Source organism: Hymenobacter arcticus, from assembly GCF_054779975.1.
The window spans coordinates 1-172,058 of sequence record NZ_BAAGXF010000013.1; the positions used below are offsets into that span (position 1 = coordinate 1).

At 61.3% G+C, this 172,058-nt stretch carries 143 protein-coding genes and 1 pseudogene; 64 read left to right on the forward strand and 80 right to left on the reverse strand.

Annotation, left to right across the window (positions count from 1 at the left end; all coding sequences use genetic code 11):
* Positions 1-148 precede the first annotated feature (148 nt).
* The 5 genes from ACYVGC_RS18540 to ACYVGC_RS18560 all read left to right on the forward strand — a co-directional run bounded on the left by ACYVGC_RS18540 (position 149) and on the right by ACYVGC_RS18560 (position 5,204).
* Positions 149-649 carry a hypothetical protein gene (locus ACYVGC_RS18540; RefSeq protein ID WP_460585346.1) on the forward strand — a complete coding sequence of 167 codons (501 nt, stop codon included), beginning with the start codon at positions 149-151 and terminating at the stop codon, positions 647-649.
* A gap of 12 nt (positions 650-661) precedes the next feature.
* A complete protein-coding gene (locus tag ACYVGC_RS18545) occupies positions 662-1,459 on the forward strand; it encodes a ferritin family protein (protein ID WP_460585347.1) in 798 nt (265 codons plus the stop codon).
* Between the two features lie 427 nt (positions 1,460-1,886).
* Entirely contained in the window at positions 1,887-2,276 is a 390-nt protein-coding gene (locus tag ACYVGC_RS18550) for a hypothetical protein (protein ID WP_460585348.1), read from the forward strand.
* A gap of 33 nt (positions 2,277-2,309) precedes the next feature.
* Positions 2,310-2,747, forward strand: a complete 438-nt coding sequence (locus ACYVGC_RS18555; protein WP_460585349.1) for a hypothetical protein — start codon at positions 2,310-2,312, stop codon at positions 2,745-2,747.
* Between the two features lie 51 nt (positions 2,748-2,798).
* Positions 2,799-5,204 (forward strand): transglycosylase domain-containing protein, encoded by a 2,406-nt coding sequence (locus ACYVGC_RS18560; protein WP_460585350.1) that lies wholly within the window; start codon positions 2,799-2,801, stop codon positions 5,202-5,204.
* A 4-nt stretch (positions 5,205-5,208) separates the two neighbouring features.
* Here ACYVGC_RS18560 and ACYVGC_RS18565 read toward each other — a convergent pair whose 3' ends face one another.
* From ACYVGC_RS18565 to ACYVGC_RS18580, 4 genes are all read right to left on the reverse strand, one after another.
* Complete coding sequence (locus ACYVGC_RS18565; protein WP_460585351.1) at positions 5,209-5,847, reverse strand: DUF4304 domain-containing protein; 639 nt, start codon at positions 5,845-5,847, stop codon at positions 5,209-5,211.
* Positions 5,848-5,940: 93 nt separating this feature from the next.
* Positions 5,941-7,257 (reverse strand): OmpA family protein, encoded by a 1,317-nt coding sequence (locus ACYVGC_RS18570; RefSeq protein WP_460585352.1) that lies wholly within the window; start codon positions 7,255-7,257, stop codon positions 5,941-5,943.
* 217 nt (positions 7,258-7,474) lie between these two features.
* On the reverse strand, positions 7,475-7,621 hold the full coding sequence (locus ACYVGC_RS18575) for a hypothetical protein (RefSeq protein ID WP_460585353.1): 147 nt from the start codon (positions 7,619-7,621) through the stop codon (positions 7,475-7,477).
* Positions 7,622-7,755: 134 nt separating this feature from the next.
* Complete coding sequence (locus ACYVGC_RS18580; protein WP_460585354.1) at positions 7,756-9,177, reverse strand: type III PLP-dependent enzyme domain-containing protein; 1,422 nt, start codon at positions 9,175-9,177, stop codon at positions 7,756-7,758.
* A 216-nt stretch (positions 9,178-9,393) separates the two neighbouring features.
* Here ACYVGC_RS18580 and rocF point away from each other — a divergent pair, with 216 nt between their 5' ends.
* Complete coding sequence (rocF, locus tag ACYVGC_RS18585; protein ID WP_460585355.1) at positions 9,394-10,377, forward strand: arginase; 984 nt, start codon at positions 9,394-9,396, stop codon at positions 10,375-10,377.
* 206 nt (positions 10,378-10,583) lie between these two features.
* Here the strand turns inward: rocF and ACYVGC_RS18590 are convergent, their stop codons facing one another.
* Positions 10,584-14,162 carry a T9SS type A sorting domain-containing protein gene (locus ACYVGC_RS18590; protein ID WP_460585356.1) on the reverse strand — a complete coding sequence of 1,193 codons (3,579 nt, stop codon included), beginning with the start codon at positions 14,160-14,162 and terminating at the stop codon, positions 10,584-10,586.
* A 304-nt stretch (positions 14,163-14,466) separates the two neighbouring features.
* A complete protein-coding gene (locus tag ACYVGC_RS18595) occupies positions 14,467-15,681 on the reverse strand; it encodes an alpha/beta hydrolase family protein (RefSeq protein ID WP_460585357.1) in 1,215 nt (404 codons plus the stop codon).
* A 129-nt stretch (positions 15,682-15,810) separates the two neighbouring features.
* Between ACYVGC_RS18595 and argS the strand changes: the two genes are divergently transcribed.
* Together argS and ACYVGC_RS18605 are read left to right on the forward strand one after the other, a co-directional pair.
* Positions 15,811-17,604 carry an arginine--tRNA ligase gene (argS, locus tag ACYVGC_RS18600; protein WP_460585358.1) on the forward strand — a complete coding sequence of 598 codons (1,794 nt, stop codon included), beginning with the start codon at positions 15,811-15,813 and terminating at the stop codon, positions 17,602-17,604.
* Between the two features lie 151 nt (positions 17,605-17,755).
* On the forward strand, positions 17,756-18,337 hold the full coding sequence (locus ACYVGC_RS18605; RefSeq protein ID WP_460585359.1) for an LOG family protein: 582 nt from the start codon (positions 17,756-17,758) through the stop codon (positions 18,335-18,337).
* Positions 18,338-18,483: 146 nt separating this feature from the next.
* Here ACYVGC_RS18605 and egtB read toward each other — a convergent pair whose 3' ends face one another.
* Complete coding sequence (egtB, locus tag ACYVGC_RS18610; RefSeq protein WP_460585360.1) at positions 18,484-19,833, reverse strand: ergothioneine biosynthesis protein EgtB; 1,350 nt, start codon at positions 19,831-19,833, stop codon at positions 18,484-18,486.
* A gap of 229 nt (positions 19,834-20,062) precedes the next feature.
* On the opposite strand from egtB, the gene ACYVGC_RS18615 reads away from it, so the two are divergent.
* From ACYVGC_RS18615 to ACYVGC_RS18635, 5 genes are all read left to right on the forward strand, one after another.
* Positions 20,063-20,338, forward strand: coding sequence for a KGG domain-containing protein (locus ACYVGC_RS18615; protein WP_460585361.1), 276 nt, complete (start codon positions 20,063-20,065; stop codon positions 20,336-20,338).
* A gap of 26 nt (positions 20,339-20,364) precedes the next feature.
* Positions 20,365-21,432 (forward strand): o-succinylbenzoate synthase, encoded by a 1,068-nt coding sequence (locus ACYVGC_RS18620; protein WP_460585362.1) that lies wholly within the window; start codon positions 20,365-20,367, stop codon positions 21,430-21,432.
* Positions 21,433-21,557: 125 nt separating this feature from the next.
* Positions 21,558-22,865: an aspartyl protease family protein gene (locus tag ACYVGC_RS18625; RefSeq protein ID WP_460585363.1), complete on the forward strand. Its 1,308-nt coding sequence runs from the start codon at positions 21,558-21,560 to the stop codon at positions 22,863-22,865.
* 110 nt (positions 22,866-22,975) lie between these two features.
* Entirely contained in the window at positions 22,976-24,151 is a 1,176-nt protein-coding gene (locus tag ACYVGC_RS18630; protein ID WP_460585364.1) for a lysophospholipid acyltransferase family protein, read from the forward strand.
* Between the two features lie 151 nt (positions 24,152-24,302).
* Positions 24,303-24,782 (forward strand): phasin family protein, encoded by a 480-nt coding sequence (locus ACYVGC_RS18635; protein ID WP_460585365.1) that lies wholly within the window; start codon positions 24,303-24,305, stop codon positions 24,780-24,782.
* A 134-nt stretch (positions 24,783-24,916) separates the two neighbouring features.
* On the opposite strand, the gene ACYVGC_RS18640 is transcribed toward ACYVGC_RS18635, so the two are convergent.
* On the reverse strand, positions 24,917-25,900 hold the full coding sequence (locus ACYVGC_RS18640) for a pyruvate dehydrogenase complex E1 component subunit beta (protein ID WP_460585366.1): 984 nt from the start codon (positions 25,898-25,900) through the stop codon (positions 24,917-24,919).
* Positions 25,901-26,037: 137 nt separating this feature from the next.
* The gene (locus ACYVGC_RS18645; RefSeq protein WP_460585367.1) at positions 26,038-27,852 is read right to left on the reverse strand and encodes a tetratricopeptide repeat protein; all 1,815 of its coding nucleotides are present in this window, start codon (positions 27,850-27,852) and stop codon (positions 26,038-26,040) included.
* 144 nt (positions 27,853-27,996) lie between these two features.
* On the opposite strand from ACYVGC_RS18645, the gene ACYVGC_RS18650 reads away from it, so the two are divergent.
* On the forward strand, positions 27,997-28,215 hold the full coding sequence (locus ACYVGC_RS18650; RefSeq protein ID WP_460585368.1) for a PspC domain-containing protein: 219 nt from the start codon (positions 27,997-27,999) through the stop codon (positions 28,213-28,215).
* A 39-nt stretch (positions 28,216-28,254) separates the two neighbouring features.
* Here the strand turns inward: ACYVGC_RS18650 and ACYVGC_RS18655 are convergent, their stop codons facing one another.
* The 9 genes from ACYVGC_RS18655 to ACYVGC_RS18695 form a co-directional block, all read right to left on the reverse strand.
* Positions 28,255-28,839 carry a hypothetical protein gene (locus tag ACYVGC_RS18655; protein ID WP_460585369.1) on the reverse strand — a complete coding sequence of 195 codons (585 nt, stop codon included), beginning with the start codon at positions 28,837-28,839 and terminating at the stop codon, positions 28,255-28,257.
* A 68-nt stretch (positions 28,840-28,907) separates the two neighbouring features.
* The gene (locus ACYVGC_RS18660; protein WP_460585370.1) at positions 28,908-29,918 is read right to left on the reverse strand and encodes a glycosyltransferase family 2 protein; all 1,011 of its coding nucleotides are present in this window, start codon (positions 29,916-29,918) and stop codon (positions 28,908-28,910) included.
* A 109-nt stretch (positions 29,919-30,027) separates the two neighbouring features.
* The gene (locus ACYVGC_RS18665) at positions 30,028-30,366 is read right to left on the reverse strand and encodes a YbaB/EbfC family nucleoid-associated protein (RefSeq protein WP_460585371.1); all 339 of its coding nucleotides are present in this window, start codon (positions 30,364-30,366) and stop codon (positions 30,028-30,030) included.
* A 379-nt stretch (positions 30,367-30,745) separates the two neighbouring features.
* Positions 30,746-32,461, reverse strand: a complete 1,716-nt coding sequence (locus tag ACYVGC_RS18670; protein WP_460585372.1) for a hypothetical protein — start codon at positions 32,459-32,461, stop codon at positions 30,746-30,748.
* A 199-nt stretch (positions 32,462-32,660) separates the two neighbouring features.
* Positions 32,661-34,691 (reverse strand): gliding motility-associated C-terminal domain-containing protein, encoded by a 2,031-nt coding sequence (locus ACYVGC_RS18675; RefSeq protein ID WP_460585373.1) that lies wholly within the window; start codon positions 34,689-34,691, stop codon positions 32,661-32,663.
* Positions 34,692-34,709: 18 nt separating this feature from the next.
* Positions 34,710-36,197, reverse strand: a complete 1,488-nt coding sequence (locus tag ACYVGC_RS18680; RefSeq protein WP_460585374.1) for an HAL/PAL/TAL family ammonia-lyase — start codon at positions 36,195-36,197, stop codon at positions 34,710-34,712.
* A 99-nt stretch (positions 36,198-36,296) separates the two neighbouring features.
* Complete coding sequence (locus ACYVGC_RS18685; protein WP_460585375.1) at positions 36,297-38,036, reverse strand: type 1 glutamine amidotransferase family protein; 1,740 nt, start codon at positions 38,034-38,036, stop codon at positions 36,297-36,299.
* On the reverse strand, positions 38,033-38,449 hold the full coding sequence (locus ACYVGC_RS18690; protein WP_460585376.1) for a hypothetical protein: 417 nt from the start codon (positions 38,447-38,449) through the stop codon (positions 38,033-38,035). The genes ACYVGC_RS18685 and ACYVGC_RS18690 overlap by 4 nt, the downstream gene beginning before the upstream one ends.
* Before the next feature lie 182 nt (positions 38,450-38,631).
* The gene (locus ACYVGC_RS18695) at positions 38,632-39,885 is read right to left on the reverse strand and encodes a M1 aminopeptidase family protein (protein WP_460585377.1); all 1,254 of its coding nucleotides are present in this window, start codon (positions 39,883-39,885) and stop codon (positions 38,632-38,634) included.
* Between the two features lie 185 nt (positions 39,886-40,070).
* Here ACYVGC_RS18695 and ACYVGC_RS18700 point away from each other — a divergent pair, with 185 nt between their 5' ends.
* The gene (locus ACYVGC_RS18700) at positions 40,071-40,739 is read left to right on the forward strand and encodes a TetR/AcrR family transcriptional regulator (RefSeq protein ID WP_460585378.1); all 669 of its coding nucleotides are present in this window, start codon (positions 40,071-40,073) and stop codon (positions 40,737-40,739) included.
* Between the two features lie 41 nt (positions 40,740-40,780).
* On the opposite strand, the gene ACYVGC_RS18705 is transcribed toward ACYVGC_RS18700, so the two are convergent.
* The 3 genes from ACYVGC_RS18705 to ACYVGC_RS18715 form a co-directional block, all read right to left on the reverse strand.
* Positions 40,781-41,878: a hypothetical protein gene (locus ACYVGC_RS18705; protein ID WP_460585379.1), complete on the reverse strand. Its 1,098-nt coding sequence runs from the start codon at positions 41,876-41,878 to the stop codon at positions 40,781-40,783.
* A 61-nt stretch (positions 41,879-41,939) separates the two neighbouring features.
* Positions 41,940-43,388 carry a histidine--tRNA ligase gene (gene hisS / locus ACYVGC_RS18710; protein ID WP_460585380.1) on the reverse strand — a complete coding sequence of 483 codons (1,449 nt, stop codon included), beginning with the start codon at positions 43,386-43,388 and terminating at the stop codon, positions 41,940-41,942.
* Positions 43,389-43,433: 45 nt separating this feature from the next.
* Positions 43,434-43,697, reverse strand: coding sequence for a hypothetical protein (locus ACYVGC_RS18715; RefSeq protein WP_460585381.1), 264 nt, complete (start codon positions 43,695-43,697; stop codon positions 43,434-43,436).
* A 272-nt stretch (positions 43,698-43,969) separates the two neighbouring features.
* On the opposite strand from ACYVGC_RS18715, the gene ACYVGC_RS18720 reads away from it, so the two are divergent.
* From ACYVGC_RS18720 to ACYVGC_RS18740, 5 genes are all read left to right on the forward strand, one after another.
* Positions 43,970-44,206: a hypothetical protein gene (locus ACYVGC_RS18720; protein WP_460585382.1), complete on the forward strand. Its 237-nt coding sequence runs from the start codon at positions 43,970-43,972 to the stop codon at positions 44,204-44,206.
* A gap of 47 nt (positions 44,207-44,253) precedes the next feature.
* Positions 44,254-45,354, forward strand: a complete 1,101-nt coding sequence (locus ACYVGC_RS18725) for a hypothetical protein (RefSeq protein WP_460585383.1) — start codon at positions 44,254-44,256, stop codon at positions 45,352-45,354.
* Positions 45,355-45,391: 37 nt separating this feature from the next.
* Positions 45,392-45,811 (forward strand): MauE/DoxX family redox-associated membrane protein, encoded by a 420-nt coding sequence (locus tag ACYVGC_RS18730; RefSeq protein ID WP_460585485.1) that lies wholly within the window; start codon positions 45,392-45,394, stop codon positions 45,809-45,811.
* Between the two features lie 64 nt (positions 45,812-45,875).
* Positions 45,876-48,209, forward strand: a complete 2,334-nt coding sequence (locus tag ACYVGC_RS18735; RefSeq protein ID WP_460585384.1) for a TonB-dependent receptor domain-containing protein — start codon at positions 45,876-45,878, stop codon at positions 48,207-48,209.
* Positions 48,210-48,316: 107 nt separating this feature from the next.
* A complete protein-coding gene (locus ACYVGC_RS18740; protein ID WP_460585385.1) occupies positions 48,317-49,180 on the forward strand; it encodes a transporter in 864 nt (287 codons plus the stop codon).
* A gap of 70 nt (positions 49,181-49,250) precedes the next feature.
* On the opposite strand, the gene ACYVGC_RS18745 is transcribed toward ACYVGC_RS18740, so the two are convergent.
* From ACYVGC_RS18745 to ACYVGC_RS18755, 3 genes are all read right to left on the reverse strand, one after another.
* Entirely contained in the window at positions 49,251-50,585 is a 1,335-nt protein-coding gene (locus ACYVGC_RS18745) for a serine hydrolase domain-containing protein (protein ID WP_460585386.1), read from the reverse strand.
* A gap of 236 nt (positions 50,586-50,821) precedes the next feature.
* Entirely contained in the window at positions 50,822-51,661 is an 840-nt protein-coding gene (locus tag ACYVGC_RS18750) for a hypothetical protein (protein ID WP_460585387.1), read from the reverse strand.
* A gap of 178 nt (positions 51,662-51,839) precedes the next feature.
* The gene (locus ACYVGC_RS18755) at positions 51,840-54,356 is read right to left on the reverse strand and encodes a TonB-dependent receptor (protein ID WP_460585388.1); all 2,517 of its coding nucleotides are present in this window, start codon (positions 54,354-54,356) and stop codon (positions 51,840-51,842) included.
* 630 nt (positions 54,357-54,986) lie between these two features.
* Here ACYVGC_RS18755 and ACYVGC_RS18760 point away from each other — a divergent pair.
* The gene (locus ACYVGC_RS18760) at positions 54,987-55,625 is read left to right on the forward strand and encodes a hypothetical protein (RefSeq protein ID WP_460585389.1); all 639 of its coding nucleotides are present in this window, start codon (positions 54,987-54,989) and stop codon (positions 55,623-55,625) included.
* Between the two features lie 74 nt (positions 55,626-55,699).
* Here ACYVGC_RS18760 and ACYVGC_RS18765 read toward each other — a convergent pair whose 3' ends face one another.
* Both ACYVGC_RS18765 and ACYVGC_RS18770 read right to left on the reverse strand, forming a co-directional pair.
* Positions 55,700-57,172, reverse strand: a complete 1,473-nt coding sequence (locus ACYVGC_RS18765) for an SDR family oxidoreductase (RefSeq protein WP_460585390.1) — start codon at positions 57,170-57,172, stop codon at positions 55,700-55,702.
* An 87-nt stretch (positions 57,173-57,259) separates the two neighbouring features.
* The gene (locus ACYVGC_RS18770) at positions 57,260-58,036 is read right to left on the reverse strand and encodes a slipin family protein (RefSeq protein ID WP_460585391.1); all 777 of its coding nucleotides are present in this window, start codon (positions 58,034-58,036) and stop codon (positions 57,260-57,262) included.
* A gap of 180 nt (positions 58,037-58,216) precedes the next feature.
* On the opposite strand from ACYVGC_RS18770, the gene ACYVGC_RS18775 reads away from it, so the two are divergent.
* The 4 genes from ACYVGC_RS18775 to ACYVGC_RS18790 all read left to right on the forward strand — a co-directional run bounded on the left by ACYVGC_RS18775 (position 58,217) and on the right by ACYVGC_RS18790 (position 61,122).
* Positions 58,217-58,672: a hypothetical protein gene (locus tag ACYVGC_RS18775; RefSeq protein ID WP_460585392.1), complete on the forward strand. Its 456-nt coding sequence runs from the start codon at positions 58,217-58,219 to the stop codon at positions 58,670-58,672.
* A 69-nt stretch (positions 58,673-58,741) separates the two neighbouring features.
* The gene (locus tag ACYVGC_RS18780; RefSeq protein WP_460585393.1) at positions 58,742-59,122 is read left to right on the forward strand and encodes a hypothetical protein; all 381 of its coding nucleotides are present in this window, start codon (positions 58,742-58,744) and stop codon (positions 59,120-59,122) included.
* Between the two features lie 126 nt (positions 59,123-59,248).
* Entirely contained in the window at positions 59,249-59,941 is a 693-nt protein-coding gene (locus tag ACYVGC_RS18785; protein ID WP_460585394.1) for a peptidase associated/transthyretin-like domain-containing protein, read from the forward strand.
* A gap of 281 nt (positions 59,942-60,222) precedes the next feature.
* The gene (locus tag ACYVGC_RS18790) at positions 60,223-61,122 is read left to right on the forward strand and encodes a MerR family transcriptional regulator (protein ID WP_460585395.1); all 900 of its coding nucleotides are present in this window, start codon (positions 60,223-60,225) and stop codon (positions 61,120-61,122) included.
* A 67-nt stretch (positions 61,123-61,189) separates the two neighbouring features.
* Here ACYVGC_RS18790 and ACYVGC_RS18795 read toward each other — a convergent pair whose 3' ends face one another.
* The 9 genes from ACYVGC_RS18795 to ACYVGC_RS18835 form a co-directional block, all read right to left on the reverse strand.
* Positions 61,190-61,621 (reverse strand): DUF1810 domain-containing protein, encoded by a 432-nt coding sequence (locus tag ACYVGC_RS18795; protein ID WP_460585396.1) that lies wholly within the window; start codon positions 61,619-61,621, stop codon positions 61,190-61,192.
* 515 nt (positions 61,622-62,136) lie between these two features.
* Positions 62,137-63,507, reverse strand: coding sequence for a M20/M25/M40 family metallo-hydrolase (locus ACYVGC_RS18800; RefSeq protein ID WP_460585397.1), 1,371 nt, complete (start codon positions 63,505-63,507; stop codon positions 62,137-62,139).
* A gap of 28 nt (positions 63,508-63,535) precedes the next feature.
* A complete protein-coding gene (gene bla, locus ACYVGC_RS18805) occupies positions 63,536-64,501 on the reverse strand; it encodes a class A beta-lactamase, subclass A2 (protein ID WP_460585398.1) in 966 nt (321 codons plus the stop codon).
* 87 nt (positions 64,502-64,588) lie between these two features.
* The gene (locus ACYVGC_RS18810) at positions 64,589-65,677 is read right to left on the reverse strand and encodes a cell division protein ZipA C-terminal FtsZ-binding domain-containing protein (protein ID WP_460585399.1); all 1,089 of its coding nucleotides are present in this window, start codon (positions 65,675-65,677) and stop codon (positions 64,589-64,591) included.
* 72 nt (positions 65,678-65,749) lie between these two features.
* A complete protein-coding gene (locus ACYVGC_RS18815) occupies positions 65,750-66,115 on the reverse strand; it encodes a cupin domain-containing protein (protein WP_460585400.1) in 366 nt (121 codons plus the stop codon).
* Between the two features lie 90 nt (positions 66,116-66,205).
* Positions 66,206-66,940 (reverse strand): YebC/PmpR family DNA-binding transcriptional regulator, encoded by a 735-nt coding sequence (locus ACYVGC_RS18820; RefSeq protein WP_283564527.1) that lies wholly within the window; start codon positions 66,938-66,940, stop codon positions 66,206-66,208.
* Positions 66,941-67,061: 121 nt separating this feature from the next.
* Positions 67,062-67,490, reverse strand: coding sequence for a hypothetical protein (locus ACYVGC_RS18825; protein WP_460585401.1), 429 nt, complete (start codon positions 67,488-67,490; stop codon positions 67,062-67,064).
* 89 nt (positions 67,491-67,579) lie between these two features.
* Positions 67,580-68,533, reverse strand: a complete 954-nt coding sequence (locus ACYVGC_RS18830) for an MBL fold metallo-hydrolase (protein ID WP_460585402.1) — start codon at positions 68,531-68,533, stop codon at positions 67,580-67,582.
* A 72-nt stretch (positions 68,534-68,605) separates the two neighbouring features.
* On the reverse strand, positions 68,606-68,947 hold the full coding sequence (locus ACYVGC_RS18835; RefSeq protein ID WP_460585403.1) for a hypothetical protein: 342 nt from the start codon (positions 68,945-68,947) through the stop codon (positions 68,606-68,608).
* A 92-nt stretch (positions 68,948-69,039) separates the two neighbouring features.
* Between ACYVGC_RS18835 and ACYVGC_RS18840 the strand changes: the two genes are divergently transcribed.
* The gene (locus ACYVGC_RS18840; RefSeq protein ID WP_460585404.1) at positions 69,040-69,660 is read left to right on the forward strand and encodes a thioredoxin family protein; all 621 of its coding nucleotides are present in this window, start codon (positions 69,040-69,042) and stop codon (positions 69,658-69,660) included.
* A gap of 163 nt (positions 69,661-69,823) precedes the next feature.
* On the opposite strand, the gene ACYVGC_RS18845 is transcribed toward ACYVGC_RS18840, so the two are convergent.
* Complete coding sequence (locus tag ACYVGC_RS18845; protein WP_460585405.1) at positions 69,824-70,363, reverse strand: GNAT family N-acetyltransferase; 540 nt, start codon at positions 70,361-70,363, stop codon at positions 69,824-69,826.
* Positions 70,364-70,437: 74 nt separating this feature from the next.
* Between ACYVGC_RS18845 and ACYVGC_RS18850 the strand changes: the two genes are divergently transcribed.
* On the forward strand, positions 70,438-71,181 hold the full coding sequence (locus ACYVGC_RS18850; protein ID WP_460585406.1) for an SDR family oxidoreductase: 744 nt from the start codon (positions 70,438-70,440) through the stop codon (positions 71,179-71,181).
* A 237-nt stretch (positions 71,182-71,418) separates the two neighbouring features.
* On the opposite strand, the gene ACYVGC_RS18855 is transcribed toward ACYVGC_RS18850, so the two are convergent.
* Positions 71,419-72,270: an ion transporter gene (locus ACYVGC_RS18855; protein WP_460585407.1), complete on the reverse strand. Its 852-nt coding sequence runs from the start codon at positions 72,268-72,270 to the stop codon at positions 71,419-71,421.
* A 136-nt stretch (positions 72,271-72,406) separates the two neighbouring features.
* On the opposite strand from ACYVGC_RS18855, the gene ACYVGC_RS18860 reads away from it, so the two are divergent.
* Positions 72,407-73,516, forward strand: a complete 1,110-nt coding sequence (locus tag ACYVGC_RS18860; RefSeq protein WP_460585408.1) for a glycoside hydrolase family 43 protein — start codon at positions 72,407-72,409, stop codon at positions 73,514-73,516.
* Between the two features lie 156 nt (positions 73,517-73,672).
* On the opposite strand, the gene pncA is transcribed toward ACYVGC_RS18860, so the two are convergent.
* Positions 73,673-74,284, reverse strand: a complete 612-nt coding sequence (gene pncA / locus ACYVGC_RS18865; protein WP_460585409.1) for a nicotinamidase — start codon at positions 74,282-74,284, stop codon at positions 73,673-73,675.
* Between the two features lie 151 nt (positions 74,285-74,435).
* Positions 74,436-75,947 carry a malate:quinone oxidoreductase gene (locus ACYVGC_RS18870; protein ID WP_460585410.1) on the reverse strand — a complete coding sequence of 504 codons (1,512 nt, stop codon included), beginning with the start codon at positions 75,945-75,947 and terminating at the stop codon, positions 74,436-74,438.
* 143 nt (positions 75,948-76,090) lie between these two features.
* Here ACYVGC_RS18870 and ACYVGC_RS18875 point away from each other — a divergent pair, with 143 nt between their 5' ends.
* Complete coding sequence (locus tag ACYVGC_RS18875) at positions 76,091-76,528, forward strand: BLUF domain-containing protein (protein ID WP_460585411.1); 438 nt, start codon at positions 76,091-76,093, stop codon at positions 76,526-76,528.
* Here ACYVGC_RS18875 and ACYVGC_RS18880 read toward each other — a convergent pair.
* Together ACYVGC_RS18880 and ACYVGC_RS18885 are read right to left on the reverse strand one after the other, a co-directional pair.
* A complete protein-coding gene (locus ACYVGC_RS18880; RefSeq protein WP_460585412.1) occupies positions 76,525-77,040 on the reverse strand; it encodes a 2'-5' RNA ligase family protein in 516 nt (171 codons plus the stop codon). The two genes, ACYVGC_RS18875 and ACYVGC_RS18880, sit on opposite strands and share 4 nt — an antisense overlap.
* Before the next feature lie 24 nt (positions 77,041-77,064).
* On the reverse strand, positions 77,065-77,712 hold the full coding sequence (locus ACYVGC_RS18885; RefSeq protein WP_460585413.1) for a CatB-related O-acetyltransferase: 648 nt from the start codon (positions 77,710-77,712) through the stop codon (positions 77,065-77,067).
* Positions 77,713-77,821: 109 nt separating this feature from the next.
* Between ACYVGC_RS18885 and ACYVGC_RS18890 the strand changes: the two genes are divergently transcribed.
* Together ACYVGC_RS18890 and ACYVGC_RS18895 are read left to right on the forward strand one after the other, a co-directional pair.
* On the forward strand, positions 77,822-78,946 hold the full coding sequence (locus ACYVGC_RS18890; RefSeq protein ID WP_460585414.1) for a spore photoproduct lyase family protein: 1,125 nt from the start codon (positions 77,822-77,824) through the stop codon (positions 78,944-78,946).
* Between the two features lie 52 nt (positions 78,947-78,998).
* Positions 78,999-79,391 (forward strand): hypothetical protein, encoded by a 393-nt coding sequence (locus tag ACYVGC_RS18895; RefSeq protein ID WP_460585415.1) that lies wholly within the window; start codon positions 78,999-79,001, stop codon positions 79,389-79,391.
* Positions 79,392-79,429: 38 nt separating this feature from the next.
* Here the strand turns inward: ACYVGC_RS18895 and ACYVGC_RS18900 are convergent, their stop codons facing one another.
* Together ACYVGC_RS18900 and ACYVGC_RS18905 are read right to left on the reverse strand one after the other, a co-directional pair.
* Positions 79,430-79,702: a hypothetical protein gene (locus ACYVGC_RS18900; protein WP_460585416.1), complete on the reverse strand. Its 273-nt coding sequence runs from the start codon at positions 79,700-79,702 to the stop codon at positions 79,430-79,432.
* 26 nt (positions 79,703-79,728) lie between these two features.
* Positions 79,729-80,658: an alpha/beta fold hydrolase gene (locus tag ACYVGC_RS18905; RefSeq protein ID WP_460585417.1), complete on the reverse strand. Its 930-nt coding sequence runs from the start codon at positions 80,656-80,658 to the stop codon at positions 79,729-79,731.
* 321 nt (positions 80,659-80,979) lie between these two features.
* Here ACYVGC_RS18905 and ACYVGC_RS18910 point away from each other — a divergent pair, with 321 nt between their 5' ends.
* Complete coding sequence (locus tag ACYVGC_RS18910; RefSeq protein ID WP_151087837.1) at positions 80,980-81,171, forward strand: cold-shock protein; 192 nt, start codon at positions 80,980-80,982, stop codon at positions 81,169-81,171.
* A gap of 149 nt (positions 81,172-81,320) precedes the next feature.
* Entirely contained in the window at positions 81,321-82,133 is an 813-nt protein-coding gene (locus tag ACYVGC_RS18915) for a PhzF family phenazine biosynthesis protein (protein WP_460585418.1), read from the forward strand.
* Between the two features lie 106 nt (positions 82,134-82,239).
* On the opposite strand, the gene ACYVGC_RS18920 is transcribed toward ACYVGC_RS18915, so the two are convergent.
* Complete coding sequence (locus ACYVGC_RS18920) at positions 82,240-83,202, reverse strand: glycoside hydrolase family 5 protein (protein WP_460585419.1); 963 nt, start codon at positions 83,200-83,202, stop codon at positions 82,240-82,242.
* Between the two features lie 251 nt (positions 83,203-83,453).
* Here ACYVGC_RS18920 and ACYVGC_RS18925 point away from each other — a divergent pair, with 251 nt between their 5' ends.
* Positions 83,454-84,194 (forward strand): LytR/AlgR family response regulator transcription factor, encoded by a 741-nt coding sequence (locus ACYVGC_RS18925; protein WP_460585420.1) that lies wholly within the window; start codon positions 83,454-83,456, stop codon positions 84,192-84,194.
* A gap of 49 nt (positions 84,195-84,243) precedes the next feature.
* Here the strand turns inward: ACYVGC_RS18925 and ACYVGC_RS18930 are convergent, their stop codons facing one another.
* From ACYVGC_RS18930 to ruvC, 4 genes are all read right to left on the reverse strand, one after another.
* Positions 84,244-86,874, reverse strand: a complete 2,631-nt coding sequence (locus ACYVGC_RS18930; protein ID WP_460585421.1) for an ATP-binding protein — start codon at positions 86,872-86,874, stop codon at positions 84,244-84,246.
* A 183-nt stretch (positions 86,875-87,057) separates the two neighbouring features.
* Positions 87,058-87,570, reverse strand: a complete 513-nt coding sequence (locus tag ACYVGC_RS18935; protein ID WP_460585422.1) for a carboxypeptidase regulatory-like domain-containing protein — start codon at positions 87,568-87,570, stop codon at positions 87,058-87,060.
* 389 nt (positions 87,571-87,959) lie between these two features.
* A complete protein-coding gene (locus ACYVGC_RS18940) occupies positions 87,960-88,451 on the reverse strand; it encodes a carboxypeptidase-like regulatory domain-containing protein (protein WP_460585423.1) in 492 nt (163 codons plus the stop codon).
* A 176-nt stretch (positions 88,452-88,627) separates the two neighbouring features.
* Positions 88,628-89,272: a crossover junction endodeoxyribonuclease RuvC gene (gene ruvC / locus ACYVGC_RS18945; protein WP_460585424.1), complete on the reverse strand. Its 645-nt coding sequence runs from the start codon at positions 89,270-89,272 to the stop codon at positions 88,628-88,630.
* Between the two features lie 57 nt (positions 89,273-89,329).
* Between ruvC and ACYVGC_RS18950 the strand changes: the two genes are divergently transcribed.
* The 3 genes from ACYVGC_RS18950 to ACYVGC_RS18960 all read left to right on the forward strand — a co-directional run bounded on the left by ACYVGC_RS18950 (position 89,330) and on the right by ACYVGC_RS18960 (position 92,223).
* Entirely contained in the window at positions 89,330-90,292 is a 963-nt protein-coding gene (locus tag ACYVGC_RS18950) for a lysylphosphatidylglycerol synthase transmembrane domain-containing protein (RefSeq protein WP_460585425.1), read from the forward strand.
* A gap of 251 nt (positions 90,293-90,543) precedes the next feature.
* Positions 90,544-91,548: a glycosyltransferase gene (locus ACYVGC_RS18955; protein ID WP_460585426.1), complete on the forward strand. Its 1,005-nt coding sequence runs from the start codon at positions 90,544-90,546 to the stop codon at positions 91,546-91,548.
* A gap of 105 nt (positions 91,549-91,653) precedes the next feature.
* A complete protein-coding gene (locus ACYVGC_RS18960; RefSeq protein WP_460585427.1) occupies positions 91,654-92,223 on the forward strand; it encodes a c-type cytochrome in 570 nt (189 codons plus the stop codon).
* A gap of 6 nt (positions 92,224-92,229) precedes the next feature.
* Here ACYVGC_RS18960 and pulA read toward each other — a convergent pair whose 3' ends face one another.
* Entirely contained in the window at positions 92,230-94,248 is a 2,019-nt protein-coding gene (gene pulA, locus ACYVGC_RS18965) for a type I pullulanase (protein WP_460585428.1), read from the reverse strand.
* Positions 94,249-94,416: 168 nt separating this feature from the next.
* Here pulA and ACYVGC_RS18970 point away from each other — a divergent pair, with 168 nt between their 5' ends.
* Positions 94,417-94,851, forward strand: coding sequence for a hypothetical protein (locus ACYVGC_RS18970; RefSeq protein ID WP_460585429.1), 435 nt, complete (start codon positions 94,417-94,419; stop codon positions 94,849-94,851).
* A gap of 23 nt (positions 94,852-94,874) precedes the next feature.
* Here the strand turns inward: ACYVGC_RS18970 and ACYVGC_RS18975 are convergent, their stop codons facing one another.
* Positions 94,875-96,356: a sensor histidine kinase gene (locus ACYVGC_RS18975; RefSeq protein ID WP_460585430.1), complete on the reverse strand. Its 1,482-nt coding sequence runs from the start codon at positions 96,354-96,356 to the stop codon at positions 94,875-94,877.
* A 181-nt stretch (positions 96,357-96,537) separates the two neighbouring features.
* On the opposite strand from ACYVGC_RS18975, the gene ACYVGC_RS18980 reads away from it, so the two are divergent.
* On the forward strand, positions 96,538-98,523 hold the full coding sequence (locus tag ACYVGC_RS18980; RefSeq protein WP_460585431.1) for a glycoside hydrolase: 1,986 nt from the start codon (positions 96,538-96,540) through the stop codon (positions 98,521-98,523).
* Between the two features lie 9 nt (positions 98,524-98,532).
* On the opposite strand, the gene ACYVGC_RS18985 is transcribed toward ACYVGC_RS18980, so the two are convergent.
* Positions 98,533-99,888 (reverse strand): sigma-54-dependent transcriptional regulator, encoded by a 1,356-nt coding sequence (locus tag ACYVGC_RS18985; RefSeq protein WP_460585432.1) that lies wholly within the window; start codon positions 99,886-99,888, stop codon positions 98,533-98,535.
* Positions 99,889-99,936: 48 nt separating this feature from the next.
* Between ACYVGC_RS18985 and ACYVGC_RS18990 the strand changes: the two genes are divergently transcribed.
* Both ACYVGC_RS18990 and ACYVGC_RS18995 read left to right on the forward strand, forming a co-directional pair.
* Positions 99,937-101,040 (forward strand): AAA family ATPase, encoded by a 1,104-nt coding sequence (locus ACYVGC_RS18990; protein WP_460585433.1) that lies wholly within the window; start codon positions 99,937-99,939, stop codon positions 101,038-101,040.
* The gene (locus tag ACYVGC_RS18995) at positions 101,030-101,581 is read left to right on the forward strand and encodes a hypothetical protein (protein WP_460585434.1); all 552 of its coding nucleotides are present in this window, start codon (positions 101,030-101,032) and stop codon (positions 101,579-101,581) included. The genes ACYVGC_RS18990 and ACYVGC_RS18995 overlap by 11 nt, the downstream gene beginning before the upstream one ends.
* Here the strand turns inward: ACYVGC_RS18995 and ACYVGC_RS19000 are convergent.
* Entirely contained in the window at positions 101,578-102,375 is a 798-nt protein-coding gene (locus tag ACYVGC_RS19000) for an XRE family transcriptional regulator (protein WP_460585435.1), read from the reverse strand. The genes ACYVGC_RS18995 and ACYVGC_RS19000 overlap by 4 nt on opposite strands.
* Before the next feature lie 160 nt (positions 102,376-102,535).
* On the opposite strand from ACYVGC_RS19000, the gene ACYVGC_RS19005 reads away from it, so the two are divergent.
* The 7 genes from ACYVGC_RS19005 (at position 102,536) to ACYVGC_RS19035 (ending at position 115,692) form a co-directional block, all read left to right on the forward strand.
* Positions 102,536-102,955 carry a type III secretion system chaperone family protein gene (locus ACYVGC_RS19005; RefSeq protein WP_460585436.1) on the forward strand — a complete coding sequence of 140 codons (420 nt, stop codon included), beginning with the start codon at positions 102,536-102,538 and terminating at the stop codon, positions 102,953-102,955.
* Between the two features lie 11 nt (positions 102,956-102,966).
* Positions 102,967-103,674 carry a PspA/IM30 family protein gene (locus ACYVGC_RS19010; RefSeq protein ID WP_460585437.1) on the forward strand — a complete coding sequence of 236 codons (708 nt, stop codon included), beginning with the start codon at positions 102,967-102,969 and terminating at the stop codon, positions 103,672-103,674.
* 87 nt (positions 103,675-103,761) lie between these two features.
* Entirely contained in the window at positions 103,762-104,403 is a 642-nt protein-coding gene (locus tag ACYVGC_RS19015; RefSeq protein ID WP_460585438.1) for a hypothetical protein, read from the forward strand.
* Between the two features lie 162 nt (positions 104,404-104,565).
* Complete coding sequence (locus ACYVGC_RS19020; protein ID WP_460585439.1) at positions 104,566-106,734, forward strand: flotillin family protein; 2,169 nt, start codon at positions 104,566-104,568, stop codon at positions 106,732-106,734.
* Positions 106,735-106,896: 162 nt separating this feature from the next.
* Positions 106,897-107,151 carry a hypothetical protein gene (locus ACYVGC_RS19025; RefSeq protein WP_460585440.1) on the forward strand — a complete coding sequence of 85 codons (255 nt, stop codon included), beginning with the start codon at positions 106,897-106,899 and terminating at the stop codon, positions 107,149-107,151.
* A 303-nt stretch (positions 107,152-107,454) separates the two neighbouring features.
* Complete coding sequence (locus ACYVGC_RS19030) at positions 107,455-112,464, forward strand: DNA repair ATPase (protein WP_460585441.1); 5,010 nt, start codon at positions 107,455-107,457, stop codon at positions 112,462-112,464.
* Between the two features lie 90 nt (positions 112,465-112,554).
* Entirely contained in the window at positions 112,555-115,692 is a 3,138-nt protein-coding gene (locus tag ACYVGC_RS19035) for a restriction endonuclease (protein ID WP_460585442.1), read from the forward strand.
* Positions 115,693-115,988: 296 nt separating this feature from the next.
* Here ACYVGC_RS19035 and ACYVGC_RS19040 read toward each other — a convergent pair whose 3' ends face one another.
* A complete protein-coding gene (locus ACYVGC_RS19040; RefSeq protein WP_460585443.1) occupies positions 115,989-116,822 on the reverse strand; it encodes a P-loop NTPase family protein in 834 nt (277 codons plus the stop codon).
* A gap of 113 nt (positions 116,823-116,935) precedes the next feature.
* Here ACYVGC_RS19040 and ACYVGC_RS19045 point away from each other — a divergent pair, with 113 nt between their 5' ends.
* Entirely contained in the window at positions 116,936-117,535 is a 600-nt protein-coding gene (locus ACYVGC_RS19045) for a transposase (protein ID WP_460585444.1), read from the forward strand.
* A 120-nt stretch (positions 117,536-117,655) separates the two neighbouring features.
* On the opposite strand, the gene ACYVGC_RS19050 is transcribed toward ACYVGC_RS19045, so the two are convergent.
* The 4 genes from ACYVGC_RS19050 to ACYVGC_RS19065 form a co-directional block, all read right to left on the reverse strand.
* Positions 117,656-118,429, reverse strand: a complete 774-nt coding sequence (locus ACYVGC_RS19050; RefSeq protein WP_460585445.1) for an ABC transporter permease — start codon at positions 118,427-118,429, stop codon at positions 117,656-117,658.
* Between the two features lie 224 nt (positions 118,430-118,653).
* A complete protein-coding gene (locus ACYVGC_RS19055; protein ID WP_460585446.1) occupies positions 118,654-120,432 on the reverse strand; it encodes an OmpA family protein in 1,779 nt (592 codons plus the stop codon).
* A gap of 131 nt (positions 120,433-120,563) precedes the next feature.
* Positions 120,564-121,556, reverse strand: a complete 993-nt coding sequence (locus ACYVGC_RS19060; protein ID WP_460585447.1) for a hypothetical protein — start codon at positions 121,554-121,556, stop codon at positions 120,564-120,566.
* A gap of 489 nt (positions 121,557-122,045) precedes the next feature.
* On the reverse strand, positions 122,046-123,656 hold the full coding sequence (locus tag ACYVGC_RS19065; protein WP_460585448.1) for an OmpA family protein: 1,611 nt from the start codon (positions 123,654-123,656) through the stop codon (positions 122,046-122,048).
* Between the two features lie 359 nt (positions 123,657-124,015).
* Here ACYVGC_RS19065 and ACYVGC_RS19070 point away from each other — a divergent pair, with 359 nt between their 5' ends.
* Positions 124,016-125,101 (forward strand): sensor histidine kinase, encoded by a 1,086-nt coding sequence (locus tag ACYVGC_RS19070; RefSeq protein WP_460585449.1) that lies wholly within the window; start codon positions 124,016-124,018, stop codon positions 125,099-125,101.
* Between the two features lie 9 nt (positions 125,102-125,110).
* Entirely contained in the window at positions 125,111-125,905 is a 795-nt protein-coding gene (locus ACYVGC_RS19075) for a LytR/AlgR family response regulator transcription factor (protein WP_460585450.1), read from the forward strand.
* Positions 125,906-125,927: 22 nt separating this feature from the next.
* Here ACYVGC_RS19075 and ACYVGC_RS19080 read toward each other — a convergent pair whose 3' ends face one another.
* Together ACYVGC_RS19080 and ACYVGC_RS19085 are read right to left on the reverse strand one after the other, a co-directional pair.
* Positions 125,928-126,407, reverse strand: coding sequence for a DinB family protein (locus ACYVGC_RS19080; RefSeq protein WP_460585451.1), 480 nt, complete (start codon positions 126,405-126,407; stop codon positions 125,928-125,930).
* Between the two features lie 55 nt (positions 126,408-126,462).
* Positions 126,463-127,146, reverse strand: a complete 684-nt coding sequence (locus ACYVGC_RS19085) for an outer membrane beta-barrel protein (protein ID WP_460585452.1) — start codon at positions 127,144-127,146, stop codon at positions 126,463-126,465.
* A gap of 123 nt (positions 127,147-127,269) precedes the next feature.
* Here ACYVGC_RS19085 and ACYVGC_RS19090 point away from each other — a divergent pair, with 123 nt between their 5' ends.
* On the forward strand, positions 127,270-127,884 hold the full coding sequence (locus tag ACYVGC_RS19090) for a sce7726 family protein (protein WP_460585453.1): 615 nt from the start codon (positions 127,270-127,272) through the stop codon (positions 127,882-127,884).
* Between the two features lie 8 nt (positions 127,885-127,892).
* On the opposite strand, the gene ACYVGC_RS19095 is transcribed toward ACYVGC_RS19090, so the two are convergent.
* On the reverse strand, positions 127,893-129,971 hold the full coding sequence (locus ACYVGC_RS19095) for a DUF262 domain-containing protein (protein ID WP_460585454.1): 2,079 nt from the start codon (positions 129,969-129,971) through the stop codon (positions 127,893-127,895).
* Positions 129,972-130,160: 189 nt separating this feature from the next.
* On the opposite strand from ACYVGC_RS19095, the gene kaiC reads away from it, so the two are divergent.
* The 6 genes from kaiC to ACYVGC_RS19125 all read left to right on the forward strand — a co-directional run bounded on the left by kaiC (position 130,161) and on the right by ACYVGC_RS19125 (position 135,945).
* Entirely contained in the window at positions 130,161-131,900 is a 1,740-nt protein-coding gene (gene kaiC, locus ACYVGC_RS19100; RefSeq protein ID WP_460585455.1) for a KaiC family protein, read from the forward strand.
* Between the two features lie 21 nt (positions 131,901-131,921).
* Positions 131,922-132,251: a circadian clock KaiB family protein gene (locus ACYVGC_RS19105; RefSeq protein ID WP_460585456.1), complete on the forward strand. Its 330-nt coding sequence runs from the start codon at positions 131,922-131,924 to the stop codon at positions 132,249-132,251.
* A 9-nt stretch (positions 132,252-132,260) separates the two neighbouring features.
* Complete coding sequence (locus tag ACYVGC_RS19110) at positions 132,261-132,575, forward strand: circadian clock KaiB family protein (RefSeq protein ID WP_460585457.1); 315 nt, start codon at positions 132,261-132,263, stop codon at positions 132,573-132,575.
* The gene (locus ACYVGC_RS19115) at positions 132,572-134,272 is read left to right on the forward strand and encodes an ATP-binding protein (RefSeq protein ID WP_460585458.1); all 1,701 of its coding nucleotides are present in this window, start codon (positions 132,572-132,574) and stop codon (positions 134,270-134,272) included. Before ACYVGC_RS19110 ends, ACYVGC_RS19115 begins: the two co-directional genes overlap by 4 nt.
* A 69-nt stretch (positions 134,273-134,341) precedes the next feature.
* The gene (dinB, locus tag ACYVGC_RS19120) at positions 134,342-135,385 is read left to right on the forward strand and encodes a DNA polymerase IV (RefSeq protein ID WP_460585486.1); all 1,044 of its coding nucleotides are present in this window, start codon (positions 134,342-134,344) and stop codon (positions 135,383-135,385) included.
* Between the two features lie 173 nt (positions 135,386-135,558).
* On the forward strand, positions 135,559-135,945 hold the full coding sequence (locus tag ACYVGC_RS19125; RefSeq protein ID WP_460585459.1) for a nuclear transport factor 2 family protein: 387 nt from the start codon (positions 135,559-135,561) through the stop codon (positions 135,943-135,945).
* A 61-nt stretch (positions 135,946-136,006) separates the two neighbouring features.
* On the opposite strand, the gene ACYVGC_RS19130 is transcribed toward ACYVGC_RS19125, so the two are convergent.
* Together ACYVGC_RS19130 and ACYVGC_RS19135 are read right to left on the reverse strand one after the other, a co-directional pair.
* Positions 136,007-136,594, reverse strand: coding sequence for a cupin domain-containing protein (locus ACYVGC_RS19130; protein WP_460585460.1), 588 nt, complete (start codon positions 136,592-136,594; stop codon positions 136,007-136,009).
* A gap of 43 nt (positions 136,595-136,637) precedes the next feature.
* The gene (locus ACYVGC_RS19135; protein WP_460585461.1) at positions 136,638-138,563 is read right to left on the reverse strand and encodes a CocE/NonD family hydrolase; all 1,926 of its coding nucleotides are present in this window, start codon (positions 138,561-138,563) and stop codon (positions 136,638-136,640) included.
* A gap of 148 nt (positions 138,564-138,711) precedes the next feature.
* On the opposite strand from ACYVGC_RS19135, the gene mgrA reads away from it, so the two are divergent.
* Positions 138,712-139,710 (forward strand): aldo-keto reductase family protein, encoded by a 999-nt coding sequence (gene mgrA, locus ACYVGC_RS19140; RefSeq protein ID WP_460585462.1) that lies wholly within the window; start codon positions 138,712-138,714, stop codon positions 139,708-139,710.
* A gap of 126 nt (positions 139,711-139,836) precedes the next feature.
* Here the strand turns inward: mgrA and ACYVGC_RS19145 are convergent, their stop codons facing one another.
* Positions 139,837-143,193: a hypothetical protein gene (locus ACYVGC_RS19145; protein WP_460585463.1), complete on the reverse strand. Its 3,357-nt coding sequence runs from the start codon at positions 143,191-143,193 to the stop codon at positions 139,837-139,839.
* A 224-nt stretch (positions 143,194-143,417) separates the two neighbouring features.
* Here ACYVGC_RS19145 and ACYVGC_RS19150 point away from each other — a divergent pair, with 224 nt between their 5' ends.
* On the forward strand, positions 143,418-144,458 hold the full coding sequence (locus ACYVGC_RS19150) for a LacI family DNA-binding transcriptional regulator (RefSeq protein ID WP_460585464.1): 1,041 nt from the start codon (positions 143,418-143,420) through the stop codon (positions 144,456-144,458).
* 46 nt (positions 144,459-144,504) lie between these two features.
* Here ACYVGC_RS19150 and ACYVGC_RS19155 read toward each other — a convergent pair whose 3' ends face one another.
* From ACYVGC_RS19155 to ACYVGC_RS19175, 5 genes are all read right to left on the reverse strand, one after another.
* On the reverse strand, positions 144,505-144,927 hold the full coding sequence (locus tag ACYVGC_RS19155; RefSeq protein ID WP_460585465.1) for a hypothetical protein: 423 nt from the start codon (positions 144,925-144,927) through the stop codon (positions 144,505-144,507).
* A gap of 11 nt (positions 144,928-144,938) precedes the next feature.
* A complete protein-coding gene (locus tag ACYVGC_RS19160; protein ID WP_460585466.1) occupies positions 144,939-145,841 on the reverse strand; it encodes a hypothetical protein in 903 nt (300 codons plus the stop codon).
* Positions 145,842-146,000: 159 nt separating this feature from the next.
* The gene (locus tag ACYVGC_RS19165) at positions 146,001-147,911 is read right to left on the reverse strand and encodes a DUF294 nucleotidyltransferase-like domain-containing protein (protein WP_460585467.1); all 1,911 of its coding nucleotides are present in this window, start codon (positions 147,909-147,911) and stop codon (positions 146,001-146,003) included.
* A gap of 109 nt (positions 147,912-148,020) precedes the next feature.
* Entirely contained in the window at positions 148,021-148,719 is a 699-nt protein-coding gene (locus tag ACYVGC_RS19170) for an SMI1/KNR4 family protein (RefSeq protein WP_460585468.1), read from the reverse strand.
* A gap of 121 nt (positions 148,720-148,840) precedes the next feature.
* Positions 148,841-149,518 carry a 3'-5' exonuclease gene (locus ACYVGC_RS19175; protein ID WP_460585469.1) on the reverse strand — a complete coding sequence of 226 codons (678 nt, stop codon included), beginning with the start codon at positions 149,516-149,518 and terminating at the stop codon, positions 148,841-148,843.
* Between the two features lie 79 nt (positions 149,519-149,597).
* Here ACYVGC_RS19175 and ACYVGC_RS19180 point away from each other — a divergent pair, with 79 nt between their 5' ends.
* A complete protein-coding gene (locus ACYVGC_RS19180; protein ID WP_460585470.1) occupies positions 149,598-150,047 on the forward strand; it encodes a GNAT family N-acetyltransferase in 450 nt (149 codons plus the stop codon).
* 221 nt (positions 150,048-150,268) lie between these two features.
* Entirely contained in the window at positions 150,269-150,721 is a 453-nt protein-coding gene (locus tag ACYVGC_RS19185; protein WP_460585471.1) for a hypothetical protein, read from the forward strand.
* A 393-nt stretch (positions 150,722-151,114) separates the two neighbouring features.
* Here the strand turns inward: ACYVGC_RS19185 and ACYVGC_RS19190 are convergent, their stop codons facing one another.
* The 11 genes and pseudogenes from ACYVGC_RS19190 to ACYVGC_RS19240 all read right to left on the reverse strand — a co-directional run bounded on the left by ACYVGC_RS19190 (position 151,115) and on the right by ACYVGC_RS19240 (position 168,457).
* Entirely contained in the window at positions 151,115-152,017 is a 903-nt protein-coding gene (locus ACYVGC_RS19190; protein WP_460585472.1) for a helix-turn-helix domain-containing protein, read from the reverse strand.
* Between the two features lie 80 nt (positions 152,018-152,097).
* The gene (locus ACYVGC_RS19195) at positions 152,098-152,997 is read right to left on the reverse strand and encodes an SDR family NAD(P)-dependent oxidoreductase (RefSeq protein WP_460585473.1); all 900 of its coding nucleotides are present in this window, start codon (positions 152,995-152,997) and stop codon (positions 152,098-152,100) included.
* A gap of 36 nt (positions 152,998-153,033) precedes the next feature.
* A pseudogene (locus tag ACYVGC_RS19200) lies at positions 153,034-154,119 on the reverse strand (aldo/keto reductase).
* 609 nt (positions 154,120-154,728) lie between these two features.
* Positions 154,729-155,961: an NADP-dependent isocitrate dehydrogenase gene (locus tag ACYVGC_RS19205; RefSeq protein ID WP_460585474.1), complete on the reverse strand. Its 1,233-nt coding sequence runs from the start codon at positions 155,959-155,961 to the stop codon at positions 154,729-154,731.
* A gap of 297 nt (positions 155,962-156,258) precedes the next feature.
* Complete coding sequence (locus ACYVGC_RS19210) at positions 156,259-158,085, reverse strand: hypothetical protein (RefSeq protein WP_460585475.1); 1,827 nt, start codon at positions 158,083-158,085, stop codon at positions 156,259-156,261.
* A 4-nt stretch (positions 158,086-158,089) separates the two neighbouring features.
* Positions 158,090-160,522, reverse strand: coding sequence for a hypothetical protein (locus ACYVGC_RS19215; protein WP_460585476.1), 2,433 nt, complete (start codon positions 160,520-160,522; stop codon positions 158,090-158,092).
* On the reverse strand, positions 160,515-161,225 hold the full coding sequence (locus ACYVGC_RS19220; protein WP_460585477.1) for a hypothetical protein: 711 nt from the start codon (positions 161,223-161,225) through the stop codon (positions 160,515-160,517). The genes ACYVGC_RS19215 and ACYVGC_RS19220 overlap by 8 nt, the downstream gene beginning before the upstream one ends.
* Before the next feature lie 47 nt (positions 161,226-161,272).
* Positions 161,273-162,424, reverse strand: coding sequence for an AAA family ATPase (locus ACYVGC_RS19225; protein WP_460585478.1), 1,152 nt, complete (start codon positions 162,422-162,424; stop codon positions 161,273-161,275).
* Entirely contained in the window at positions 162,421-163,059 is a 639-nt protein-coding gene (locus ACYVGC_RS19230; RefSeq protein WP_460585479.1) for a hypothetical protein, read from the reverse strand. Before ACYVGC_RS19230 ends, ACYVGC_RS19225 begins: the two co-directional genes overlap by 4 nt.
* A gap of 188 nt (positions 163,060-163,247) precedes the next feature.
* Positions 163,248-163,940, reverse strand: coding sequence for a 4'-phosphopantetheinyl transferase family protein (locus ACYVGC_RS19235; protein WP_460585480.1), 693 nt, complete (start codon positions 163,938-163,940; stop codon positions 163,248-163,250).
* A gap of 2 nt (positions 163,941-163,942) precedes the next feature.
* Positions 163,943-168,457: a non-ribosomal peptide synthetase gene (locus ACYVGC_RS19240; RefSeq protein WP_460585481.1), complete on the reverse strand. Its 4,515-nt coding sequence runs from the start codon at positions 168,455-168,457 to the stop codon at positions 163,943-163,945.
* A 485-nt stretch (positions 168,458-168,942) separates the two neighbouring features.
* Between ACYVGC_RS19240 and ACYVGC_RS19245 the strand changes: the two genes are divergently transcribed.
* A complete protein-coding gene (locus tag ACYVGC_RS19245; protein ID WP_460585482.1) occupies positions 168,943-170,043 on the forward strand; it encodes a sensor histidine kinase in 1,101 nt (366 codons plus the stop codon).
* An 11-nt stretch (positions 170,044-170,054) separates the two neighbouring features.
* Here the strand turns inward: ACYVGC_RS19245 and ACYVGC_RS19250 are convergent, their stop codons facing one another.
* Positions 170,055-171,005 (reverse strand): hypothetical protein, encoded by a 951-nt coding sequence (locus ACYVGC_RS19250; protein WP_460585483.1) that lies wholly within the window; start codon positions 171,003-171,005, stop codon positions 170,055-170,057.
* A 139-nt stretch (positions 171,006-171,144) separates the two neighbouring features.
* On the opposite strand from ACYVGC_RS19250, the gene ACYVGC_RS19255 reads away from it, so the two are divergent.
* Complete coding sequence (locus tag ACYVGC_RS19255) at positions 171,145-171,891, forward strand: LytR/AlgR family response regulator transcription factor (protein WP_460585484.1); 747 nt, start codon at positions 171,145-171,147, stop codon at positions 171,889-171,891.
* Positions 171,892-172,058: the final 167 nt, after the last annotated feature.

The following is a 172,058-nucleotide window of genomic DNA, read 5'->3' on the forward strand; positions in this document are numbered from 1 at the left end:
GAAAACTACCTCGCCATGCTCCATTTTGCCTGCGCTCGAATCACTTGGTATAATTGCCTATTTGGATAGCCTCTAAGCCAACTATCCTTTCTGAGCTAACAAACAAACTGCTTAACCCTAAGCTGCTTAGGCTGCTTTTTTGCCCGCTATGTCGCCTTTCATCACTCCTGCGCCGCCAAATGGCTATCAGCGGCTGGTGCGCCAGCTTATCGAAGGTCTATTCAGCTGGGTGCTCATTCCGGCGTTCTGCTTTCGTTATGGCACGGCTGGCACGCGGGCGCAGCAACAGCTTTTGCGAGGCCTACCCTTGGGCACGGTGGGCCGGGCCGTGGCCGACTTGCTGGCCGCACACCACCTGCAACTCATTCCAGGCTACGAAAACCACGACCTCAAGCACGTGCTGCTGGGCTACGCCATGACGCCCGACGATGAGCTAAACCTAAAGGCCTTTATGCTGGGCAATGGCGACTGGTCGCTGGCCAGCGTGGGGCTGTCGCTGCTGGTGGTGCTCACCCCCGAGCGGTGGCCCGCCCTGTGGCGGCACTACCGGCGCGGGGGCCGCGCACCGTCTATAATTCACTGGAAGTTAACTGAATACGCTTCGCACGACCTCGCCAGCCTGCGCCAATCCATTCCACCATTGACTTAAGCAATTAACAGCATGACCTTCACCGATTTCAAGACCTACTTCCAGGCCAACCAGGGCCACTACGCCGACCTCGCCTGGGACGACCCGCACCAGCTCAATCAGCATGAGCTGCGCGCCGTGCGGGCTTCGCTCCAAACCTTTCAGCGGGGCGAAAGCTCGGAGGGGCACTACCTCTACGCCCGCGCCAAGCAGCTCGGCGACCCCGAATACACGGCCGCTATGTGCCTGTTTATCAAGGAGGAGCAAACCCACGCGGCGGTACTGGGGCGCTTCCTCGACCAGCAGGGCATTGCGCGCCTGAAGGGCCATTGGCTCGATAACGCGTTTCGGGGCCTGCGCCGGGTGCTGGGCCTGGAGCACACGCTGCGCGTGCTGCTAGTGGCCGAGGTAGTGGCCGCCGTGTACTACCGGGCGCTGTTTAGCGCCACGTACTCGGGGCTGCTCCAGCAAATATGCCGGCGCATTATGCTCGATGAGGAGATGCACCTCAATTTTCAGTGCTTTGCGCTGCGACACCTGGCGGCGGGGCGCGGCGGGGTGGGCGGGTGGCTGCGCCGCCAGGCCTACCGGACCCTCATGGCCGGCGCGGCCCTCGCCGCCTACGCCACCAGCCGCAGTGCTCTCAAAGCCGGCGGTTACGGCTTGTTCAGCTTCTGCGCGGCCATTGCGGCCGAGTACGCCCGCACCGAGCGCATGCAGCGCGCCGACGGCCTCATTGCCGTGCGCGGCGGGCAGCCGGTGGCACCGGCCGCAGCGGGCCCGGCCGGTGCCTGGCAGTGGCCCAGCCAGCAGCTGCGCGCCGCCCAATGAGGCACGTTGTAAAGAGCAGACAGTCAGTTGGCGACGTCTTTATGCGCATCTGGCTGCTGCCTGGCCTACTGCCGCCGATGCTGCTGCTAATTTTTCCGCTGAGCTGGCTGAGCACCTGGTTGCCGGCAACTGGCCCGATAATGTCCTGGCTGGGGTTGTTGCTGGTTAATGCCGGCTGGTTTTTTTGGGCGTCGCTACCCATCGGCGCTGCCAAAGCCAGTAGCACAGCGGGGCAGGTGGGGCAGGGGCTGCTGTTGTGCATTTGTGTAGGTTGTCACTTTTGCTTTAGCCTCATCTACGTGAATATTATTTTTGACAATGGTTCTTCAAACAGTGAGTTCTTTCGCTTTTGAAGCCTCGACGCATAATTTCTACTCCCCAAGAAGCATAGCGCTAGCTGGTTGTAAGTCCTGTTATATCTTGCGCCATGCCCCGAACCCTGCTGCTGCTCGTGCTTGCCCTTGCCGCCGTGCTGGAGCTGCTGCTCACCGGCGGGGCCTTCTTCGCCCCGGCCTTCACGCTGGCCAAGTTTGGGGTGAAGTATGGGCCCAATACGGCATTTCTGGGCTACCTCACGGGGTGGTTTCTGCTGTTTGTGAGCCTCGTGGCGGGGCTGGCGTTTGGGCGGGTGTGGCAGGGGCGGCCCGGCTACGCGGGGCTGTGTTACCTGCTGGGGTTGTGGTGGGTGGGTATCGGTATTGGCATCTACGTGGCCTTCGGCCGGCCCGACAACCTGCTGCTCGACTCCCTGAAAGGCTTGGTCCTCATTGGCCTCACCTGGCAGTGCCGGGCTAAGGGCTTGGTACTGCGGCGCTAGCGCCTAACTTGGCAGACGCCAATGCCTCGCGCTATGACCCATCTCACCACTCCCACCCTCCCCCGGCCCAAGCTGCTCTCGACCCTGGGCCGGGGGCTGGCCGCCGCGCAGCTCGCTAAAGAAACCCTCACCATTGTGCTGCTGGGCGTGCCGCTGCTGCTGGCCCAGCCCGTGCTGGCGCTAGCGGCGGTGCCGGGTCTGGTGCTCTACGCCTTTCGCTGGGTGATGGTGCTGGGCCGGGTGGGGCAGCGCGGGGCCGCGCTGGTGTGGGTGTTCACGCTTATTGATGAGCTGTGGGGGCTGAGCCTCTACTTCCAGGCCTACGACGCGCCCACGGCCCGGCAGCTGCGCTACGTAAAATGGAGCTACGGCCTGGGGCTGACGTTTACGCTGGCCGCGCTGCTCGAAATCGGCTACCAGCGCTACCGCTCCCGCCGCGGATTGCGCCGGGCACTGCTGCGGGCGGCCTAGCGTTGGGCCTAACTGGTATCTTTGCCCTTCTCCGCTCCTGATTTGCCGTTCATGGCCGACGAAAAACTGCCGCCTGCTGCTTCCGATTCCACGCCCGCCCGCCCCAACGCGACCAACCGCAAACGGCCCGGCCGGGGTACCCGCCGCCTGGTGCGCGTGGCCTGGACGCTCTTTTTCATCGGCGTAGGCTTCTTCCTGGCGTACCCGCTGCTGGTGCGCAGCAACTTCCTGTTCCTGTTTGGCAAGTCGCCGAGCCTGGAGGAGCTCGAAAACCCTAAGGTGGAGCAGGCCTCGCAGGTGTTCACCTCCGATGGCGTGCTCATTGGCCGCTACTTCCGCGAAAACCGTTCGCCGGTGCGCCTCAGCGAGATGTCGCCCTGGCTGGTGAAGGCCCTGGTAGCTACCGAAGACGCCCGCTACTACGACCACTCGGGCATTGACGCACCCTCGCTGGCTGCCTCCATCTACTTCGGCCTGCGGGGCGATAAGCGCGGCGGCTCCACCATCAGCCAGCAGCTAGCCAAGAACTTATATAAAACGCGTCGGGCCGAAAACCGGGGCGCGCTCAGCCACATACCCGGCGTGGGCACGGTGGTAGCCAAAACCAAGGAGTGGATTACGGCCGTGGAGCTGGAGCGCCGCTATACCAAGCGCGAAATCCTGCGCATGTACCTGAACACCGTGGAGTACGGCTCCAACGCCTTCGGTATCAAGGTAGCGGCTAAGACGTTTTTTAGCACTACGCCCGATAGCCTCACGGCCGTGCAGGCGGCCACGCTGGTGGGGCTGTTGAACAACCCCACGGCCTTCAACCCGAAGTTTCACCCGGCCGCCTCGCGCCGCCGCCGCAACGTGGTGCTCCAGCGCCTGGGCCAGGCCGGCGCGCTCAAGCCCGCCGAGGTAGCCGCTCTGCAAGCTGAGCCTATTGTGCTTGACTATCAAGTAGAAAAGCACATCGATGGCCCCGATACGTACTTCCGTAGCGGCGTGAGCCAGGCCGTGAACCGCTGGTGCGAAGCCCACGGCTACGATATGTACCGCGATGGCCTGCGCATTTACACCAGCATCGACTCGCGCATGCAGGACCACGCCGAACAGGCCGTGCACCAGCGCATGAAGTCGCTGCAACAGCAGTTCGACAACTTCTGGCGCAACCGCAACCAGAACCCCTGGGTGGACGAGGACGGCAACGAAATCCCCAACTTCATCGACAACCAGATGCGGCGCACCGAGAGCTACAAGGCCCTCGCCGCCCGCTACCAGGGCCAGCCCGCCCGCCTCGATTCGGCCCTGCACGCCAAGCGCCCGATGAAGGTGTTTACCTGGAAAAAAGACGATGGCGATACCACCCTGGTCATGTCGCCGCTCGATTCGCTGGCCTACTACAAGCACTTTCTGCAAGCCGGCATGATGACGATGGACCCCTACACGGGCTCCATTAAGGCCTGGGTGGGCGGGCTCGACTACCGGTTTTTTCAGTACGACCACGTGCGCCAGGGTAAGCGACAGGCGGGCTCCACCTTCAAACCCTTCGTGTACCTCACGGCCCTGGCCAACGGCTACTCGCCCTGCGACCGCATCCGCGACCAGCGCGTGACCATCAACTACGTCGAAAATGGCAAGCCCATGCAGTGGCAGCCCGACAACGTGACCCGCGAATACACGGGCATCAACATGACGCTGCGCTCGGCCATGGCCCGCTCGGTAAATTCCGTAACGGCCCAGCTGACCGAGAAAGTAGGCTGGGGCAAGGTAGCCGAGTACGCGCATAAAGTGGGCATTACCAGCCCGTTGCTGGCGGTGCCGAGCATCGGCCTGGGTTCGGCCGGTGATGTGAGCGTGTACGAGATGGTGGACGCGTACTCGACGTTTATGAACAACGGCTTCCGCTCGGAGCCGCGGCTGATTACGCGCATTGAGGACCGCAACGGCAACGTCATTCAGCAATTCGACCCCGTGCAGAAGCGCGCCATTTCGCCCGAAACGGCCTGGCTGATGACCTACATGCTGCGCGGCGGCATGGAGGAGCCCGGCGGTACCTCGCAGGGCCTCTGGGATTTTGAGGACCTGTGGCGCAAAAACAACCAGATTGGCGGCAAAACCGGCACCACCTCCAACTACTCCGATGGCTGGTACATGGGCCTTACCAAAGACCTGGTTTCGGGCGTGTGGGTGGGCGGCGAAGACCGCAGCATCCACTTTTTCCGCTCGCAGCAGGGCGAAGGCGGCCGCATGGCGCTGCCCATCTACGGCCGCTACATGGAGAGTATTTATAAGGATAAAAGCCTGGGCTACGACTACGGTCCCTTCCCCAAGCCGCCCACCAAAATCAACCGTAAGTACGTGTGCTACACCGAGTACGAGCCGCGCCAACGGCGGGGTGGGGCCGTCGATACGCTCTCGGCCGACAACCTGCTGAACCAGCTAAACCAGGGCGGCAAGGACAGCGTGCGCTAACCAGCTACGGCCCTTCCGCAGCCAACAAGGCGGCGGGTAAGCCCAGTTCCGCGGCCAAGCTGCGCAGGGTGGCGCGGTAGTATTTATTATGTTTAGACCGGGTAAACTCCTTGCTAAATAGCCCAAGCGCAGCTTCTCGATAGTTAGCTTGAAACAGCATATGAATTTGCGCGGACGGAGAATCCGCACGATGGCCGGCTAGTAGCAGTGCGTAAATAGCCTGCTTGCTCTCAACAGCCGCTAAATATGGGTGAACGTATTGGGTGAAATAATTTTCTAACTGTCTGAACAATAGTGCTTTGTTTGAGCTCTCTGTCAGCTCAAACCACTCGTCTTCTTTACTGCCTACAAGCTTACCAATACGCCTACGCACAACGCAGGCCGGCTCCTGAAACGTTTGCCCCGATGTTTCGCCGCATAAATAGTAATTATAGTCTAGTAGATACAGGCTGACATTGACGGTGAAAGACAATTCAGCCGCTGAGTTGAATTGCGACTTTTGAAACTGCACAATTTTGCCCCAGCCCGCCGCATCGTAGTAGCGGAAATTATTGCCCGACTTCTTGTAGCCCAGCTTTTTAAACGCAGGCCACAAAACGTCCTTTACCAATTCGTTGAATGTCGCGGTGAGGTCGGTCGTCATGCGGAGTAGGGGTCGGCGCATAACACAAGCGCCCCGCCCGCAAAAATGCAGACCGGGCGCTTTCACTCAGCAGCCTCACCGAATGGCTACCCGCTACTTCCTAACCACCCGGATGCTGATGCGGCGATTGAGCGCCCGGCCTTGGGGAGTATTATTAGATACGATAAAGTGCTGCGGGCCATAGCCTTTGAATTGCACATTTTGGATGGGTACGCCCAGCGTGCTCAGCGTGAGCATGGCCGTTTTGGCGCGCGCTTCGCTCAGCTGAAAATTGTGGGCAGCCACGCCCGAGCTATCGGTGTAGCCCCCGATTTTGACCGTTGCCTTCGGGAACGTCTTGAGAATATCGGCCACGTTGTGCAGCTGTTGCGCTGACTCGGGCGTGAGGGTTGCCTGGCCGGTTTCAAAGTACACGCGGTCGAAATTAATCCAGCCCTTGGTGCGGTTCACCGAGTCTACCAGCACCGTAGGCGTGGCCAGAAAGGTGTACAGGCGGTTTTCGGTGGAGCTGGCCCCCACTTTCTGGGTTTTGCCATCGGCCAGGGTGAGCACCGTGGGTTGCCCCGTGTCGTAGATATAGGTGTCGCGGTTCTGGTCGTAGCGCCCCGCTGCGGCGCTCGCCGGCGCTTTAGCGGCGGCGGTGCCCGGCCACGTGGCCGGGGCCAGGCTGGCCGCCGGCGCTGGCTGCGACTGGTCGTGCCCAAAAAAATATCCCAGGCTCACGGCTAGTAGCAACAGCAGGCCTCCCTGCCAGCGCCAGGCCGTGCCAGCCGCCGGCGCTGGGTCGGGGGCCAGGCCCAGGGCCATGGGCTGGCCGCTGGCTGGCATAGCGCGGGGCGGGGTGGGAGCCAGCATGCGCGGGGGCACTGTGGCCGGGGTGCGCGCGGGTGGGGCCACGCCGTCCAGGGGTTGCAGCGTGGGCAGCATGGCCGCGCTGATATCCGCTTTTTGCCAGCGCAGCCACTGAATGAAGGTGCTGGGCGTCAGGTTGTTTTCTGCGGCAAAGCGCCCCACTACCCCGAACACGGCGGCGGCCGCGAGCTGCAGCAGCCGCTCGGCGGTGGGCGGCTGCAGGCCCGATTCGTGGGCTAGCTGGGCCTTGGTGGCCCCGTAGGTGCTACCCAGCAGCTCAACCAAAATGAGGCCGCCCTGCGCGTACCAGCTGGCATCGGCCAGGTTGGTAAACTGGGTGGAGGTGATGGCGGCATCCACTTCGCGGGCGCGGTGCAGCAGGGCCGCCGGGTTGCCTTCTTGCTCGGCTTGCTGCACAATGCCGTTGAGCACGAGCGGCACGGCCTGCGCCAGGCCATTTTTAACCCGCTCTTCCGACTCGCCCAGGGCCGTGGCTAGCTGGGTAATGACCGCTTCGGTAAAGCAGAACTTAACGGTTTGGGCCAGGTTGGCTTTCATAGCGGGAAAAGCTGATTGGTAATTTCTCCAACTAAGATATTAGCAATCAATGCGCTATAAAATGACCAATAACAATTTTTGCGAAGCTTACCAATGCTTCCTGTTTCTTATGAGAATAGCCGCGGGCCTTGGCCGCCCCAGGGCCCGCAAAGCCAAAAGCGCCCGGCCCGCACGCTAGTGCAGACCGGGCGCTCCCGATAAAAAGCCGGCTCTAAACCTACTGGCGCTCGATGGCCGTGGCGGTGCTGGCCGTGATGGGCGCAGCAGTCTGCTTGGTCGAGGTGTAGGCGGGGCACGTCTGCTTGTTGCAGGCGCCGAGGCCGAGGGTGGCGGCCCCAATGGCGAGGAGGAGGAGCTTCTTCATAAAAACGGTAAAATTTAGGGAGGCGCGGTTAGACTTCAAAGATAATAGCCGGTGACACGTAGGTGGTTACGGCGCAAGCGGGTTTCTGAGAATAGTGCTTCATTACCCTCCCAACTTCCTACGGGCTGGCTTTATTATTCGCTGTAGCCCAGTATTTTCAGCATGCTGGTAGCCTCTTGCTTAGGCGCAAACACGGTGTCGGTGAGCGTGCCGTCTTCGGCGCGGTCAAGAATAACGTGCTTGGGGGCCGGAATGAGGCAGTGCTTGATGCCGCCGTAGCCGCTCAGGCTTTCCTGGTAGGCGCCGGTGTGGAAGAAGCCCACGTAGATAGGTTCGGTGCTAACCGGCTGATTACGGTGCGTTTGCAGCTGCGGCAAGAACGTCTGGTAGATGTGCTTTTCCGAGTTGTAGTAGTCCTGCGAGTCGCAGGTGAGGCCGCCGAGCTGAATCTTGTGGTAGGGGCGGCTCCAGCCGTTGAGGGCCAGCATGATAAAGCGCTGGTTGAGGGCCCAGGTATCGGGTAGGTTGGTGATGAACGAGCCATCAATCATGTACCACAACTCCTTGTCGTTCTGCAGCTTCTCGTCGAGAATCGAGTAAATCGTGGCCCCGCTTTCGCCCACCGTAAAGATGCCAAACTCGGTGAAGATGCTGGGTTCCGGCACGCCCTCCTCGGCGCAAATGCGCTGGATGGTGCGCAGGATTTCGGCAATCATGTACGGGTAGTCGTACTCCAGCTGAATGCTGGTTTGGATGGGCAGGCCGCCGCCAATGTCGATGGTTTGCAGCGTAGGGCAGATTTTGCGCAGCTCGCAGTACTTGTGGATGAAGCGCGATAGCTCCGACCAGTAGTACGACGTGTCCTTGATGCCCGTGCTGATAAAGTAGTGCAGCATAGTGAGCTCAAAGCGCGGGTCGTCCTTGATTTTTTGCTCGTAAATGGGCACCGCATCGGCGTAGCGCACCCCCAGGCGCGAGGTGTAGAACTGGAAGCGCGGCTCCTCATCGGAGGCTAGGCGCAAGCCCATTTTCACCTTGGTATCGGCATTCACGTGCGCCGCGTAGTAGTCGATTTCGTTGGGCGAGTCGAGGATGGGCAGGCAGTTGGCAAAGCCGTCGTTGAGCAGCGCCGTAATGTCGTGCTTGTACTCGTCGGTCTTGAACCCGTTGCAAATGATGTACTTATCCTTGGTGAGCTTGCCCTGCGCAAACATCGAGCGAATGATGCTGATGTCAAACCACGACGAGGTTTCGAGGTGCACATCGTTCTTCAGCGCTTCGTCGAGCACGAAACGGAAGTGCGACGACTTAGTGCAGTAGGCGTAAGAATACGAGCCGGTGTAGCCGGTTTCGGTAATGCCGTCGGCAAACCACTTTTTGGCCCGCTGAATCTGGGAACTGATTTTGGGTAAGTAGGTGAGCCGCAGCGGCGTGCCGTGCTTTTTTACCAGCGTCATCAGGTCGATGTCGTGGAAAAACAGCTCGTTGTCGCGCACCTGAAAATCGGCGTTCGGAAAATCGAAAGTTTGGGTAATGAGGTCCTGGTAGGTATCCATGGAAGAGGAAAATCGGCGTCAGTTTCCGACCTTTACGGCGGGCAGGTCAAAAGTACCGCCGGGGGCCGCAAACGAGCGGCCTCATGCATCGGGTTTCGGTGAAAGAAGTAGCGACATGGCTACGGCGTTTTGCGCCGCAAGGCAGCGCGCGCGGGCCGCTTAGGGGGCTTGCGTCACGATGCAGCCTACCCATGTCCACTTTTTATTTCCCATCCCATGAAACGCATTAAACTCATTGAAGTCCGCTCCGAGCTGGGGGCTGGCACCCGTGGCGCCAGCATGGGCCCCGACGCCCTGCGCGTGGCTTGCCTCAATAAGGGCTCCGACTATTTCCGGCGCTACAACGCCGTAGTGACGCAGGACCTCAACCACGTGCTGTTCGACAAAAACCACTTCGCGCACGCCAAGCACATCGACGCCATTTATACCGTGCAGAAGGGTATTGCCAACGCCGTGGAGCAGACGCTGCGCTTTGGCGAGTTCCCGCTGGTGCTGGCTGGCGACCACAGCAGCGCCAACGCCACCATTGCGGGCATCAAGGCCGCGTATCCGCACAAGTCGCTGGGCGTCATTTGGATAGATGCGCACGCCGATATTCACTCGCCCTACACCACGCCCAGCGGCAACGTGCACGGCATGCCGCTGGCCGCCGCCCTGGGCGAAGACAATCGGCCCTGCCAGCGCAACCAGCCCGACGCCGACACCGAGTTTTTCTGGCGCCGCCTCCAAAACCTGGCTGAGCCCGGCCCCAAGCTGCGCCCCGAGCACCTGGTGTACGTGGCCGTGCGCGATACCGAGGAGGAAGAAGATGCCGTGATTGAGCGCCTGGGCATCAAGTGGATAAAGCTGGATGAGATTCAGGCGAAAGGCTCGCGCCAACTTACCCGCGAAATTTATGAGCACCTGCGCACCTGCGACCTCATCTACATTTCCTTCGACGTGGACAGCCTCGACTCGGAATTTAGCAAGGGCACCGGCACGCCGGTGGAGAAGGGCCTGTACCTATCGGAAGCCGAAAACCTGTGCCAAGACCTGCTCGAAAGCGACCGGGTAGTGTGCTTCGAAATGGTTGAAATCAACCCCACGCTCGACCACGAAAACACGATGGCCAAAAACGCCTTCAACATCCTGGAAAAAGCCACGGCGGCCATCGAGCGGCGCTTGCAGCTGGAGGAGGTAGCGCGCGAGCGTGCTGAATAGCTGGCCAAATAGGCCATGAATAAGAAAAATGTCATGCAGACCGCAGGGAAGTACCTCGCCCGCTTCATTGCCGACGATTGACTCAATCTGCCACGCGCGAGATACTCCCCTGCGGTCTGCACGACGCCTAGAACGGCTTCCATACAAAAACTCCCCTAAGCCACGCGGTTTAGGGGAGTTTTCATAAGTATCTAATAATAAACAATTTACTCTTTCACGAAGCGCCGCACTACGCGGCCCTGCGGGCCGTGTAGCTCAAAGAGGTACATGCCGGCCGGTAGCTCGTCTACGGCCACGGTGTTGGTGCCGGCGCGGGTGGTGCCGGTGCGCACGGCCTGGCCCAGCGGGTTGCGCACGGTGTAGGCCGTGGCTTCTTCGGTGAGGAAGCTGAGGCTGGCGCGGGTAGGGTTGGGGGCGAGGGCAAACTCGGCCGGGGCCCCGGCGCGGGCCCCTACCGTCACTACGGGCGAGTAGGCCACGGCTCCCGAGCGGTCTACCTGGCGCAGGCGGTAGTAGAGCCGTGTGGCGGGGGCCTCGGCATCAGTGGCGGTGTAGCGGTGGGCCAGGCTGGTGGTGCCCTGGGCGGCTACCTGGGCCACGTGGGCGTAGGCGAGGCCATCGGGCGAGCGCTCTACCGCAAAGTAGTCGCTGCCCAGCTCGGTGGCCGTGGCCCAGGTGAGCTGCACGCCGCGGGCGGCGCGGGCGGCCGTGAAGCTGGTGAGCTGCACGGGTAGCGGGTTTACGGTAACATCGGCGGCCGTGCTGGCCAGGATGAAGTCGGAGAAATCCTGAAAAGTATCGGAGGTGAGCGAGGTAGCGGTGTTTACGCCACGGCCGATGCTGTTCCAGCCCGCGCCGTCGCTTTTGGCTACCACGAAGGAGGCCAGGCTGGGGTCGGTTACCGCGTCGTCATCGCCAAAGCTGAGGGCCACGGTGCCAGTGAACACGCTGGCCGCCGGTACCGGGCTGGGCGTGATGCTGAAGTAGCGCACGCCCGAAATGCGGGTCAGCGGCGAGCTGATAGCCTGGTCGGCGGGTGCGCCCTCATTTTGCACGGCGGTGTAGGTGGTAGTGCCGGCGGCAAACGAGCTAATATTGAGCGTGAGGGGGCGGTAGTTGCCGCTGCGGCCGATGGGAAACAGCAGCGACGCGCCCGTTGCCGACTCGCGGGCCACGGGGCCATCGACGAAGCTGGTGCCGCCGGGGTTCACCAGGATATCGAAGCCATCGCCGATGATGTTGCGGGCGCGCAGGGTCAGCAGGTTGGTCGCAGTGGTAACTACCTGGCCACCATCGAGGTTGAGCTGCTTTTCGAGGAATGCCGCGCCACTCAGGGTCACGCTGGTGCCCACGCCGGCGGCCCGCAGGCTGTAGTAGCTGCCGGCGGCCAGCACCCCGCTGGCATCGGTGAATACGGGCCGGCCAATGGCCGCCCCCCAGCCGGTGGCTAGGCGCACGCCGTCGAGGGTGAGCGTGGGCGCGGCGCTGGCCGAGCCCTGGCGCAGCAAAAAGGTATTGAGGGCGCTGGCGCTGTTGCCCGTGTTGGTGGCGGCAACCGTGAGGAGCGGCGTAGCGGGCTCCTGGGTGATATCGGTGCCCGCCGGCAGCACGTAGAGGCTGGCCACATCGCGGTTGTTGGTAGCGGCGCTGTTTTCAGCCTTCACCACCAGCACGTACGGTGTGCCGAATGCGAAGACCGTGGGGGTCGCTTCGTAGGTTTCGGTTTCGCTGCCCACCGTCAGGCCAAAGGCGAAGCCGGCGCCCGCGCTCTTAATAAACACCCGGCTGCGGTAGGTAGTGCTGTTTGGCGTGAGGCCCGTGAAGTAGTCGCCGTTCGGTTGGGCGGCACTCACGTTGATAACGGCCGCCCCATAGATGGTCGTGGTGCCCGTGGGGCGGGTACCCGTCTTGCTAATATCTTCGCCCGAAGTAGTCAGGCTCACCAGCGACGACGTGCCGCCGGTGCTCAGCGCGGCCCCCTGGGGGTAGGTACTCGAGGTAACGTTGCCGGTGGCCGTGCGAATAACGTTGACGCCGGTGTTGCTCTGCACGGTCCAGCCTCGGGTGTTGAGCACGGTGTTGGCGGCGTAGTCGAAGTCATCTTCAAAAAGCAGCGTTCCGGCCACGCTCTGGGGCTGCACTGGCGTAGTAAACGCCGCCGAGCTGCTGCCCGGGCCGTAGCTCTCGAAGCCCGCCGCCGTGCCTAGGTTGTAGGTATATACGTCGGCCACGTAGGCGGTGCTCTGGGTGAGGCCCGTTACCACCACGCTGGTAGGGTTGGCCGCCGTTAGCACCACAAAGCCCGCGCCCAGGGCCGTGCCCGCGCCGTAGGTGGTGCTGGCCGGGTAGGTGGTTTGGTCGATGGGGGCGGTGGCGGTGGTGCCGGCGGGGCGCACCACCACCAGCAGGTTGGTGCCGTCGGCCGCGCCCAGCGTCAGGGTGGCCGAGTTGAAGGTGAGGGTGCCGGCCGCCACGGTGGGCGTGCCGGTGGGCTTGCCCACCACGGTGCCGCTCGCGGCCACGGTGCGGGTGGTGGCCCCGGCGCTGGCGTTGCGCACGGTGCCGCCGTAGGTGCCGGCCGCCGTGGCCGCCGCCAGCCGCACCGAGATGGTGGCCGCCACGCTGCCGCTGGCCGGGGGCAGCGTCTGGGTGCCCGCGTAGGCGGTGCCATCCTGCGATACTTCGAAGCCCGTGGGGGCCGTTACCGTCACGTTGTCGCTCAGGTTGCTGCCGTTCAGCGCATACGTCTGGGCGGCCGAGACGGTGCCGGCCAGCGCGTTGAAGGCCGATAGCGTGCCCGCGACGGTGAGCACTGGGGCGGGGGTTACGGTGCCGCTTACGGCTACGCTCACGGTGGTGGCGCCGGTGCTGGCGTTGGTTACGCTGCCGCTCGGCGAGCCGGCCGTGGCCCCGGTCAGGCGCACGTAAATGGTTTGGCCCGCCGGGCTGTTCACGGCCGCCGCCGGGGCGCTTACGCTGCCGGCGTAGGTGGTGCCATCCAGCGATACGGCGTAGCCCGTGGGGGCCGTTACGGTGGTAGCGGCCGTTACATTGGTGCCGGTCAGGGCGTAGGTCTGGGCCGCCGAGGAGGTCCCGGCCGTTGTGCCGAAGCCGCTGAGGCTGGTGGGGTCGGCGGCCAGGGTGGGCGTGGTGGGGCCGGCGGCGTTGCCCAGCACCTGCACCTCGTCTACTAGCCACCGCTCCCCCGTATCGTTGTTGAGCAGCGTAATGCGGAAGCGCAGCTGCGCCGTGCTCGGAATGCCCGTAACCAGCACCGTCGAGTAGCCGTCGTTGGTGCGGCTGCCCCCGCCCGCGGGTGCCGTAACGGTGGTGTTGACCGTGGCCGCATACGCCCGGCTAGCAGTGCCGGTGCCGGTGCCGAAGCTCCAGCGCGCGTTGGAGTTGCCACTCACAATTACCTGGTTCACATAGGTGGCCCCGCCATCGGTGCTGATGGCCAGCGTTACGCGGTCGCCAGCTTCGGCCCCATTCGTGGTGCTGCTGATGGAAAACGAGGCCAGCCGAAAGCTCAGGCTGGCGCTGGCGTAGGCGCTCGCATCAAGGTTGGTGCTCGACGTAATGGTGGCGCTCCCGTTGGTAACGCCGTAGGCCCGTTCGCCCTGGCTATATAAGGGAGCCCCCGGCGGACTATCGTTGCTGCCAGAATTGCCCGACGAGAAGGTGCCGCCCGCCAGTGTGACTGCTGCCGTGGGCGTACCAGGAGTAGCCTCAAAATTCTGCCCGGCAATCAGGGTTTGCCCCCAGCTCAGCAGGGGCAACAGCAACGCTAAGCCACTAAGTAGCCAGCGCCGTGAGCAAATCGGAAGAAGGTTTAAAAAGGAGTATAATGGGAAAAGCATATGCAAGTCGAAAAACGGTTGGTGTAGGTAAGGTGAAGATTTTCAGCACCAAAGCTAGCCGACATGCTAATGTGTTCAATGAATAAGTAAATTTAGTAACGGGATAATAATACTTTGGACTTATTGGCCACTAAAAAAGCCCCTGCTATCGAAACAGGGGCTCTCTACTAGAATGGCAGCTAGACGCACTAGAGCACCTACTTTACGAAAGTAGTTGGGCTAATTGTAACTACCTGTTATACTGGCTGATAAACCCATATGCCCCCAGCGTGTAAGCCGTGGCCGACGAAAAGTGGTTGCCTCCCTGAATAGGGTGCAACTCCACCTGCGTGGCCCCGCGCTGCTGCATGGCATCGTAGGCGTCCTGCGAGTTGAAGAAGGGCACGTAGTCATCGGCCGTGCCGTGAAACAGGGCCAGCGGCGCGGCGGGCTTCCAGTCGTAGATATCATTGTCGGCCAGGGCTTTATTCAGCGCATCGTCCGAATTATTCAGCACGGCCTCCCGAAACGAGGTGGCAAATAGCTGGCTGGCCAGGCTCGGCACGTCCGAAAACGGGTCGGCGAGAAGCTGTGCGGCGTAGGGCGCCTGGTAGTAGAACGAGTAGGGCCGGTTGAGCCCGTACACGCGGTCGTAAGTGCGCAGCACCCACACGTAGGTACTCAAAAAGCTGAGCGGCTGCGTGGTATTCAGGATGTAGCGGGCGAAGGCCGTTTTGTGGTAAGCCCCCGCGCCGGGCGCGCTGGCCGCCACGGGCAGCTTGGTGGCGTACTTCTCTTCCAGCAGCTTATGCAGCGCCATGGTGGCGTAGCCGCCTTCCGAGTAGCCCAGCAGGAAGTTCTTTTGGTTGACACTAACCTTTTGCTGCTGGCAAAACTCGCGGGCGGCGCGCAGCATATCGGCCGAGGTGGAGGCCAGCGAGGCGGCGTGCTCGTAGGGGTGGGGCAGGGCCTTGCTAGCGCCGTAGCCCAGGTAGTCGGGGGCCGACACCACGTAGCCCGTGGAGGCCAGCACCGACACCACCGACCACACGTCGCTGCCCGCCGCGTAGTACGAAGGCGCCTGGTTTTCGCTGGTTGGCAGCAGCGTGCCGTGCTGGTAGCTAAGCACCGGCAGCGCCGTGGTAGTCACCGGCACCAGTACCGCGCCCGAGGCCGTAGTCTCTTGGCCATCAGGCGTATGGGTGTGGTAGGTGAGGCGGTACACCCGAATGGGGTACTGCGCCAGCGCGCCCACCAGTGGTACCGACGCTACCCGGCCGGCCAGCGTAGTAGTACTGTATTCGCCAATCAACGTGCTGCCCGTGAGTACGGTAGCTTCGGCCGCCGGGGCGGCGGCTACGGGGTCGGGCGCGTTGTTTTTACAGGCTGGGGCAGCCAACAGCGCGGCATAAAGCCCCAGGGCACGGGGAAACTTAGGTAAAAGGAGGAAGCTGAATAACGACACGTAAGCCAGATTTAGAGGAGAAAAGCTGGGTTGCTAACGCTACCTAGTCGGGGCTGCGTTCCGCTCGTAGCCGCGGTACCGGCAAAATCCGCGGTTTGCTGCGCCGGGCCCCGCCGTACCTTTGCCGGCGTGCAACAGCTAGAACAGACTCTCAAAACCGCCCTGCAAGCGGCCGCTCAGGCCGTTTTTGGTCAGGATATTCCCGCCGCCAGCCTCGTGCTTCAGCCCACGCGCAAGGACTTTGCCGGCAGCTTCACCCTCGTCACGTTTCCGCTCACCAAGGCGTTTGGCAAAGGCCCCGAGCAAATCGGTCAGGCCCTCGGCGAGTGGCTGAAGGCCCATGCGCCCGCCGTGCGCGGCTACAACGTGGTAAAAGGCTTCCTGAACCTCGAAATTGCCGATGCCGAGTGGCTCCAGATTTTTGGCAACCTCTACCGCCAGCCGGCCGGCACGCCCGTGCCTACCGGTGGCCCGCAGCGCGTGGTGGTCGAGTACTCGTCGCCCAACACCAACAAGCCCCTGCATCTGGGCCACTTGCGCAATAACTTCCTGGGTTACAGCGTGGCCGAGATTCTAAAGGCCACCGGCGCCACCGTCACCAAAGCTAACCTGGTGAACGACCGCGGCATCCACATCTGCAAGTCGATGATTGCCTACCAGCGCTTCGGCGAGGGCGCCACGCCCGAAAGCGCGGGCCTCAAAGGCGACCACCTGGCCGGCAAGTACTACGTGCTGTTCGAGAAGCACTACCGCGAGGAAATCAAGCAGCTCGAAGCCGAAGGCGTAGCCAACGAAATCGCTAAAAAGCAGGCCCCGCTGATGCTCGAAGCCCAGCAAATGCTGCAACAGTGGGAAGCCGGCGACGAGGAAGTGATGGCCCTCTGGCATCGCATGAACGGCTGGGTCTACGATGGCTTCAACGCCACCTACGCCAATATTGGGGTCGATTTCGATAAGTTCTACTACGAGTCGGGCACCTACCTGCTGGGCAAGGAGCGGGTGGAAGAAGGCCTGCAAAAAGGCGTGTTCTTCAAGAAGGAAAATGGCTCGGTATGGGTTGATTTACAGGCCGAAGGCCTCGACGAAAAGCTGCTCCTCCGCGCCGACGGCACCAGCGTGTACATCACTCAGGACCTAGGTACGGCCGAGCTCAAGTACCAGGATTTTGGCTACGACAGCAGCATCTACGTCATCGCCGACGAGCAGAACTACCACATGCAGGTGCTGCAAGCCACGCTCAAAAAGCTGGGCAAGCCCTACGCCGACGCCATTCACCACCTCAGCTATGGCATGGTCGATTTGCCTTCGGGCAAAATGAAAAGCCGCGAAGGCACCGTAGTCGATGCCGACGAGTTGGTAAAAGAAGTGGAAGACGCCGCCAAGGAAGCCACCCTGGCCAAAGGCAAAACCGAAGGCCTGAGTGACGACGAGCTGGAACAGCTCTACCACACGCTGGGCCTGGGCGCGCTGAAATACTACCTGCTGAAAGTGGACCCCAAAAAGCGCATGCTTTTCAACCCCGAAGAGTCAGTGCGCTTGGAAGGTGATACCGGGCCGTTCATCCAGTACAGCTATGCCCGTATTTCTAAAATCCGGCGCGATGCAGAGGAAACGGGCGTAGTCGAAACTACCGATTTCAGCCAGCTTGGTGACTTGCAAGTTACTGAAGGCGAGCTGGTTCAGCAGTTGGCTGGTTACGCTGGGGTAGTGGCTGAGGCGGCCCGCACGCTCTCGCCCGCCGTCGTGGCGCAGTATGCCTACGATGTGGCGAAGAGCTACAACCGCTTCTATACGGAGGTACCCATTTTGAAGGAGACTGACCCGCTGAAAAAGTCCTTCCGCGTAGCCCTTTCGGCCAAAACGGCCGAAACTATTAAAACCAGCCTCGGCCTGCTCGGCATCGATGTGCCCGAGCGCATGTAAGGATTCAGCAAATACAAAAAGAACGTCATGCTGAGCTTATCGAAGCATCTCTACCGCGCCATTGGACTTAAGTAATCCTGGCGGCGCGGTAGAGATGCTTTGGCAAGCTCAGCATGACGTTCTTACTTACTGACAACTGACAAGTATTACCATGAAAAGCGTAGCAGTGTACTGTGGCTCCAGCAGCGGCAACCAGGAAATTTATACCCAGCAAGCTCAGGAAATGGGCCGCGAACTGGCCCGCCGCGGCCTCACACTCGTGTACGGTGGCGGTTGCGTGGGCCTCATGGGCACTATCGCCGATGCGGTGCTGGCCGAAGGCGGCAAGGTTATCGGCGTTATCCCCGGTTTTCTGGCTGATAAGGAGCTGGCGCACAAGGGTTGCACCGAGCTACACGTGGTCGAAACCATGCACCAGCGCAAGCTGCTGATGGCCGACCTGGCCGATGGCTTCGTGGCCATGCCCGGCGGCTTCGGCACGCTCGAAGAGCTGTTTGAAGTGTTGACCTGGGGCCAGCTGGGCCTGCATAGCAAGCCCGTGGCCCTGCTCAACACCCAAGGCTTCTACGACGCGCTGCTGGCGCTGCTCGACCACATGAGTAGCGAGGCTTTCCTACGCTCGGAAAACCGCGGCCAAGTGCTGCAAAACGTAAACGCCGCTACGCTGCTCGACGCCATGGAAGCCTACCAGCCCGTGCGCCTGGAGAAGTGGCTGACGCCGGAGAATAGCTAAGTAGTTGACTTTAAGTAAAAAAGAACGTCATGCTGAGCTTGTCGAAGCATCTCTACCACGCCATTGGATTGTTAACCCCAACGGCGTGGTAGAGATGCTTCGACAAGCTCAGCATGACGTTCTTTTTCCGCCTGCCCCCTGCAATACTACCGCGCCAGGCGCAGGCCCGTAAACTGCCAGCGTTTATCGGCGTGGAAGAAGTTGCGGTAGGTGAGGCGGATGTGGCTTTCGGGCGTGGCGCACGAGCCACCGCGTAGCACCAGTTGATTGAGCATAAACTTGCCGTTGTACTCGCCCAGCGCCCCGGCGGCGCGCTGGTAGCCGGGGTAGGGGTGATAAGCCGAATACGTCCACTCCCAGCAGTCGCCCATTAGTTGGTGACAGGTTGTAGGGTCCGCATCGGCCGCCACGGGCTGCGGGTCGAAGTAGTTAGTTTCGAGCCAGTTGCCGCCCTGGGGCGTGGCCCCGAAATGGCGGGCGGCAATCTCCCACTCGGCTTCGGTGAGCAGGCGCGCCCCGGCCCACTGGGCGTAGGCATCGGCCTCGTAAAAGCTGATGTGCGATACGGGCGCGGCTGGGTTCAATGGCTCCAGGCCGGTGGGGCCGTAGCGCAGCCACTGGCCCGCCGCGTTTTGCGACCAATAGAGCGGCGCTGACCACTCTTCGCGGTTGACCAAATCCCAGCCCTCGCCTAGCCAAAACTGGAACTGCCGGTAGCCCCCCGCCTCCATAAATTGCAGGAACTCGGCATTGGTCACGAGCCGGTTTTGCAGCTCAAACGGCGCTACCAGCACCTCGTGCACCGGCAGCTCATTATCAAACGAAAAGCCCTCGGCCTGGTGACCCACGGAGTAGATGCCACCCGGCACTGGCAGCCAGGCCGCCGGCCGCGTAGCCGCACTGGGGGAGGCAAAATCAGTGGCTGGCGCTTGCGTGCTACTGCCAGCCAGCTGCTCGCTACTGAGATATGCCGGGGCTAAGGGGTTGGTACTGAGAATATACTTGATGTCGGTAGCCAGCAGCTCTTGGTGCTGCTGCTCGTGGTGCAGGCCCAGCTCAACCAGCTCAGTCACGGTGGCGGGTATCTCGCCCAGCTGGCTGAGCAAGGTAGCCATGTGCTCATCCACGTAGGTGCGGTAGCGGTACACGTCGGCCAGGGGCGGGCGCGACAGCGTGCCACGGTCGGCGCGGTTTACCCTGGAGCCCAGCGAGTTGTAGTAAGAGTTGAACAGGAAGGCAAAATCGGGGTGAAATACCTCGTAGCCCGGCAGAAACGGTTTGAGCAGCATCGTTTCCCAAAACCAGGTGGTGTGGGCCAGGTGCCACTTGGGCGGGCTCACGTCGAGGTTGGGCTGCACCACGGTGTCTTCGGGTAGCAGGGGCTGCACCAGCGCCACCGACTGCGCCCGCACGGCCTGGTAGTGGGCTGGCAGCTGGGACGCCGCCGAAGTAGCCGCGAGCATAGGAGAGGGCAGGGGGGAGAACGTAGCAGACATAAGGGCGCGGGTAGATGGGCAAACTAACCCACCCGCTTAACCGCTCCGCCCGGCTCAGGGTTGCACCGGGGCCGCGCAATCTGGCTGCAAGTGCAGATTCTTTAAAATAGCAAGAAAATTCTGAATTCAAGGAATTTACCGCCAACTCTTTCAGTTTGCCAGAGCCAATAGCAATAGCTACCCGGCAGCGCCCCAATTTTCTCAATATATTTTCATTAATTCCTTTCATATGCCTACGATTGGTGTCAATTCCAACCAGCACGATTCCGCTTCTACCGCTAAGCCCGGCAAGCGCCCCGCCCGGCGCGTGGGTGAAAAAAGCCGCCGGGGCTTCGCCGCCATGTCGCCCGAGCAGCAGCGCCGCATTGCCAGCGAAGGCGGCCGGGCCTCGCACGAGAGTGGCCGGGGCCACCGCTTCTCTACGGAGGAGGCCCGCGCTGCCGGCCGCAAAGGTGGCCAAATAAGCCGCCGCGGTCCTAAAAAGCCCTCTGCCGACGCGGCGTAAGTCGTTCTGCGCTGCACCTTTGCCCCATGCTGACTCTCACTTACCAGCGGCGGGCGCTGCGCTTCAACTTTCCGGCCCGCACTTCCCGCGGGGCCCTCACCGAGCACGTAGCGTACTACCTGGCCCTGCGCGATGCGCAGCGGTCCGGTAGTACCGGCTGGGGCGAGGCGGCCCCGCTAGCGGGGCTTAGCCCTGAGTATAGTCTTGATTTTGAGGATATTGTGCAAGAAGTTTGCCAGCAATTCAACCAAGCGCAGCACCGGGCCCTCACGGCGGCCGAAGCGGCGGCGCTGGTGCCGGTTTCGCTGCCTTCCCTGCGCTTTGCCCTCGAAACGGCGGTCCTCGACCTGGCTGGCGGCGGGCGGCATCAGCTCTATCCCAATAGTTTTAGCCAGGGGCGGGCTAGCCTGCCCATCAATGGCCTGGTGTGGATGGGTGATGCTGCCTTCATGCGCGAGCAAATTCGCCAGAAACTAATGGCTGGCTACGCCTGCCTAAAGGTTAAAATTGGCAGCCTCGACTTTGCCACCGAACTGACCCTGCTGGCTGAAATACGAGCCGAGGCCGGCCCCGACCAACTCCTACTACGGGTGGATGCCAACGGGGCCTTTGCGCCCGCTGAGGCCCCAGCCAGGCTGGCGGCGCTGGCCGAATTTGATATTCACTCCATTGAGCAGCCGATTGCGGCCGGGCAGTGGCCGGCGCTGGCGGCGCTGTGCCGCACATCGCCCATTCCGGTGGCGCTCGATGAGGAGCTGATTGGCCTTACCGACCCCGCCCGCCAGGAGGCGCTGCTCGATGAGGTGCGCCCGCCCTACCTCGTGCTCAAGCCCACGCTGCTGGGCGGCCACGCCGCCACCCGCCGCTGGATAGCCCTGGCCGAAGCCCGCGGCATTGCCTGGTGGATAACCTCGGCCCTCGAATCGAATATCGGCCTCAACGCCGTGGCCCAGCTCACGGGCGAGTACGATGTGGCGGGCTTTGCCCAGGGCCTGGGCACCGGCCAGCTTTACCACAACAACCTGGCGGCCCCGCTCACCATCCAGGCCGGGGCCTTGTATTACGACCCTGCCGGTCACTGGGACCAGCCTTAAACACGACTTCGAGTGCGGGCAGAAGGCCGGTTTGCCACGCCCGAATACCCCACCAAATCACCCCTTGCTAACGCCCGTAACTCGTTGTATATTTAGCCTTTCTCCGGCTAAATATACCAAGTGCTATGCGCGCGCGTTTCTTATTGGGTTGGCGCCGGTTTGGCGGGCTGCTACTGGCGTTGCTGGTGGGGCTACCCAGCCTTGGCCCGGCCAGCGCGCAGGTAGCGGCGGGGCCGACAGCCACCTTCGCCCTCACCCACCGCGGACGGCACCAAACGCGCTTCGACTACATCTCGCAGCGCAACCTGGTTATCGTGGCGGTGCGCCTCAATGGGCAGGGGCCCTATAATTTTCTGCTCGATACGGGGGTGGGCACCAGCCTCATCACCGACCCCCAGGTGGCCAGCCAGCTGCACCTGAGCCGTGGCGAAGAATACCGCATGATGGGCGTGGGCGGGGCCGATAGCGGGCTGCGCGCCTATGAGGCCACCAACGTGCGCGTAACCCTGCCCGGGGCCGAAGCGGCCGGCATGACCTGGCTGGTGCTGAGCAGCGACGTGCTTGACCTTTCGGGCTACGTGGGCATGCCCATCCACGGCATTATGGGGAGCGATTTGTTTCGCTCGTTCGTGGTGACCATTCACCCCGACCAGCACCAGCTGATACTCGCCGACCCCGCCCGCTACAAGGCTCCCAAGGGCCGGCGCTGGGCTAGCCTGCCGCTGGTATTCGACCACGATAAGGCCTACCTCTCGGTGGGCGTGCAGCAGCTAGGTGCCGGCCCCAATGCCGCGCCCCTGGCCCTACGCCTGCTGCTCGATACCGGGGCCGGCCACGCCCTCAGCATCGAAACCTCGGCCGACCAGCGCCTACGGCTGCCTGAGGTGCGCCTGCGTACCGACCTGGGGCGGGGCCTCACGGGGCTCATTAGCGGGTCGCTGGGGCGGGTGGCGGCCGTGCAGCTGGGGCGCTACAACCTGTCGCACGTGCTCACCTCCTTCCCCGATTCGAGCCAGGTGCACAGCCGCCTCTCGGGCACCGAGCGCGCCCGCCACGGCAGCCTGGGCTACGAGGTGCTCAAGCGCTTCACCACCGTTATCGACTACCCCCACAGCCGGCTGCTGCTGCGCCCCACCACGGCGCTTGGCGAGCCATTTGAGCACGATATGTGCGGCCTCGACCTGCTGGCCACCGGCCCCAACTACCGCCAGTACCAGGTGCTGCGCGTGGTGCCCGGCTCGCCGGCCGCCACCGGCGGCGTGGCCGAGGGCGAGGAGCTGGTCAGCATCAACTTCATTCCCACCTCCTTCCTGTCCATGACCGACCTCAACCACATGTTGCACTCGCAAAACGGCCGCGTGCTGTATCTGGTGCTGCGCCGGGCCGATGGCGAGCTGCACCCCGTCAGCGTGAAGCTCAAGCGCCAGATATGAACTTGCTGGGTGGGGTGGGAGCGGGGTAAAATGGTGCTTCAAGCCCTGAATTCCGTACTTTTTGCCCCGCCCCTTGCCCCTATCTTTCGCGGCCGCTCACTTCCCGCTTTATGCCCGCCGCCGCCACCGATTCTGCCACGCTGCCGCCGCCCGATATTCAGGCTAATCAGCACATCTACCGCGATTATTTTCGGGAGGAATTTACGCAGACGCTGGACGAGAATATTCTGCAACTACTTGATAGAGTATGGTTTAGAACAAAGTTGGTGGGCTTTGAGCCTTTCCCGGAGCGCAACAACCCCGACCGGCCCCTCATTTTTGCCTCCAACCACTCGGGCATGGCTTTCCCCTGGGATGCCATTATTTCGCTCTCGCACCTGTGGCGCCACTTGCTGCAGCGCACCGGCTCGCTGCGCGACCTGCCGCGGCCGCTCTCGGCCCCCATGCTCTCGGCCACCACGCTGATGAACCCCTACCTGGTGCGGGACTTTTGGAAGAAGTGCGGCAGCGTGGATGCCACCACGCGCAACTTCGAAACCATGATGTACTACCAGGAGCACAACCTGATGCTGTACCCCGAGGGCGTGGCCGGCATTGGCAAGGGCTTTAACCGCAAGTACCAGTTTCAGCGGCTAGCTACCAGCATGTTGCGCATGAGTTTGCTGCATAACACCGACATCATTCCCTTCTACTGCATCAACGGCGAGTACCTCGACCCCTACGCCTACAGCTTCGAGTGGATAAACCGGCTGGTGAAGAAAATCGGCATCCCGTTTTTGCCCATCACCCTGCTGCTGCTGCTGATGCTGGTGCAGCCCTGGATTTTTTACCTGGCCCTGCCCGCCAAGCTCACCTTTGTGATGGGCACCCGCATCCGGCCCAGCACTCTCACTACCAAAAAACACGACGAGCTGACCCGCGAAGAGTACCTGGCGCTGAGCGAGCAGGTACGCCAGCTCATGCAGGTGGAGATGGACGCCGCCGTGGCCGCCCACGGCCAGCACCCCTACCAATGGCGCGAGCTGTGGCAGCGCATGAAGGAAAACCGCCGCTACTTCCCGTTTTTCCTGCCCTTTGCCTGGCCCGCCGCCTTCGCCGAGTTCGAGCGCCGCTACGTCACCAACGGCGAGCGCGACTTCGACATGCAGCTCGACCGCCCCGGCACGTTCTGGAAGCTGCTGTGGCGCAACCCCTTGGTACTGGCCTACTTCATCCCGGTGCTGGGCTGGATACCGCTGGCTATCAAGGGCTACCGAGGTCACAAGCTGGGTAAAAAGCAGGGGTAATAGCTTGCTTGCTAAGTATATTGCTGGTCGTTTGGCAGGCCTGGCAATTGCCTACGCTTGGCGAGCCACTTACCAAGTGGCTTACCCGCTGCCTCTCTGACTTAACGCCTTCACTTTCAAATTCTTCACCTTTCTAATTTCTGGCAATCTCATGGACGACCTGTTTAAGAAATTCATCAACACCGGCGTAGGCTTTCTCTCGCAGGGCAACAAGGCCATGCAAACCGCCATCGAGAAGCTGGTGAAAGAAAGCAAGCTCTCGGAGCAGGAGGGCAAAAAGATAGTGGACGACCTGCTCAAGAACAGCGAGAGCAAGCGCGCCGACCTCGAAAAGCAGTTCAAAGGCCTCACCGAGGACCTCAAAAGCCGCGTGGGTCTCAGCACCGACGACAAGAAAGCCGCCCCCGCCAGCAAGCCCAAAACCGCCGCTAAGCCGGCTGCCAAGCCCGCCGCGGTCAAGAAGCCTACCACCAGCGCCACTGCCCAAGCCGCCGGCACCGTCAAGAAAGCCGCCGATAAAGTGAGCGCCGCCGCCGGTAAAACCCAGCACTCGGCCGCTGCTAAAGCCGGCGCCGCTAAGAAAGCTGCCCCTAAAACAGCCGCCACAAATGGCGCGCAAGATACTGACTAACTGATGATTACTGGTATTTAAAAAGCCCCGCTGCGTAGTGCAGCGGGGCTTTTTAACATGTAAAACGGAGTGGTGCTCCGTTTGTCATTGCACAATCTGCGCTAGCGACAAACGGAGTACCACTCCGTTTTACCTTACGCTTTGGCGTAGGTTACTTCCTTCACGGCCTTCAGGATGCGGGCCACGTTGGGCAGCGACGCTTCGATGAGGGTGGGGGCGTAGGGCAGGGGCACGTCGGCGCAGGTGATGCGGATAACCGGCGCGTCGAGGTAGTCGAAGGCGCGGCGCTGCACCATGTAGGCCAGCTCGCCCGAGATGCTGGCCAGCGGCCAAGCCTCTTCGATAACCACCATGCGGTTGGTTTTCTTCACCGAGTTAATGAGGGTATCGTAGTCGATGGGCCGCACCGAGCGCAGGTCAATCACCTCGGCCGAGATGCCTTCTTTGGCCAGCTCGTCGGCGGCGGTGTAAAGCAGCTTCATCATTTTGCCGAAGCTCACCAGCGTCACGTCTTTGCCTTCGCGCACGATGTTAGCCTTGCCGATTTCGAGGATGTACTCTTCTTCGGGCACCTCGCCTTTGTCGCCGTACATCAGCTCCGACTCCATGAAAATAACCGGGTCGGGGTCGCGGATGGAGGCTTTCAGCAAGCCCTTGGCGTCGTAGGGGTTGGAGGGTACTACTACCTTGAGGCCGGGGCAGTTAGCGTACCAGTTCTCGAAGTTTTGCGAGTGCTGCGACGACAGCATGCCGGCGTTGCCGGTAGGCCCGCGAAACACGATGGGGCAGGAGTACTGCCCGCCCGACATCGAGTATATTTTAGCGGCCGAGTTAATCACCTGGTCGATGGCCACCAACGAGAAGTTGAAGGTCATAAACTCGATAATCGGCTTGAGGCCGTTGGCGGCCGCGCCCACTCCGATGCCAGCAAAGCCCAGTTCGGCAATCGGCGTATCAATCACGCGCTCAGGCCCAAACTCGTCGAGCATTCCCTGGCTCACCTTGTAGGCACCATTGTACTCGGCCACTTCCTCGCCCATCAAAAAAACGGAGGGGTCGCGGCGCATTTCTTCGTTCATGGCCTCACGCAGGGCCTCGCGGAATTGAATGGTACGCATCAATTAGACTAGCAAAAGCCGGCACACGGCCGGTACGCAAAGCTACAATGGGAATTTAGAATGGGGAATGAGGAATTTAGAATTGCAGTCTATAAAATGAGGCAGCAATTCCTCATTCCCCATTCTAAATTCCTAATTTATTTTAGTGCCTCCCGAAACGCTGAGCGCTGCACGTAGTCCTGAAACTCCAGGTCTTCGGTAGCCTGAGTGGCGAGGTCGCGGTTGAGCTGCACGGCCTGGCGCAGCTCGGTGGCTAGGGTGGCTTCGTCGTGGCGGCGGGCGGCGGCCACGGCCAGGCCGTAGTGCGGCGCGGCGGCTTGCGGGCGCAGGTCGAGAGCCAGGCGGTACTGGGCGGCGGCGGCATCGTAAGCGCCGCTCTGCACCAGTACCAAGGCTTGGTTGAGATAGTTTTGGTAGCTGGGGCCGGCCAGGCGCAGGCTGGTGAGTGCCTGCTCGGGCTGACCTACCTGAATTTCGAGGGCCGCTTTATCCGAAAAAACCTTGCGCAGAATAGCGCGCGGCCCCCCCAGCTTAATGGCGTAGTCGTAGTCTTGCAGGGCCTCCAGGCGCTCTTGGGCGTGGTGGTGGGCCGAGGCGGCGCGGTAAAACAGCTCGGCCGTGGGGTGGCGGTGGGCGGCCAGCGTGAAGTTGACGGCCGCCCGGTGGTAGTAGTTCTGCTGCACCTTCAGGCTCGATTCTTTTTCGGCGCGCAGGGCCAGCACGGTGCCCAGGTTGTAAAAAGCCTCCCAGCGGGCAGTGCTGGCGGCGGCCAGCTCATAAATGCGCTGCTTCTCGGCTAGCAGTGGCGTAAGGGTGGCCGAGTAGCGCAGTTCCTCGGGCGTGAGGGCGTCGAGGGCGGCCTCTTTTTCCAAAATCTTCTTGCTCAGAATATATACCTCCGAGTCGTAGCGCGTTGGCGCGGTGTAGGTTACGGCCACCGTGCCCCAGCGCAGCACCGGGTAGATGTAGTCCTCCAGGTAATCGAAGTAGCTGAGCTTGTGCAGCGCCTTTTCCTTCTGGGCAAACGTGCCGCGCGTGTCGTTAATGATGCTCACCACCGAATCCTGCTGCGCGGGCTTCAGCACCGAGTTTTGTACCTGGTTGAGCAGCAACTCCCAACTGTTGCGGTAGGCTAGGGTATCAAACTTAATATTCTCAACCTTATTGAGATACGAAAAGCCTTTCACACGCTGCTTGTAGTAGTAGAGCAACATTTTGACGCGCTTGCTGGCCAGTGCTGGCTGGTGGGCATCGGTGGAATCGGGCGAGTGGCCGGCCGCGATGAGCACGCGCTGGGTGTGCTGGTTTTGGTCGATGAGGTCTTCGAGCGCCGCAATGTTGGTGCCTAGGTGCGAGCGGATAAACCACTGTCCCTGGTCAAAGAAAAGCGGCAGCGTGCGGGTGCCGCTCATCACATTGCTGGCCGACTCGGGCAGCAGCGCCAGCAGCGTATCCTCGATGACCACGCGGCGGGCCGGGTCGGCAATGCCGCGGGCCACAAGCGTTGCCGTTTTGGCAGTCAGCACCTTGCCGTGGGGCTTCAATTCGCGCACCTGGCCGCGGGCCATGAGCTGGCCCGGCGCGCGCTGCGGCGTATTAGGGATGGTAAAGCGGCGGCGGCTCACGAGGCGGCCTTTCACCGAATCGTCGTAGGTGAATTCACTTTGGGCAAACGAGAGGCGGCCCACCGTGTCGAGGCGCAGGTCGTGGTCGTATTGGTAAGTAAGCAGCACCTCATACACAGCCCCTTTGTGCAGGTGGCTACCCGCCACGCGGGCAGTGGCCTCAAAGGGCACGGCCTCGCCCACGGCCGTGAGTGGCGCGGGCTCCACGGTTACGCGGCGGCCGGTTTCGGCCGTTTGCAGCATCTTGGGTAGAGGCGAGCAGCCGGTGAGCAGCAGGGCCAGGAACAGGCTCGCCCAGCGGAGCTTACTTATTGAGTATAAATGCAAAACGAAGAAAAATGACGGCAGCTAACATAAGCCGGACAGTAACCCGGCCCGCGCCTTAACGTAAGAAGCGACCTAACGTTTGCTGCTGGTTAAGTTGTATCTTAGCCCAGCAAAGTTGCACCGCGCCGCCCAAACCTTCGTCCTATGCACCGCTTTACCGACTTCATCGAGGCCCAGTCTTTTGGGCTATGCTCGGCCCTGGGACAGCGCTGGGGATTCAGCACGCGCAGCATCCGGCTCTCGTTTGTGTACGCCTCGTTCTTCACGTTTGGTTCGCCCATTGTGCTGTACTTCGCCGGCGTGTTCTGGATGAATATCCGCCGGGCCTGGCGTCAGCAGCGTAGCACCGTGTGGGATTTGTAGCCCTCCCGAGCCTGCTATAAAACCCACGCCAACTTGGCGCTACTGCGCCAAGTTGGTAGGCACTTCGATGCTGTCAATCAGCCACTTGCCAGCCGGATTTTGAGACAAGGTGAAGTCAAGGCCTTCGCGCCAGCCCTCGTGCTGCTGGCCGCGGGCCTGCACGGTGGCACTGTCTTTTGTGGCGGCGTAACTGGTTAGCATAGTGCCTTTTTGTAGCTCTTCCAGCCGCGTGTCAGCCTCCTGCGATAGCATCAGCAGGTCGTAGCTAAAGCCTTCTGGTGGACCATCGTTTTGCGGGCGCCGCCGCAGTGTATCAGCGTAGCTGCCGATGTAGTCGCGCCAACCCTGCACATAGGCTGCCGAAAAATGCTTGCTTTGGCTTAGTCGGGCCAGCCAGTCGTCGGCCGCCGACATGTCTACCGCGTAAAATGTGGTACTATCCAGGCCACCACCCGTGATGAAATCGGCATTAAACTCGTCGTGGTGCGCCGCATACCATTGCAGGTAATCCTTCACAGCCAACTCGGGGGCAGTAGCGGGCTGGGCCGGTGAAGCAGCGACGGGCTTAGCGGGCTGGGCCGCCTGCTGGGTAGCTGGCGAAGAGCAGCCCAGCAGTCCCGCCATTATTAAAACCGGGTATACCTTACGCATCAGGAGTTAGTATCTGCTATAAATTACTGAAAAATAGTAAGTTACATGTTAATTAGCTGCGAGAATTTCTTCTTACCCTGCGCAAAGTACGCCCATACTAGGCTGCCCGCGTAGGTACCAGCCCGCTGGCGCACCAGCAGGCGCGGCTGGGCCAGGCGACGGCGCTGCCGCCAGTAACCGAACTTCTGGAAAAAGTGCCAATGCGCCCGGCCCACGGCCTGAGCTTCGGGCCAGTTGCCAGCCAGCAAAAAGCGCAAGGCGGCTACCCAGTCGAGCACCAGGCGTAGCGTAAAGGCGCTAGATAACTCGCTGGGAGCCGCGTTTTTATACAATAGCGCCAGCCCGTTGCGAAAGTTGAGGTAGGTTTTGCGGGGGCTGGATTTGGGGAGGGTGCCGCCGCCCACGTGGTGCACGCGGGTCCCGCCGTGGTACCAGATTTCGTAGCCCGCATTCTGGGCTCGCCAGCAGAAGTCAATCTCCTCCATGTGGGCAAAAAAGGCCGGTTCCAGGCCACCTAACTCGCGCCAGGCGCTGGCCCGTACCAGGCAGCAGGCACCGCTGGCCCAGGCTACGGGGCGTGGGTCGTCGTACTGGCCGTGGTCAGTTTCGAGGGTGTCGAAGAGGCGGCCCCGGCAAAACGGGTACGCCAGCTGGTCGAGGTAGCCGCCGCCGCCGCCCGCGTGCTCAAACAGCGTGGGGTCGCTGTAAGCCAGTATTTTAGGCTGCACGGCGGCAATGCGGGGGTTGGCTAGCAGCAACTCACGCAGGGGGGGCAGCCAGCCGGGCTGCACGTCCACATCGGAGTTGAGTAGCACAAAAAATGGGCTATCCAACTGGGCTAGTGCCTGGTTGTAACCTTCGCAAAAGCCCAGGTTTTCGGCAAAAAGCAGCAACTCCACTTCCGGGAAGCCGTGGCGCAACAGCGGCACCGAGTCGTCGGTGGAGGCATTGTCGGCCACTACCACGCGGGCCCCGGCCGCGTGGGTGAGTACGCCGGGCAAAAACTGCCGCAAAAAATGCTCGCCGTTGTAATTGAGAATCACAATGGCCACATCGGATGCGGGGCTTAATTGGGAATTGGGAAGCAGGAAGGATGAATTTCCCGAAGTATCTCCCGGGGGTAATTCGTCCTTCTTCCTTCCCAATCCTGAATTCAAATTCTCAGCTGCCAAAGTTGCTCAGGTCGAGGCCGGGGATGTTAGGCATCAAGCCACTGGTCTGGCGCTGAAGCTCTTGGCGCGCTTGCTCGGCGGCGGCTTCCGAAGCCTTATTTACGGCGGCAATCACGAGGTCGGGCAGCATTTCGCGGTCTTCGGGCGTGAGCAGCGAAGGGTCGATTTCGAGTTTCACGAGGATGCGGTGGCCGTTGACGGTGGCTTTTACCAAGCCGCCGCCCGCCTCGCCAGTGGCGGTAATGTGCTGAAGCTGCGCCTGGGCGGACTGCATTTTGTCTTGCAGCTCCTTCACCTTACCCATCATGCCCATCATGTCGAATGCCATAGTCGTAAAGAATAGTAGTTTCCGGCGCGCCGGAAAATGGTTGAGAAAGGATTGTGCCGGCCCCGCCCCAAGTGGGCGGGCGGCTGCCAGGGGCAACCCAGGCCGGCAAATTTAGTTCAAACCCGGGCCTGCGAAGGCCTGCCAGACTCCTATTTGACAGGCCTTGCGCAAGGTAGCTTTCCCGCTGAGTTACGCGGAGGTAAATCGCCGAGGTTCGCTGAGATTTTCTACTGCACTCCGCGAACCTCAGCAATTCGCCTCCGCGTAACTCAGCGGGAAAGCTAGCTGGTTAACTCCTGTTTAAGTAACTACAAAGAAACCCGCCCTGCGTAAACAAGGCGGGCTTCTCGGAAAGTATAATGAGCTGGCTACTTATTAATTAAACCATTTTTGCCAGGGCCGTTTTGAGGGCGGCCAGCACGGTGGGCAGCGCCTGCTCGGGGTGGGGGCCGAGGTGGATGTGCAGGGCGCGACGGCCGTTGTCGCGCAGAGCTTGCAGGTCGCCCTGGGCTTGGGCGTTCTCAAACGTGCCGAAGGTGTAGGTGCGGCCGGGCAGGGGCAGGTCCTGCGGGTGGTCGGCGGTGAACTGCACAAACAGGCCGCCGTTGGGGCCGCCCTTATGGTACTGGCCGGTGGAGTGCAGGAAGCGCGGGCCGTAGCCCGAAGTGGTGGCGATGCGCAGCTTGTCCTGCACCTGCTGGCGGAACTCGGCCAGGTTGGCGTTCAGCTTGTCCGACTCGTGCAGGTAGGCTTGCAGGGTCATGAAGTTGCCAGGCTGGGCCTGCTGGAAGAAAGCGAGCAGCACGCCGGCCGCATCGGTGCCGCCCGTGGGGCTGTAGTAGCTGATGCCATCGGCGGCGGCGGTGGGCTGGCCGGGGCTGGGCAGTTGGCCCTTCTCGGTCACTTCCTTCATCAGCTTGTCGGTAGCCGTTTTGGCGGCCTGCACGTTGGGCTGGTCGAAGGGGTTGATAGCCAAGATGATACCCGACACGGCCACCGCGATTTCCCAGCGATAGAACTCGCGGCCCAAATCCAGGGGTGCGCCTAGGCGGATGATGACAACCGGGTGGCCGGCGTCTTCCAGCGCCTTGAGCTTGTCGAGGCTGGCCTGGTCGGCGAAGTTGTCGTAGCCCACGTACACAAACACGCGGTCGGTGCCGTACTCGTCGGGGACACCCAAGGGCTCGCCGGCCACGGGCAAAATGCCTTTGCCCTCTTTACCAGTGCTTTCGGCCAGCAATTGCTCCAGCCACAAACCCAGGCTGCTGAGGGTGTCGGGGGTGATGAGGGTGAGCTTGTCGCGGCCCTGGGTGGCCAGGTAGCCGATGGCGGTGCCCAGTAGCAGGCCGGGGTTGTCGGCCACCGGGCCTTTGGCGCCGCAGGCTTGCATCATCTCCACCGCGCCGTGCAGCAGGGCTTCGATATCAATACCGTAGAGGGCAGCGGGCACCAGGCCGAAGTAGGTAAGCGCCGAAAAACGGCCGCCTACTTCGCTGAAGTTCAAGAAGATGTGGCGGTAGCCGTCGGCCGTGGCCTGGGTCACGAACTTGGAACCGGGGTCGGTGATGGCTACGAAGTTTTCGCCCGCCTTGTCGCCCTTGATGGCCTTTACCTTGTCGTAGAAATAATCGCCGAAAGCCAGCGGCTCGGCCGTGGTGCCCGACTTGCTGGCCACCACAAACAGGGTGTGTTCTAGGGGCAGCGTGGCCTCGAGGGCGGCTACGGTGCCGGGGTCGGTGGTATCGAGGATGGAGAGGGGCAGGCCGCCCTGGTCAAACGAGCGCTCGAACACGATGGGGGCCATGGTGCTGCCGCCCATGCCCATCACGACTACGTGCTGAAAACCAGCGACTTGCACTTCTTGCACAAACTGCTTGATTTCGGCCACGGCCTTGGTCATCACCTCGGGCGTGTCGAGCCAGCCCATGAAGCTGCGGATGCTCTGCTGGGCCTCGGCGTCCTGGGTCCACAGGGTGGCGTCTTTCTGCCAGAAGCGGGTGGTAAAATCGTGCGCGTTGAGGTCGGCGATTTTGGCGTCAATGGCCGGCTGGTACTGACCCAGGTGGTACGTAGCGGCAAATTGGGAGTCGGGCATGGGGAAAGTGTTGGTGGTCGGTTGGTTAATTGGTTGTTTGTGCTTGTTGGCTGAATCGTACTAAAGGAAGAACGTCATGCTGAGCTTGTCGAAGCATCTCTACCGCGCCGTGAGGATTAGTAATCCTAGCCGGCGTGGTAGAGATGCTTCGACAAGCTCAGCATGACGTTCTTTTTGGGTTGTCATATTCGTAAACGTATCATCTTAAAATAGTTACGGTACCAGTCTGGCTGAAATCCTGACCAGCCTCGTCGCGCAGCGTGAAGCGCCACACGTAGGCCGAACTGATGGGGGCGTGGCCCCGAATGGTGCCGTCCCAGGTTTGGCTGCGGTCGGTGGCCCGGAATACCTCCTGGCCATCGCGGTTGATTACTACGAAAACAAAGCCAGTTAGGTAGCGGCCTTTTAGCTCCAGCACGTCGTTGAGGCCGTCGCCGTTGGGCGTAAAGGCATTGGGCACCACCAGCAGCGGCCGCCGCGTGAGGCTGGCCACGTTGGAGTAGCTGACCGTGCCGGCCGGCAGCCCCGCGCCGCTCACCTGCACTCGGTAGCGCAGAATCTGGCGGTCGGTGGGCGGGGCGGGGTCAAGGTAGGTGAGGCCGGTGAGGGCGCCCGAGGTGGCCAGCACCGCGCCATCGGCGGCGAGGGTGAGCACGCGGTAGCTGACGCCCGTGGCCGGGCTGCCTGGCCCCCGAAAGGCCGACCAGCTGAGCTGCGCCGTGAGGCCATCGGGGTCGGCGGCGGCCACCGTGAGCAGGCTGGGGCAGGTAGGCTGGCTGGCGGCCGAGGTATTGCCGCAGATGTCGAGCAGGCGGGCGGTGTAGCAGGGTGGCGCGGCCAGCAGGGCAGCCAGGGTAGCGGGGTCGCGCAGGGTATCGGTGGCAGTGGGCACGGCCGCGAAGTCGAGCGCGCCCGGCCCGCCCCGGCGGCTATACAGCAACTGGCCGCCGGCGGGCAGGGCCGCGCCGCTGGCCTGGGTAGCCGTGAGGGTGAGGCGATTAGCCAGGTTGAAGCTGGCGTTGAGCAGCGGTGTGGGCGGGGGCAGGGTAGACACGGTAGCCACCGCCACCTCAGTGGATACCGATTGGCTGCCCCCGGCCACGGTGGCTTGCAAGCGGTAGGTGTAGCGGGTGCCGCAGGCCACGGCCGCGTCGGCGTAGCTGGTGGCCGTGGCGGGCAGGGTAGTGAGCGCGGCGCCATCGCGCAACACTGTGTAGCCGGTAACGGGCCCGGCCGTTTGCCAGGTCAGGTTATTGACGTTGTTGAGCGAGGCGGCGCTGAGCGCGATGGTGGGCACCAAGGCCGAAAACGCCGAATCGGTGCGGCACACGTCGCGGCGGCCCAGGCGGTACTGGCCCGCCGCGGCCGCGGCCAGGGTGAGCGTGCCACTACCCGCTATGCCGGCCTGCACCCGCCGGAAGCCGGAGGGGCTGCTGGCATCGGCCCGCTGCACGTCGTAGATATAGCCAGTGGGTAAGTTACTGATATCGAGTGAGATGCTGCCGGGTAGCGCACCCTGCACCGTGAGGCGGCTGAGGGTGGGCGTTTGGGGCGCGGCCAGGGTGGGTACCGGTTGGGTGGCCTGGCCGCTGCACAGGCCATTGGTGAGATAGCGGCCAATGATGGTGACGCTGCTGCCCGCCGCGGCCGGGAGCGTGGTGGTGCTGCCCGCCGCCAGCGGCCCGATGAGCGCCCCGCCGCCGACTTGGGCAAAATACTGGTCGTAGCCGCTGGCGGTGAGGGTCAGTGCGACGGTGTTGTTCAGGCAAGCAGCTAGCGTGAAACTGGGGGCCGGTGCGGCAACTACTTGAAAATTGCGCACATATACCGTGCCTGTGCCGCCGCCGCTGCCGGGCGCGGGGTTAGCTAGCTCCGAGATAGTGAATGGGCCGGGCGTGGTGGGGGTGAACGTGTTGTTAGCTAGCTGGGCAGGGATAAAGTTGCAGTTGGCCGGTGTGGCGTTAGTGCCAGCTAAGGCATTATAATACAATAAATTAGCTGCTACGGTGCGGCCGCAGCTCAGGTCGAAGCGTACGGCCCGGCCCACGCATAGCGCCTGCACTTCCTGGCCCGTGGCTACGTCGATGGCTACAAAGGGCGTGGCGCAGCCCGCGGGCGGGGTATTGATGGTGCATTGGGCCAGAGCCGGCTCGGCTGGTGCCAGCAGCGCTCCCGCCAGAAGCAAGGCGGGCAGGACCTGGCGCAGTATGGAAAGAAAAAACGGTTTCATGCTCACAGCAACGCCTTTTTAAGCCCAGTCGTACTCCCGCACGAAGCGGGTAGCGCGGTGCAAGTCGGGGGAGAGCACCTGGTCGCGCGACACGAAGGTAACCACCTCGCGGAAGGCGGCCGCCACGGCTTCCAGGGCCGGGCTGCTGCGCGGGAAGCCCGACCCCACAGCCCGGCGCAGGTCCAGCGCCTGCACCGCCGTGAGCAGCTCAATACCCAGGATTTGCTCTACGTTATCAACCACCCGGCGGGCCTGGGTGGCGGCGTTGGCGCCCATGCTCACGTGGTCGGCCTGGCCGTGGCTGCCTGGGTAGCTGGCGGCGCTGGCGGGCGTGCACAGTTGTTGGTTTTGGCTCACCAGGCTGGCGGCGGTGCGCGGCGGCATCAGCAGGCCCACGTTTGGCCCCGGCTCGGCCACCAGGAAAGCCGGCAGCCCACGCTTCCCCGAAATAAGCTGGCTGGTGCGGCGCTCCGAGATGCTGCCCAGCTCGGCCACGGCCAGCGCCAGGTGGTTGAGGGCCAGGGCCAACGGCTGTCCGTGAAAGTTGCCCCCGCTCAGGATAAGGTCTTCATCGGGGAAGATATTGGGGTTGTCCGTCACCGAGTTGCACTCGATTTCGATGGTTTGGGCCACGTAGGCCACCGCGTCGCGGCTGGCCCCGTGCACCTGCGGCTGGCACCGGAAGGAGTAGGGGTCCGGCCCGCCATCGCGGGGCTGGGCTGGCAGCCCGGAGCCGGCCAGCAGCCCGCGCAGGCGAGCGGCCACCAGCGCCTGCCCGGCGTGCGGCCGCAGGCGCTGCACGCTTTCGGCAAACGGCTGCCCCTGCCCCCCAAAGGCCTCCGTGGAGAGCGCCCCAATCACGTCGGCCGCGTTGAGCAGGCGCTGGGTGCGCTCCAGCGCCTCGGTGGCGTAGGCCAGCATAAACTGCATACCGGTGAGCAGCGCCAGCGCTTCGTTGGCTTGGAGCGGCAACGGCTCCCAGCCAAATAGACTGTTGACGTCGCTAGCCGCCAGCCGGTAGCCCTGGTAGTTGACTTCACCTAAACTCAGCAGCGGCAGGCTCAGGTGCGCCAGCGCGGCTTGGGCGCCTTGCTCGTACACCACGGGCCACACATCGCGGTTGAAGTAGTCGAGCAGGCGCTTGGCCGTAGCCACTGCCACGCCGCTGTGGCCGTAGCTCAGGCTCTGCACTTTTAGCAGCAGCATGCGGCGCACCAAGGCAGTAGGTACCTCGGCTCCGGTGCCGCAGGCGTGTGACATCAGTAGGTTTACTTGCAGCTGGGCTTGTTCATGTGGCTGAATAACAGTAGTATGCGCAAGGTCAAGACCCGAGTTGACGCCCTCAATGGGCTGGTCGGGGGCGGCGGCCAGGCGGTGGTGCAGGTAGTCGTAGCCGGCCTGCATGCAGGCCACAGCCTCGGCGGGCAGCGTAAGCGCCTCGCGGCTTTGGAAGGCGGCGGCCAGCTCGGGCAGGGTGAGCGCGTGGGCGAGGGAGAGGAGGGGCATAGGTTGCAAAAGTAGCCCGCCGGGCCACGGGGCCGGCCACTCAGTTGCCGTCCGATGGGTGGTTGTAGGTTGAAATAGGTCGACCCCGGTAGGCTCGGGCTACAGGCTGATTTTCACGCTTACGCCCTCCGAGTAATTCTTAAATTTCAGGAGTAGCGTGTTAGTTTGGGCGTCCCAGGTGTGGGTGGTTGGCTCGGCCTGCGCTTGGCGGGTGGCGGCTATTTGCGTGGGTTTGGCCGGCAGCAGAATCCGCATCACGTTGTTGGTATTGGCCGGACTTTTAGCCAAAAACGACACGCTGGTTTTCTGCACCTTGAAGTCGTACACCCGGGCCGCGGCCGCCAGCACCTGGGGCGTTTTAGTGGCCGGGCCGGGCGCGAGCCGGTACAGAAAAGCCTGCTGGCCGGGCGCCACCGACTTGGCCGGCAGCACCGGCAGCTCGGGGTCGTAGAGGTCCAGCAAGGGGCCCTGAATGACCAATGGCTGCTGGTTCTCATTCTCATCCAGCACGGCGGCGAGGGTGTAGGGGCCGCGGTCGAGGCGGTAGGAGTTTTTGAAGGCGAGCGGGCCCGCGTGGGCATCGCGCTCGTAAGCCGTTTGGATTTGCTGCACGAAGGGCTGGTCGGCCTGGGCCTGCATGGCCAGCTCCTTGGGGTCGGTGCGCGTTACGTACACTTTGCCCCGGCCGTAGGCGTAGGCGGCATCAGTTTTAGTGAGTGGTAAGTGCATGATTTCCAGCAGGTGCGCCAGGGGCGTGGCGTAGTGCAGGGGGGCGGTGTTCCACCACTCTTTCACCTGCTGAAACGGGTCGGCATCGCGGCCATAGTACACTAGCACGCCGCCGGCTTTCACCCACTCGGCCAGCTTTTCGTGCACCAGGGCCGAGGTCGGCTTCATGTTGGCGTAGGACATTACCAGCACCTTGGTATCGCGCAGGGCCTCGGGGTAGGCCAGGTTTTCCATGTGCACCAGGCCCACTGGCACGCCGCGCTTGAAGAGGGGCAGCGCCAGGCCGTAGAAGTTGGACAGCAGCGGGTCTTCGTAGCCTTTGTGGGTGGGGAAGCGCTGAAACATCATCGAGTTGCCGAGCAGCACCGCCACGCCCTGGCTGCCGCTCATGTGGGTGGCGGCCCGGGGCATGGTGTTCAGGGCGTTAATCATCACCTGCATTTGGGTGGCGTAGGCGGGCGCAATGGGCTGCGGCTCGGCCTGGCCCTCCACCGGAAACTTGCCCAGGTAAATGCGATTAGGCCAGGGCATTACCTCAAAGTGATTGACGGTCGGAAACATCAGCTCGGCCGTGAAGGTGGCCTCGTAGTTGCGCTTGTAATCGTCCCAGCTGCGCACCCCGTCCTCGATGGGGTCGGTGAGAAAGTAGACCGTTTTTTTGGTGGGCGCCGTCATCGACAGCACCGAGCTATATTCCAGAAACGCGTTTTCAAACACCCGCTCCTTCTTCACGCCGCGGAAGTAATTGGGCACGCGGGCCGTGCCGGTCCACACCTGGGCAATGTAGCCGTCCATGCCGGGCAGCGCCGCCAGGCTGGCCTCGGGGCTCACAATTTCCCAGGCCGAGTAATTGAGCAGCGAGTGGGTGGGCACGAAGCACTTCACGCGCCGGCCCTTGCTTTCGCTGTAGCTTTTGGCGTAAGAAAACAGCTCCTTCAACGCGTTGAAATACAGCTGGTACTTGAGCTTGGACGACAAGTACGTGGCCTCCGGCGATGCGTGCTGCGGCTGCCAGGGCGCGTGGTAGTAGGCCTGCCACTCCTGCTTGAAGGTTTCGCTGTAACCACCGCGCGCCCAAAACTCGGGCTCCTCCAGGTAAATGGCCGTCACCCCAGGTCAATGGCCTGCTTGACCTGGGTTTTCATGTAGGCCAAATAAGATTGCGAGGGCACTACGTAGGGCACCGTGGGCCCGTGCAGAATAGGGGTGCCGTCGCGCTCCGTTTGCAAGTCGCCGGGGTGGGTTTTGCCATCAAACCGGCCGTCGAAATAGGACTGGTAGTTGCCCCAGGCAATGCCGGTCATAAACTGCACGTCGTAGCCTTTGCCCGCCCACGAAGCCGCCCGCGCCGGAAAGTCATCGCCGATGCCGTAGAGCATCACAATGTCGGCGCGCACGTCTACGGCGGCACTCCAGGGCTGGTCAATCTGAAAGGAAGTTGTTTCGGCCTTGGGGCGGGGAGCCTGGGCAATAGCTTGGCTGCTAACTAGAAAAGCCAACCCCAGCGAAACGTGCTTTATCATGCCGCAAAGTAGCGCCTAAAACGGTTTAGCAAACTACTGGCGGCGCTCAACTTGCCTGGTGTAGCGCGGACTTTTAGTCCGCGCTACACCAGGTGGCTTGGTACTCGCGGACTAAAAGTCCGCGCTACTTGCTTGGCTGTACACTGATTCCGAAACGTCTCTAACCTTCACTACCCGCACGGCTAGCGTTTCAACTCGGCTACTAGCCACGCCTGAGCTTCGGGGCCGGCTACTTGCGCCACCGTAGCGAGAAACCCGGTAGTCGTGCTCGTTTTCTGGGCGGCCGTTTGGGCCAGCATAGTCAGGAACAGCTCCGTGCCAACGCGCTGGTGCAGCGCGGCTAAGATGCCGGTGCCCTTGTTGTAAATGACCCGTCGATACAGGGGAAACGGGTGCTGGTAGCGGTCGAACCCCCAGAGCGGGGGCGTGCCGGCTGCCGAGGCGGCCAGGCGGGCCAGTTCGGCCCGGTACCCGGCTTCGTCGCCGCTGGCTTGCAGGTATAAAAGGCTCGAATAGGTAGCAAATGCTTCGCTGAGCCAGCCGTTTTCATCGTGAAACGAGCCGTAGGCCCACCACTTGTGGCTTAGCTCGTGGGCCAGAATCAGCAAATCTTCCTGCGTAGTAACGTCAAAGGAGGTGTAGGTGATAACGGTGGCATCGTCGAGCAGCCCGTAGGCCCCGCTGTTGGTGCCGGGCAGGAAAATGGTAAACCGCCCTATGGGGTCCTGCCGGCCGATGGTGCGGTTGTAAAACGCTACAATGGCTTCGGCTTGGTGCAGCAGCACCGTATCGGGCCGGGCCAGGGGGGCGCCCGTTTTCACCAGCGTAATGGGTGGGGTCGAGGCCGACGTGCTTTGGTAGAAGTGCTGCGCCAGGAAGGCAGTGGGCTCAATGTGGCTGGTGGTGCCGCGAAACACCCACTCGCCGGGCCGTTGCCGCACGGCCGCGGTGGTGCTGCGCACCTGGTAGGCGGCCGGAGCTTGCACCACCAGCTCATACGCCACCAGTTCATATTCGGCATAGGGCCGGAAAGGTAGCCAGCTGCTGTGGCCGCTAAAGACGGCCACTTGGTCCGTGAATTCTCCCTTGGCCAGCGTGCCTGCGTACGTGAGCTCCACCTGCCGCCGCCGCGGGTGGGGCGCGTAGCGCACCTGCACCTGGTGCACCGTGTCGCCCGTGTACACCATGGTGGTGACCCGCTGCTGCCGCGCCTGGGTACTGCGCACGCGCAGCAGCTTGTACGCATGGTTCAGGTTCAACTGCACTACGGAGGTCGTATCCGAGGCGGGCAGCGTGAACTGGTAGCGGCAGGTAAAGGAACGGGTGCCCGGTGCCACCTGCAAGCGGATGCGCACAATGGGCGTGGCCCGGCTAGCGAAGGTGCCGCCGCAAATAAGTAGTACGAGCAGCCAGCAGTAGATTGGAGGAGAAGACATTGGCTGCAAAGTAAGTGAGGTGGCCCTCATGCAGTAGGTTGGCCGTCCGCCGCTAGCTACTCTTAGGCGCGGCCCAGGTGCAAATTGTCTATAACTCCGCCCGCCCGCCCGCCAGGCCCGCAACCGGCGCCCGCCAATCAGGTATAAAGACCAATACTATTCCCACCGCCCCGGTGGCCTGCCCTATGTTGCTTCCTCCCACCTTGGCCACTGCCGCTCTCGACCCCGACCCGGCCCAACTGCCCGATGCCCATGAGCGCACCCGCGTTGTGGCGGCGGCCCGCGAGCTCTACTTGCAGCAGGGTATTGCCGAGGTGTCGATGGCCGACATTGGCCGCCACCTGCGCATGCCCGAGCACGCGGTGCGCCGGTGGTTTGCGGATAAAACGCCCCTGGTGGAGGCCGTGGTCGATGCCCACGCCATGTTTATCCACACCGAGCTGTTTCGCCACAAGGAGCACTGCTCCACCGCTGTGGAGGAGCTGCTGATACTGCGCAACTGGATAAGCCAGGAAATGAAGGTGAGCCTCAGCCCATTTTTTCAGCAGCTAGCGGCCGACTACCCCGCCTGCCGCCAGCGCTGGCAGGCCTACATGACGAGTTTCCCAGTGGAGCACCTGCGCAACAACCTGCGCTGGGGCATCCTCCAGGACCTCTACCACGCTACCCTGGACATGGACGTGCACGTAGAGCGCTGGTTTGCGCAAGTGCGCACCCTGGGCGCACCCGAAGCCGCTGGCGTGGAGAGTGCCGAAGCGCACCGGGCGATGCTGGACGTATTTATGGCTGGCATTACCACGCCAGCGGGCGCGCTGGTAGCGCGCCGTCTGCAAGAGGCACATCCGTTTTATTAGCTTGGTAATGAGATAGTAACGCCAAAAGATACGTTCCGCTACTATAGGCCCCGCGCCCACAGCATGCGGGCCAGTGGGGTGCCGGGGCGCACCAGCGGGCGCAGCTCGCGGTAGGGGATGAGGACGGTGTAAAAAGGCATCATGCCGCCCGGTGATTCGTACAGGCTGAAGGGCGAATACGTAGCCTCCAGCCCCGCCGCGGTTAGAGTCAGGTCGTCGGCGCTGTCTTCCTCCAGGTCGGGTAGCGGTACCAGTTGGCTCGGGTTTTCGTATTTGTTGCGCCAGCGCCATTCGTTGTTGTGCTCTTTATTTACTTCGTCGAATTGGGGGTTGTCGTCGTGCAGTAAGTGGGCGCTGAGTAAGCGGCGCAGGGGCCGCTCGTAGCCGGGCCGCAGCTGGCTGGCTACCGTCAGGGGCTGGCCCGTGGCTACGGCAAAGAGGGCACTTTGGGCGTCGTTCTGGTGCTGGCCGCCAAAGGGTAATGCATCGTAGCTGATTTGGTAGCTAAAGAGGCCGAAGTCATTGAGGGTCACTTCTAGCCATACGTGGGCATCAGCATCGCTTTCGCGCCCGGCCAGCATTTGCCGGCGGCGAATGGCTGGGCTCGAGGCCAGCACGCGCTGTAGCTTACCCGGCACTGCCGCGGGTTGCGTCAGCGTCAGGAAGGTGCGCTCGTACGTAAGCACGCGACCGCGGATTGGGTCGGGCTCGGGTGGCCCACCAGTTAGCAACAGATTCTGAAGGGTATAGCGCACGGCTCCCGCGTAGCTTTCGTGCAGCACGAAGGCCTGCGCCGGCTGGCCAGGCCGCACCCAGCTGCCCGCCAGCACCGCGCCGGGCGGGCCACTTGTGAACTGCCAGGTGCCAGCCGGCTCGTAGTAGTTGGACGGGCTACCAGTAACCGCCAGCGCCAGCGCCTTGGCTTTAACGCGGGGCTTTTGGTAGGTGAGGCCATACACGTTGGGGCGGCGGTGGTAGTAAAAGCCACCCATGACGGAATCGGGCCGCTGCCAGCGCAGCTCTACGGTAACGGCTTGGCTCCCAACGGTACCCGTGTAGCGGTGCGCGTGCTCGGGTCGCTGCTCAGTGAGCTTTAAAGGGCGGGGGCGCGCCACGGGCGCGGCGCCAGTAGCCACCACCAAGGTGCCTACTAAAAAAACGCACCGGCCCTTACCCGGCCGGTGCGTTTTTGGAAAGGGCTCATACTGTGAGCGCGCTCACTACCTCGTCCATTGCCAAGGTTTTCTCCTCGCCGGTTTTCATGATTTTGATTTTGGCCAGGCCGGCGGCCAGCTCCTCGGGGCCCAGCACTAGCACCAGCGGAATGCCCTTGGCATCGGCGTACTTGAACTGTTTTTGCAGCTTGCTAGCGTCGGGGTAGAGCTCGGCCGGGATGCCGGCGGCGCGCAACTCGGCCAGCAGGGGCAGGGCGGCGCGGCCGCTGGCCGCGTCGAAGTGCGTGAGCAGTACGCGGGTGGGCGTTTCGGCGGTTTCGGTGAACAGCTCCAGGCTTTCGAGGCAGTCGTAGAGGCGGTCGACGCCGAAGGAAAAGCCCACGCCGCTCACGCCCGGCAGGCCAAAGCTGCCCGTGAGGTTGTCGTAGCGGCCGCCACCACTCACGCTGCCCATGGCCACGTTGTTGATTTTGACTTCGAAGATGCAGCCCGTGTAGTAGCTCAGGCCGCGGGCCAGGGTGGGGTCAAACTCCAGCCGGTCGAACTGCCGGAAGCCGCTGGCTTGCAGCAGGTCGCGCACTTCGGCCAGCTCGTTGAGGCCGCGGTAGTAGGCGGCGTCATCGTCGTCGTCGCTGTCGTCGGTGGGGCGCAGGCCGTCAGGTTCCACGCCGGCCGTCACGAAGCCCACCATCAGGCGCTCCAGCTTTTCGGCGTAGTCGCCCTCCACGCCCAGCAGGGCAAACAGGATGTCGATGGTGGGCTCCGTAAAGCCCTTGGCCAGCAGCTCGCGGCCCACGCCGTCGCGCCCGATTTTGTCGAGCTTGTCGATGGCCACGAACAGGTCCGTCTCCTTGCCTTCGCCGCCCAACGCCTGGTAAATGTTGCGCAGTACCCCGCGGTGGTTGATTTTGATGGTAAAGTCTTCCAGGCCCAGGCCATTGAGCACTTGCGCCATCATGAGCACAATTTCGGCTTCGCAGAGCAGCGAGTTGGTACCCACCACGTCGGCGTCGCACTGGTAAAACTCGCGGTAGCGGCCGCGCTGGGGCTTATCGGCGCGCCACACGGGCTGCATTTGGTAGCGCTTGAAGGGGAAGGTGAGCGTGCCGCGGTTCATGGCCACGTAGCGGGCAAAGGGCACGGTGAGGTCGTAGCGCAGGCCCTTTTCGGCAATTTTGGGTAGCACGGCTTTGGGGCCGGCGTCGAGGTCTTCGGCCGTTACGAGGGGCGTGATTTCGCCGCGGCGCTCCTTCACCAGGAAGTTGCCGGAGTTCAGCACTTTGAAGAGCAGCTGGTCGCCCTCATCGCCATACTTGCCGGTGAGCACCGACAGGTTTTCGAGCGTCGGGGTTTCGAGCGGGGCGTAGCCAAACGTTTCGAACGTGCGGCGGATAACGTTGAAAATGTGCTGGCGGCGCGCCACCTGGGCGGGGCCAAAATCGCGGGTGCCTTGCGGAATGCTGGGTTTTTCCATGTCGGCGCAAAGGTAAGGGGAGGGCTCGGGCACCGGGGCAACCGGCTACTGCGGCATGCTGGCTGGCGGCGTGCCCGCCCGGGCCCCGCTGGTCACGGCGTTTACCTCCGCGCCCTTGGGCATGCCAATGGCATCGTGGGGCCGCCGGCGGGCGCTGTCGCGGGTGGCGGCGGCCTGGCGGCCAGCGGTCGTTTTGGTGGGGTCCACGCCGTAGGGGGTGCCGTCGGGCTTGTTGCCACAGGCCGTGAGCAGCAGTGCTGCACAGGCGAGTGCCGCCCAGGAAAACGATGCAGACAAGGAGGCGCGCATGAAGACTTGATGAAGTAATGCCTTATACGTGGTAAGCGGCTCTTGGATGCCGCGGCCGCGGCTTGGCCCGCCGTGGCCGCCGGTCTTCACGGCAGCTTTTTTGCTGCGTCAAATGTCACAAATAGTGATGCTCTCGGTAAAGGTAAGACAGGTTAAGTAAATGTAAATCAAGTAATAAATTAAAATTATAACTTGATTTACATTGAATAAATGATGTCACAAAAAAGCCCACATTGTCCTTTTTTAATTCTCCTATCACGCAGACTTTTGGCTTGCTCTCCGCTAATGGAGAGAAAGCTTTTCTCCTTTACATCGAGGTGAAAAAAGTGTTTGCTATCGTGGGCCCCGCCACTGTGATGGCGGTGGCTATCTACGCAGGGCTGCTGGACAGCAAGCCGGCGTTTGCCCAAACGGCCCGTTGCGCGCCGGACAGTCAAACCTGCTACCAAGTCTATGTGAGTGCAGTGAAGGTTCGTACCGTGTCCGGGGTTGCTCAAATCCGCCTCTAGTCGCTTTTTCCTGCCAAGACTGAGTAGTAAAAGCTGCGCCGTAGTAAATGCGGGGCAGCTTTTTACTTGGCTGGCATATTGCCAATACCCACTGTTTGCGTATGCGTTTTATAAAAACCAGGTACTTGCTCAGTTTTGGACTGGCAATTGTATTCTGTATTCTGGCCTTCCTGTTGCTGAATTTTAAGCGAACAAACAGCCATTTTTTGAAGGAAAAGGGGTTTTCTAGAAAGTTAAAGTCTGCGGATGTTAACTTGGTTAGCAAGCAGCAGTTGCCCCCAGATACGTACTACTTTCTGGGCGTTTTTGAGAATAAAGTATTTGTGCGGGGCTACAACACGGCTACTATCCTGGCAGTTGCGCCCTTCGATACGGTATTGGTGCCGAACGGTCGTAGCGCCAGCACGTCGTATAAGCTGCCTTCTGCAGAGCCGGGGCCAATAGAGTTGGATGCTGCCAGCGGGGAGCTAGCCGTATTTGACCCCGAAGCCAAGCGATTGACAGTGCTGGATGCCCGCAATTTTAGGGAAAAATACCACGTGCTACTCGGAACGGGCTTCACCCGTGCCAGCAAGGCTGGCCACTACGTGCTTACTACCACAGACTCGGCCTATCGGGCCTTATTCAGGCTCTACCGGCTTGGCCCAACGCATACTGCCAAAGTGGTGAAAACCTTAGACCTGCTTCGGGGCACCTCTATGAGCGAAGACGGAACCCTGAAAAGTAATGGGCGTGACTTGTTCGCCTTCGTCTCCTTCTATAAAAATTCGTTGTGGGTGATTGATACGGCAGCGCGGGTGCGGGCCAGCCATACTATTGATACCATTACAACAGGCCCCAAAACGGCGCTGGTGATGAACAATTCGCGCATGGTGTATGCCGAGCCGGTGCGCCTCACCAACAGTAGCTTTCACTTTATGGACGGGCTGCTGGGGGTAGAATCGGTAGTCGCCTCCGACACGCCAAACGAGCATTTGAAGGAAAATAACCTCGTCGATTTTTACACTCCGCAGGGTCGCTATGTGCAGTCTCTGGCCCTGAACGGCGAGTACAACGTGCGGCCCCGCGATGTGCTGGTGCAGGCGGGGCTCCTCTATGTGCTGTCGGGCAGCAAGCTGCTCACCTACAAAATAAAGGTGCCGAACTAAGAAGCCGGCCTTGTTCGCAAATTACCACTGTATTGGCATGATTTATCCTGCAATCGCCCGCGAGCTATACGGGCTTTACGCATACTATGCGCTTCTATTTATCTTCTTATACACAGCGCTGGATAAAATAAGGTCATACGACACCTTTATAGCTGACATGCAGAAATCGGTGCTCATTCCGGCGCAGCTGGTGCCGCTCACGGCGGGTACCGTCATTGCGTCGGAGTTGCTCATTGCGGGTCTGCTGCTGCATAAGAAAACCCGTAAAATGGCTTTTTTGCTAGCCGCTTTGTTGATGCTACTCTTCACCGGCTACATTTTGCTGATGCTCAACTTCAGTCCTTACTTGCCCTGTAGCTGCGGTGGCTTTATACAGGCCCTGAGCTGGCCGCAACACTTAGCCTTCAATAGCTTACTGCTAGTTTCCTGCGTCATCGGGTTTTTGAATGAAGAATAAAACAGCTGTTTTTCTGGGGCTGCTGGGATGGCAGCTTGCTTGCTGCTAAGGGGCAGCCGCGCAGGTGGTGCGGCCTGCCGCGCCGCCGATGTGGGTGCAGGGCCGGCTGGTGGAGGCAGGAAGCAAAAATGCGGTAAGTTCGCGCGAGTTCCGGGTGTACGACGCTGCCCGCCCCGACACGCTGCTCGCCGGCTTTTTGACTAATACCCGCGGAGTATTTCGCTTTCGGGTGGGCCGTGCCGTGCGGCAAGTAGTTATCAGGCCGGTGCTGGGCGGAGCGGGTGTGCCGCTGGCCCTGCGGCCGCTGGCCCCGCCGGACACGCTGCTGGCGGTGGGCGACCTGGCCACAGACCCCGAGGTAGCCCTAACCGAAGTAGTGGTGCAGGGCCGGCGCACCGGGACCGCAGACGTGCAAAAACGCTCCTACGCGGCGCAGCCACTAACTACGGCGGAGGCCCCCATTGCCGGTAATTTCATCAAAACCCTGCCCGGCGTTATGAGCAAAAACGGCACCCTGATGGTAGACGGCCGCAAGGTGCCAAGCTACTACCTCAACGGTGTGGCAGCCAGCGAGGAGGTAGTCCGCAACCTGCCCCTGGAACTGGTCGATAGAGTAGAGCTCATCAACAAGCCCGCCGCTTCAGCCCGGCTGAGCAGCGGCGAGGCTATCATCAACATCGTGCTGAAGCGGCCCGCCAGCCTCCAGTTGGGCGGCAACGCGACGGGGCAAACCAGCCTCGTGGGCCGGGGCGAGGCTGGCACGGCTAGCTTATATATCGCTAATAAAAAGTTGTTTGTCAATTTATTATCGAATACCTACGCCAACCGCTACCGCGACGAAAACCAGTCGGCCTGGTTGGCTACTGCCACCGGCCAGCCGCTGTTTAGCGAGGATGGCCGCAGCCGCTACGCGGTGGTGCCCTCTTTTAATTCACTCATGGTGCAGTATAAGCCGACGGCGCGGGTAGGCGTGACGCTGGGGGCCTATCAAAATGGTAAGGCCGTTCGCTACCAAAATGCGACTACCCTCACGCAGGCCGGCGCCAGCTACGAAACGGCTACGGAATCAGACACCCACGACAACCAGCGCATTGGGCTGGCCGAAGTGGCTTATCGCCAAAACGATAGCACGGCTTTTATCCTCGACGTGGGCGCTACCCGCCTGCGCCGCCAGCTGGACTTGCGCAATGCCTACGGCGCCGCCCGCCCGGCGGGCTACGCGGCCTCCGACGTGGCGCAGGCCACCACCAGCACCAGCTACTCGGCCCAACTGCGGCACACCCGCACCGTGCGACGCGCCAAGCTGGAGCTGGGCGGGCTCTATAATACATACCAGTATGGCTCGGCCTATCGCAACCAACTCTACCGCAATGCGGCGGGGCAAGACCCGGCCGGCACCCTCGCCGATGCCTCGCGCTACGAGGTGCGGCTGGGCGCCCTGTTTGCCACGGCCACGTTTGCCCTTGGCGCCGGTGAGATGCATCTCGGCTACCGGGGCGAGGCCAACCGCCTGCAAACCACGGGCGGCCTCGAAAATATTGACCGCACCATCTGGTACGGGGTACCAACGGTGAGCTACTCACGGCCCACCGAAAAAGTGGGGGTCTGGATTGCCTCCTACTCCCGCGACATTACCCTGCCCGACGCGGCAATGGTGAGCGCCGGCCCGCTCAGCTACCGCCCCAACCTAGTGCGTATCGGCAACGCCGGCCTCGTGCCTGAAACGAGCCACAACGTGGAACTCTACAACGTGTTCAGCAACGACAAGCGCGACCTTACCACTAGTATTTATTACAATCACCAGCAACACGTTATCGACCTCTACGGCTACGAGCTGCTGGCTGATAACAGCCTGAGCGCGTCCTATGCTAACGTGGGAGCGCTTACCAAATTTGGCCTCAATATTTCTTTCACGCAACGCCTAGCGGATAAGGTAAATCTCAATGCCAATGCGCGCTTCGAGGGCTACCGGTACGCCTTCGCCTACGAGGGTAGCCATGGTAATAGCTATCAGCAGCAGCAAGCGGGCACGGTGGTCGAAGTCGGTGCCGAAACCTCTTACAGCCCCACTAAAAACCTGTCGGCTACGCTCAACCTCACGTATGTCAATTATCGCTACCGCCCCTTCAGCGAGGAGTTGCAGCGCGCCCCGAATGTGTCGCTGAGCGTTAACAAGTCGGTGCTGAAGCAAAAGTTGTTTCTGGCGGCGAGTTGGACCAGTTTGTTCAACCTGGGGCAGCGCACAGTGGTCAGCTATTTCTCGACCGATGTGGGCGGCCGCTCAACTGAGTTTAGCCGCCTGCAAAACCTGACGCTAGCCGCTACCTATCGCTTTGGTAAGAAAGGGGCCGAAGTAGTGACGCGTAGCGAGCCAGTGGCTCCGCGCAGAATTAAGTAGTAGCGCAGCGTTGGCTAATTTTGCTGCTTTAGGGGTCACAATAGCTTTGGCAGTAGCCACCGCCGCCGCCGCGGCTGCGGAGCCCCACCTGGTATCTTTTTCTGCTCATGCGCTACCTCTACCCCTGCCTGGGGCTAACCCTGGCGCTGGCCGGCCCCGCCGCCGCGCAAACCCCAAAGCCGCTCAATGATACCGTTAAGGTTGATAAAGAGCAGTTTAACCTGTTTCACCCCACGCCGCGCAAGTACATGCGCCCCATGGTGCCCGACCGCCCCGGCATCACGGAAAGCCCGTATTCGGTGGATGCGGGCCACTTTCAGTACGAAAGCGATGGGCTGCGCCTGCTGATGCGCCGCGCCGGTCCCACCCACGGCCGCGACTGGTACGTGAACCACGGGCTGGCCAAAATCGGCCTCACCAACCGCACCGATTTTCAGGTGGAATTTGACAGCTACACCACCACCCGCGTGACCGATGACACTGACCCCAGCATTAGCCAGGTGGCGCGTGGTACCGGCGATGTGACGCTGCGCCTCAAGCACACCCTGGTGGGCGACGATGACAGCCGCTGGGCCCTGGGCGTGATTGGCTACGTGCAGCTGCCCACCGGCCCCATGGGCGATGGCGGCTACGAGCCCGGCTTGGTGTTACCCGCTGTGTTTCAGATTAATAAGAAATGGAGTGCTGGCGGCCAGGTCGAAGGCAACCTGTACTTCGACCGCGAGCAGGGCCAGCACTACGTGCAGCTCACGCCCACCCTCACCACCGACTACGAGTTCACAAAATTGCTCGAGGGCTTTGTGGAAGTGGTGGGCTACCGCGACCTGCGCGAAAGCCGGTGGCGTGGCTCCGTGAACCTGGGGCCGCAGTTCGACATCGGCAATAACCTGCAAATTGACTTTGGGGCGCACCTGCCGCTCACGGCCGGCGTTGACCACGAGTACTTTGTGGGCTTCAGCTTCAGAAGGTAGAAGTGCGGTAAGCTTTAGCTTGCCGGGGTAACGCCTGGCCCGTCCCCGGCAAGCTAAAGCTTACCGCACACTATTCTTTCGTAAATACGTAAGTGCCACCGCTTTGCTTGAGCGTGAACGTTGGCTTGTCGGCGGCAAAATCCACCTGAATACCGGCTTGCTCAAACTTAAACACGCCGGCGCGCACGGGCTCCAGCGGGAATGCGGCCTGGCCGGTGGCCTGCGAGCGCAGCGTGGAGCCCTCCCTGGTCATCGTGATTTTGATGGGGAGCTGCGGGTTGGCGTAGGTGCCGGCGTAGCGGTCGAGGTCGGCGGGGGCGGGCACGTAGGTGGTGGCTGCGAAAGTCGGCACCTTGTACGGCACGCCAAAATAAATGCTCAGCGCGCCGATAATCAAGTCGTTGGGTGCATAGGTGCCGCCGTTGCTGCACAGCGCCACGGCCAGCTCATCGCCCGGAAAGTAGTAGGCCACCGAGCGAAACCCATCGATGCCGCCCGTGTGCCCGTAGCCTTTCTTGGCCCCAAACGGCACCTGAAACAGAGCCCGCCCATAGCCGTCGCGGATTTCCTGCATGGCCGCCAAGCTGCTAGTTGCTACTAGCTTGCCACCAAACAACGCCTCCAAAAAGCGGTCGAGGTCAGAAGCCGTGGCCACCATGGCCCCCGCACCGCCGGGAATGCTCATGTCGGTTTCGGGCGCGGGCTGCCAGCCGCCGCTGCCCATCGTGTAGGAGAACGCCTCTTGCCGGGCGGGGGATATTTTGCCGCCGTAGTACGTGTTTTTGAGGCCGGCCCTGGCGGCTACGCGCTTTTGCACGGCTTGGGCATAGGGCATTTTGGTTAGCTGCTCCACGATGTAGCCCAGCAGCACGAAGTTGGAGTTGCTATACTCGGCCTTGGTGCCGGGGGCAAAGTCGGGCTGCGGCGCGGCGATAATGGCCAGCATCCCGGCCTGGGTTTTGGGCTGCGTCAGGTAGCTCACAAAAGCCGGGTCGTTGGTGAAGTTGTGGATGCCGCTGTGGTGGCTCAGCAGCTGGTCGATGGTGATGGTTTTGGCGTTCGGAACCTGCGGAAAAAACGTGGCCAGCGGCGTAGTCAGGGCGAGTTTTTTCTCCTCGATAAGCTGAAAGACCATCACCGCCGTAAACATCTTCGTGATGGAGCCAATGCGGTAGCGCGTGGCCGGGGTGGCCGGCGTTTGGGGGGTTAGTTGCACCTCCCCAAAGGCGCGGCTGTACACCACCTGGCCGTCGTGGGAGAGGGCCAGGCTGCCCATCATTTTGTTATTAGTGGCCAGCGCATTGAGGAGGCTGTCGAGCTTGGCGGTGTTCAGGGTTTGGGCCGGGGCGGTGAGGGTGCCAAGGCCCAGCAGGGTAATTAGAGCGAGCGTAGGGCGGTGCAACATAGCGGGTTGAGTGTGAGTAGGAAAGAGTGAAAGAACGGAACGGCAAGTTCATCGCTCGCCGCTCCAACTCATTACCAGTCAAGTAGCAGATTTTGACCATTTCCAAAGCCCCAAAAATGCAGCACCCCGCCCTCGCCCGCTGCCCTATAAGGTTTCGCGCCAGGCAGCGAGTAAAAGCAGGATGCTACGTTTGGGTTGGTCGAAGACTAAGCGTTGTTTTACAGAGCGTTAGGACGTTAGTTGCGGGCCAGGGCGGGGGGCGTGGCGGGCAGCTCGGCGCGGCTCATCACCACCAGCACCCGCTCGCCGGCCTGGGCGCGGGCCAGCAGCTTGCTATACACTTGCTGCTCGCGGTAGGCCAGCAGGGCCGTGCTCACCTCCCGCAGCAAGGCATTGGAGGAGCTGGCCGCCGCCTGGGGCGCAAACCAGTCGGCCGGGGCCTGCCACCACTTGGGGCTGGCGGCGAAGTACTGGCGGTAGGCGGAGGCCAGCTCCGCCTCGTTGCGGACGACCTGCGCCGTGCCGGGCAAAAACTGCGGGCTGTTAGCCAGCAACTGCTGCATGGTGCGTTTGGCGAGGGCCAGCGACGGGTTGCCGGTGCGCACCCGGTTGCGCTGCGACTCGCGCAGCAGGTAGTATAGCTTGAGGCGGTCGGGGGCAATGGTGGCTTGCAGGTAGGCGTATTCGGCCAGCGGGTCGTCGAGGCGGGCGGTGGCTACCCGGTGCTGCCGGGCCAGGTAGCGGGCGTAGCCGCCTTCGCCAAAGTTTGTGATGGTGGCCGCCTCCGTGCTGTCGAGGCCTAGGTCGGGGTGCTCGTAGAAAACGACGGTGGGCTGGCAGCTGGCAAACGCCTGCCGCAGCTGGGCAAACTGGGCATCGGCGGCATTGTGCGAGCACGTAGCGCCGAAGTAGGTGATGCTACCCCCACCGGCTACGCTGTGGGTGTAGTAGGCCGGCACCAGCGCCGCCGCGCGGTAGCCAACGGATTGAGCAGTAGGTAATGAAGGCGCGCCAACCTGGGCAAAAGTGGCGAGGGGCGACAAGGCCACGGCGAGCAACAAAGCGACAGTTTTCATGTGATTGGGAGATAAGAGTGAAAAAAGCAATGAGTAATTAGCAAGGCGTAACTACCGCGTTATGCAGACCGCAGGGAAGCATCTCGCCCGCATCGTTGACTAGCTGAGGTTGGTGCAGCGAGCGAGATACTTCTTTCGTCAGCATGAGGTGCTGGTTGCGCCTTTAGTCATCAAAACCTTAGCCGCCAAACCCGCCGCCGCCGCTGGGAGCGGCGTCGATGCCGCCGGCTTTGGCTTTGGTGGCACCGATGAACCAGGTGAAGCCCAGCCAGGCCACGCGCGTTTCGTACTTGTTGTAGAGGCTGGTTTGCAGCTCGGGGGTGGCTAGCTCGGTGCGGCGCACCTGGGTGTTGAGCAGGTCGGACACCCGCAGCGTGAGGGCAGCGCGCTCGCTAAACAGGCGCTGGCGCAGGGCCACGTCGAGGGCGCCGGTGGGCAGCTGGCGGCCCTGGGCGGTGAGTACCGTAGAGCGCACGTTGCCAGTGAGTTGAATATCAAGCCCTTTGCGGGGCGTGAAGTTGTTGGCCAGGCGGGCGGTGCCGGCCAGGGCCGAGCGGTTGGCGGCATTAGCGGCGTTGGCGGCAATCTGGCTGCGGTAGATGGAGCCGCTGGCCGACACGCGCCACCACTTGGCCAGGGGCTGGGCCCAGGTCATTTCGAGGCCCAGGTTGGTGGTGTTGCCCAGGTTGAGGTAGGTTTCCTGGGTTACCACGCCCACGTTGGCCGTGGCGGTGGCGTCCTCGTCAATGGTGCGCACCCGCTGGATGGCGTTTTGGGTGAAGCGGGCAAATACGGTGCTCGTGATGTTGGCCCCGCCCGCCAGGTTCAGCTGGTGGCCCAGCTCCACGTTGTGGCTGAACTCGGGCAGCAGGCTGGGGTTGCCCTGGCGGTAGTTGCGCGGGTCCTGGTAGAGCTGAATGGGTAGCTGCTGCATGAAATCGGGCCGGTTGAGGCGGCGGGCGTAGCTGAATTGCAACCGGCTCTGGCCGGGCTCCTTGCCCAGCTCGCGGGCCACCGTGGCCGAAGGGAAGAGGCTGATGTACTGGCGGTTGATGTCGGCGCTGGTGCCGGCGGCGGTGGCTACGTTGCCGCTCAGCAGGGTAGCCTCGGTGCGCAGGCCACCCTGGGCACTCCAGCCGTGGGCCAGGGTGCGCTGGTAGGTGGCGTAGGCGGCGGGCATCACCTGCGTAAAGCCGTAGTCGAACGAGCGCCGCGCATCGCGCTCAAACTCGGTGTTAGGGTCGAGGCTGGTGGGCGTAAACATGGCCGTGCTGCCGGTATTGCGCAGCGTTTGCACCTTGGCCCCGGCTTCCAGCTTGCCCTTGCCATCGGCGCTGGGCAGGGTGTAGTCGGCCTGCCCAAAATAAATCTGGGCTTTCACCTGCTGCTGCTGCCGGAAGCCAGCGGGCTGCGTGCCACCCGTCAGCAGCTGGCTCACCGGAATGTCGGCGTCCACGTTCACCATGCCCGCGTTGGCGGTCAGCTCGCGGCCCTTGTGGGCTTCCCAGGTGTGGCGGTAGTCGGCCGAGGTTTCCAGCACGGTCACGTTCACGTCGGCCAACTGCTGGCCGTACTGCGTGGTCACGGTGGGCGAGCCCACGGTTTGCTGGGTCAGCACCTGGTTGTCGGTTTCAGTCTGGTGCTCCCAGTGCGGCTGCACGCTCACGCTCAGGGTCTGCTCCTTGGTGAGGTCGTAGTTCAAACCCAGGTTGAGGCTGTGATTGCGGTTGTGTTGCAAGCCTCGGCCTTCCTGGCTGGTAAAGAGGCGGTTGCCGGTGCCCGCATCCAGCAGCGCCGTTTGCGCGTTGCGGGTGCTGGTGCGGTACAGCTGGTCGTTGCCATCGTAGCCCAGGTTCCAGGTGGCGTTGCCGTGGTGGCGGCTCAGGCTCAGGCTGGGCGAGTATTTTTCGCGGGTGCCCAGCACCAGGGCGGCCTGGCCGTTCCAGCCCTCTTTCTTGTTCTTTTTGGTGATGATGTTGATGACGCCCGCGCCGCTGGCGTCGTACTTGGCCGAGGGGTTGGTCATCACCTCCACCTGCGCAATCTGGGAGGCCGGAATCTGGTCGAGGCGCGGGCCGGGGCCGCCGTTGCTGGTGCCGGCGGGCTTGCCATCAATGAGAATAGTGAGGTTGCTGGAGCCGCGCAGGCTCACCGTGCCACTAGCATCTACGGCCACCGAGGGCACGTTTTCGAGCACGTTTACGGCGGTGCCGCCCACGCTGCTCAAATCTTTCTCCACGTTGATAATCGTTTTGCCCAACTCCTGCTGTACCACGGCCTTCTGGCCCGTCACGGTTACTTCGCCCAGGCGCTGGCTGGCCGTGCGCAGCTTCAAGCTGCCCAGTGCCACAACTACTTGGTTTACGGGCACTTGCACGGCGCGTAGCAGCGGCTGGTAGCCCAGCGCCAGCACCCGCAGCCGGTAGGCGCCGGCCGGCACCTGGGGCAGCTCAAACGTGCCGGCCAGCGTGGTTTGGCCGCTGGCTACCAGGCTGGTATCACCGGCTTCGGCGCGGCGCAGCAGCACCGTGGCAAAGGACAGTGGCTCGGCCTGGGTTCCGCCATCCACGGCGGTGCCGCTGATGGTGGCGCGGGTGGCCGGGGCCGTTTGGGCGTGGCTAGCTAGCGGCAGGGCCAAGAGCAAGCCAAGGCTGGCTGCAATGGGTAGTGAGCTGGTGTTCAAAGAGTAAGACATGGCAGTGGCGCGAAAAGAAGCGTTCGGTTTGGGCATGGCGATTCCGTTCCCAGCCGGCCGCGGTTCCGGTGGGGGAGTGGGGAGTCGGGGCCCGGTGCAGGTGCACCGGGGCAAAAAAAGTGGGCTGACCAGCAAGCTGGTCGAAAGGCCCGGCCGCTAGGCCGGGGCGAACCAGCCGCCCGGTTGGCGGCCAGTGACTACCCGCTTTCGGCTGCAGCTAGGCGCGGCCAGGTTGTGGGTAGTGAGGTGGTACTTGGCTTTTGATAGAACAAACGTACGACAGGTACTTTGCTTCACATAGTACTGTGACGAATATTTTTCGCAATAAGCGTTTTCAGCGCTCAGAAGGGCATTTTAACCGAAACTATTTTTTGAATAAGGGCAACCAGCCAACTCTCCAACCCCCTGATTCACTACGAGTACCTGTTGGCGAGGCAAACGTTACATCGGCCACCACATTTATCCATTACCAAATTGCTTCGCTGCGCTAAGCCAGCGCGGCGCACTCAGGTCAGCAGATGTGAGAAGCCTGACAAGGGTTGCCCAGGCAAGAATGAAATTGCTCAGCCAGACTTTCAGGCACGCTCAGCATGACGTTCTTTTACGTGCAGTTCTATTACACAACCTGCTATGAGTCAAAAAAGCAACTTCTGTACTGCATCCCCTCTTCTGCGCCAGCACAAGCTGGCGGGCCGTTGGGCAGTGGGAGTTTGGCTGTTGGTAGCTAGCTGCCACGGCGCGCCCGCCCTGGAGGCGGCCCCTGCTGCTGGGGCGCGGCCAGCCAAGCCGGTGCCAACGGTGCTGCTGGTAACGCGCCATTTTGCGGAGGAGCTAGCGCGAGGCACCCAATTTCGGGCGGCCGATGCGCCCCGCTATGCCGATTCGCTGTTTTCGCTCGACGCCAGCGATAACCTGTACCTAAACTTGCCAACCTGCCAGGTAGAGGCCTTCTTAACCCCTGACAGAGCCTTGGAGCACGTTTATATTTTGGTGCCGCGCCGGCTGCCGGGCCCCCATCCTGAGTTGAACAGGGCGCGGCCCAACCCCGACCGACTGCTGCGGCTGGGGGAACTGCGCCGCGCGTTTGGACCCGGCAAAATCGACCGTAACCCGCCGCTAACCAAGGAGGAGTTTACCCGCTCGTACCCGGTCACTTTTCGCTGCCAGCCCACGCCGACGAGCCGCCCGGTACTGCTGAACGCCGCCCTGCCCACCGCCGCATACGCCGACTCAGCCTGGGTTAACAGCATTAGTATCTATCGGTTATGAGTACGCAAAAGCGGTTTGTCATTGCAAGCGTTGCGCTCACCATGACAAACCGCTTTTGCTTAAGTCCTGCTAGGCTAGCTGGCCGCGGCCGGGTAATCAAGTAGGTTCTGCACCATGCCCTTGAAAATAATGCCGTGAAACGGCAGCACCGCGTACCAGTACAGCCGGCCCGCCAGGCCCTGGGGGCGGTAGGCGGCCAGCTGCTCCAGGGCGTGGGTGCCGTCGGGGTTGTCCACGATGCGAAACTGGAGCCAGGCCTCGCCGGGCAGCTTCATTTCGGCGTACAGCAGCAGGCGCTTGGCGGCGCGGTCGGCCACCAGCACGCGCCAGAAGTCGAGCGGGTCGCCGGCCCGCAGCTGGTTGGGCGAGCGGCGGCCCCGGCGCAACCCCACACCGCCTACCAGCTTGTCCATCAGCCCCCTAATGCGCCAGAGCCAGTCGGTTTTATACCAGCCGCGCTCCCCGCCGATGCGCCAAATATTGTCGAGCACCTCGGCCACCGGCCGGGTAAAGCTGCGCCGCTGCCGGTCAAAAAACATCCCGTTCTTCGGAATCTGGATGGCGTTCATGTAGTCCTGGCGCAGGGTGCCGCTGCTCATGGCGTCGCTCCAGCTGCTCACCACCTCGTTTTGCTCGATGCGCCGAAAGGCAAGCGCCAGCGCCTCGCGGTAGCTCATGCAGGGGTGCGGCACCACGCGGGCAATGCTGCGCGCGGAGTCCACCACAGTGTCGTTCTTGAGGCTTTCGACCAGGCTTTGGGCCAGCGAAAACGAGGTGCTGGTGACCAAGTATAGCCACCACGACGACAGCCGCGGCGTGAGTACGGGCACCGTCACTATCCAACGCTTGTAGCCACGCTGGGCGGCCAGCCCGAGTAGCATCTCCTTGTACGTCAGTACATCAGGCCCGCCCAGGTCGAAGCTTTCCCCCAGGCAGGCGGGGTTGCCGAGCACGGCCGTGAGGTAAAACATCACGTCGCGCACGCCCAGCGGCTGGCAGCGCGAGTTCAACCAGCGCGGCGTCACCATCACGGGCAGCTTCTCCACAATGTCGCGGATTATCTCGAACGACGCCGACCCCGAGCCGATGATAATGCTGGCCCGCAGCACCGTGAGTTGGGCCGTGCGGGCGCGGCCCAGCACCGCCTCCACCGCCTCGCGCGAGCGCAGGTGCACGCTCAGGTCGTGGTCGTTGGCAATGCCAGAGAGGTAGATAACCTGCCGGGTGGTGGTACGGTCCAGGTAATCCGTAAAATTTTGAGCAGAAGCCTGTTCCAGTTGAAAAAAGTCTTCGCCGTGCCCGCTCATGGAGTGCACCAAGTAGTAGGCGGCGTCGATGTCGAGGGGCAGGTCGGCCAGCGAATCGGGCCGCAGCAGGTCGCCCTGCGCCACGTGCACCTGCGGGTGCTGGGTTTCGGGCAGCGTATCGGGCAGGGCAAAGCGGCGGGCGTCGCGCACCAGGCAGGTTACCTCGTGGCCCGCGGCGGTGAGCACGGGCAGCAGGCGCTGGCCAATGTAGCCGGTGGCCCCGGTGAGCAATATTTTCATGGGTGGGAGCAGCAACGCACGGCCACCGCCGCGCCCACGTAAGAACGTAGGACTGACATACTTGTTCGCCCACTTGCTTGCGAAGATTTAGTCCGCCGGAGCCGCCGGCTTGTCGTGCTGCACCATCTGCGAGAAGCTCTTAGCCGCCTGTGTAAACTCCGACGGGATGAGCACGATGGTGGTGGTATTGTTGTCGATGCCGATTTCTGAAAGCATCTGCATGCGGCGCAGCTCCAGGGCGATGGGGCTTTGCTCCATTTCCAGCGCGCCCTGCGTGAGCTTGATGCTGGCCTCCAGCTCGGCCTCGGCCTTGATGATGCGGGCGCGCTTTTCCCGAATGGCCTCCGCCTCGCGGGCCATTGCCCGCTGCATAGATTCGGGAATCTCCACATCTTTTATCTCAACCAGCTCAATCTTGACGCCCCAGGTTTCAGTGGCCGCATCCACTATTTGCAGCAGCGAGCTGTTGATGTGGGCGCGCTCGCGCAGCACCTCATCGAGCTGGTTTTGACCGATGATGTTGCGCAGCGCCGTCACCGCGAGCTGGTACACCGCCTTGTTGTAGTCGGCCACCTTAATCACGGCATCGGCGGGGTTGATTACCTTAAACCACAGCACGGCATTCACCTTGATAGTCACACTGTCTTTGGTGATGGTTTCCTGCTGCTCCAGTTCCACCGTTTTGGTACGCATGTCGATAGTTTGCTGGCGCTCGATAAACGGCACCAGCCAGTACAGCCCCGGCCCCCGCGTACCCGTGTAGCGCCCCAGCCGAAACACAATGGCCCGCTGGTATTCCTGGGCAATGCGCAGGCTCATGGCCAGCAAAATAACGGCGACGATAAGGGGGGCTAGGAGGAGCATGGCAGGAGCGGGTTAAAGTTCAGCGAATGTATAGCGCCGGGCAAGGAAGTCGGGGTGGGAGTTTCACCGGGTAAGCTTCCCCGTTCGCAAAGGATATCCGGCTGTTTACCAAGATTAATCATCTCTTGCTTAATAAATGCGTAAAAAATCTTAAACAGGCCATACCTTTAAGACATCCCAATGCTTCCTTCTGCTGGTAGCCTGGCCGCACGCCCCATGAAAATTCCCTTCCTGCATCGTTTTCAGAAGCCGGCCACCCAGGCAGTTACTGAAAAGCAGCGGAGTGAGGCTGAGGCCACGGTAGCAGCCCTGCTGCTGGCCCTGCCCGAGTTGCTGGCCGTTGCCGTTATCGACATCGCGAGCGGGCAGGCGCTAGCCGCGCACACCAACGCGCCGGACCTGGTTCCCGCCAAGGCCGCGCCCTACAACGCGGAAGTGGTGCGCCAGAAGCGCCGGGCTTTGCAGGCCCTCGACTTGCCCGGCGAGCGCATCGAGGATATTCTCATTACGCTGCATCAGCAGCTGCATCTGCTGCGCGTGAGCCACGACGACCAGCGCGTGCTGTACCTGGCCATCAACAGCCGCGATACCAACCTGGCCCTGGTCCGCGACGTCCTGCGAGCGCACAGCGGCTAGCGGCGGAGTACTTGCTTTGTTTTTCATTTTTTACCTTTTCTTCCCCCCCCTTCTTTTTTTACCTAATTCATGGCGTATTCTACTAATAACTCGGCCGGCCAGGCCATCCAAAACATCATCAACGACCTGCCCCAGCTGGTAGCGGTGGCGATAGTCGATGTGCAGTCGGGCATGGCCCTGGCCTCGCACTCCAACCTGCCTGCGTTCAACCCCGAAACGGCGGCCGCCTACAACACGGAAGTAGTGAAGCAGAAGCAAAAGGCCCTGGGAGCCCTGAAGCTGACGGGCGAAACCATCGACGACATCCTCATCACCCTCACCAATCAGCTTCACCTCATCAACCTCACCGAGGGCGGAAAGAAGTTTGTGTACCTGGTGGTGAACTCGCGCGACACCAACCTGGCTATTGCCCGCGACGTGGTGCGCCAGCAGATGGACTTGCTGAAATAAGCTGAAATAAGCGCGAGTGGTTGTCAGTCTGCGAGCGAAAAGATTAATAGTAACTAACTGACAATAATTAAATTGAATCTTTTAGTGCTGCCTGCCTCTTCCCTTCACGCTTAATTTTCGCTTATTATGAAGTTGACCGCTTCCCCCTTCGATGCCACCACGGGTGCCCTGCTGCCTGTGTACCGCGATGCCTACCTGCGCGGCGATTTGACGGCTGCCAACAGCACGGCGGTAGATGCCTACCTGCAAGCTGACCGCCCGCTATCGGACGATACATTCTCTCGTTTTCATCAGCTGCGGCAGCAGGGCGAAGCCGTGCAGCCCGTGGGCTGGATGCACCGCCAACTAGAGTTGATTCGGACTGAGCCGCAGCGCTTTCGCCAGCGCGCGGCCACGTTAGTAGCCGCAGCCGTGCTGGTAGCCGGTGCCGCAATGGCGGCCACTCACGAGCCTGCCACCGCCTCAACCGATGCCGGCGCGCCAGTGGTGGTGGTGGAGGCCACCCCGGGTGATGTTGAAATGGTCGCCGCCATTCCCACTGCCATGACAACGGTGCGCGGCCGCATTCTGGACGAAAACGGCCGCCCGCTGGTGGGTGCTACCGTGCTCAGCAAGCAAAGCGGCCGGGGCGTTGCCACCGATGCCAACGGTGCCTACGCCTTCCGCCTGCCCGCGGCCCAGGCCGCGGCCGGCCGGCTGCAAATCGGCTACGGCGGCTATGTCGATGACGAAATTGAGCTCAAAGGCTCCACTATCCAGAACGTGACGCTGGTGCCGCGCGCCGCCGTGAAGCGCCCCCGCCACTGGCTGTTCTTTTAAGTAGGCACGGCCCGTGAGCCGGCCAAAGCAGAAGCAATTGGTTGGCGGCTCCTGAGAACCCGGCCCCGATGGGCCACGCTGCCGGGTTGGGAATTTACCCTAAGAAGCGAGAAAATGCCAGCGGTTGGTTTCGGCCCGCAGTTGGTATTTTCTCGCTTCTTTTTTGTTATTTGCACTCACCTGAAAGAAAACAAACTGCCAAGCTGCGCGCGGAAAATTCTTTTGGCCTGCCCGGCTGACCGGCAGCGTCAGCTGCCTCGCCCGCGCTCCTGTTCTGTCTTATGCGCCAGTACTCGATTCGTGATTTAGCCCAGCTCTCGGGCATCAAGCAGCATACCATTCGCACCTGGGAGCTGCGTTACGGCCTGCTGCACCCCGCACGCACGGCTACCAATGTTCGCTACTACCGCGAAGAAGACCTGCTAAGCCTGCTACAAGTGGCCACGCTCTGCGGCAGCGGCCAGCGCATTTCGGAGGTGGCGCAGCTCAGTGAGGAAGCCCGCAAGCAGGCCGTGCAGGCCCTCAGCAGCGACGTGGCGGCCGATAACGCGGCCCAGCTCCACGCGCTGCTGGCCGCCATGCTCCAGCTCGATGAGCCCCAGCTGCACCGCCTCCTCACCGAAGCCATCGCCCGGCAGGGCCTCGAAAAAGCCATGCTTGAGGTGGTGTACCCGCTTTTGCAGCGTATTGGCCTGTCGTGGCAAACGGGCACCTTCACCATTGCCCACGAGCACTTGGTATCGCAGCTGGTGCGCCAAAAGCTGCTCGCGGCCATCGACGCGCTGCCGCCGGCGGCCCCGGCCGGGGCTGCCCGCTGGCTGCTGTTTTTGCCCCCCGATGAGCAGCACGAGCTGGCTCTGCTGTTTTTGAGCTGTGCCTTGCGGGCGCGGGGCCGGCAGGTGCTCTACCTAGGGCAAGGCCTGCCGCTGCCCGAGGTGGAGGGTGCCTGCCAGTTGTTCCGGCCTGATGTCATTGCCACGGCCCTCACGGCGGGCTTGTCGCCCGAGGCAGTGGGCAGCTTCGCGGCCGAGCTGCGGCAGCGGTGCGCCGGCCCGCAGCTGCTGTTCTACGGGCCGCTGGCCCAGCACCTGCACGGGCAGCTACCCGCCGGGGCGCACCAGCTGGCCCGTATGACCGACGTGCTGGCTTTTATCGAAACCGTAGCGGGCGCTTCTGCTTAACTGCCGTTACGCAGGCCGGGGGTTGCGGGCGGCCTGCCCCAACTGCCTCACCGCCTAAGCACATACCTCAGGGCTGGTTCCCCAGCAGTTGCCGCGTTTTGGCATCATGCCCGCCCCGAAAAAACTTCGCCAGCACCGCCTCAAACACCGGGTTGGCCCCCGGCACGGCCGCAAATAGCGTCATCGACGATTTCAGCTTCAAATCATCAGGGTCGCCAAAAACGCGGTTGGCATCGCTGCTGGCCAGCCCCAGTAGCGCCGTGCTTATTTCCACCAGCCGCTCGCCCAGCACTGGGTGCTGGACGTAGGCCTCCGCCTCTTCTAAGTCATTGATAGCGTAGTGCTTGGAAATCTGGCTAAACCCCAGACCCTGAATTTGGGGAAAAATAAACCACATCCAGTGGCTGCGCTTGCGCCCGGCATGTATCTCGGCCAGCGCCTGCGGGTAGGCCGTGGCCTGCGCGTCGAGGAAGCGCTGGAGGTTGGTTTCCTGGGTCATGTTATTGGAAGCTTTTGGTAGTACCAAACTTACGGTAGCAGGTTTGCGTTGAATGTTCTACATTTGTTGAAGATTCAACTACCCCAAAAAATAAGGGGGCAAGCCCTGCGGCTCACCCCCTTACCCTACCTAATCCAATGGGCGGCTGCCGTGACAGCACCGCCGCTCATCAGAAACCAAAGCAGCCATTTGGCTACTTCAGGTGGTATGCGGATGTCAAGCTTGATTTTGACTTCCGTTTTCGCACGAACCTTATCCATTTGAGTCAGAAGTAAGGTGTTACTGCACCCACTTCTTGAACCCTCGGTTGTTACCAGCAGCCGGGGGTTCGCCGTTTATAGGCAACCGCGTTGGCGAGGTGTTTCCCGTGCGTTGCGTCAAAGATAGGAGTTTAAACGGGCCTTAATTCAGGTAAGACAAAGCCTCTGATTTAGAAATCAAAGCATTGCTTTAATTTCTAAATCAGAGGCTTTGTCTATCAGGTAGAAGTAGTTGTAAAAAAATATTTATAAAAATTACCGCCCTACCACCGGCAGCACGGCCACGCTTTCGTGCCCTTGCGCATCCACGCTCACCACGCCGAAGAGGTAGTTATCCTTGCTGATGTTGAGGTTGGCGGTGGTGCCGGCGATGGGGAAGCGCTGCTGCCACTGCGGGGCGCTGGTTTCGCGCACCAGCACCACGTAGCCGGCGGGGGCGGGGCCGCCCTGCGGGGCCTGCCAGCGCAGCTGGGTGCGGTTGGTGAGCTCGGCGGTGAGGACTTCTACTTTCTGGGGGGCAGCGGGGGCCAGGGCCAGGCTGGCGATGGTGGCCAGGTTTACCTGGGCGGTGCGGCGCAGGTAGCGGTAATCCACAAACTCGGGGCGGTCGCCGAACACGGTGCCGTTTTCGGTGCGCAGGTCCTGGTGCTGGTGGCGGAAATCCTCGTTGGTTTCGGTGAAGCGCACGGCCGCGTAGCCCTGCTGGTTGAAGGGCGTGTGGTCGCCGCCGCGCAGGAAGCGGTCGGGCCGGTACTCCAGCAGCACCGCGTAGCCGCCGTCGCTCACGTACTGGCGGGCGGCGTTTTGGGCGTAGCGGGCCAGCTGGCGGCTGGGCGCGTCGTTCTCGTTGCTGAGTTGGCGGCGGGTGCGGGCCTGCTCGGGGGTTTCGGTGGCTGGCACGCCCTCGCTGAATACGCGCAGGTGCAGGCTGTCGGTTAGCTCGGGGTCGTGGCCGTGCGAGTTGCCCACGATGTCATTGTTGAGCATGGCAATCAGGTTCCAGCCCTCTTTTTTGGCGCGCTCGGCCAGGTGGCCCGCGCCGAGCAGGCCCTGCTCTTCGCCCTGCACGGCCACCAGCTTGATGGTGCACGGAAACTTCTGGCCGGCCAGCACGCGGGCCACTTCCATCACGGCGGCTACGCCGCTGGCGTCGTCGTTGGCGCCGGGGGCGTCGGCGGTGCGGTTCATCACGTCGGTCACCCGCGAGTCGATGTGGCCGCTCATCAGGATTATCCGCTTGTCGGTGGGGTCGGTGCCGGGGATGGTGGCCAGCACGTTGGCCATAAGCGTGGTTTTGTCAACGCGCTTGCCATCAGCCTTTAGCGTGAAAGTATCCATTTCCACCGTCATGCGGTTGCCGCCGGCCTTGCTGTACTTTTTGAACTCGTCGAACACGTACTGGCGGGCCGCGCCAATGCCGCGGGTCTTGCTTTTGGTGTCGCTCAGGGTGTGGCGGGTGCCGTAGCTCACCAGCTTGCGTACGTCGGCTTCCAGAATTTTAGCCGATACCTGGCCCACGAGGCGCTGAATGGCGGGGTCGGGCGTGGGTTGCGGGTTGGAGGGTTGGGCCAGGGCCGCCAAGGGCAGCAGGCAGGGGAGCAGGGGTAGAAATTTGCGAAGCATCATGAGTGAAAAAGGACGAGCAGAATACCTGTTATTTAGCGGTGAAATACTGCCACGCGGTGCGGCTGACTGCTGCAATGAGGCCATCACGGGCGGCCTCGGAGGCCGTGGAATTGGCCACGAATACGACCACGGCCACGTGCCGGCCGTTGGGTAAGGTCAGTAGGCCGGCATCGTTGGTGGCCGTGGCCAGGCCGGCGGCATTGGTGCCCGATGTGCCCGTTTTGTGCGCTACCTCGGTGCCACCGGGCACCCCGGCGCGCAGCCGCTGCAGGCCAGTGGGCCCGGTGGTCAGCAATTGCCACAAGCACGCGTGGCTAGCGGCGGACAGGTAGTGCCCGCGGCCGAAGTTCTCAAGCAACTGGCTTATTGCGAGGGGAGTAGCCCAGTTCTTAAATTGCACATCTTCCTGCCGGTGCATTTCTTCTTCCGTAGCAACTATGCGGATGTCCGCAATGCCCAGGCGTTGCACGTAAGCCTGCACCGCGGCCGGGCCGCCAAGCAGCCGAAAGAGAATGTCGCAGCCATTATTATCGCTCTCCGCAACGGTGTAGCGAAGCACCTCACGCAAGGAAACGCGCACATTCCCTTGCGGATAGCGCTCCCGCAGCGGGCTCCAGGTGTCGGGCAACAAATCGACGGGCCGCAACCGGATTTTTTGGTCGAGTTGCAGGTGGCCCTCGTCCACTGCGTGCAGCACTGCCAGGGCCAGCGGAAACTTGTACACGCTCTGCATGGGCAGGTGAGCCTGCGCGTTTACTTGGGCGCTGTCGCCGTCTTCCACTCCCCGCACCGCTACGCCAACCGTACCCGCAAACCCGGCCACCAGGTGCTCAAGCTCAGCCTGAAGCACTGAATTGCTGGCCCGCTTCCCGGCACCCTCGGCAGACCACCCAGCCGCGGCAGAAGTGCCCGCAGTGGAGGAAAATACCAAAGTGGAAGACTGGGCCAGGGCCGCAGCGGGTAGCAAACCAGCTAGCAGTAGAAGGATTTTCATAAAGATTTGCAAGAAACGACAAACGCCGCTAGTCGGCCAAGGCTAGCGGCGTTTTCCAACGTAATGAGCTGCCTGACGAGCGGCTCCTTAAAACAAGTACAAGGCATCGCCGTGGCCGGGGCGCAGCTTTTTGCCGGCTAAGTTTTGCGTTACCCACTGGCACTTCTTTAGCTCGGTTGCCAGCTCAAACGGCTGGCCGTTTTCATCAAGCAGTTGCCCCCCTAGCTTTTGCTGGCAGTAGCTGGCGGCCCGGTGCATATTTTCCAGCACCTGCGGCGGGTCAGAGCTGCGTGGAATGGAAAAGCTGAAAATTAAATCGGCAGTTTTTACTTCCCCTTTTGCCAGGTGCTCGGGTAAAAAATACCCCGGTTCGGTGCTGGTAGAAACACTGAATAAATGGTCGTCGCCCCCGGCATCCGAAGCAGGGTTTTCCCAATGAAACAGGTCCATATCGCCCCAGTGCAGCCCGAGCGAGCGCAGTTTATCCCAGATTTCTGTACCCTCAAAAGGCTTGTCCGCCTTTAGCACAATGCGGGCTTCCAGATTATTAGCCGCTACAAAGCCCGCTAGCTGTTGCGAAGCGGCGGCGGCCTGGGCCGGTGGATAGTTTACGTTAGTAATGCGCCCCGGCAGCAGGGCAGCCTGCTGTGCAACCGCCTGCTGGTACGTGCTGAATTCGGCGGCGGTAAATGGCCGGGGGGCTTCCACACGCTCATTATATAGCTTCCAGCCCAGCGCTATCTCCGAGTAGACACTATCGGCATCGGCGGCCGCCAGGTAGGTCCACCGGCTGCTGCGGGTTGAGCGGCCGTATAAATCGGGGTGTTCGTATTGCTTTTGCCACTGCGCTCCAAACTGCGCAAGCACCTCTTGCCGGCGCACCGGGCGGGCGGGCCGCACCTGCACAATCCAGTCGTAGCGCGGGTTGGCAACGTATTCCTTGGCGCTGTCGGAAGCCGCTGGCTGGGAGCCGGCCGGCAGGTTATGCAGGAGGTGGCTGGCGTCTTCACTACCCTTCTCGGGCAATAATTTATACGCGCGCTCATCGCTCTGCCCAGTCGGCGATACATACATGCCATCGGCACTCGGGAGCGAGGTCTGTTCAGTGGGTTTCGATTGGCAGGCAACCAATAGTTGCGCGAAGCAGAGCAAGCCGGGAAGCAGCGATAGTTTCATAAGTGTCCGTAAGAAACGACAAATGCCGCCAGTCGGCCAAGACTAGCAGCGTTTTTGTACACGTGGGCGAGGCTACGACAGCGGCGGAGCAGACGGTGCCAGCACCCGGTCGCCGTGCGCATGCGGGGTCGAAATTACTAGAAAATCCAGCGGCTCAGGGCTTTCGTTGCGCAACTGATGGGCTAGCCCGGCCGGTACTTCGATGCCCTCGCCAGGGCCTAGCCACAGGGTTTGGCCGGCCAGCTCAAAAGCGCCTTTGCCGCGCAGCACGTAAAAAAACTGCGTAGCCCGCGCGTGGTAGTGGCGCACTTCGGCAGTGCCCGGCGGCATGGTTTCCTGAATAACGCCGAGCTGCTCGTTCTTAACCAAGTGCCAACCAGTGCAGCCCTCGCCCCAGGCGTAGCTGGGCGCGGTATCAATGGATGCTTTTTCGGTCATACTAGGCTGTAAATCAGCGCAAAAACCGCTTGTCATTGCGCGCGCAGCAATGACAAGCGGTTTAAAGTAGCGTTAGTGGCTAGGCAACCCTTAGCCCATGGTGTGGTACACGGCCTGCACGTCCTCGTCTTCTTCGAGCTTGTCAATCAGCTTTTCCACTTCCTCGGCCTGCTCGTCGTTGAGCGAAACCGTGGTGTTGGGCACGCGTTGCAGCGTAGCGCTCACGATGTTTACGCCCTTGGTATCCAGGGCTTTCTGCATCTGGCCAAAGTCGGTGAAGGCCGTTTCGATAACCATATACTTGTGCTCGTGGCTGTGCTCGTCTTCCTCGGTGGTTTCGTACACGTCTTCAGCGCCCACGTCAATCAGCTCCAGCTCTAGCTCGTCGCGGTCGAGGCCTTCGGCGGCCAGCTTGAATACGCCCTTGCGGGTGAAGGTGTAGTCGGAGCTGCCGGCCGTGCCGAGCGCGCCGCTGTTGCGGTTGAAATACAGCCGCACGTTGCTCACGGTGCGGGTGGGGTTGTCGGTGGCGGTTTCAACCACGATGGCCACGCCGTGCGGGCCATAGCCCTCATACACAACTTCTTGGTAATCTTTTTCTTCGCGGCTACTGGCGCGCTTGATGGCAGCTTCCACGCGGTCTTTGGGCATGTTTACGCCCTTGCCGTTTTGGATGGCGGTGCGCAGGCGGGCGTTGGAGTCGGGGTTGGGGCCGCCTTCTTTCACGGCCATCACGATTTCCTTGCCGATGCGGGTAAAGTCTTTCGACATCCGGTCCCAGCGCTTCATTTTGCGGCCTTTCCGGAATTCAAATGCGCGTCCCATCTTTTCAATTATCAGTTAACAGTGAGCAATGAGCAATTGGGGCGGCGGGGTGGGAGGGGGCGGCCCGAATGCGGCCGCAAGTTACTAAGCATCGGCGCGGGCGGCAATTGGCCGGCCGGCGCTAGCGCCCGGCTGCCGGCGGCGCGGCCACCAGCTCGTACACGCCCTTGTTGCCCGGCGGGTAGCCGTTGATGGTGATGAGGAGCTGGCGTGTTTTGGGCGCGTAGCGAAACGTGCCGCGCTGCACGTCGCTGCCCTTGAGGTCGGTGAAGCGAAAAATAATGCTGTCGCCCACGGTCGAGAACCGGCCGTGCTGCGTGAAAAAGCGCGGGCCGCTATCGCCCAGCAGCAGGCTCAGGCGCTTGTCGTAGGTGCCGTCGGCGTGCAGGGCCAGGGTGCCGCCCACGCCGGATACTTGGGTGGGTGGCTCGCCGGTGGTGAGGTCGTGCACGGTGTAGGCCGTGTAGCTATACGTGGTATAAAACGCCACCGGCAGGGGCGCGGCCGGCGGGGCTAACAGCAAGGTGGCCAGCAAGTAGCGCGTCGTCATGGGCAGGCAAGCTAAAACGGTGGGGCGGGTGGGCAAGCGCCGTAAGCTGCGCTGCCCACCCGCCCCACCGGCAAAAATAGCGCCGGGCGCTAGGCGTGGTGCGCTTGGTACTGGGGCTGGCCTTTTTTGCGTTTTTTGCGGCGGCCACCCACCAGTAGCCAGCCCGCGCCGGCCAGCAGCAGGCCCACGCCAATGGCGGCGGCTTGCTTAGGCAATTTGTCTTCCACAGGCGGCGGCAGGTGCTCCACGCCGCTGGCGTCGGTGCGGGCGGGCTCGTGCAGGTAGCGGCCTTGGGTGGGCAGTGGGTAGTCGTTGGCGAGGTGCTGCAAGTCTAGCATGGCTTGCAGGCCAGTCATCACTGGGCCGTGGCCGCAGCCAATGTGGCGGGGCTCCAGCGCCGCCAGCGTTTGCACCGATTGCTGGCACTGGTCCCAGTCGTAGTTGAAGGGCGGGCCGGCCACGCTGATTTTGGGCAGCCCCAGTAGCACGGCCGGCAGCGACTCGTGGTCGGTGGTAGCAAAGGCATCGCCGGCGAGCAGGGTGTGGTCGGCTTCCCGGAATAGGGCAATCTGGCCCGGCGCGTGGCCCGGCACGTGCAGCCAGCGCCACTGCGCCAGGTAGGGCGGGTGCTCCTCCTTAAGCGGCAGCGCCTCCACAACATCCTTTAAATTAGGTAGTTGCGTAGGAAAAAACCGGCTCATAAACGCCAGCGAGCCGCCCACGGTGGGGTCGCTGGGCGGGTACAGGGCCTTTTGCGTCACGTACGGAAGCTCCAGCGGGTGCACTACCACGGGCACGCCCCAGGCAGTGGCCAGCTCCAGGGCCGAGCCCATGTGGTCGAGGTGGCCGTGGGTGAGGATAATGCACTGCGGCTTGGCCCCCGGCCCATACAGCTGCGTGGCCGCCGCCCGAATTTCTTTTTCCGAGCCCGGCAGGCCCGTGTCAAGCAGCACCCACTCGTCGGGGGTGCCGGTTTCGATAAAATACACGTTTACAAAACGCTTGATGCGCAACTGAAATACGCCGGCCGCTACTTGGTCCATAAGCTAGTAAGGAGGGAAAAGGAAGGTAATCGGTAGCATACGGCCGCATACCGCCCAGGGGTGCGGCGGCGCCTACTTCACGGGCCGGGTCGTGACCGTGCCGCTGGCTTTATCTACCTCAAAAGCCGCCTTGTTGGGCATGCGTTTCGCCCAGTCGGTGCGGGGCACCAGCACCTGCCAGTGCGTATCCACGTCCACCACGCTGGCCGAGTCGGGCACGTAAAGGGTGGCATTGGGCAGCGTTTGCACGAAGCGGCCCACGGCGGCGCGGGCGGCCTCGGCGGTGGGGGCACCCGGGGCAGTTGCCGCAGCGGAAGCAGTGGCATCGGCCGGCGCGGCGGCGGTGGGGGCGGTGGCTGACTGGCAACCGGCCAGGGCCAGCAGCAGTACAGCAGGAAACAGGAGTTTGGACATGCCGCAAAGCTAGACCCTACGCCCGCCCCCGCCCGGCCCGCCAACTGCACGCCTTCGTTGTTACTACCCGCATTCCCGCCAGTCAATTTTTTATGTCAGCTACTTCCTCCGCGCCGGTCATCAGCCCCGAGCGCCTAGCCACCGCCTACTCCTACGCCACCTACCGCCAGCTCATTGACGGGCTGCTGGCCGAGGGCCACACCACCGGCCCCCAGCAATCAGAGGAGCTCACCGAATACACGGTGCTGAACGTGCAGCGCATGAGCCGCCTCGACAAAACCATGAAGCTCCGGCCCGAGCTGGTGGCCGCTGCCAGTGGCCTGCGTCAAAACTATATCTGGCTGATAATCACCGAAGGCTGGTGCGGCGACGCCGCCCAGCAGCTACCCGTGCTGGAGGCCGTGGCCCAGGCCAGTGCCGGCCACCTGCGCACCGCCTACCTGCTGCGCGACGACAACCTCGACCTCGCCGACCAGTACCTCACTAACGGCAGCCGCTCCATTCCTAAGCTGGTGATGCTACACGCCGATACCCTTACCGAAGTAACGCACTACGGCCCCCGCCCCGCCGAAGCCCAGGCCCTGATAGTCAGGCTGAAAGCCGAAGGCATGGCGCACGACGACTTCATCCGCGAGCTGCATGCCTGGTACGCCCACGACCGCACCCAAGCTACCCAGCACGAGCTGCTGGATTTGTTGCAAGGCCTTGGTTAGTTGATAAGTATAAAAAACGTCATGCAGACCGCAGGGAAGCATTTCGCATGCAGCAGTAGAATTATTTCTTGCAACGATTCGAGCAAGATGCTTCCCTGCGGTCTGCATGACGTTCTTTTGCTCACTGCTCACTGCTCACTGCTCACTGCTCACTGCTCACTGCTCACTGCTCACTGCTCACTGTCTTTTCCAACGTGAGTAGTATAAGAGGCTGGCGGGGGCGGCCAAAGCGCGTAGTAGCTGGAAACGGCTCGCTGGCGCCGGTGCGGCGGTAGCCCCGGCGCTCGTACCACGCCAATAACTCAGTGCGTAATTCTAATACGCTCATCTTGAGTAAGTTACAATGGGCTTGCCGGGCGTGCATCTCAATAGCCTCCAGCAGGAGCCGGCCCAGGCCGTGCGCCTGGGCTTCCGGCACTACGGCCAACATGCTGAAATAAAGTACTTTACTCTGTTGCTCCAAATAGATGCACCCCACCAGGCTGCCCGCCGCCGTTTCGGCCTTGAGCAACGTGGTGCGGGGCGCAGCCAGCATTTCTTGCAGCGTGGCCTCGTCAATGCGTGGGCCTTCGAGCAGGTGACCCTCGGCGGTCCAGCCGGCGCTGGCGGCCTCGCTCCGGTAGGCGCGGTTGATGACGTCGGCCAGGGCGGGCACGTCGGCCGGGGTGGCCGGCCCGATGTGATGAGTCAGATTTTTATCCACCTGGCAAAGGTAGCCGGCTCGCGCTGGCCCGTTTAAACTCCGTTTAATTTCTTGTTTTCCCCTTTCTTTTTCCCATGAATCTTTCCCAAAATACCATCTTGCTCACAGGCGGGGCCACGGGCATTGGCCTGGCGCTGGCCCAGCGCTTTGCGGCGGCCGGCAGCCAGGTTATCATCTGCGGGCGGCGGACCGATAAGCTGCAAGAAGCGCAGCAGCAAGTGCCTGGTTTGCATTATTATACCTGTGACCTGGCCCTGGCCGCCGACCGCGCCGAGCTGGTCCGGCGCGTAACGACCGACTTCCCGGCCCTTAACGTACTGCTCAACAACGCGGGCATCCAAAACCGCTTCCAGGTAGCCGACCTGCCCGCCGACCTCGCGGCCTGGGAGCAGCAGCGCCAGGAAATTGCCATTAACCTGGAGGCCCCCGTGCACCTGGCGGCGCTGCTACTGCCGCACCTGCGCCAGCAGCCGGCCGCGGCCATCATCAACGTGTCGTCGGGCTTGGCGTTTGCGCCGATGGCGGCCGCGCCCATCTACAGCGCCACCAAGGCGGCGCTGCACTCGTTCACGCTGTCGCTTCGGCGGCAGCTGGCCGACACCGGCGTGCGGGTGCTCGAAATAGTGCCGCCCGCCGTCAATACCGACCTCGGCGGGCCGGGCCTGCACACCTGGGCCGTGCCCGTCGATGAGTTTGCCGATAGCATTGTGGCCCGCCTGGCGGCCGGCGAGGAAGAAATAGGCTTTGGCACGTCGGAAAGCATCCGGCAAGCCTCCCGCGCCGAGCTGGATGCCCGCTTCAAGCAAATGAACGGGTAGCGCGAGCAGCGTAAAGGCATAGCTCGCGACAGCTTTCGCTACAAGGCTTATATGTAAGACGTTTGTCATTGCGAGCGCAACGCAGTGGAGCGCGGCAATCGCACCAGAACGAACTATTTGGGTGTCGTTCTAATGCGATTGCTGCGCTCCACTGCGTTGCGCTCGCAATGATAAATTATTCTCCTAAACACAATATAATCAATAAGTTATTGCGAGTTTTGTTTCTCAATTGACCGTTCAACGCAGCATCAGCCGGCTACACTGGCCCGCCGCATTGCCAGCAGAAAGCCGCTTCGGGCCGGTGCCCGGTGGCCCGGCAGCGGGGCAGGCGGCGGGCTTCACCGCCGGCGCGCCCGCACTAGCCGGCAGCGCCATTTGGGCCGACACAATGCCCGTAGGAACCGCGATGATGGCGTAGCCCAAAATCATGAGCAGCGAGGCCAGCGACTGCCCCAGTACCGTGTGGGGCGAAATGTCGCCGTAGCCCACCGTGGTCAGCGTGACAATGGCCCAGTAAATACTTTTGGGAATGCTCGTAAAACCGTTGTGGCCGCCCTCCACCACGTACATCAGCGAGCCCACCGCAATAGACAGCATGAGCACGGCGGAAAGGAAAACCAGGATTTTAAATCGGCTAGCTTTCAGGGCGGTAACAATAAACTCGCCCTCGCCCACGAAGCGCCCCAGCTTGAAAATGCGAAACGCCCGCAGCAGCCGCAACGTGCGGATAGCCAGCAGGTAGCGGCTACCGGCAAAGAGCAGCGCCGCCAGCGTGGGGATGAGGGATAGAAAATCGATGATGCCCAGCACACTCAGCGCGTAGGCCAGGGGGCGGCGCACTGCCAGCAGCCGGGCCAGGTATTCAAGCAGAAAAAGCCCGGTGAAAAACCACTCCAGCCCCCGCAAGTACGGCCCAAACTGCTGCCGGATTTCCTCCACGCTGTCGAGCAGCACCGTGCCCACGCTCAGCAGGATGGCGGCCAGCAGCCCAATATCGGAGGCGCGCCCCGCGCGCGTATCTGACTCAAAAATAACGCGATAGGCCGTGTTTTGCCAGCCGGGACCCGCGCTGCGGGGCTGTAATTGCAAAGGGTAGAAACGGGGCCCCGGGGCCGGGGTTGCGCCGCGCTGGCGCGGGCCGGGCCTATCCAAACGAAACCGATAGCTGGGGCAAAAAACTGGGCGCTAGCTTGCGGCCCCACCGCTCTTATGCCCGTTTTACTTCATGCCCCGCCCCTTCGCTTCTTACCGCGCCGCCCTGCTGGCCGCCCCCCTGGCCCTGGCCGCCTGCCAAGGCCCGCCCGCCCAAACCACTGACCAGCCCGCCACCGCCACCAAGCCGGCCGCAACCGCCGATTCGGCGGGCGGCAAGTATCTGTCGCAGCCGCTGCTTAGCAACATCTACACCGCCGACCCCTCGGCGCACGTCTTCAACGGCAAGCTCTACATCTACCCCTCGCACGACATTGAGGCCGGCATTCCGGAGAATGACAAGGGCGACCACTTCGCCATGCGCGACTACCGCATCCTGTCGCTGGACAGTGTTGGTGGCAAGGTGACCGACCACGGCGTGGCCCTCGACGTGAAGGATGTGCCCTGGGCCGGCCGCCAGATGTGGGCCCCCGACGTGGCCTTCAAAAACGGCACCTACTACCTCTATTTCCCGGTGAAGGACAAGCAGGACGTGTTCCGCATGGGCGTAGCCACCAGCCCGTCGCCCACCGGCCCGTTCAAGGCCGAGCCTAAGCCCATCGCGGGCAGCTACAGCATCGACCCGGCCGTGTTTACCGACACCGATGGCAAGGCGTATATGTACCTGGGCGGCCTATGGGGCGGGCAGCTCCAGCGCTGGGCCACGGGCACGTACAATGCCAATGCTCCCGAGAAAAAGCCCGACGGCAACGAGCCCGCCATCAGCCCCCGCGTAGCGCTGATGAGCCCCGACATGAAGCAATTTGCCAGCCCGGTGCAGGAGCTCAAAATCGTGGATGAAGCCGGCAAGCCCCTGCTGGCCAGCGACACCAAGCGGCGCTTCTTCGAGGGCGGCTGGCTGCACAAGTACCAGGGTAAATATTACTTCTCGTACTCGACCGGCGACACGCACCTGCTGGTGTACGCCGTGAGCGACTCGCCCACTGGCCCCTTCACCTATAAAGGCGTAGTAATGAACCCAGTGCAGGGCTGGACTACCCACCACTCCATCGTCGAGTTCAAGGGCAAATGGTACATTTTCTACCACGACACCCAGCTCAGTAATAAAACCTGGCTGCGCAACGTGAAAGTGACCGAGCTAAAGCGCAACGCTGATGGTAGCATCGTAACGATTAACCCGTAATTATCTGGTAGTTAGAAAATAAAAGAACGTCATGCTGAGCTTGCCGAAGCATCTCTACCGCGCCGTGAGGATTAGTACCCCAGCGGCGCGGTAGAGATGCTTCGGCAAGCTCAGCATGACGTTCTTTTTTGGCAGTTGATTTTAACTGAAGCCCGCTTACGCCAGCACCTCACCCACCTGCGCAAAGCGCACGCCCTGCGCTAGCAAGTCGGACTTGGCGGCGGCCATACCCTCGGCCGAGATGCCCCGCGTGGCATCTTCCAGCACCGTCACCCCAAAGCCTTCGCTGCGGGCGTCCTTGGCGCTGAAATACACGCAGTAGTCGGCCGCCAGGCCGGCTACAAATACCTCCGTGATGCCCCGCGCCCGTAGGTAAGCCGTGAGGCCCGTGGCGCGGCGGCGGCCATTGTCAAAAAAAGCGCTGTAGCTATCTAATTCAAGGTCAGTGCCTTTGCGAAAGATGGCTTCCACGCGGTCTAGGTTGAGGGCGGGGTGCAGGGCCGCGCCCGGCGAGCCCTGCACGCAGTGGTCGGGCCAGAGGCGCTGGGGCAGGCCCTGCCACTCAATCTCACTAAACAGCTCCTGCCCGGGGTGGGCGCTGGCGAAGCTGCGGTGCCCGGCCGGGTGCCAATCCTGGGTAGCTACCACCAAGTCGAAGCGCGCCTGCAAGTTATTGAGCGATTGCAAGATGGCGCCGCCATCGGCCACGGCCAGCGCGCCACCGGGCAAAAAGTCAAGCTGAAAGTCGATGAGCAGGAGACAGGTCATAAGAGGAGAGTAGGGTAAGCTTTAGCTTGCTGCTGGTAGGTGAAAAAATGTGTGGTAAGCTTCAGCTTGCCGGGATAACTGCCTTCGGTTTGCGCCAACGTGGCAAGCTAAAGCTTACCCTATAGCGGGCGTTATCTCGGCAAGCTAAAGCTTACCGCACATCGTCCAGCTTGAGTACCTGTGCTGAGTGGGCCCGCACGCTGGCCGTCAGCTCCGGGTTATCGGCCAAATGCTGGCCAAACGACGGCACCAGCCGGCGGAACGTAGCCTGCCACTCGGGCGTGGCCGCGTGCTCGGGAAAGCAGCGCTGCACCAAATCCAGCATAATGCTCACGGCCGTGCTGGCACCCGGCGACGCGCCGAGCAGCGCCGCAATGGAGCCGTCGGCCGCCGTCACTACCTCAGTGCCAAACTCTAGTACGCCGCCCTGCTTCTTGTCTTTTTTGATGACCTGCACGCGCTGGCCGGCCATTTCCAGCTCCCAGTCCTGGGGCTGGGCCTCGGGGAAGTACTCGCGCAGGGCCGCAATGCGCTGCTCGGGCGTTTGCATCACCTGGCCGATGAGGTACTTAGTGAGTGGAATGTTGCGCGCCCCGGCGTAGAGCAGCGGCCGAATATTGCCTAGCTCAATCGAGCGGAACAAGTCGGTGTACGACCCACTTTTCAAAAACTTGGTGCTGAAGCCGGCGTAGGGGCCGAATAGCAGCTCCTGGCGGCCGTCTATCTGGCGGGTGTCGAGGTGGGGCACCGACATGGGCGGCGAGCCCACGGCGGCCTTGCCGTACACCTTGGCGTTGTGGCGGGCAATCACTTCGGGCTGCGTGCATTTCAGCCACTGCCCGCTCACAGGGAAGCCGCCAAAGCCGTTGGCCTCCGGAATGCCCGATTTTTCGAGCAGCGTGAGCGAGCCGCCGCCCGCCCCAATAAACACGAAGCGCGTGTACACCTTGCGGCTGTCGCCGGTGGCGCGGTCGCGCACCTTCACGCGCCACAGGTTGCCTTCCTTGCGCTTGAGCGCCTCTATTTCCTGGCCCAGCTCGAAGGCCACGCCCGGCTGCTGGCGCAGCTGGTCGAACAAGGCGCGGGTGAGTGCGCCAAAGTTTACGTCGGTGCCAATGGCCATGCGCGTAGCCGCCACTGGCTGGCTGGGGTCGCGGCCGGTCATCACCAGCGGCATCCACTGCGCCAGCTGGGCGGGGTCGGTGCTAAACTCCATGCCCGCAAACAGCGGCGAGCCCAGCATGGCCTCGTAACGCTTGCGCAGGTAGTCCACGTTACCCTCACCCCACACAAAGCTCATGTGCGGAATGCTGTGGATAAAGGCATTCGGGTCGGGCAAGTCGCCGGCTTCTACCAGGCTGGCCCACAGTTGCTTACTGAGCTCAAACTGTTCGGCAATCTTATCGGCCTTCGAAATGTCCACGCTGCCGTCGGGCAACTGGGGCGTGTAGTTGAGCTCGCAAAACGCCGAGTGGCCAGTGCCGGCGTTGTTCCAGGCATCGGAGCTTTCGGCGGCCACCGCGTCGAGGCGCTCATACACGGCAATGGTCAGGCTGGGGTCAAGCTTTTTGAGCAGCACGCCCAGCGTGGCACTCATGATGCCCGCCCCAATAAGTACGACATCAGCGGTAAGGGGCTGAGCGGGCGAAGACTTTAAATTCATATCTAAAAAGAAGAGATTAGCGCAGCGTAAGGTATTTTTGTGAGCTTCACCTTAGTATGGCCGAATATGGGCCAGCAAGAGAAGTAAAGCGAAACCAATAGAATTAATCAGTGGCGCCTGGGCGCACAGAGAAGAATTGAGTGATGAATAGTGAGCCAGCGGGTTGTTACAGCATTGTTTACAGTAGTACGGCCATTGTCGATTTTACGGAGAAAAGTTTGCTCCAGCTGCTACACCGCGCGCGCAATTTCAACGCGCAGGCGGGTATCACGGGCGTGCTGATGTACGGCGGCGGCCGGTTTACGCAAGTGCTGGAGGGCTGCCCGGCGGCCGTGCGCTGCCTCTACGCCCGCATCGTAGCCGACCCCCGCCACGGCCGCCTCGAAAAGCTGGCCGACGGCCTGATAGCTCGCCGCGAATTTACGGAATGGCACATGAGCTTTGCCCCGCCGCCCGCCGGTTTTCAGCAGCTGCTGGGCTACCTTACGCCGCCGCAGCTGGTGGTGGCCAGCGCCGGCACCGCGGTGCAGCCCCTGCTCAGCGAGTTTATGACGTCGTGCTTCGAGCCGATTGCCTGCTAGGCCCCACCAAACGCGAAGCGCTGACGTAGCTCCCAGGGCCCACCCCGGTAGGCCCACAGCGCCAGCCCCGTGCCCTGTGCCGTAAAAGGCTCAAAGCCAGTTGTTAACTCCTCGTACAACGCCCGCGCCACGGCCGGGTCTACCTTGTTTTGCGCCGTAATGTGGGGGCGCAAGCCCTGCTGGTCTTGGGCCGATAGCCAGGCCTGCCACTGCCGCTGCAAGCCGCGGTGCAGGGCCGGCAGGTCGGGGTTGTCCAGGGTATACATCACGCCCCGGCCCATAAACTTGAGGCCCGTTACTTGCAAGGGCAGCGGGCCGGACTGGGCGGCGGACACTTCGATAAGATGCTGGCTAATAGCGCTTTCCTCCGCACCCGGCAGGGCGTGAAACAAGGTGAGGTGGGCCCCGAGGTAGTTGATTTTGGGTGGAAAATACTTTTTGCGCTGGGCATCAAAAAACGCCTGGCTGGCCTCGTCGAGGGTCAGCGTCAGGATAAGGGGGGCATTGGTCATGGGGCGGTTATACGCAAAACCGGGCTAGCGCGCCTGTTCCAGCGCCGCCAGGTCGGCCCCGCAGATGGCTTGCTGGTGGCGCGTGATTTTGGCAGCATCCCAGTGCCACCAGGCCACGGCTTGCAGGCGGGCTACGGTGGCCTCGTCGTAGCGCATGCGTACCACGGTGGCCGGGTTGCCGGCCACGATGGCGTAGGGCGGCACCTCGCGCGTGACCACGGCTCGCGTGGCCACAATGGCCCCGTTGCCCACGCGCACGCCCGGCATCAGCAGGGCATCGTGGCCCAGCCACACGTCGTTTTCTACTACCAGGTCGCCCTTGCTGGGAAACGTGGCCAGGTCGAACGCCGCCTCCCAGCCCTGCCCAAACACCGGGAACGGATAGGTGGTAAACAAGTCGGTGCGGTGGTTGCCGCCGTTCATAATAAACGTGACCCCCGAGGCAATCTGGCAGAAGCGCCCAATGCGCAGCTTATCACCGATAAAGGGAAAGTGGTAGCGCACATTGCGTTCGAAGTTGCGCACGTCGTCGAAGTCGTCGTAATACGTGTAGTCGCCCACCTCAATGAGCGGATTGGTGATGATGTTCTTCAAAAATACCAGCCGCTCGTGGCCGCTAAGCGGGTGACGCGCCTCGGGCGACGGGCCGGTAGGAGTAGGGGAGTGAGGCATTGCCTGAAGATGATTAATAATTGATAATCTACTGTAAATCAGTGAGTAAAATTAGAATTTCAAGCCAACGGAAAGGACCTAAACTGGGCCGGCTGGCGTTTACTAGATAATGCAGACCGACCTCTTTTTGCCCGTTCTCAATAGCCCCGCGCTGGCCCAGCCGCTAGCGCCCGCCGCCGAGGCTACCCGCACCCACGGCGCAAAACTATGGCTGCCGAAGCGTGTGCTGTTCACGCCCGCCGCCCTCGACGAGCCCTACGGCCAGCAGATGCTGGCCCGCGCCACGGCCCTGAATCTCGACATCGAGCTGCTCAAAAGCAACCGCCTCACCGGCCTGCGCGGCGACGATGAGCGTGCCACCTACCGCACCGCCAAAACCACGCTGGCCGTGGTAAATGCCCCCGCCGGCGCGCTGCGCCTGCAACCCACGCCCCCCTCGGCCGACTACCAGCTCAACCTGGCCGAGGGCTGCCCCGCGCACTGCCAGTACTGCTACCTGGCCGGCAGCCTCAGCGGCCCGCCCGTGGTGCGCGCCTTCGCCAACCTGCCTAAGCTGCTGGAAAACACGCAGGTATATGAGCAAGCCGGCCGCCCCGTAAGCTTCGAGGCCAGTTGCTACACCGATGTGCTGGGCATCGAGCACCTCACCGGCGCGCTGGGCGAAGCCATAAAATACTTCGCGGGCCGCGAAGGGGCGCGCCTGCGCTTCGTGAGCAAGTACGACCACGTGGAAACCCTGTTGGGCTTGCCGCACCAAGGCCACACCCGCGCCCGCGCCTCGCTCAATGCCGAGCCGCTGGCCCGGCAGCTGGAGGGTGGTACGGCCAGCATCGAGGCGCGCATTCAGGCGCTGCGGCGGCTGGCGCTGCCGGTGGCGCAGGGTGGCGGCGGCTACCCGGTGGGCGTGCTGCTGGCCCCCATTATGCCCCTGCCCAACTGGCAGCGGCACTACGGCGAGCTATTCGACCGCTTGCAGGCAGCCTTCGATTTTGACTGCGACCTCACTGTGGAGTTCGTCACGCACCGTTTCACGCCCGGCTCGAAGGAGGTACTGCTCGGCTGGTACCCCAACACCGCGCTCGACCTCGACGAGAGCACCCGCGCCGTGAAGCGCAACAAGTTTGGCGGTCTCAAATACGTGTACGACCAGCCCACTATGAAGGAGCTAAAGGCTTGGTTCTACGCCGAGTGGCAGCGCCGTTTCCCGCACGCGCCGGTGCAGTACTGGACGTAGGTGCTACAAAGTGAAATGCTTCTAACATGTAATAGATTCTAACTTAGCCCTCATGAAATTTGAATTTCGCGCTAGTAAAGAGAAAGATAAAAATAAATTTATAGGGTCTTGGCAGGAAAAAGGTTGGCAAGAGATTGCACTACCTTTTACAGTTAGCAATCTCATCTCATTACTTGAAAACGTAGTGAATGGTAATGCCGTGTTCACTCATCAGGATGTTGCGCATTGGTGTGACAATTTTATAATGATGAGTCGCGCAACGCGACTTGCACCGATGGATACATCTGCGGCAGAGATTGCCGATGATGTGTCCGTTCAGTGGGACATGTTCTTAGCCAATACCTACACATTTGAACAGCTTCAGGAGCTAGATTTCTCTATTATTTATCTGCCGGAGGAGTGGTTTGTAGATTGGCTACAGCGTGCTCAAAAAATAGTGCATTGATTAGGATATCAGTAGAATACAAACTGAACGGTCCTGCTTCAGCACCCACTCCGAAAGTCGGGGTAATCGGCAAAGCCCGGCGCAACCAAGTCATCAATCCGGATGATGTGGTCGAGGCGTACTTCCTCACCCGAGGCTAATTGGGCGTACTCCACGTGGTCGCGGGCGAAGAAGGTTTTGAATACGGCCGTGCCTTGGCATAGCTGACGTAAGTCGTTGAAATACTGCAAGTACACTTGCTTCTTGCGGGTGGCCAAGGCCTCCAGCTCATCGTAAAAGCCGCAGGCAATGGGTTGATAATCAGCAGGCATTGACTAAATAATTACTAATGAGTTTGTTATGCTTTCTTGCGTAGCAACAGCAATAGGCCGCCGGCCACCAGCGCGGCCACGCCGGCTACCACGGCTGCTTTGGGCACGGGCTTTTTATTAACCGCATATACGGGGGTATGCTGGGCCACGTCGGAGTCGAGGAAGTGCTGGCCGCTGGTGGCGGCCAGTATCAGGCGCGTGGCCTCAGCTGGCTGGTCCCACTGCGGAAAGTGGCCGCAGTGCTCAAACCAGTACAGGCGGGCATCGGGAAATTTCTCCAGCGCCAGCTTCGACTGGCTGGGCAGGCACACTTTATCCTGCCGCCCCCAGCCGATAACCAGCGGGCCCGGAATGGAGCCTTTGGGCGCGCCCTGCTGTTTTTCGCCGTAGGCCAGGTTGTGCAGTAATTCATCAAATGAGGGCGCGTTCGCGAAACTGCGCATCTCATCCAAGGCCACCGGCCCTGGTATTTGCCAGGGGTGGGCAGAAAACTGCGCAAACAGCGCCGTGCGCGTCGCTGCGTTACCTGTTAGCAAAGGCATTATCGGCTGCAAGGCCCGCACCAGCTTGGTCGAAAGGGCCACGCTGTGGTAAAACACCGGAATTTCCCAGCCCTGCCAAAACCCGCCGGGGTCGAGTGATACCACCGCGCCCAGTACGCCGCCGCGCCGGGCCAGCTCCAGCACCAGCCGCGCGCCCATCGAGCTGCCCACCGCATCAATACCCAGCAAGTCGTGCGTGCTTAGAAAGTCCGTTACGGCATCGGCCAGCGTGCCAATAGTAACCGGCCCGCTCAGCGGCGGGGTAGCGCCAAAGCCCGGCAAATCCACCGCAATTACTTCGCGCTCAGCTGCTAAGCCATCTAGGATGGTTTGCCACGAGCGCCAGCTGCCGCCAATGCCGTGCAGGAGCAAGAGCGGCTTACCAGTGCCGCGCCGGATGAAATTCATTTCCATGAGAAGGGGAGTTAAGACAGCGGCTAGAAAACCAACCCATCTGGCGCAAACACTAGCGGGGCCGGGCTTTTGCTGGATAGTCTACGCGAGCGGCCCTTTTTTGGTCGTTTTTGCCGGGGGGCCGCCCCGCCAAAATCTGGTCAGCGCCCACCAGTTGGCACAATACCAGCCATCGCTAGCTTTCATTTGCTAAATGGGATGTACCTTTGGAGCACAAAAGGCAAATCGCCACGTTTCAGTACCATTAAGTAGTTTGCGCTACGTTAATAGATAGGTTCGCTGCTGCTTGCTTTATCACAACCCCATTTTTCCCCTAGCATTATGCAGACAGGAACCGTAAAATTCTTCAACGAAACCAAAGGCTTCGGCTTCATCAAAGTAGACAGCACCGGCGAGGACGTATTCGTTCACGTAACGGACCTCGTTAACGAGATTCGTGAAAACGACAAAGTGCAGTTTGAAATTGCTCAGGGCAAAAAAGGCCCGAACGCAGTTAAAGTGTCGCTCGTTTAGTTCGCCACGCTAGCTTAGAAAAGCGGCATCCTTCCTGGGATGCCGCTTTTTTTTTGGCGCTACCTGGCGAGCGGGAGGGAAAACACTTCGCTAAAAGGGAACGGTAGCCGGTCGCGCCGCATCTTTGCGCCCCTCACTTGCCCATTGCCATGACCATCCCCGTTTATCAAATCGACGCCTTTGCGCGGCGGCCCTTCACCGGCAACCCGGCCGCCGTGTGCCCCCTCGACGAGTGGCTGCCCGCCGAAACTATGCAGCTGATTGCGGCCGAAAACAACCTGGCCGAAACCGCTTTTTTCGTGCCGCTCAGCGGCGAAGAGGCTGATTTTCACCTGCGCTGGTTCACGCCTACCTTCGAGATTGACCTGTGCGGGCACGCTACGCTGGCCAGCGCCCACGTGCTGTGGAACGAGCGCGGCTACGCTAAGCCCGAAATAGTGTTCCAAAGCAAAAGCGGCCTGCTGAAGGTGCGCCGGGAGGCCGATGGCAAGCTGGTGCTCGACTTTCCGAGCCGCCCGCCCCATCCGCTAGTTCCGGCCGAGCACCCCGAAGTGCTGTTGCGCGCGCTGGGGCCCGGCGCGGCCACGCCGCTGGCCGTGCTGGCCTCGCGCGATTTGGTGGTCGAGTTTGCCCACGCCGACGAGGTACTGGCCCTAAAGCCTGATTTTGTGGCGCTTATCGACCTGGGCTACATTGGCCTTATTGCTACCGCGCCGGGCAGTGGCACGGTCGATTTTGTGTCGCGCTTCTTTGCGCCCGAGGTGGGCGTGCCCGAAGACCCGGTTACCGGTTCGGCGCACAGCACGCTCATCCCGTTCTGGGCCGAGAAGCTGGGCAAAACGGAGCTGTTTGCCCGCCAGGAATCGGCGCGGGGCGGCGAGCTGTGGTGCCGCCTGCGCGGCGACCGCGTGGATATCGGGGGCTACGCCGTTACGTTTTTGCGCGGTGACTTGCAGCTATAAATGAGCTGGGTAACCACAAAAAAACGCCCGGCGCAGTGCGTCGGGCGTTTTTTGAATACCTGCGTAGGGTTGCCAGCCGCTAGGTGACCGGCTTCCGTAATCCCTTCTACAGCAGGTTATATACGGCGCTAAAGTACGAGCTAAGCGTAAACGAGCTGGCGCTGCCGTTGGAGGCCCACGCGGGGCTCACCATGTTCATGCTGCCACCGTCGCCGTTCCAGGCCCAGCCCAGCACGGTCCAGCCTTTGCTTTTGCCGTAGCTCACGATGCCCGACCAGTTGGCCGGCCCCGACGGAGAATTGCCAAACTCGCCGATGAGGCAAGGCCGCCCGGCCGAGGCCAGGTCGTCGAGGTCGGAATTTTGCAGCGTGTGGTTTTTGCCCTGGTTGTAGCCGTTGGGATACACGTGCACCGACAGGATGATGTTGGTATCGTTGATTTTGGTGCCGCCCGTGCCCTTTACGGCGGCGGCGGCGGTGGCCGTTTCCTGGCCGTAGCCCGGAATGTCGAGAATAATGGGCCCGCCGTACACCTGCCGCACCGTGCTAATGGCACTGTTGTAGGCCGAGGCATAGGCATTCGATGTAATGTTGTGGCTGCCCCACTCATTGATGAGGTTGATGGTAAAGCCGCCGCCGAGGGTGGCGTAGTTGGCTTTCCACCAGTTGCCGGCGGCCGTTACTTCGGCCGCATTGTCGCTGCCTAGCACCGACGACTTGTGGTAGGTGGCAATCACGGCGTAGCCGTTGGCCTTGGCCTGCGAAATCCAGCCTTTGGCCTGCGTCACGTAGCCGGGCTCAATCTCGATGCGCACGGTCTTGATTTTGGTTTGCTGCTTCATCAGCGCCCAGCCAAAGTTGGGGTTGCCCCCGTTGTAGTACGACGGCTGCAGGTTCACGCCGTTGCCCAGGTTCGCCGTGAGGTCGGCCGTGGTAGCGGGGGTGGCGGCTTGGGGGGCCGGGGCGGCCTGGTGGGTGTTGCAGCCGCCGAGCAGGGCACTGGCTCCGAAGAGCAAGCTGGCCAAGCGGGCCGGGCGGGTGGTGGAAGAAAAGGCAGGGAAAAGACCCATGTGGAGAAAAGGAAAAAAGGGTGGGAAATGAGAAACTTTGCGGCTGCAAGGTAGAGCTCATCAAAACCCTCTCTATAATAGGCTTTTATCATTTATTGGCCCAGGAAGCCGGGGGTGTCGCGGTGTCGCGCTGGGGCCGGGGCGGCCAGGGCGGCCGGGGCCCGTAGCGAGTATATACCCGCGGGCGATACGCCCGGTCACTAGTAGCTTGCAACTTCGTTTCCACAAGCCTTGCTCTGCACTTACGCGCTATGACTGCTACCCCTACTGCCAATCGCCTCGCCTGCATCATCGTCGACGACAATGAGATTAACCGGCTGACGCTGGAACACTTGGTGGACCTGACGCCCGAGCTGGAGCTGGTGGCGTCGTTGCCGGGGGGGCTCGAAGCGCTGGAGTTTTTTCGCAACGGGGGCCAGTGCGGCTTGGTGCTGCTCGACGTAGAAATGCCCACCATCACGGGCCTGGAGCTGACCAAGCTGCTGCCCAAGCCCGCCCCCGCCATTGTGCTGGTAACCACGCACCGCGATTTTGCGGTGGCAGCCTTCGAGCTGCAAGTAGTTGACTACCTGGTGAAGCCAGTGGAATTTATGCGCTTCAGCCAAGCCATAGCCAAGGTGCTGGCCCTGCGCCCGCCCGCCCCGGTGGCCCCACTGCCCGCCCCCAAAGCGCCCGAGTCGGCCAACGACTTATTCGTGAAAGTTGGCACCAAAACCATCAAAGTCAACTTTGCCGAGGTGCTCTACATCGAGGCCTTATCCACCTACTCGGTGTTGGTAACGGCCACCCAAAAGCACATTGTGTACCTCACCCTCAAAGCGCTGAGTGAGCGCCTGCCCTTTGCCCATTTTGTGCGGGTGCACCGCTCCTACATCGTCAATATTCGCCGCATCGAGGCCATTGAGGACAATATGATTAAGCTCGGTACCCACGAGGTGCCGATTGGTAAGTCGTACCAGGAAGAGTTTACCCGCCACTTAAGAAGCCTGTAAGTAATGAGCAGTGAACAATGAGTAGTTTTCGCTGCTCACTGCTCACTGCTCACTGCTCACTCGGTAGTTCGCGGGGAAGCTCGGTGAGCACGCGCTGCACCTGGGCGGCGAGTTGGGCGGCGGCGGTGGGTAGGCGTGGGTAGTTGGCTACGGCGGCGGTTTCGAGCTGCCGCACGGCATCGGCCACGTGGTGCACACCCACCGATTCGAGGCTGGGCTTGATGTGGTGGGTAATTTTGGCGGCCTCATCCCAATTGCCGGTGGCGGCGGCGGCGCGCAGCTGGGCTAGGCTTTCGGGAATGTTGCGCAAAAAGGAGCGGATTATTTTCAGCACAAATTCCTCGCGGCCCCGCGCCAGCGCCCGCAGCCGGGTGAGGTCGTAGGCGGCCGCAATGGCCGGGCCCGGCAGCAGCTGCACCAGGGTTTGGTACACTTCCTCCTCCTCGAAGGGCTTGGCCAGGCAGGCGTTCATGCCGGCGGCCAGGTAGCGGTCGCGGTCGGCCCGAAACGCATTGGCCGTGAGGGCGATGATGGGCAGGTTGGCCCGGGCCGGGTCGGGCAGCGCCCGAATGGCCGCCGTGGCATCGAGGCCATTGAGGCCGGGCAGCTGAATGTCCATCAGCACCAGGTCGTAGGGCAGGGCCGCGTCGCGCACCCGGTGCACGCCGGCCAGGCCATCCTCTGCCTCCTCTACCACCGCGCCCCAGCCCTCAAATAGCAGGCGGGCCACGGTGCGGTTTATCTCATTGTCTTCCACCACCAGCAGCCGGCGGCCGTGCAGGGCACCGGTATCGTAGGCGTCGGGGCCTTGCAGGGCGCCCGCGGGCGCGTCGGCTTTGGGCAGGGTGAGGGTGAAGCCGAAGGTGCTGCCCACGCCCACCTCACTGCTGATGGTGAGCTGCCCGCCCAGCTGCTCCACCAGCGCCCGCGAAATGCTCAGGCCCAGGCCCGTGCCGCCAAAGCGCCGGGTGGTGTCGGAGTAGGCCTGGGTGAAGCCCTCAAAAATCATCTCCTGCTTGTCGGCAGCAATGCCGATACCCGTGTCTTCCACCGTGAAGCGCACGGTGAGGTTGGTGGCCGTTTCGGCCAGCTGCTCGCCAATCACGATAATGCGCCCGCCCGGCGCGGTAAATTTTATCGCATTGGCTACCAGGTTGATAAGAATCTGGTTGAGGCGGTGCGGGTCGCCCAGCACCCAGGGGTAAGCGCAGGTAGTGCGTAGCGGCGTGCCGGCAAAGTGCAAGCCTTTTTCCTGGGCCTGGGTGGCCAGCGGGCGAATGGCCTCGCCCATCGAGTCGCAGAGGTTGAAGGGCACGGCTTCCATTTCCAGCTTGCCCGAGGTAATCTTGGCCATGTCGAGCACGTCGTTGATAACGTGCAGCAGGTGCTGGCCCGCGTGCCGGATGGTGCGCACAAAATCCTGTTGGCGGGCATTGAGCGTGGTTTTGCCCAGCTGGCTGGCCATGCCCAGCACCCCGTTGAGGGGCGTGCGAATTTCGTGGCTCACGTTGGCCAAGAAGTTTTCGCGGGCCAGCACGGCGGCCTCGGCGGCGGTTTTGGCTCGGCGCAGCTCCTGCTCGGCCTGAATGCGCTCGGTAATATCCTGGCCGTAGCCGATAACGTAGGGCGGCTGGCCGGCTTCGCGCACCAAGTGATTGTCGTAGAGCAGGTAACGCGGGCCGTTGGGGCTGTTGATGGCCAGCACTCCGCGCTGGTTGTCGGTAGCCTCAAACTGCTGCAAGTATTCCTGCACCCTGGCCTGGTGCGCGGCGGGCACCAGCTCGGGCAGCTGGCAGCCGGGCTCCAGGGGATAGGGGCGTTGCAACAAGCTGGTGGCCATGGGGTTGGCGGTGAGCACGGTGCCCTGCAAGTCGTGGGTGCAGATTAGCGCCTGCGAGTGCGTCATCAGGTCGCGGTACTGCTTTTCGCGCTCGGCCAGCGCCTGGTCGGCCAGTTTTTTATCGGTGATGTCGGTGCTCACGCCCAGTACTTGGCGGGTGCCATCGGGCCGCAGCAGCGGGCGCTTGATGGTGTAGAGGTAGCGCGTTTCGCCCGAGTTGAGGGTTATTTGTTGCTCGTAACCCAGCTGCTCGCCGCTCGCCATCACTTGCGCGTGGGTGGCGCGGTACGAGTCTACTTCGGTGGCCTGGTCGGTGGTAGGGTCGGGGCTGTGGCCTTCGCGCAAGTGGGTAGCCTGGCTGCTGAGCGCGGCGGCCACCCGATTTTGAAAAATAAGCTCGCCCCCCGTGTCGCGCACAAAGATGGAGCTGGGAATGGTGTCCAGGATATCGCTGATAAAGGCTTGCTGCTCAGCTAGCTGCTGCTCGGCCTTGACGCGCGCCGTGGTTTCGGCCAGGTAGAGGGTAACGCTACCTGCGGGGGGGACGATGGCCGCCTTTTGCAGTAGAAAGTGCCGCTCGCCCACGCGTATTTCGGTGGCGTGGTCGTGGGTGAGCACTGCGGCTCGCAGCTGCTGGCGCACCCACACCTGCTCGGCCCGGCTCAGGCCCTGGCTCAGGGCCCGGGCGGCGGGGTTGGCATACAGCTGCCGGCCCGTGCTGTCGAGGCGCACGATGGGGTTGGGGTTTTGCTCCGATAAGGTGGCTAGCGCCTGAATTTCGGCCAGCAGAAAGGGCGTAAGCTCATCAGCTGGGGCGGCCGGGGCGGGTTGGGAAGGCATAAGGACGAGAAAGCGGCAGGGCTAGCAAAGCGAATAGCAGCGAAAATAACGTAGGCAACCGGAAAAACGGGGTAGCCAGTAGCTCGCCGCGGGGGCCAAGTACCCTTTTTTACGCAAAAAAGCCTGCTTTCCAGTAGGTAAGAGGCTTTTATAGTTTGCGGTAAGCTCCACTGGGAGCGGTAGTTAGCGCCCTAGCACGATGCGCACTGGCTGGCCCAGGTAATCGGTGAGCGCAACCAGGCTGCTGCCGAGCCCCGCGTACTCAGCTTGCAGGCTCAGGGCCGCGTGCGGGGGCACTTGCAGCTGGAAATATCCTTCGGCATTCGTGATGGCAATTTGGCGGGAGCTGGTAGTTGGAAACACGCACACACCGGGGCAGGGCTGGCCATCGGCATCGAGCACGGTGCCCGTCAGGTAGAGCAGCGGTGCGGCTGCCGGCGTGGCCAGCACCAGCAGTACCGGGGGCTGGCCGGCGGCCGGCTTGCCCAGCGCCACCAGGGTGGCGGGCCGCAGCTGCGTGGCCGCTGGCCGGCTGGGGGTAGCTCGAACGGCCCCCAGCCGGGATGCAGTGGCGTGGTGCCCCAGTGACCGGGCGGCAGGGCCACCGGTCGGCTGGGTAGGAGCTGCCCGGGCCGGCCCGCCCGATAGGAGGAGCGCGGCAACGGGGGCAGCCCAGGTAAAGCGAAGGCGTAGCATAAAAGAGCGAGGATAAAGTACCAGTGGGCTGCCAGAGAATGTTTTGTACTTCAAAGTAGTTGCCTCGTCAGAGGCTTTGCCACGCTTGGTATCCGAATGACTGCTTTTGCTAGCCCGATGGTTTATGGGGGCGGGTGCGGTATTTTTATCAGATTGAATAGACTTACAGCAAGTTTGTAGTCAGACCCATCGCCCGCCCCGTTCGCTAGCCTGAGAATCGCGTTGTAGCTGGCTGTTTCAGATATAGTTGATTGCTAAGTAGTTAATAGTTAGTGGCTCGCCGCTGGGGGGGTGTAAGCAGGCTTTTGCCAGCTGCAAGCGGGCATAAAAAAACCTCCCTCAGGTACTGAGAAGAGGTTTTGAAAAGAAGTTTGGGCGGGGCCCGCTACTTATTGGCCCAAGGTGATGCGCAGCACATCGGTTGAAGGCGCGGCAACTTCCACGCGGCTGCTGCCCACCCCAAAATACTCTACCCGCAGCGACACGGGCCCGCCCATAGGCACGGGTAGCGCAAAGGCACCATTGGCATCGGTCACTACGAGCTGGCGCGGCGCACCGGCGGGGTACACGCTGGCACCGGGGCAGGGCTGGCCATCGGCATTGAGCACAATGCCCTTGAGCTTCAATACCTGTGGGGCGGCGGGCGCGGCAGCCAGCTGCTCGGGGGCCACGGGTACGAGGGTGGTAGTGGGGCCGGCCGGTTGGGCAGCGGGCGTTTTTTTAGTGGTAGTAGCGGCCGGGGCTTTGGTCACCGTGTCGAGCACTTGGTGGGTGTGGCCGACGGGGCGCTTGCCGGTGGGCCCCGTGCCCGCTAGCGCAGACCCAGCTAGTACTAAAGTAGAGAAAGCCGCGGCGAAAATGCGAATAGTGAAGAATTTCATAGTAGAGCGAGGCGGGCAGGCGGCGAGGGCTGTTGGATATTAGGGTGAATTAGTATCCTTTAACAAAGCTACCCGGGTACTATGTTTTGCCAAAGCTCCGCTATCCGAATGGGCCGCTTTCGTGGCCCAATTGGTACTTTCAACCGATTAGATTTACCTGTGCTATGGCGCGGCGGCTATTTGGCGCGGCCGGGCTTGCGCGCTACGGTGGTAGTGGCCAGGGCGCGGGCCGGGTTATCCTCCAAAAATTTACCCCAGCTTTTGGCACCGGCCTTCACGTTGTTGCCCTGCTGGTAGTGGTGGCACAGGGCCACGGCCAGGGCGTCGGTGGCGTCCAAAAACTTGGGGGCCTCCTCGATGGGCGGTAGCTCCAGGGTTTGGCGTAACATGCGGGCTACCTGCTCTTTATCGGCCGCGCCCGAGCCGGTTACGGCCTGCTTGACCTTGGTAGGCGCGTACTCCACAAACGGGATATCGCGCGACAACGCGGCGGCAATGGCCACGCCCTGTGCCCGGCCCAGCTTGAGCATGCTCTGCACGTTGACGCCGTAGAACGGGGCCTCAATGGCCAGCTCGTCGGGCAGAAACTCGTCGATGAGCTCCAGCATGCGGGTGAAAATCCGCTTTAGCTTTACGGCGTGATTCGTCCCGAGCGCCTTCATATTGATAACGTCGTATTGCAGCACCTTCACGTGCTGCCCGCGCACCTCAATAATGGCGTAGCCCATAATCTGGGTGCCGGGGTCGACGCCCATGATGACCTTCTCGGCCGGGGGGAGCCGTTGAATGGGGGCGGGGGGCAAATTGCGGGAAACGGCCATGTTGGTCAAAGTTACGCCCCGCCGCCCCCCGGCCCACCCCGCCGCGGCCCGCGCTGGGTGCTGCTGGCCAAGGTGGGCATCACGCTGCTCACGCTGGGGCTGCTGTACCACTCGGTGTTTGCCGCGCCCGACACGGCCGCGGCCTGGCGGCAGCTAGTGGCCGCCACACTCAGCGGGGCGGGCCGCGGGCCGGTGCTGGCCGCCCTGGCCTTGGTGCCCTTCAACTGGGGCCTGGAGGCCTGGAAGTGGCAGCTACTGGCCCGACATCTGGAGCCGGGCCACTCCTATGGGCGCAGCCTGCGGGCGGTGCTGCTGGGCCTCACGCTGGGCTTCGCTACCCCCAACCGGGTGGGCGACTACGCCGCCCGCATCCTGGAATTGCACAGCCGGCGGCGGCTCGATGCGGTGGGGGCCGTGTTTTTGGGCCGCTACGCGCAGCTGGTGGCTACCGTGCTGGCGGGTGGGGCGGGGCTGCTGTATTTCTTGCTGAAATTTTACCTGGGCGGCTACCCGGCGGCGCAGGTGGGCGTGGTGGCGGCGGCTGGGCTGGCCAGCGCGGCGGTGCTGCTGCCGCTCTACCGCTCGCGCCTGCTACTGGCGGTGCTGGCGCTGATGCGGCCGCTGCGGCGCTTCCGGCGCTACCTGGCCGTGATGCCCACCTACCGCCCCGCCGAGCTGCACGCGGTGCTGGGCATTTCGGGGCTGCGCTATGCCGTGTTTTGCGGGCAGTTTTTGCTGCTGCTCTATGCCTACGGGGTGCGCACGCCGCTGGGGCCGGCTATGGCCGCCGTGGCGGGTACGTTCTTGTTTAAGTCGCTGGTGCCCTCGCTCAACGCGTTGGCCGACGTGGGGGTGCGCGAGCTGTCGGCCACGCACCTGTTTGGCCTGTTGGGGCAGCCGGTGCTGCCAGTGCTGAGCGCCAGCCTGAGCCTGTGGGTAATCAACATTGCGCTGCCCAGCGCGCTGGGCCTGTTGCTGCTGCCCGGCCTGCGCGTATTGCGCGAGCGCAAGGCCCGATGATGGGGCTGCTGGGGGCGTTGCTGCTGCTGGGGCCGGTGGGGTACGCGCTGGTGTGGGGCTGGCTGCGGGGTGGGGGCACCTCACTGCCTGGGAGCACCTCACCCCCTAGCCCCGGTTCGCTTCATGCGCGAAGTCCGAAAAAAGAGGGGGAACTAGCTCCAGAGTCTGGTTTAGAGCTAAAGGCTAGTTCCCCCTCTTTTTTGGAGAGGGGGCTAGGGGGTGAGGTGCTCCCGGCTGGGCTGCTATTCTCCGTGCTCATCGCCGCCCGTGACGAAGTCGCCGCGCTGCCGCGCTTGTTGCAATCCCTTGAAAACCAAAAATTAAACCCGCAGCTGTTCGAGGTGCTCGTAGCCGACGACCACTCCACCGACGGCACGGCCGCACTGCTGGCGGCGGCGGCCTCCACCATGCCCTTTGCCCTGCGCCTCATCTCCCTACCGCCCGGCGCTACCGGCAAAAAAGCCGCCCTGGCCGCCGCCGAGGCGCAGGCCCGCGCCCCCTGGGTGGTAGGCACCGACGCCGACTGCCGCCCCGGTCCCGGCTGGCTGCAAGCGTACGCTGATTTGGTTAATCATCAATCAAGCAAGGAGTTGCATTTTATTAGCGGGCCAGTGCGGCTCACGCCAGGCGGCGCGTGGTTTGATGGGCTGCTGGCACTGGAGTTTGCGGGGCTGGTGGGAGTGGGGGCGGGGTGCATCGCCCGGGGCCGGCCCACCATGTGCAATGGGGCCAACCTGGCCTACCGGCGCAGCACGTTTCACGAAGTAGGCGGCTATCTTGATAACCAAGGCATTGCCAGTGGCGACGACGAATTTCTACTGCACAAAATCCACCAGCGCTACCCGGCCGGGGTGCGGTTTCTGGCCGAGGTCGGGGCCGTGGTGGATACGTCCGCGCCGGGCACGCTGCGGGCGCTGCTGCGGCAGCGGGTGCGCTGGGCCAGCAAGTATCCGCACTACCGCACGGCCGCCCCGCGCCAGCTGGCGCTGCTGGTGGTGGGGGCCAATGTGAGCCTGGCGCTGGGCCTGGGGCTGGCGGTAGCTTGGCCGGCGCTGGGGCCGTGGGTGGCCGCCGGCTGGGTGCTCAAGCTGGGGGCCGATGGCTGGCTGCTCTGGCCCATGTTGGGCCTGTTGCGGCGGCGGCGCTGGCTGGGGTGGCTGCTGCCCTTGCAGCTGCTCTACGCGCCCTACGCGCTGGCCGTGGGCCTGGCCGCCCGGCGCGGCAGCTACGCCTGGAAGGGCCGGCAGGTACGGTAATTCAGCTGCTGTGAGACCAGATGAATATTTTCTGAAATAATCAGTTTTTCAGGAAGCAAAAGCTGAACGGTAGGGTTGTATAAAAGGACTTATTTCTTCACTGCCATGCGTACCAACCAAGCAAGCTTTGCCCTTTCCATTGGCATGGGCATCATCGTTTTATTAATTGGGTTTCTGGCGCTGAGTGCGACGGGGCTGGTTGGGTTTGCGGCCGGTGATGCACGGGAGAACTTGGACAAGCAGTTAAAAAAGGAAGCAGAAGATTTAGGTGAGCACGATATATCTTATGGTGACACAAGTTCTGCTACCAATACATACATTCCTTCTTCCAGTAAAGAAGCTAGCGCTATCGCGGCGGGCGACATGCTTTTCAAAAACAATTGTGCCCAGTGCCACGCTGTGAACGACAAAGTGGTGGGCCCGGCGCTGGCTGGCATCAGCAAGCGCCGGCCCACACCGTGGCTTATTAAGTGGGTAAAAAACTCTAGCAAAGTCATTGCCAGTGGCGACGAATACGCCGTGAAGCTATTCGATGAGTATGGCAAGCAACAGATGCCCGCTTTTCCGCAGCTTTCGGACCAGGATATTACCATCATCGTAGCCTGGGTGAAGTCGCAGGAAGGTAGCGGTATGATTGATGATAGTAGTTTGGCTGAAAATACAGCTGCTAACTAACTCGCGCTACTGCACAAGCACTAGCGCCGTGCTTCCCGGTACGGTAACACCGCTCGCGCCGACGCTCAGCGTTTCCAACCCGCTTTGCTTGATGTCGAGGCCGCGCAGCACCACCTTGTAGCTGCCAGCCGGCACGGGCACCGTGGCGGGCTGGGGCTGGCCGTTGAATAAGACGGTGATGGTTTGCCAGGCGTCGCCGCCCGCGTGGTCGGTCAGTTGGTAGCCGATGGTGCCGGGTGGCAAGCCCGGTAAAAAGGTAAGATGCTGCGCAATAAGTGCTTGCGTGGGTAGCCGAAAGGCCGGGTGCGCCTTGCGCAGGGCCAGTAGCTGCCGGTAGAACGTAGCCACGGCGGGGTACTGCGCCTTGCGGCCCCAGTCGATTTGGTTGATACTATCGGGCAGGTTGTACGAGTTGGAGGAGCCCTTTTTGGTGCGCAAAAAGTCGTCGCCGATGGGCAGGAACGGCACGCCCTGCGATGTGAATACGATGGTGTTGCAGAGCGCATCCATCCGAATTAATTCCTCCTCGCTGGCCGTGGGGTTGGCAACGCGCAGCTTGTCCCAGAGGGTGCGGTCGTCGTGGCAGGCCACGTAGTTGAGAGCCTGGCCGGGCTGGCTGGCCCAGGGCGCTTTGCTGTAGTTAACCTTCTGGTAATCAAGCTGCGGGTGCTGGGTGGCGGCCACGATGCCGAATTTCACGCTCTCCTCCAGGCCCAGCTGGCCGCCCACGAAGCCGGCCTCCGCTTGATGCGCGTAGTGGCCTTTCACGCCGTCGCGCAGCTCGTCGCCGAAGGCGGCAATGCGGTTGAGGCGGGGCAGGTTGGCCTTCACGGCGCGCAGGGCTTCGGGCAGGGGGCTGGGGCCGGCCGCCCAGCCTTCGCCGTAAATGAAAATGCGGTGGTTCTGTTGGTCCAGGGCCACGCGCACGGCCCGCATGGTTTCGAGGTCGAGCACGCCCATGAGGTCGAAGCGGAAGCCATCGACGTGATAGGCGCGGGCCCAGTGGCTGGTGGCCTCTACGATGAGCTTGCGCACCATGGGCCGCTCGGAGGCGATTTCGTTGCCGCAGGCCGTGGCGTTGGAGAGCGTGCCATCGGCATTGTGCCGGAAATAATAGCCCGGCACCAGCTGCTCAAACGCGCTCGTGCCGGCGTCGGCCACGTGGTTGAACACTACATCGACCACCACCGCCAGCCCGCGCTGATGCAGCGATTGTACCAACTGCCGAAACTCACGGATGCGGACGGCCGGGTCGGCGGCATCGGTGGCGTATGAGCCCTCGGGCACGAAATAATTAAGCGGGTCGTAGCCCCAGCTATATCGGCTGGGTGCGGCGGGCAGGCTCTCGTCAATGGCTGCGAAGTCGTTGACGGGCAGCAGGTGCACGTGCGTAATGCCTAGTTCCTGCATATGCTGCAGGCCGGTGCTCACGCCCTGCGGGCCGGCGGTGCCGGTTTCGGTAAAACCCAAGTACTTGCCCTTGTGCACGATACCTGACTGTGGGTCGCTGGACAGGTCGCGCACGCTCACCTCGCCCACCACAATGTCGGTGGCATTGAGCGGGCGGGGGCGGCGGTCGTCGGCCCAGTCGGGTGGGGCAGCGGCGGCCGCGTCGAGCCAGGCGCCGCGGTGGCCGTTTACGCCCACGGCGCGGGCGTAGGGGTCGGCTACTTCGGCCATGGCGTGGCCCTTAATGGTGGCCTGCACGGTGTAGAAGCCCGTGGTGCCGGCCGGCAGGGTTGCCACCCAAGTGCCACTGGTACTATGGATTAGCTCGTGGGTGGCGGTGGGCGCGCCGCCCGTGCCCGCCGCGTACAGGCGCAGGCGCAGGGCTTCGGCGGTGGGGGCCCACACGCGCAGGGTGCCCTGGCCGGTGCGCGGGTCAAACGTCAGCCCCAGGTCGGGCCCCTGGTAAAAGGGGTACTGGCCGAGCGGGTAGCGGGCGGCATCGGGGTAGGGCGCCTGGGCCAGCGCGGTGGCGGGGAGGGAAAGCACGAGCAGCAGGCAAAACAAGCGGCGAATCATGCAGGCAAAGTAAGGCCCGCCCGGGGCCCGCGCCGCCACCGGGCGAATACGGCCCATTGGTCTGGAAAGCCCCGTCCCCGGCCGACTAAACCGCTAGTTCGACTAAACCCCTGGCAACCTTCGCCGTCGAAACGAGCCTCCTCCCGTTGGTTACCATTCCCCTTTGCCATGACCACCGTGCCCTCCCTGACTACCCCCGGCCCAGAAACTGATTTTCTGGAGCTGCGCTACCGCGCCGACTTGCAGCTGCTGGTGGCGCGCTGGCGGCGGCCGGTGTCGGCGGCCGAGCTGCGGCAGGGCTACCGGGCCACGCTGCGGCTGGCGCGCGCCGTGGGCTGCCCGTTTTGGCAAGTCGATTTGCGCAGCCGCAACGCCCCCGAGGAGGCCGACCGGCAGTGGCTCACCACCGAGTTTCTGGCCCGGGCGGCGCAGCGGTTGGCGGGCCCGGTGTGCCTGGGGTATTTGCTTAGTCCTAAGCTGTTGGAAGCGATGGGCGGGCCTACGGCGGGAGCCAACCAGGTGGCATTTTTTGCGGAAGAGGGCCCGCTCACGGCGTGGCTCACGCAGTGCCAGCTTTGCCAGGGAGCGCGGGCGGTGGCGTAATGGCGCGGGCAGCTGCTTCACGTTTACCCCGCTGTGGGCAGCGTAAACGTAAAGCAGCTGCCCGCGCCCGGCTGGCTCTCGACCCACAATTGCCCGCCTTGCGCCGTGATAAATTCACGGGAAATACTCAGCCCCAGGCCCGAGCTGCCGCGGGCCTGCCCGGCCGGCCCCACCACGCCGCCAAAGCGCTGAAAAATGCGCTGGTGATGCTCCTTGGCAATGCCAGGGCCTTCATCCTCCACGCTCAGCTGCACCATTTCGCCCCACGGCACCGCCCGGATGGTGAGCGCCGCGCCGTGCGGCGAGTAGCGTATCGCATTGGATAGCAAGTTGATAAGGACCCAGGTGGTTTTCTCCACGTCGGCCAGGGCGCAGGGGAGGGGCTCGGCCAGCAGCACGGCCAGGCGCAGGGCCTTGTCGGTGAGCTGGGCGCGCACGATGTCGGTGGCGTAGCGCACCACCTCGGGCAGCGGCACGGGGGCCAGGTTGAGGCGAATTTCCTTGCCCGCATCGAGCCGCGACACCTCAATGAGCTGGCCCACCATGCCCAGCAGCCGCTGGGTTTCGGAGCGGATGCCGCCCGCTATTTCGAGCCGCCGCGGGGCGTCGAGGCGCTCGTCCTGCATAAGCATCAAACTGAGGTTGATACTGGCCAATGGCGTTTTCAATTCGTGCGAGATGGTAGCCAGAAATTCCGACTTCACCTGGTCGAGGTTTTTGAAGGCCGACACATCGCGCAGGCAAAAAACGTGGCCCGCCGGTACGGCCTTTTTCAGCTCCTCATTCAGCTCCGTTACTTCACTCACGGTGAGTTGATAGTGTAGATTTTCACCGTGCGGCCGCACCAAAAAAACGGGCCCGGTGGGCCGGTTGGCTTCGGTAGGGTTGGCGGGCGTGGCCGCGGTGGCGGGGGCGGCCAGGGCGCGCAGCCACTCGCGCAGCATTTCGTTGCGCTGGGCCACGGCGGCGGCGGGCTGGTCGAGCAATTCCCTGGCGGGCTGGCCCAGCAGCAGGCAGGCCACGGGATTAGCCAGCACGATAACGCCGTGCTGGTCAATGAGTAGCAAGCCTTCGTCGAGGCCGCGTACCAGGCTGTCGGTACGGTTACGCTGGGTGATGAGCTCGGCCAGGGTGGCGCGGCGCTCGTCCTCGGCCTGGCGCAGTACCCGGTTCACGGCCGCCGCCACGCTGCCCACCTCGTTGTTGCGCGTTACGGCCACGCGCGTCACAGGGCCATCGGCAGCCACGCGCTCCACGTCGGCGGTGAGGCGCGTGAGCGGGCGCGTGACCAGGCGGGGCAAGCGTACCATCAGAATTATGCCCAATAAAGTGCTGATTATCAAAAATAACCATACGGCTCGCTGCGCCGCCAAGGCGTTGGTTTGCTGCACGCTGGCTATTTCGGTTTCGAGCCGGTGAATGGTGAGAATCACGTAGCTGCCCAGCCCCAGCAGCAGCCCCAGCATGAGCAAAACCCCCAGGCGAATTTGAATTTTCAAGGACATAGTGCAAAGCAAAGGCTGGCGCGAGCTACAAGCAGCCGCTTCGTTGATAGCCGGCGCGGCGAACGCATTACAGGCGGCGCGATTCGGCAAAACAACGCAGCAATACTATTACTGCCGCCAAAAATCCCGCGGTAGCATTGTCAATCGCCTTTCCCCACCCTTTTGCCCGTTGGCCTTGCCCGTGAAAACCGCTCTTTTTTTCGCTCCTAAATTTCGCCTGGCGGCCTGGGCCGCGGGCGTGCTGGCCCTGGCGCTGGGTGGGCAGCCGGCTTTTGGCCAGGCCGAAGTCACGCCCTGGGGCAACATCAACGGCCTGCGCGTGAGCGGGCAATTGCAGGAGTTTGAGTCTAGCCTCCAGCTGGTTACCCAGGATTGGGCCCACGTGACGGCCACCGCCCAGGAGCGGCAGCGCCCCGGCTACACGCGCCAGGGCGTTCAGCAGCTCGTAACCACCCGCCTCGACAGCCTGAGCCTGCGCGAAACGGTGGAGGACCTGGGCCCCGGCAAAGCCGCCGTAACCATCGACGCTACGGCCCTGGCCGCTACCAACATGCTTGGGGCGTTTTTCAGCCTCGCCCTGCCCCAGGCAACCTACGCGCAAGCCAAGGTGCAGCTGCTCGATGCCGCTGGTAAGATGCTGACTGAGCAGTCGTTAGCCAACCCAGCGGCCGAAACGCAGGTGCCCGCCCGCCGGGTGCGCGTGGTGGCCGGGGCCTACCAGGTGGAGCTGGCCTTTGCCGAGCCCACGCAAGTCCTCTTGCGCCGCCAGGCGGGGGCTAAGGCGGGCCCGTGCCGCCTTTACGTGCCCATTCAGCTGGGGGCGCTGGCCAAAGGCCAAACGGCGCACAAGGCCTTCACAATCAGCGCCAATGGGCCGGTTGACCGCGCACCCATCCACCTGGCCCTGAACCCGGCGCAGCCCGGCCGGCCCTTCGCGGGCTTCGGGGGTAATTTCCGGCTGCAAAGCCCCAAAAACGACCCGCAGGTAATCGACTATTGCCTCCAAAACCTGCGCGTGGCCTGGGGCCGCGTCGAGATGCCCTGGCAGCTGTGGCAGCCCGACCTGGCCCAGGACCCCACCGCTGCCGCCCGCCAGGGCCAGCTGCACCCGCACGTGCAGGAGTCGATGGAGATGGCCCAGCGCCTGAGTAAAAAAGGCATGCCGGTTATCGTCACGGCGTGGTCGGCGCCGCAGTGGGCCATTGTGGGGCAACGTGCCCGCGGCGGCGGGCCCGGTCCCGATGGCATTTGGGGTAACCCCTTAGACAAGAATAATATGCAGGCCAGCTACAAGTCCATTGCCGACTACATTCTCTACCTTAAAGAAAAGTACGGCGTGGAGGTGGCGATGTTCTCGTTCAACGAGTCGGACCTGGGCATCAATATCCGGCAGACCGGCCAGGAGCACGACGAGCTTATTAAGGGACTGGGGGCGTATTTTGTGTCCAGAGGCCTGAAAACCAAGCTACTGCTGGGCGATAACTCCGACGCCACCACGTATGAGTTTATTTACCCGGCCCTGCGCGACCCGGCGGCCCGGCCCTACATCGGGGCGGTATCGTTTCACTCGTGGCGCGGCTGCGACGATGCCACACTGGCCAAATGGGCCGCGGCGGCCCGCGAAATCAAGCTGCCGCTGCTGGTGGGCGAGGGCAGCATCGACGCCCAGGCCTGGGGCTACCCGGCCGTGTTTGAGGAATCGACCTACGCCCTACAGGAAATCACGCTCTACACCCGCCTGCTGGCCCAGTGCCAGCCGCTGAGCATCCTGCAATGGCAGCTCACCTCCGATTATTCGCCCCTGGCGGGCGGCGGCATTTACGGTAATCCCGCGGGGCTGCACCCCACCCAGCGCTTCTGGAATCTAAAGCAGCTGGCCAATACCCCCGAAAACGTGGTGGCCCTGCCCCTCACTGCCGACCGCCCCAAAGTGGCCGCCGCCGCCCTCGGCAACCCCGCGCAGGGCGTGTACGCCCTGCACTTGGTCAACAACGGCGCCACCCGGCCCGTCACGCTCACTGGCCTGCCCGCCACCGTCAAGGCCCTGCGGTTTTTCGTGACCGATAAGACCCGCGCCGTGCAGGAAGGCCCGCGCGTGGCCGTGGCCAAGGGTACCGCGCGCTTCACCCTGGAAGCGGGCACCTACGTGACGCTGGAAAGCAAGTAGCGCCCGCGCTCAGTCTTCCAGCCCGTATTCCTGGAGCTTGCGGTACAGGGTGGTGAGCCCGATACCAAGGCGCTTGGCTACCTCGGGCTTGCTGCCCTGCAAGTCGCTCATTAGCCGCTTGATATGTTTGGCTTCCAGCGCCCGCAGGCTGTCGTCATCACCCGTAAAAACCGGGTGCGCACCGCTTTGAAATTCCTCGGGCAGGTAGTCCAGGGCCAGCAGCTCGCCGGCCGGGGCCAGGATGGCGGCGCGCTCCAGCACGTTTTTCAGCTCGCGCACGTTGCCCGGCCAGGGGTAGGCTTGCAGGGCGGCCACGGTGTCGGGGGCCAGGCCGGGCAGGCGCTTGGCCAGCCGGGCGGCAAAGTGCTGCAAGAAAAACCCGGCCAGCACCGGCACGTCGGTTGCCCGCTCGGCCAGCGAGGGCACCAGGATGGTGAACACCGAAAGCCGGTAGTATAAATCGAGCCGGAAGCGCCCCTCGGCGGCCTCCTGCTTGAGGTTGCGGTTAGTAGCCGCTACTAGCCTCACGTTCACGCTGGTGGGCTTGGTATCGCCGAGCTTGGTAAACTGCTGCATTTCCAGCACCCGCAAGAATTTGGCCTGTACATTGAGCTCCAGCTCGCCAATTTCGTCCAGAAACAGCGTGCCGCCATTGGCTTCTTCTAGCAGGCCCTTTTTATCGGTGAGCGCCCCCGTAAAGGCTCCCTTTTTGTAGCCAAACAGCTCCGACTCCAGCAAATCCTTGGGAAAGGCGCTGCAATTGACGGCCACAAACGGCTTGGTTTTGCGGCCGCCCGCCTCGTGCAACGCCTGGGCAAACAGCTCCTTGCCCGCGCCGGTGGGGCCCTCGAGCAGCACGGTGCTGTCGGTGGGCGCCACCTGCCGGGCCAGGTGCTGGGCCCGGCGCAGCGCCGCCGATTCGCCAATCATGCTCTCGAAGCTGTGGCGCTGGCCCACGCGCTTTTCCAGCTCCACCACCCGGCGCTGGAGGCGCGCTTTTTCGGCGGCCCGCTCCACCACCACCACCAATTGCTGCTCAAAATCGCCCTTGGTGAGGTAGTCAAACGCCCCCAGCTTCATAGCCTTCACCCCATCGGGGATGGTGCCGAAGGCCGTGAGCAGCACCACCTCGGCCAGCGGCGCGGCGGCGCGGTAGCGGGGCAGCAGCTCCACGCCGTGGCCGTCGGGCAGCTTCACGTCGCTGAGCACCACCAGTACCTCGGCCGCGTGCTGGGTCAGCAGCGCCAGGCCCCGGTAGGCGTCGGGCGCTTGCAGCACGGTGTAGCCTTCCAGCTCCAATACCTGGGCCAGCAGCTGGCGCAGGCGCGCTTCGTCGTCGATGAGGAGCAGGGTTCCGGTGGGCATATGGGGTAGGGCTGGCTGAATCGGGCCGCAAGTACGTAGTTTTGAACTATGCTAAAGCGCCTCCACCTGAAGAATTTCACCGTTTTCGCCGATGCCGACTTTAAGTTTGGGCCGGGGCTGAATGTGTTGGTTGGGACGAATGGGACCGGGAAGAGCCACGTGCTGAAATTGGGATATGCGGTAGTCAAGGCAATAATGGAAATCGAGCAACATCGAATTAAATTATCAATTACACAAAGATTTATTCCTATTACTATTGTTAATTATATTGCTAATAATCTGGTAAGTACATTCCTTTCTGCTGCGCGGGGTCAATTAGTGCGTGATGGTAATACTGACGATGCTACGATATTCGTTGAGTTTAACTCAGGTGACGAAGTGTCATTCGAGTTTCAGATTAAAAGACCTGACGAGACTGCCCTAGTTCATAACACGAATTTTCAAATTAAGGAGATTGTTTTCCCGGTATTAATTCCGGCAAAAGAAATTCTCACCCTCAGTTGGATGCTTGCAGCAGCAGACCAACTTGTTCTACCTATCGAACAGAGTTATTTAGACTTGTTGAAACAACTTCGTGGTCTGCCTCGTCGCCACCTCACACCACCAGCAGAAATTCAAGCATTGACCACTGCTATCAGTGGTGAAGTGATAGAGGAAAGTGGCAAATATTATTTGGTGCATAAGTCAGGTCAGCGCCTAGAGATGAGTATGGTAGCCGAAGGACTCCGCAAGTTTGGTACCCTGCAAAAGCTATTGACAAACGGCAGCCTTACTCAAAATACTACCCTTTACTGGGACGAGCCCGAAGCTAACCTAAACCCCGCGCTACTCCGAAAACTAGCCGCCATCCTCGCCGAGCTAGCCCGCCAAGGCTTCCAAATAATTCTGGCTACGCACAGCACAGATTTGCTCAAGGAATTCCATATTCTGTCGCGGCAGAAAGATGCCAAGCCTCTACCGATAAAATATTTTGGGCTGAATGCGGAGCCGGGCGAGGCTACGCGCATTGTCAGTACCGATAATTTTGAGCACTTGCCCGACGTAGTGGCCCTGGAAGTAGAATTAAAACAGGCCGACGAACTAGAGAATATTTTTATCCGCGAAGACCGGGAGTATTATGCCAACCATCCGGGAGAAGAACATGGCATTTGATTTCCCAGCTGGTTGGTACGCGGTGAAATACGACCACGATGCGGAGCCAGCGAGCAACGAGCCCGCCGGGTTCTACCGGCGCATTATTCTGAGCGAGGGCGTGCAGCAGGTGCGTGGCATGGACATCGTGTGCCGACTGCCGGGTGAGCACGCGCATCTGCAACTTATTGAGGTGAAGGATGAGCGTAAGCGCGACCTCGCCACCGATATTGCCCTGCGCCATGAGGAGCTTCGGCAGACTATACTGCGCAAAACGTTAGGTACGCTGGCTGGCCTAGTACTAGCCGAGCGCCTCGGCGATGCGTCGTTGCGGCCGATGGCTTGCCTAAGTCAGCAACCGCTGATTGAAGTAGTGCTTTTTTTGGAAGAGCCACTTTTAGCACCTCAACGTAGTACGTTGCTACGCAAAGTGACAGAGAAGGACCGCAAGAATATCCTGGACCAGAAGCTGACCGCAAAACTGTATCAGTGGGGCATTCCATTCTTTCTGTATGATTTGGACAAGCGTAAACCTGCGCTCTGGCAGGTACGCGAAGTCTAGACCTCCTGTTCCGCCACCCGCGCCAGCAGCTCCGCCACCTGCTGCTCCAGGGTGGCCACGCGCTCATCGAGCCGGGCCGGGGTGCGCAGGTGCGACGTGAATACGCCCTTCACCTCCCAGATTTCCAGGGCCTGCGTTAGCTCCAGCTCCTGGGGGCTGTAGTCGGCGTTATCAGCGCGGAGTTGGAGGCGCTGGCCGTCGGCCAGCTTGCCGGCCACGCGGCGCACCAATATTTTGCCCGGCGTCACGAATACGTAGAGGCTGCCTATCAAGATGTTAGGTTGGGCGGGGTTGATGCGGCTGCACAGCACGGTGTCTTTGTGGCGCAGGCCCTGCTGCTTGGGCAGCTGCATTTCGGCCCCCCGAATTTCAAAGGCCCGCGTGGGGCCGCTGAGTTGGTGCGGCAGCTTCAGCCACGGCAGGCCGTCGAGGTAGGCGGGGTCGTGGTGCTGCACAATGTATTCGAGGCTGCGGCTGCCGGGCACGTAGGGCGTGGTGCCGGCCGGCTGGGCCGCGGCGGGTGGCGCGCTTGGGGCTGCGGCAGTAGGCGCATTCTCCCGAAAAATATCGAAGTTGTAGAGCTCATTTACCGTCAGCTCTTTCGTAAGTAGCAAGTCTACGGACAAGCCAAAATGCTGAGCAATTTGGATGAGTGTTTCCATTTTAGGCTCCGAGCGGCCTTCTTCGTAAGCGCCCACGCTGGGCCTAGCTAGCCCAAATAACTCGGCAAAAGCGGCCTGACTCAGCTTTTTAACGGTACGCAGCTTACGAATGTTCTTCCCGACGAACGACATACTAAGAAATAAATTGTGCTCATAAAACGAGCATATCAAAAACCTGGCGTACTATTGTAACGTAAATCTACCACCAGCGCCGGAATGCGGGCTGGCAAGCCGCTAGTTTTTTGAGCAAGCTGCTACCGGGCAGCTTGGTGAGTTGAGTAGCGCTACATTTATGGCCGTGCTTATGACCCATGACTACTTCCTGAAAATCAATGCCTACCTGCTGGAGCTGGGCTTTGATATCCGCCACGCCGATGAGCAGGCGCACCTGCTGGTGGTCGACAAGCCCGAGCTGGGCATTCGCAACCTCGTCATTGGCTGCGGCGACCCGTTGCTGATACTGGAGCAATACCTGCTGGAGCTGCCCGCGCCCTCGCTCGACATTTACCGGCAGCTGCTGCAAAAGAACCGCGACATTATCCACGGAGCTTTTGCCTTGGATGACACCGGCCGCCGCCTCATCTTCCGCGACACGCTCCAAATCGACTCACTTACCCTGCCCGAGCTGGAGGCGTGCATCAACTCTCTTGGCTTGTTGCTCAGTGAGTTTGCCGACGAATTAATTCGATTTTCCAAACCCCTCACCGCCTAATTTTTCGCGTCATGAACATCTTGCAGCGTCTTTTCAAAATCGGGCAGTCGGAGGCCCATTCCGCCGTCAACCAGCTCGAAGACCCCATTAAACTGACTGAGCAGGGCCTGCGCGACCTGCGCCAGGACTTCGATAAAAGCCTGCACGGCTTGGCCGAAGTGAAGGCAATGGTTATCCGGGCCCGCAACGAGGGCGAGGGCTACCGCGCCAAGGCGGCCGACTACGAAAACAAGGCCGTGCTGCTCCTCCAGCGCGCCCACAAGGGCGACCTCGACCGCGCCGAAGCCGACCGCCTCGCCACCGAGGCACTCCTGAAAAAAACTGAAAACGACGCCCACGCCACCCGCTCGGCCACCGACCAAGAGCGGTTTGCCAAGTCGGCCGCGCAGCTCGACCAAAGCGTGCAGGCCCTCAAATCGACCATCAGCCAGTGGGAAAACGAGCTGAAAACCTTGAAGGCCCGCGTGACGGTGAGCACGGCCACCATGAACATCAACAAGCAGTTGGCGCAGCTCGACTCGTCGGGCACAGTGACGCTGCTCGAGCGCATGAAAGAAAAAGTAGCCGTGCAAGAAGCCCTGGCCGAATCATACGGTGAAATTGCCCAGGAAAGCAAAAGTATTGACGCTGAGATTGATAAGGCCATCGGCAAAGCTGGGGCCGGGCAGGCTGCCGAAGACTTGCAGGCGCTCAAAGCCAAGCTGGGCCTGGCCGAATAGCCCGGTAACCACGGCTACGCTGTAATGAAGGACGATATCCGACGATATTTACCCTGTCCAAAACCTGCGCACTCTTTGTCATAATTTATGACCGAACTTCTACAAGCCGCCGTGCTCCCGCCTAACCTGGTGGCTACCGGGCTGCTCGTGTTCGTACTGCTGTACTGGCTCACGGTAATTGTGGGGCTACTGGATTTTAAAACGATTGATTTTCATGTAGATACCCACGCGGGTTTTCATGTTGATAGCTTGCACCCGGTCGGGGGCAACTCCGATTGGCTCAACGGGGCGCTGGCTTTCTTCAACCTCGGTCGCATCCCGCTGATGGTGTTTATCAGCTTCGTGGCGCTGCCGCTGTGGGTGGGCAGCATCCTCGTTAATTACTATACCGGCAACACGGCGCTGCTGCCCGGGCTGCTGTTTTTGCTGCCGCTGCTGGTGGGCAGCATCTTCTTGGCCAAGTTTCTGACGCTGCCCTTCGTGCGGCTGTTTGCGGCGCTCGAAAAAGACCACGATGCCGGGGCCGTGGCCCTAGGCAAGGTGTGCACCGTGCTGCTGCCCGCCACCGCCGACCAGCTCGGCCAGGCTACCGTGCACATCGACGGCGCGCCGCTCAAGCTCAATGTGCGCACCACCGGCCTTCCCCTGGGCAAGGGCGACACGGCCCTGGTAATCGACTACGACACGTCCCGCCGCTGCTATTTAATTGAGCCCTATAATCTTGCTTAAAAATGCTTATCAAAGCGATAATCTTCCTAAAGGAAGTGCTCACCTTGCTAGCGAAGCTAGTTGCTGAATTAGCACTTAATGGCATAATAGAGGGCATTTTCGAGCTTTTCTGACCAATTATTTTCATTTCCCCACTTATTCTGCACTTCAACTTAATTTCACATGGTTGCACAAATTTCCTGGGCCGTTTTGGTGGTGCTCGGCGTGTTAATAATTGGTTTCCTGGCCATTGTGGCCCGGATGTACCAAAAAGCCGTGCAGGGCGAGGCCCTGGTGCGCACCGGCATGGGCGACACGAAAGTTTCGTTTTCCGGCATCCTCATCGTGCCCATTCTGCACAAGATGGAGGTGATGGATATTAAGCTGAAAACCATTATTATAGCTCGTGCCGGCGCTGAAGGTTTGGTGTGCAAGGATAACATGCGCGCCGACGTGAAAGTGAATTTCTTTGTGCGCGTGAACAAGACGCACGACGACGTGGTGAACGTAGCGCAAAGCATTGGCGCGCACCGCGCTTCCGACCCGCTGGCCCTCGAAGCATTGTTTGACGCTAAGTTTTCGGAAGCCTTGAAAACGGTGGGTAAGCACTTTGACTTTATTGAATTGTATAACTCGCGGGAGCAATTCAAGCAGGAAATTCTGCGCATCATCGGTACCGACCTAAACGGCTACGTGCTTGATGATTGCGCAATTGATTATCTGGAGCAAACGCCGCTCCATGCGCTCAACCAGGATAATATTCTGGACGCCGAAGGCATCAAGAAAATAATTGCCCTGACCTCGGAGCAAAAAATTCAGGCCAACCAGATTCAGCGCGACCAGCAAAAGACCATTAAAAAGCAGGACGTAGAGGCGCAGGAAACCATTTTGCAGCTCGAAAAGCAGCTAACTGAAAATCAGGAAAAACAGCTCCGCGAAATTGCCAGCATCCGGGCCCGCGAGGCTTCCGAAATCGAGAAAGTGCGCCAGGAAGAGCGCCTGAAAGGGGAGCGCGCCCGCATCACAACTGAGGAAGAAGTGAAAGTGGCCGAGCAAAACCGCGACCGCCAGATACTGGTGGCCGAGCGCAACAAGGAGCGCACCGACGCCATCGAAACCGAGCGCGTGGCCCAGGCTAAAGCCCTGGAAGCCAACGAGCGCGAGCGCATCGTAGCCCTGGCCCAGATTGAAAAGGAGAAAGCGCTGGAAGAAGAGCGAAAGAATATTCAAGTAATTATTCGCGAGCGCATTACGGTGGAGAAAGCAACCGTGCAGGAGGAGGAGCGCATCAAGGATACCCGCGCCCAGGCCCTGGCCGAACGCGAAAAATCGGTGGCCCTCACTGCTGCCCACCAGCGCAACGAAACCGCCTCCATCAACATGGTCGGCAACGCCGATATGGAGCGCCAGGCTGCCGAATTCCGCGCTAAACAGGTGATAATCGACGCCGAGGGCGACCGCACCGCTGCCGACCACCGCGCCTCTGCTATGCGCATCATGGCCGATGCGGAGGCCAGTAAAGCCGCCGCCGTGGGCCTAGCCGAAGCGCAAGTGATGCAGGCCAAAGCCGCCGCCCACCAGAAGGAGGGCGAAACCCACGCCGCCGTTATGCAGCTCACTTCCTCGGCTGAGGCCCAGGCCATTCAGGTGAAAGCCACGGCCCAGGCCGAAGCTGATGAGAAAATTGGTTTCGTGGCCGCTAAAGTCAACCGCGAAAAGGGCCTGGCCGAGGCCGACGTAGTAGAGGCCCGCGCCACTGCCGACCAGAAAAAAGGCCTCGCCGAAGTGGCCGTAAATGAGCAGCGCTTTACCGTGGAAGCCAAGGGCATTGAGGCCAAGGCCGATGCCATGAAAAAGCTCGACGGCATCGGCAAAGACCACGAAGAATTCAAGCTGCGCCTCGACAAAGAAAAGTCGGTGGAGCTGGCCCAAATCAGCATCCAGAAGGATATTGCCGCCTCGCAGGCCGACGTTATCGGTGCGGCCCTCAAAGCGGCCAAAATCGACATCGTGGGCGGCGAAACCATGTTCTTCGACCAAATTATCGGCTCGATTACCAAGGGCAAATCCATCGACCGCGCCGTGCACAACAGCGAGGTGCTGAGTACGGTAAAGAACGCATTTTTTGACCACAACGGCGGCGGCGATTTTAAAAGTAATCTGCGCAAATTCGTTGGTCAATTTGGCATCAGCAGCGAGGATATGAAAAACCTGAGCGTGTCGGCGCTGCTGCTGCAATTGATGAATAAAGCCGGTGATGAGCAGACGCGCAGCACCATTTCGCAGTTGGCCAGCACGGCCGCGGCGCTCGGAATTAGCGACAAGCCGGTGAAGTCGATTGATTTGAAGTAGGGGCCCATCCAGGCGACACCTCACCCCCTAGCCCCCTCTCCAAAAAAGAGGGGAAACTAGTGTTAGTTTTTTAGGAGCTACAGTTTAACTACTTCAGGTTAATATGTGTTACAAGTAATTAGAAATCGTCATTTGTCTTAAACATATTAAAAACGTTTTTGTATGAAATATTTTTTTAAGTTTCTGGCACCTATCTCACTGCAAAAATTGGAAATGTTGTTAGCGAAAATGATGGCTGGACTAAGCTTGGTGCTTTTTGTTATCCAAGTTTTAGAGCAGACAGTGGCTATTTCACCCCAAAATTGGGAATGTAAGTTGATTGTCACATTAGCTTCCCTTCTCGCCACTTATCTAGCGGATAAATTCATTAGTGAAATAATGATGTGCTGCTTTCGCCGCGCCGGAATGAACTGCTAGCTACAACAGATTCAACTTTTCTTGCTATCTTAGGAAATATATTGATAATATAATATTATATCTATAAAAATATAGACATAAAGCCTATATTCTAAATCAATGGTTGAAATGAGGCAACTATAGATAGAAGCTGTTTAACAAGTCAATTTGGGTGGCGTGAGGGACGAGCTACCAGCTTTTTTGCCGGCTGTCCGCTCTCTGGCAGAACGATTTTGTGCTTGCGTCGAGTAGACAGCCGGCAGAAAAGCCGGCAGCTCGCCCTCAAGCCGACTTTCTAAACAGCTTTATAGAAAGTAACCACCTATGGAACCCACTCCCCAACTCGAAGGCGGCACGTACGAAATTCTGCGCACGCGCCTGCAAAAAAGCGGTACTGACCTGCAAGCGCGCCTCTCAGCGCTGAATACGGAGCGCAAAAACGTATTCGGGTCCATCGACACGCGCTTGCTTGGTACGGGCCGCATCACGACGGCTAATAATTGCGTGCCATGGGACATGGTGCCGGTGGGGAAGCGGTTTATTTTCGGCTTCAACGTCGTGATTGGCCTGAAAACCGAGACGGACTTGGCCGACGTGTTTGGGGTGTATAAGTATACTAACCGGGAGTTTCAGCCGCTGGGGCTGGAGCTGCTGGAAAATGCGCAGTTTCTGGAGGAGTTTCGCAACCTGTATAAATATTACAAAAACACGCAGTTTGTAAAATTCGCAGTGCTGGGGCCGCACCTGTTTATGGTGTTTCGGGTGGGCAAAACGCCCAACGATATCAAGACTTTTAAATGGCTGCTCAAAGACGATACGCTTACTTACCTGGATAATCGCAGCGACCACGAATACACGTTTCCGCCGCAGCAGGAGTTTGTTTGGAAGCGGGCTACGCGCGACATGCAGGTGGCGGGCAAATACCCGCACATCAGCATCGAGAACAAGGTTTTTGTCGAAACTATCGGCGGCGACCTCACCATCAAGGTAGAAAATAATACCGAAACGGGCCGCGGAATACTAGCCGAGCCGGTGGCCGATAAAGACCAGACACTCGACGACTCGGAGGTTTATTTCGCCAGCATTGATAATTTAATTCTGCTGAAAATAAAGCCCTATCAGGAGCCCGCGTACCGGTATTTTTTATTCAATACCAAGCTGCGCACCGCCCAGCGGCTCGATGCGCTGGCGGAGGCCTGCGTTTTGCTGCCCGACGGCCAAGGGCTGATTTTTCCGCACGGGTTTTACTTGCAAACCGGCGAAGGAAAATTATTCGAAAGCGGGCTGCGCGATATGCTGTTCGAGAAGCGGCTGGCGTCGCCCAACGGCGAGGATTTTCTCTACGTTTTTTACAACAAGGAAAACGGTACGTATTTATTGCTGTCGTATAATTTAATTGCGCAGCGCGTTGATAATCCCATTATTTGCGCGGGCTATGCCTTGTTTGACGACGGGGAATTATGCTATTTGCGGCCCGATACGGAAGCCAAGAAGCACCACGCCGTACAAATTTGGCAGACGCCCTACGTAGCTGCCGATTTTGAGCTACCCGTGACGCAGGAATCGGCGCTCTATAAGCTGGGTAACAAGGAGATAGTGCGGGCCATGGCTGAAGTGCAGGAAGTGCTGACGCTGGTGGGCAAGGAGGACAGCTACGCGGGCCTCTACCTCGACCTCATCCGGCGCACCACCACCCTGGCCGACACCTACCACTGGCTGCGCGACCCGGCCGCCCAGGCCCTGGCCGAACCGCTGGTCGACATTCAAAAAACGGCCACGGCGGCGGTGGAAGAGTTTGATAAAGTGCGCAGTATCCGCAAGAGTACGGCCGAGGCGGTGCAGCGCGTGCTGGGCCAAGCCGACGAGCTGCGCGCCCGCATCGGCCGCATGGCCGACGTGACGGAGGTGAACGAATACGTGGGGCTGCTGGCTGAGCTGCGCGCCGCCCGGGGCGCGGTAATTTCGCTGAAAGAGCTGCGCTACGTGGACCTGCCCGCCGTGGAAAAAGCCGCCGCCGACCTGACCGAAACGAGCCAGCAAGTGGCCGGCAAAACAGTGGAATTCCTGCTGCGGCCCGATGCGCTGAAACCCTACGCAGCCCGCGTGCAAGCCATTGCCGCCGGGGTTGAGAAAGTGCAAAAAACCACTGAGGCTAACGAGCGCGAAAAAGAGGCCAACGCGGTATCGGGCGAGCTGGAATTATTGATTGAAGTGGTGGGCAGCCTGCCCATGGACGACCCCACCCAGACCACGCAGATAATTGATAATATCTCGACCATTTACGCGGGCTTCAACCAGATTCGGGCGGCGCTGAAGCGGCGGCGGCAGGCGCTGGCTGGCACCGAGGCCCAGGCCGAGTTTACGGCCCAGCTCAAGCTGCTGGAGCAGGCCCTGGTAAACTACCTCGACCTGAGCGACACGCCCGCCAAGTGCGACGAGTACAGCACCAAGCTGCTGGTGCAGCTGGAGGAGCTGGAAGGTAAATTCCCTGACTTTGACCAGTTTCTGACCCAGATTGCCGAGCGCCGCGAAACCGTGTACGAGGCGTTTGAGTCGCGCAAGGTGAGCCTCATCGCGGCCCGCAACCAGCGGGCCTCCGCCCTGGCGCAGTCGGCCGAACGTATTATCAAGGCGGTGCAAAACCGGCTCGCGCGCCTCGAAACGCTGGACGCCATCAACGGTTATTTTGCCGCCGACATGCTGGTGGAAAAAGTGCGCCAGACCGTGCAGGAATTGCTCGACCTTGGCGACCCCGTGAAGGCCGACGAGCTGCAAAGCCACCTCAAAACGGTGCGGGAAGACGCCGTGCGCCAGCTAAAAGACCGCGCCGAATTATTTACCGACGGCGGGCAGGCGCTCAAATTCGGCCCCTACGCCTTCACCGTCAACACCCAGGCGCTCGACCTCACCATTGTGCTGCGAGAGGGCGAATTAAACTACCACCTCACGGGCACCAATTTCTTCCAGAAGCTGACCGACCCCGCCGTGCTCAGCGCCCGCCCGGTGTGGGACCAGGCGCTGGCCTCTGAAAGCGCCGACGTATACCGCGGCGAGTACCTGGCCTGGCTGGTGCTGCAAGCCGCCGCGCACCCCATGCCCGCCCAGGCCGATGCGCCTGCCGTGCTGGCCATCAGCGAGTTGGCTAAGATAAGTCTGTCGGAATTAACCACTTACGTGCAGCAGTTTATGGCCCCGCGCTTTGCCGAGGGCTACCTCAAGGGCGTGCACGATGCCGACGCCGCCCTGCTGCTGGCTGCCCTGGTGCGCCTCACCCAAACTGCCGATTTACTTCGCTACCCGGCCCCGGCGCGGGCCGCCGCCGCGCTCTACTGGCACCGCTTTGCGCCCGAGGCCCGGCGCGCTGGCTGGCAGCGGCAGCTGCACGGCATCGGGGTGCTGCTCCAGGTTTTTCCCGATGCCCGCGAGTTTCAGTCCCTCATGCTGGAATTACAGCTGGCGGTGGACGAATTTGCCCTGGCGACCGGGTTATTTACCCTGGAAGAAGTGGCCGAGGCGGGCGAATATTTATTCTACGAATTAACCCGCGGCGAAACGTTCGTGATTGCCGCCGAGGCCGGCGAATTAATTACCCAATTTCAAGCCTCCCTGAAGGAGCGCCTTGCTACTGAGCAGTACGAAGCCTCCGTGGCCGCGCTGGCCGACCAGCCCGCCGCGCAGTTTCAGCTGGTGCGGCAGTGGGTGGCGTCGTTCTTGCGGGTGCACCCCACCCCCCAGCCCCCTCCCCTCCGGGAGAGGGGGAGCCTGACGCTCATCAATATAGATATTAAGTCAACTATTGACAATAATCACAACAACGAAGCCCGTCAGGCTCCCCCTCTCCCGGAGGGGAGGGGGTCGGGGGGTGGGGTAGCCGAGTGCGCCGTCTTGCTCGTTACCAACACTTTCGACCCCGCCCGCGTGTTGCGCGCCGCGTTGCGCGAAACGCTCACCGGCCTGCAAGGCAGTCACCCACGTATTGACAACCAGCAGTATAGCTTGGATTTTCCGGCGTTTCGGCAGCGGCTGCGGCGCTATGCGCAGGGGGTGGTGCCGCAGTTTGAGGCGTTCCAGCACCTGAAAAAAACGCTGCTGGCCCACGCCGCCGATGCACTGCGGCTCAATGAGTTTCGGCCCCGCGTGCTGGCGTCGTTTGTGCGCAACAAGCTGATTAACGAGGTGTATTTGCCGCTCATCGGGGCCAACCTGGCCAAGCAAATCGGCACTGCGGGGGCCGACAAGCGCACCGACCTCATGGGCCTGCTGCTGCTGGTGTCGCCGCCCGGCTATGGCAAAACCACGCTCATGGAGTACGTGGCCAACCGCCTGGGGCTGATTTTTATGAAAATCAACGGGCCCGCCATCGGCCACGCCGTGACGAGCGTGGACCCCGCCCAGGCCCCCAACTCCGGGGCCCGGGAGGAGTTGCTGAAGCTCAACCTGGCCTTCGAGATGGGCGACAACGTGATGATATATCTAGATGATATTCAGCACTGTAACCCCGAGTTTTTGCAGAAATTTATTTCGCTCTGTGATGCCCAGCGCAAGATTGAGGGCGTGTACGAGGGCCGCGCCAAAACCTACGATTTCCGGGGCCGCAAAGTGGCCGTGGTGATGGCCGGCAACCCCTACACCGAATCGGGCGAGCAGTTCCGCATCCCCGACATGCTCGCCAACCGCGCCGACATCTACAACCTCGGCGACATTATCGGCGATACCCGGCCGGCATTTTTGCTCAGCTACATCGAGAACGCGCTGGTAGCCAACCCTGTGCTGGCCCGCCTCGCCGCCAAAAGCCAGGCCGACGTGTACCCGCTGCTGCGCCTGGCCGAAACCGGCGACAGCACCGGCCTCACCTTCGAGGCCACCCACTCGCCCGAGGAAATCAACGAGTACGTGGCCGTGCTGCAAAAGCTGCTGGCCCTGCGCGACGTGGTGTTCCGCGTCAATGAGGAGTACATCCGCTCGGCGGCCCAGGCCCACGACTACCGCACCGAGCCGCCCTTCAAGCTCCAGGGCTCGTACCGCAACATGAGCAAGCTGGCCGAGAAGGTGCGCCCCATCCTGAACGACGCCGAAATCGAGGCCCTGCTCGACACCCACTACACCAACGAGGCCCAAACCCTGACCAGCGGCACCGAAGCCAACCTGCTCAAGCTCCGCGAGTTGCTGGGCCGCCTCACCCCCGAAGAAGCCGCCCGCTGGGCTGATATCAAAGCCACCTTCGCTCGCAACCTGCGCACCAGTAGCAGCGGCCAGCTGCTCCAGGTCCTCACCCAGCTAGAGAATATCTCCGGCGGCATTGGGGGGATACGGGAGGCGTTGGGGCGGGAGTAGAGTGGGCCATAGCGCTGAAAAGCACTGAGGCTTTGTGTGTAGAGAGAACACTCCGTATAATTGTCTAAATTAAGCTTAAGCAACCTAAAGATGAAGAAGGCCCTTGTATATCAAATAGAAGTTATTCTCGAAAATGAAAATAATGCTCTCAAAGGTTCAGCTTTTGAGAAAATGATTAGAAATGTTCTCAGAATACAGAGATATAATGTTCAGCCAAATGTAAATTACACAGGTCTAGAAATAGATTTAGAAGCGTCCCATATGGACAGGAATGAAAAGCTATATGTGGAGTGTAAGGCAAAAGAAAGAGTAAGCGCAACCGAAATTAGTAAATTCTGCTTCAATGTTGATTTTAAAGAAGCCGATTTAGGGTATTTTATAAGAACCAAGGAGTTAGAGCATCAGGCAGCAGGTTTAGTTAATGAACTAAAAGATAAGAAAAAATACAAAAATCTTACCTTCTTTTCGCCGGAAAAAATAATAGATATACTAATTAGTCATAATTTGTATAAATTACCACAGCTTTCTGTTAGCGACGAAGAGGTAAGTAAAATGCTTCTTGCTGTTACATACATGGGGGATTTTTTCGTGTATGTATTAAATAAGACTAGTAGGGGCCTGCCAAGTCATTTTATGGTCTTTAATGCTATCAATGGAGCTGCTATTGATAGTAATTCTATAATAAATGTTCTCACAGAGCGTATTAGCGATATTACGGGATTAGAAATAATTGAAGACGAAATATTATCTCAGCATGTTAGTATTAATAATGTTAAAATAGTTGATAGTGAAATAAATTCTATCTCACCAGTGCTAGAAAGTGAAAATTGGTTTGATTACTTGCCTGCTTCTATTAAGCATTTTATAGGAAGAGATGCTCTCAAAAAAGAAGTATTCTCATTCTTTCAAAGAGTAGCGCAGAGTGACACTAAGAAGAGAGTGTTCTATTTGAATAGTAAATCTGGATGGGGAAAAAGTTCGATGATAGTTTACCTTAAAGGTAAATGCATGTCTGATTATTATAAAAATAAGTTTTATTTATATGGAATAGATTCAAGAAGTATTTTGTCAAGTAATTTTCCAGCTTTGTCTTTTCAGGCTGCAATTGATTCTGCGCTTAAAGATGGCTTTATTGGTAAGGCAGAGGGATTTGAAAACCTGCAATTTACTTCTGGTACAGATGTTTTGAGTTCTGATTCTGTTAAAAGCCTTCTAGAATATTTGCAAAAAAAAAGTAAAGTTCTTATTATAGTATTCGACCAATTTGAAGATATTTTTAGAAAGCAAGGTTATTTCAAAGCTTTTTATAAATTCTTAATAGATGTTAATAATGCTCAAACTAATTTAATAATTGGATTTTCCTGGAAAACTGAAATATTAATTCCCTCTGAGAATGAGTCATATTATTTATGGCAATTAGCTAAGGAGCAAGCTGAGTCATTTTCTATACCCGAATTCGGCCCCAAAGAAATAGGAGGCGTTATAAAACAGTTAGAAGATTCTGTGGGAAATCTAAGGATGGATTTGAAAAGAAGCTTGATAGAGGGTTCCCAAGGGTTTCCTTGGCTCATCAAGAAATTTTGTATTCACGTTTATAATCAAGTTCAATCTGGTGTGCTCGTTGATGACTTAGTGGAAAGTGGAGTTAAGTTTCAAGATTTATTTGATAAAGACTTAGAGAACTTAAATGGCGATGAAATAAAATCTCTAAATTATATTGCCAAGAGAGCATATGACAGTAAGTTTTTTGATGAAACAGAAGTTGGCGATATAATTAAAGAGAGTATAATTAGTTCTTTAAGGGACAAACGTCTTATTATTAAATCTGGGGTAAATTATAATATATACTGGGATATTTTTAGAGATTATTTAGTTAATGGTACAGTTCCAGTAATTGGTGAAACGTACATACTAAGGGCTAGTTATAAAGGATGTTTGGCGGTATTCTTGCAATTTAGGGATGGTAAAGATAGGTCTATGGATGATATAAGAAAAGGATTTCCTAGGAAAATACAGGAGAATAGCCTGAATAATATTTTGGCTGAGTTACGTAGCATAGGCTTGCTAGCGAAACGTAGCGATGGTAATTACTACATTGTAGAACAAGATTTAATAGTTTCTGTAGAATGCTTTAAAGTTTATATAAGGAGTAAATTTTCTGTTTATACACCTTATATTGAGTTAGCTAAAATTAAGCATTCAAAATTTTCTAGCTTTGATGTTGTAAGTGTTCTTAAAAAGATATTCAAGGGTTATTCTTATCAAGATAAAACTTGGAAAATGTATGCGGCAACCTTAATAAACTGGTTTAAGAATGCTGGAATGGATATTGCTAATAATTACAAAGCAATACGTTCCTCTCATGTAAAAAGTAGTTCAGCTAAAGATTTAGGAGGAGCATACTATAGTCAAAATGTCCCTCGTTTATCGCCTGCGTCAATTATTCAATACTTTGAGGCTTTCAAGGCAGGGGAAGTATTGCCAAACAGGATTTCTTTAGAGTTAAGAAATTTTGAGTTGATATTTGCAGATGGTAGCGGTGACTACGTGGCTAAAGAGTTTAATGCCCAAGATACATCGGTAGAGGATTATATCAGGAATAGAGCTAAATCAATTGATAAAATTGATAAGGTTGTTAACTATTTAGGTAATAATCAAAGGCCTAAATCTTCTGATTTACAAAAAGATATGCCTGAATTATTCGAGGGTAGGACTACAGTGAACTCTAGGAATGTAGCTGCCTCTAATCTTATAAATTGGGCTAGATTTAGTGCAATTGATGGAGCAAGTGCATTATATGCACGAACTTATGTTATTGAAAAATCTATAATAATTACCATTTCAAGAGTAGCACCTAAACTCTTGCTTGAATTTCTGTATAGGTTAGATGAAGTGTATTTTGAAACTTCGCAAGATAAAATTAAGCTTAGGGCATTAATGAAATTAGGCCTTGTTGTAGATGATAGAGGCATATACGTGCTTTCTAGAGAAGGGCAAAATATGCTTAAGATATCGAGTGATGAGGATAAATTGACTTGTATGGCAGAGTTAGCAATGAAAGATGAAAAATTTAAGCAACTGCTTGCTATTTGCCGGGATAATATGAAATCTTTAATGGTTGAAGAGGCGCTTAAGAAAGTTCTTCCTGAGTCATTTTCGAGATATTCAGCTCTTTCTTTAAGGAATCGTGCTCTTACTATAAAATCATGGATGAGTAACTTGCTATAGCATGTTTATAGTAGGTTTTATAAAGTAATACATCCCCCGCCACACCTAGGAGGCCGCTAGCGGTTGGAGGAGGCAACTGCTCATTTCCGTGTAAAACGCCAGTTTTACCCTTCTCCAAACCAACCCACTACCTGCCTAATGGCTGAAGTAAAAGCCCTGGCTGTCAGCGCCGCCTACGGCCAGCTTTCTCATGCGCTAGGCTAACGCCGCCCTGTACCATATGCGCGCAGCGTGGGCTTTCAGTCCGCGAGTCCCTGCGCCCGGTACTAGCGGACTCGTAGCACCCGTGCCACAATCTAATTCCCCCGTATTTCCGCCTTCAACCCCTCCACAAACTGCGTGAACTCGGGTTCGGCTTCTACGTCGGGGTGCCAGGCCAGGCCGAGTTTGGCCAGGTTGTACTGGTGGCGGGGGCTGATGGTGGCCCCGGGCAGCAGCTGGCCGGTGGCGGGGTCGCGCTCGGGGGCGAGCAGCCAGAGCTGGTCGGCGAGGGCGGTGGTGGTGGCAATGTCGTGCGAGATGATGAGGACGGTATTCAGCTCGTGCAGCGTGGTGACTTCCACGATGAGCTTTTTCACCTCGTCAATCATGGCCACGTCGAGGCCCGAGAAGGGCTCATCGAGTAAAATGAGGTGCTCGGAGCACAGCAGCTGTTGTGCGATGGCCGCCCGCTGGCGCTGCCCGCCCGAGAGGTGGGCCGGGTACTTGCGGGCGTGGGCAGCCAGCCCGAAGCGGCTGAGGTAAGCCTCGGTGCGGGCCTTGGCCTCGGCGGGGTCGTGCTTGCGGCGGGCGGCCAGCAGCAGGTTGTCGAGCAGGGTGAGGTGGTTGAACAGGGGGTAGCGCTGCTGCACGTAGCCCACGGCCCCGGGCTGTACGGGCTGCTGGGCCTCGCCCACGCGCACGGTGCCGGTGCTGGGCGCGGCCAGCCCCGCCAGCAACCGGCACAGCACCGACTTGCCAATGCCTGAGCGACCATAAATGCCCACTACCTGCCCCTGGTTGATGCCGGGCCGGATAACGTCGAGCACCTGCACATTGAGGTCGCGCAGGATGATTTCGCTGCCGAAGGTCATGGACACGTCTTGCAGCGTCAGCAGCGGGTCTTTGTAGGAGTGGGGGAGGGCGGTCATAATGAGGTAGCGTGGACCCTGTGAGTCCGCGCGTGGGTAGGTGAAGGGGGATGTGAGCAGTCGTTACCACGCGCGGACTCGCAGAGTCCACGCTATCGGCGTATTTTGCGGGCGTGCCCGATTTGATTGATTATGCGCGCCGTTTGCCACACCGCTTGCCGCCGGGTGAGGTCTTATTCCTCATGTTTCGGCTGGCTGGCACCATGCCTCAGCAAGTGCTGGCGCAATGGCAAGCAGAAGATGAGCTGAAACGCAACCGTTTGGAAATGAACGCAGACCAACGCTACGCGGAGCAAAAGCGGTACTTCGGCCGTTTTGATGCGCAGCTAGCCAAATCCGAATTTGGCCCCACATGGCTAGCGCAGCCTGCAGTAGCAGCGGTAGTGACGCAGTCGCTCCATCACTTTCATGGCAAAGGCTACGAGCTGCTCTGCTACTGCGTAATGCCCAATCATGTGCACCTAGTACTATTGGTGCCGGTGGGTGCGCCTCCCTTGATTAAGACCTTGCAGCGGCTGAAAGGCTACACGGCTACGCAGGCAAATAAGCTGTTGGGACGCGCCGGGGCTTTTTGGCAAGCAGAGAGCTACGACCATGTGGTGCGGGCGGGTGAGTTAGCGCGCATTATTTCTTATGTAGTGGAAAACCCGGTGAAAGCCGGGTTGGTGGCAGAGTGGCAGCAATGGCCGCATACCTATTGGGCACCTGGGTAGCGCGGACTCTGCGATTCCGCGCGTGGGGGGGCGTTAGTAGCGTGGACTCTGTGAGTCCGCGCGTAGGGGCGTAGGGGGTCGTCCGGGTATCGTGCCACGCGCGGACTCGCAGAGTCCACGCTACATTTCGTTCAGCCCCGCGTAAGGAAAAAACGCCTTCCGCAGCGCCTCAAAGCCGTAGTCCTGGGCCACGCCCACGGCCAAAATCACCAGCTGAATAGCCACCACTCCATCCAGGTGCAGGTACCGGTTTTGCTTGTACAGCAGCAGGCCAATACCGCCTTCGCTCTGGTACAGCGTTTCGACCAGCGTAATCAGCGTCCAGATGATGGCGAAGTTTTGGCGCACTACCTCGAGCATGTCGGCGAGCTTGCCGCGCACCATCACTTCCCAGAAGCTGCCCCACTCGCCCAGGCACAGGGTGCGGGCGTGGTCCAGCTCCTCCTGCGTGGTGCCCAGAATAACGCGCGTCATGCCCGTCACCAGGTACACCGTGGCCCCAAACACTAGCACCGAAAGCTTCACCTGGTGCCCCGAGCTGAGCAGCAGGGCCATAAAAAACGTGAGCCCCGTGAGCGTGAGGTAGCGCAACTTACTCGCCGCAAAGGCCAGCGGCCGGAAAAACGGCAGCGCCGTGAGGTACGAAATCAGCAGCGCCAGCACCGTGGCAATGCCCAGCGCCTGAAACGCCGTGAGTAGGCTGGCCCACAGCTCTTGCAGCAAGCCCTGGCTGGTGATGAGGTCGCCGAGGGCGCGAAATACATCGCCCAGACTGGGGAATAGTTGGAGCGGAAAGAAGAGCCACAATGCGAGTAGTACCAGCACCTGGCCGGCCACGAGCGCGGCTAGTGTGGCGCGGCGCGGGTGGGCGTTGGGGGTGAAAAGAGGGCTCATGAAGTTTGTTAGCGAGTTCAGAAAGAGCTTGTGGGTAGCCAGTTTGGCGATGCTGTGGTAAAGCAGCTGGGAAGCATGGGGTATCATCTTTTCACTAGCGCCGGCTGTCATTGCGAGCCTGCGAAGCAATCGCACCTGAACGAGTTGTTTGGGTATCGTTCTGGGGCGATTGCCGCGCTCCGCTTTGCTGCGCTCGCAATGACAGTTAATTGATTGAGAGGTAATTAGTTGCCCAGCACCACTTCCACGCGGCGGTTTTGCGCTTTGCCGGCCTCCGTGGCGTTGGTGGCTACGGGCTCGGCGGCGCCGTGGGCGTATACCTGCACGCGGCCCTGGGGGAAGGCGCTGGCGCTTTTGGCTTGCAGCCAGTGGGCCACGGCTTCGGCCCGCGACTCGCTGAGCTGCTGGTTCTTAGTAGCGTCGCCGGTGTTGTCGGTGTAGCCGTGCACGGCCACTTTGAGGCGGCCGGCCACCACGAGGTCGTCGAAGAGCTGGCTGAGCTCGCGCTGGGCGGCGGGGGTAAAGGTGCTCTGGCCGGTGTTGAACTCGATGTTCCAGGCGCGCTTGCTCACGCTACGGCGGATTTCATCGTCGGCGGCAAACTGCTGGGTTTCGGCCGGGGCCAGGTTCTTACCCTTGTACTGGGCTTGCAGCTTGCGCAAGAGGCTGAGGTCAAGCATGTTGGCCAGGGGTACGTAGCTGGGTAACTCCTTGGGGTAGAGCTTGCTCTGCACGTCGCCGAAGGTCTTGTACACGGCGGCGTAGATGTTGGTGCCGCCCTCGTCGAGGCCAAACAAGCTCAGGTTATCGCTGAAATTGAAGGCTTTGCTGCCGCCCAGCTCCACTACCTGGCCGGTGCGGTCGGCCTCGCTGGTGCCTTTGTAGTACTTCAGCCAGTAGGCGCCGGGCTTGTCCTGGTCACCATATACCTGGGCCGAGACGTCGGCGGCGCGGGTCAGGGCTTCGGGGTGGCTTTTTACCTGGTCGCCGGCCACGGCGAAGGCGGTCATCAAACTCAGCACGGCGGGCTGGTGAGCGTCGTACCAGCGCTTGGTGGTTACCATGATGTTGGGCATCTGGTTGGAGTAATCCTTGGTGCTCACGATGTTAACCAGGCCGCCCTTTTGCTTGGCGATGTTCACGTCGCCGGGCGTCCAGGTGGCTACGGCGTCGGCTACCACGTCCACGCTTACGCCGGTGCGGTGGCCGCCCACCACTTTGGCGCGGCTTTCGGGCTTGCCCACGATGTACTTTTCGGCGGCCACCAGGAAGTCGCTGGCGGCCATGAAGTTCACGGCTTCGGGGTCGTAGGTGGTTTCGTCGGGGTTCACTTTCAGGCCGTTGTCGGCACACCATTTCAGGGCAATGTTGTGGTCGCCGTCGCGCAGGTAGCAGGCCACCGTTTTGCCGAGGGCCGCCTTGGGGTTTTCGAGCCACTCTTTAGGCCCCATCAGTTTGTCTTCGCCAAAGCTTTTGCCCACCGAGTAGGGGATTATTTGAAGCTGGGTACCCGCCTTTTGCAGCTGCGCTTGCACGGCCGAGAAAGCCGGCAGGCCATCACCCATGATGCTCACAATCAGGCCCGGCGTCTGCGGGTTGCTTTGCAGGTCGAGGGCGTTTTTTACCAGGTCGGCCTGCATTTTCGACACGTCGTCCTGGCGGGTTATCTGCATGTCTATCTTGTTGGCGGCCAGGGCCGAGCCCTGGGTGGTGCGGGGGCCGCCGTTGGCGAACATGCCGGCCATCTGGGAATTCCAGGCCATCACTTCCCACACCACGGGCGTGCCGTTTTCGGCGGGGGCGGTGCCGGGCAGCGGGGCCAGCGGCACCACCAGCGTGGCGCGGCTGCCGCTGGGCGCGGCCGGCAGCTCAATCGAGCTGAGCAGCACCGACTGCGTATCGGCCTTTTGGAAGAATTTATTGCTGGCAATCAGCTTGTTGATGCCAAAGTACAGCAGTACGAAGAAGATGGTGCCGAGTACGAGTTTACCGCGAGTTGTCATTGGAGTAGCGTGGACTCTGTGAGTCCGCGAGTTGTTTAGTTGTTAGGAAAATGAAGTAGGTGGCGCGACGCGCGGACTCGCAGAGTCCACGCTACAGCAGCACGGCAATCAGCAGCAGGGCCAGCAGGCCACTAATCAAGCAGGCTAGAATAGGCATCATCGGAGCGTTTTTTAGTGGCGGCTACGGAAGTGGAAGCGGGGGCTTTGTCGTTGGTTAGCAAGGCGTTGAAGTCGCCTTTCTGGTAGCGGTCGAGCAGGCGCTGGCCCTTCTCGCTCATCACGCCGTTCTGGATGTCCATCTCTTTCACAAACTCCTGCGAGTAGCGCATGGCCTGCTTAATCTGGCCGAGCTGCTGGGCCATGTCCTGGGCCACGCGGTCAGTGGCGAGGTCGAAGAAGTACTTCTTGTCGGGGTCGCCACGCAGGATGTTCATGGCGGCCCGCATGCCTGAACTAGTGCGTTTCACGAGCTCGTATTCGTCTTTCAGCAGACCCACTTTGAACTTGCTGCCGTCAATCTGGCGCAGGGCGGCTTTCAGAATCTGGCGCATTACCACGCTCACGCTGGCGGTGGTGGTGGCCATGGGCTGCAGGCGCTGGTTGTAGTCCAGAATCTGGGCGGCGCGGCTGGCGTAGGCTTCGGCGGCGTCCTTTTCGTTTTGGCGAGTGGCCGAGTCGGCCAGGGCCAGGTACTCTTTCATTTGGGCGTCGTTGGTGGCCAGCTTGCGCTTCACCAGCTCGTGGGCCCCCTCGATGTGGCCGATTTCGCCCTCCATCTGGCGGGCTTCCTTCTCGGTGTTCGAGATGTAGTCCTCCATGATGCCGATGGGGTCAGTGTTGACGAAAATGCCCGCCGCGGTGCGCAGTATCCGCTGCCCGGCGTACCACAGCCCGGTCTGAATCCGCTTGTTGGTGACCAGCAGAAACAACCCGAACAACACGCCTAGCCCGATACTTAGCTTCACGCTATTGAACACGATATCAACGAGGTAGGGCACAATTTGGCCCCAGTAGTAGACGCCGGCCGCGGCCGCGCCACCCAGCACCACCCAGCCCGCTACCTTTTCGGGCTGCTGCCACTTGGGCAGGGTGGGGCTGAGGTCAGCAGGAAGCAAGGTTTTCATATGATTGGCTGGTTGGTAAGTGAGTGATGGGTACTCAATGCCAAGACCAATGCCGAAACCCGGCAGGAAAACCTTATTGCTTATTAAGTAAATGATTTATAGGTAGTTAATAAAAAATCCCGCCCGGCAATAAGCCGAGCGGGATGCGTATTTTTTCCAAAATGAAAAGCCGGTTTTGCTAAAAAAGAAAAGCGAAAGAGCTGCTAATGCTGACCGAAACGGTAGCGCCGGCCCAGGGCTCCGGTCTAGCAGAACTGCTTTGGGTAGCGGCTAGAGCGGCTTTTCAGCTGGTATACTTGTCCCAGTCCGATGGCAAAGCCGGCCGACCGGTTGCCGTGTGCGCCGCGTGGCTAATCGTACAGCTATCGTTCACGCGACAACCGGTCGGCCGGCTTCGCCGTCGGACCGGGCCCTGAAAACCAAAAGCCCTACCTGCGGGGTGCAGGTAGGGCTTGAGAATGGTTTAGGTCAGTAACCTAAGGCTTTCGCTTAGCGGCGGGCTTTCTTAACCGGAGCCTTCTTCTTAGCGGGAGCTTTTTTGGCGGGAGCCTTTTTTACCGGGCTCGTTTTGCCTTGGGCTTGCAGCTCGGCTACCGTAGGAGCGGCACCGTACTTCACTTCGGCCGAGTTAGGCTCGCCGGTGAGGAAGGGGTCGAAGTCCACGCGGCGGTTCAGGGCTTGGCCAGCGGCGGTTGCATTATCGGCAATCGGCTTGGTTTCGCCGTAGCCACGGGCTTCGATGCGGTCAGCGGGGATGCCTTTGCTCAGCATGTAAGCGCGGGCCGAAGCGGCGCGGTCGTAGCTCAGTTTCAGGTTGTAGTCATCAGCGCCTTTACTGTCGGTGTGGCCGGCGATGCTGAGCGAGTAGTCGGGGTACTCGTTCAGAATCTGCACCATCTGCTGCAATTTCGGGAACGAGGTGGGCTTCAGGGTAGCCTTGTTGAAGTCGAAGTTGATGTACTTCGTAGCCTCTTTCAGGATTTTCTTCTGCTCGGCCTTAATCTCGGGGCAGCCTTTGTTGCTGGCGGGGCCGGCACGGTCGGGGCAGCGGTCCATGTAGTCGGGCACACCGTCGCCGTCGCGGTCAAGCGGGCAACCGTTGGCATCTACTTGGGCACCAGCGGGGGTGTTGGGGCACTTATCGAGGTAGTCGGGCACTTTGTCGCCGTCGGCGTCAAGTGGGCAGCCCGAAGCATCGACGCGCACGCCGGCCGGGGTGTTGGGGCACTTGTCGTCGTTGTCAGCTACACCGTCGCTGTCAGCATCGGGGCAGCCTTGCAGGGCCGCAGTGCCTTTCACGTCGGGGCACTTGTCCTGGTAGTCGGCTACACCGTCACCGTCCGTATCAATGGGGCAACCGGTCAGGTCCACCTTCACGCCAGTAGGGGTGCCGGGGCACTTATCTTTTTTGTCTGATACGCCGTCGCCGTCCTCATCCTTGGCTTTGCCGATGTTGGCACGTACACCGGCCGTAAATTGCAGGTAACGGTCCTTCTTGTCCCAGAAAGTGGTAGCTGCGGGGTTGTTGGCTACGCCGTCCAAACGGGCATCGTCAGTTTGCAAATAAGCCTGGGTGGCTTGCACGTAGAACGTAGCTGCCTCACCCAAGTGGAAGTCAAGGCCACCACCTACGTGGCCCCCGAAGGCACCAAAGCGGGTGAAGTTGTTGGGGCCCGTTGGCGTGGCGTAGCGGTCAGCCAACACCCACGAAAACTGCGGCTCTACCAACAGGTAGGGGTGCAGGAAGAACTCGTCTTTAACCGGCAGCTTCAGCTTGAAGCCCAGGCCAGCCTGGTACATCTGCGATTTGAAACGCGGGCCTGCGCCAACTGAGCCATCCTGCGGGAAGCGCAGGCGGGTATAGTCCAAGTCCAGGCGCAGGTCGAGCCAACGGCCAATGTACTGCGTAACGTCGAGGCCGCCGCTGTAGGGCATATTGTCCCACTTCCAGAACTGGTTGCCGAGGTCGCCGCGGTACTGCGTGGCGTTGGCGTGCAGGCCAATGGCCGTTTTGCGGTCCGCCGTTTGGGCGTTGGCCGTGGACGCGGCAGCCAAGAGGCCGAGTCCGAGTAGGGTAGCTTTAGAAGCTAGATGGTTCATATAAACCGGGGTAATTGGTAAGAGGAAGCAGACGTATAATTAACCCCGGGTAGCGCAGGGATGACCCAGGATTGCGCATTAAACGGGCCAAGGGGCCGAAAGGATGTACTCGCTTCTAAAAATTGCGCTACTTTATCCGCTTTTCCGACAACTTCGCTGCCCGATTCAGCAAGTTCAGCCCCGCTAGGCGGTGCGTTCAGCGGCCACTTTGGCACGTTCGCCTAATCGCAGATAAAAGGCTGGTTTTGCCCCGCAGCGCGGCGCACTGCCGGGGGCGCGGCCGTAGCTTCACTGCCAGAGCGAGTACGTTGCTTCTCGCTCTTCGCTCGTTAAGTACAGTGTGTATGCGCCCGCAGGTTGTGTCTTCTATTCCCCGCCCGCCCCGCCCGCCCCGGCCCGGTACGGCGGCAGCCCAGGCCCCCGTTGTGTTTTCGCGGCGCACCTACCTGCTGATTACGCTGGCCGTTTCCATCGCCTTTGGGGTGCTCGTATTGCCCTCGGCCATTTTGCCGCGCACGCATACCAATGTGGGCGAGGTGCTACTGATATTTTTGAACACGGTGCTCATTTTTGAGGTGCAGTTTGGGTTTCACTACCTGCTGCGCTACAGCCACAACCCGGTGCAGCGCCGGCTAAACCGGCAATCGGGACGCGCCAACCGGCTGCTGCGGCTGCTATTTATCGTGCTGGGTACCAGTGTCTACGCTATGTTTCGGCACTACTTCGATTGGCGCCTGGGCATTCGGTTGGATAATAATCCGCCGGGGGTAATCCTGGCAGTGGTGCTGATTGTGACCATGGTGGGGGCCTCCTTCCAGCTGGCCATCGAAATGGTGGAAAACAGCCGCTACCTGGCCCTGGAAAACGAGCTTCTGAAGCGGGAGCAGCTGCAAGCCCGCTACGAAAGCCTCAAGCAGCAGCTGAGCCCGCACTTCCTGTTCAATTCCCTCTCCACCCTCGGCGAGCTTATTCATGATGAGCCCGACGCCGCCGCCCTGTTTGTGGAAGAAATGGCCCAGGTGTACCGCTACCTGCTGCACCACGGCGAGCAGGCCGCCGTGCCGCTGCACGAGGAGCTGCGCTTTGTGCGCTCGTATATGTACCTGCTGCAAATGCGCTTTGGCGCGGGCATTCAATTGCACATCGACTTGCCGGCTGCCATTCAGCACCGCCTGGTGCCGCCGCTGGCCTTGCAGCTGCTGCTCGAAAACGCCGTGAAGCACAATACCGTGAGCCGCCGCCAGCCCCTGGTTATCGACCTCGATTTTGTGGCCCCCGCCACGCTGCGCGTGCGCAATACCCGCTCGCCCCGCCTCACGCCCGAGCCCAGCAGCGGTACCGGCCTGCGCAACCTCACCAACCGCGTGCGGCTGCTCAACCAGCAAACGCTGCTAGTGGAGCCCACCGCCGCCGACTTCTTCGTGTACCTCCCCTTACCCGCTTAGCTTGCCGTTGTGTTAACTATTCTGATTATCGAAGATGAGCTGCGCCCGGCGCGGGCCTTGCAGCGCCTGCTGCTGAGCGAGCGCCCCGATGCCCAGGTAGTGGCGCACCTCGAATCCATTGCCGATGCCGTGGCCTGGCTGCCCGCCCACCCGGCCCCCGACCTCATCCTGATGGACATTCACCTTTCGGATGGCAGCAGCTTCGAGATATTTCGGCGCGTGGAAGTCACGTCACCCGTCATCTTCATCACCGCCTACAACGAGCACGCCCTGGAGGCCTTCGAGGTCAATGGCATCGACTACCTGCTCAAGCCCATCAGCCGGGAGAGCTTGCAGCGTGGCCTGCACAAGTTTGAGGCCCTGCAACGGCATTACGCCAGCACGGCCACCTCGGTGGCCGCTGGGCTGCCCGGCCTGCCCGAGCTGCTGCGCACTATGCAGCAGCTTAGCAGCGCGCCCGCCCACCCCAGCAGCTGGCTGGTGCCCTACAAAAACAAGCTGCTGCCCATTGCGGCCGCCGACGTAGCGCACTTCGTTATTCGGCAGGGCGCAGTGCACCTCACCACGCTCGATGGCCAGCAGTATCCCCTCGACAGCACCCTTGAAGAGCTGGAAGCCCAGGCCGACCCGCAGCAGTTTTTTCGGGCCAACCGCCAAGTGCTCTTCGCTCGCGCCAGCGTGGTGGCCCTGGAGCCGTACTACAACAACCGGATGCTGGTGCACCTGCAACCAGCTGTCCCCGAAGATGTTATCGTGCCTAAGTTGCGCATAACCGAGCTGCGCCGCTGGGTGAGCGCCGGCTAGGCCAGCGCCCGGCCCGCTTCAGCTACCAGGCCCCCATTAAGCGCCGCACCAGCACAATCTCGCCGGTGTGGTACGCCGCGTGGTCGCCAATGAGCAGGGCCTCGCGCAGGATATTTTGGCCCGTGCCGTGGGGCAGGGGCGCAAACAGGTCGGTAGCCGGGTCTTCGAGTAAGTCGATAAACCGCTGCTGGTCAGTCATTAGCTGGGCGAGGGCAGTCTGCCAGCCGGCTTCGTCTGCGCCGGGCGCGGGGCTGGGCCAGTAGCCGGCGGGCCACTCGGGCGATACGTGGGCGGGGTTGAGGCAAAACTCCACAATGTCGTGCTGCGCAATGCGCACGTGCTCCACTAGTTGCCAAATGGTGTAGGGCAGGCCCGGCACCACCTGATTGCGCAGCGGGGCGGGCAAGTCGGCCACGGCTTGCGCCAGGGGGACGTGCGCATTGCCGCCGTCCAGTAGTGCAATCAATTCGGCCACGAGGGCGGCGCGGGTGTGGTTTTCCATGAGTGTAAAGAGTTAAAACTCCGCTTACGCAGCCCGCTCAAAATAGGTAGCCCGCCTAGCGCTGGCCAAACCGGTAGCGCAGCCCCAGCGCCGTAGACCCCGGAAAGCCTGCGTATTGACCCTGCAAAAAGCTGCGGCTGAGCGTCACATCCAGCACCGCCTCCAGCCGCTGGCTGAAGCGATACCGGGTACTGAGGCCGCCCGTGAGCAGGAAATTGGTGCGGCTGTAGCGCTCGTTGTATCCTACGGTACCGATAACATTTTGCAGGCTATCGGTATCGGTTCGGGAGTTATCGTAGTGCGTGCGGTCATGGTCCAGGGTAAGGCCGCCCAGCACATCAAACTGCACGCGGTGCTCGGGCTTGCGGGTGAGGGTGTAGCGGGCCAGCAGGCTCACCGAAGCACTGCGCCACGAGGTATTACCCGAGTAGGTATAAAAGGTAGCCGGGCGGCCTGCCGTTGTGTACATAGGGTAGGGGCCATCATTAGTATACCTATAGGAGTTACCGCTGTAGGCCACGCCCAGCTGCACCGCCAGCCGGGGCAGCACCTGGTAGCCTAGTGTGAGTTGCACCGGCACGGTGGTGCCCCCATAGTAAGTGCCGCCCAAGGGTTGAAAATCACTGCTATACGCGGCCAAGCCCACGTAGTAGCGCGGCGTGGAGTCGGCAGTTTGGGCGCGAGCTGCTAGTGGTAGGCTCAGCAACAGCGTGCAGCCTGCAAGTCGAAATGCAGTCATAGGAGCAAGGAGAGATAAGAGAACTGCAAGGAAGAAGCCCTGCGGCGCGCAAGGGTTGCAACCTACCCGCAATGATAGCCCCGAAGTGCGGGCGGCCCTGGTGCGGGTAAATTTGTCCTGCCCATGAACGACCCCGAAATCCGCGCCCGGCTCTACCCGCTGCTCCTGGGGGGCGTGCACATCGACGAGCTGCCCACCGGCACCACCCGCGCCGACGTGGTGCACATCACGCCCGCCTTCATGCACGGCTACGAGGTGAAGGGCGACGGCGACACCCTGCAACGCGTTAAAAACCAGCTCAAATGCTACGGCGAGGTCTACGACTTCGTCACGTTTGTGGTTACTGAAAAGCACCTGGCCAAGCTGCTGCCGCTGCTGCCCGCGTGGGTGGGCATCTTGGTGGCCCCGGCCGAGGGTGCGGCCCTGCGCGAGCACCGCCCGGCCGGCTACAACGCCACCGTGCAGCGCGCCCCGCTGGCCGCCCTGCTGTGGGTAGAGGAAATAAAGCAGTACCTGTTGGCGCTGGGGCTGGCCGGGGCCAGCACATTGCGCCAGCGCGAAATAGCGCAGTTTTTGCGTACCACCCACACCGTGCCGCTGTCGGGCCTGGCCCAGTACGTGCGCGAGCGCCTCATGGCCCGGCTACCCGAGCGCCTGCTGCTGCGTGAGGAGCGCCGCGCCGAGCGCGCCCGGCTGGCCGGTATTCGGGCGCGGCGCACGAAGAAAAAGCGGGCGTAACGCCACCGCTACGCCGGTTTGTCCGCATCGGGAGTTGAGAACACGGTGCTCCACTCGGCGCTATTCGGCCGCTCTACTGTCTCGAGCTGCCAGTCGCTTTCGGCAATGCCCGCCTCGCGCAGAATAATGGTGCAGTTACGTCGGTGGGTTTTGGCATTGCTCCGGCCTTCGTAGTACCACCCTTCTACCAGCATGGCCGGGCTGTGCAGCGTGCCGGCTTGCGTGGCAAAGTAATTAGGCTTCACAAGTTGCAGCTGTGCCCACAGGCCGGGCCCCGCAATGTCGGCGGCCAGGCGGGCCGTGGTAGCCACCATGGCCACCCAGCTGGATAGGGCCACGCGCTGGCCGCGCAGCACGATGGCCAGGGGGCGAATGTTTTCGGTATGCGAAGCATCGGCAGCCTCCTCGGCGTCGCCCGTTTCGGGGGCAAACGACGGCCAGCGGGCGATAACGCGCTGCGCCAGGCGCTGGCCGCGCTCCCGGATGGCGGCCGCATCCCAAACCGGCGCGGCGGCTAGCTCGGCATTTAAGCCCACGTTGCTGTCGGCGTAGTGCTTTTGCTTTTGCGCAAACGGCAGGTTGGAAAGCTCACTGTTATAACCCGTTAGCGTCAGGTTGCCGAGCGTGTGCAGCAGCTGTTGGTGGTCGCGTTCCACCTCGTTGCCCAAGGCTTTGCGCCAGGCCTCGGTGAGCGTTTGCGGCATGATGTGCTCAATGCTCAGGTCGCTCAGCAGCACGGTTTCCTTGGGGCTCAACGCCATTTCCAGCGTGTCCAGCAGCAGCTTGGTGCGGGTGTGGCGCTCGCCCGCGTGGTGGTAAAGCGGCTGCTCTTGCAGGGCCTTGGACACGTCGGCATCACTGGGGTAGTTTTGAGTGGCCAGGTAGGTACGCATATCTTCCAGCAAAGCCTCCGGCTGCTGGTCGAGGCGGTTGGTGCGGGTAGCCAGCGTTTGCATCGACTTATTGGCCCCGTTGAGGCCCCGGCGCGCGACAAAGCCGCGCAACGCGAAATTCTCCAGCAAGTCGAGCACGGCCAGCAGCGTAGCTTCCGCCATTTGGCTGCCGTGGCGCACCTGGTCATAAAAGCGCATGATGAGGGGGTAGGCTACCGTGAGGCGGGTGCGGTGCAGGCGGCGCAGCGCCCGCTGAATAGCGGGGTACTGCGTTTCGCGCTCGGGGTGCAGCATGCGGGCGTAGGTGGGCGCGTAGCGGGCCAGCTCGGCCAGTACTTCGGGCACGTCGCGCTTGGCCGTGGCCTTGCGGAAGGAGAGGTACACGTCCGACTGCGGCACGTTGCCGCCATTGCGCATGAGGTAGTGCCAGATAAAGGCCGTGAGCGCATCGCCCAGCGCCGATTGCATGGGCATCCAATACTGCTCATTCAGCTCGTCCTGCTTGTCAGGATGAATTTTCATGAACAAATAATTGCGAATCAGGTCGGCCGCCGTTAGCTGCATGCCCTTAGCATTCAGGCTCTCGAATACCAGATAAGGGTCGTCATCGTCATTCAACGTGATGCTCACTAAGGACAGGCGTTCGAGTATGAGGCGCAGCATTTCTTCGGCGCGTTCCGAATCAGCTTTTACCCAGCTGCTGAGCTGCTGCTGAAAGTACTGAAACGCTTCCGTAATCAGGCCCGGCACCGGCTCCGTACTCGTCGCGTGGTCGGCTATCTGCCGAAAGGCCGCCCGGTCGGCTTGCGTAGGCAACAGCTTGTAGCGCTCATGGGCCGGGGCGTATTTATTGCCCAGGTACGTATCGGTAATGCGCTCGGCCAGCCGCTCGTGGCCGGCGGCGCGGGCCGTATCGCGCAGGGCAATAAGCAGAATGAACAGCGTGGTGAGTCGCTGCTGCCCATCAATGACGGCGTACTTGCTAACGCCCGTGGGTACCGTGTTGGTGGGGTGCATCACCACCGAGCCAATAAAGTGCTGGCGGCCGGCTTCTAACTCTGGCAGCAGCAATAAATCTTGCCAAAGCGTCTTCCATTGCTTCAGCTTCCAACTGTAAGAGCGCTGAAAAAGCGGCACCATAAATTGCATTTCGCCACTAAAAAGCTTCTGCGGAGTTGCGTAACGAGCATCCATTTGAAATAGGTAGATAAAAAGAAGCGGCAGCCAATACTATTTCAAACATACGACTGCTTGCGTCTCTACTGATAGTTTGGCCGGCATTCGGGCGCGGCGGCGGGCCGGGCGGCGCCCAAAGTAACCTGGGATAATCCGCGGGCTACCCCGTAACTTTCGGATAAAATCCGCGTCGATTCTATTTTAGCTATGCAAGACAATCCCCTACTCTCGGCCACCGTCCTGCCCCGGCTATCGAAGGCTCCTACCGGCATTGAGGGCCTCGATGAGATAACCGAGGGCGGCCTGCCGCTGGGCCGCCCCACGCTGGTATGCGGCAGCGCAGGCTGCGGCAAAACGCTGATGGCCATCGAGTTTCTGGTGCGCGGTATAGAGGAATTTGACGAGCCGGGCGTGCTCATGACTTTTGAGGAAACGGCCGACGAGCTGGCCGACAACGTGGCCTCGCTGGGTTTTGACCTGCGGCAGCTGCAAGCCGACAAAAAACTGCGTCTCGACCACGTGCACATCGACCGCTCCGAAATTGAGGAGGCCGGCGAGTACGACCTCGACGGGCTGTTTATCCGGCTGGGCTACGCCATCGACTCCATCGGGGCCAAGCGCGTGGTGCTCGATACCGTGGAGGCGCTATTTGCGGGCTTCGACAACGAGGCCGTGCTGCGCTCGGAAATCCGCCGGCTGTTTCGCTGGCTCAAGGACAAGGGCGTGACCACCATCATCACGGCCGAGCGCGGCGAGGGCACCCTCACGCGCCAGGGCCTGGAGGAGTACGTGTCGGACTGCGTGATATTGCTCGACAACCGGGTAATTGACCAGATAACCACCCGGCGGCTGCGCATTGTGAAGTACCGCGGCAGCACCCACGGCACCAACGAGTACCCCTACCTCATCGGTGAAGACGGCTTCTCGGTGCTGCCCGTGACGTCGCTCAAGCTCGAACATACTGTCTCTGACGAGGTTATCTCCTCAGGCGTGCCTGGCCTCGACGAGATGTTTGCGCGCCGGGGCTGGTACCGGGGCAGCAGCGTGCTGCTCACCGGCACGGCCGGCACCGCCAAAACCACCCTCGCCGCCGCCTTTGCCCTCGAAACCTGCCGCCGCGGCGAGCGCTGCCTCTACTTCGCCTTTGAGGAGTCGCCGGCCCAGCTGCTGCGCAACATGCGCTCGGTGGGCCTCGACCTGCAACCCTACCTCGACCAGGGCCTGCTGCGTATCGACGCCTCGCGGCCCACGCTCAACGGCCTCGAGCGCCACCTCGTGACGCTGCACCGGGTAGTGGCCGAGTTCCGGCCCCAATCTGTGATTATCGACCCCATCAGCAACCTTATTTCGGTGGGCAGCATCAGCGAAGTGCGCAATATGCTCACGCGAATGATTGATTTTCTGAAGGTTAATAACGTGACGGCGCTATTCACGGCGCTCATTAGCAACCGCAGCGGCCAGCTTGAAATGGCGGAGGAAGGCGTGTCGTCGCTGGTCGATACCTGGATTTCGGTGCGCGACCTCGAAGGCATTGGCGAGCGCAACCGGGGCCTCAGCATTCTCAAGGCCCGCGGCATGGCGCACTCCAACCAGGTGCGCGAATTTCTGGTTACCGACCACGGCGTGCAGCTGCTCGACGTCGTTATCGGCCCCGAAGGCATTATTACCGGGGCAGGCCGCCTCACCCAGCGCATTCAGGAAGAGGCCCAGCGCGTGGTGCAGCAGCACGAAACCGACCGCCGCGACCGCGAACTGGAGCGCAAGCGCCGCATGCTCGAAGCCACCATTGCCAACCTGCGCACCGAGTTTGAAACGGTGGAGGACGAGCTGCGCCGCGTGAGCCACGAGGAGCAGACGCGCGGCACGGCCCTGCGCGAGGGCCGCACGGCGCTGTCCACGGGGTTGTCGGCCGATTATTTGGCCAGCCAACCCAACGCCCAGCCTTAGCCCACGTATCTGCCTATTGTTATGATGGAAGTGAGCGAAGACCTGCTTGATGCCCCCGCCCCCGCGCCCGGCGAAACCTGGGAGCTGCGCCTGTACGTGGCCGGCCAAACGGCCAAGTCGATTGCGGCGCTCGCCAACCTGCGCCGCTACTGCGAGCAGCACGTGCCGGGCCAGTATCAGCTGGAAGTAATTGACTTGCTGCAACAGCCGCAACTAGCGGAGGGCGACCAGATTCTGGCCATCCCCACGGTGGTGCGCAAAATGCCGGAGCCCATCCGGCGTGTCATCGGCGACTTGTCCAACGAGGAGCGCGTTATCGTGGGGCTCGACCTGCGGGTTAAGCACTTGTAGGTCGTGCCCATGAATGCCCTTGCCCCGCCTGAAGAACCTGCCTACGAGTTTTACCTCTACGTGACCGGCGCCACGCCCAACTCGACGCGGGCGGTGCGCAACATCAAGGAAGTTTGTGAGCAGCACCTCGCCGGGCAGTACACGTTGCGTATTATTGATATGTACCAGCACCCAGAGCTGGCCCAGGAGGCGCAGATTGTGGCCGCGCCCACCTTAGTGCGGCGGCGGCCGCTGCCCCAGCGTCGGCTGGTGGGCGACCTCTCCAACGGGGCCGCCCTGCTTACCCTACTCGGACTCAACCACCCGCTGCCCCCCACCGCATGACCCCCACCGCCGCCGAGCTGGCTCGGGAAAACGAAGAGTTGCGCCAGCAGCTGCGCGAAGCCGAAGAGCTGATTGAAGCCGTGCGCACCGGGGCCGTGGATGCGCTGGCCATTCAGGGGGCCGAGGGGCCGCGCATTTTCACCCTCGAAAGCGCCGACCACGGCTACCGCACCCTAGTGGAGCAAATGAGCGAGGGCGCGGTGCTGCTCGCCGCTGATGGCTTTGTGCTTTATTGCAACGCCGCGCTAGCCCAGGGGTTGGGCTGTGCCCAAACCGATATTCTGGGGCATTCATTCAGCGAGTTTATTCCGGTTAAGTACTTGGCTTACTGGGTCGAGCTGTGTCAGCAGGGCTGGCAGGGACAGGTGCGGGGTGAACTGCCCCTGCAAAGCTGCCACGACGGCGTGCTGCATCCGTTTTCGGTATCGATGAACGTGCTGACGTTCAGCGGGGCGCCCACGCTGGCCGTGCTGCTGGCCGATGTATCGGCGCGCAAGGAAATATCGACTATTCGCTCGGTGGTGGCGCAGCAAAACGCCCTGCTCGACCGTAAAAGCGCGGAGCTGGTGCGCCAGCAGGCCGCCCGCCTAGCCGTCGAAAAAACGGCCAACGAAGTGAGCCGCGTACTCGAAGGCATTCCGCAGATAGCCTGGACGGCCGACAGCCAGGGCCGGACGACCTATCTCAACCACCGCTGGTTCGACTACGTGGGTGAAAATGCTACCTCGCCCGAGCAATTGGCCGACCGCATTCACCCCGACGACTTTGCGGCGTCTTTCCGCAGCTGGGAGCACAGCTTAACTACCCAACAGCCCCTGGAGCTGGAGTGCCGCATCCGCAGCCAGGCCGGCGACTATCGCTGGATGCTGGGCCGCGCCCTGCCCTCGCGCAACGAGGCCGGCGAGGTGGTGCAGTGGATTGGCACCTACACCGACATTCACGCCCATAAGCTGGCCCAGGAGCGCGTGGCCCAGGCCCAGCGCCTGCTGCGCGACAACAACGAGGAGCTGACCCGCGTGAACGTGGACCTGGATAGTTTCATCTATACCGCCTCGCACGACCTCAAAGGGCCCATCACCAACATCGAGGGCCTGCTGCAAGCCCTCGCCGACGAGCTGCCCCTGGAGGCCCGGCTGCGCCCTTCGGTCAGCGACATTATGGGGATGCTGACCAAGTCGGTAACCCGGTTTCAGCGCACCATCGAGCAGCTCAGCGACGTGGCCAAGCTGCAGCGCGAGCACGGCCTGGCCGTGATACCGGTGCCGCTATCAGCAGTAGTACAGGGAGTTAGCCTAGACTTGGAGCCGCTGGTGCGCACCAGCGGCGCGCAGCTCGATGTGGAGCTGGCCGACAACGCGGCGGTGCGCTTCCTCGAAAAAAACCTGCGCAGCCTGGTCTATAACCTGCTCAGTAATGCCCTCAAATACCGCGACCCCGGCCGGCCGGCCCGCGTGCAGCTGCGTGCCCGCCCCGACGGCCAGTTTCTGCGCCTCACGGTGCAGGATAATGGCCTGGGCATCGATGCGGCCGGCCAGCGCAAGCTTTTCGGCCTGTTTGAGCGCCTGCACAACCACGTGGAGGGCAGCGGTATTGGCCTGTATATGGTCAAGAAAATGGTGGAAAACGCCGGCGGTCGCATCGCGGTGGAAAGCGAAGTGGGCGTGGGCTCCACGTTCACGGTGCTGCTGCCGCAGTAGGCGCGCGGTGGTAATTTCGTAGCAGTGACTCCTGCCCCCGCCGCGCCGCGCAAAATCATTCACCTTGACATGGACGCGTTCTACGCCTCCGTGGAGCAGCGCGACGACCCGGCGCTGCGCGGGCGGCCCCTGGCGGTGGGCGGCTCCCGCGAGCGCGGCGTGGTGATGGCCGCCAGCTACGAGGCCCGTACCTACGGCGTGCGCTCGGCCATGCCGGCCAGCACCGCGCGCCGGCTGTGCCCCGAGTTGCTGTTCGTGCCACCGCGCTTCGAGGTTTATAAGGAAGTGTCAAGTCAGATTCGGGAGATATTTGCCGAGTACACGCCGCTCATCGAGCCGGTGGCGCTCGATGAAGCCTACCTCGACGTGACCCACAACCTCAAGCACTTGCCGCTGGCCAGCGAGGTGGCCCGCGAAATAAGGGCGGCTATCCTGGCGCGCACCCAGCTCACGGCATCGGCGGGCATTTCCTACAACAAGTTCTTGGCCAAGCTGGCTTCTGATTATCGCAAGCCCAATGGGCAATATGTGATTCCGCCCGGCCGGGGGCTGGCCTTTGTGGAGAAGCTGGCGGTAGGGCAGTTTCACGGCATTGGGCCGGCTACGGCGGCGCGGCTGCACGCGCTGGGCATCTTCACCGGGGCCGACCTGCGCCAGCAGCCCGAGGCCCTGCTGCGCCAGCACTTTGGGAAGGCCGGCGGCTACTACCACGCCATTGCCCACGCCGAGGACCACCGCCCCGTGCAGCCCGACCGCCAGCGCAAGTCGGTGGGGGCCGAGATGACGTTTGCCCAGGACCTGCACGAGTTGCCCGCTCTGCTGGCCGCCCTGCTGCCCGTGGCCGCCAAGGTGTGGGCCTACTGCCAGCGTACCGGCCAGTCGGGCCGCACCATCACGCTAAAAGTAAAATACGCTGATTTTCAGCAAATTACGCGTAGCCGTAGCGTGTTGGTCCCGGTGCCTGATGAGGCTGCTCTGCTGCGCACCGGCCAGGAGCTGCTTACCGCCCTGCTGCCCCTGCCCAAGGGCGTGCGCCTGCTGGGGTTATCGCTATCAAACCTGGATGGGGAGCTGGCCCCAGCCGGGCACAGTGGGCAGCTGGCGCTTTTTTAGGGAAGCGAGGGCCAAAAACAACGTCATGCTGACGAGGGAAGCATCTCGCTTGCATCGTTGAATTACCAATCTACTAACGCGGGCGAGATGCCTCCCTGCGGTCCGCCTGACGTTCTTTTGCACTGTTCATTGCTCATTACTCACTGCTCATTACTCACTGCTCATTACAAACAATGTCTGCCATCCACGAAATCGAACAGCTGGAGCGCCGCCGCTTCGACGCCCAAATTGCCCGCGACCTGCCCACGCTGGCCACCATCTTCGCCGACGACCTCATTTACACCCATTCCAACGGCCACCAGGATGGCAAGGCCAGCTACCTGGCCTCCATCGAAAGCGGCCAGAGCCGCTACGATAAGGTTGATATAGAGGCTATTATCGTGCGTCCCTATAACGACGACCACACGGCCATCGTCAACGCGCTCATCCAGATTGACCTGGGCCCCGGCGCCGATGGCCAGCCTAGCTTCACCCGCATCAAGTACGTGGTGGTCTATATCAAGGATAATGCAAAAGGCTGGCAGCTAGTACTTTGGCACGCGCAGAAGCAGGCTAGCTAACTGTGCAGTCAGCTTTTAATAGCTAAACAGCGCGTCGGGCCCAGCCCGGCGCGCTGTTTTTTTAATGTGTTGATTTCCAGATACTAACTAATCCGCTGCTTTTGCCTGCGAACGGGTCGGTGGTGGGAACGGGTAACGCGGCGATGTTTTTATCGGTTTGGGGGCGCTCGCCGGGCAGGCCGCGGTTCACGTCCCAGGAGCGGCCGTCGGGGTAAGCGCCGACTACGCCCAGGTCATTGCCACCCAGGTTTTTGTGCCCCACCCCGGCCGGAATTACTAGGATGTCGCCTGCCTGTACGCGTACCCGTTGGCCCGCCTCGCCGCCCAGGTGCAGCAGCGCCGACCCCGCATAAACGCCCAGCACCTCGTGCGACGTACTGTGATAATGGTGAAACGGATACACGCCATTGCGCCAGGAATTGGTCCAGTTGTTGGCCGCAAAGTGGTTTTCCAGCCAAGCCGCGCCTGCCGCATTGCGCGCCGCGAAGGCCTGCCGGTACAGCAGCAGCGGGTAGCGGCTGTTGGGAATGGTGCCATCGTCTTTGAAGTACAGCTTTTCGGGTTGCATCAGGCGTGTGGTGCGAAGGGTAGCGGCGGCCAGGCCCAACGGGGCCAGCCCCAGCAAGGGAAGGAAGGTTCGCCGATTCATAGAGACTGGTTTACGGCGCGGCCGGGGCTGGCGGCCATCCGGGCTACTGCCCCAGTATGGGCAGGCGGATGGACGAGGCGTGGCCCGGCTCGTGGTAGAGGCGAATAGTGGCTTTTTTAAAGTCCTTGGCCTCGGCGGTGGAGATGTTGACGAATTGCTGCGGGTTGCGGTCCACGAGCGGAAACCAGGTGCTTTGCACCTGCACCAGCAGGCGATGGCCTTTTTTGAAAGTGTGTAGCACGTCGTTCAACTCGTATTTTACCTCGGTGGGTACGTTGGGCTGGAAGGCCTCCGGCTTCTCGAAGCTGTTGCGGAAGCGGCTCCGAAACACGTCGGCCCGCACCAAGCGCTGGGTGCCGGGCAGGGTGGTATTTTCCGCCGCGGGGTCGGCCACGTCGTCGGGCAGCACATCGATGAGCTTCACCACAAAGTCGGCATCGGTGCCGGAGGTACTCACCCACAGGTCTACGCCCAGCGGGCCGGCCACGGTGAGGTCCTGCGCCAGCGGCTCGGTTTGGAAGGTGAGCACGTCGGGCCGCTCGGCCGCAAAGCGCTGGTCGGCAATCATATACTCGTTGCTGCGGCTGCTGAGAATGCCGGGGGCGTAGGGTACGGGGTGGGCCGGGTCGCTTACGTATTCGTCGGCGGGCGCGGTGGTGGGGGCAGTAGTTAGCTGGCCCGCGCCGCCCAGGTAGTAGGGGCGCGGCTGCGCGCCGGCCGGCGGCCAGGCCGGATACGTTTTCCACCCGTTGGTACCCGTGTCGAAAACCGTGGCTTCAGCCGGGTTAAAACTGCCCTTATCCTTCAGGTAGTAATTGAAAAACGGCGTTTCGAGGGTGCGGCGGTAGTATTCGGCGGTGTTTTGGCCGAAGGTGAGGGGGCCAAAATTGCTCCAGTTGGGGCGGCTCCAGGCACCGTGGGTCCAGGGGCCCATCACGAGGCGGTTGGTGGCCTTCGGGTTTTGCTTTTCGATGGCCTGGTAGGTGTGCAGCGCCCCAAACAGGTCCTCGGCGTCGTACCAGCCGCCCACTACCAGCACGGCGGGCCGCACGCCGGTGAGGCTGGGCCGGCTATTGCGCGCCTGCCAATAGGCGTCGTAGGTATCATGTTGCAAGTATTCATTCCAGATGCGCGCCCGCTGGTTGAAGTACTTGGGCTGATTAGCATTTTTAAGCGGCCCCAGGTCCAGGAAAAACTGGTAGGCATCGGCAATTTTCAAGGGGAATAACTCCTCGTACTTGGCCAGTGGCTGGGGCCGGGGAACGTCGAAGGAGTTGGTAAAGTCGAAGTTGTCCAGTAGGAAAAACGCCCCGTTATGCCGGGCATCGTCACCCATAAACTCGTCCGTGACCGGAGCCTGCGGCGACACGGCCTTGAGGGCCGGGTGGGCTGCCGGCAGGCTGGCCGTGGCATAAAAGCCGGGGTACGAGATGCCCATGATGCCCACGCGGCCGTTGTTGCCCGCCACGTTTTTGAGCAGCCACTCAATGGTGTCGTAGGTGTCGGTGCTTTCGTCGTGGGGCGCGGTTTTGCCCTTGGCGGCTTTGCCGCGGCGGCCGGCGGGCAGGGCCGGCGTCATTTCCTCAAACTGCCCTTCGCTGAGGTAGCGCCCGCGCACATCCTGGTACACAAAAATGTACTTTTCCTGGCTGAGCTCGCGGCTGGGGCCGGGGCCGCGGGTGGGGTAGGCGTTGGCCCCGCGCGGGCCGGCCGAGTAGGGTGTGCGCTCCAGCAGAAAAGGATAGGGGCGGGCGGGGCCGGCATCGAGCGGCACGTACATGATGGTGGCCAGCCGGGTGCCGTCGCGCATGGCGATGAGCTGCTCCACCTTGCGGTAATTTTGGCGCACAAACGTAGAGTCCTGGGTGCGGGTGGGCGGGGTAAGCGCTTGGGCAGCGGCGGGCCGGGTGGCCGACGAGGCCAGCAGAGCCAGGCCGGCGAGCAGCCGGCCAGAAGAGGAGCGGAGCATAAGAAAAGCCGCGCGAAAGTGCGCGCGGCCCGGAAAGTAATGCCAACCTGGCTTTTGCTGGGCTGCCCGCCGCCAACCGGGCCGAAACCCACGCGGCGACTAGTAGTTTTGGTGGCACAAAGCAGCCTGTTTCTACCCTTTTCCTTTTATGGCTTACCAACCCAACCCCGCCCGCTACGAGGCGATGGAATACCGCCGCTGCGGCCGCAGCGGCTTGCAGCTACCGGCCGTGTCGGTGGGCCTGTGGCAAAACTTTGGCGAGAAAGATGCGCAGGCCAACTGCCGCGCCATCCTGCGCACGGCCTTCGACGCGGGCGTAACGCACTTCGACCTGGCCAACAACTACGGCCCGCCCGCCGGCGCCGCCGAGGAGATGTTTGGCCGCCTGCTGCGCACTGACTTTCAAGCGTATCGCAATGAGCTAATTATCTCTACCAAAGCGGGTTACGGCATGTGGCCCGGGCCGTACGGCGACGGCGGCTCGCGCAAGTACCTGATGGCCAGCCTCGACCAGAGCCTGCGCCGCACCGGCCTCGACTACGTGGACATCTACTACCACCACCGGCCCGACACCGACACGCCCGTGGAGGAAAGCATGGGCGCGCTCGACGCGCTGGTGCGCCAGGGCAAGGCCCTGTACGTGGGTTTGTCGAACTACGGGCCCGCCGAGGCGCGCCGCGCCATTGCCGTGTTGCGCGAGCTGGGCACGCCCTGCCTCATTCACCAGCCCAAGTACTCGCTGCTGGTGCGCGACCCCGAGCAGGGCTTGCTCGACGTGCTGGCCGAGGAAGGCGTGGGCTGCATCCCGTTCTCACCACTGGCCCAGGGCCTGCTCACGGACAAGTACTTGCAAGGCACTCCGGCCGACTCGCGGGTGGCCCGCAACCTGGGCAACGGCGCGCTGGAAGAAAACCAGCTCACACCTGCCAACGTGGCCAAGGCGCAAAAGCTCAACGCCTTAGCGCAGGAGCGCGGCCAAACGCTGGCCCAGCTGGCCCTAGCCTGGGTGCTGAAAGACCCTCGCATTACGTCCGTCATCATCGGGGCCAGCAAGCCTCTGCAAGTGACCGATGCCGTGGGCAGCCTGGCCAACTATAAGTTCAGCGAAGCGGAGCTGGCGCGGATTGAGGAGATATTGAAGGGGTAGCTGTCCTGGTTCGCCCCCACGGGCACCCCACCCCCTAGCCCCCTCTGCCGGAGGATTCCGCGCATCAAGCGGCGGGGGGCTAGGGGGTGGGGTTAGCCAGGGAGGGCAAACTGAAACGTAAAATGCTTACGGTGAAGTAGCTAGCTTGGGAACGGGGGCGGCCAGACCAGGGGCCGCGATGGCTGGCGCAACAAACGGCGAGCCCGGCAGCAGGCGTAGCGTGGTATCGAGGCGCTGGGTGATGACGAGCTGCTTAAACTGGCGGCGCAGGGCTACCTGCTCCTGCCGCTGCTCCTGTTTTTGAAAGAGCTTGACGCGGTACTTGCTGCGGGGCGCGTCGCGGGTTAGGTTCACGTAGCTGAGCTTGGGGTCGTGGCGCGTGGTCGATTCGCCGGCCTGAATGCGGGTAATGCGCTTGCCGTTGTCGCCAAACAGGGCGTGCAGCGGGTTCAGCCCAACATAGAGGTTGGCGGGGCCATCAAGGTCGTAGCGGCCATTGATTTGCAATTCGGTGAGGTTGCTGTCGAGGCGCAGGTTGGGAATGAGCAGCTCGCCCCGGCTCAGCACAAACTCGGTGCTAACGGGCTCGAAAAACAGATGCTTCGTGCGCTTCTTGAAAAGTTTGAGCGCGTCTTGCAGGACATCTACATTTATCAGTTCCAGGTCGCGCAGGTCTACTTTGAGGTAAGCGTTGGTATTGTCGAGACTGGGAATAAACTTTTCGTCGAGGTCGGTGCGCAGGGCCACGGCAGCGCGCAGCGTACCTTTTATATTCTCCTTGCCCAACACATTAAGGTTCAAGGAAGTAGCCAGGTTGAAGAAAGTGGGTAACTGAATATCCTCTAGCAAAGCCTGCGCCCGCAGCGGGTGGTGCTGGCGGCCCGCGTTGGTGATGAGGCGGCCCCGTAGCGTAACGCGGCCCCCCAGGGTATTCACGGTGCATTCGTCGAGCATGGCTTCGCCTTCTTGCAAGTGCGTAACAAGTTGAAAATGATTGCCTTGCACCGCGCCGTAGCTCACGTGGTCGGCCTCCACACGAAGCAGGGCCGTGAAGCGGCCATCGGCGATGAGCGAGGTGGCGGGCGCGGCCCCCGGCTCCCGGCGGGCGGCCCGGCGCGACGCGCGCTGGGCCCGCAGGGCCTGCCGGGCAGCCGCCGAAGCAGAGTCGGTAGCGGGCGGGGCCACGCTGGCCAGCATGCGCAGCAGCTGGGGCACGTCGAGGCTGGGGTAGCGCAGGTGCAGATTGGCGTCGGCGCTCTCGATGCGTAGGCCCGCCACCTGCACCGTGGCCGAGCCGCTGCCTACGCCACCCTGCGGCGTGGTAAAGTACACGTAGGGCAGCCGCAAAATGGGGCCCTGCTTGTCGAAGCGTAGGCGCATATTGCGCAGGCGCTGGCCATCGGGCAGCACCAGCGAGTTGATTTCGTAGCTGAGCTTGCCGTTGGCAGCCAGCAGCAGCTCACGGATGGCGGGGCTGCCCGGCGTCTTCGTCGAGCGCCGGGGTGGCCGCGAAAGGCGCTCCAGGAGTGACTTATAGTTGAGGGTATCAAACTTAAAGTCAATATCATACGCCACGGGTACCACCCGCGCGGAGGAGTCGGTGAGCCACTGGGCTTCGCCGCGCACCTCGCCGTCCCAGAGCTTGCCCCGGATGCCGCTGAGCTTCACGCGCTCACCATCGTGGCGAATGCGCACGGCCAGCTCGCGCAGGGTGTCGGTGGCCAGGGCCAGCCGGTCGCAGCGCAGGGCCACGTCCAGCAGCATGCCGGGCGGTATCATGTGGCTGCCCAGGGTGGTGGCAATGCGGCGGCGGTCGGCCTGGTTGCGGCGCACGCGGTGGCTGGCTTGCTCGTAGGCCGAGCTGCCGGGCGAGGGCCGCAGCAGCTGCCGCAGGCTGCTCACGTCCAGCGCATCCACCGCGAAGCTGCCCTTGATGGTGGTGGTGGGGTGCTGGCCGGTGAAATAATCGAGTAGATACGTGGTAGTAGCCGAGGCCTTGAACTTCATGCCCGCCAGCACGCCCGAGGCATTCGAGAGCCGCCACAGGCTGTCGTGGAGGCCGATGCGCACGTTGAGGTTGCGCAGGCCGCTGTTATGGCCATTGAGCCGGAAGTCGGCGTTGAGCAGGGTGGCCGTGCCGCGCACCGACAAATTGCGCCGAAAGTCGCCGCGCCGCATCTGGCGCATGGCGGGCAGCAGGCCGTTGAGGCGCACATCGAGGTCGGCAATGCCCCGGCTGGCGTACCAGCGCTCGGGCGAGAGCAGCCCCATAAGGGCCGGCAGCTCGGTGCGCCCGTGCAAGCGGCCCTGAATGCGGGGGTGCTGAAAATCACGCATCAGGAAAGCCATGTCGAGCTGGCCGGCCGGCGAGTAGATGCGGCACTGGCTCAGGTTGAGCGACATCGTTTTGGGCAGGTGGGCGGGGCCGTTGTCGTAGGTGCCCTGCAAGTCCCAGCGGTCGATGCGCCGCGCCGAGTCGGGCCAGGCAATGCTGGCGCTGCGCAGGCCAAAGTGCAGCGTCACGCGGGGGCGCACCAGCGGCCCGCTCAGGCCCGTCATGCGGTACTCAATCTGGGCCTTGCTGGGGCTGCGGGCCCCGCGCAAAATGGGTTGCAGCGTGGGCGGCAGGGCGGCGTGCAGCACCGCCAGCAGCGGCTGGCTGCCCGCAAAGCGCAGGTTGAGCACGGTGCCGGCCGGCGGCTGGTTGCCCACGGCCACGGCCGCCGTGTGGGTGCCGCTGATGCGGATGGTGTCGCCGTTGAGCGTGGCGCGGGTGCGGGCAAAAACTCCCTGGCGCTTCTCAAAATCATAACTATAATTCAGCCAGGCATTTACAGGCTCGTTGGTGAGCAGGTCGCCGCTGCGGTTGTGCAGCTGCACCAGGCGGCCCGTGAAGCGGCCATGCACCGCCAAAATGCCCTTGCGCAGCGTAGCGGCCACCCGCGCCTGACGGATTCGGCCCCGCAAAATACTGTGGGTAAAGTCATTGCGGGTAAATATTCCAAAGTTGTAAATAACGATGGAATCGAGGGCCAGGTTGATGTTGGGCGGGGCGCTGGTGGGGGGGCGCTTTTTGCCTCGCAAGCCCCAGGTATGGCCCAGTGAATCGACGCGTTGGCCGATGGCCACGTCGTGCAGGGTGAGGCGCGTTACCTGCACGCGGCGGTGCAGCAGCTCGCGCAGGTTGAGGCGTAGGTCGGCGCGGCCCAGGCGCATCACGGGTACCGTGCGGTGGTGGGCCGTGTCGGTGAGGGTGAGGTGGCTGAGCGAAGCCGACAGGTAGGGAAAGTCGTTCCACACTGAAAAGTCTACCTCAAACGGAGCCAGCACCAGCTCCGAATTCTTGGTAAGCTGTTCACGCACAAGTTGTTTCACGTAGGGCCGGGCGTAGCGGCTGCTCAGCAGCCAGCCACCCAGCCCCAGGGCTAGCAGCAGAAGCAAAAAACCGACACCCAGCACGCGCCAGAGGGGAAACGACTTCATAACAGCAAGCTACACTAGCCGGGCTAATACGACCAGTAACACGCGCTACCGGCCGGGCGTTCGGCTGCATACGTGGCTACGGGCGTTTCAGCCGGCCGCCGGGCCGCCCCGGCTTGGGGGCGGCGGGGCTAAGTTTGCCCGGCTGGTTCGCGCGCCCACCACCCAAACCCCATCTTTGCGGTTGTTATTGTCGGCTAGCGCCTTCGCCCTTTTCTGCTGCTTTTATGAATCGTCGTGCTTCCATCACCGACCTGGCCAAGGCCCTGGGCCTGTCGGCTTCGACCATTTCGCGGGCCCTGGCCGACCACCACGACGTGAGCGAGGCCACCAAGGTGCGGGTGCGGCAGCTGGCCAAGGAACTGCACTACCAGCCCAACCCGCTGGCCGCTGGCCTGCGCCGGGGCCGCAGCAACACGCTGGGCGTGGTGGTGCCGCACATCACGGGCTACTTCTTCCCGGAGGTTATCCACGGCATTGCCAGCGAGGCCAGCGCGGCGGGCTTCAACGTCATGATTTGCCAGTCGGGCGAAAATGCGCAGCAGGAAAAGCAGATTGTGGAGCTGCTGATGGGGGCGCAGGTGGCCGGCATTCTGCTCTCCCTATCAGATGCCACCACCGATTTTGAGCACTTTGAGGCCGTGCGCCAGCAGGGCGTGCCGCTCGTGTTTTTCGACCGCTTGGTGCCGGGTTTCAAAGGCCCCAACGTAACGTCGGTGACGCTCAACGACTACCTCGGGGCCTACCAGGTAACCGAGCACCTTATCAAGCAGGGCTGCCGCCGCATTGCGCACTTCACGGGCCCGCTGCACGTCAACATTCACCAAAACCGCCACCAGGGCTACCTCGACGCGCTGGCCGCCCACGGCCTCACCCCCGACCCGCGCCTGGCGGCCTTCTGCGAGCTCAGCCAGCAGGGCGGGGCCGCCGCCATGCGCGGCCTGCTGCGCCTCTCGCCCACGCGCCGGCCCGACGGCGTATTCAGCTCCAACGACCTGGCCGCCGTGGGGGCCATGCAAGTAGCCAAGAAGCTGGGCTTCCGGGTGCCCGAAGACGTGGCCATCGCCGGCTTCAGCAACGAGGTATTCACCCAGCTCACCGAGCCCGCCCTCACCACCGTGGACCAGCGCTGCGAGCAAATGGGCCGCACCGCCGTGCAGCTGCTGCAAAAAATGCTGCCCAGCCCCGACCACAAAGCCACCACCCCGCGCGGCATCGTGCTCAAGCCCAAGCTGATAGTAAGGGATTCGTCGCAGCGCGCGGGGTAGGGCTCGTCGGATTTCGCGCGCAGTAAGGCTACGGTGTGGTGTTGGCTTAGTCCAGTGCGCCGGCGGGTACATCCAGCTTAGGCGGGAGCTTGGCCCAGCCCTCGGGCGGTGGGGGCGGCACGTAGTAAGGAATCGGCACCTGCTTATAGCCTTCGTAGTAACTGGGATTTTTGGTGGAGAACCGCACTAGGAAGCGAGTTCGGCCATTCACCAGGTCGCCGGGTTCGGTACCCTCATAGGTGGAATCGCCGACTTGGTAGGTAAAGTGAATAATACTCTCAGAATTGGGACCCACCACGTAGCTCGTACGGGTGACCTCCCCAACCGTATAGTGCGCGTAAGCTGCTATCTCGGCTCTTTCTTGGTTTTTTTGCCGAAATTCATAGATGAAAAGCGGTATTATTATCACTGGTACTGCTATGGCGAGCAAGGTTTTAAGCCGCTCTATTTGGTTGGTGAGAGGAGGCATAGCAGACTAGCTTATTTGGGTAAGTGCTTCTTCGCTTCCTCTGTGCCGTGTTTACGTATGGCTCCGGCAGCAGTCCGGTTGCCGGCTTCTAGTATGGCTGGTGAAGCGGGCTCAAGACCTGCTGCCAAGCGTGTACTAAGCCGCAAGCTAATTTGGTAACGCAGACCGCCAATAAGCTGCATTGCCTGCGGAGTTCTGTGCCAATCATCTAGGCCAGAAAGTCTGGTCGCTTGCCCAAAACCATAGTTGAGAAAAGAGTCACGAGCCAATTCGTAGTTTGAAACCCCACCATTGAAAACCGACCGATATCTCTGTTCAATGTCAAACTTGAATGCGGCCGAGCCAACCGAAGTAGTAACCAGTGGCAATCCGCTAGCTGAGAGGAAAGAAGATACCCAATTAATACGGCGAAAAGCTACTCTCATATCTCTGGTCTGGATAGTATACCCAATCTCCTGGCCTACCGCATTAGCCCCAAACCGAAGTAATGTTGCCTTCCACCCCAACCAACGCAGGGAAGAGTAAGCCGTAACTTCTTCAGCAACAACGGCGGTTACGCCCTCCACCGCGCCTACGACCGCTACCGCTCCGCCCACCGAGCGCACCACCGGGTCCAGGCGCACCATGAGGGCCATTTCGTAGGGCATGCTGGCTACGGTATTCAGCCAGAGGCGCTCTTCGGGCGTGAGGCCGGGGCGCATGGTGTACCGGGGCCGGGCAGCCAGCGCCGCCGCGTAGCGTTGGTGGGCGGTGAAGGCGGCCGTGTCGAGGCGCCCGCTGCGGGTAGCATCCTGCCGAGTACCGGCCGTGAGGTGGCGCAGCTGGCTAGCGCGGGTGGCTGCGTCGTGCACCCGCAGCGCATCGAGGTAGCGCTCGCCGCTGGCTACGGAGCAGGCCAGTGCTGCGCGCTGCATATCCTGGTAGCCAGGTAGGGTGGGGAGCTGCGGGCCCGTAGCCAGCCCTGGGCGTACCGGACCAAGTGGGGGGAGTGGATTGACGGGGCGACATAACGCTAGGTCTAGGTAAAACGAAGAATTGAGTTAACTACGTTTAGCTGGCCGCCCGCGGCTCACTTAACTCAGCATCTTGGCAAAGTTGACCTTGATTTTCAGCTGGAAATCGGCAATTACCTTGAAAATCTCCTTCAGTGTTACGCGCTCTACTTTGGTTAACTTCTTGGGGTCAAGATAGTTATCGGGCGAAAGCTTGTCGTGCATCATCTGGGTGGCCTGCTTCTTGAGGCGCATGCCCATGAGGTAGTAGTACGATTGCAGCAGCTCCTGGTATTCCTTTTCGGTGAACACGCCGAGCGTGCGCAGAGCGGCCAGGCGCTGGCCGGTATTGGTGGCAAACACGCGGTTTTTGAGGGCGAACACCCGCACCGCATCCACGATGGGCGACATGATTTTCTTGAGGTTCACCACCTGCTGGTCGCCCACGGCGAAGGTGCGGATGTTGTTGAAAAACGTGAGCGGCGGCTCGTACTGCAAGGCGTTGGTGGCCATGTAGTGCAAAAAGCGGTCGAGCGGCTTTTGCAGCTCGGTGTCCAGAAAGTCGCGCAGCTCATCCAGAATCGCGGGCTCGCCGTACAGAAAGCGGATGTCGAAAAACGCCGCGAAGCGCATCACATTCTCGGGGTTCGACTCGTGCAGCCACTCGGTATAGTTACGCTTCCAGTGCGAGAGCGAGTGCGTCCACTTGGGGTTTTTGGCCATGAGGCCACCGTCGCAAAAGCTGAACCCAATATCGTTGAGGCGGTCCGACACCTCGGTGGCGAAGCGCAGAAAATAGTCGCGCACCAGCTCGCGCTGCTCGTTGGCCCGGTCCTCGTAAATGATGGCGTTGTCCTGGTCGGTGAGCAGGGTTTGCTCCTGGCGGCCCTCCGAACCCAGCACGATAAACACGAACTTGGCCGGCGGCGGCCCCAGCTCGCGTATCACATCCTCAATGACTTTGAGAGCGATGGTATCGGCCACGGTCGTGATTACCTGGTTCACGATTTCGGGCTTCACGCCGCGGTCGAGCAGCTGAAACACGATGTCGGGCACTTTCTGCCAGTTGCGCCGCAGCTCGCGGCCGCTCACGGCCTGCTTCACCCCCTGAATAAACAGAAACGGCGACTGCGCCTGCTCGGCCAGCAGCTTGTTGCGCGAGATGAAGCCCAGGTACGCGCCGTCGGGCCCTTCGATGAGCAGGTAGCGCGTCTTGGTGCGGAACATCAGCAGCATGGCCTCGTACACAAACGCCTCGCTGCTGACGCTGCGGGTGGGCGAGTCGAGGTAGGTGCTGATGGGCAGGCGGGCATCGCCCAGGCCCGCTACCACCTTGTCGCGCAGGGTGATATCGGTGACGTAGCCCACTATTTTTTCGCCGGGCTCGTCCAGTATAAAGAAGCAACTGCTGCGGGCCTTGCCCATGCGCCGGGCCACCTCGTGGGTGGGCGTGGTGCCGGGGCAGGCCAGCACGGGGCGCAGCTCCACGGCAGCCATGCGGCGCGAAAACAGCTCGTCGGCGGCAATAAAATTTTGTGGGGCCTGCGGGCCGGGGTGCACCAGCTGGGCATACTCGTCGTCGAGCATCAGGCGACCGTAGCGGGTGGTAAAATGCTGAAAGAAAGCATCATACCCCAGGCACAACCCCCGGAAGTCGTTGCGGTGCAGGAAGTACACCCGCGTGCCGGCGCGGGCCTGCACCGTGCGCAGCGAGCGCTTTTTATTGAGCAGCACCGACACGCCGCCGTAGCAGGTGCCGGGCCCGTACACCTCGGGTAGCAGCCGGGCCTGCTGCCCATCGTAGAAAAACGTGTCGTAGCCGCCCTCCAGTATTAAATCGACGCCCCGCAGCTTGGTTTCGCCCTGCCGGTAGATGACGGCCTCGCGCGGGTGCGTCACCTCTTGCAGCAGCGCGGCAACCTCCTCCAGCACCTCGGGCGGCAGCAGGTCAAAGGGCTCAACGGTGCGCAAAAAGGCCAGGCGGGAAGTCATACTTGTGGTAATGCTACGCTTAATAAGCAATGTGGTGGCAAGTTACCTCGCTTGCTTGCCTGAAGGGTAACATACACGGTAAGCAGGCTGGCTGTGCCGCGCCAATTAGCTAATCGTCAGCGTATTCAAAGCTGGCATCCAGTTTATTAAACCCGATTACTTCGGTCATAATATTGCCAAGCTCCTTGGCGGTTAGCAGCCCCCACCTCGTTTCCGTGTACGAGCACTCGGTGTCCTCGTAGCTTATTAGTGGTTTCAGCAGCATATCAGCTAAAATGGCGCTTTGCTGGTCGGTTAAATATCGGCTGTGCGTTTTGAGGGTGGCCGCTAAATTCCGCCTGAATTCCTCCTCGCTGACTTGATTATACGTGTCTTGCTCAGCCATGTCAATGAGGATGCGGCGGAAGATAAAGTCCTGTAAATTCTTCGCTAAAAAAGTCGCTTCATTGGCATCATGCCACAGAAAAACAACCGGTATGTCGTTTGCTTGCTGCGCCGTAGGCAGCAAGCAAAAGCAGTCTCCGGCCCCGTTTTGGGCAAAGGCAATGAATTTATAATCCGGCTTGATTTGGCGGTAGTCATCTGGCGCAGCCAACTCCGCTGTTACTTCACTCGCTTGCTCCAGCGTGAGCAACTCAAAGTCGCTGCTGAATAAGAGGAGCGTCGGGTTGTCGCGCAGCTTCGGTAGCACGGTCGTTGCCCAATCGGGGCCGTATTGCCCCACGTCCAGCATGCCATCTTGGGCAAGCTGCTTGTACAAAGCGGGATACTCAAACCCATGCTGCTGCTCGATAGCGGAGGTTGTCACAGTAGAATATTGGGGAGAGGTTGCTGGTGTCTAGCTGAATGACAAGTGCTTGAGCTTCTATAAAAACGAGCGAGTCGAAACTGCGAATTTTCATTCGTTCACTCGCTCATTCACTCCCTGACTAAATCATGCCCAGCCAGTATTTCCAGAAGGGGCGGCGGGCGGCGGCCAGGGCAGCGTGGGTGGGGGGCGGCAGCAACTTGGGCTGGCTGGCCAGCACCTCGGCATCGATGTCGCCGGTGCGGCGCAGCTCGAAAAAGCACTGGGCGGTAGCTTCGGCATCGGCCAGGGCGTCGTGCTGGCGCAGCATGGGCCGGCCAAACTGCCGCTGGTACAAGTCGGCCAGGCGCAGGTACTGCTGGTGCAGCGGCTGCCAGAAGCGCCCGGTGAGGCGCATGGTGCAAAAAGTGCGCAACCCCAGCAGCGCATTGGAAAGGCCCGCACGGTGAAAGCTCACGCCCACCATGTGGTAATCCAGCTCAATGAAGTGCCCCACTACCAAAGGTTTATAGCGCAGCAGGTCTTCGTGCAGGCGCTGCATCACGGGTAGGCGCAGCTGGCCGTGCTCGTGCAAAAAAGCCAGCGTGAGGCCGTGCACCTGCATAGAAGCCGGCGTAATGTCGTAGTCGCTGGGTTTAATATAGTGGTTTTCCGTTTTCACCAGCTCGCCAGCGGCCGTGTAAATGAGCCACGCCACCTGCGCCACGTGCGGCCACGCGCCGGGCTCGGCGTAGGGCCGGCGCCAGTCGGTGGGTAGCCCCGAGGTCTCGGTATCGACGAAAAGTAAGTACTCAGCCACAGCGTAAAAGTAAGCGCTCAGCTTCAATGCGCCGGGCCGGGCTTGCCACCGCCGCGCGCTGCCCCTAGCTTCGCGGCTTATGACGCTTACCTGGCTTATCAAACCCTTCGACGCCCTCACCGTGCCCGAGCTGTATGCGCTGTTGCAGCTGCGCAGCGAAGTGTTCGTAGTAGAGCAAACCTGCCCCTTCCAAGACCTTGACGGCCAAGACCAAGCCGCCCACCACCTGCTGGGCTACGCCAGCACCGGTGAGTTGGCCGCCTACGCCCGGCTGTTTGGCGCGGGCATCAGCTACGCGCAGGCCAGCATTGGGCGGGTGGTGACGGCGCCGCGCTACCGGCGCTTCGGGCTGGGGCGGCAGCTGTTGCAACAGGCTATTGGGCAGTGTGATACGTTGTTTGGCCCGCAGCCCATCAAAATTGGCGCGCAGCTGTATTTGCAGGCGTTTTACGAAAGCTTCGGCTTCGTGCAGCAGGGCGAGGGCTACTTGGAAGATGGTATTCCGCATATTTACATGCTGCGGCCCTAGCGCAGTTTTATCGCAGGCAGGGTAAATGTAGAGACGCATCCTTGCGTTTGGGCGCTGTTTAGCGTGCTCGCCGTTGGTTACCCCACCAGACGACAGACGCAAAGATGCGTCTCTACACCCGCCGACATCCTGACTTTGAATGGTGCGCTGTTCTATCACTTGCAACGAGCCGCCGCCGGCGCTTATCTTGGTAGCTAGATAACGTGTTCTAGTGCAGCCCTATGCCGTTCGTACTCCCTCCATTGCCAGGGAAAAAGAAACCCGCCGCCACTCCTGGCCCGCCCGGCCCAGCCAGTGTTGGCAAAGCCGACGCCCTGGCTGCCCGCCGGGCGCGCCTGGAAGAAGCAATGGCTGCCACGGCCACCAAGCTGTTGCCCTTGGTGGCCCTGCTGGATGCCGTACAGGCCCAGGCGGCCAATGAGTCGGTGTTTCGGGCGCGGCGTAAGAAAATCCAGCTGCACCTGGCCGTGGCCTATGCCGAGCTGCGCGTGCCGCAGCCCCGCCGCCAGGCCCTCGCCCACGCCTTCCAAACCCTGGCCGAGCTGGTGCGCGAAGAAACCCGCGATATCAGCCCCGACGAGCTGCGCCAGGCTGCCAAGGAAGTAGCGCTGGCTACCCTTAAAAACGCGCCGGCGCTCATTAATGTGGCGCATCAGGCCAGGCTGCTCAAATAGATAACGACGCGGCTGAGGGGTGAGGGGCAGTCAGAACGATGGCCTTGGTTGAAAGTTTGGTACAAATATTCTAGGGGTTGCGTTGGGTTACCCGCTTCCCACTCGACGGGTAGCAATGTGGCCAAATCAAAGCGAGACGCTTCGGTTAGAGACTCGTCAGAAAAATCGCCTTCGCCTTGCGAATTGATATGCTGCCCGCTCACGGGTGACATCCGGGTGATGGCAGCGGTTAGCTGCCGCGCTTTCCTGCCGACGTAGCGAAACCGCCCATTTTGACCATAAAATCATACCATTGCCCAGCGGTTGCCCGTAAGTTAGTAGCACTTCAACACGCAAGACGAGTAGCTAACAGTCTGCACCTTATCCGGAAATTTTAACAAGCTGTTAATCAGATTAGTTTGTATTTCTGTATTGTTGCGGCGTCAGTCCTGTTTTGGTTTTAAAAACTTTGGTAAAATGGGAGGGATACTCAAAGCCAAGTTCATAGGCAATTTCACTAATTGATTTTTGCGTGCCCCACAAAAGCGATTTTGCCGTGTCAACTAGTTTGAGGTGAATGTGTTCTTGGGTTGATTTACCCGTGAACCTATTCAGTAAATCGGATAAATAATTGGGCGACAAATTTAAGTGGGATGCAAAAAACTTAACGTCAGGCAATCCGACGTTGACCAGGTTTTCCTGTGTAAAATAGTCATTTAATAAATGCTCAAAGCGTTGCACAATGTCTTTGCTTATTTTGCCTCTCGTAATAAATTGTCTATCGTAGAACCGGTCGCAATAATTCAGCAGTAGCTCGATATTACTCACAATCAATCCTTGCGTGTGCTTGTCAATATTTTGCAAGTATTCTCTTTCTATTTTTTCAATACAGTCTCTTAAAATCAATTTTTCATCCTCCGAGATATGCAAGGCTTCATTCGCCGCATAATCAAAAAAAGCGTATTGATTTATTTTTTTGCCCAGGGCCGTGCCGTTGATTAACTCAGGATGAAAAAATAAACCCCACCCTTCATCCATTTGTAGGTCGTGGCTTGCACTCACGACTTGATGCGGGGCGGTGAATATTAATGTGCCTTCATTGAAATCATAATGCGATTTCCCATACCTGAAAATACCTTCAAAGTGCTTGCAGGAAATGGTGTAAAACGCCATTTGGTAAAAGGCATCTGCTGCTACTACTTCAGGTTTTAGCTTAGTAAAATCAACCAATGAAATAAGCGGGTGCTTAGGTTTGTCATATCCAAACACCTTGTGTGCTTCACTTATAGATGTGAGTTCTACGAATTTATTTTTCATTGCCTATATTTTTCCTTAACGTTTACTTCAACATAGCCGCAAGGAGTAATTACAAACAATCCTTGCGGTTATGTTGCTATCTACATAGGATAAAAAATTCCTGTTGCTTCCTGGGCGGTGTGCCAAAGCCTTTCGGCTACCCTCGCGTCCAGTGCATTTTCCTGTAAGGTAGCTAAAGTGGGATAGCCTCTATAGCCTTCATCATCAGGCTCATACATATTGCCGCCGGTTGCTTCGATGACCACGGCGGCGTACAGCGTGGGCAAAGTGCCTTGCCAGGGTTCCATGAGGCCCCCAAAATGGTTTTGCATCGCAACAACGGCTTCGTCGGGCATGTGCCGGGCCAGGTCGGTGCCAACAGCTCCGGGTTGCGCGGCGATGGATACTGCCTGATGGCCAATGGCTTTGATTCTCCGGTCTAGCTCAAGGGAAAAGATAAGGTCGGCTAATTTGCTCTGCCCGTATTCCCGAACCGCGTCATAATCTTTTTCCAATCTCAGGTTATCGAAATCAAGGATGGCACCTTTGTAACCGAAACTAGTTAGGGTGACTATCCGGGCCCCCGGCGTTGCCTGAAGTAACGGGTATAGCAGGCCGGTGAGGGCAAAGTGGCCCAGAAAGTTTACGCCAAACTGCAATTCATACCCCTCGCTGATTTTGGCCGCCGGTGGTATCCCAACTCCGGCATTGTTGATTAATAAATGCAGCTGCTGATGTTGCGCACTAAAGGTTGCGGCAAACGCCCGGACGGATGCCAGGCTTGCCAAATCCAACACACCGATTTCCAAGGAGCCGGTGCCTTTCTCCGTTTCCATCTTAGCAATAGCCTGGCTTGCTTTTTTCCGGTCCCGGCAAGCAACGACCACCGTTGCTCCTGCCTGGTACAAGGCTAAAGCGGTTGCGTAGCCAATACCAGTATTGGCCCCGGTAACAATTGCTGTTTTTCCCGCTTGCGCAGGGATGTCTTTGGCCGTCCACATAGGGTGTTAGGGTTACTGATTGATTTCCGTGAAATATTACCAGCGCTTTGAATTGTCTGTGGGCACATTAAAGAAATCCTGGCTCGGCACGCCGTTCACCGTTGCGCCGGCATGGGCGTAGCTGGGCGATTGGTTTTTGTTGAAATCAGCCGGGAAGTTCAGTATCGGTTTGGATACGGCGTCCAGGGCCGCCACCTGTTCCGGGGTTAGTTTCACATCCAGCGCTTTTAGGTTCGCTTCCAGGTGAGCCAGGGTACGCGCCCCAATGATGGTGGAGCTTATCCCCGGTTTGTGCTGCACCCAGGCCAGGGCAATGGCGGCGGCATCGGTTTGGTGTTCGGCCGCGACCTTTTGCAGCGCTTCAATCACCTCATACTCCTTGTCGGTAAGCTGACCAACAATGGAACCGCGTACCCCCTGCATCTTCTCGCCGTTTTCGCGGGTGTATTTGCCCGAAAGTTTGCCCATCTTCAACGGGCTCCAGGGCAAGACGCCCAGGCCCAGCTCCTGGGCCATGGGTACCAGCTCGCCTTCGCCGGTGCGCTCCAGTAACGAGTATTCGGTTTGCAGGGCAATTAGCGGTGCCCAGCCCCGGAACTGGGCGATTACCTACGCCTGGGCTACTTTCCAGGCCGGGGTATCGGAAAAACCGATGTAACGCACCTTGCCGGCTTGCACCAGCGTATCCAGGGCGCTCATGGTTTCCTCCACGGGGGTGAACATGTCCCAGTTGTGCAGGTAATACAGGTCGATGTAATCGGTTTGCAGCCGGCGCAGCGATTCGTCGCACTGCGCCACGATGGCTTTGCGGCTCCCCCCGCCACCGTTGGGGTCCCCGGCAAACAGGTTACTGAAAAATTTCGTGGCGATAACCACCCGGTCGCGCTGTCCTTGGCGCTGCTGAAAGAAATCGCCAATGATTCTTTCCGAATGACCGAGGTTATACGCATTGGCGGTATCGATAAAGTTACCACCTTGTTCCAGGTAACGGGAAATGATGGCTTCGGAATCCGGTACGCTGGAACCCCAGCCCATATCGTTTCCAAACGTCATACCGCCCAGGCAGAAGGGGCTCACCCGAAGACCGGAATTACCAAGCGTGATATACGAATTGAGTGACATAATTTTGGTTTGACAGTTGGTGAATTAATTAAACTTGTTCCTGAGTAAAAAATCGCCTGTTTTTTAAGCCTTATTTGGAGCCGGAAACGGTGGCTGCTCAAAGAACCAAAGGATATTGGCTTGACTAAGTAAAAAAGACTATCTTATTGCCCAAAACAGCGAAAAATTTCAGCCATTTCTTATTCAGAAATAAGTCTTCTGGGTACTAAAGAGTAGCCGCAATTTTAAGGTTGTTAGACGGAAAGCTAACCTGTTTTGCGATGTCAGAATTTGCGTTTGTCATTTTGAATAGCTTTTAATGCTATACAAAATTCTGACTAAAGATAAAATTGGGCTTATACGTTTCTACGCAAGGCTTATACATTTCCCGGAGGTTGCAGCGGGTCTGAGATAATAATAGCCCAAGAGGGTGAAAGGAGGGACACAGCGAACGCAGAATCAACCATGAACGCGACCCCAAACGGGGCACGTACTATTTGTATCAAACTTTTAACCAAAGCAAACAAGTTATTTGATGACTTATAAATACTTGATAATCAACAATTTGAAATAAAGAAAGCCCACCCGGCTACCGGGTGGGCTTCTTTCAACAGGCTATAAACCACTAGCTTACTTACCCAGTTTCTTCTTCAGATTTTCGTCCAGCGCTTCCAGGAACTCCTCGGTGTAGAGGTAATCGCGGCCGTGCTCCACTTTGTTGCCGTGGATGCAGACGGCGAGGTCCTTGGTCATTTTGCCGCTTTCCACGGTTTCGACGCACACGGCTTCGAGGGCGTGGCAGAAGTCGATGAGCTCTTGGTTGCCATCGAGCTTGCCCCGGAACTCCAGGCCGCGCGTCCAGGCGAAGATGCTGGCGATAGGGTTGGTGCTGGTGGGCTTGCCGTTCTGGTGGTCGCGGTAGTGGCGCGTCACGGTGCCGTGGGCAGCCTCCGATTCCATGGTGCCGCCGTCGGGCGTTACCAGCACCGAGGTCATAAGGCCCAGGGAGCCAAAGCCTTGCGCTACGGTGTCGCTCTGCACATCGCCGTCGTAGTTTTTGCAGGCCCACACAAAGTTGCCGTGCCACTTGAGGGCCGAGGCCACCATGTCGTCAATGAGGCGGTGCTCGTAAGTGATGCCGGCGACCTGAAACTTGGTTACGTAGTCCTGCTCGTAAATCTCCTGGAAGATGTCCTTGAAGCGGCCATCGTACTTCTTGAGAATCGTGTTTTTGGTGCTCAGGTACAGCGGCCAGCCCTTGCTCAGGGCTTGGTTGAAGCAGGCGTGGGCAAAGCCCCGGATGCTCTCGTCGGTGTTATACATGGCCAGGGCCACGCCGTCGCTCTTGAAGTTGAACACCTCAAACGACTGGGTTTCGCCGCCGTCTTCGGGCTGGAAGGTAATGGTGAGCTTGCCCTTACCCTTGGTGAGGAAGTCGGTGGCGCGGTACTGGTCGCCAAACGCGTGGCGGCCAATGCAGATGGGGGCCGTCCAGTTGGGCACCAGGCGGGGCACGTTGCTCATCACAATGGGCTCGCGGAACACGGTGCCGTCCAGGATGTTGCGGATGGTACCGTTCGGCGACTTCCACATCTGCTTGAGGTTGAATTCTTTAACGCGCTCCTCATCGGGGGTGATGGTGGCGCACTTAATGCCCACGCCGTACTGCTTGATGGCGTTGGCCGAGTCGATGGTTACCTGGTCATTCGTTTCGTCGCGGTACTCGATGCCGAGGTCGTAGTACTTGATATCGAGCTCCAGATACGGCGTAATGAGCTTATCCTTAATGAATTTCCAGATGATGCGCGTCATTTCGTCGCCATCAAGCTCAACTACGGGGTTGGCTACTTTGATTTTGGTCATGTGGGAGGTGGGAGTAGGTAAGGTTGGCTGGGCCACCGGCAAAAGCGCCCGGTGCCGAGCCAGAAATTGGGTCCCGGCTAACAGGCCACGCGGCGGCCTTGTTAGATACGGGTGTCAATATTAAGCACGTTTTAGCCCCCGGCAGCAGCCCGGCCCGGTCGCAAACGTTTGCGACCGCTCAGACAAGCCATAATTTATTAGCGAGGCTGGCGAAGCGGGTTTTTAGGCCCGCCCGCAGTTGCTTTCAAGCTTTAGCAGCAGCCAGGAATAGCTTGAGTTGGTTAGTAAGCTAAATCATCACGTTTTGTGATGATTTAATAAACTATTGATTATTAAAGATTTGTGCTTGGCGGGCTGCTGACTGGCATAGCGGCTGGCATCGCTGGGCAGCAGGCGGTCGTGGGGCAGCAGCTTCCGAAGCAGGTGCACGCTTTGGGGGCGGCCTGCCACGGCCTCCTGGCTAATTATCTCAAAGCCCAGCTGCTGCACTTCGGCTTGCAGGGCAGGGTCGGTGAGGCGGGTGGGCAGGCCGGTGAGTAGTCCTTCGAGGAGCTGCACGCGGCGGCCGGGCGGCGTGTGCAGCTGGGCCAACGTGCGCACGGCGGCTGGCAGGTCGGCGGGCCGGGTGGCGGTGAGCAGCAATAGGTATTGCTTGAGGTGGGTCTCGGGCTTGTGCTGGCAGGCCCAGCCAATCAGCAGCCTGTTTTCAGCTTCGGTAGGGCGTAGTAACTTGTAGGCCAGAATATTAGCCGCGATAAGCCAGTTGCTGGCGGCCTCGGCCTCGGTGGCGGCGCGCTCATAGTGGGGCACGGCTTGCGCGGGCCGACCCAGGGCGCAGTGCAGGTCGCCCACCTTTTCGTAGGCGTTGAGCTCTTGGTAAATTTCCAGGGCTTCGGCCAGCAAGCCGCCCTGCTCCAGGGTAGCGGCGGCAGTGCTGGGGTCGCGCAGGTGCTCGCGGTAGAGGGCCGCGGCCTCGCGGAAATAGCGGCCCTGCACCAGCACTTGCGCAGCGGTGCGGTAGTCGCCGAGCAGGTGAGCATGGATATAGGCCGCCTTCTGGAAACGGCCGGCGGCTGCCTCCTGGGCAGCAGCGCGCAAATAGCTGGCGCGCAGTTGGTCTTGATAACCGCTCAAGTCCCAGCCATCGACGCGCTGCCCGCCGCCCAGCCCGCCCAGGCTGAACGTGGGGCTGCGCTCCCCCAGGCGGCTGCCGGGCGCGGCCGTGCCCCGGTGCTGGTATGGGCTGTCCAGCGGAATGGCAAAGCGCAGGGCGGCCTCCATATCCTGCCCAAACAAGTCGAGCAGGCGCGCCAGCTCGTTGCGGCGATTGCGCTCCAAATCGGCCAGGCTCCCGCTAAAGTAGTCATGCAGGCGGTCAAGCGGCCCCGGCCCGGCGGGCGGACCAGCGGCCCCACCCGCGCCAGCCCCGCCCAGCGCGCCCAGGCCGGCCCCCAGCGTGCCCAACGCCCCCAGCAAGCCTTGGCTGGCCGCCAGGCCCGCGCGCAAGGCCCCTTGCTTGAGGCTATCCAGCGTTTTTTCGAGTGGCGAAGGCGGCTCGGGCGCGCCCGGTAGGTCGGCGAGGGGCACGCTGCCTACTTCGGCCTGGGCCCCGGCCAGCACCTCAGCCACGCTAGGGGCCTGCACCCGAATGCTGCGCAGCGGCGGCGGCAGCGGCGCGCCCGGGTGCGCCCGCGCCCAGTCGGCCGGCCGCGGCGGGGGCAGCAGTAGCAGGTCGGCCAGGGTGAGGCGGTCGGTGGCCTCGAAGCCCACCAGGCCCACGGCGGGATGGTAAAACTGCACTTCGTACAGCAGCATGCCTTGTAGCTCGGCCGCGGTAGTGGCGGGGCGCAGGCTGGCGTGGGTAGGCAGGTAGAGGCGGCCGGCCACCACGCCCAGCGGCTCGCGCAGGTCGGGCGGCGGGGGGCTGCCGGTGGGCAGCAGCACCAGCAGCCCGGCCGCCCGCACCGACTGCACCGACTCGGGCACCACGTAGCAGGCCAGCACCTCGGGGGCCACGCCCCAGCCGCTCAGCTCGCGCAGCCAGGCCAGCGGCTCAGCCCCGGCCAAAAAGGCGGCCACGGCCGGGCGCTGCGCGGTGAGGGTAGGGTGCAGGGTGAGCAGCATGCGACTAGCGGGTAATGTGGTCGATAAAGGGTTGCAGATAGTGCTCGTAAAACTCGTCTACTGGCACTAAACCGGTAGCCAAGGCCTGCCCACCCGTAAAATACGAGCTGCCACACCATACACCGTCAGCGGCCCAGGCGGCGGTGGGGCGGTCAATGGCCAGTACCAACGTAAACTCGGCCAGGGTGTTATCGGCGCTGCGCAGGTGCAGCAGGCCGCGGCCATCCACAATGGCCTCGCTGCCGTCGGGCCACGTCAGGCGCTCGCACCGAATGCCCGGCGTGGCCGTGCGCTGCGCCATGCTGCCCGTGCGGGTAGTTGGCTGTGTGATGGTTGCGTCAGAAACTGTTTCCAGCAAAAGCACATCATCTACAGCACTCCCTATTACTACTTGCCGGTTCTCAATGGTCAGTAGGCCGTTGTGGCTGATGCCCATGCGGTTGACGCGCTGCAACACCGAGTAGCCAGGATTGAGAAAGTTGGCTGGGGGCAAGCTACTGGGCGCAGCAGCGGGCTTAGTAGCAAAGTAATGCGACTGGGAGGTGAGTGTATGTAACTGACAGTCAACTACTAAATCGGTTTTATCAATGGCCTTCACCAGGTAAAATTTGGCGGCCGCGTAGTCGATGCTTACCCAATCGGCATACGCGTTCAGCTTAGCTGATAAATCTACCCGCTGCACCGTAAGCTGCACTAGGTTAATGATATACAGCACGAGGGCAGGTTTGCGAATCCGGCCGGAAGACCCCACCAATACGTAGGCCAGCGGTTGCCCGCGCGTGCCAAACCCGAAGCCATAGCTGCCCTCCTCCAGCCCGGGCCAAAGCTCCAGCGCGCCGGTGCCGGCGCTGGGCCAATAGAGTAGCCGGCGGTATTTATCTACCCCGATAGCCCCGCGCTTTTCATCGTGCAGCATGGTGCCGGCGGTGGCCGCTACGTGCAGCGTAGGAAAAAACAGCGGGGCCTTTGCCTGCTGCATAAAAGCGGGCAGTACCACGGCTGGCCCGGCCGCACGCCGGGGCTCCCGGTCTCCGGCTAGCAGCTGTTCCAAATCTACCTGCGTGGTGCTGAGCACGGTGCGCCGCCCACCGCGCAGTTCATACAGCACCAGCTCGCCGCTGCGGGCCACCGTGAGCAGAAAACGCAGGGCGGCCGGCGCCGCAGCCAACGCCACCCTAAAGTCGGGTTGCCGGGCGGCGTTGGCCTCCGTAATGAGCAGCGCCTCGGCCGGGGCGGGCAGCGTGGGCAGCACCGCCGCCAGCGCCGCGCCGCAGTGCAAGGCCGGGTCGAGCAGGCCGAGGGCGGCCACTACGCCGGCCCGCGAGCGTAGGTCGAGTAGCTGAGCGTGGTGGCTCCACAGGGCGAAGGCCTGCGGCGGCTCCGCGTGGCCGGGCGCGGCCAGGGCCAGCGCCGCCGCCAGGCCGGCCACGCGGGGCAGGCCCCACATGAGCAGCGTGGTATCGAGGAGGAACACGCGCGGCGGTGGCTGGGGCAGGGGTGGGGCTTCGCGGCGCAGGTAGAGGGCTTCGCCGTGGGCGAGGCGGGCCAGCAGGCTGAGGTCGTCCTGGGCCAACTCGCTTAGCAACAGGCGGTCGAGGGGGCCGCGGTTGCTGAGGTCGGCCACGCCGCCCAGGGGCTGCTCGCTGGCTTGGGGCGCGGTGTGGGGCAGGTGCAGGGCGGCGCGCAGGTGGGGCACCAGGCGGGCCAGGCCGGCCGTTTGCCGGTCCTGGGCCAGCTCGGCCAGCAGGTCGGCGGCGGGCTCGGCGGGTGGGGGCGGGGCGGGCGTTTCTTCGAGCGGCTCAGGCAGCTGGTCGAGGCCGGTGCGCAGGCGCAGCTCCAGGCCGTGCACGGTGGGGAAGCGGCGGGTGGCACGGTCGAAGCACCGCAAGTCAGTCTCAAATTGCCAACGGGTGAGCTGGAATTCGGATTGAATTAACTCCGTCTCGTGGTAAGTAGTGAGGTCGCTAGCTATCCGTTTAGAAGGCAGAATGGCAAAGTACCCAGCGGAGTTGCTACTGCTCAATACCTCGCGCAGCAAGTGCTCTTTGGCCACGCCCTGGCGCAGCTCGGGCGGCAATTCGCGGATAATATCCAGAAAGGTGCGGGCCACGCTGAGGTGAAACGTCAACTCCTCGTCGGGCGGGCCACCCGGCGGCAGGCCGCGCAGCAAGCCTTGCAGCAGACCGATTTCGGCGCTGCTTTCCTTCCAGCCGGTGTTGCAGGCGGCCAGCAGCAGCAGCACCGCGCCCAGCGGGGGCAGGCCGGTGGGGGCCAGGCCGGTGAGCAGGGCGGCCAGCTCCTCGCGGTAGGTGATGGTGGTGCCATTCACCCACTCCACCACTTCATTGCCCTCGGCCCACCGCCAGAAATACCCCTGCGGCGGCTGGAAGTAGGGCGCAATAGCCAGGCCGGGCACGGGCTCAGTTTGCTCAGGCATTGCTGGGTAAATAATTGGAAGTAAGGCGAATGGCCGCGCGCGTGGCAGGGTGTAGTTGGGTGGTGGCAATGACTTCGTACTCGCCCGTAGCGTCGAATAAAGCGAAGTTTTCGCCGCCGTTGGTTAGGCGGGCCGCCACCAGCGGTGCCGCAATCGGCAGCTCAAACTCAAACCCCGCCGGCAGCAGTAACCCGTCAGTTAGCCAATATTCCTGGCCGGGCAGCGGGGGCAGCGGCGCGCCCAGTAGCAGCGCCTGCCCGCGGCTGCTCACCGCAAAGCGCAGGCCCGCGAGCCGCACGGCGGGGGCGGTTTCGGCGTAGGCCTGCCAGGCGGCCAGGGTGGTGAGCAGCGCCGCGCCCGGCCGGGGCTGGGCGCTGGGCACCAGCCGCACCGGCACCGGCGCGGGCAACTGGCCGGGCAGCGCCGCCGTCGGTAATTCGAGCGGCACAAAGTCCAGAATTGGTTGCCAAGCCAGCAGCGGCAGCCGGCCGGTGGGCGTGGGCCGCCCACCGGGGAAAAGCCGCCCGGCCGCGTCGGCTCCGTAGGCAGCCAGGGCGGGTAGCTGGCGCAGAGCCAGCGGCAGCGGGCCGGTGGCGCGTAGCCCGCGTATCCACAGCTGGCCCGCGTCGGCGGCCACGAGCAGGCCGGGCTGGTCGCGCACTGTGCCCAAGGTGGCGCGCTGGGCTTCGGCCAATACCAACACTCGTTCAATTATAGCACCACTCATTGTTCACTGCTTATTGCTCACTGTTAACTACTTAGCGCTTTTTGCCAAAGCACATCCAGGGGCTCCTGCACGTAGCGGCGCTGCTCGGGGTTGGTGAGCCACTGGGTGCGGCCGTGCAGGTAGCGGAGCTGGTCTTTGAGGGTGGCGCGGTCGGCGGGGGTGGTGGCGGGGTCGTTCCAGCGTTCGGCAAGGCGGCTCACTTCCTGGTAGATAACGTCGGCATCGGGCACGAGGTCCACGGCGGCGCGGGGGTGAGGGGCGGGCGAGGTATCGGCCGAAACCACGGCGTTGACGAGGCCGGCCAGCACCTCGCGCTGCTCGTCGGTGTCCCAGATGTGGCGCAGCACCCAGGCATCGGAGGGCACGGCCACCAGGCGCTGGCTGAGCAGGGCGCTGGCCGCCAGCAGGCGTTGCAGCTTCACGGCGCGGCGGTCGCTCAAGGCCAGGCCGGCCTGGCGCAGCTGGCCTACTAGGGCGGCGTAGGCGGGGCGCACGGTGGCCAGGTCCACGGTGGGCACGGCGGCTTGCAGCTGCGCCACTTCGGCCGCCGCGATGGTGGGCAACTCGGCGGCGGCGGTGCGCTGCTCGAGGCCCCAGCCGGCGGCCAGCACGGCGCTGAGGTCGGCGGGCTCGGCGTTGTCGGAGCGCACCCGCACCAAAAAGCGGTCGAAGAGCGCGCCCAGGGCCTCGTCTTCGGGCAGGTGGTTGCTGGCGCCCACAATGAGCAGGGCCGGCAGCGGCCGGGTTTCGCGGCCCCGCCGAAATACCTTCTCATTGAGCACAAGTAGTAAGCTGTTGAGAATGGCGCTGTTGGCGTTCAGGAGCTCATCCAGAAAAATGAGGTTAGCCTCGGGCAGCATGCCTTCGGTGTTGGTCACCAGCTCGCCCTCGCGCAGGCGGCGGATGTCGAAGGGGCCGAATAATTCGTTGGGCTCGGTGAAGCGCGTGAGCAGGTAGTCAAACGTTTGGCCCTCGACCGAGCGGGCCAGGGCGTGCACCAGGGCGCTTTTGGCGGTGCCGGGCGGGCCCAGCAAAAACAGGTTTTCGCGGCTCACCAGGCACAGCATCAGCAGGTCGATGATGTCGTCTTTGCCCACAAACGTATCCTTAAGGTGGCGGGCTACGCGGTGCAGCTTGTCAATGAGAAGCCCCAGCGGGGCCGGAAAATCAGTCATAAAACGGTCGGAACAACAGTCAGAAAATCGGGCCAGAGCTGCGCCGCGTACTCGCCCAGCGCCGCCCGGATGCCGTCGTGCACGCCCGGCTGGGTTGCTCGCGCCCGGTCGCGCCGCTCGATGATGCGGTCGAGGTACAGGGTGCGCAGGGCCGGGTGGGCCAGTATGGCCGCCGGCGCTTCGGCCGGGGCCGGGGCCACGCCCACCAGCGAAAGCGGCCACTGCTGCCCCACGGCTTGCAGCCGGGTTACCAGCGCATCGGCCGGGGCCAGGTCGCGGGCCAGGCCGAGCAGCGCGGGTAGGTGGCGCAAAGTCAAATCGACCGAGTAGCTGGCCTCGGGCGTGATTTCGTGGGGCCAGTCGGCCAGGTGTTTGGTTACGGCCTCGGCGTCGTAGTCGCGCAAAAAGGCCAGCTGCATGGCGCGGTACAGAAACCCAGCCGCCCACTGCGCCGCCACGGGCGCGAAGGCGGGCATTTGGTGGGCCTGGTGTAGGGCATCGGCGGCGTGGTAGCGGCGCAGCAGCTCGGTGGCGGGGGCTAGGTCGGCAGCGGCAAAGGGGGTGAGCTGGCCGGCCACCGTCACCTCGCCGGTAGCGAGCAAGGCGCGTAGAAAATCGGGGAGCGAGGGCAGCATGGGCGGCAATATAGCGCGGCGCGGTAGCTCGGCCTCCGCGTTCACCCCACCCCCTAGCCCCCTCCCCTCCGGCAGAGGGGGAGCTAGCTCTAGTTTTACTAGCTAATTTCTAGCCCTTTATAGCTAATGCTAGTTCCCCCTCTCCCGGAGGGGAGGGGGCTAGGGGGTGGGGTCACGCGGAGGGCGACCTAGAACGCAACAAGTTCCTTTGGATAGCTAAAGTGCTGAATTGCTGGCTTAACTGCATTACCCAACGCAGCAATTGCACCTTGGTAGCCCATTCCGACGCGAAAGCTGCGCAGCTGGCACCCCGCTGGCGCGGTGAGCACCGGCGGCGCGCCCGGCGGAAAATCCAACACCGAAAACGCCGCAAACGGCATTCCCAAACCCATGCCCAGGGCTTTGGCGTAGGCCTCCTTGCGCGTCCAGATGAGGTAGAAAAGTGGCCAATAATCGGCGGGCGCGGCGGCGCGCAGCGCCGCCTGCTCGGCCGGGGCGAATAGCTCGGCTACCAGCGCGGTGGCGTCGGCCAGTGGGGTGAGCGGCTCCACGTCGGCCCCCACGAGCCCGGTATTCGACACGGCCAGCAGCGCCCGGCCGGGCCGGTAGGAGAGGTTGAAATGCAGGCCGCCCGCTGCCAGCTGGGGCTTGCCGTTAGCGTCGGATGTGAATAATAACTCGTTGTTAGTAAGCGAATTATATTTAGAAAGGACGCTCCGTAAAAAGCCGTGGGCCCGCCCGTAGGTTTGGCGTAGGGTGGGAGTGCGCAGGCGCGCCTGCCGCGCCAGCTCCGCCGCCGACAGCATGGCTTCGGCGGCGGGCCAGCCGGGGTACTCGGTAGTGAGGTCGGCCTGCCAACTGTGCAGGAAGGGGGCTGCCAAGGTTACCCGTTGGAAATGAAGGCGCTCGGAATGCCCTGCCAGCGGGTGTTGGCGGGCAGCTGCTCGCCTTTCATCAGCAGCGAGAGGCTTTTGAGCGTCGCGCCGGGGCCGATAACCGAGTCGTAGAGCACCACCGAGGAAGTGCCCACGGTGGCGTAGCGGCCGATGCGCAGGTTGGACATTTTCATGACCCGGTCCTCAAACAAATGGGTTTGAATAGTCGAGCTGTTGTTGAGAATGGCGTGGTCGGCCACCCAGGCCAGGTCAAACTCCGTGATTTCGGTGGTGTCCATGTACACCGAGTGGCCGAAGTGGCTGCCCATCAGCTGGAAAAACCAGGTGGCGAAGGGTGTGCCCAGCAGCGCCGCTTCCCAAAAAGGATATACATAGCTTTCACACAAGGAGTTAATCAGCTCATTGCGCCACACCCACGACGACCACAACGGCTGCTCCGAGGGCCGATAGCGGCCAATGAGTACCCACTTGAGCAGGGCCGTGAGCAGCGAAAAGCCGAAGATGAGGCCCACCATCGCCCCCGTGCCCACACCCACGCTGCTCCAGAACGGGTAATTCAGCAGGTGCCAGTGGCAGTAATGATACAGCACCGCAAACGTCACGAACGTGAACGTAAACGGCAGTACGATTTTAAATAATTCGATGATACTACGCGCCCAAATGAGCCGCGCCGGCGGGGCAAACGTGAGTTCGGGCGCAAAGGCCGTGGACATGGGCCGGTTGGGCAGCAAAAAGGCCGGCGAGCCCACCCACGAGGTGTTATCGGGCGGCGTGTCGGTGGGGGCAGAGGAGAGCGCGCCAATCAGGTTGTTGGTGCCCAGCACGGTGCCGCCGGCCAGCACCGCGCCGTTGCCCACAAAGGTGCGCGGCCCCACCACCGTGGGCAGCACCGACACCAGCCCGTGCTGCACGCGGGGCGCGCCCACGCTCACCGAATCGGCCAGAAACGAGCCGGGCCCCACCGTGAGGTGGTCGGCCGAGATGTGGTTGAGGGTCGAAACCTCGGCCCGCGCGCCGATTTTGGCCCCCAACAGCCGCAGCCAGTAGGGCGTGTAAATGGTGGCATAGAGCGGACGCAGTAGCGTCAGGCTTTGGGCCAGCACGGCGTCGGCCACCCAGTGGCGCACGTAGGCGAGGCTATAGAGGGGCAGCGTGCCGGCCGCCTGGTGGCCGGCTACCAGGCGCTTGGTACCCGCCAGCACGGCAATCAGCAGCAGCACGTAGAGCGCCGATAACGGAATGAGCGTCAGCAGGGAAGCCTCCGCGCCGAAGTGCGCCACGCTCTCGTAGAGTAGGGCCAGAATGGGCAGCGAGGCTACCGTGGGCACCAGCAGCATAAGCGCAATGGCCCCCAGCTGGGCCGCTAGGTAGCCCGCGCTAGGCGCGGCCACCGGCCGCAGCGGGCCGGCCGGCACCACGGTACGCACGCGCTGGGCCGGCGAGCCCAGCCAGCCCTCGCCGGCCGGCACTTGCTGGCCGGCGGGCAGCACCGAGAGGTCGTCGAGTTCGGCGCCGTCGCCCAGGCTGGTGTCGCCCTCCATGATGGCGCGCAGGCCCACGTAGGCCTCGCGGCCTACGGTGGTGGCCCCAATTATGAGGCGGTCGCGCTCGATGCGGTAGCCCAGCAGGGCGGCCTCGCGGGCCAGGCTGGCCCCGTCGCCCACCGTTAGCAGGTCGAAGCACAGCACGCGGGTGGTGCCGAGGTACACGTTTTTGCCGATTTTAGCTCCCAGCAAACGGTAGAAAACGGCCAGGAACGGCGTGGCCGACAGCAGCTGCACCGGGGCGGCCTCCACCAGCTTTTTCACCACCCAAAAGCGGTAGTAGTAGAAGCCCCACAACGGGTATTCGCCGGCCCGGAAGCGGCCGATAATCAGCCATTTAACCGCTACCACCAGCAGGCAGGCCAGCGGCACGTACAGCACCACCGAGGCTATGCCGGCCGCTATCAACTCAACCCACGACCACTCGGCAAATACGGGCCGGAAGTGCAGCGACAGGTTCAGGAAAAACACTGGCACGGCGTAGAAAAGCGCCACCGAAACCAGCTGCAAGATGGCCGTAGCCAGCCGGGTGGCGGTGTTGGCGCGCACCACTGAATTAGCTAGGGCCGGCTCGGCGGCGGGCGCGGCGGCCTGGGCGCTGGCCGCGGCAGCCATGGCGGCGGCCAGCGCCTCAATGGTGCGCCGGGTATACATCTCCTTCACCGAAAGACCTTGAAAATCAGGCTGCTGGCGCAGCTCCGAGATGATGAGCGAGGCCAGCAGCGAGTTGCCGCCGATGTCGAAAAAGTCGTCGGTTACCGACAGGTCGGCGGTATCGAAGCGCTTCTGCCACACGGCGTAAATGGCGGTTTCGAGCGGGGTGCGGGGCAGGGTCAGCTCGCGGGTGGTGCCCTGCGCGCCTACTACAGGGTAGGGCAGGGCTTTGCGGTCGACTTTGCCGCTGGTGAGCAGCGGAAACGAGGCCAGCGGTACCAGCGCGGCGGGCAGCATGTAGGGGGCCAGGTGCTCGCGCAGAAAGGCCCGCACTGCCTTTTCGTCCAGCAGCTGGTTGGGCTCCAGAATAAGGTAGGCGATGAGCTTTTTCACGCCGTCGGTGCCCTCTTTGAGGGCCACGGCGGCGTTGCGGATGCCCGGCCATTGCAGCAGCAGGCTCTCGATTTCGGCCAGCTCCACCCGGAAGCCCCGGATTTTTACCTGCGTATCGATGCGGCCCAGGAAGTCCACGTTGCCCTCTGCCTCGAAGCGGGCCAGGTCGCCGGTGCGGTAGAGGCGGCCCGCAAATCCGTTTGGCAACTCGCTCACGGTGTTGAACTTAGCGGCGCTTAGCTCGGGGCGGTTGAGGTAGCCGGCGGCCAGCGCCGCGCCGCCAATGCACAGCTCGCCGGCCCCGCCCAGCGGCACCAGTTGGCCCAGCTGGTCGAGCAGCAGCACCTGGTAGCCCGCCAGCGGCCGGCCAATGGTGAGGCGCTGGCCGGGCACAAAGTCGGCAGCCGTGGCCACCACCGTGGCCTCGGTGGGGCCGTAGGTGTTCACCACCCGGCACTGCCGGCTGGCCCACTTGGCCAGCAGCTCGGGTGGGCACACCTCGCCCCCTAGTATGAGTAGCCGCAGCGTGGGAATGTTAGCCGGCAGCAGCGAAAGCAGCGTGGGCACGGTGGAAAATACGGTGACCTGATTTTCGACCAAAAAGCCGGGCAGCGCGTCGGGCGCTTTCATGGTTTCTTCGGGTACCGGCACAAGGGTAGCGCCCGCGCCCCAGGCCAGCCACAGCTCTTCGAGCGAGGCGTCGAAGGCCACCGAAAAGCCCTGCACCACGCGGTCTTGCGGGGTGGGCTGAAACAGCAGCTGCTCGGCCCGTACCAGGTGGCAGATGCTGCGGTGCGGAATGAGCACGCCCTTGGGTAGCCCCGTGGTGCCCGAGGTGTAAATGACGTAGGCGATGGAATCGGGGCCCACCACCACTGGCTCCGTAAAGGAGGGCACCGCCGGGGCGGGTATGTTGAGGTCGAGCACTAGGCCGGGCCAACTGGCGAAGCCTTCGGGCAAAGGCTGGTTGGTGAGCAGCACCTGCGCGCCGCAGTCGCCGAGAATAAACGTGACGCGGTCGGGCGGAAACGAGAGGTCGAGCGGCACGTAGGCCGCGCCCGCTTTGAGCACGGCCAACATGCCCACGTACAGCTCCACCGACTTGGCCATGAACAAGCTCACAAAGTCGCCGGCCCGCACGCCCCGGTGCCGGAGGCGGGCGGCCAGCTGGTCGGCCTCGTTGTTGAGCTGGCGGTAGGTGCGGGTATCGCCCAACCAATTGAGTGCAATGTGATTAGGATAAAGCCGGGCGGTTTCCTCAAACAGCTGGTGCAGCTGCTGCGGGCCGCCTTCGGCTACCTGCTGCGGCACGGTCAGGAACTGGCGCAGCAGGCCCACTTCCTCCTCCGCCAGGAAGAACACGTAGCCCACGGTGGCCTGCGGATTAGCCTCTATTTGCTCGGATACCCGCTGCACGTGGGCCGGCAGGTAGGCCGCACCCCAGGGCCCCGGCAGCCCGCCGGTGCAGGCAAAGCTGACGGCCACCGGGCCACCAGCCGCAAAGTCGAGGGTCACGCACCACTCGTGGTCGGGATTTTGGGCTTCGGGGGCCGGGAAGGCGATGCGGGCCCGCGTGATGGCCGCGCCCAGCTGCTCGGCCACACCGGCCAGACCCATTACCAGCTGGCTGGCGGCCTCGGCGGCCAGCTCGGTCAGGGTAAGTATATCACTGATATTAAGTAAGATAGTGGCTAGCGGGAACGCTGCTGTGGCGTTCTCCACCCGTAGCGTGGCTTGCAGCTGGGTGGGGCTGCGCTCGGCCGGCTGGCGGTAGTACACCACTGCAAAGGCGGCCAGGTAGCGGGCAATGAGGGTTTCTTTTTGCTGAAAGGCCAGCTCAAAATCGGCGGCCGGGGGCGTGGGGCTCGGCTCGGCAACGGGGGCCAGGGGCAGGTCGATACTCGTACTCATGAGGGGCAGGCCGCGCCGGTGGGCCGCGGTAGAAAGAACAAGCCGGAGAGCGGCGAACGAAAGAAAACGGGCGGGCTAGGCGTATCGCCGTCACCCGCAGTCAAATAGCGCAGGCAAAGGTGAACCAACCATGAGGCCCGGCCCGCCAAAAGGCAGTGGCCGGCAGCCCCCACGTAGCCGAGGCGGCGCTGGGCAATTCCTACGCCAAACCGCCCTGGCCAGATACAAAAACTGCCGGCTTCTTCGCTGAGAAGAGCCCGCCGGGTAAAGGGTTAACCTGCGCTCCCACCTGCCGAAGCGGGGCGGCACTAGCTCTGCCCCACTTGGCCTGGTTCCGGTGGTTGGGCCCGGTAGCAGCTACAAACAAAAGCGGCCGGGCGGCAAAAGCCGGGCCCCAGTCGGCACAATTGGCCTGGTAGTCGGGCCCAGGCGGTGGGGGGCAGCAGGCGGGGTACTTTTGGCCTGCTTATTTCTTTGGAGGCCGTATGTCCACGTTTTCTTTCCAGCGCTTGCTCACGCCGCTCATCCACGTGCTGGCGTGGGGGCTGCTGGCCCTCACGCTGCTGTTGTTTCAGCCCATGCAGGGCCGGGTAGAGCTGCCCCCGCAGTACTGGGTGCGGCAGGGCGCGCTGCTGGTGCTGTGGCTGGCCGCGTTCTACGTAACCACGCGGCTGAGCGTGCCGCGCCTGCTGCTGCGCGGGCGCACGGGCTGGTTTGTGCTGGCGCTGGCGGCTACGGCGGCGGTTATCATGCTGCTGGGGCGCTTTCTGGAAAGCACCCTGCACGTTTCGGAACTGATGCGGCAGGCCTTTCAGGCGGCCGAGGAGGCCAGCCGGCGCGGCCCGGCGCTGGGCGCGCCCCGGCCGCCGCGCGGCAGCCGCTTTGACCTGGTGAGCCTGCTCATTACGCTGCTGGTGCTGGGCATTGGCACGGCCATTACGGTGGTGCAGCACTGGCAGCAGGAGGCCCGCCTGCGCGAGCGCCTCGACCAGCAGCGCGTGGAGGCCGAGTTGAGCTTGCTCAAGGCCCAAATCAACCCGCACTTCTTCTTCAACACCCTCAACAACATCTATTCGCTCACGCTCATCGACGGTGAGCGGGCCCGCGCCGCCCTGCACCGCCTCTCGCGCATGATGCGCTACGTGCTCTATGATACGGCCTCGGGCCACGCCCAGCTCAGCCAGGAAGTGGCTTTTATTCAAGACTATATCACGCTCATGCAGCTGCGCCTCACCGACCGCGTGCAGGTCACTTTCGAGCACCCCGAGCCGGTGCGCGAAGTGCTCATTGCGCCCATGATGCTGCTGCCATTCGTCGAAAACGCCTTCAAGCACGGCGTGGCGGCTACCGCGCCCAGCCGCATCTACATTGGCCTGCGCCAGCCCACGCCCGGTCAGCTCGAAATCGACGTGCGCAACACGCGCTTCCCCAAGGCCAGCACCGACCTGGCGGGCTCCAACGGCATCGGCCTCACTAACACCCGTCGCCGCCTCGACCTGCTGTACCCCGGCCGCTACTCGCTACAAGTAACTGAGCAAACGCCTGACAATGAGTATGAAGTGAAGCTAAAGCTGCAAGTGAGCTAGCCCTGGCTGCGTTATTTCAGCTTAATAGCATGGGCAAAATCCCGGATTTCCTGGGCGTGGCCATCCGAGCCGGCCGGCATCACGCCTTGCACCATAACTGACTTGTGTCCATTGGTTACGAAAAGCTCGTAAAAATGAGCCTTCTTGCCCCGCATCATGCCCGTGATTTCGTCCTCGTAGGCGTCGTAGCCATTTATGCGCTCAGTAGAGGAGTTCAGTATATTTTTGTCAGTCAAGCCGTTGCGTTCCAGGCCTTCGGCCAGGGTAATGGCCATTGCATCGGGTGTATTGGTGGGGTCGGCGGGCAGGGGCGTCACGGTGATAACCGCGCTATTGGCGGGGTCGGCCGAGTTTTCCTTGGCGCCCCCAATGGAGTACACGTACATGTTGCCCGAAAACATGACGAATTTGAATTTCGATTGGCTTTCATCCAGAACAAAGGGCGCGGTGGCAAACGGGTCAACCTTAAGCTTTTTGTCGTAGGTGGCCGCCAGCATGGCCTGCTTCATCTGCTGCCCCGTTTGCGCATCTTCGCTTGGAAACGAGGCCATGAGCGTAGTCGCAAAAGTAGAATCACCAAAAACCACCCAGTAGGCCTTGGTGGCCGGCTCGGGCTGTACGAATAAGTACTTGGCTGGGTACCCGCTAATGGTAGTGTCTTGAAAATCAAATACCTCTACTCCGCGCCCTTCTACTTCGGCACGGCTGAACGTAGCCGCGTTTTTATAATAATTGCCCACCATCAAGTCCATCACAATCACCGCGGTTTGCGCGTCGCGCTCCAGGCCGATAAAGTCGGTCGCCTTCCTAAAGCCCGCGGGCGGCGCAATGAATAGCCGGGTGCCGGGGATGTTGATTTTCGCCGGGCTCGTTGCGGTGGGCTGCTCCGCAGTGGCTACTTTGGGCTGGCCACAGCCCGCCAGGGCCGTAGCGGCTAGTATTACAACTAAAAGGCGAACCATACGCTAGAAGCTGACTAAGACGTAAAAAGTAACGGGCCACCCGCCGGCCCCAGCCAGCATACGGCCACCCACCACTTTTGGCCGACGCGTCCGGGCCACCCGCATTACCTACCTTGATTACCCGATTTATTCTTGCCCCATGCCTATTACCTGCATCGCCGTCGACGACGAACCCCTGGCCCTGGCCCTGCTCTGCACCTTTATCGAGCAAACCCCTTTTCTGCGCTTGGTGGGCCGCTACGGCAGCGGCGTGGAGGCCCTGCAAGGCCTGCACGAGCTCACCGAAAAAGTTGACGTGGCCTTTCTCGACATTCAGATGCAGGAGCTTACCGGCCTGGAGCTGGCGCGCGTGCTGGGCCAGCAGGCCACGCCACCGCGCATCGTGTTCACCACCGCTTTCCCGCAGTATGCCCTGGATGGCTACAAAGTTGACGCCCTCGACTACCTGGTGAAGCCTTTCAACTACGAGGAGTTTTTGCGGGCCGCCCAAAAGGCCCGCGCCTACGCCGAACTCACCCACGCCAGCGCCGAAGCCACCCCGACCGCCGCGCCCGCCGCCGCCGAGGAGGAGCACATTTTCCTGAAAGTGGAGTACCAGCTCGTGCGCGTGTCGCTCAGCGATATCCTCTACGTGGAGGGCCTGAAGGACTACGTGAAAGTGCACCTCAAAAGCACGCCGCGCGCCCTGCTTTCACTGATGAGCCTGCGGGCGATGGAAGAAAAGCTGCCCGGCCGGCGCTTCCTGCGCATCCACCGCTCCTTCATCGTGGCCCTCGACAAGATTGAAGCCGTGCGCCGCCTCACCGTGCAAATTGGCACCGAAACCATCCCCGTGGGTGAGCAATATAAGGAGGCCTTCACGCAGTTTTTGAGCCGCTGGAGCTAGTCGTTTGATTGTTTATAATCTGTTTAGAACGTCATGCTGATTAGAACGTCATGCTGAGCTTGCCGAAGCATCTCTACCACGCCGTTGAACTAAGAGGCTATCCAAATAGGCAATTATACCAAGTGATTCGAGCGCAGGCAAAATGGAGCATGGCGAGGTAGTTTTCG

Coding starts and splice junctions, on each gene's coding strand:
- ACYVGC_RS18540 (WP_460585346.1), top strand. CDS start 149: ATGTCGCCTTTCATCACTCCTGCGCCGCCAAATGGCTATCAGCGGCTG.
- ACYVGC_RS18545 (WP_460585347.1), top strand. CDS start 662: ATGACCTTCACCGATTTCAAGACCTACTTCCAGGCCAACCAGGGCCAC.
- ACYVGC_RS18550 (WP_460585348.1), top strand. CDS start 1,887: ATGCCCCGAACCCTGCTGCTGCTCGTGCTTGCCCTTGCCGCCGTGCTG.
- ACYVGC_RS18555 (WP_460585349.1), top strand. CDS start 2,310: ATGACCCATCTCACCACTCCCACCCTCCCCCGGCCCAAGCTGCTCTCG.
- ACYVGC_RS18560 (WP_460585350.1), top strand. CDS start 2,799: ATGGCCGACGAAAAACTGCCGCCTGCTGCTTCCGATTCCACGCCCGCC.
- ACYVGC_RS18565 (WP_460585351.1), bottom strand. CDS start 5,847: ATGACGACCGACCTCACCGCGACATTCAACGAATTGGTAAAGGACGTT.
- ACYVGC_RS18570 (WP_460585352.1), bottom strand. CDS start 7,257: ATGAAAGCCAACCTGGCCCAAACCGTTAAGTTCTGCTTTACCGAAGCG.
- ACYVGC_RS18575 (WP_460585353.1), bottom strand. CDS start 7,621: ATGAAGAAGCTCCTCCTCCTCGCCATTGGGGCCGCCACCCTCGGCCTC.
- ACYVGC_RS18580 (WP_460585354.1), bottom strand. CDS start 9,177: ATGGATACCTACCAGGACCTCATTACCCAAACTTTCGATTTTCCGAAC.
- rocF (WP_460585355.1), top strand. CDS start 9,394: ATGAAACGCATTAAACTCATTGAAGTCCGCTCCGAGCTGGGGGCTGGC.
- ACYVGC_RS18605 (WP_460585359.1), top strand. CDS start 17,756: ATGAAAAGCGTAGCAGTGTACTGTGGCTCCAGCAGCGGCAACCAGGAA.
- egtB (WP_460585360.1), bottom strand. CDS start 19,833: ATGTCTGCTACGTTCTCCCCCCTGCCCTCTCCTATGCTCGCGGCTACT.
- ACYVGC_RS18615 (WP_460585361.1), top strand. CDS start 20,063: ATGCCTACGATTGGTGTCAATTCCAACCAGCACGATTCCGCTTCTACC.
- ACYVGC_RS18620 (WP_460585362.1), top strand. CDS start 20,365: ATGCTGACTCTCACTTACCAGCGGCGGGCGCTGCGCTTCAACTTTCCG.
- ACYVGC_RS18625 (WP_460585363.1), top strand. CDS start 21,558: ATGCGCGCGCGTTTCTTATTGGGTTGGCGCCGGTTTGGCGGGCTGCTA.
- ACYVGC_RS18630 (WP_460585364.1), top strand. CDS start 22,976: ATGCCCGCCGCCGCCACCGATTCTGCCACGCTGCCGCCGCCCGATATT.
- ACYVGC_RS18635 (WP_460585365.1), top strand. CDS start 24,303: ATGGACGACCTGTTTAAGAAATTCATCAACACCGGCGTAGGCTTTCTC.
- ACYVGC_RS18640 (WP_460585366.1), bottom strand. CDS start 25,900: ATGCGTACCATTCAATTCCGCGAGGCCCTGCGTGAGGCCATGAACGAA.
- ACYVGC_RS18650 (WP_460585368.1), top strand. CDS start 27,997: ATGCACCGCTTTACCGACTTCATCGAGGCCCAGTCTTTTGGGCTATGC.
- ACYVGC_RS18655 (WP_460585369.1), bottom strand. CDS start 28,839: ATGGCGGGACTGCTGGGCTGCTCTTCGCCAGCTACCCAGCAGGCGGCC.
- ACYVGC_RS18665 (WP_460585371.1), bottom strand. CDS start 30,366: ATGGCATTCGACATGATGGGCATGATGGGTAAGGTGAAGGAGCTGCAA.
- ACYVGC_RS18670 (WP_460585372.1), bottom strand. CDS start 32,461: ATGCCCGACTCCCAATTTGCCGCTACGTACCACCTGGGTCAGTACCAG.
- ACYVGC_RS18675 (WP_460585373.1), bottom strand. CDS start 34,691: ATGAAACCGTTTTTTCTTTCCATACTGCGCCAGGTCCTGCCCGCCTTG.
- ACYVGC_RS18680 (WP_460585374.1), bottom strand. CDS start 36,197: ATGCCCCTCCTCTCCCTCGCCCACGCGCTCACCCTGCCCGAGCTGGCC.
- ACYVGC_RS18690 (WP_460585376.1), bottom strand. CDS start 38,449: ATGATAAAGCACGTTTCGCTGGGGTTGGCTTTTCTAGTTAGCAGCCAA.
- ACYVGC_RS18695 (WP_460585377.1), bottom strand. CDS start 39,885: ATGTCTTCTCCTCCAATCTACTGCTGGCTGCTCGTACTACTTATTTGC.
- ACYVGC_RS18700 (WP_460585378.1), top strand. CDS start 40,071: ATGTTGCTTCCTCCCACCTTGGCCACTGCCGCTCTCGACCCCGACCCG.
- hisS (WP_460585380.1), bottom strand. CDS start 43,388: ATGGAAAAACCCAGCATTCCGCAAGGCACCCGCGATTTTGGCCCCGCC.
- ACYVGC_RS18715 (WP_460585381.1), bottom strand. CDS start 43,697: ATGCGCGCCTCCTTGTCTGCATCGTTTTCCTGGGCGGCACTCGCCTGT.
- ACYVGC_RS18725 (WP_460585383.1), top strand. CDS start 44,254: ATGCGGGGCAGCTTTTTACTTGGCTGGCATATTGCCAATACCCACTGT.
- ACYVGC_RS18730 (WP_460585485.1), top strand. CDS start 45,392: ATGATTTATCCTGCAATCGCCCGCGAGCTATACGGGCTTTACGCATAC.
- ACYVGC_RS18740 (WP_460585385.1), top strand. CDS start 48,317: ATGCGCTACCTCTACCCCTGCCTGGGGCTAACCCTGGCGCTGGCCGGC.
- ACYVGC_RS18745 (WP_460585386.1), bottom strand. CDS start 50,585: ATGTTGCACCGCCCTACGCTCGCTCTAATTACCCTGCTGGGCCTTGGC.
- ACYVGC_RS18750 (WP_460585387.1), bottom strand. CDS start 51,661: ATGAAAACTGTCGCTTTGTTGCTCGCCGTGGCCTTGTCGCCCCTCGCC.
- ACYVGC_RS18755 (WP_460585388.1), bottom strand. CDS start 54,356: ATGTCTTACTCTTTGAACACCAGCTCACTACCCATTGCAGCCAGCCTT.
- ACYVGC_RS18760 (WP_460585389.1), top strand. CDS start 54,987: ATGAGTCAAAAAAGCAACTTCTGTACTGCATCCCCTCTTCTGCGCCAG.
- ACYVGC_RS18765 (WP_460585390.1), bottom strand. CDS start 57,172: ATGAAAATATTGCTCACCGGGGCCACCGGCTACATTGGCCAGCGCCTG.
- ACYVGC_RS18770 (WP_460585391.1), bottom strand. CDS start 58,036: ATGCTCCTCCTAGCCCCCCTTATCGTCGCCGTTATTTTGCTGGCCATG.
- ACYVGC_RS18775 (WP_460585392.1), top strand. CDS start 58,217: ATGCTTCCTTCTGCTGGTAGCCTGGCCGCACGCCCCATGAAAATTCCC.
- ACYVGC_RS18780 (WP_460585393.1), top strand. CDS start 58,742: ATGGCGTATTCTACTAATAACTCGGCCGGCCAGGCCATCCAAAACATC.
- ACYVGC_RS18785 (WP_460585394.1), top strand. CDS start 59,249: ATGAAGTTGACCGCTTCCCCCTTCGATGCCACCACGGGTGCCCTGCTG.
- ACYVGC_RS18790 (WP_460585395.1), top strand. CDS start 60,223: ATGCGCCAGTACTCGATTCGTGATTTAGCCCAGCTCTCGGGCATCAAG.
- ACYVGC_RS18795 (WP_460585396.1), bottom strand. CDS start 61,621: ATGACCCAGGAAACCAACCTCCAGCGCTTCCTCGACGCGCAGGCCACG.
- ACYVGC_RS18800 (WP_460585397.1), bottom strand. CDS start 63,507: ATGATGCTTCGCAAATTTCTACCCCTGCTCCCCTGCCTGCTGCCCTTG.
- bla (WP_460585398.1), bottom strand. CDS start 64,501: ATGAAAATCCTTCTACTGCTAGCTGGTTTGCTACCCGCTGCGGCCCTG.
- ACYVGC_RS18810 (WP_460585399.1), bottom strand. CDS start 65,677: ATGAAACTATCGCTGCTTCCCGGCTTGCTCTGCTTCGCGCAACTATTG.
- ACYVGC_RS18815 (WP_460585400.1), bottom strand. CDS start 66,115: ATGACCGAAAAAGCATCCATTGATACCGCGCCCAGCTACGCCTGGGGC.
- ACYVGC_RS18820 (WP_283564527.1), bottom strand. CDS start 66,940: ATGGGACGCGCATTTGAATTCCGGAAAGGCCGCAAAATGAAGCGCTGG.
- ACYVGC_RS18825 (WP_460585401.1), bottom strand. CDS start 67,490: ATGACGACGCGCTACTTGCTGGCCACCTTGCTGTTAGCCCCGCCGGCC.
- ACYVGC_RS18830 (WP_460585402.1), bottom strand. CDS start 68,533: ATGGACCAAGTAGCGGCCGGCGTATTTCAGTTGCGCATCAAGCGTTTT.
- ACYVGC_RS18835 (WP_460585403.1), bottom strand. CDS start 68,947: ATGTCCAAACTCCTGTTTCCTGCTGTACTGCTGCTGGCCCTGGCCGGT.
- ACYVGC_RS18840 (WP_460585404.1), top strand. CDS start 69,040: ATGTCAGCTACTTCCTCCGCGCCGGTCATCAGCCCCGAGCGCCTAGCC.
- ACYVGC_RS18850 (WP_460585406.1), top strand. CDS start 70,438: ATGAATCTTTCCCAAAATACCATCTTGCTCACAGGCGGGGCCACGGGC.
- ACYVGC_RS18860 (WP_460585408.1), top strand. CDS start 72,407: ATGCCCCGCCCCTTCGCTTCTTACCGCGCCGCCCTGCTGGCCGCCCCC.
- pncA (WP_460585409.1), bottom strand. CDS start 74,284: ATGACCTGTCTCCTGCTCATCGACTTTCAGCTTGACTTTTTGCCCGGT.
- ACYVGC_RS18870 (WP_460585410.1), bottom strand. CDS start 75,947: ATGAATTTAAAGTCTTCGCCCGCTCAGCCCCTTACCGCTGATGTCGTA.
- ACYVGC_RS18875 (WP_460585411.1), top strand. CDS start 76,091: ATGAATAGTGAGCCAGCGGGTTGTTACAGCATTGTTTACAGTAGTACG.
- ACYVGC_RS18880 (WP_460585412.1), bottom strand. CDS start 77,040: ATGACCAATGCCCCCCTTATCCTGACGCTGACCCTCGACGAGGCCAGC.
- ACYVGC_RS18885 (WP_460585413.1), bottom strand. CDS start 77,712: ATGCCTCACTCCCCTACTCCTACCGGCCCGTCGCCCGAGGCGCGTCAC.
- ACYVGC_RS18890 (WP_460585414.1), top strand. CDS start 77,822: ATGCAGACCGACCTCTTTTTGCCCGTTCTCAATAGCCCCGCGCTGGCC.
- ACYVGC_RS18895 (WP_460585415.1), top strand. CDS start 78,999: ATGAAATTTGAATTTCGCGCTAGTAAAGAGAAAGATAAAAATAAATTT.
- ACYVGC_RS18900 (WP_460585416.1), bottom strand. CDS start 79,702: ATGCCTGCTGATTATCAACCCATTGCCTGCGGCTTTTACGATGAGCTG.
- ACYVGC_RS18905 (WP_460585417.1), bottom strand. CDS start 80,658: ATGGAAATGAATTTCATCCGGCGCGGCACTGGTAAGCCGCTCTTGCTC.
- ACYVGC_RS18910 (WP_151087837.1), top strand. CDS start 80,980: ATGCAGACAGGAACCGTAAAATTCTTCAACGAAACCAAAGGCTTCGGC.
- ACYVGC_RS18915 (WP_460585418.1), top strand. CDS start 81,321: ATGACCATCCCCGTTTATCAAATCGACGCCTTTGCGCGGCGGCCCTTC.
- ACYVGC_RS18920 (WP_460585419.1), bottom strand. CDS start 83,202: ATGGGTCTTTTCCCTGCCTTTTCTTCCACCACCCGCCCGGCCCGCTTG.
- ACYVGC_RS18925 (WP_460585420.1), top strand. CDS start 83,454: ATGACTGCTACCCCTACTGCCAATCGCCTCGCCTGCATCATCGTCGAC.
- ACYVGC_RS18930 (WP_460585421.1), bottom strand. CDS start 86,874: ATGCCTTCCCAACCCGCCCCGGCCGCCCCAGCTGATGAGCTTACGCCC.
- ACYVGC_RS18935 (WP_460585422.1), bottom strand. CDS start 87,570: ATGCTACGCCTTCGCTTTACCTGGGCTGCCCCCGTTGCCGCGCTCCTC.
- ACYVGC_RS18940 (WP_460585423.1), bottom strand. CDS start 88,451: ATGAAATTCTTCACTATTCGCATTTTCGCCGCGGCTTTCTCTACTTTA.
- ruvC (WP_460585424.1), bottom strand. CDS start 89,272: ATGGCCGTTTCCCGCAATTTGCCCCCCGCCCCCATTCAACGGCTCCCC.
- ACYVGC_RS18960 (WP_460585427.1), top strand. CDS start 91,654: ATGCGTACCAACCAAGCAAGCTTTGCCCTTTCCATTGGCATGGGCATC.
- pulA (WP_460585428.1), bottom strand. CDS start 94,248: ATGATTCGCCGCTTGTTTTGCCTGCTGCTCGTGCTTTCCCTCCCCGCC.
- ACYVGC_RS18970 (WP_460585429.1), top strand. CDS start 94,417: ATGACCACCGTGCCCTCCCTGACTACCCCCGGCCCAGAAACTGATTTT.
- ACYVGC_RS18975 (WP_460585430.1), bottom strand. CDS start 96,356: ATGTCCTTGAAAATTCAAATTCGCCTGGGGGTTTTGCTCATGCTGGGG.
- ACYVGC_RS18985 (WP_460585432.1), bottom strand. CDS start 99,888: ATGCCCACCGGAACCCTGCTCCTCATCGACGACGAAGCGCGCCTGCGC.
- ACYVGC_RS18990 (WP_460585433.1), top strand. CDS start 99,937: ATGCTAAAGCGCCTCCACCTGAAGAATTTCACCGTTTTCGCCGATGCC.
- ACYVGC_RS18995 (WP_460585434.1), top strand. CDS start 101,030: ATGGCATTTGATTTCCCAGCTGGTTGGTACGCGGTGAAATACGACCAC.
- ACYVGC_RS19000 (WP_460585435.1), bottom strand. CDS start 102,375: ATGTCGTTCGTCGGGAAGAACATTCGTAAGCTGCGTACCGTTAAAAAG.
- ACYVGC_RS19005 (WP_460585436.1), top strand. CDS start 102,536: ATGGCCGTGCTTATGACCCATGACTACTTCCTGAAAATCAATGCCTAC.
- ACYVGC_RS19010 (WP_460585437.1), top strand. CDS start 102,967: ATGAACATCTTGCAGCGTCTTTTCAAAATCGGGCAGTCGGAGGCCCAT.
- ACYVGC_RS19015 (WP_460585438.1), top strand. CDS start 103,762: ATGACCGAACTTCTACAAGCCGCCGTGCTCCCGCCTAACCTGGTGGCT.
- ACYVGC_RS19020 (WP_460585439.1), top strand. CDS start 104,566: ATGGTTGCACAAATTTCCTGGGCCGTTTTGGTGGTGCTCGGCGTGTTA.
- ACYVGC_RS19025 (WP_460585440.1), top strand. CDS start 106,897: ATGAAATATTTTTTTAAGTTTCTGGCACCTATCTCACTGCAAAAATTG.
- ACYVGC_RS19030 (WP_460585441.1), top strand. CDS start 107,455: ATGGAACCCACTCCCCAACTCGAAGGCGGCACGTACGAAATTCTGCGC.
- ACYVGC_RS19035 (WP_460585442.1), top strand. CDS start 112,555: ATGAAGAAGGCCCTTGTATATCAAATAGAAGTTATTCTCGAAAATGAA.
- ACYVGC_RS19040 (WP_460585443.1), bottom strand. CDS start 116,822: ATGACCGCCCTCCCCCACTCCTACAAAGACCCGCTGCTGACGCTGCAA.
- ACYVGC_RS19050 (WP_460585445.1), bottom strand. CDS start 118,429: ATGAGCCCTCTTTTCACCCCCAACGCCCACCCGCGCCGCGCCACACTA.
- ACYVGC_RS19055 (WP_460585446.1), bottom strand. CDS start 120,432: ATGACAACTCGCGGTAAACTCGTACTCGGCACCATCTTCTTCGTACTG.
- ACYVGC_RS19060 (WP_460585447.1), bottom strand. CDS start 121,556: ATGAAAACCTTGCTTCCTGCTGACCTCAGCCCCACCCTGCCCAAGTGG.
- ACYVGC_RS19065 (WP_460585448.1), bottom strand. CDS start 123,656: ATGAACCATCTAGCTTCTAAAGCTACCCTACTCGGACTCGGCCTCTTG.
- ACYVGC_RS19080 (WP_460585451.1), bottom strand. CDS start 126,407: ATGGAAAACCACACCCGCGCCGCCCTCGTGGCCGAATTGATTGCACTA.
- ACYVGC_RS19085 (WP_460585452.1), bottom strand. CDS start 127,146: ATGACTGCATTTCGACTTGCAGGCTGCACGCTGTTGCTGAGCCTACCA.
- ACYVGC_RS19090 (WP_460585453.1), top strand. CDS start 127,270: ATGAACGACCCCGAAATCCGCGCCCGGCTCTACCCGCTGCTCCTGGGG.
- ACYVGC_RS19095 (WP_460585454.1), bottom strand. CDS start 129,971: ATGGATGCTCGTTACGCAACTCCGCAGAAGCTTTTTAGTGGCGAAATG.
- kaiC (WP_460585455.1), top strand. CDS start 130,161: ATGCAAGACAATCCCCTACTCTCGGCCACCGTCCTGCCCCGGCTATCG.
- ACYVGC_RS19105 (WP_460585456.1), top strand. CDS start 131,922: ATGATGGAAGTGAGCGAAGACCTGCTTGATGCCCCCGCCCCCGCGCCC.
- ACYVGC_RS19110 (WP_460585457.1), top strand. CDS start 132,261: ATGAATGCCCTTGCCCCGCCTGAAGAACCTGCCTACGAGTTTTACCTC.
- ACYVGC_RS19115 (WP_460585458.1), top strand. CDS start 132,572: ATGACCCCCACCGCCGCCGAGCTGGCTCGGGAAAACGAAGAGTTGCGC.
- dinB (WP_460585486.1), top strand. CDS start 134,342: ATGGACGCGTTCTACGCCTCCGTGGAGCAGCGCGACGACCCGGCGCTG.
- ACYVGC_RS19125 (WP_460585459.1), top strand. CDS start 135,559: ATGTCTGCCATCCACGAAATCGAACAGCTGGAGCGCCGCCGCTTCGAC.
- ACYVGC_RS19130 (WP_460585460.1), bottom strand. CDS start 136,594: ATGAATCGGCGAACCTTCCTTCCCTTGCTGGGGCTGGCCCCGTTGGGC.
- ACYVGC_RS19135 (WP_460585461.1), bottom strand. CDS start 138,563: ATGCTCCGCTCCTCTTCTGGCCGGCTGCTCGCCGGCCTGGCTCTGCTG.
- mgrA (WP_460585462.1), top strand. CDS start 138,712: ATGGCTTACCAACCCAACCCCGCCCGCTACGAGGCGATGGAATACCGC.
- ACYVGC_RS19145 (WP_460585463.1), bottom strand. CDS start 143,193: ATGAAGTCGTTTCCCCTCTGGCGCGTGCTGGGTGTCGGTTTTTTGCTT.
- ACYVGC_RS19150 (WP_460585464.1), top strand. CDS start 143,418: ATGAATCGTCGTGCTTCCATCACCGACCTGGCCAAGGCCCTGGGCCTG.
- ACYVGC_RS19155 (WP_460585465.1), bottom strand. CDS start 144,927: ATGCCTCCTCTCACCAACCAAATAGAGCGGCTTAAAACCTTGCTCGCC.
- ACYVGC_RS19160 (WP_460585466.1), bottom strand. CDS start 145,841: ATGCAGCGCGCAGCACTGGCCTGCTCCGTAGCCAGCGGCGAGCGCTAC.
- ACYVGC_RS19165 (WP_460585467.1), bottom strand. CDS start 147,911: ATGACTTCCCGCCTGGCCTTTTTGCGCACCGTTGAGCCCTTTGACCTG.
- ACYVGC_RS19180 (WP_460585470.1), top strand. CDS start 149,598: ATGACGCTTACCTGGCTTATCAAACCCTTCGACGCCCTCACCGTGCCC.
- ACYVGC_RS19185 (WP_460585471.1), top strand. CDS start 150,269: ATGCCGTTCGTACTCCCTCCATTGCCAGGGAAAAAGAAACCCGCCGCC.
- ACYVGC_RS19190 (WP_460585472.1), bottom strand. CDS start 152,017: ATGAAAAATAAATTCGTAGAACTCACATCTATAAGTGAAGCACACAAG.
- ACYVGC_RS19195 (WP_460585473.1), bottom strand. CDS start 152,997: ATGTGGACGGCCAAAGACATCCCTGCGCAAGCGGGAAAAACAGCAATT.
- ACYVGC_RS19205 (WP_460585474.1), bottom strand. CDS start 155,961: ATGACCAAAATCAAAGTAGCCAACCCCGTAGTTGAGCTTGATGGCGAC.
- ACYVGC_RS19210 (WP_460585475.1), bottom strand. CDS start 158,085: ATGCTGCTCACCCTGCACCCTACCCTCACCGCGCAGCGCCCGGCCGTG.
- ACYVGC_RS19215 (WP_460585476.1), bottom strand. CDS start 160,522: ATGCCTGAGCAAACTGAGCCCGTGCCCGGCCTGGCTATTGCGCCCTAC.
- ACYVGC_RS19225 (WP_460585478.1), bottom strand. CDS start 162,424: ATGACTGATTTTCCGGCCCCGCTGGGGCTTCTCATTGACAAGCTGCAC.
- ACYVGC_RS19230 (WP_460585479.1), bottom strand. CDS start 163,059: ATGCTGCCCTCGCTCCCCGATTTTCTACGCGCCTTGCTCGCTACCGGC.
- ACYVGC_RS19240 (WP_460585481.1), bottom strand. CDS start 168,457: ATGAGTACGAGTATCGACCTGCCCCTGGCCCCCGTTGCCGAGCCGAGC.
- ACYVGC_RS19245 (WP_460585482.1), top strand. CDS start 168,943: ATGTCCACGTTTTCTTTCCAGCGCTTGCTCACGCCGCTCATCCACGTG.
- ACYVGC_RS19250 (WP_460585483.1), bottom strand. CDS start 171,005: ATGGTTCGCCTTTTAGTTGTAATACTAGCCGCTACGGCCCTGGCGGGC.
- ACYVGC_RS19255 (WP_460585484.1), top strand. CDS start 171,145: ATGCCTATTACCTGCATCGCCGTCGACGACGAACCCCTGGCCCTGGCC.